Source organism: Bacillus sp. SSR7, from assembly GCF_055902415.1.
In genome coordinates this window covers 57672-288357 of record NZ_JBVVXV010000005.1, presented here as the reverse complement: position 1 = coordinate 288357, position 230686 = coordinate 57672, and the positions used below count along the sequence as shown (strand labels likewise).

Genomic DNA, 230686 nt, shown 5'->3' with positions numbered 1-230686 from the left:
TAATTATAGGCGGTGCTGGTGGTGTAGGTTCAATTGCCATTCAACTTGCAAAATGGGCTGGACTGAATGTTATCACAACTGCATCCCGCAATGAAACGATACACTGGGTTGAAAAATTCGGTGCTGATTATATCATTAACCATCACCAACCTTTACAAGATCAAATATTAGAGTTCGGGCTAAAAGATGTAGATTATATTTTCTGTTTAAACAATACAGATCAACATTGGCAAGCAATGTGTGACCTCATTAAACCACAAGGAAAAATTTGCTCTATCGTAGAAAATGAACACCCTCTTGAGATGGGTATTTTAAAAAGTAAAAGTGCTACACTCGTTTGGGAGTTTATGTTTACAAAAGCGATGTATGAAACTGGAGACATGATCACGCAGCACGAACTATTAAATAAAGTAAGCGAACTACTAGATGAAGGCATTTTAAAGACTACTTTAAATGAAACATTTACACCAATTAACGCTGAAAACGTAAAGAAAGCACATGCACTACTTGAAAGCGGAAGTACAATTGGGAAGATCGTTTTAGAAAAGTTTTAATAACAAAAAGTCCGATTTCCAAATGAGAAATCGGACTTTTTACTATCTTTATTTACTTGAAATCTCTTGATCATTTTGAACGTCTAACGGAGTTCGCTTTCCTATTCCGAAAGCATAGAAACTAATTGTAACGATAGCTAAGAAAATAATACCTACAACTAATGAAATGCGCGTATCATCGTTAAACCACATTCCGATTAATACCATAATTAAAAAGGCAATTGTTAAATAGTTTGTAACAGGAGCAAATGGCATTTTGAACGGATGATCCTTCATCTCTGCCCCTTTTTCTTTTCTAAAATTAATTTGACTAATTAAAATAACGAACCATGGTACCATACCAGGAAGTACACTCGCACTATATACATAGACGAATAAGTTTTTCGGTGCAATATAACTTAATACAACACCGACCGCTAAACCGATGATTACGCCAACTGTACCGAATAAAGGCACACCATTTCCAGAAAGTTTCGTGAAATATTTCGGTGCTTGTCCATTTACACCTAACGTATACAACATACGACCCGCACTATAAATACCACTATTACAACCAGACATCGCTGCTGTGATAACAACAAAGTTAATAAGTCCAGCTGCTGCCGTAATACCAACCTTCGCAAAAGTTGCTACGAACGGGCTACCAATTGTACTTAATTGATCCCACGGATACACAGTTACAATAACGAAAATTGCACCGATGTAGAAAATTAAAATACGCCAAATTGTACTTTGAATCGCTCTTGTAAGTGTCTTCTTCGGATCCTTCGCTTCACCAGCAGTAATACCGATTAATTCCACACCTTGGTATGCACCAACTACAAGTGATAAAGCAAAGAAGAATCCTGAGAAACCACCTGTAAAGAAACCACCATTTGACCAAAGATTTGATATACCAATTGCTTCTCCGCCGTTACCAATCCCAAAGAAAATAAGTCCAAATCCCGCAATAATCATTAATAGAATCGTAACGATTTTAATCATCGCAAACCAAAATTCAAATTCACCAAATGACTTAACAGAAATTAAGTTAGCTGCCCCAAGAATAACCATTGCAATTACACCTGGTATCCAAGCTGGTAAGTCAGGGAACCAATATTGCATATACGCCCCAACCGCGATAATCTCTGACATCCCAACGATAACCCACTGGAACCAGTTACTCCACGCTGTCATGTAACCAGCTAGCGGGTGAATATACTTATGACCGAACGTTGCAAATGATCCTGTACTTGGCTCCATATACAACATTTCTCCCATGGCACGCATGATGAAGAAGATAAAAATACCTGCAATTGCATAAGCAAGCATTACTGACGGACCTGTCCATTTAATCGTGCTGGCTGAACCCATAAACAAACCAACACCAATTGTTCCGCCTAAAGCAATCATTTGAATATGACGTGCTTCTAAACCTCTTTTCAATTCTTTGTTTGCCACTTCACTTCCCCCTCTTAGATGATTCATAGCCGCATTTTAAACCAAGATGCTTTCCCCTAATTCCTTTCGGCCCTGAAAATGATGAAGCAAACGTCATTTTACACTAGCTTTAAAGCTATCCTAAAATCGTTTTGTGCTCCTAATAAAATTCTCAAAACCTTTCATCTTCCAATATTCTATAAATCTTAAAATTACTTACCTTATATTAATTCATTAATCTGAAAAATTCAATTATTTTTTCAATAAATTATTATACATAAGTCTGATTAATTTTTAACTAAATTAACAATAAAATACATCTATTCAATATGATTCCGGCATGTATATTATTACAATATAAATAACCGAGGAGAGCATTTTTTCCTCGGTTTCACATCTCATGTACTTCAATCGTTATAGTTGATAACGTAATTTCCCACGCATCCGATTCATATACCAACCAGAAATTTAATATATTAATAAACTACTAACTTTTTTAATCTAATTTTGAGGCAGGAATCTTACTGCCTCAAAACAGCGGGATAAAATATAAAAGAGTCTCATTTTTAATGAGACCCTTTTACCATTACATATTTAAATCGTTTTTGAAGTTTGTTTACCTAAAATAAACACTTTAGTAAACACTATCATGATAACGACTATGGCCAGAAAATAAAGTGGCATCACTAGTAACGAGCCCGTATGCAGCTGACTCATCCCCAAAATTGTCATCGTTACAATTACATAATATCCTAAACTAAACAATGCTCCGGCTGTACCAATAACATCTTGAAAATCTACTAACGCTAAACTTAAACAGTTAGGCAACGCTACTCCAATTCCTAATAGCAATATAAACATCGCTACTAAAAATCCAATCATATATATTATGTTTGGATTTAATCCAACAAACGTAATAACAGACAAAAGAATAGCTCCCCCTGTCATTACAAGACAACCAATATATATAATTTTCTCTGGTTTATAAGTAGCCAGCAATCGTTTTGAAACTTTCGCTCCAACAATAGAAGCAGACGCAACAACAATTCCTAGAAATCCATACATACTAGGCGATAGCTGAAAATATTCAATAAAGATAAATGGTGCTTCTGCATAATAGCTAAATAAAACACCATTCGCACCTCCAATTAATAGCCCATATGTTACAACTTTCGGATTTGTCATTAACCTCTTCAAGACTGAAAACACATTTATCTTATTCGTTACTGAGTCCGTTTTTGTTTCTGGAAGAGAAACAAACGTATACAGAAAAATACCGATACTCATAACTACTAAACTTAAAAATACGATTTTAAATCCAAACATTTGATCAAGAAATCCACCAATTAACGGTCCTATCGCTGGTGTAAAAGCAATAACTGCCGAAACTTGAGCAAACATAACGTGGCGCTTATGCCCCTCTACACTTTCACGTAGAATCGTTTGTGTCACAACAGAACCGGCACTTGCTCCAAACGCTTGAATAAAACGACTTACTAATAAAACTTCAATGGAATTTGCAATAAAGCATAAAAAACTCCCAACGCCATATACAACAATTCCAAATAACATTGCCGGGCGACGGGCAATTATATCTGATAACCATCCAATAAAAAATACACCTAAAGCAAATCCAGCAAAATACACACTAAGTGTTAACTGTACCTCATTATTACTTACATGTAACGCCCTTGAAATATCAGGCAAAGACGGTGTGTAAATCGTTTCACTAATTTGCGGAAATGCGACAAGAATGATCATTAACAAAAGTGATGGTACTGAGACTTTTTTCATTTTTCATACCCTCCTATAACTTTGAAAATCTCAGAAATAAAAAGACTTTCCTTAGCTACGGAACAGGAGGGGCCATTATAGAAATTCGATCATAAAACAACAAAGAAAACACCTCAATTACGTATGTTAATACTTATAGGAGGGTAATATTAACATCGATTTTTAAATATACTTTTTCAATTATATTACATATTGCGGTTCTTTTTCTAGTGCTCCGCCTTGGAGGATTGTTAAAAAAGATAACTTGATGAATCCACCTTTTTATGGAATAATTAGAAATAGTTTGAATTCATAAGTTTAATTATTAAATGATAGACTAGCATATTTTAATGTCACAAGCTTACAAACAGGAGGCCTTTTGTAATGATTGAAATTTTAAGGACAGTAATAAATTTCCTAATCTCTCTATTCTCAGGAGAATTACCACTTGTCTATTATGTGTGGATTATCGCTCTATTTATCATGCAAATAATCCAGGCTACTCTCAGCTATAAGCTCTTTAAAAAGAAAGATAATTTCAGCACTTATATATCGGAAGGATTACTCGCTTTTATTATTTTATTGTTTGGAGGAATATTAGTATCTAAGTTACTTGCCTACATAATAGACGATCCTACTATTAGTATGACGAATGTAACACATTATTTTGTTTCTCTTATCATATTAACTATATTTATCGTAATAGCCTGTGTTAAAGACTTTATAGAGACATCTATAAAGAATAAAAATATATCTCTTTTGAGCTTTTTAGTAATTTCCTTAATAACAAGTATACTTTCATTCAAGTTTTTATCACCTTTAATTGAAGGTTCTTTTTCTCTTTCTAAATCTTTTATAACTACTTTAATCATTCTAGTAACCGTATCCATTCCTCTATTAATTTCTTTAGAGGAGAAATATGCAAGTGAAGGGGAAACGGAAAATTTATAGCTTCTCATTTACATAAAAGAAAGAGGGAGCTCCCCTCTTTCTTTTATATCGTTCTATTTCACAAGACTAAATCATTCCTTTTAATATCAATCCTAAAACTGACATTATTATCGCGCTAATAATAATTCGCAAAATCCAAGTTGTGTTTGTACTTATTTTTTCTAATTGCTTATTGATTGTTGCTATGTCTTTCTCATTAATAGTAGTACGCGTTTCTAAATTTCGAATGTCTCTCATAATTTCTTTTTGCTCCGCCTTGAGACTGTCAATTTTAGCGTAAACATCTTCCATATATTCACACCCTCTGTTCATCTTAATAGAAAAATCTATATATATTATGAGACAACCCTCTTACCTGTGAATACATTGCGTATATCCGCGTACCAAATTATTTGTACAATCTAATTGAATTACTCACATGTTTCCATTCTTCTATTTATAAATTAGCGTTAAGATACATTAAAATTTTAAAAGGAATCCCTTGTTTATTTAACAACAAACAAGGTGCAATCCAACATTCTGAAACACCTACGATAATTTCTATTGTTTTCATATTTACAACTCAATATAATCAGTATGATTTTCTGAAAAAGTCACTTTTTGAACTGCTTAAAGTATACTAATATGAATACGAAATAGCTGTATTGATAAACTCTCTAGAACAATAAATATACTGGCTGACACGGATCTATATCCGATATTTTTTCCAGTAACATGAATGTTTATTTCTGATAAATGCGTTTGTATATCATTGTTTTCAAAAATTTCATCCTCAACCTTTACAATATCTGCTTCACAATCTACTTCTTTAAAAGTTTTCAATAATTTTGTTTCCAATAAACTACAATCAAAATTCTCATCTTTTATTACGGCAAATTTAACCTTCATATCGATTTCCCCATTTTTAACAAACCAAAATCATTAAATCAATATAAATATATATTATTCTATTAAATAATTCAAAATATACGCTTCTTATATACATTATTAAAAATCAGTTCTAAAGAATTAAATGCAAAAAGAAATTACATATACAAATCCCCTATTTCAACTGAACTTTGTGTAATAATGCATATTTCAAATACATTATTTCCTTTCACTCATATTTTTATCATTGAGTTTTTATTCACAAATTCGTAACACATATATATGAGTTATTATGCTAAAATTTGTTTATTCACAAGAAGAAGTTATTCTTAATAAATCAATCATTTTTAATACCCTGTTTAAAGCCTTGCCCCCCTGCAAGGCTTTTTCCTATTTAACTAGAGTAGTAGTTTTCGTTATGCATCTCTCCCCTTTGTTCCTTACCCTACAAATAATACTGAATGTTTATTTTACTTTTTCAACCTCCTTACTCGCTCTGTTCGAGAGCTCTTTACCAAATATTCAATCTAATGATAAAATTGACCAAATTAATATTTTCGTCCATAACTGTATCAAAAGTACACTAAAGAAAAAATAGCACTCTCACGATTAAGTAAACGCGAGCTTTTTTCTTCTATCTACTTACTATTTTAGGTTAATAGTTTAGTAACAAGATTTAAAAATTCGACTTAAATTCATTAATGAATGGAGAGGTTTATATGAAATTAAAAGACAAAGTAGCAATCATAACTGGTGGTGCAAGTGGAATTGGCGAATCTACTGTTCGTCTTTTTATCGAAGAAGGTGCAAAAGTAGTTATTGCTGACTTTTCTGAACGTGGAAAAGAACTATCAGATGAATTGAATGCACATGGATATAATACGTTATTTATTAAAACCGATGTAACAAAAGAGGCAGATATTAAACAGCTAATTCATGAGACAGTAAGTACATACGGGAAATTAGATATTATGTATGCCAATGCCGGCGTTGCTGATGATGCACCGGCAAACGAATTATCCTATGAAAAGTGGAAAAGAACTATTGATATTAATTTGTCTGGGGTATTCCTTTCTGATAAATATTCGATTGAACAATTTCTTAAACAAGGTACAGGTGGTGTCATCATTAACGCTGGTTCGATTCATAGTTTTGTTTCATTACCTACCCCAACAGCATACTCCTCTGCAAAAGGTGGTGTGAAACTATTAACTCAAAATTTATGTACTGCCTACGCTAAATATGGAATACGTATTAACGCGGTGTGCCCTGGTTATATTGACACCCCTTTACTAGGTAGTGTTAATCCTCAACAGAAAGAATATTTAGCTTCACTTCATCCACAAGGCAGACTTGGAACACCAGAAGAAGTCGCTAAAGCTGTCTTATTTTTAGCAAGTGATGATGCTAGTTTTGTTAACGGCACAACACTTCTTGTTGATGGAGGCTATACTGCACGTTAATTTAAAAATTTTGAAGCACCCTAAAAAATATATAGTCTTCAACAAGAAAAAGCACCCTCACAAATGACGGTGCTTTTTCTATGTAAGAGCTACTAGAAGATACCCTTCTAGCCTACTCCCATTTATAAGTCCAAAATTGTTCAAGTTGCAACCATTTTAATGTTGCTGCATCTTTGTTTTTGATTTTCGCGTGTGTTTCTTCAAGCATCGCTTCTGTTTGCGAACGGTGCGCACCTAGTGCAGCTAATTTATGCTCAAATACTTCACTAATATTATTTACAACATCCGGCTCACCGAGTACAGCTTCGCGATTTTTCGTAATCGCAACCGCATGAATAACTGGACGTTCTTCTTTTGACATACGTGATACGGCGCGAACTACAGCGCGGCCAAATGCATCATGATCTGGATGTACGCCGTGCTCTGGATAAAATGTAATAATTCGAGATGGATTTACTTCTTGAATAATCGCTTCAATTTTGTCTGCAACGAAATCAACATCTTCAAATTCTAACGTTTTATCATGGAAACCAAGCATTCTTAGATCTTTGATTCCCATCGCTTCACATGCATCTTTTAATTCTTTTTCACGGATATTCGGAATCGTTTCACGGTTAGCAAATACGTTCTTACCCATGTTACGTCCCATTTGTCCTAGCGTACCACACGCATACGTTACAGGTACTCCTTGATCTGTTAATAAGCGAATTGTTCCTCCTGCAGCAAATGCTTCATCATCTGGATGCGGAAATACAACAAGTACATGTCTCTCCATAAGTTTCCCTCCTTCTTACTTAAATGGCGTTAAGCTTAACTCAAGTGCAACTGCTAAGCGGCCTTGATTATCGTGCCCTGCTAGTAATAAACGCTCTTTATCGTCTACTTCCCAGTGCGTAATACCTTCTGCATATACCCAGCCATGATCCATCTTTAGACCAACTCGGTATGGGTTTGTTCCAGTAATCTTTCCGCGCTCAAAGCGAATAATTGCATTTCGAATGAATGCTCCAACTGTCATCATCTTTTCATTAAAGTGTGACGCGTACGCTCCGTTCGTCGTTTCTAAATGAATATATACATCTTTATTTACAAAACGTTCAATTTCATTTTGAATAAGAGAACTATCTTTTACTATTTCCATCGGAATTCACCTCTTTAAACCATTTTACGCAAAAATAATGTAAATTGCTATCTCTATATTAGAGGACAACTCTCACTTTTCCTAATAATTTGCACTGTGTTTCTTTATTTTTTTATATCATATGTAAAAAACACATTTTTTCCTTCACTTTGTTAAATAGTTTTCTTTCTTTTTTGAATTTGCTACAATATAAATTATGCAGAAGGATGCATGTTTACAATTGAATACATACTTTAAAGAAGGTGACATGATTGGAACAATCAGCACATGAAGTAGCAAATTGGCAATATTATTTTGCAATTGCCGTATTTTTAGTCACGTACGGATTTATTATTTCTGAGAAATTGAATCGTGCTGTAATTGCACTATTCGGTGCTGCTATTATGATTATTTTTGGAATTGTAGATTTACATACCGCTTTCACATCACATATTCAATGGGAAACAATCACCCTTTTAATTGGGATGATGATTCTCGTACATATTACGAGTCAATCAGGCGTTTTTGAATTTGTGGCCATTAAAGCAGCGAAGGCAGCTGGCGGAAAACCAATCTGCATTTTATTATTACTATCCCTATTAACTGCTGTCGGATCAGCATTTTTGGACAACGTAACAACCGTATTATTAATCGTACCTGTTACGCTATCCATTACACGTATTTTAAAAGTAAATCCTGTTCCTTATTTGATTTCAGAAGTGCTATTTTCAAATATAGGCGGAACAGCAACATTAATCGGTGATCCACCTAACATTATGATCGGATCAGCAAATAAGCATTTAGACTTCAATGCCTTTTTACTTAACTTAGCTCCTATTGTAATTATTATTTCTATCGTGACACTTGGCATTATTTACTTCCTGTATCGTAACAAACTAAAGACAACACCTGAGCAAATCGAAAAATTAATGGCATTAAATGAAAAAGATTATATTAAAGATCAAAGCCTCCTTTTAAAATCCATTTCGATTTTAGGACTAACTATTTTAGGCTTTGTACTTCATTCCATTATTCATGTAGACGCTGCGGTTATCGCGATGACAGGCGCTACACTTCTTATGTTAATCGGTGTGAAAGAACATGATATTGAAGATGTATTTGCCCACGTTGAATGGGTAACTATTTTCTTCTTCGCTGGACTATTTGTTCTCGTTGGCGGGTTAATTGATATCGGACTTATTTCTTCACTCGCAAAAGAAGTACTCGACGTAACGAATGGTGATATCGGTTTTGCCGCTATACTTATTTTATGGGTATCAGGCATCGCATCTGCGACAATTGACAATATCCCATTTGTCGCAACGATGATCCCACTTATTCAAGATTTAGCTACAGGGCTCGGACTATCTGTCGATTCTCCGCAAATCGAAGTACTATGGTGGGCATTATCACTTGGAGCTTGCTTAGGAGGAAACGGAACGTTAATCGGAGCATCAGCAAACGTAGTCGTTGCTGGTATTGCAAAACGTGAAGGACATGCTTTCTCTTATATGGACTTCTTAAAAATTGGTTTGCCGTTAACAATCATTGCATTACTATTATCACATGCTTATATATATTTACGTTATTTAATATAAAAGTTGTATTGCATGAAATTATATCGTCTCATACAAAAGGTTTGCAGCAAAGTGCTGCAAACCTTTTTTCATCACCAAAATATACCGATAATTGCTAATCCACCTAAAATCATACCACCAATTTGTCCAACGATTGTTGGCGATAGTTGAACACCTTTCCTTACTTCTACAACTGGTCTTTCATGCCTTAGTTGCTGCACTTCGCTTTGAAGTTGATGTACACTTCCGTGTAATTCTTTAATTAGTTCCTTTAATTCAGCGACTTCTTCATTTACTGGTTTTGCTTTTTCTAAATTCATCTCACATAGCTCCTTATAAATGCAATCAGTACACTGTAAAAATTCGCCAATTATTATTATATCTCCTGCATACTACATATATAATTTCGAATGTACTTTCTAACCTTGCAGCTCTATCCATTCATCCCGCAATATCCCCATAATCATGCGATCAAAACACTTCCCCTCTCTTTGCACTGCTTCTCTCATACAGCCTTCCATTTGAAAACCCATCTTTTTATACAACTCAATAGCAGCTTTGTTATAAGAAATAACATCCAGACCGACGCGGTGCAAATTCAATTCATAAAAAGCATACTTTAAAATAAGATGGATTGCTTCTCTTCCATATCCCCTACCTCTATCATTTGCATCTCCTATACCAATTGCTAATAACCCTGTTCTGTTATTCCACTCTATACTATGAATTGCAACAAAACCAATTAAACAATCATCTTGAACTGTCCTCAACATGAAAGATACACTATTCGATCTCCGTCCCTTTAATAGCCCATCACTTGCTATTTCTTGTAACGATTGCGGAAACGCTACATCTGTATCGACATTTCTTAAATACTCACTATCTTCTTGCCATATTGCCATTACTTCAGCATCAGCTTCTCTAATAGCTGATAATTTAATCGTTTTATTTTGAAAAAGATTCATCATCATTTCAAACTCCCCCTTTTTTAATAACGGGGATACTTATTTTAGCCTATTTATCCCCTTGTTCCATAAACTGCTTTATAAACGGGATACTTACAATAAGCGCTGACATTGGCACATCTCCTCTACGTTAAATTAAATTCATTGTATAATTTTTCATTTATTCTAACAATAAAAAAAGACCCTCTAAATTTAGAGGATCTTCCTAACGACGAATCGATATTATTTCGTAAACATTTTCTCCGCTTCATCCATTGCCATTTTGTTACCTAAAGCAGAATAGTCAAGCCATGGTTGGTCATTGATAATATATACATGCTTGCCTTTAACAGCTTTTAAGTCTTTCCAAATTGGTGTTTCTTGAAGTTGTTTAAATGCAGCTTTTGCTTTATCGTCTCTGTTTACAACAACAAAAATAGCATCTGCATCAAAGTCAGGTAATACTTCTTGTGAAATGACTTCGAAAGGACGGTTTCCATCGATTTTCTCTACACCATTTGCAGGTTGTAATCCTAAGTCTTGGAATAAAATTGGTCCCATCGGTCTTTTCGTACTAAATACACGTAATTCTTTGGCAGTAACGCGAATTGCCATTACTTTTTCGTTATTACCTAGCTCTTTATCTATTAAACCTTTTACTCGTTTTGCTTGCTCTTCGTAATCTTGAATATATGTATCCGCTTCTTTCTCACGGTTTACAAGTTTACCAACTTGCTTTAAATGGTCTCTCCACGTGCCTTCATCTAAATTAAAAGTATGTGTTTTTGCAATTTTTTCGTATTTCGCTACATCTTTGCCAGCGTATTTTTCATCCACATAAATTTCAGAGGGCTTTAATTGAAGTAATGCTTCCATATTCGGATCAGTTACAACACCAAGTTTCTTCGTATCTTTCAGTTGTTCTTTTGCATGCGGTAAAAAATCTTTTAAATCTCCACCAATTACAGAACCTACTGGTGTAATCCCTAATGCAAGTAAATCATTTGTTAAATGAATAGACATTGAAGCAATTTTTGGGTCATTACTTTTTTTCGTTTTTTTCGTTGCCTCTTCATTAGATTTCGTTTGACCACATGCTGCTAATACTAAAATACACATGATGCTAAATAAAATAGTAAGTTTCTTTTTCATATGTTCTCCTCTTTGAAGTATTTATTTTGTTTTTGTAAGTAAATAAAGAAAATACGGTGCTCCTAAAGCGACCACTACTACACCAGCCGGAATAGAGTTTGGCTCAAATATAGAACGGCCTATCGTATCTGCTAGTACTAAAATAATCATTCCAATAATGCCAGCTAGCGGAAGGAAATGCTGATAGGTAGTACCTACTAACTTTCTTGCAATATGCGGAGCAACTAAACCGATAAAGCCAATCCCTCCTGCCATCGATACACTCCCGCAAGATAATCCAACCGCTGTAGCCAAAAGTAATAACCGTTCTTTTTGAACAGAAACACCAAGTCCTGCTGCCACACTATCACCTAGTGACAATGCATTTAACGTTTTAGATTTTAACCATGCATACGGGGTTAGTATGAAAATCCAAGGTAATAATGCAAGGACATGAATCCAATCCCTTCCCCACACGTTACCAACTAACCATCTAGAAGCGAATGTATATGTCTCATCATTTAACTTGAGAGAGAAAAATAACGAAATTGCACTAAAGCCAGCTGAAACTGCAATACCAACGAGAATAAGTCTAATAGGAAGTAAACCTTTCGACCGATCACTCGCAAGTAAAATAATAAGAAATGCAGCTAATACTCCTCCGCCAAATGTAAATAACGGTATTAAAATCGATGCATTCTCATTAATAGAATGAAAGAAAGTAACAAATATAATTAGTCCGAAAGATGCACCTGAATGTAGTCCAAGAATACCAGGATCGGCCAACACATTCCTTGATAACCCTTGCAAAATTGCACCGGAAATTCCAAGGCCAATACCAGCTAACATTGTGATTATAATTCTTGGCATACGGTAGTCGTATAGCACTGTTGCACTCTCAAAATCACCATAACCGAAAAGTGTTTGAATTACTTTAAGTGGCGCTATGCTTAGTGTCCCTGTATTTAAGCTAAGCAAAATAGCAGCGAGACCAATACAACCAAATATTGTAGTTACAGTAACGGCTCTCTTTTTATCCGTGTTTAAAATCTTCTTCACTTACAACTCCCTCCCAACTTTACGTGCTATATAGAGGAAGAACGGAACTCCAACAAGAGCTACCATAATCCCTATTGCAAGTTCTTTAGGAGGATTTACTGTTCTTGCCCCTAAGTCAGCTAAAACTAATAACATAGCTCCTAAAAATGCTGACATAGGAATAATGAGTCGATAATTCACACCAACTAATTTTCTAGCAATATGCGGGATAACGAGTCCTACAAATCCAATAGAGCCAACAGCTGAAACAGATACCCCTGCAAGAATGACTACTATAATCATCCCTAGTATTCTCGTTCGGTTTGTTTTCACTCCTAAATTCGTAGCCACATCATCCCCCATTGATATGAGTGAAATAGACCGCCCTAACACTGTCGCAAAAACAATTGTTATGAGAATAATAGGAACTAAAAATTTTAAATGTTCCCACTTAACCCCAGCAACACCACCAGCGTACCAAAACGCTAAATCTTGACTTAAATCATAATAAATTGCAACACCTGAACTTAACGAATGCAAAAGCGCAGCCATAACGGCTCCAGCAATCGTTAACCTCATCGGTGTTAATCCGCCTGATGTTGCTGATCCGATCATAAAAATGAGTACTGTACTTAAAACCGCTCCAATAAAGGAAACAGTCATCAAATAGGAATATGGCATATGCGGAAAAAAGGCAAAACTAATTGCTACTACAAACATCGCTCCTGCATTTATGCCCAGTACACCTGCATCCGCTAAAGGATTTCGTGTTACTCCTTGCATAACAGCTCCAGCCACCGCAAAAGCCGCTCCTACAACTGCTGCACCAATTACCCTTGGGAGCCTTAATCCATAAATAATTTGGTGCTGCGTTAATTTCGGATTATAATCAAAAACCGCTGTCCATACGGTTTGCAAATGGATATCCTTTGCACCAAATGCAACAGCTAAAAATATAGAGCCGATTAAACATAAAATTGTTAAGCTCATGAAACATATGAACTTAATATGTAGCCAGCGATTATTGCCAGCATATACAGCAGGCTTATGTAACATGTTTCATTTCATCCTTTATATTCAGTTGTTTTTTATAAATATTTTTTATTTGTAATTATTATTGATAATAATTATCAATTTCATTTAGATATTATATCTCCACTTTTTTTAAATAGCAAACTATTTTTTCACTTCGCTAAATATTAAAATACCTATTACAACTCCCTTCCAAAACTTACAAATACACGCCAAATAGACTACTAGCTTATTTTTAAAAGTGTAGTATACTTAATCATTATTTTGAGTTTTCAAACAAAAACAATGAAGGTGACCTAATGTTATATATAAAACAACTACTACACTTCACTTACGAGCAAGCATTCTCTTGCTTATTCCCAGTCGTTATTTTCTTAACACTAGCCTTTTCAAAAATCGTTTCGATCCCTGGTTTATACCGCTATGATTTCATACTTATCGTATGTCTTCTTATGCAGTGGATTATGTACAAGACTGGACTTGAGACGAAAGATGAATTAAAAGTAATTACTATCTTCCACTTCATCGGCCTTTTACTAGAAATATATAAAGTTCATTTCGGTTCATGGAGTTATCCGGAAGAGGCATATTCAAAGGTTTTTGGAGTTCCACTTTACAGCGGCTTTATGTATGCAAGTGTTGCAAGTTACATATGCCAAGCGTGGAGAAGATTGCATTTGCAAATGCATCATTGGCCGAAAGCTATTTTTGCAATACCTCTAGGAGCAATGATTTACTTCAATTTTTTCACACATCATTTTCTATATGACTTTAGATGGGTATTAACTTTACTTCTATTCATCGTTTTCTTTCGGACATTTGTGGAATTTTCATTACGAGGCATTACATATAAAATGCCACTCGTTCTCTCCTTTTTCCTTATCGGTTTCTTTATTTGGATTGCAGAGAACATCGCAACATTTTTCGGAGCATGGCAATATCCAAATCAACGTGAAGCGTGGAATCTCGTTCACTTAAGCAAAATTAGCTCATGGTTTTTACTCGTTGTTATTAGCATTATGATTGTTACACAACTCAAATATTTGAAGGAGTCGAAAAGATATTGATGATAATGTCCTCTTTTTTATACATTCTAAAATTATAAACTCTATAAAAAATTCTATTTTAATATATAATCTTATGCTTTAAGAAGAAGGATATTATAAAAGTACAGAAAGTGTTGATGGTAATAAAAAAAGATATATATTCCTTGCTCAAGCTCGGAAATACAGAATGACATGATGCTACATACTTTTTCTAAAAAAACCGCTTCTCTTTTATAGAGAAGCGGTTTTTTAACTGAATACAACTATGAATTAACTTTAATTGTTCTGTTTATATATCTTTTCACTTTTGTCCTCCTTGTGATGTATAATGCTTTCTCCTTCAACATCAATGTTAGGCAACATTTTATCCAGCCATTTTGGCAAGTACCATGCTGACTTACCCATTAGAGTCATGACCGCGGGCACGATTGTCATTCTCACAATAAATGCGTCAAAGAAAACACCGAATGTAAGTGCCAAGCCTATGGATTTAATGATAGTATCAGGTGCCAACATGAATCCAATAAATACAGACATCATAATTAACCCTGCTGCGACTACGACTCTACCGCTCTCTTGCATTCCTTCTAAAATAGCTCTCTTCGGGTCGCATGTATGCGTATATACTTCCCGCATCTTGCTCACTAGGAACACCTCATAGTCCATGGCGAGTCCGAACAGAATGCCAATCAGAATGACAGGCAAGAAGGCTAAGATTGGACCGGCTGCCGGGAAACCAAATATATTTTGGAAATGCCCATCCTGCACGAAAAATACCACAGCTCCCAACGTAGCACCAAGAGAAAGTAAAAACCCTAATACTGCTTTTAATGGAATGAGCAGAGATCTAAACACTAGAACTAAGAGTACATATGCAAGTCCCACAATAAGGGCAGCAAAAACTGGCAAGGCATCACTTAGCTTTTGCACAATATCAATATTCATCGCTGCTGTCCCTGTTACCATTAGTTCAATTCCATTTTCTTTCTCGGTCTGGTTCGATCTGTCCCGGATCGCTTTTACCAAATCCTTTGTCTTTGTATCGTCAGGCCCTGTTTTTGGTGCGACGGAAATCATATAAATCTTTCCAGAAGGCCCAGGAATGGCTGGTGTCACACTTTTCACGTCAGATAGGTTACCCAATTCTTTTGCAATAGTGTTCATAGCATTTTGCATTTCAGTTGTTGCTTCCTCTGATTTTGCCACTACCACTAAAGAGGCATGAACTCCTTCTCCATATGCTTCCGTCAATAAATCATATGCTCTTCTTTCTGTTGTTTCTGTAGACTTTGTTGTTCCATCAGAAGGAAGGCCAAGGTTCATATGGAAAAATGGAATCGTAATTACTACAAGTAGTCCGATTGCAAAAACTGTAACAATCAGAGGACGTCTTATGACAAACTCTCCCCATTTATTTGAACCAGCATGTTTCTTACCTGCCCCAGTCATCTTTTGCAAGAATCGATTTTGTTTAGATGGTGCAATCTTATGGCCGACAAGACCTAAGATTGCTGGTAATATGATGACAGAAAGCAACACAGCTATAAGCACAGTAAAGGCTGCGGATACGCCCATCGCTATCAAGAATGGGATTTTTGTAACAGACAGTCCCAAAAGACCTATAATAACTGTTAACCCTGCAAAAATCACAGCACTTCCTGCTGTTCCCGTTGCGATGGCAACAGATTCCGAAACAGAATCTCCTTTTGCAAGTTGCTGTCTAAAACGATTGATAATGAAGAGCGCATAGTCAATGCCTACTGCGAGTCCCAGCATAGCAGCCAAGGATAAAGAAACTGATTGGATTTCCACATAATTGGTCCCAATCATGATTCCTAGCATCCCAATCGCTAATCCAATTATCGCAGTGAGAATTGGCAATCCAGCTACCAGAAAAGACACAAAGGTAAATGCCAAGACCACAAAGGCAACAAGTACTCCGACAATTTCAGTCATACCTGAAGTATCTGAGTCAGAAAACTTAATATCACCTCCTGATAACTCCGTTTGAATGCCAGCATCCCTTGTTGTTTCAATACTATTTAAAAGCTTATCCTTAGAAATTCCTGTGACCTTTTCCGCTTTCATTTTGTACGTAACAACTGCATATCCAATTTTCTTATCTTTACTAAGATTCTGCAGTTGCATCGGTGCTACCACAGAATCAACCGCTGAATCTTTTTTTATCTCATCAAGAACTTCTGCAATTTTCTGTTGTACTCCCGCTGACTCCAAAGTTTCGTTTTTTTGTGCTTTAAACACTACTTTTACTTGGACACCTGCTGGTTGCATCTCTTTAAACTCTTTTTCAATTACTTTTCCTGCTTTATCTGCCGGTGTGTTTGGAATGCTTAGCTCATCCCTGAAAGCGGAACCCATGTTGATTGCAAAAAGCACTAATGCAATAAGAATTGCAAGTGTACCGAATACAATCTTTATCCTATGTTTTACTGCCCAACACCCTAAATTATACAAATATTTCGCCAATTAAAACTCACCCTATTCTTGTCAAAAATTTTTCTTGTTATTACGTTGCAATCTAGAAATACAATTACATTTATTTTTATAATTAATATATAAGGATTATAAAATTTTAATTATAAATTATATCCGAATATATCTCCCTATTTATAGCTTGCAGAATGGCGCCAAATTGCCAATAGGAAACAAAGAAGATGGTACACATTGACAGCAATAATGTCCTTTTATACAATTGTTATCACCATGCTAACAATTATACTTACATGTGTAAGTATAACAGTGGATTTTCATCTTTCAAGCACTATGTGATGATTTTCACTTAAAACGAACAGAATGAAGGGATGTGTTAGCTTTGAGAAAGTCAAGGGAAGACAGTATACACTCTCAGACATACATTATGGAGGCATTAAGCGCCCTGTTGCACGAACATAAACTGCAAGATATAACTGTAACAGCTATTTGTAAAAAGGCTGGAGTTGCCAGAGTCACATTCTACAAATACTACCGCAACGTTTACGACGTCGTGCAAGTATCTGTGGATGAAATTGTTCAACAATTCTTGAATGAGGTTGATAGTTTGGATCCGTATGAAAGTATGCAGCTAATTATTGAATATATCATAGAGGGATTTGTGTCTGCACAGAAACCATCAGGAAAATTGCTGGATTCAAATATATCTAATATGATGCTTGATTATTTGAATTACACAATGGAAAAGGTCTTTCAAGCAGATATTACGCGCAATCATGAAATAAGTAGAATGCAGATTCTATTTTTAGCAGGCGGTATCTATAATATTGTTAACGATTGGCTTAAAAGAGGGACAAAGGAATCTCCCCAAGCACTTGCTGCAAAAATATACGAAATTCTTCCATACGGGACAGCAGATACCAGAAATTTTACAAGCTCCTGATACAACTATTCCATCTTTTATTACATCTCAAAAAATGTGCATTACATACAAAGCTACGAGTAGTTCATCTAACCATAAACGACCGTTAATGGAACTCTAGTTATTTCTACTCAAGAAAACTCATGACCAAAAACAAAAGGCCCTAACATATTAGCCATGTATAATATGTTAGGGCCTTTCTATTTTTAGTATTTTTAATTTAGCTCTTAATAATTTTAAAACTGTAGGACCTTTTTACATATTTATTTTCCTACTTTAATAATACGTTCCATCGCCTTCATCTGACCAATATGATCTGCTTCATGATAAAGCATCATACCGTAAAGCTCACCAACTGTTTCTAGTCCTAGGAACGGCTCTGGCAGTTTATTCTCAAATGCTTCTGCTGGAATTTCGTTAATACGCTTTGCTTGTTCTTTTAATTGGGCCATTAATACTTCTAATGACGGTCCTTCTGTTTTCCATTTAGATGGTCTTGATCCATACCCAAACATGCCTGGATATTCAGTTGGTAATTGTTTGAATTCTTTTCCAAACATGAAAACTTCTGCTGCCGTTAATACATGACCGATATGCCAGCGAATTGTATTGTTAAAGCCATCCGGCTGCGTATCCGCAGTTTTATCATCTAACGTCTCCATAAATTTAAGTAATGCCCCGCGCGTTATTTCAAATTGTTTTAAACCAACTAGTCTATTCATTTAATCGTTCTCCTTCTTCATGTACCATTTATCATGAACTAAGAATGTTCATTTTATTAAAGTTTCACCTTGTTTAATCTATCAGAAACAATGAAGAAATACATCTAATATGCTTAGTAAAAATATTTAAAAGGTTCACCCCTAATAAATATAGAATTACTTACTACACGGTTAGTTTAGTAAATAATAGAGGAGTGTCAATTACATGTTACATGTTTTAAAACAGCAATATCATCTTATTAGCGCTACAAGAGAAACTCTATTTTCATTTTTGGAAGAAATCCCACTAGAAAAATTACATAGCACTGTTCCGAATTTCGGGAACGGTAGCATTATAAAGACGCATATTCATGTAGCCGATTGCTATCGATACTGGCTTGGGTCATTCGCATTTAAGCAAAAGCGAGCAGATTTTTCATTTGCTAGTGATGATGAAATTGAGCATGCAGATGTGGAAAAAGTTCGCGCTAGATTTAAGTTAGTAGACGAAACTGTACAACGTTTTGTAGATGAATACAATGACCGTTGGCTCGAAAATATAGCAAATGAAGTAAAGTGGCAAAAAGAACCTTGGAGTACAACTCCGCTATGGCTTTTAACTCATACGGAGACACATGAATTTCACCATAAAGGACAAATTGTATCTATGGCTCGTCATCTTGGATACAATCCTCCTGACACAGACCTTAGTTAATACATTCGTGTTCATTTAAAAGCGGAATGAGCAGCAATAATAATAGTATTATCAAAAAACTCGTTGCTACATTTTGTTGTGTATAAAACTTTTGTTATTTGTTTTAGGTATACCATACCATTATAAAATTCATGTAACATCGAATTAAGATTTATATTTTTATGTAACTCATTGAAGAAAGTTTAAGTATTTATACATTCAATTACTAACTAAAGGAGAAAATTATAATGAGATTAGAGAGCGAAAGAATTTATTTAAGGCCTCTTTGTCAGCTAGATGCTCCTATTATTTTAGAAAGTACAATGGATGATGAAATAAGATGTATGACTGGAACTAAGTCTACTTTTTCATTGGAACAAATTACGAAACATATAGATCATATAAATAATGATTCAAGTCGCTATGATTTCGCTATTTGTTTACAAAGCACTGACGAGATGATTGGAGAGTTGTCGCTTTTAGATATCGATGAGGAGAACAAAAGAGCAGGATTCAGAATATCAATGCTTTCCATAGCATTAACAGGACAAGGTTATGGAACTGAAGCTATTAAAATCGTTTTAAAATTTGTTTTTGAACAACTATCATTAAATCGTTTACAGTTAGAAGTATTTAGCCATAATTTACGCGGAATTAAAGCTTATGAAAAAGTTGGTTTTATAAAAGAAGGAACCTTACGTCAATCTTTATTTTATAACGATACATACTCAGATGAAATTATTATGGCCATACTTAAAAGCGATTATAGAGAGACCTTTGTAAATGACTGTACTTAATCTATGAAACAATTTTAAAGAACCTTACCACAATAAAATGTAGTAAGGCTCTTTCTTTTTTATATCAAATAACAGCTCTTAACACATTTATAATCGTATTAATACCAAATAGTCTCCGCATAATTATAAGCATCACTATTCGGAATGGCATGTTTCCCCTGCGCTTGTGCCTTTCTTGGATCTAAATCATAGACCATTGGCGTATAGCATGATGTTTGCCCTTTATTCACAACACCATTTCCTCCAGCACTTCCGCAAGTATATGCCTTTCCATCGGTTTTTCTGACGATCCTTGCATCAGCTTCGTTATTATAAACCGCTGCACGAGTTACAGTAACCTTTGCCCACGCTGTTTTACACGTCGTGCTAAATTTTAATTCCACATATGAATTAGAATCAATCCACTTCTTTTCTTTCGTTACTGCTGATTGATCACAGCTATTGTAGTAAGGGCTTTTCCCATCATATGAATGGTCTTCTGCAAATGCTTTATCATTATTCGTCGTACTAAAAACACTAGTTATGACGAGCAATGCCAGACAAAGACATGCGCTTACCTTTTTAAAAAGGTTCATAGAATTCCACTCCTTTATTAATAACGTCCAGTTTTCCCGTAGCCATTATTAATCGTCACCGCTTCAGCATCAGCTGTATAACCAAAATCAGCAGTTAAATCAAATACCATTCCTGTATACGTACTCGTTTGTCCTGTTTTAATTGCTCCATTGCCACTATTAGAGTCTACTGATTTTTGGAATACACCATTTTTATATTTATTAATAACAGCGTAAGCATATACCCCTCCAGAAACAGAAGGTGCTGGTTGATCTAAAACAAGCTTAGACCATGCCGCGTGACATTTATTACTGTAACGTAAATACACTGTCCCTACTTTTTTACTACCTTCATAAACTGCTGTAGACTTTGCATTAAATCCATCTGCATCACACGTTGTACTGCCTCCGTATACTTTCGTTGTTGCTGGATTTTTCCCATCATAATAACTACTCAGATCGGTAGCTGCAAATGTACTTCCTTGAAAACTAAATAATACCCCTACACTCGCTACACTTAACACACATACTTTCATTAACTTTTTAAACATTGTAAATCTCCTCCCTCAAAATAAGTACGTATACTAAAGACAATCTATCCCCTATGTACGCCCCTCCTTTCACGCTTCCTAGAGGCATCTTACAGAAACGAATAAAAGTTGTAAATTCCCTTACGATTATTGGAATATACGAAGAAATTTACTTATCCTTGTAAGAAAAAAAGTTGAGAAATACACATTTTATAGCATTCTATATTTAAAACATAAAAGAACCGATACTTGTTATATTCAAGCATCGGTTCTTTATACAAAATTGCCATTTTTTCTTTTATATAAAATAAATATTTCTCCACTTAATCCGTTGTAAAAAACTCCCTAGTCACATCAATAAATTGCTGCAGTGGCACTGTCATCCATTTATCTTTATGCCAAGCAATTTGTGTAAAAATTGGATTGATAGTATTTTCTAGATGTAACTCTTTTATCGTACCCTCTCGTATATCTTTTTCTACTACTATTGCCGGTAAAACCGCTATACCCAAATCTGCAATCACACATTGTTTAATTGCCTCGACACTAACAAACTCAATCTTATTTGCTGGATATATGTCTTTCACACGAAATAACTCCTCAAATAAAGTCCGATATGAGCACCCTATTTCTGTTAATAAAAGTGTTTCCTTCTCTAAATCTTTTATAGAAACGGAAGTTTGCTGGAATAAATGATGCCCTGAAGCAGCTACTACTTTTAATTCTTCTTTCATAAGAGGCTCCACATGTAAAGCATCTTCTGTTTTACATTCATCCAAAATAAATGCAAGATCGACTTTTCCCTCCATCAATTGTTCCTTCGCATCTTTATTGGAATGCGCTGGTTTAAATATAAGCTTTATTTGAGGAAATTGCGCTTTGAACCTCTTTAATATAGAAGGAAGTCTATATGTACATTGGCTTTCTTGCGCACCGATTATTAACGTACCAGCTATTTCTTCATCATCTTTCACAGCCATTTTCGCTTCATTACTAAGTGCAATCATCTTGTCGGCATATAATTGAAACTTTCTGCCTGCTTCCGTTAAAAAAAGACGTTTCCCTAATCTTTCAAATAACGGCGTACCTAGCTCAGTTTCTAACGTTTTAATTTGCGCCGTTACGCTCGATTGAGCAAAGTTTAATTTCTTCGCAGTTTGGGTAAAGTTCAAAGTATCTGCCGCTACTTTAAATGTAATTAATTGTTTTATCTCCATTTATTATCCCTCTTTTCAATCGATATTTCCGATTGGTTCCATCGAAATAATCCTCTTTGTCTATTGATATTTATATTGTATGATAAGGAGCATCGACAAACAATAAAATGGAGGTATTCCATATGAAAGCACTTTGTTTCGAACAGTTTGGGAGTCCAGATGTACTACAATATAAAGAACTAAATGATCCAATCATAAATCCAAATGAAATTCTTGTCCGCACGAAAGCAATCGGTTTAAATTTCGCCGATATTTATAGACGCCGCGGTGATTATCATCTCGCTGGCAATCCACCTTATATATTAGGTTATGAAGGCGCTGGTATTGTTGAAAAAATAGGAGCTGACGTTACGAATATCAACCCTGGAGACCGTATTGCATTTGCTGACGTTCCATTTGCAAATGCAGAATTAGTTGCCGTTCCATCAGAAAAAGCAATCCCACTTCCGGATTCTATTTCTTTTGAAACAGCCGCTTCTGTCTTATTGCAAGGTTTAACAGCACATTATTTAACGAAAGATAGTTATCAAATAAAACAAAGTGATATAGCTCTAGTACATGCTGCGGCTGGCGGCGTTGGTCAACTTCTTATTCAAATGATAAAACTACTGGGCGGAAAAGTAATCGGCCTCACGTCATCAAACGAAAAAGCAAAGATAGCCACGTTAGCTGGTGCTGATCACGTATTTTTATATACGGAAGCATGGCATACAAAAGTAGTTGAAATAACAAATGGTGATGGAGTAAATGTTGTGTATGAATCAGTAGGTTCTACATTAGAGGAAAGTTTTAGCGCTACTATAACTGGTGGTACTGTCGTATTTTACGGAATGGCCGGTGGTAATCCTGCGCCAGTTGATCCTCGTATGCTTATGGATACTTCAAAAACTTTAACTGGCGGAGACCTTTGGAACGTGCTTACTACTTTTGAAGAACGAAAAAAACGCTCTACTCAATTATTTGATTGGATCGCAAGTGGAAAATTAAACATTGCGAGCCCTACTACATTCTCTTTACAAGACGGTGCCCGTGCACATGAATTATTAGAGAGCAGAAAAAGTACAGGGAAGATTTTATTAATCCCTTAATCGTTCCCATTTAAAAAGGAAGATAGGTTAAATTTTATCAAAACCTAAATTGAAAACAGTTAATAAATGAAAGGACATAACATATTTTATATAACTAATATGTTATGTCCTTTCTTCTTAAAATAACGAGCCCGTGTAGCTTTGGAATAAATTTTGTGCTCCTTACTCACTTAAAACGCCCTTTAAGTGAATATAGATTTTTTATTTGTATATCGCTAGGAAATTATCATTCCACTTGTAAATAAGACTACGTATTGATTTATGCTAAAAACGAGAATTCACTCCTATAACAACAGTAGCGTCTAGTTCCTCGTCTCTAGCCACTTTCGGAGTAAGCCCAGCACCCGCAAAGATTTCACAGGTGTGAGTTGCCTGCATTTCACTCGTCTCTATTAAAAGATGGCCTCCCGGTGCTAGCCAGAGAAATGCTTCTTTTGCTACTCTTCGCTGAATGTCAAGTCCATCCTCTCCTCCGTCAAGCGCCACCTTTGGTTCATGTAGGCGAGCCTCCTGTGGGAGCAGCTTTATTGCCTTGGTAGGAACATAAGGTGCATTTGCAACTAGGGTGTTCACGCGACCTTTAAGTGAGTACGGCAAAGCTTTATACAAGTCACCTTCAAAAACATGGCCACCGAAATCTGTTACGTTGCGGCTTGCACATCTTACTGCGACAGGATCAATGTCAACGGAATACAGTTCAATTCGTCCTAAAACTGCTACTAGAGCTGCACCCACAGCCCCTGACCCACAACATAGATCAACGACGATATCACCAAAACATGACAGAGCTTCTGCCTGGTGAACAAGAAACTCTGTACGTTGACGAGGTACGAAAACACCTCGGTCCACTTCTATCCGCAATCCACAGAATGCTGCATATCCAACAACATATTCAAGTGGTAAACCATCGACTCGCATTTCCACCATTTTCTTTAAGTCCTCTGGTGTTTGTGCCTCTGACATAAGTAACCGGGTTTCATCTTCTGCGAAAACACACCCCGCGCTCTGAAGCCTGTTAATGATATATTTTTCCGTTTTATTTTCCAAAAAGAAATTAAATTCTCTTCCTATTTATCTCACCACTTTTTCTTATTTATAACCCTTTATTCGTTAAAAATTGGAGATATCCTCTTCAACAAAATGGCCCTATGCAAAAAAATACACCCTTATTCAATCAAAGGATTCAATTGTCGAACAAAGAAACACTTTACATAATAGATATATTCACCAGGATATCCCAACCTGTTTTTATAATTGATATACTAAATAAGAAAAGGAAGCTAGATTTCTCTACCTTCCTTTTCTTATTTCTATATGAATTTTTATATTTCCACACTTTCTTTCCCTTTTGCAACATAACTCATATCTCCAACAGACTCGACGATATATTCCCCATCTTTATATAAAATTTTCGTTACACTTGCATTCTCTACTCCAAGTTTTGTTTTACTACTGTCTAGCATTTCAATTAATGCAGTAATCAAAAGCCCATGAACGACAACTAAAACGTTGCCGCCTCCATTTGCAGCAGCTTCTTCACTAATTTTATCAATCTCTGCTTTTATACGAGTAGAAAATAACTCCCAATTTTCTGCCTGTTTCGTAGGATCTGCTGCTCTAATAAGATCAATCACTTCTTGAATAGAAAACTTCATAAGTTCTTCTGGTGATGTAACACCCGCAGCTTTTCCAACCACATCCCACATATTTTCAAGCTTTTCACCTTCAAAAATACCGAAATTTAATTCTCTTAAATTTTTCCTTTGCTCAAGTTTCAATTTTGATTGCTCACTATATTTTAATACTAAATTAGCAGTTTCAATCGCTCGGCCGCTATCACTACTATACGCATTCATAAAATGAACATCTTTTAATCCCATTCCTAAATTCGCGGCAACTTCCACACCTTTTTCTACTAACGGAGAGTCTGCCCAACCTTGCGCGCGATGGTTTGTATTTAATATTGTTTTACCGTGTCTTGTAACATATAACGTAACTACATTCTCATTGCTATTTGTTTCTCGATTCTTCATTCAATTCTCTCCCTTTACATTTCTATATCAATTTTACCACCTTAATTATTCATTGAGCAAAATATATGTAAGTAGCTTCACTTAATAAAAAACGCTACCTTTCTGTATATCCCTACAAAAAGATAGCATCTTTTATGATTACATTTTTTCAAACAATACTCCTACTCAGCAAATGCACTCGAATATTGCACAACTCCTTCTATACCTTGCAGAGCGTTCTCACTTAGCTCAACCGCCATAAACACTTCATCTGGCACTTCAAATGGTGCTTTTATATTCCACTCACTTGCTTTCTTAAAACCAAATTTCGGATAGTACTCTGAATGTCCTAATACTATAACTGATCCGTATCCAAGTTCTTTCGCTTTCTCTAACGCAGCTACTATAAGTTTTCCACCAATTCCTTTTTTCTGATAGTCCCTAGCAACTGAAACTGGTGCAAGTGCTAATGAATCTACAGAAGCTCCATCTTGTTCTATCGTAATTTTAGATAACATAATATGACCGACTATTTCTTCATCTACTGCAACGATTGATAACTCTGGAATAAATGCGTCACACTCTCTAATACGTTTTACAAGTTCATGTTCCTTTTTATCACTAAATTCTTCATGTAAAAATGCTTGTTGTACAACTTCTTCCGTTTTTCTATAATCGGTTTGTCGTTCTTGTCTAATCGTTACCATTTTAATTTATCCTCTATTTTTTCTTATTTCTTTTTGGATTTTACGAAGTGCTTTTTTCGATCCACGCTCAATGTCGTGTTGCATTTTTCTCTCTTTATAATCGACAAATAGTGTATTTAAATCATATCCCTCTGGATATAATTCTTTTGCTGCTACCGCCAAAGTAATACGTTTTACGTTAACTTCAACGAATTCACCGTTATAATATACAACGACGTTATAAAAATTATCTATTTCCTTATAGATAATACCAAAATCATCGTAATCTAATAAATTTACACGATCGCCGATTTTGTACTCGTAATGGTTTTCTCTTTTTTCCTGCACAAATTTTGGTTTTCTAATTTTACTTTCATTCAGTTTTTCTAAAGCATATTCTTTATTTTCCATATATTCTTTCGCTCTTTGTAGTACACGCTCTCTTACGTTCATTTTATTCGCAATCCAAAGTGCATTACTTTCACCTGATTTACCGATCACTAATTGATAAAGCGGTTCTAGTGTCTCACTATTAAATTGCATCGCTGCGTTCATGAAATCATCGTGCATTTCTGAGAAGCGTTTAATTTCACCGTAATGCGTACTCGCAACTGTAATACATCCTGCAAGATAAAACTCCTCTAAAATAGAAATTGCAAGTGCTGCTCCTTCATTCGGTTCAGTCCCGCTTCCTATTTCATCAAATAGTAGCAACGTATTATTATTTGACATCCTCATAATCTCAGATAAATTTTTCATATGTGATGAAAATGTACTTAGTGCATTCTCAATACTTTGATTATCACCAATATCTACAAATACATTTTCAAAAATAGCAATTTCTGTTTCTTTATCTCCAGCAATATGCAAACCTGACATTGTCGCTAATGTTAACAATCCAATCGTCTTTAACACAATTGTCTTCCCGCCCGCATTCGGCCCTGTAATAATTAAACTACGATAGTTTTGACCGATTTCAAAGTGTAATGGTACTACTTTTCCACTTAAAAGTGGATGCTTACAATTTACTAAATGAACGTAGCCATGATCATTTAACTTCGGCTCTATTCCATCAATCGATTTACTAAACTTTGCTTTCGCAAACACCATATCATACTGACTAATCAATTCCATATTAATTTTGATATGATAAATATTTTCTACTACCATTCCTGATAAAGTCGCTAAAATTTGATATTCTTCCATCGCTTCTTCTGCTTTCAAACTTGTGAGTTCCACATTTAACTTTGTAACCGTATGTGGTTCTATAAATACAGTAGAACCTTTAGCGGAAGCTTCAACTATACTCCCCGCAACTTGATTTTTATAAGAAGATTTAATCGGAATCGTGTACCTATCGTCCTTCTTACTAATAAAGAATTCTTGAATATACTTCTTATTTGCACTACTATTTAAAAACTTCGTTAAACGTTCTTTTATTTTCCCATCTACCGAATCAATGTTATTTCGAATTCGTTTTAACTCTTTACTAGCGGCAGAATCAATACTATTTCCTTTAATTGAAAAGTTAATTTCCTCTTCAATACTTTTATATTCAGTCATTGAATTTGCATAAGAAGCTAATACTGGCGCAAAAAATTCTTTATCTAACATAAACTTTTTAATCTTTCTACATCCACGTAAAAAATCTGAAACACTTACTAATTCTTCTGGATCTAAAATCATCCCTTTTTCTAATTTTTGAATTGTACTTGCGATATTTGAAATACCGAAGAAAGGCACATGCCCTTCTGCATCTAATATAGCTCGTGCTTCTGTCGTTTCATTTAATCGATTCCTTACTACTTTTATACTCGTACTCGGCTCTAATTTATTTATTAATTCTTTTCCTAATCCACTTACACAATAAGATTTCACTATATCCTTTAATTCGTTATATTGTAACTTTTCAAAAGTCATCGTATTCATTTTGTTTCTCCTCACTATGATTGATTTCTATCATAAATGAAGATACCTACTCATTAGATTCCAATGAGTTTTACATTATTCAATCACCATTTTTATACATTTAAAATATACACAAAAAAGCTGCGGGGATACCGCAGCTTTTACATTTACAAGGCATGAGTAATAAACATATGAGGAAATAAACCATAAAAACAGATGGCAATCCCCTTATTACACGCTTTATAAAGTATTGTAGGTATCTTCATAGGTATTGAAATAAATCCATGACAAAATTAGGGGTAAGATATACATAAAAATCCCCTGTTCTTATCTGATTCATTTCATTCAATTTTTCCTATTTAGTACCTACCGCACTCACAAAAAGCACCTCTCATTAATTTATATTATAGTCATTAAAATCTAATTTACTGAAATCATCATACTATATGTTTTGTAAGAAGTAAAGGTGTCAAACTATTGCCTTGCAGATTGTAAAGCTTTCATATAATCAACTTTTTTCTCAAGGGTCTTTTTCGCATCTTCAGCTGTTACTATATAATCTACCGCAATATATTGCAATACGTCCTTATTACCATTTGGCAACTGAATTATAATATCATCCACACTACTCCTACTATTTTCAATCGTTTTATTAAATTCCTGAATACTTCTCGCAACTTCCGCTAATGTTTCCATATGTGCCCGGTTGTCTAAATCCAAAAAGATATTACTTCTGAAAACCGCCGTAATATAATGCTTCGGATGTTTCTTCGCTATTTTTTTCTCTGCATCCTTACCGAAAACAGTGTCCCCTGTTTGCATTTTCTCGAAAGTAAGTATAGTATTATTCCCTTTTTCTTCATAATATGTATTGAATCTTTCTCGTAAATCATTCGCTTCTTTTTTTATTTTATAGTTATCATTATTTACCTTTGGAGAGGTTCGTCCATCGAAATACATTTGAAATTGCAAATATGGTTCATCTACTTGCTGTACATAAGCTATTCGTATATCTGGTCCTAAAAAATCCTTTCCTTGACTAGGTATTTCAATTCGATCTAGTTTTACAGAAATACCATGCTCCGACTTTGTATAACTTTGTGCTTTTTGTTCAATTTCTTCACCTGATATATCACATGATGTTAATAGTAATAAACTACACATTATGCTATATTTCATTATTGTTCTTTTCATATCGCCTCTCCTTTTGCTACTACTACCTATACAGAAATGTCCTTATGGATTTTAATTTACGATTTATATAAAAAACTTCTTCTAATAATCATATGTATAACAAAACTATCAGTTACTACTTTACACTTATAGTGTAATTTTACACTATAATGATTTTATCGTAAAGCAAATATAATATCTATTTAAATCACATTAAAAACATACTTAATATTTAGTTCTACAGCAATCACAGTAAGGAGATGTTCTTCAAGTACGAATAAGAGAAATCACGGGTGACATCATTTATTCCAATGCATCTCTTGTTGTTTCAAAAGTCGACTAGTTCCTTTATTAAAATAAAGATTTAGGAATGATAACAATATAAAAAGAAGAGGAAAACTTATATTTCAGTCTACCTCTTCTTTTCTATGAACAATTCACTGCTGAACATATATGGAAACTGATCCTCCACTTACTTGGAACTGTCCCCAACCATCCTTATTAATTGTTACAGTATTTGCTTGATTACCCGTAATATCGTACCATACTTCCCCTGCGTTATTCTTTCCAACATCCATCCACTTTGACCCCCCTGGTCCATCAGAGATTAATGTTGCTAAACCAGAATTAGCATGTACACTATCACCTTCTCTTGTCCAGCCAATCACATCTGGATGATCAAAATAATCACGCTGCGTACCATATGCAAAGTTTTTTCGTGCCGTCAAAATTGGATCAATTTTGTCCTTTAACGCTGGAATTTCATAGTTACTATTTCCTTTTGTACCATAGTAATCACCATAGAAAACAGAAGGATATCCCTCTGCACGAGTTAAAATAAATGCATATGCCAAAGGTTTGAACCAAGGACTCACTACAGATTCCAATGACTGACCAGGCTGTGAATCATGATTTTCAACTAGCGTAACTGCAAGTGTAGGGTGATTCGCAACTACTGTTCCTTTTAAAATATTTCTCATATCATAATTTCCATTTCCTGTTGAAGCATAATGAAAATTATAATGAAGTGGTGCATCAAAAACAGATTGATTATAATTGACTTTCGCTAGATAATTATTTAAAGTTTGAATATCATTTTGCCAATATTCAGCAACTGTAAACATTTCTTTCCCTGTTTGCTGTCTGACATGATTTACCCAATCGCGTAAATATTCATGATCAATATGTTTAACAGCATCTAAACGAAAGCCATCTAAATTTAATTCATTCGCATACCACGTCCCCCAATTTTTCATCTCATTCGCAACATCTGGATGATCAAAATCAAGGTCTGCATACATCAAATAATCATAATTTCCATTCTCACTAGACACTTCCCAGTCCCACGCTTTACCTATACCCCTAAATTTATAAATTCGATTTAATTTCCTTCCTTCATCCCAATCCGTTCCATCAAAATGATACCATTTCCATTTAAAATTAGAATACGTATCTCCGCGCCCAGGAAAGTTAAACCCCGTCCACGCATTAATTTCATAATCACCTGATACCTCAATATTTCGATTGTTACGGTCTACCTCAACAGCTGTTACAGTTTCAGTATAATCTGCTCCACCTTTATGATTCATAACTACATCGCCGTATACATCGATGTTTTGCTTATGTAAAGCTTCAATTGCAGATTTCAATTGTGCTTTCGTACCATATTTCGTCCGTACGGTTCCCTTTTGATTGAATTCACCCAAATCATATAAATCATATGCTCCATATCCTACATCATTTTGCGTAGTTCCTTTATATGCAGGCGGTATCCAGACAGATGTAATTCCTTTTTGAGCTAAATTTCCAGCATCCGAATGCAAGCGGTTCCAATGATTCCCATCATTTGGAGCATACCACTCAAAATACTGCATTAATGTTCCATTGTTAACCGTTTCTGCATACGCTTTACTCCCCCCATATATACTAGGTAAAAACATAACAACTGACAATCCGACTATTGTTATTCTTTTAAACATCTGTACTCCATCCCCTCCTAAGAAAACGTTTGCATAGTTTATCAGAATTATTATAATATTCGTCCCTCTGTTAGTAAAGTATCAATCTCTCACTCTTCCACATTATTTTGAATCAAACTTCAAATATTCAACGTAGTTTTCATTTCACATCCCATTCAAGATTGTTTACAATTTATCTATAAAAGCATAACGGAGGGATTTCTATGACCGACTTTCAAAAACAATTTTTTGCACGATTACATATAGTAGAAAAACACAAAGTTTCATTTGAAGATTTACCTAACATTATGTACGCGATGGCACAAACTGTCCCTTTTGAAAACTTAAATATACTCGAAAACACCTTTACAGAAATATCAAAAGAAAATCTAAAAGAAAAAATTTTAGTAAACAACCGTGGCGGTCTTTGTTATGAACTTAATCCTACTATGTATTACTTCCTTAAAGACACTGGATTTGATGTCCATCTCGTTTCAGGAACAGTATATAACGCCGCAAACTCCATATGGGCCGTTGATTCCGGACATATTGCAACTGTTTTAAAATATCAGGATGCATTTTATTTAATTGAAGTTGGTTTCGGATCATACTTACCTCTTGCACCTGTTCCTTTCTCAGGTGAAGTCATTCACTCCGTTACAGGAGATTATCGTATTCGTAAAGAAATGACCGAAAAGGGAAACTACATGTTAGAGATGCGTAAAAACAATGAGTTTTTGGATCAATCTTCTGCGGATGATTGGACGTTAGGCTATGCATTTTATATAGAAGAAGTGGATGAAGAAAAAGCAAATGCGGCACAAAAAATTATTGTTGAACATGAGTGCTCACCATTTAACAAAGTACCTCTTATTGTAAAACTAACTGCAGATGGGCATGCATCTTTAACAAAGGATAGTCTCACAATAGCGAAAAACGGTAAAAAAACGAAAGAAAAAGTTACAAATGGGCAATATAAAAATCTTTTACATTCAAAATTCGGAATTACATTATAATTTTTCAAGCCTTGCCATTTTAGCAAGGCTTTTCAATTTTCAGCAGGGATTTTTTGCAATTTGTTGTATTTCATAGTTATATAGGAATATAACTACATATTTAGAAAGGAAATGATTATGACAGAACTTAAAGATCGACTAGAAGTAGCTGATAAAGAAAAATGGGATTTAACGGATATTTACGATACCATTGAAGATTGGGAAAGCGATTTTCATAAAATTGAAGTATTAACGAAAGAATTACACGAGTTTAATGGAAATATTCACGATGGCAATAGTTTATTAGCCTATTTAACAAAGAGTGAAGAAATTTCTAGCATAATAACTTTAATGTTCGCTTATGCACGATTACAATCTGATCTTGATACACGCGATACTGACGCTCAATCTCTTGTCGATAAAGTAACACAATTACAAGTGAAAGTAAGTGCAGCTAAATCTTTCTTTTCTCCCTTCTTACTTAGCGTAGATGAAAACACATTACAATCTTACATAGAAGAAGCAGAGGGCTTACAATATTATAAAGAAGACTTATTTGAATTATATCGTTATAAAAAGCACGTATTAAATAAGGACCAAGAAGAGATTTTATCACAAATGGGCGAAGCGCTCTCCTCTCCGCAACATACATATGGCATGTTAAATAATGCAGATATATTATTTGGTGAAGTGACTACTAATGATGGAGAAAAAGTTACTTTAACACGAGGAATGTATGCAAAGTTAATAGAAGATGAGAACCGCGAAAAACGTAAAGAAGCCTATAAAGCTTATTACAAACCATACGTTCAATTAAAGAATTCTATCGCTTCTACTTTATCTGCTGCTATTAAAAATAATGTTACTGTTTCTAAGCTAAGAAAATATCCATCAGCCCTAGAAAAATCATTATTTGGTGATATGGTTCCGAAAGAAGTATACGAAAACCTAATTGATACAACGAAAAAAAATATTCAATCTTTACATACTTATAATAAACTTCGAAAAGAAAAATTAAATGTAGATGAACTACGCCAGTACGATTTAAGTGTTGATTTAGTATCTGGTGTAAAACAAGACATTCCATACGATAGAGCGTTTAACATAATGATTGAATCACTAGCTCCTTTAGGTGAAGAATATATTGAAACATTAAAGAGCTTTAAAGATAAACGTTATATCGATGTGAGAGAAACGCCAGGAAAACGTTCCGGTGCTTATAACTTTGGTGTATATGGTGTTCATCCTTTCATTCTTTTAAATCATCACGATGATTTAAATAGCCTTTTCACTCTTACTCACGAATGTGGGCACGGTATGCATACGCACTACTCACACGGATATCAACCAAGAATTTCTGCACACTATACTATTTTCGTCGCAGAAGTCGCTTCTACAGTAAATGAAGTGCTATTAATTCATCATTTATTAAAAGAAGCAAAGGATGCTGATGTACGTAACCATTTAGTAAACCATTTCATCGAGAAATTTAAAGGCACTTTCTTTACACAAATCATGTTCGCTGAGTTTGAAAAAATCACACATGAAATGGCACAGCAAGGTAAACCATTAAATGCCCAAACCTTTAGCGAGGTTTACGAAAACTTGTTTAGAGAATATAATGGCGACTCCCTCGTATTTGACGAAGAAGTAAAATACGGATGGGCTAGAATACCGCATTTCTATCGTCCATTTTACGTGTACAAATATGCAACTGGATTCGCTTCTGCAATCCAAATTGCCGATAAGTTATTGAGCGGCGATCCAAATGCTCAAAAACATTATATTGAATTCCTTAAAGGCGGAAGTTCAGACTACCCATTAAACTTATTGAAAAAAGCTGGTGTTGATTTAACTACGCCAGAACCGATTGAAAGTGCATTAAATCGTTTTAGTGAACTTGTTGAAGAATTTTCAGCATTATAAAAAGCATGCAGAGTATATACTCTGCATGCTTTTTTCATTTCGGTTACTTTATACTAAATGTTGCTGCGTCACACAGTGAATCATGCCACCATACGCAAACAGTTCATTTACATAAATACCGACAATTCTTCTTCCTGGAAACTGCCCTTCAATGATTTGAAGCCCTAACTTATCATGTTCATCACCATATATAGGAACTAATACAACTTCATTTCCAATATAAAAATTCAAATATGAACCCTTACATTCTGCTTCTTTCACCATTTTTCTTGTCACCGGTACTGGTATGAGCTGAAATGGTTTTCCATCTATATTTCTTGCTTGTCGCAATTCTTGATAATGCTTTTCGTACGCCTCCAAAAGGTATGGTTCGCCTTCCCCGAAAGGATCATATTCATAAAGAATCGTATTTTCATTTACAAAACGTGCAGCCCCATCAATATGGTAGTCTGTATCTTCATCATAATTATCCTCTCCGCGAATACCAGTTATCCATATAAAATTCGTGACCCCTAAATGCTTCGTTAACTCTATTTCAATCTCTTCCTGACTTAGTGTAGGATTTCGATTTTCATTTATAATAGAAGTTTTTGCCGCCATTAAGGTTCCATTTCCGTTTACCTCAATTCCCCCGCCCTCTATACAGACATTAGATTCAACTTTTGGAACGCTATACCTTTCACTTATTTTAGTTGGTATAATAGCATCTTTTTCATACGGATATTTATCTCCCCAACCATTAAATACCCAGTGTGTTAGGCGCAGATTTCCATCTTTATCTTTTACAAAAATCGGTCCATTATCTCGTATCCAGACATCATCAGTTTCTTGTACTAAGAAATCAATTTTATCCATATCCACTTTCGCTTCCATTAACTTCGATTGCACATGTACTTTTTCTTCTTCATCAAATACCACAATATGAACAGTTTCTCCGTAATGAAGCTCCTTTGCCATCGTTACCCAAATATCATCTAGCTTAGCTCTGTACCCTTCACCTCTATGAGCTTTATCATGAGGCCATTGGAGCCATGTCCCCTCATGTTTCTCCCATTCTGCAGGCATATAAAACAAACTATTTTCTATATTCCTCATACATGTTCCCCCCCTTCTCTGAATGTAAGTACAGTCTATACTTTGACATCGTGTTAAGGTCAACAGGAATATATTACTTTACTTATAACCGATTTGTAAGACTACTCTTTGTTTTCTGTAATTAGATTTTCATGAAAACTTTCGCGTCTAAATTTTTATCGACACTCCTTTCAATAATTACTTTTGTAAATAAAACGAGGATTGACATTAACATTATGTCAATCCTTATTCTCATTCTATTTTCGTAACTAAAAAACAAATTTGTGTCACATACTCTTCTACTAAACAATCACATTCAGGTCCCTTTATATACACTTCATATGGATGGTCATCTATTATATAACCATTCTTTTCCACCCACTCTTCTAATGCCATATAGGCATAACCTATATAGTCATAGCTACCATAATGCATAGCAGTAACAATTTGATGTTGGTGTATCTTTTTTATTTCGCATCCTTGTAATGCATCTTTACCGTCCCCATCCATAATCGGAATTCTTAATTCAATATCGCTGTGACCCGGCATAAATTCTTCATCATAAAAAACGGTATAAGGAGAACCTACTATTTGCAAACTATTTCTTTGTACTTCTTCATATAAATCATAAAAATAATCATCCATATGTTCTATATCTATTTGTAACCTTTGAGCAATTACGGTTATTTCATTTCTCGTCCCATTTAATATATCGTAATTTCTATGGCGAGCAATATTTAAATCCTGATTCATATTGACCATTTCATTCATTTCAGAAATAACCTGTAAATTTTGTTTCACTTCATGAGACAACTCAATGATTTGCGCTTGCATATGGTGAATAAATGAATCTTGATCTGATGACTGCAGTATTACTTTAATTTTCGGCAAAGGAAACTTGTACTCTCTGAGCTTTTTAATTTTCAGTGCTATTTCTAGCTGCCCTTGCTCATAAAATCTATATCCATTTACCGGATTCACATATGCCGGTTTCAATATTTCCTCTTTATCATAATGTCTTAGCATCCGTGTACTCATTTTACAAATCCGCGAAAACTCAGTAATTGTATACATATACTTACCCCTTGAATACATTTTCTTATACGCTTATTTTAAAACCAATCAAAAATCTTCCTAACTGAAAAATCTTCATTCTGATTGTTCAATCTTTTCATTTTTGAAGGTAACAAATGCGAAGGACAATACCACGTTAAACAATTGATTGCGCCTCCCATTGTTGATATTTCTCCTACATGGATTTGAATAGCTTGTTTCTCTGTATGCTGTTGAATATATCGTAAAACTTCTCTATCTTTAGCTAGCCCAAACATAGGGACGTAAAGAGCATCACATGTTTCTAACATATTTATATATAATCCTTTTGCCGACGCTATTTCTTGATCATATTGCCCTTTCTCTGTATATGACGAAGGAACAACTATAAATTTAGCTTCTGGCATTTGCTCTTGAATAATCTCTTGAACATGATATCTAAATTCATCATCCCCTAAAAAATCACTAATAAACATCGTATGTTCATCAATAAATTTAACCATTCCATCCGCGTGTGCAAGTACGTCCCCTTCTTCAGCAGGAATAATAATAACTCGGCTCACATCCAAATCCCATTCCAGTTGCTCTATAATTTCTTCTTCTGTCCAATCATAATTATCATCAAATATGCGTTCTGTTAAAATAACAGTATCTTTTTTATTCCAAATAAGATTACCACCGTCCAATATTAATGGTGATTTCACATACTCAAAGTCGTTCTTTTTCAACCACTTATTAAATTGTTGATCTAAATATCGCCCTTGATCCTCTGGCAAATAATTTGGTCGATATTTAAATTTAACAAGATGATTCGTTACAACTGGCGCAACATCCCTTAACCAAATATCATCATACTCAAAAAAGATCGTATGGAATTCTTGTTCTTCAACAGATAAAGAAATAAGTTGGTCTGTAGCCCCCTTTTTTTCATTTAAATTTTCATTAAAATAAATAAGTTCTTCATAAAACGGTTCATAATATTCATTTGATTCATTCGGTATCGCAGTAAAAATAATTCCCTTTTGTTTGTGTTCCATTTTCTTTCCCTCGCTTTTTTATAATAATTAAGTAGCCCGCCCTTCCTCAACATTTCTTGAATGGATTATAGCACGATGAAATATTATATATTTATATAAAAAATATAAAGCCGTCATTGAGCTGTAAATTGACTCTTGACAAGATTTTTAATAAAGTTTTTTATAGCAACATTCTAAAATTAATAGTCGTACACATTTAACAATTAGATAATTTTTTATCCTGCTTCATATCTATCACTTCGAACAAACCGTTTTGATTATATAAATTTAATAAATGCGTTTCTATTCCTATACAAATCCCTTCTAACGGAAGGTCATTTGGATCTTGACCAAAAGGATCTTCAATTTCAATCCCTATTGCTTCAATCCCTATAAATGCAAAACTTATAAACGTAGTTGCAAGTACTGTAAACCAACCAAGACTATCAACAAGACCAATCGGTAAAGTCCCGCAAAATATGAGCAGTAAAATTTTAATATGAGCAAAATAGGCAAAAGGAATAGGTGTTGTTTTTATACGATCACATCCACCCACAGCCGTAAGCAACTTATTCAGGTCGGCTTCCATATTAATTATTGCATTTGAATGAATCTGACCCTTTTTCAAACCTTTTGATAGTATAGTTTTTAACAGAAAAACTATACTAATTGGTAAATGAATAGACTCTGTCAATATTGCTTGCTCCTTCTCAGAACAAATATCAAGCAATTCTTGTATCTCATCTAAATCTTTTTCATCTCTCAAATGTCCTTTCGCTATTTTAGGAAAAGCAATTAGTAAATGTAAAAACTTTAGTTTTTCCTGATCGTTCTTTTCCCCTTCTGACTCCCAATAACATAAAAGACTAACTGCTAAATTTCTAGTAGAGGCACCAATCGTGCCAAACAGCTTCCTACCTTCCCAATATCTATCATAGGCAGTATTAGTACGAAACACTAACAGTAGACCTAAAGCTCCTCCAACAATTACCCAAGGTGTTTGATTGATATGTATTTCTGCATAATAATAATGAATCACAGCTACTACCGTTGAAATACATGTATATACTAAAATTTGCGGGAAAATATCTCTTATAATCGTTCCCTTTAATGTAAATATTTGATGTAAACTATTTTGATTATTGTAATGCACCATATTTACAAAAACCTCTTCCCTTATTAACTTTTTATTCTTTAAAATCATGCGAGTATACAATTAAATAGTAGAATCATAAACCCTATCATGACGAAACTCGTTAAAATTATTTCTTTCAATACCGTTACTCCTTTTTTCGCCAAAAGATATAGCTCTTTTTACATTCAAATAACAAACATTCACTCTTCTAAATCACGACGCATTATTCTAGAATTTGCAATGAATAAGGCACTAATTAGTACAAGAATCGCACAGGCGTATAACAATGAATCTATCGAACTATCGTGATCAATAATAATGAGACGAACGATAGCTGTTATACCTATATAAATAAAATATCGTAATGGGAAATGAAAATTCATTTGAAAATACTTTATAATCATTACAATAAATTCAAAATATAAAAAGAATACGACGATACTATCAATCAAATGATAACTAGATTCTTCACCATTTATTTTCAGCTCTTGTATAAATTGAATGACTTCTTTCATTAGAAACACACTTAATACAATCCCTAAACAAATCAAAGCTACATTTAAAATGTACTGTAGAACGATAGGGAAAAACAAAAATACTATTTTAAAATTCTTTAACACAGAAACCTTTCTCCTTTTCCATATAAATCGAAAATTGAATACACACTATAATTCATTTATCATTGCATTTATATTTTTTATTGTTATAAATAATAAGGAATGACAAAATAGGAAAAGATAATCTTTCACCTATTTTGTCTATATAGCAGCACAACGTAATTCCAATCCATTACTTCAATGCAATCGGTTGTTGCTGTGTAACACAATGAATCATACCGCCATTTTTATAAAGCTCTCTCACATCAATACCAACTACTTTACGATCTGGGTATAATTTCTGAATCGTATCGTTTGCGATTTTATCATTTGGATCATTATAATTAGGCACCAATACCACTGTATTCCCAATATAATAATTGATATATGACCCTTTATAATCGAGAGTTTTTCCATTTTCTAATACAACTTTTTCTTTACTAAGCGGTAAGTATTCATACTTATATTTCTTTCCTACAGCATTTTTTGCATCTAATAATGTATCCATATCTTTATTAGATAGACCCCATTCAGCAAGGTCATCTTCTTTCATCGTTACAATGGTAGATTTATTATGGAATTTAGCAAACCCATCAATATGAAAATCAGTAATATCTAAATTCGGCACTCCATCTAACCAAATAAAGTTTGATACCCCAAGGTCACTTATATATTTTTCAATTTCCTTTTCTGATAAATCAGGATTTCTATTTTTATTCGTTACCGCACTTCGAGTTAATAAAGCAGTCCCATTGCTATCTAATTCAATTGCGCCACCTTCAAGGACAAACTTCCCCCAATCAATTCTTTCAATCCCTGCTTGTTTACTCACATTTTCACGTATACGAGCATCATTTTTATACGGCGTTTTCTTACCCCACCCATTAAATGCTGGATCTAATATTTTTAAATTTTTATTATTGTCATAAACAAAAATCGGTCCACTATCTCGTGCCCATACATCATCAGTAGGAGCGATAAAGAAATCAATTTTATCCATATTCAGTCCTTTATCTATTAAAAGTTTATTGATTCGCTCTTTCTCCTCCTCATCGTATGCAACAATATGGACTTTTTCCCCCTCAGTTAAAGCACTTGCCATCTTAACCCAAATCGGTTCAACTTCCTGCTTATACTCTTCACCATATGTGTATTCATGAGGCCATTGTAGCCATGTACCTTCATGTTTATCTTTTTCATCTGGCATCGTATATTTCCCGACGGTTTTCTGTACCTCTACTTTTTCATTCCCTTTCCCTTTAGCATTTTCATTGTTCCCCTCAAAAGAGCATCCACTAATAATCGTTGTAGATAATGTAGCCATTAAGCAAAACTTTACTATTTTTTTCATTTTATAAACCTCCTGTTCTTGTCTCCAATAATGTAAAGCTTCACATAGTGTGAAGCTCAAGCTTTTTTATCGATGTAAAATTTACCAATTAATCTTCCGCATAAATTCATTACGAATAGATGAAATTCACACAGTAACTTTCCTATATTTAACATCCCTATCATTTAACTTCCTAAATAAAATTATTCTACTATTCCCCCTTCATAGTTACTTCTCCGTTGAACATTCAAAAAAAATCGGTATTGATAAATTCATATCAATACCGATTTAAAAATCATTATTTTGCTTCTATTAAATCACTCGCCATTTTCCTAAACTCTTGATTAAATGCATCATTCATACCATTTTGGACATTAGAGAATAATATGACAAACGTTTTTTTATCCCAGTTAAAATTATTAAAAGTATTCCAACCTGCCAATACGCCGTGGTTATGATAATAATCTGGATACGTATAGAAACTAAATCCATATTTTCTTGCAGGTGATGCCGTAAACATATCTAATACACTTTGTTTAGATAACAGTTTTCCATCCATTATTGCCTCATCTAATCTTTTCATATCTTCAACAGTCGTATACATTTCACCACACCCATACAACCAGTTCATTTTTAAGCGGGGTGCAGCTATTAATTCATTATCTTTTCTCGTATAACCTTCTGCTAAAAAAATATCTTCTGGGAGAGTCGCCCCCATTCCAGATTCATGCATGCCAGCAGAAGTAAAAATATTTTCTTTGACGTATTCAGCGAGCGGTTTATTCGTAATTTTTTCTACAATATATGCAAGCACCATATAATTATAGTCTGTATATTTCCAGCCTGTCCCTGCAGGAAATTGCAATTTTTGCGCTCCAATCCATGTTACTAACTTTAAACGTGACCCCGCATCCACCCTACCTTGTCCTTGATCTGGCAAGCCAGATGTGTGTGTTAATAGATTTCGTAACGTAATGTTTTTGTCTGCTGGAAACGATGGAATATACTTATTTACATTGTCTTCAATGTTTAATTTTCCTTTTTCTTTTAGCTGCATAATAGATATTGCAACGACCGTTTTCGTAATAGAACCAATACGATATTTCGTTCTTGGCGTTGTTACTACTTTATCTTTCACATTCGCATATCCATAACCTTTTTGTAAAATCACATGATCTTTACTAGCTACAAGAACGCTCCCATTAAACCCTTTATCTTTTAAATATTGATCTAGTTTTCCAGCTACAGCTTCATAGCGTTTTTTCTCAGTTGCATTAACTTCTTGCATATCGTCCTTTTGCTTACTATTTACATTAGAAAATGCCTTTATATCATATTTCTTACCTTTATTTGCATGTATGAGTGCAACGACACTCCCACAAAAAATAGCAAAAATAAAGAAAACGATTAACCATTTCTTTAACATAATAGGAACCCTCTTTTATATAGTTTCACTTAACGTACATCCATTCTGTTCTATATCTTTTAATTTTCAAATATTTTATAATACTACCTATTATTCACCTAAATGAACTAGATTCCTTTTTCTCATATTCAGTTTTTGGCTACTCTCTATTGTATTTCTTTCTTGCAAAATTTCCACCTTACAATCGGATGCACCCTACTATAATTTCAACATCTTATGTAACATTTGTTACACACGATAAGAAACGGAGTTGTTACGATGAAAAATACTGACAAACGCAATCGCTTAAATGATAGGATGTTTCATTACAGAGTAACAAAAAACAACATAGTTTTAATTTAATATTACGGAAAACAGATTATGATATTAAATTAAAATGACGCTAAAAAAATTTTATACAAAATAAATCATGCACATAACGATACAGAAAAACAACTCATTATGGCTAAAGTAACAGGCAATTTCAAAAGAGGAAACGAACGCAATTGAAAACAAATCTCATTTACGTTTTAATTATACAACATATAAAAAAAGAAATGTCGCTCATTCGGCATTTCTTTAGACTTTCTTCATAAAAAATTTACATTGCTAACTTTCTTTTATTTTTACTATATAAAGTGAAACTTTAATCAATGGTGTTTTGTCCGTCCCCCACTGATTATTAGCCCACCCCAATCCGGCTTTTACTGGCTGCCTGGCAAATTGCGGGATAAACTCACTGCCGAAATACTTAGTAATGCCACTATACACAACCATGCATACGTATACCCTTTCGCGTCCACAATATAACCAAATAAAACAGGTGCAATAATAATCGCAATTTGATTTAATGTAAGCGCTAAACTCACTGTTATTCCTACAGATTCTTCACTTGCCAATTCAGCAACTTCGGCTATAAAAAGACTAAACCATCCAATTGAAAAGAATCCTAACAATGCACTTATACCATACAATACTCCACTCGTTATTGTATGTATACTCATTACTAACAATAGAACCAATCCGATAGAAGCACAGACAGTTATAAATAAAGGTATGCGCCGATTTCCCTTATAAAACACATCACTAATAGCTGCTAATACAACACGACCAATCATTCCAGAAAAGAACATAACTGAAAATACTGTTCCAGCTACAATAGATGTAATAGATTGTTCCCTTACTAAAAATTTCATGAAGTGTCCAACTAACACCATTTGTAATGAAATCATGCAAATACCCGTCATATAAATTGGATACAACTCTTTTTTGCATATCACTACTTTTAGGTGTGTCCAAAAAGAAACTTTAATATGTTCTTTCCTTGCTTCCGCCTGAACACATGGCTCTTTATAAAGCACAAAAATTAATAGCCCTCCCATAATACAAATGCATGCAATACTATTTATCGCGTAAGTCATATTATATTGTATTGTTAGAAACGGGATTAGCACTCCCGCTAACGCGCCACCAATCGGTATACCAGCTTGCCTTATTCCCATCGCTAACCCACGATTTTCTTTTGGGAACCATTTTAAAATCACTTTACTTCCTCCTGGCTGGGAAACACTATAAAACATGCCCATTAATAAAAGTACAAATAATAACCCATTAAATCCACTTACTATATTAGTCAGTAAAAGCGAACTCCCTAGCAAAAATGAACTGATAGAAATTAATATTTTTTCATTATATTGATCAAGTAGCCGACCGACAAAAAGCATACAAAATAACGGCCCAACATTTACAACACTTACTAACAATCCACTCTCCATATTCGTAAGCGCATATTCTTCTTTCCAAAATAAAGCGAAAACCCCGACACCATATGTTATAAGTGTCGCTGTTGTTTGAGCAAGCGTCGCAACAATTAACATCACCCACTTATAAGTACTGTTCATCCTTTCTTGCATTAACACAATAATCCCTCCATCCTCTTCCATTGTATGAAAGTTCTGATATCATATAAAATAAAGATTCATCATATAATCCATCAAAAAAATTGATACCTTTCCGGAGGGATGATACGTGGACATAAAAGATTTAACTGTATTTTACGAGGTCGCGAAGGAAAATAATATTTCTCACGCAGCGAAAAATTTGAACTACGTGCAATCAGGCGTAACAATGCGTATGAAACAACTAGAAAATGAATTAGGCGTGCCTTTATTTTACCGTAACGGAAAAGGTGTAACTTTAACTTCTAACGGTGAGATTTTATTAACGTACGCCAAACAAATTATCCACTTAATGGATCAATCTATAAAAGCGGTTCAAAGTAATGGAACTGATCCTAAAGGCACTTTGACAATCGGATGTACAGAATCTACAACTGCGGTAAGGCTTCCCTCTATATTAACGGCCTACTATGAGAGGTACCCAGAAGTCGAATTGATTTTGGAAACAAATACGACTGAACAACTAATTAAGCTTGTATTAGAGCGAAAACTAGACGGAGCGTTTATAGCTGGCTCTACTCAGCATACTGAACTCCATACAACTGTATTTCATGAAGAAGAATTGGTTCTCATTAGTAAAAAACCTTTATCCTCTCTTAAAGACATAGAAGATATGAATTTACTCGCTTTTAGTCACGGGTGCTATTATAGGGGTTTATTAGAAGACTGGCTTCAAGAAGAAGACATCTCACCTAAACGAGTTTTAGAATTCGGGACAATCGAAGCTATACTTGCATGTGTAAAATCAAGTATGGGCGTAGCGATTATGATGAAATCAATTTTAAAGGGACATGAACATGACGTATCATTCAACCCTTTACCAAATAGCTTCAAAAAGGTTCCTACTACTTTCATTACTAGAAAAGACATATTTCGCTCAGCTGCATTACAAAAATTTATGGAGATGACTCACCATGCATGAAAAGAAAATACGTGGGATAAAACGAAAAACAAACACTATGATTAAACGCATTGAGGAACATACAAAAATATTCCCTTCTACTTTCTATAACGATGAATATTGGTATATGCCTTTACCCGTTTCTCAAACTTTTATCGAGTCTCATAAAACACCTAAAAAAGTAAAACGATTATGTATCCAAACCTTAATAGATCGAGTAAATCATTTAATAAAAATAAAACCGAGTGATACACATACATATCGAGTTGTTACTTTAATTTCTATAGAGAATTTATGGGAATCGCAAATTATCGTATTCAAAAACGATGACTATTTTCATAACTTTTTCAATAGAAATAATGAATTTCAAAAATGGATTTCTCTTTCAAATGAAATTGATTTTTGGAAAACATGGGGAATTTCAATTTGTCCTACTGCCCAAATTTTACACTTTCAAGAAGTCATTTATGATGAAGATGCAATCGATAAAAAAGAGATTTGGTTTATTGGAGAGTTATCTTAAAAGGGGTACTTTGAAATGAAAAGCTTCCCTTTTTTCACTTAATAAAATCGCTATATAATGAATTTATTATTTACTATATAGGAGGTTTTCACATGGTAATACCTAAATATCCTGATGTCCCTACTCTTACGAAAAAACAAATCGATCAAATTACAGAAATCGTTTTTCTAAAAGAAATAACAACACAAAAATGTGATGCTATTTTCGTTTTCGGCGGTTCTCATCCCGGCAATTGGCAAGCTCCTCTAGAAGCTTATCGACAAGGTTTAGGAAATCAAATTATCGTTACAGGTGGTACTAGTTTGCATGGCATGAAACATCCGAGCTGGAATTACGGGGATTTGTCAGATGCAGAAGTAATTGTAACTAAATTAATGGAACATGGCGTACCAAAAGATGCTATCCTATTCGAGAAAAACTCCCTCCATTCTATCGCGAATGTAATGGAAGCGAAAAAGATTTTTGATTTCACAAAGATTAATCAGCTACTATTTGTTTGCAAAAGTTTAGGCGCTGGTCGGCAATATCGAGTATTAAAAAAACATTTACCTAAAACTATTACTTGTATCCCCTATACATTTGATACAAGTTTCGATGGTGAGTTTACAATTAATAGATATAATTGGATGGAAAATGAGGAAAGCCGCTCTATGATTTTTGGAGAATACTTGAGAAATGTTTGCTACGGTAGAAAAGGTGGCATTGAACCACCGGAAAAAGAAGTTCAAGGTTTAGAAGAATATGTATCCTACTACTATAATCTAGCATAATAGAAAAAGGTATACTAAAACGTCGGTATACCTTTTCTCCTATCTCACTTATTTTTCTTTTAGTACACTATGTAATCGATCAGGGTAATTTGTAAACATTCCTGTAGCACCCCATTTTATTAACAATCTCATATCTGGTTTCTCATTAATTGTATAAGGATGAATTAGCAGTCCATTATTTCTAGCCATTTTCATATATGACTCATCAATAATTAGTTCTCCGTTATCATTACGTAAGTTTGGTCCAATACCAACTGCATACTTTTTAATTTCTTGAAAATCTTCATTTGTTACACTTTTCGGTTCATGTGTAATGCCAGACCATTCAACAATCTCATTGTTTTCATTTGGATAATACCAAAGCAGTTGAACTAACGGAATATTTTTATTCATACTATGAATCTTTGTTAAACTATCTTTACTAAATGACTGAATCATAACACGGCTAGAAGACATGTTTTGACCTATTAAATTATATTTTTCTAATAAAGCTAATAATTTCTCTTCCATTCCTGGATACACATCTGGTGATTTTGTTTCAATGTAATACTTCATGCTTCTTCCGTACTTTTGGAAGATTTCTTCAAGAGTCGGAACTTTTTGACCAACATACTCTTGCTTAGCCTTTTCTGGATAAGCTTTATTGAACCACGATCCTGCATCTAAACTCTTTATTTCACTTAATGTTTTATCTCGTACTTCCCCTGTACCATTTGTAGTTCGATCAACGGCTGTATCATGCATTGCAATCAACTGGCCGTCCTTAGTTAACTGAATATCTAACTCCAAATAATCCGCTTTCATTTTTTTCACAAGATCATAAGAAGCAAAAGTATGCTCAGGTGCATGTCCACTTGCTCCGCGATGTGCAATATTTAAAAACTTATTCGTATTCCCTTCATGCTTTCCTTCTGCTTTCGCATGAACAGCTCCCCCAGCAAAGATACTTCCCATCATAAAGAAAATAACTAAAACGCTAATAATCTTTCTCATCCTTCTAACCCTTCCTACGTTGTAAATTTCAACAAGTTAATGAGATTCACACGAAATAGAAGATATATTTTCATTATTTTTATAAGCTTATATTAAAATTTCAGTCTTACAAATATACTTTCCCTATGTTATTAATATAGAAAACTATTTATTTTCTATATCTCTCCTTTCCACATGTAACTTCCCTATTGTGTGCGATTCTTCCAATAAAAAAAACCATAATTTATTTAGAGGACACTTCTGTATCCCTAAATAAATTTATGGCTTATCTCACATATCTCCGGCCTCGATTAACTTGTCGAAATTAATCATACCAAACCTATTAAAATTTGTGAATATTATTTTTTCAGTAAAGTGAGACATATAAGAAAGTATTTCCGTAGTTACTTAAAAATCACATAATACATTTCTCATTACCTCTTCCAGCATTACCGCTGGATTTACCACTTCTTGTTCCGAACGCCATCCAATAAAGCCATCTGGTCTAATTAGTACAACTCCTTCATTCTCTATTCCATATAATTCACAAAAAACATTTTCTTGAGTAATAAAGTCTCCCCTTAAACCAACGCTGTAAACTTTTATATTTATTCCTAATTTAGATGAAACATCAAATACAGCTTCAGCCCAAGAGCTATTGTCTACTCCAGTAAGTAATACAAAATTGTTACCAAATAAGTCTAATATAGAAGCTTCTTTCCCTTTATACATCCCCCAAAAGTGCGGCGCTCGCGTTCCAGGTCTCCCGTTCAACTCTACGCTATCCATTCTATGTGGAGTGACTGAGTCATCTATAATCGCCTCTGAACAATACTGATATCCAACTGTAACAGCTAAACCATCCATATTATTCAAACTGCCTTCCTCTCTATTCGCAGCACGAAACAGTAAACTACTTGCATAAGCTGTCGTTAATTTTGCAACAGGGTATCTCTCTTCATGATATGTTTCTAACAATTTTGGTTTTGCCTTGCCTTTTATAACAGCCCCTAATTTCCAAGCTAGATTGTGCGCATCTTGTATTCCTGTATTGGAACCAAACCCTCCAGTTGGCGGCATAATATGTGCAGAATCGCCAACTAAAAAAACGCGATTATCTTGAAATTTTGTAGCAGTACTTTCAGTCGCTTCCCACGGTAAAACACTTACTATTTCTGACTCAACATTTGTACTTCCAATTGCGGTTTGAATAATTTGTTTACAACGTTCTATAGTGAAATCCTCTGGTCTCTCTCCTTTTAATGGATCATAGGATACATGGTAAATCCATCTTCTTTCATTATCGACTGGAATGAGTGCACCAAGAACTTCCGGATGAAGTACCATAGTAAAACCAAATGCATCTCCTTGTATAAATTCGCTTAAATCCGCTTCAAAATAAATATTCATATAATAACCGCCAATGGTTCCACGACCCTCAGTTGTAATCCCTAATTGCTTACGTATTTTACTTTGTGCTCCATCTGCTGCAATTACATAGTCACAATGTATGACACTTTCTTTTTCTGTTTCACGATTTCGAATCGTTGCTTTTACCCCGTTTTCATTTTGTTCAAATGAAACTAATTCATGATAAAAAGATAGTTGCCCGCCTAGCGTTTTCACTTCTTGTAACATCATCTCTTCTAAAATTATTTGATAACACGCAGTTTGTTTTGATGGACTAATCTTTTCTATTTTTTGAAGTAACTCTTCATCGTTTCCGTATTGCGTCGCTCTCATTTGTTCCAATTCTTCTTTATTCGCCTCAGCTATTGTATGAACTACTATTCTTCCTCGGCAGTTCTCTAATGCTTTACCTGCCAATTTAATTCTTTGTTCCAAACCTAATTCTCGAAATAACTCCATTGTACGTAAAGTAAGACCGCCTGCTTTCGGATGAATGGCAGTAGACGGATGCCTTTCAATAAGTAAGTACTCAATGTTATGTTTTGCAAGAAATAACGCAGATGCTAACCCTGATAATCCCCCTCCAACAATTAAAACTGGTACATCATTCGATTTCATATATTTATCCTCCACATCATTGTTCTGAGCTCAGTGATATAAATATAATCAAAAAAACAACAAAGATATAGACTTATATTTCATTTTAAATTATCATATAGATAGATTACGCCCCAAATTATTTTTACTTTTTCATACATCTATAATCTGCTTGTATTATGTATGTATGAAAGAGTAAAACGAAACAACTCACTTTAAAATAATAAAAACATGATAAGCGGTCGTAACCCTAAAAATTATTCAGGGTTACGACCGCTTAATTTTTTGTTCAATGGCTTAACTATCCTCACCTGGAAACAACGTAGTATTAAATCATTTTCTACTTTAAAACTTTATCCATTCTAATATGTAATTCTTTTCTACCCCCTTATCATTTTCAACATAAAAAATTCATTCGTCTCGATTTTCTTTCCCAATATTGCAGTTCATACAACAATCATGTAGCATTACCGTATCGATGTAATGGTTCATCATCTTAAACCTTTTGACTAATTTTTTGGAGGTAAAGTGATTGAAATGAATAAACAAGAACAATTAAATGTTATAAAAAAAGATTTTATTGATTCTCAAAAAGTATTATTGGCAATTGGCGATGAAACACGTCAAGCTATTTTGTTAGTTCTCATGGAAACGGAATGTCAAACCGGATTACGTGTAGGAGAAATCACGAAACAAACACACCTTTCTCGGCCAGCGGTATCACATCACCTAAGGATTTTACGGGAAGCCGGTATTATTTTAATGCGAAAAGAAGGTACAAAAAACTTTTATTATATTGATATACGTACAAAATTAAGTTTATTAAAAAATCTTGTATTAGATATTGAAAAGCTATTGCACAACTTTTATCCCACTTTAACGGGCAGTAAGACCCCACCTCAAAATTCAGCGAAAGCAAAGAATTTAGATAGGGGATCAACTGCCCATAAAGGTGCGATTGGTGAGGGCTGATAATCAGTGGGGGATGAAGAACCCCCCCCACTGATTAAAGTTTCACTTTATTGAAATTTGGAGGTATAAGAAATGAAAGCGATGATAATTGATAAGTACGGAAAAGTCCCAATGCGTATGGCCGAGGTACCTACTCCTGAAATAAATGAGTATGAAGTGCTCGCAGAAATTCATGCAGCTAGTATTAATCCAATTGATTTTAAAATACGCGATGGAAAGGTAAAAATGTTACTGAAATATGAAATGCCGCTAATCCTTGGGAATGACTTTTCCGGTGTCATTACGAAGGTTGGATCAAAAGTAACTCGTTTTAAAGTCGGTGATGAAATATATGCTCGTCCAAGAAAAAATAAGATTGGTACTTTCGCGGAATATATAGCCATTCATGAAGATGATATAGCCTTAAAACCGAAAAATTTAAGTTTTGAGGAAGCTGCTTCAATTCCACTCGTTGGCTTAACATCCTATCAAGCTTTGCATGACATCATGCACTTACAAAAAGGTCAAAAGATTTTAATTCACGCTGGATCTGGTGGTGTTGGTACTTTCGCAATTCAGTTAGCAAAAATAATGGGTGCTACTGTTACAACGACTGCTAGTGAAGCTGGTGCGAATTTAGTAAAGTCACTTGGTGCAGATGAAATTATTAATTACAAAACAGAAAAATTTGAAGAAATACTAACAAATTATGATGCAGTATTTGATACAATTGGCGGTACAACACTTGAAAAATCATTCAACATTATAAAAAGCGGTGGCAACATTGTTTCCGTTTCAGGTATGCCGAATGCTCGATTCGGTAAAGAATTCGGTTCAGGATTTTTCAAAACTCTCTTATTTTCATTAGCAAGCAAAAAACTTACTGCACTTGAAAAAAAGCATAATGCGCAATATTCATTTTTATTTATGAAGCCAAGCGGCGATCAATTACGCACTATTGCAAACTATATTGAAGCTGGCAAAATCAAACCGGTAATCGATCGCGTTTTCCCTTTTGAAGATGCTCAAAAAGCAATGGAATATTCAGAGGCTGGAAGAGCAAAAGGAAAAATAATTGTAAAAATGAAATAATAATAAACCCTCCATTTTCTTAAAATGGAGGGTTTAAATTTGCTGTTAAATAGACATAGTGCAGTGGAGTCCTTACAATAGATTGCAAGGGGAAATATCATATTATACTTTTAGCTAATTTTACAAAGAATACATACGTACAAATACATAATAAAAAAATAAACAAGGAGGAGATAAAATGACTAAAAATAATGAAGCAGGTTGGAATTTAGACAATAGTTATGCTACTTTGCCACATTCATTTTATACAGAAATCCCCCCTACTCCCGTAAGTTCACCGGAGTTAGTTAAACTAAACCATTCACTTGCGATATCTCTTGGCTTTAATCCGGAAGAACTGAAGAAAGAAACTGAAATTGCGATTTTCGCCGGTAATGCACTACCAGAAGGAGCTCATCCATTAGCTCAAGCATATGCTGGTCATCAATTTGGACATTTTAATATGTTAGGCGACGGTCGTGCTCTTTTAATTGGTGAACAAATTACTCCTTCAGGTAAACGTTTTGACATTCAGCTGAAAGGTTCTGGCCCTACTCCTTATTCACGCCGCGGTGATGGTCGTGCCGCACTCGGTCCGATGCTACGTGAATATATTATTAGCGAAGCAATGTATGCACTTGATATCCCAACTACCCGCAGTTTAGCAGTTGTCACAACTGGTGAACCAACCTATCGTGAAACAAAGTTACCTGGAGCTATTTTAACTAGAGTCGCAAGCAGCCATATACGCGTCGGCACATTTCAATATGCTGCAGCTCGCGGCTCAATCGAGGATCTTCAATCGCTAGCTGACTATACAATAAAAAGACATTACCCAGAAATTGAAGGTCATGAAAACCGATATACTGCATTGCTACAAGAAGTCATCAAAAAACAAGCAAGCCTCATCGCTAAATGGCAACTTGTTGGATTTATTCACGGTGTAATGAATACTGACAATATAACGATTAGCGGTGAAACGATTGATTACGGCCCTTGTGCATTTATGGATCATTACGACCAAGGAACTGTATTTAGCTCTATTGATACACAAGGCCGCTACGCATATGGAAATCAACCATATATGGCCGCATGGGACCTCGCGCGATTAGCAGAATCTTTAATACCAATCCTACATGACGATGAGGAAGAGGCATTAAAAATTGCTCAAGATGAAATTTCAAAATTTAGCGTACAGTATGAAAACCATTGGTTCCTTGGAATGAAAAAGAAATTAGGACTATTTAGCAACGAGGAACAAGATCACTCACTTATTGAGCAACTTTTAAAAATGATGGAGAAATATAAAGCGGATTACACAAATACATTCCGTTCATTAACTCTTGATACGTTAGAAAATACCCCTCTATTCGATAGCGGTGAATTTAAAGAATGGTACAAACTGTGGCAATCTCGATTAGAAAGACAGGAAGAATTGAAAGAAAATGCCTACGAAATGATGAAAAATAATAACCCATCCATCATCCCTAGGAACCACCGTGTAGAAGAAGCATTAGAAGCAGCTGTTACAAGTGGAGATTATAGCGTAATGGAGCAGCTTCTTGAGGCTCTAGCAAATCCTTATGCATATTCTACAGATCAAGAAGAATACTGCGTTCCACCTGCGCCTACGAATCGTCCTTATCGTACTTTTTGTGGGACTTGATTGTTTAATCTGTAAAAAGGTGTGTTCATACAAATTGTGTGAACGCACCCTTTTTTATATTTTCACCTCTCAACTAGAAATTTAAAATGCCCCCTCCCCCGACACCTTTTCTTTACTCCAAAACAAATTAATACTATTCCAATCGGCTTACTGAAAAGTTTGTTAAACAAATATTGAGAAATAAAAATCGTATTTCTAAATATTGTTATTTTTGATACTATATTTTATAAGAATATTCAAAAAGCGAGGGGATTTCATGAACGTTCAACTACAAGGTAATGAACAAATCACACAATTATTTAATGATTGGTATTTAGCTATGCTAAAACAAGATGTGTCCCAGGCAACAAACTTAAAGCATGAAATTGAGGAAAAAGAACTAAACTTTGAAGAAGATGAAAACTTAGCATTATACTATTCTCTACTAGATTTTCGTTTCAAAGTTTTAACTGATGGTTTAAGCATCACAAAAGACAGTTTCAATAAAATAGATTCTTACGCGATTTCACCTAATCACCAACTTTCTTACTACTATCATTTATTTAAAGCGATTCATGCTACTTTAACAACAAATTATAATTTAGCAAGTGAACATTACGAAAATGCTGAAAATCTATTAGTTAATGTTTCAGATAAACTAGAGGAAGCTGAGTATAATTACCGATTCGCTATCTTTAATCAACATTTTTATAAACCGATTGATGCAATTCAGCAAGCAACAAAAGCCAGAAACATCTTCATGACTGAAAATGGATTTGAGATAAAGTTAGCACTTTGCGACAATATAATAGGTTCCTCATGTGTATTCCTAAAACAATATGAACAAGCAGAGGAAAAGTTCAATTCTGCTCTTTCAATTTTACAAAAACTAAACGAAAAGGATTTAGTATTAAGCGTTCGCAATAATCTAGGTTGGCTCTATGCAAGTCAAAACCTGTCTTCTCTAGCGATTCGACATTTATCAGAGGTAACAACCAAAGTGCCTACACACTTTAAAGCACTCTTTTTACAAGCCAGAGAGCATTATAAACTTGGTGAAATAAACATTGCTGAAGAATTTATTAAAAAAGGATTGGGAGTTTGTACAGAACTAAACAATATTGAATATATACTTCATTTTAAAATTTTAAATTCCCTTAACAATAATGAGACAACTGAAGATCTAGAAAAGATTATTCTTGAAGGAATTACGTATTTCGACAAAGAATCTTTATATAACTACACTCAAGAATATTCAGAGAAATTAGCAACTAAATTTTATGATGAAAATAATCATGTGAAAGCGAGTGAGTATTTTCATAAAGCGTTACAAGCAAAAGAAAAAACGTTTGAGAAAGGAGCTCTAAAATGATTAAAAAAATTAGTTCTGTCGTTCTAGGACTGTCTGTTATCGGTATTATTTCTATTGGGATAAATAGTTCTTTTACATATCAAGCAAGTCACGCCGATCTCCCTGCACCACAAAGACCTGATTTTGTTCAATCTGTTGACGTAAGTAAAGACTACAACTCAACCACAGCTGAAAAAACACTTTAAAGAACGAAAGACCTTCATTTAAGAGGGTCTTTTTTTAATGCGCTTATTTAGATGTAATCGAATACTTCTTCATACAGAGGTTTCCATATGCCTCCGACGGGATTCGAACACGCTTCCCTACGGAATTTCACCGACAGGAATTCCACCTGTCTCAGCTTATTTGCTTTTCGGTGCTTCTGAAACCTTCGCCTTGCGACCCGGTGCGACATGTTTTCCGGCGCTCTTCCCTTCTAGAGCTACCGAGGCATTTTTCTTGCAAGTAAAATATATTTCTACAAAATTAGTAAATCACCTTTATTTTACCAAACTCATTTTGTTTCTTTCATCAATTCCGCAATCCCCTTACTCCCCTCACTACCAACCTTCTCAAGCTTCTCCACAACTAATTTTCTTCTTTCCACAGAATGATTTTGACTCAACTTCGCTTTTCCTTCTATTTTATTTATCTTTATTTTGAACCCAACTATTCCCTTACTTAATCCTGCCATATAATTCGGATCTACATCGTCTAATGAGTACGTGCTCTTTGAAACTTCATATTTATGTACTAATTTTTGAAGAGAGTCTATTAATTCCTGTTCATCTTCAACAATTTCTAATTCACCATATACATGCACCGCAACGTAATTCCATGTTGGCACCGCATTGTTTGTTTCATACCATGACGGTGAAATATAACTATGTGGCCCTTGAAATATAGCAAGTACTTGTTGATTCCCACTATCTTTCCACTGGTCATTCGGACGTGCGAAGTGACCATGTAACGTGAGTTTTTCTCTATTTAGCAATAATGGTAAATGCGTTGCATAGGGTTCCCCATTATGTTGAGAAAATAATGTCGCAAAGCTATTTTGTTCAATTATTTCGTAGTTCATCTCTTCATCTTGTATTGCAAAGTATTTTGGTATGTACATAATCTCCCTCTTTTCCGGTCTTTTATTTCTCATTATATTTAAATCTCGTAGCATTCAACAGGGCCAGTTTGTATTTGTTTTATAATGGCAGCGTTCTACTTCAAAAAAATAAGCAGCATGTATTCCATGCCGCCTTAGTTTATTTCTTCTAATATATTTGTAATAAATTTCGTCTTACCTTCACTATAGCTCGTTCTACTTTTTGATTCTCTTGCTAACTCTTCCTTTAAATGTCCATATTCAACAGCAACACCGTCATGTTCACGAAGGTAATCACGAAACGCTATATGTCTTCTTAACTCTTCACTTTCTTTATCACACACATACAAATGATGTTCCATCCAATCTGTATTTTCTCCGTCCCACGGAACAAAAGCGTCCTTTCTGCCAAACGCCTCTCTCCCTTTGCAACTCCATTCTGCCTGATGATAGTATCCTATTGCTTCAAGCTTTGTTACTACTTCTGGAAAAAATTTATAATCTTCCATTACAATATCAATATCTAATATTGGTTTTGCTGCAAGCCCTTTAATAGATGTACTCCCAACATGTTCAATGGATAAAATGCTGTCTTCCATTACATCGTTAATGAGAGTTTGTAGCTTATTAAACTCACTTTCCCATTTGATGTTATATTCTTCGATAGTAATTCTCTGTTTCAACGTATCCCTCTCCTCAAAAGCAATTATAATCTTTGAATATGGGTATCCTTAAAATCCGTCTCATATTTCAACCCATATCCAAACATTCGATCCATTCCGATATGTGCTGTCCATATTAGGCCAATCATAATAACGGTATCTATCTTAAAATAAACACCAATGATAACAATTAATATCGATATGATATATGTGTGAAATAAATTATAAATGTTAGCCCCAACATGATTATTGATCCCATACGCTAACATAGATAAATCTGGCGCTAATAGGAATATCAAAAATATAATCCAACTAAATTCATTTAATGAATACATATAAATCGCAGCTACGAATACAACTAAGCCTTCAAAATGTACAATGAGTTTTTGCATTCTTTTTCATTCCTCAATTCCAACTACAAATTGCTCTCCTATTTTTCTATAATTACCGATATATTTTCATTACCAAAAGTATCCTTTGCATTTTTTGACCAGATGGTTGCTAATACTGGTCCTGCAATGTTATGCCATACTGCAGCTAATACACTTGGGAGTGCGGCAGCTGCTCCAAAATGTGCAGTTGCTAGCGCAACACCTAAACCTGAATTTTGCATTCCTACTTCTATTGAAATAGCCCTTCTTGTCCCTTCGTCTAGTCTAAGTATGAATGCTGTTATATATCCGAGTAAAAAACCGAAAGCATTATGAAGCATAACGGCAATTAAGATAAGAAGGCCTGAAGAAGTAATGCTACTTACATTCGCTGAAACAACTGCAGAAACAATAATAATAATTGCTAAAACTGATATGAAAGGGATAACGGTCATTCCCTTCGTAACAGTTTTAGGGAAAAACTTCTTCACTACTAATCCTAGAATAATCGGTATGATAATGACTTGTACGATAGAAAGAAACATGGACATAGCATTCACTGGCATCCATTGTCCTGCAAGTAATAATAAAATAAGAGGTGTAGCAATTGGTGCTAGTAACGTTGATAATGACGTCATTGCAATAGACAACGCTAAGTTCCCTTTTGCTAAATAAACCATAACATTTGATGCAGTGCCACCCGGTACTGAACCGAGCAACACTAAGCCAGCTGCTAATTCGGCTGGCAGATTCATAACGTAGGCTAGTACGTATGCGACAAGTGGCATAATAATGAACTGAGCACATACACCGATAATAACTGGTAATGGTTTTGTAGCTATGATTTTGAAATCAACAGCTTTCAATGTTAATCCCATCCCAAACATGACAACCCCAAGTAAAATCGTTATGTAACTAGTTAACCCCAGAAATGGAGTAGGAATAAAATATGCAATAGCTGCAATACAAATAACCCAAAATGCAAAATATTTTCCAGCTATATTACTTATCGCTTCTAGTACTTTCACCCCATCATCCCCTATCCTTTAACTGAAAAACTTTATTCGGATTCAAAATATTTTGCGGATCAAGAGCTTTCTTTATTTTTTCCATTACGAGTAATGCCGCCCCATGTTCTTCTTCTTGATACTTCCGCTTTCCGATTCCAACGCCATGTTCTCCCGTACACGTTCCCCCTCGTTTAAGAGCATATAAAACGATACTTTCATTTATTTCGTCTGCCTTTTCCACTTCTTCTTTATCATTAGGATCAACCATTAAAAGCACATGGAAATTCCCATCTCCTACATGACCAAGAATACCACCAACAAGACCAACCTTATCTAATGTCTCTTTCGCATGTTGAATTGCCCCAGCCAATTCTGAAATTGGTAAACATACGTCTGTACTCATTAATTTTTTACCAGGATAACTATGCACATAAGAGTACGCTAAGTTATGTCTTGCATCCCACAGTTTATTTCTCGCTGCTGTCTCCGTCTCAAACGCAACTTCTTTACATTTATGATCAAAAACAATTTCTTTCGTAAACTCAATATCTTGCTTTAGCCCTGCTTCATTACCGTGAAACTCTAAAAACAGCGTAGGCTCTTCTCTGTAACTTGTTTCACTATAATGATTGACTTGTTTCATAGATAGTTCATCAACGAGTTCAATTCTCGCAATCGGAATACCCGCTTGTAATATGTTAATAACAGCTTCTACTGCATCATTTATAGCCGGAAACGATGCTCTTGCGGCCATAACATGCTCTGGTATACCGTATACTTTTACAGTTAATTCCGTAAAACATCCAAGCGTCCCTTCTGAACCTACGAAAATACCATTTAAATGATAACCTGATGACGACTTTGCTGCTAAATTCCCGGTATGTATTACTTCTCCATCAGCAAGAACGACTTCTAAATCACGAACTTGATCACGCATTACCCCATACTTAACCGCTGTCGTTCCGCTTGCATTTGTAGCAGCCATTCCCCCTAACGTTGCATCTGCTCCTGGATCCACACTAAAAAACAATCCATACTTTTTCAATTCTTTATTAAGCTGAGAGCGAGTCACTCCCGGCTGTACTCTCACAAGAAAATCTTTCTCTCTTACTTCGAGTATTTTATTCATAAGCGAAAAGTCCATTGTAATTCCTTTTTCATATGGGATAACATGTCCTTCTAAACTAGATCCTACCCCAAAAGGAACGACAGGTTTTTTATACTCACTCGCCACTTTCATGATCCTACTAACCTCTTCAGTCGTTTTTGGAAAAACAACTACATCAGGTAAACTACTAGCATGATAAGATTCATCTTTACTATGTAACTCTCTTACTGTTGTATTTATTACTACTCGATCTTCAGGAAGTATGCCTTTTAACTCATTTACTACATGCTCCATTGTTATTTCCATAATCAACTCTCCTTTTTAATTTTAAAACAAGTATACCATCTTTATACAAAATAATTAGAAAAATAAGACTTTTCAACCTAAACAAACAAAAAAAAGAACCTGCAGCACACACTGCAAGTTCTTTTTACTATATTTTAAACGACTTCTTTATTAACAACATAAACCAAATTAAAGTAACTGCCATCAACGAATGAGAAAAACCAACAATATAAGTTAACCCTTTAAAATCCGCTCCATTTAACTGAAGAAGCCCTCTTGCTGCCAATGAACCTAACATTAAAATTAATGCGATATTATGTACAACAAACCACTTATTAAAACTTTTCGCTTCATGAAACGCGAATACTTTTGCTAATCCTAAAGCAATTAAAAAGAAGAAAAAGCCAAGTACAAGTGTATGGGTATGCAAAAGATTTAACAAAGTGGATCCTAAAATCCCTTTATACTTACCATACTCCCTAGCGAAAATCCCGGATAATAAACCGATAATCAAATACGTAAACGATGCATTATATAATTTCTTCATTATATACCTCCTTGAGTAGAATATGTAGTGTGTCATATTTAGTAATAATGATAGTTATATAGTAAAAACTCCTAGTCACCTAGGAGTCATTGTATAAGCATCTCACTCTTTACAATCAAATCTAATTATAAAATATCCTTTTATACAAAACAAACGAACTTTATGTGAACAAACAAAGCTCCATTAAAATATGTTGCACTTTTGTATTTCGCAATCCATACTAATTGTTATAACTTTTAAAGGTGGTGCAATAGATTGATAGTTCTTGAAACTGAACGACTCACTCTTCGTTGGCTTGATATAAAAGACGCTCCGTTTATTCTCGAGTTAGTAAACGATCCTGCATGGATTCAGTATATCGGTGATAAAAGGATTAAAAACTTAGAAGATGCAAAAAAATACATCTTAAACGGACCCGTCGATATGTATAATAAAATGGGCTTTGGTCTTTACTTAGTAGAACGAAAAGAAGATCTCACTCCACTCGGTATGTGCGGTCTTATTAAAAGGGAGTCATTAGAACATGTTGATATCGGATTTGCCTTTTTAGAGAAATTCCGTTCGAAAGGATATGGCTACGAGTCAGCTTCTGCTGTAATCGAATACGGAGTACAAAAACTAGGTCTGAAACGAATTGTAGCAATTACTACTATAGATAACATCAATTCAGGAAAGCTTTTAGAAAAAGTAGGATTGCAGTTCGAAAAGATCATTTCGGGCTCAGGAGAAGATTTAAAATTATTCGGCTATAACGCGTAAAAAAGATTTTGAAAGAAAAACCCTTGATTTGTCTACGCTAAGCAGAAAATCAAGGGCTTCATTTATGTTCTAAGGGGGCGTAATGATCGAATAGAATGGGAACTGTTAATATCGAATTTATATTGACCTAAGAAATTTATATGCTCCCAACCTAAAGGTGAAATATGGGCACGTAAAGACTCCTGATGTTTTCCTACTTCCATCATATGCTCAATCGCTCGGGATAAATATATGGTATTCCAAATGCTAATTGCATTTATAATAAGATTTAATGCACTGGCTCGCTGTAATTGGTCTTGCAGTGCACGCTCTCGAAGTTCACCATGTTTTCCAAAGAAAATAGCTCTTGCTAAGGCATTCACTGCTTCTCCTTTATTTAATCCCTTTTGAATGCGCCGACGTAACGTTTCACTAGAAATATAGTCTAAAATAAATAAAGTTTTTTCAACTCGTCCCATTTCTCTTATCGCTTTTGCAAGACTATTCTGCCTAGAATAAGAACCAATCTTCCCCATAATAAGAGACGCAGACGCTGTTCCTTCCCGAACGGAATGTGCTAACCTTAACACATCATCGTAATTCTCTTGAATGACTTTTTTATGAATCCTTCCGCGTAACAATTTCTCCATATCAGGATATTGTTCAGGCTTTTCAAATGTGTAAAGTTTCGAGTCCAAAATATCTCTTAATCTTGGGGCAAAGCGATACCCTAGCAAATGATTAAGACCGAATACTTGATCTGTATATCCAGCTGTATCAGTATAATGCTCTTCAATATGTAAATCTGTTTCGTGATGTAGTGAACCATCAATGACATGAACGGCATCCCTAGCATTCGTATTAATCACTTTTGTATAAAGTGAAACTTTAATCAGTGGGGGTTTTCTTCATCCCCCACTGATTATTAGTTGAACCAATCGGACTTTTATGGGCAGTTGATCCCCCACCTAACTTCTTTACTTTCGCTGAATCTTGAGGTGGGGGTCTTACTGCCCATTAAAGTGGGATAAATGGTAGCACCTTTACCTGTTCCGTAATGTAGATTTGCGTCTGCATGTAAAGATGAAACCCCAATTTGCATGCGCATCCCATCTGAAGACGAAGTGGTACCACCTCCCTAATAAGAAGCTAAATCTAGTTGGTGCTAGTAATTTACTAATGTTGCTTGTGCCTTATTCATTGAATCTTCACCACTCGTTTTTTATCGGACTTCTTTTTACTGTACTTTTATTTTCTTTATGAGTTATTAGAAAAATAATTGTCTATATAAGTCTTTATTTTTTCAAAATCCTTTTCCATAAATAAGATTGCTGGTACTTCAATTATTGGAAGATTATTTTCATTATCAAAAGGTGGACACGGTTTGGGAACTACCAAATAGTCAACTAAGTTTTTATCCCTAATATAATTAATCGAAACATCATAATACTTAGAAAAATATTCCTTCAAATCATCCTGATTCCTTAAAAATGGTAGAGAAAATATTGAACCATAATTTATACCAGCGTCGACAATTAATACAAAGCATATTTTTTTCATGATACACCCTCCTCGTATAATAAGTTTTAAGTTAATAACTGTTCCTTGAAAATTAAATAGTTTTTATCTTCAAGAGCTACATCAAAAAAATGATGTATGGGTAAAATTTAGTCTTGGATACTGGGGGATCCCCCCAGATAATGGAAGTATGGAAATGGATCCATCGGGAATATGCTTACTCCTCCTGTAGTTCGAGCACGTTAAAAGACTGTGACCCAGGCCAAAATGCACTGCATACGCACAAGCTGTATCGGTTTCCTTTTTCTTTATATTCAATTAAATTATATCATTATTTTACATAAATTTACAGAATTTGTTTTTTTATTTTATTGGTAAACTTATGCTTAGCATGAATTGGAGGGATATATATGATAGATTAATAATTTCAAGAGAAAACTATTCAAATAAGATTGGAGAGCTTGTAACAATGCTTGAACATACAAGAGATGTTACATTGAGCGAAATCTCCAATTTAAACCAAAGGGTGCTTTACTTGAGAAAGTCACTAGAAGAATCAAATGATAACTATGAACTTCCCCCAATTGCTAGGTTTTGTTTAACAATTGGGGCAGTTCATTTATAGCGCATAGGTAATCAGCTTTTTGTTAATCATGCGGTAGATATTTTTAACTAAAAAACCAATAATGGAAATATACTACAGCTTATGACCCGTTTTTACACATATCTCGGCTGAGCCCCTGATAATCTTTATATTCATAAAGATTATCAGGGGTTCAGCTCTTGTTGATATGCTTGAGTTAGAGGCAAAAAGATTAAACTTTTTAGAGATTATCACAGAGGCCAGTATTACTGCCAAGTCATTCTTTAAACACAAAGGGTACCACGTAATCTGTTCACAAATTATAGAACGTAAGGGCATTAAATTAACTAATTATTGAATGGCTAAAAAGATAATAGTATATTTTCACTCTACTACTAGCTATATACTCTATAAGGGCACCCATATTTTGAAACCACAATTTATACCAAAGTAGCTGTTTGGCCCCAGGTTAAAAAAACAACTATAAATTCATCACTAAGCTAAAAACCGATTTCCTTAGCGTACAGGAAATCGGTTTTTTCTTTGCTAGAAGTTGCTTAGCGTATAATTTCCGCGTTTCGTCGGGAGGACCCCATGCCCATCAAGCTAAGTAAGTAAATTACTAGGTACGAAATGATCCTTGTTTCAAAACTAGCAAGTGATAAAAAAGTAGGCATGCTAAAGAAGCCTATTAAAATGTGATTTTTTCGCTAGGCAACTTGTCTATGCTTTAATGTCGTTTTATACACAATCCCTAGAATATCAAAGACGGTCACCTTCTTATGCCTATGACATTTACGACCGTTCTTTTTGAACAGTTGATAAAGCCGATGTAGAATTTTTAAAAGTGCTTCTGTGCCAACAGCTATCGCTTGAAACAGTAACAGAAAGTAATCTTTAATTATATAAATCGCTTTATATTCACTCAGTTCCTGCTTTTTCTTTTCAAGCAGAAACTGAAGCATTTGAAACATCGTAGAAGAACAGAGGAGAATGCTGATGAGTTGTCCATATAAATGGCACTCTAGACGTTCTCTTTTTATATTTTTACATTCATCAATTTCAAAGAATGACTTCCATGTTTTAAATAAAATTTCAATCTGCCAACGCAAAGAATACCAGTCATGTACCTGTCCCATCGGGACAATATCTGTAGGGGTGTTTGTCATATATACATTGATACCACTGAGTCGTTTACTACGAGAAGAATACTTCATTCCTTTCTTTTTTTCTCTTACAGCTTGATCTTGTAATCGTTTTTGTTGTTGTTCTTCTGTTAGCCGATGAACAATCACACGAGTTGAGACTTTATCATTCATTCCTACATAAGCGTTGAATATTTCACATGTTTGTCCTGGTTGAAAAGAGTTCATTAACGTTTCCATATCTATCTGTATATACTCTGTACCTTTCTTGATTCTGCCATCTTGAAAATAATCAGGGTTAGGATTTTTTGATAAATACGTGTATTCGATTTGATACGTGAGATATAATATGCCTTTTTATCTTGTATATGTTGAAGATCTTTCAAGTGAAAATAACCTAAATCACGGATACATAAATCATTCGCTGTCACAGTTGGGGCACATAGAGAACCATAGGTTCGATCATGTTGTTTACCTGGGCCTGTATGAATATGTAGGAACTGCCCACTTAATAAATCATACTCAAGCTGAATCTTCATCCCAGCTGTATGACTGCATCCTCCTGCACCTGGATAAACAGATGAAAATACATCGGGAAGTTGAAAGGCAGTTGAATCTAGGATACGAATACGCTTGAAAATAGAAGCGTATGGAGAAGTGAGCATCTTAGTTGAAGATAACTTTTGATTGAGAAGTTCGGCTAACACTTGTTGTAGAAATTGCACGACTGTGGCATTAAATCGTTGATGCTTCTAAACAGCTACATAAATGAGTTAAAGAGGTTTTAGCGACATTTTGACTGATCCATACACATAAAGCGACTAAATCTTTTGCTTGATACTTACTGGTTCTTTGTACAAAACCAACATTTCTAGCAAGATCTCGTAAGAAATTTGGAGATAAAAAGTTTTGAATCTCTTGAGCAAATAGTTGTAATTCATCCGATACAGAAATAGACATACAAAAAACGCCATCCTTTCCTATGATTCTACAGAAAGGATAACGCCTTTTTTGCTTTAGAGGTAGTGCAAAAACTTAGCTTTATAGCGATGGAACAGAATCCCTATAAAGATTTTTAATGTAATAAAATACGTTTATGTTACTATTGCATATTTCATCTCCTATTCCTTTGCTAAATGCCATTTAATGATATGTCCAGCGTGTGTAAGACCTCCTCCAAACCCATAGAGTAAGAGAGTGTCCCCTTTTTTCACCTTTCCTTCATTCATACCTATGTCTAATGCTAATGGAATGGAGACAGAAGAAGTATTTCCCATGTATGTTACACTTGTTAACGTTTTATCCAGTGGGAAACCTGATTTTTCACATATAGATTCAATCATTCGTAAATTAGCACTATGTGGAATAAACCAGTTCACCTCTTCCAGCTGTAACTCTGCTTGACATAACAATTCTTTGATACCAATTGGTAGTGTCCGTGCTGCCCACTTATATACTTCTCTTCCATTTTGAACTATCTTCCCATGTGTTCTTAAAGGATTTCCAAACATGGTAGTAGATAAATTTTTACGATATACATGCATGCCTCCTTCCCCATTTGTCCCAATATGGGTAGCTATAAAGCTAGACTCTTCTTCATCTTTCTCTACTAAAACAGCTGCGGCTCCATCTCCAAATAAGATACATGTAGTTCGATCTGTATAGTCTGTAATCTTAGATAAGGTTTCTGTCGTTACAATTAAAATCTTGCGATGAAGGCCAGATGTAATTAAACCATTCGCCAGATGTAATCCGTATGTAAAACCAGCACAAGTCGCATTGAAATCAACAGCACCTGTATGTTGAATATTAAAATACTCTTGTATTTGGCAGGCTACACTTGGAAAAGTGTAGTCAGGCGTAGTTGTTGAAATGAGAATACAATCCACGTCGACAAGACTTTTATGATAACGTTCCACTAAGTTTTCAATAGCTTTAAAAGCTAATGTAGAGGCATATTCGTTATCACCAGTAATTCTTCTTTCCTTCATCCCAGTTCTTTGTACAATCCATGCATCATTTGTATCTACTAATTTTTCTAAATCATCATTGGTCAGCTTTTTTCAGGTACATAGGTACCAATAGCTGTAATTCTTGCTTTTGATTGCATACATTTATCCCCCTTTACTATTTTCACACTTAGTTATATAATCAAACAATAGTACTAGGTACTAATTGTTGTAAATATTCTGACATTTTATTTCTGGAAATTAAACTAACTAAAATATCTAGCTATGGTATAAAGGAAAGACATTCATGCTCAATATTCAACAAATTGAAGAAATTATTCCCCATCGTTATCCCCTTTTATTAATTGATCGGATCATTGAAGTAGAAGAAGGAAAGCGTACAGTTTAGATCTAAAATGTTGTAACTAATGAAGGATTTTTCACCATTCATTTTTCTGACTATTCAATCATGTCCAGCATCCTTATTGTAGATGCCCTTTTAACATGAATAAATAAGTAGAAGTTTATTGAAAAAGTTTCTGGAGAAGAACAATGCTAAAACCCTGTATTGATGTAGAAAAAAAGAAATTCAGAATAATGTAAAGGGAGAAGAGTGATGATTGATATTTTTAAAATTTTTGCTGCCTTAGCTTTGGGCTACTTTTTAGGCAGCCTTAATACAGCGGTGATTGTAGGGAAAATATACGGAAAGGACATAAGAAACCATGGAAGCAAAAGCGCCGGGCTTACCAATACCCTGAGGGTACTTGATAAGTCTGCTGCAGTATTTGTTCTTGCTGGAGATATATTAAAAGGGATAATTGCCTGTTTTATAGGATTGTTCCTTAGCGTTTACTTTTATTCAGGAGAGGCTAAAGATTGCGTAAGCCTTTTAGCGGCAGGCGCAGGAGTGATTATAGGACATAACTGGCCGATATATTTTGGTTTTAAAGGGGGCAAAGGAGCACTTACGGGAGTAGCTGTGATGTTTATGATCAACTGGGTTATGGCCATTTTATGCATTTGTTTTTTTGTGATGATAGTAGTTTTTACCCGTTATGTTTCTTTAGGCACAATATGCGCTACAATGCTTTTTGCAGCCATCTCATTTGTTCCAGTTTTCGGGAATACCATATATTTTTATATATTTGCTTTCCTTATGACGTTTATAGTTATTTTCAAGCATAGAGAAAATATAAAAAGGTTACTTTCAGGAACAGAAAATAAACTTATTTTTTCGCGGCGTTGAGCATGTCGTCAAAATGGAAAAAATTTAAAGTTAGTTAACCGTTTAAGGAGGACGGCAACGATTCTTTACTTTTGGAGCCACTCAAGAAAAATGTACTTTATAATCCTATTTTTGGTATATCTCCTACCTTAGTAGCAATAAAGGGTTAATATACGTCATCACATCATGCGTAAATATTAACGTACACATTGAATAGAAGAAATCAAAAAATACGTTATCCTTTCCTATGATTCTACAGAAAGAATAGCGTATTTTTTATTTTAGGGGGGTATTTTGTTTTTTTAGCTTGATAGCGATGTGGTGCTACCCCATTTACCCAACATCAAAAATTTTTATGACTGGGACCAAAACATTATATTAATACATAAAACGCTCAGAACGACCAAATTACTAAAGAATAGCACTACTTTCCGGCTTCTCTATGAATATATAGCAGCCCTCTAATGATGGATTATATATAATGGCAAGAATAATTCTCTTAGAATTACTATCTCAGCAATAATTAGGGAAGTTTCATTTTCTATAACTATTTAGATTGAGCTCTCCTTAACTGCGGTTTCCCTTACTATTCCTTTTTAACTTAAATTTCTATTGCAATAACTATCGGATAACCTGTAGATATAAGAGAATCTCTCATGGTTAGGTTACTTAGATTTTTTTAATTCTTTGTTTGCTTTATCAATTAACTTAGAAGCAGTCTCTAATCTTTCAACCCCTGCATCAACTTCATTTTCTTTACCCTTATCTAAACCTTCTTGTATGATTGCCACTCCATCTTTTACATGAATCATCGCTACACCTACATTATGTTGTACAGGGTGATCTTTTTCTTGATACTCTAACTTACTTATTTTGTCCACTAACTCTAAATATGGTTTAGATACTTCTTTTAACTTTTCTGACTTTTTCTTCATTGACTTGCTACTTTTTACAATACCGTCTATTCCCTTAGATTGTTCGGAGAAATCTTTCATTAAATATTCTAGGTTTTTACTGAAGTCTTCTTTTTTATTCTGTTTAACAGAAGCTTCCATTGCTTCATCTTTCTTAACCTTTGTCTCACATCCAACCCCAGTTAACATTAACATTGGAACTACTACAAAAGATAAAATTTTACGTTTCATTGACATATACCCCTTTGTTTTAGAATGCTTTTTCTATTCTTCCAACTTATTTATTAATTTCCATCTATTTAATGTCTTTCATCAACTCGTTGGCTTCATCTATCTTCTTAGAAGCTTTGACTACTGCATCATTACCTATTTCTATTAATTTTCTATCTTTTAATTCTAGACCATCTCCAATTGATTTAATTGACATATCTAATAACCCCATAGCAGTATCCATTGTAAACTGCACATCTTTATACTTTTCGTCATGCTTTAACTTTTTAACCTTTTCAGATGTTTCAAGTAAGTCCTTAGAAGCTAAATCAAATTCTTTCTTCTTCTCTTCTACTGACTTTTGGCCTGTTAATATGTCACTTACGACCTTGGACTGTTCAGAAACATCTTTCATCAGATAGGCTAAGTTTTCTTCATAGTCCTCTTTCTTATTTTGCTCAATAGAAATTTTACTGTCTACTTGTTTTTCTTTTGTAGTACACCCTGCTGCTCCCCCTGCTACAAACATAAGTGAAAATGCTAATAATATTAGATTCCTTACCTTCAAACCCCTACACCCCTTCTGAAAAATTGTAAGTAATTAACATATGAAAACATAACATAAATTACGTAAATAGACTATAAAAAAATAGCGATTCTTACGATAAATTTTAAGCGTTCTAACAACTTTAAAATATGTATCCCAATTTAAAATATCTGGTTCCATATACTTTTTTAGTAATCCTTTATTCAACTTCTAAAGTTTAGTGTTTGTTGCTATTTTTATGCTTCCTGGAATACTGTCTGCATTTTGCAAAATAACCTATGCTATGCGGAAAAATAAAATAAGCTGCCTATGTGGCTAGCTTATTTACATAATTATCGTTATTGGAAGGTGTATGGAATTGTCCTGTTTACAGAAAAAAAGAGTCTGGATCCAGACTCTTTTTTTTATTTTTGATTATAAAGGAATTTTGCTGTTAGAAATGCTGTAATTACATTAATTACAAGAGCAACAATATTTAAAAAATCGATTGTTGGCAAAAGCACAATAATCAATGATGTTACTGATACAAATAATGGAATTAATTTATTTGTATTTGCGATTAGTTGCTGCTTATGAAAATGTCTTAGTGTGAGATAAATCCCCACTAAAATTGGTGCAGTAAAGAATACTCCTAAATATCCTACTCCATCTTCAATAAACCAAGGGAAAAAACGCATGCGTGAAGTGAAAATAAACAGGTTTAGTATGATAGTTCCTAATAATATGCTATTTAATATAATGACTCTCTTTTTTTTATCCATTGTAATTGTTCCTTTCTCCTTTGAAGTTTAATTATTCATTAACTAATTCATGAAAATGATTCATAACTTCGTCTTCTTCAAACGTGCTATACCATCTATAATCATTATCATCTAAAATACGAAAATGTTGACTAATCACATTTTGTTGTACTCGAAATTTACCTTTTTTTGCAATCTCATTCCAAAACATTTTGCCTCCTAATGTTTTTACTTTTGGAGTATTCATATTATCGTGAGCTAGGATTTCGATTACTTCAAATGGTTCTTCTCCTAAACTGTGTTTTAGAACTTGACTATCTTTAAATAAGGCACAAACTACAACTGCATTTGTCCAACCAATTGATGTTCTTTCTTTTTCAACTTGAACCAGTGTCTTTTTAGAAATCCCTAGAACAGTAGCCATTTCTTCTTGAGAATATCCTTTTTCAAGACGAATTAGTCGAACATTTTTAGAAATCAAATTAATTACAGTTTCTTTATCCAAATAATATCACCTTCATAAATGAGTGTTTAATTCTACTAATAGTGTAATTTTACACTATTAGTTACCTTTTGTAAATAGGAAGGATTGAGTCACTATACATAGTTATTAAGCTAACAAATCTAATTAATATATCTCATTTATTTACAGGAACGATTTGAGTTAATGGAAAATTAACTTTCAAGAGTAAATCATTTTTTTGTTGTTATCTCCACTTATAAATACAGGTTGTCCTTTTAAACGCTGGAACAGGATATGAATACTTATTCATATCCTGTTAACATAACGTCCTATTATTGGTAGCAATGAAAAAGGGGAATCCTTACTCTCAGAAGAAATCCCCTTTTTTATTTTCTATAAAGCTATTCATCTTTTTATACATTCCTATTATGGCGTGGTTTAGGGTTTCTCGTTTATTACTGGATTGGCCGAAAAACTGTATAAAATCTTGAATACTCTTAGCGTGGCTATTTTCCAAAATGCTGGCGGTACCCCATCGCTATAAAGCTAAGAAAATACAACTACCCCCAGAACAAGATTTTGTGCTAATTTGTAATAAAAAAGCTCATTTTTTCGGTTTGAGGGTATCTTCTTTTCCTTAGCTTAATGGCAATGTTTCCGTGCCCTATTATAGGCCATCCCGAAAGGAATGGCCTATTTTTTATGAACGAATATCGGGCTTTTTGAAGATTTCAATGAGGCTGGTGAAGCTATCACTGGCATGGCCAGTCTTCATGCCGCTTCTGAAGACTTCCAAAACAGTTGCTGGCAAAGCGATGTCGATGCCAGATTCTTGGGTAGTATGAACAACATGCTCAACGCTCGCCAAGCCCATTGCTAGTCTGTCCACGTCACCAGGGTGCTCACCCTCGTCGAGACGCGGGGTATAGAACTCTACGAATTTCGGCAATGACGACATCATCGCCGAAGCGTATGGTAGGAATTGCTCCGCCGTAATGCCGTTTGCGTTAGCGATTGCAAGAGCATGTAGGTAACTCAGCATTGCCGTCCAGAATATATCCATCTGTATCTGATAGTATAGCATGGCTAATCCGGGGTCCTCGCCCCGGTAATCGGTACTTGTTAACACTTCCAAGGTCTCCCTGTGAGCCTCAAAGACCACTCGCTCACCACTATAATATGTGTAAGATTCCGATTTACCTATGCCTGACGGTGGAACTTGCACCCCTCCAGTAATATGCCGTGCTCCACGGTCTTCCAACCATTTAGCCGCCTCACGAACTTTTTTCGGGGTATCCGAACTCAAGTTAACGAGCACCTTACCAAATAAATTCTCAGAAGCTGGTTCCAGAATAGAGTACATCACATTGTAATCTGTAAGGCTAAGGATTACCAGCTCGTTAGCAGCTAACGCCTCGTTGACTGTGGACACCCTGATGGCTCCTTTTGCTACAAGCTGGTCTGCTTTACTTGAAGTCCGATTCCACACGGTCACCGAGTACCCGTATTCCAGAAAAACGCCTGCCATCGCCTGACCCATCGGCCCTAATCCTATGACTGTTACTGATTTTCGGTTCCCAACCGTGTTTGTAGTTTCAGAACCATTTTTCTCATTTTGACTATTACTTTTCAATGAAAAAACCCCTTTCAGATGAAATTAAGTAAATCATAAAGGATTACACTAGTGTCAATGTCAACACAAACAAAAATGGCCCCGGAGCGATTCATCATGCTCAGGACCATGTCTACATTAAACAGTTCTCTTTTTCCTAATCGTTAAAGCGATTTGCCTCTCCAGTAATCTCTTTAATCCATGAAGTGCTTCGATTTGATAATTCACATTACTTAGCTTTTTTTCATACGTTTCCAGCATCTCTTCGCAATATTCATATTCGTCAGGATTTGCCGCTTCGCTCTTGAACAATACTTTAATCTCATCTACTGTTAATCCAAGCTTCAAGTATAACTGAATTGCTTTGACTCGTTCTATGGCCGATTCGTCGAAATCCCGGTAATCGTTCTCCAACCTATTGGCGTTTAGAAGTCCTTTATTTTCATAATGCCGGATGGATCGTATGCTGACATTGGTCAATCTTGCTAGTTCGCTTATTTTCACTCCTAACAAGCCCCCTTGCATGTTCATAATAAATTGATTATACAACGCTGGTTTTCCATTATTATTTCGCCTGAATGAACTTGAAGCATCTGTAAAATAAGTTTTTCCCAAAAAGTAATTTAAAGCAACTCTAGCATAACAAGCAGTTTACAATGGTGTTTGCAAATTTCCTCCCAAAACTCCCCCTTATTTGTGATACAATTCACCGTTCTAGATTTTAAACTATCCTCCATGATTTATATACACAGTTTATGAACATATTTCTAGCTAAAACGGACGAAAACTTCACCCATATGAGAATATTTTTTGGGGGTTTTTACGAGTATACTGGATTAAGAGGATAAAAGAAAACTGTATGATTTTTAGACCTATCTAGGGGTACAGAAACATCGCCATCAAACTAAAAATACAAATACCTCCAAAACGAAAAAAACAAGCCGTTTTCTGTCAAAAATACATGAAATTTTCATCATAGAGTGTTATATAATTCTTAAGTTGATGGGTATGTGGCAGGACCCCATGCCTATCAAATTAAGAATTTAGAATTATCCCCGAACGAAAATTTTGTGCAGGTTGCTAGTATTTATTGTTTTGGTATAACTTGTTCTTTTTAGCTTGATAGTGAAGGGGTATTGCATATTTAAGGTGCATATTAACAGACTATCCGTTTCTGGAAAAAATGCTCTATAAATTTAGAAAAGAAAAATTCGAGCGAAGCTTCGCAGATTCAAAAGAACTGCATGGGCTACGCGCTATTACAGATTAAGGGGATTACACCATGCGAGTGAGTAAGTGCTACTCACTACAGCGTGTCAAAATATGAAATAGATTGCAACCCACCTAACGAGGCTAGGATAAGGGAAAGCGATCTGTTTTATTCAATTTTTTATTAAGAAATTCTAATCGTGAAAAAAAGAAATAAGACTAAATAAAAAAGCTTGTGAAGAAAAAAGTGTATCTTTCTCTACAAGCTGAGTGACCTTTATAGGTCTACCCTTTAAGTGAAGCTGCTTTTGAGAATTTCATATTCATGAGGACACTTATGATACTTACAGCAATCATGACTGAACCAAGGATTTCAAAATGTCCTGGGGTAATTTCTTCCCCAAAAACTAATCCAAGGACGACAGAAGATAATATAGAGCCAAGGTAACGGCATGTTTGAAAAAGTCCGGACGACGTTCCAACTATATTAGCTGGAGATGCATCAAGCATGGCTACCTGTAAGGCGACATTTCCAATTCCATAGCTAATACCAATTAGCATAAGAATTAGGCACATAATAATTAGCGGAACGTGAATAAAGAAAATCGTTAACAAAACAGCTCCAATAAGCATAAGAAAGGAACCAAATACAATCGGCTGTCTTGTTCCAGATTTATCCACCCATTTAGCTGAAATCGGAGAAAAAACAATGCTGATACCTGACATAAATAGCATAAGTAGTCCGCTTTCTTTTACACTAAAGTGCATTTCATCCTGAAAATAGGTTGGCAAGCCAAAGAACAAGCAATAATTAAATAAATTAAGCAGGATAAATTGTAAATACACCCATGTTAAAGTAGGATGTGATTTAAAAAGTCGTATATCAATAAACGGTGTACTTGCTTTTAGTTCTCTCCATACAAAAGCACCGAGAAATAACACTCCAAAAATGCCTGATACATAATGAGGGGTGGTTTTAAAAGACAATAAAAACCATAACAATAATATCATTCCTACAGCAAACAGCAGGATTCCCATAACATCCATTTGTTTAATCAGTGCTTTCAGATTCATTTTATTTTCTTTAGAATCCTTCGGTAAGACATACCATCCAAGTACGAAGCTCAGGAAAATAAATGGAAAATTCACTAAAAAGATGGATGGCCAGCCTCCCCAAACGATTAGAAAACCACCGACTGTCGGTCCAAGTGCAGCCATTGCAGATGAAAAGATTGAAAGAACAGCCAAAGCAGATGCTTGTTTTTCTTGAATATGCGTTCGAACTAGACCAATACCTGATGGATAAACTGCACTACTTCCAACTGATTGAATTAGTCGCATAATCAATAATATTGAAAAAGTAGGAGCTAGTGGTGCACCAAATGCTGACACAGCTACTAAGACCAAACCAATTAGAAACATTCGTTTTCTTCCGATAAGGTCTCCTAGCTTTCCCGTAACTGGCTGCCCGATTGCACTAGCTAAGTAAAAGGAAGAAATAAGCCATGAAACAGTCGTAAAAGAAAGCTGAAAATCCTTTTGTATACTATGGAGAGCAAGTGATATCATAGAAGAATTCAGCGGATTTAGCATCGTGCCAGTTGCTATAGCAGTTAGAAATAGGCCCCGCTTTTTTTGCCAATTTTTCATTCATTCACCTGATCTAAAAATTGCTCTGTTGTACGAAGTTGACCTATCCTAGGAAAAATATAGCGCACCGACATATCATGCTCTTCCGGACTAAAGGTTGTCATTGCATCTGTAATAAAGATTTGATTGTATCCATGTTGAAAGGCCTCACGTGCCGTACTTTCCACACCAATATTTGTTGCGATACCACAAAGTACAATGGTATCTATCTCACGTCGTCTAAGCTGAATATCTAAATCTGTTCCAAAAAATGCTCCCCACTGACGCTTCGTCACCACATAATCATTGTCCATGACATTTAATCTTTGATCCAACACTGCCCAGTCTTTAAGCCTTTCCATCATACTACCACTTGTTTGGTTATCTATTACAGGTTTTAGTGAATCTTTTCCATCTTGAAAATCAACCTTAACAAAAGCTATAAATCCACCTTTTTTGCGAAAACGTTCAACAAGCTTTACCGATTTTTCTACTACTTCATCTCCTCCAGGCATAGCTACAATTCCTTTTTGTAAATCAATTAATACTAGAGCTGTTTTATCGAAGTTAATATTTAATGATGATTTCATATTTAGCCCTCCTGTTTAATCACTATTGTAATTTTCTTCTTTTTTCAATTGCTCGATTTAAACGAGTTAATAAACTTGCGAAAATATTTTTTTCATCCTCCGACCAATCTGCCAATACTTCCATATAACTTTCCCATCTGTACTTACTCGATGATTCTAATTTATTTTTTCCATCATCAGTCATACTGATGATACTAACTCTTGCATCAAATTCCTCCGGCTTTCGATTTACTAGTCCGCCTGATTCCAGTGTTCGTACCTGTCGACTTACAGTAGACATATTTAAATGGAAAATCTCCGCGATCACTCTTATTGAAAGCGGACCCTCAGCAGCCAAAAGCTTTAATATTAAATAACCAGAACGATCCAAGCTGTCTTTATGTCCATCCAAAGTTCGCTTAAAATCAGCTCTACGCATAAGCGTGACGATTTCATGCTCAATAATCTCAATGCTATCTTTCTCTTTTTTGCCCATTTCATCCTTCCCTTCTTACAAATTAACAAGTAAACAATTTGAATTTTGTACAATACGTATTATATTTCAAATTACTTGCATGATGCAAGTAATATCCACCGATTATTCATAATTGGATAGCACCACATCACCCATCAAGCTAAAGTTTTTATGTACCCCCTAAATGAAAATTTTCTTTTTCTATAGTTAATTACTTTGAGAAGTCAGCGCACCTTTTCATTTTCGGGATGTTTTCTTTCCTTAAGTTGATGGATATGTGCTCCTACCCTATCCCCATCAACTTAAGAAGGAAAATAAAATGAACGAAAAAAAATTCAAATATTTTGTATCCTTAAAAATGAACATACCAAATAAACCTAGATAGGTATCATTTTTAAAACTTATGCTACTTTCTTTTGTTTTCCAAGTCCACTATACTCATAGACAACACCCATAATATCAAGGACTGTCTTTTTCTCATATCTATGAGATTTCCGTCCGTTTTTCTCTAAAAGGTTGAACAGACGTAGGAAAATCTTCGATAATTCTTGGGGCCCCTTTTGTAATACTTGATAAAACAATAGATAATAATTCTTTATCCGACATTCGTTCCTCTTCAGCAATAAAAATTCTCTCTTTCAAGTCCTCAAATACTAAAACTTCTTGTCCTATTTGCTTCGCTAACTGCTGAACAGTTAGAATTGAACGATTGTATGGACTTGAGGTAACAACGTCGATTACCTTGTAATGCATCTGTTATTCGTTGAACATCTAATTTTCCTTTTTCAGTTAATCCTCTTGTTTTTTTATTTTCCAGATTTTTGTTAAACCCCCATATATCACCATATATATGGGGGTTTTCGTAATTCCCTCCATTTTTTAAAATTTCTTTACGATTAGGAGATTTATGTATTCATGATTTGGGTTATTTTTCATTGGTAGACTTAGATCAAATGGATTAACGAGGTACATACTATTTTTCTCGTTTGAAATTAAACACGAATGTATATGTGAAAAAATCTAAACCTGGATATCCCAGTCAGTAGTTGGGATTAGATTTGGCTTACTACGTTAGGGGAAATTTCCAAATCAGTAAATAGTGGAATAAATCTCAATAAAATATACACAATAAACATATTGAAAAGTTTTTTCGAGGGGAGTCTATGTTGTGTTTCCTATTTTTAAATTTTTGAAACAAGGACGTTATTCTATAGATAATCAAGACAATAGAACTTCAAATATACAGAAAGAAAATGTAGAGAATCATAACATCAACTGTGACTTATTCCAAAACATAAATAATCTTCAAAAAAATTTTCAACAAGCTCCAGATCTGATAATTCGTCAATTTCAACTAGTAAATAAATCAGAAGCTGCTCTAATATATTTATCAGGATTAACAGATACACAATCTATTCATAATAATATACTGTCCCCTTTGATGCATACAACGTTTGAAATTAGTAATGGTCTCCCTGTCACAATAGGAGAAGTTCAAATAATTAATACTTGGAATCAATTCGAAAATGCTATTTTTCAAGGGGACAGCATATTATTAGTTCACGGTCTAGACGTAGGATATCAACTAAATACAAAAGGGTGGCCACAAAGAGATATAACAGAACCTAAAAATGAAATCTCTCTAAAAGGGACTCATCAAGGATTTGTAGAAACGTCTAGTCAAAATATAGCTTTAATACGAAGGTATATTCCTAACAGAGAATTAGTATTAAAAGAGGTTTTTATTGGTAGTAGAGGAAAGACCAAAGTATCTATTTTATATTTAAGAGATGTAGCTTCTGAAGATGTACTTAAGGAATTGGAAACTAGAATTCAAAATATTGAGGTGGACTCGATTATTAATACTGGTGAAATAATTGAGTTTATTGAGGATAACCCTTATTCACCATTTCCACAGTTCATCTTGACCGAAAGGCCTGATTCAACTGTATCTCACATTCTTCAGGGGAGATACGTCATTGTTGTGGACCGAAGTCCAAATGTATTGATTGCCCCCGTAAATTTCATTTCTTTCTTTCAAGGGATAGATGACTACAACACACGTTGGTTAGTATCTTCCTCTGTTAGATTACTACGTTTTATAGGCTTTTTTATAGCTTTATTATTACCTGCAACATATGTAGCGTTTATTTCATTTAATTATGAAGTTATCCCTGTACAGCTCTATTTATCAATTGCAGAATCAAGAGAACGTGTTCCGTTTCTTCCAGTGATAGAAGCTTTACTTATGGAGATTACCTTAGAAATGATGAGAGAGGCTGCCCTTCGTTTACCCACTCCCATTAGTCAGACCGTAGGGATTGTTGGAGGTATTGTGATTGGACAAGCTGCTGTTCAAGCAGGGATTGTGAGTAATATTATGATTATTATTGTTGCTGTTACAACTATAGCTTCTTCTATTGTTCCTAATTATGAAATGGGTTTGGCAATAAGATTATTACGTTTTCCTATGATGTTATTAGCTTCTTTATTTGGAATGGTAGGAATTATTATCGGGTGGATGACTATAATTGCACATCTTGTAAGTTTAGAATCCTTAGGTACTCCTTATGGTAGTCCTTTGTCCCCTTTTCACATTTCAGGTATGAAGGACACGTTTGTTCGCTTTCCTTTGTGGTCAATGAAGAGAAGATCCAAAAATATTACAAAGAATCACAAAGAAACTAATCCTGATAAAGGGTGAAAATATGAAAAAATATGCACATAATGACATCACTGTCATGCAATATATTTTTATTATTAATGCCTCACAAGTGGGAACTGGAGTCCTATCCCTTCCAAGGGTACTTGCAGAAAAAGCTGGCACAGATAGCTGGATAGCACTATTTATTGGATGGTTTTGCGCTATGACCTCCAGCATTTTACTAATTCAAACAGCGAAACACTATCCAAATGATACCTTATATGAAATTCTTATTCGATTTTTTGGGAAAATCATTGGTAGCATGGTAATTATTCTTTATATGATATATTTTGCTTTTTACGCATGGACAGTTCTAATTAATGGCATGCTTTATATTAAGGCATGGCTTCTTCCAAAAACAGCCGACTATATTATTTTGTTTTTGTTCTCTATTCCAACCTTTCTGGTTGCACGCAATGGTGTTCGGATAATAGGTCGATACTGTGAATTATGTTTTTATATGACAATGTGGATTCCATTTTTTTTCTTCATACCATTAAAAGATAGCAATTGGTTACACTTTCTTCCATTATTAAAGGAGGGCTGGAAACCTATATTTTCGGCTGTTCCATCTACTATCTTTTCCTTTATAGGATTTGAAATGGCATTTTTTCTGTATCCTTTTTTACAAAAAAAGCAATATGCAACGCAAGGCATTATTATAGCAAATACCTTAACATTTGTATTTTATCTATTTACTATAGTTATTTGCTTTTTATACTTCAGTCCAGATGCAATTTTAGAATTTAATCAACCCGTACTAAACTTACTTAAAGTTATTGAATTTCGTTTTTTAGAACGGTTTGACATGATTTTATTATCTATTTACTTACTTGTCGTCTCTACTGCATGGATTCCTTGTGTATACGGAGCTGCGTTTTGTTCTAGTCGACTAATTGGAAAACAAGATCATACTCTTCAAGTATCTATTTTATTATTGGCAGTAATTATAGTAACGTTTTGGATTCATCCCTCATGGAATGAATCTGAACTATTTCAAAATCTCACATCGAAAGGTGGACTTGTATTAGCTTTCTTATTCCCTGTATTTTTATGGATATATAACTTAATCTACAAAAAATACTTTCGGAGGGAAGCAAATTGAAGCAAAAAATATTATGTTGTGTTTTAATTCACCTACTGTTACTCACAGGGTGTTCAGATTTAGACCAAATGAATGTAGAAGATGTTACACTCACGCTTATACTGGGTTTAGATTTGGATGAAAATGATAATTTGAAAGTATACTTATCCAGTCCTGTTTTCAATAAAGAGGCTAAGATTAAAGAGGAACAATATGGTGTAAAATCTGTTACTGTGCGAAACTCTCGTGAAAAATTTGATACCATGGTTATGGCCTTGACATCAGGGAGCAAGACACAACTTATTTTGATTGGTAAACGACTTTTAAAACAAAAGAAGTGGGCTGATTATTTAGATCCTTTTTATCGAGATCCCAAAAACACGGTTACTTCAAAAATTGTTGCTGTGGATGGACCTGTTTCAGACATAATTTATTATGCTCCTAAAAATAAACCTCGTCTTCCTATATTTTTGACAAAACTAATTGAGACTGGACATAGAAGAAATATTACTGTAAAAACGACTCTTCAAGATTTTCATAACCAAACAAAAGAAAAAGGAATGACAGCGAGTATAAGTGTACTTAAAAAGGATAATAATTTAAAGTTGACAGGTTCTACATTACTTGATGAACAGAATAGATATAAGCTAACTATTACACCAAAAGAAAATTTATTATTAAGCATTTTACAAAATAAGATACAGGGAGAATTTCCATTTACTATTGCTATACCGCTACAATCTGAAAGCAAAGAAAAACATTGGTTAAGTTTTAATGCTCAAGGTACCAAAGTAAAAACAAGCGTACAATACAAAAAAAATTTTTTGTTTAATATAAATGTACATACGAGAATTTTAATTTCAGAACGACTGTTCCCTTTTAATGTTAGGGATAAAGCGGAGAGATTAGAAAAAAGCATTGAAAAGGAGTTGGAAAGTGATTTAGAACATTTCATGAAGAAAATACAAAAAGCAGAAATTGACCCTATAGGATTTGGAGTGTATGCACGAGCGTATACATATAAGGATTGGAAAAGGGTCCAAAAACAATGGGGCAAAGCATTATCGAAGGCTGATGTTAAAGTTAATGTACATGTTAAAATTGGTGGAATGGGTACAATCAAGTAAGATGAACTCAAAATAATAATTTTTAAGCACTTCTTGGGTAGCACCCATGCCCATCAACTTAAGAAATCCGACTACCCCCAAGTGTAAAAAAACGTTATTCTTTCTAAATGTAGTGTAGTGCTTTGAAAAAAATGATAAATCTTTTACAAAAAAAATACCCCCCTACTTTCTAAACCAATAGTAGGGGATTATGGCGTTTTAATAGACTTAGGAAGATAAATACAATTCGTTGCTAATAGGAACATCATCCGTTGTGGGTTTGAAATAAGTTTGATTATTTTTTATCTATTTTATGCCACAATTGCACCCTTTAGTTGAATAAAGGAACAATTATCTAAGCGATCCATCCTAGTAGTATAAAATTAAATGCAAATTAAGCTACAAGTTATTATATTTTGTTATCACTGATTTAGCCCTTTCAATAAGCTTATTTTTTATGAAATCAGGTTCTATTATTTCTGCTTCAGGTCCAATATTCCAAAGTAGTTCAACATAAAACCACTCTTCTGAAGGGTTAATATTCTTTGTTACTTTCGCGGTTCCATCTGAATTATATTCCATATTATCTCTTAACCATGATATACACTCAGCTTTTCTTTTTCCCTCTTTGCTTAAACTCACTTCGAGCTTTATGGGATTAGATTCATACTCAGAATATAACCATTCTTTAACATTAAAATGGATATTAGTGGAATGAGAGTCAGAATTAATAATTGTTTTTTTTATTCGATCTACTCTGAAAAGCCTTATGCCTCTTCTCATTCTACAGTAAGCAGGACAATACCAATGCCCGTTATATACATATAAGCCCATAGGTTCTATCTCTCTATAGAGTTCATCTTCTGTTGTTTCATATAAGATATTTACAGTTTTTTCTTCTATAGATGCATCATAAAGGTTTCTTAGCGTCTTTTTATCCACTTTAATATTTGGTTGCCACATCAAGATTTTGTCTCTAGTATTCTCAATTGCATCGGAAGTTTCTTGAGGAATCATATTGAATAGTTTATTTAAAATTACTTCATATGAAGAAGAAAAAGGAGTGGAGCCAACATATTGCATGGCATCTATTGCAAAAAATAAAGCTATTATTTCATCCTCACTAAACCAAATGGGAGGGATCATTTTATTTTTTAGTGTACTAAATCCTCCATTTCTACCTCTTTCTGAATAGACTGGAAAGTAAATTTCACTTAGCTCCTGTATATCTCGGAGGATTGTTCTCTCTGAGACTCCTTCGGATTTAGCAAGTTCCTTTGCAGTGATGGAATTATTATTGTTTAATGCCAGCATTATTCTAATGATACGTTTAGTCTTAGACATTTAATCACCTTTTTCAAAAAATATGACAAAATCTGTCTTATTTATAGTATAAGCTAATTTTAAACCTAGTGAAGGAGGCTAATACAAAAATGAATACCATCGAATATATTACTGAAGCGAAAGAAGTTTTATTTTCACGTAAAAACTTAAAAAATGAAGAGCTATCTGCGAGATTAATAACCGATTACATTGTAAGTAATGGTGTAGTTTACGAGAATATAGGCTCTTGGATTGATGATGTAGTGAGAATTAAACTTAAAAAGTTGGAGGAAGAAACAACTTACCTAAATCAATCAAAGAAATACAACTTTAGATGTGTTGAATACCGAAAATATGAAGATGATCCATCGCAAAGAGAGGTGCTTCATGTTCTTGAGAAAGAAAGTACTTCTGATTTACTACCTCATCTTTTAATTTTTAATCCTGCTCTACAGGGGAAGCCATTAAAAAGATGTGCATCAGAAATAGATGAAGATCGGGAAATATTTGTTGTATATTATTTAGATGATTGCGAATGTGCAAAATGAAGCGTATGCTAAAAAGCCTAATTTCTCGGTATTGAGAAAAGGCTTTTATTTTTCAGAACTCACATTTAAAAATAAATGTACATTAGTTCTCTTTAAATTATATATTGATTATTTTCTTTATTCATTATTATCTATTCTACAGCTATAAATTAAAGACTTAAATTAGTAGCCTTAGAAAGGATGATGTTTTTTATGAATCTTTCGATTCAGAATGAACTACAATTATTTGCTGAAGAATTATATGAACATCTTACTCCTTCATTTTTGGAAAATCTCGCTAGAGAACTAGGTTTTGTACAACGGAAACGTAAATTTTCAGGGCATGATTTAGCTACTATATGTGTTTGGATTAGTCAACGAGTAGCGAGTGATTCTTTAGTGAGACTGTGTAGTCAACTTCATGCTGTTACAGGAACAATTATGAGTCCAGAAGGACTCAATAAGCGCTTCAATAAAAAAGCTGTTTGCTTTTTAAAACATATTTTCTCTTCGTTATTAAAAAGTAAAATTTGTGAAACATCATTTATTCCTAGTTCTTCAATTGCTTATTTTCAACGAATTCGTATTTTAGATGCAACGATTTTTCAAGTGCCAAAGCATTTATCTAGCGTGTATCCTGGATCAGGTGGTTGTGCTCAAACAGTGGGTATAAAAATCCAGTTAGAATATGATTTACATAGTGGCCAGTTTTTAAATTTCCAAGTGGAACCAGGAAAAAATAATGATAAAACCTTTGGAACAGAGTGTTTAGCAACCTTACGACCAGGAGATTTATGTATTCGTGATCTAGGTTATTTTTCACTGGAAGACTTAGATCAAATAGATCAACGTGGTGTGTACTATATATCAAGGCTGAAATTAAACCATACGGTGTATATGAAAAATCCGTCCCCCGAATACTTTCGAAATGGGACAGTAAAAAAACAATCACAGTATATTCAAGTTGATTTAGAGCACCTGATGAACACGTTAAAACCAGGACAAACGTATGAAATAAAAGAAGCGTATATTGGAAAGGAACAAAAACTAGTTACAAGAGTGGTTATCTATCGATTAACAGAAAAACGGGCGGAAATCTCATCGATATGAGAAAAAAACAGTCTTTGATATTATGGGTGTTATCTATGAGTATAGTGGATTGAAAAAACAAAAGAAAGCTGCATAACCTTTAAAAATAATAACTACCTAGGTTTATTTAGCATGCTCATTTTTAAGGAGAAAAAGTGTTTTAAGAGTTTTTTAGTTTATTTGAACAAAAGTTCATTTTGCTTCCGTTCTTAAGTTGATGGGCATGGGTACCGCCAGCATTTCAGAAAAAAACCACGCTAAGAGAATAAATCTGAAAAAAGAGCCGAATTTTACCCCGTTAAGAGTAAATCGGCTCTTTCATATTTAAAGGGCGTAAGGATTGTAAACTTGTTGAATGCAATCCCTCAAACTTATATTCTCCTAAGAAATTGATGTGTTCCCAACCTAAAGGTCATATAAACGGCATTAAATCTTCTCGAAATTCCCCTGTACATTTTAATTCTTCTACGGCTTTTCCATATAGACCGTATTCCATACACTTATCGCATTAATAATAATGTTAAGTGCACTAGCCCGTTGTAATTGATCTTGAAGGGCTCGCTCTCTAAACTCTCCCCTCTTTCCGAAAAATATGGCTCTGGCTAGGGCATTTGTGGCTTCACCCTTATTTAAGCCTTTTTGTATTTTTCTTCTCATCGATTTACTTGAGATATAGTCTAAGGTAAAGATAGTTTTTTCTATTCGTCCCATTTCACCAAGGGCGGTTACTAATTTGTTTTGATTACTTAAAAATCTTTCGCAAAATTTTAATTTTGTCCCTATATGGCGGAAATACAATCCCTAAGTCTATCCTTGAGCTTTTCTTTAAAATGCTTTTACGATGTGTAAAAGCATCAAAGCTATGTTTCCCATGATAGGCACCAAACCCCGCACTTCCTACTCCACCAAAAGGCAAGTGGAGATTAGCCATATGTGACATTGTATCATTGACGCATCCTCCTCCAAAAGAAATCTGGCTTAATACTTGTTTTTCAACGCTTTTATTTTCAGTAAACACATATAAAGCTAGCGGTTTAGGATGGTTGTTAACCATATGGATAACCTTATCTAAATCGATGTACTCCATTATTGGTAAAATCGGCCCGAAAATTTCTTCTTTCATAGCTGCAACATCCCATGATTTTACTTCAAGAAGTGTTGGTTCAATATATAAATGACTTCTAGATGATTTACCACCAAATATTATATGACTTTGGTCTTGTTCTAATATAGAAATAAGTCTATCGAATTGTCTCTCATTGACAATTCGACCATAATCATTGCTTTTTAATACATCTGATCCATAAAAGCTTGTGATGATTTCTTTCATTTTCGAAATCAGTTTTACCCTAACAGATTCGTGTACAATAACATAATCAGGTGCAATACAGGATTGCCCAGCATTTATGAACTTTCCCCAGATAATCCGTTTGGCAGCTATATTGAGGTTAGCTGTTTCATCGACAATAGCTGGTCCTTTGCCACCAAGCTCTAATGTTATTGGTATAAGATTTTTCGCTGCAGCTTCCATAACAATTTTTCCAACTTGAATGCTACCTGTAAAAAAGATATGGTCAAATGGTGCATGAATTAATAAAGAAGTTATTTCTCTGTCTCCTTCAATTACACGAATATATTGCTTATCAAATGTTTCACTTATCATTTTGTTAATTACCGCTGAAACATTGGGTGCATTTTCTGAAGGCTTGAGAACTACACAATTTCCTGCCGCTATTGCACCGATAAGAGGTTCCATTAATGATTGGAATGGATAATTAAAAGGTCCAATAATTAGCACTGTACCATAAGGCTCTTTTATTATGTAGCTTTTGGAAGGCAAAGAATGAATAGGTGTTTTTACTTTTTGAGGTTTCATCCACTGTTTTAAGTATTTCATTATAAAATTGATACTGTTATAGGCGAAACCAATTTCTGCAGCATATGCTTCAAACTCGCTTTTGTGTAAATCTTGATATAATGCATTCAGCACTTGATTTTCATATTTTTGAATAGAATTTTTTAGCTGTTTTAACTGTTCAAGCCGGAATTGAAGACTTCTTGTATAATCATGATGGAAAAATTGTTTATGTTCTTGAATAAGTTGTTGAATATTATCAACCAATACGGAACCCCTCCAATAACAATAAAATATTTACATACTATGTACATCAATTTTAAAAACGATTTGTATTACAAAATCCCAATCTATTTATTGTACGTATTGGTTAGACAAATCATTCTTTCTATTAGGGGTCACCATATAGGAAATATTCGCTTAAATCAAACCTAGCTACCTTGTTAACTAAAAGAAAGTTAACAAGGTAGCTAATAAATATTGGATATCCTAATTAAGTATAAAGCATATACAGTAAAACATCACATTCTCATTACTTTTTTTCAGGAAGAACAATTCCTTTATATAATTGAACTGTAATAAGATAATAGATTGAATAGATAACTACGAAAATCAAGATTGGTAACCAAATACGGAAATATGGGTCAATTAAGATGAAACCAAAAATCTTCATACCCAATAATACATGAATCATACCTACTATCCCTGGAAATAAAAATACTAAAAATAACTCTTTATAAATGGATTTTGCTAATAATTCATGACGGACTCCAATTTTACGAAGCATTTCATAGCGTACAATATCTTTTGATGCACCCGAAAGAATCTTAAACATTAGGCAGCTTGCCATCATCGCAAGGAAAGCAATACCTAAGAAGAACCCCATAAATACTGTTCCGCTGGCACTGGCGTAAATCATAGTGTATATTTGATATTTGCTGAAGATATCTTCAACTGTGATATTTTTATATTTAACTAGCTGCAACTCGTCAATTTTTTTCCATTTATCTAAATATGTTACAAAATCCTCAGTTTTTCCAATTACAACAATGTTTTCTTTTTCTTGTATGCCATCGTACATTTTTTGATCTACTATTTTTTTTACTTTTTCCATGTAATTTAAATAGGTTGGTTGAAGAGAGCGTAAAGCGTCATCCCACTCTTCTGGGATAATATTGGTATTCTCCTCACCATATTTTGAAATGGCTCCTACAGGAAGATTTTCAGAAACTCGTTTTACTTTCTTTCTATCTTTTTTTTCTGTTCCAGATTGCACAAGTGGACGATTTCTCTCTAAATCTTCTTTTAAGTAGTAAACATATTTTTCATCTACTTTATAGTGATATTCATTCTTTTCTTTAAATGTAATACCCTCTAGAATATTCTTTTCTTCAGCTGTTGGATTATGAATGACTGTATCGTATATTTCAAGTTGATCCGTCGATTGAATTACGTTATTTTTGAAGGCCATCCCACCTGAAATCGCCCCCGCACCAAGTGCTACTAACATTGCTACTGTTGCGAGTACCTTTGTTAAACTATTAATACGAAAGTTTAATTGAGCAAATGTAAAAGCATTAAGACCTTTCTCACTACGCTTTTTATTACTCTTTAATTTTTTAATGATAAGCGGAAGGACAGAAGTAAATAACAAATACGTTCCCGCTGTAGTTGTAAGCATCGCAATCATAGGACCCTGCTCTTTTAACTCATCCATATAAATCATCGAAGCATATCCAATTCCTAATAAGATAATGGCTAAAAATGAAACAATCCCAGTCCACTTACCTTTAATCATTGTACGTTCTGCTGAAGCATCTGCATGTACAAGTTGCAGAACGGAGATGCGTGATAATTTCACACTATTCATAATGGCAGATAACACAAATAATACCAAATAGAACATACAAGTAACTAACATAGATGGTACATAAAACCCTTGGTAACCACTCGCAGTAAAATCCAGTTGCTTCATGAGGAGTTTACCAATCCCTTGTGAAAGCCCTATTCCTACTGTAATTCCAATTACTAAGGATACTGCCCCAATAATAATCGTTTCTAGAAACATAAGTAATGTAACCTTATGTTTTTTTGCACCTAACATCATATACATCCCAAATTCTTTTTGGCGAAGAGACATTAAAAAAGAATTTGCATATAGAACATAGAAGAATGTAATGATCGCTAATAGAGCTGAACCTGTTTGAAAAACAGGCGCAATTGACCGAATAGTAGTATTTGCTTCAACAAATGTTTTATTTAATGCTAGCGTTTGAAACATGTAAAAAATTGAAATTGACATAACAAGACCAACTAGTAAGACAATATAATCTTTTAGCTTACTTTTTAGCCCTGACATAGAAAGTTTAAATATCATGGTGGACGTCCTTTCTTATCCTTTTTGTGTACCTAAATCCGCAAGTACATCTAAAATTTCTTTATAGAACGCCTCACGTGTACCAATACGATGTATTTCTTTATATAACTCACCATCTTGAATGAACAAAATGCGTTGGCAGTAACTTGCACTATATGGATCATGCGTAACCATCATAATCGAAACATCTTGTTTTTCATTTAGATTTTTCATTGCTTCTAAAAGGCTTTTTGCATTTTTTGAATCTAGTGCCCCTGTTGGCTCGTCCCCTAAAATAATTGCTGGTTCATGTACAAGCGCGCGTGCTGCTGCAGAACGTTGTTTTTGTCCGCCAGATACCTCGGATGGGTATTTTTGAAGTATTTCCGAAATCCCTAACATATTGGCTACCTTCTTTACTTTTGGACCAATCTTACGCGATGGGACTCCTTGAAGTGAAAGTGGCAGTGCAATATTTTCATAAATAGATAGATTCTCTAATAAATTGAAATCTTGAAAGATAAATCCTAATTTTTGAGAACGAAAATCTGAAAGCTCTCCTTGCTTCATTTTAGTTATATCGATACCAGCAATTTCAACAATGCCGCCCGTTACTACATCTAATGTTGAAATTACATTTAATAAAGTTGTTTTTCCTGAACCAGACGGTCCCATGATTCCAACAAATTCTCCCTCTCGAATCGAGAAAGATACATCTCTTAAAGCGTGTGACTGATTTTCACCTTTTTTACCGTACACTTTTTGAACATTTTTGACATTTACAACTGAGTGGTTCATAATATTCTCCTACCTTTGTTTTTAACTTCATAAATTCATTATTTATTTTTCAAGTTTTTCTTTTGCTTTCTCAGGAACTTCTTTTTCCTGCACTTTCTCAAATTTGTAAACATACTTTCCTTTTACATGAACCTTTAAATAAGAATCTGGATAATCATCCTTACCAGAAACCCCTACTTTAATGGTATTTTCATCGCCTGATTCATCAACTCCGTTTAACATGTAAAAATATCTCTTACCATCAGGTTTTGCTTCCCCTTTTGTAAGGACGTACACATCTTTTTCTTTCACGAATGGATTAAATCTATCTATTGTTTCTCCTCCCATATAAGTTAATAATCCCCCCCCTACAACAACTAATCCTGACACTGCAATCCAAGCTTTTTTCATCTTTCATTTCCACCTTTCTTTTTCTTATATGATTAAGTGTGATTTCATTCATTTTTCAAGTTTAAATAAGAAGAATCTTTAACGCATTTCCAAGTATAAAGAGCATTTCTTAATAAAAAGTGGAGGAGCTTCTTAAGATTTTCTTAACAAACAGTTTCCTATTGTAAAAAAGAACCCTTCCTTTAAGAGAAAGATTTATCCCTATATAAATCATAGGGGATTGTTTGCATATTGACTTTAGTTTTATGTACAATAAAGGTAAAGATATAGTCTGAAACAGGACGAGGAAAACCATGTCCAATTCATTAGTAAATTTACGTATCGATTTTGCATTTAAGCAGTTATTTGGCACAAATGGGAATGAAGATATTTTAGTTGCTTTTTTAAATGCCATATTAAAAGATTCTTTAGAATCACCTATTGTTGCCTTACAATTAGAAGATCCACATTTGCATCGAGAATATGAAGAAGATAAATTATCGATTTTAGATATTTCGGCTACATTAAATACAGGTACAAAGGTAAATGTAGAAATACAATTGAATAATGATCACGATATGATTAAACGAAGCTTGTATTATTGGGGAAGGTTATACACCTCTCAATTGCAAAAAGGAATGCCTTATAGCTCACTTCATAAAACGATTACCATAAACTTATTAAACTTTGTGATGTTTCCAGAATATGAAGCGTTTCATACAACAGGAATCCTTTGGAATCAACAACAACAAAAGTTATTAAGTGATGATATAGAAGTTCATATTGTAGAGATTCCAAAGTTACTACAGCAATGGCGTGAAGAAAAAGTTAATCCGTGGGAAGATTCGTTTGTTCGTTGGTTATTATTGTTACCAGCGAATGAAGATGAGTATCTCACACAAACATTGGAGGACATTGCCATGAATCAAGATCCGATTTTACAAAAAGCAATGAATAAGTGGGAACGTATGAGTCAAGATTCTTCTTTTCGTCAAGCATATGAATCAAGAGAAAAGGCCTTAATGGATGAGGCTGCAAAGTTTGCTCATACTCGTAATGAGGGAAAAAAAGAAGGAATTCAAGAAGGGGTTCAGCAAGGGAAAATACAGATGATTAAAGGTATGCATGAACTTAGTGTACCACTTGAAACGATTGCTAAAGCCAGTAAATTAGGCATAGATGAGGTTGAACGTATTTTAGCACAAAAATAATCAACAACAAAAAAGAGCCTATTAATTAGGTTCTTTTTTGTTGTTGATTATTTGTAACAATTTTTATCGTTTTCCGACAGAAGACTCCTTCCTCAAAAATGTGAAGGTGTGAAACACTAATTTTGGGTGGGAGATGAATGTCGGTTGGCATAAGCCAACATGTTTGCTACCATATATTTGTACAGATTGCTCTTTGAAAACCTTATATCTTCTTCTAAAATCTAATGTGATTCTTAGAGAAGTGGAAAAGTGCCGGTTTGAAAAAGTCTAATCGTTTATAAAAAAGATGAATTGCAATAACTTAGGGGTCTGTTTAGCCATGGAACGAAATCATGCAATAAGCATTAGTGAACATTCAAAACAATACCGAAGGTATTAGCTGAATGAGTATGAGACACCGATATCGTACATATTTCAGAGAAATGTCGGCAAAATTTTTTCAAGAGCTAATCTTATTGTTTTACAATAAGTCACATTGACAAATATGAGTATATTAAATATAGTACTATTTGATAATTATTATATTATTTATAGACTTGACCCGTCGGCACGAGGAGGATATATAAAATGCATGCATTCAAACAAAAGTCCATTAAACTTTCCATTTTAGGTATAGTTATTTTTTTAGTATTAGGGGGACTAGGACTTTTCCTCATCAATAAGGGGTTTATTTCAATTTTCCAAGATAAGGTTTATAAACAAACTGATAAAAATCCAATCCATTTTGAAGAAATTGATACGTTTTTATTTACTACACATATGCCAGAGGGGCATGAAGCGATTTGGAACCAACTACAACAATATGAAGAGCAAAAAGATTTACGAATCAGCATGGCAAACTTAGTAGATATAAAATCCCAACAAACAAGAGAATTAACCACGAAAAAATACAGTCCTTTCTTTCATGTATCAAATTATTCAGAAAGTAAGGTACCCATAAAGGTAACATTATATAAAAATCATGAAGTCAAGTATGAAAAGACATTGCAACCAGGTGATATGTTTGAAAGAAACGAACAACTAGGTCGAGGTAAATATAGTCTAAAACTAGAATGTATAGGTCAAGGTTATTGCAAAGCTAAAGGAGCTATAACTACTGGGGATATTAATTGGGATTAGGAAAAAGCTAAGGAAGACTTTCTCATTTTGAAAGTCTTCCTTTTTATATAAGTTTCATCTAGCTTCCAAGATAATATTCTTTTTGAACTGTTTCTCTTTAAAGTATTGCATTTGTGATTCTCTTTATTCCTTTTTTCAAGAATGTAAATTCATTTACACAACTTCGCAACAGAACCTAAGAAACCACGGATTTTTTAGAAAAAGCTTGGTAGTTTTCACAACCCATTTACTACTGATATAAAGGTCAATTTTGTACCAGAGCCTTTTAAAGTATTTTTTACAATAATTAAAGGTTGATTTTATTTAGAAGTGCTACCTTATTAGTTGTAAATAATAAGTAATCTAATTTCTTTGTTCTAATAAAGATATGTTCTGAATACTGAAAGCATTTTCCGATATTCACCACTTTGGTAGTGTCTGTAATATTATTATTATTTTTATAAACATTAAGTATGTCCTCTAAGGGAATACTTATCATTGCACCTTGCCATATAATAGTCATTGTTTCTTTTGATTTTATAATTTCAATTTCTCTCATATTACTATTAACTCCCTAATATATTTAATTTTGTTTATATAATATAAAATAAATATTAAGAGCATAAACCCTCCAATTTCACTTATATTTTCACAGCCATTTTGTAAATACAAGTATTTATGATAAAAGAGGATAAATTAATTTTGTACTCATTTATTTTGAGAAAGGACGCTATAGGGACGCGGCAAAAATTCCTTCTTTTTGGGGCCATTCAAAGAAACAGATAGGATTCAAAAAATCAATTGGATCCCATCTGTTTCTAATCTTTGTTAATATATATATAATTTCGAAAGATCTTCTTCTAACAAACTTGAATTATAATTAGGGGCTAGTACAATGTTTGTGTATGTTCCTACACCTGAAAGGTACTTGTATTTATGTTTAAAACCGGATGGAATAAAAACAGATGCAGGGCTTTCAATGATTTCCACGTCTCCTTCGATTTCCACTTCACATATAAGCCCTGTCCCATCTATGTTATTACCCCAAAAAATAAAAGCACTATCACAATGATGTGCATGATAATCCACATGCCCTTCCAAGTTTTCGTCCATATGTTGATTACAGAATATACGTTGTATTACATAAAATGATGCACGCTCATCTGTTCTATGATCCATTTGTACCCATCGTTCCCCTGGTCCATCCCTATGATACAAAAGTTCAGACGCCCCTTTTACAAATGGTTTGCTAACGCGTAAATTCTTTGAAAGGCGAGGGCCTTTTCGTTCTACCCGTTTTTGTTGTATCTTCCTCACTCTTCCTATCATTTCAGGTTGAATTCCTTCATATGCTAAAACATTATGATTCACAGCTTTTATGTGATAAGGTGCTATATGTGTAAAAACATTTTTTCCAATGATAGGTCTCCAATGATCAACTTTACAACCTGTAGCCAATTGAAGAGATTGTGTTAATTCTGGAATCATTTTTAATTGAAAGTATTGATTATATTTTTGTGATAACAGAACAGATAAATTTAGTAAATCAACAATCCCAGCCCGTTCACCTATCCCGCATAAAGTTGCATCAATGACAGAAGCCCCAGCATCAATAGCCGCAAGAGCATTCGCTAGTGCTAGTCCTAAATCATTATGTAGGTGTACTTCAATTTCACAGGGGAATGTTTCAACCGCTTTCTTGACTATGGTTGCACACTCATTAGGTTCCCAAATTCCCACCGTATCAGCTAAGCTAATTCGATTTGCTCCAGCTTCAGATGCAATGTGTCCAAGGTAAGCGATATCTTCCCAGGTAGTTCTGGAAGCATCTTCAATTGTAAATCTGGTTTTCATTCCTAAAATGTTAGCTTCTTCAATTGCTTCCTTCACTTGGCTTACCACATAATCTTTTGATCGATTGGTATACTTTGTTTGCAAAGAAATTGGATTAATAGACGTCCAAATTCCTACCCAATCGGCACCTGCTCGATAAGCAGCATGAACTTCTTCTTTTTTTGCTCGAGCATGCATTAAAATATCAGCATGTTCTGCAGAGGCAGCAACCTCTTGGCAGATCTCCTCTTCTTCACGAGAAACCCCAGGATGTCCAACCTCAATTAAGGTGATTCCAAAATTCTCCAGCATATGAAGCAGGTTAATTTTATCTTCTTTTGAAAAACGGACGCCACATTGTTGTTCGCCTTCGCGTAAAGTGGCATCTAATATTGTTATATTCTGGCTCATTACTCTTTTCCTTCTTTCATTTCTATAAAGTTCAATACTTGTTCAAATAGTATAGGGTGATTTTTTTCATAAACAGCCCAGTGCGTAGCATCAGGAATCACAACTTCCTTTTTATGTTTGGTACCTGTTAATTTTGACAACATATCTCTATTGGCAAATAAATCATCTTCTCCATAAATAACCAGCACAGGAGAAGTAATCTGAGATGCATCATATAAAGGACGGTTATTCCAAATAGAATATAAATCTTCAAGAGGCCCCATCGGTCGACGAATTATGCCATTATTTTTCTCGCTAATTGGATCTGAGCGAAGAAATACTTCTTTTACAGAATCCATAGCTTCATTTGTTACAATTTTTTTCTCGCCCATCATCATATGCCAGTGATGCATTCCTTTATCAAAGTCTACAGCTTGATAAGAGGGTGCATGAGGATTAAATTCCCCTCGCTGTAACGGATTGTCAAAGGGCTCTGTCATCATTGGAAGCGTAAATCCATGCATGTATCCATATAAAACAAGTTTATTAACATCATTAGAATGTGATATTGCATAATTTCCAGCTACCACTCCCCCATATGACCAGCCAACAAGATGAATTTTTTTTACATTCCTTTTACTTTTAATCCAATTCACAACCGTTTCTAAATCTTTTGTTGCATCGTCCAAATGAATGATTGGTTTATTTTGGTTAGGCGGTTCTGACATTTCTTTCGGTCTTGAAGATTGCCCAAATCCTCTAAAATCCATTGCCCACGTGTCATATCCTTTTTTAGCATACGCATCCATCCATGAGTATTTTGATACATCAAAAGCTTCTGCAGTAGGAACGCTAAACGGTTCTAAAAACAAAATGATTTCGTCAGATGTATACTGTTTTTTGGTATTTATACTTTTATGAAGTAAAAATAATGTTTCGTCTTCTTGTGAAATTTTATATTCTTCTTTTGCTATTTTAGATTCTTTGCTCTTCTTTGGAACCTCTTGGTGATTAGAACAGCTAGACAGTAAAAGAATAAAGAATACTCCTATTAAACTTATATATTTCCAATTTTTCTTCATTTTTAAATTCCCTTTCATTTCATAGAAATGATGGCTATAATTCCAGCTGCAATAATTAATCCAGCTGGTAACCCCTTTGTAAACAATACGGCAATCAGAGTACCAATTAAAACGCCTAATAATATGGTAGGATTCATAGGTAGAACCCCTACCCCTTTTCCTCCTATAAACGACACCATAAAACCCGCTAAAATTGATCCCAAACCAATAGGAGAGGTAATACATTTTATTATGTTTTCAATGGTAATCTTCCCAGATGTGATGGGCACTAAAAGAAATAACATGAGAAAGAAAATTCCAATCGGAAAGGCATATTGTTGAATATAATGCAATATCGCTTTTTGCCCAATAGCAAGCAACACACCTAGTAAACTTGCGGCACTAGCTAATGCATAATCTTTAATAACCAAAGCAAGTATAAAAATAATTCCTAGCAGTATAAAAGAAACCATATATTTTTCCTCTTCTATAAAGTTGTATAATTCCAACTGCCGTTTTCAGGTTCACATACCTGTACCATATTTGGATCTGAAAGGTTAATTTGTATAATATTTGGACTGGTTATAGGTTGTAAATCTTCTCGATTTACAATAAACTTGAATGCTTCAAAGCTTGCTAGAATCCCAACAATATTTGCAACAGGAGATAGTACAGCCCATGGGCGATCTTTTTTCACATAGCTATTCGCCCACTGTTCATCTGCACCATGTTTGATAGAATACAGGGCCCGTCCATCTTTTAAACTATGAATTCTATTTTGCATTTCAGGCGTCAGTTCTTGTTGATAAGAAGGATATCCTAATGCAATTTCATAAGGGACAGATTCAGGGGTTAATGACATTACCCCACCTCTAAAAGGAGGAGTAACAGCAATCCAGATAGAAGGGATTCCTAAAGCTTGAGCCGTACGGTGAATAATAACCCTTGCGACCAAATTATCAGTAGCATCTATAATGATATCTGTATTTGCTAGCAGATCTTTTGCGTTATTTTCTGTAACAAACTCTTGTGTGATCTTTACTTGTAGTAAAAGATTAATGTCTTTTAAGGTTTCTAGAGCCACAAGTGCCTTTGACTTCCCTAAATTACTTATAGAGCTAAGCATTTGTCGATTAATATTACTCGCTTCAAAAACATCCTGATCAATCACATGAAGATTTCCTATCCCCATTCGTGCCAACTGGATAAGTGTAATCCCCCCTACTCCTCCAGCACCCACTACAGTAACACGGGCATTCTTTAATTTCTTCTGTTCTTCTATAGAAATTACACCAATATTTCGTGTAAAGCTCTCTTCATATATATTTTGTGTATTTAAATTTTCAGTGAACAAATTTGCTTCCCCCTTATAATGTTGCATAATCCCAACCGTTTTCTGGTGCTTCTTTTACCTGGACAGGAGTAAGACTATCTACATCTATAACTATGCCCTTTGGTGCTCTAGCTAAAGGTTCACGACCTGTTAGCACTTGAATTGCTTCATGAAAACTAAAAAGTGATAAAAGATGAGCACGCATAGGGGTAATAATCCACCCTACTTTTCCATCGCAAAAATCTTGTGCCCAATCTTCTGGTGCTCCTTTTTCGACTGAATACCATGCTCTTTTTTTCTTGACATCAGTAATTTGTTGCCTTAGTTTAGGATCTGTTAATTTTGAACCTACAATCGACACATTCAATGCCTCCTCATAAGGAATTCCAGTTGGATAGAATGTAGAAACAAATCCTCTTGTAGGTGGACTGCCTGACATCCCTACACTCGGTATACCTAATTCCCTAGCTGTTCTATGTATAATTACCCTGGAAGGCATATCATCGACAGCTTCTACCACAATATCGTGTCCGTTTATCAGTTCCATTACATTGTCTTCATCTACTTTTGCTTGTAAGAAGTTTGTTGAAATATAGGGATGTATATCTTTTACTACCTGTTCTGCAACTTTTGCTTTTGGTGTTCCCACCACACTAGAAAGGGCTAACATTTGTCTGTTTATATTAGATATTTCAAATTCATCTGGATCGACCCCTGTAATATGCCCAATCCCCATCCTAGAAAAGAGGATTGCTTCGTAACCTCCTACTCCCCCTAACCCAAAGATAATTACTCTTTTATTCCTAAGACATTCTTGTTCCGCTTTTGAATAAACACCAATATTCTTTTTTACCATTTCCCAGTAATAGGAATCCATATCCATTTCAAAACCTCCTGTATATGTAATAATTATTTTGAAAAAGACTAGCTATATAAAATAATCATTACATATAACAATAAGATTGAAATATGTTATTTTTGTGAGTTATCTGTAAAAAGAAATAAAATTTTCAAGTTATTTATCTTTTGGGTTCTAATGCTGGAGATAAAAGACTTTGAATCTCTTGAGCAAATAGTTGTAATTCATCAGATACAGAAATAGACATACCAAAACGCCATCCTTCCCTATTGCCATTGCACCGTTAGATTGTAAATAGTACCAACTTCTATTTTTTGTAACCAATTTGTTTTCATTGATCCATTTGCATTTAAGTAGTACCAATTGTTATTTTCTTTCAACCATCCAGTAGACATAGCGCCGTTATTATCAAAGTAATACGTTTTTCCATTCATAGTATTAAATTTTGTAGCATTGGGACCTTTTTCATAAAAGTAATACCATTTTCCATTGATATTTTCCAATCTTTAACCATCATTCCATCTTCGTTACATTGTAGATATCATTACACATCTAGTAGCTTAAGAAATTAATTGTCCCAAAAATGAAAAATATAAGTCAAATTCTCATTAATAACTGTAAAAAGATAGTGTTTTCGTTATTAAAACTTTTTAGCAGAACCTGTTAACCTTCGAAAATCATCGATGCCATCTTTTATTTTTTAATAATTCTGATATATCGTAGACAAATTTCGACAATATATGCTATATTTTACCCAAGCATCAAATGGTTAGAATCTTTAAATTAATTTGGTAGTAAATAAAATATTTGTTTGAAATTTATCCCATCTTGATGCTGTTTGTGAAGTAGCTCTATATTCAACTAGAGAGGAGGAAATGTAAAAAGGTATAAGAATGATTAACCATTATGAATATGCATTACATCAACTGTTTCGGATGATTCAGAAGGATTTTAGACAGTGGCTTCTAATTAAATTCAGTGATTAGAGTAGATTGATTGTTTTTACTTTATTACTAGCAAATGATGTTAGCGCTTTCGCCATAAAGGAAGATGTTGGAAATGATGCAATTGTTTATGTATCGTATATTTGGAAAAATTTATCATGATGATTTTTTAAAGAGGACTTATATAGAAAGAAGAGTTTTATATATAAGTAATATGAATTCTGGATAAACTCAGCTAAGTTCTGTTGTAACTATCGATTAAATTCATTTCATTTAGGAGGAGTAATATGAAATTAATATCAAAGATAGTAATGATTGCGTTAATTGTATTAAGTACATTTGCATTCAACTTGGGTGGACAATTTGATAAGGGTTATCTTTCTGGCTCAAAAGCATATGCGGATGTAATCAAGGCACTCCCACAAAATGCGTCAAATATAGAGTTAGAGTCTGCTCCTGTGTATGACTACGACACAGACGGGTGTTATGCGACTGCAGCAATTTCTCCAGATGGCACGACTAACCCTGGTCTAAGTTTGGGCGGTTCGCTGAGCGGTAACTGTAGAGATCTTCGCCAACTAGAAAATTCAAACACTTATTCTCGGGCCAAATCAAATAATGGTTGGACTGCAATTATGTATGCGAGTTACTTTGAGAAAGATCAAATGACTCCCAACGCTGCTGTGGGTGGACATCGACATGACTGGGAACACACAATAGTTTGGGTTAAAGATGGTCAGGTTCAATATGTAACTTATTCAGCACATGGTAACTGGTACACTAATCCTCGCTCAAGCGTCAGATTCGATGGAAAACACCCGAAAATTGTATACCATAAGGACGGCTGGGGGACACATGCTTTTCGCCTAGCTAATAGCAATGACGAGCCGCCAGAAAACCATTATCACCAGTGGCTCCATCTACCAATGGTTGGTTGGAATGGCTATCCAAGCCTAGCTATTCGAGAAAAACTAATGACTACGAACTTTGGATCTGCAACAATTGAAATCAAAGATGGAAATTTTGAAAAATCCCTTGAGGAAGCAAAGCCACCTATTAGCTTTGACCCTTACGCACCGGAACTGGAAGATGGTGGTACTTACCAAATAGTTTCTACTTTAAATAATAGTAGTGTCGTTGACTTAAATCAAGCAGATGGAAATGTTCTGCTGTGGCAAAATGGCAACGCTAATAATCAAAAATGGAAGCTAGTATATGATTCAAATAAAAATGCATATCAATTTAAAAGTGTCACAAATGAAAATTTAATATTAGCCTGGAATGATTCTAATGGTTCCAATAATGTAGTTGCTACATCTAATCAAAATAAGGAAGAGCAATATTGGATACCAACAGAAGCAGGAAATGGATATTATTATGTAAGGAATAAGAAGGATCCAAACAAAGTGTTAGATGTAAGTGGTTCTGGTACTGCAAATGGAACAAATGTTACAGTATATAATTTCCATGGTGGTAATAATCAAAAATTCAAATTATCTAATGTAACAGGAAATTTAACAAGAGAGATAGATTCACTTTATCGTGCGCAGCCTGGTCAAAGCAGCAGGTCAAGTGATAATTTTTCACTTGATCATCTTGCGGCAGGTACCAAAGTACGAGTTGTTTTGGAAGGAGAAGGTGCTACCTCTTTGTCATTTGGTGTTGCAAAAGATATACGTAATGGTTCAGACCGTGGGATTTGGTCAAATGTTAGAGATGGTTCTATTCTAACGATTCCTTCAGGAGATGATAGAAAGAATTTGTATATCGCAGGCCCTCCTAGTGGATATACTTCTAACGGTACATTTAAAGTGAAATTCTACGCTCTTCCAAACTAAAAAATATTATAACGTTTCTATTCCTTTTATATTAATCTAATTAGAAAAGGAGTATGCATATTTCAAAAGTTTTTTTCGGCTTGCTCGATTGGATTAACTATATTAATAGGAAATATAGTATTCTGTTGCAAAGTTTTTTTTATGAAATAAAAAGGTGAGATTGAGTACAGCTGAAAAACCGAAGTCTGAGCTATGACTTCGGTTTTTCAGCGTATAATGAATTACAACAATTATTAACGATTGCATAAAATCCATTTGCAATCATACCAACTTTTTCTCTGTTAAGAAACTTTGTAACAGAGCCCTTTTTCTTCTAAAAAAACAACTTTCCACTTTTCCAAATAAAAATCCTCCTTTAGGGGTCACCATACATACCTATCAACTTAAGAAAAGTAAACACCCCAAAACAAAAAAACGACCGACTTCACAAAATAACTAACTGTAGAGAAAGAAAACTTTAGCTTGATGGGCATGGGGTCCTCCCGCATGCCCATCAAGCTAACCAAGTAAATTACTAGATACGAAATGATCCTTGTTTCAAAACTAGCAAGTGATAAAAAAGTAGGCATGCTAAATAAGCCTATTAAAACGCTATTTTTTCGCTAGGCAGCTTGTCTATGCTTCACCGTCGTTTTATACACAATCCCTAGAATATCAAAGACGGTCATCTTCTTATGTCTATGCGGGAGGACCCCTTATATGAAATCTTGTATAATATCGTATTGAATTTAAGTATGCCTAAATGGACTGCACATATGGTAGCTACGTTATTTTCTCTTGGTAGTGCCTATCAAGCTTTTGTAAATTTTTTTGTATAACACGCAACAAAAAGGTCGCCACTCACGGCGACCTTTTTACTATTTTACTTCTACCGTATAATTCCCTGTTCCCCCGCCATACTGATACACATGTAAATAATACTTTCCTGGATACGTGTAATAACTTCCTACTAACTTATTTCCCTCTTGCTGTGCATACGTAACATAATTATTTAAATCTGCTTCCGAATAAAGTACCCAATTTACTCCGATATTATTTTCCTTCGTTACATTAATTTGCAGGTTTTTCGCTGTTTCCACATTTATTTCAAAGAAATCACTCGTATCACCATTTCCCAAACTAGCACGTAAAACTTGATTGAATTGCAGTTTATTTGCTGTCTGGAATGAATTATTTGGTTCTTTTTCTATACTATTATCTTCTTTCTTTTGAACCGTTACATTCGTTGTAACAGTATTCGTTAATCCTTTGTCATCTGTTACTGTTAATTTTGCTGTATACGTTCCTTCTTTTGTATACACGTGAGTCGGATTTTGTTCATTACTTACCGTACCATCGCCAAACTCCCATTTATAAGAAACAATTTTCCCATCTTCATCTTTTGATCCATCGCTTTTAAACGAAATTGCTTCATTTACATTTCCGCTATATGGACCATTTATAACCGCAAGTGGTGCTTTATTCACAGCACCTTCTTCTGTATTGATACCATGGAATATAACATCATATTCAAATTGTCCTGCTGCATTTACACGATAATTTACGAAGTATGCTGTTACTGTTTTATAGCCTGTCCATTCTTTCGCACTTAAACGTTTTAACGTATCATTCACGTTTTGTGTAATTGTCTTCCAGTCTTCATATTCTCCTTTTGCAGTAGTACCTGTGTATGTTCCTTGTAGTGTAAATGTATGAAAGAACTGTGATTTATTTTTCTTAACTGATACATTATTTAATTTTGCTTCTGCTGTAATTTCTGCCGCAATATCTGAAACTGGTTTCGGTGCGTGAGTTGCTAAATAATCATCTGATACTAACGGAACATTATATTTCTCACGGTTATCTACTAACATTTGCATATAATCTTGATATTCTTTATTTAAATTCGCATCTTTACTTAAAGCAGAGCGGTATGCATCATATGCTGTTACATCATTTTTCCTAATAAGATCATGAATTTTGTCAAACATATCATATCTCTTATTGTACATGTACGATTGTAAAGCGAAGGAATAATTATAGAAATCCCACGTTCCATACTTTGCGTTTAACGTTCTCTCTGCTGTATAACGTTCTGCTGGATTTGAAGATATTCCTCCTATAATGCTCTTTCTCGGTACAACATTATCTGTTCTCGTTGCCCCTGCAAAAAACTCTGCATTTCCTTCTTCAAACCAAGATAATCTCTCATTCTCATACATCTTCCCTTGTCCCCAAAGTCCTGGCACTTCATATCTACCTTGTAAGTAATGTGTGAACTCATGTCGGAACAATTCTTCTAAACTATAAATACTTTCTTCTGGCGTACGTTCATAAGTAAAGAACGTACCTGTTCCTTCTATATAAAGACCGCCGTTATTCGTTTCATACCCGTATAATTGACGGTTAAATTGATATTCAGCTGGGCTATTATAAATAACCATCGTTAATACATCATCAGGATTGCCTTTTTCTAACGGCTGGTCACTTTCAACCGTACGATGGAATTGTGCCTTCACTTCTTTTGCCGCCCAATATAGACGTTTTACTTTTTCTTCTGTCACCTTATCTCCAGCTTTTAACACAATTGCTCCATCATCAAACGTATACGTTTTCGGTAAATATTTTTTCTTACCATCTTCTCTTATTTGATCTAGATCAACCACTTTACCATTCGCATCTTTCCCGCCATAATTCGTCGCAATTTGCTCAGCAGCTACGAAATATTGCTCACCTAAATACGGATAGATTTTCATGGCATCTGTTACAACTTGTAATCCTTTCGTTCCTGTACTATGGAACGTACCAAGTCTACCTGTATAATAAATACCATTATTAATTAACCAACCATTTTTCGCTGTCACCGTTCCAATTAAGGCAAAACGACTTAATTCATTAATATAGCTATCAATTTTTTGATACCATATTGTATCTTTCGGTGCTTTTCTCGTATCGTATAAATACGATTGAATATCGTAATCAACACCTTGCATAATATCGTAAATCGCATTTCCGGCTGATAGATTGTCTACCAATGTAGAAAAATTATCATTATACTGTTTAAAAATCTTTGCAGCTGATGTTATCGTTTCCACATCACTCGAAGCATTTCCTATTAATTTTCCGTATGATGATACAACTCTATTTTGTTCTAACGTACCGAGTTTGAAATTCGGGTTATTCGCAATCGTTTTTAATGCAGGTAAGCACTTATCATGATAGCTCCGCTCATTTAGTTTACTTAATTCTGTATGATAAAATCCTAAATAAAATCCTGATCGTAATACTTCTACTAAAGTTTCAATCCCTTTGGAATCATCTTTCGTATAAGCTTGTCCTTGCTGCTTCAATTTATCAATAATTGCCTGCATCCTACTATCATTTTGATAGAATGCAAGGCTATCCTTATTAAATTGAAATAGACCCGTAATTTGCTCCCAATCAATTGTTACAAGTAAATCTACTAACTGCTGATTGCTTAATTGATTTAATTCAGCAATTGTATAAGTTTTCGCTGCAGCTAATTGCTTACTTTCTTTTTTCACTTCAGGCGGTCTTTGCGACAAATCAGCAAATTGCAGCCTTTTCTCAAAAGACTTATTTTCAAGCACTTTTGATGAATGAGCTAATTCTTGCACTGGCAGTTGTACACCAACTGGCTCCATTTTGAGCACATTCCGATAAGAAGCTTGCTCTCCCTTTGTACTTTCTGCCAATGTGCTCCCTTGAAAACTCCCTAACATAAAACTAGCAAAACTTACCCCTACTAACACTTTTTTTGAATAGCCTTTCATGCTCTCCCCTACCTTACATTTTTTAGTGTCCCTCACCATTATTTTACTATTCTTACTTTTTATTCTGTATTGAGAAAAAACAAGGGAACGTTCACACATGTATCCATGCCTAGCAAAATTAACACTTGACTTTATGTGAATTTTACATCAAAAAAAAGATAGATAATAGCGAAATTCCTGCTACATCTATCCCCGTTTTCAACGCTATGATTTTAACTTTATAAACGTAATTTCCGGTAATGTTTGCATATACTGAATCAATTCATTTTTTTCTTCTAATGATATATTTTTCAGCTGCATCCTTACCTTATAAACAGTTTCTGCTCCTTGCTGTAAAGCTTCCACTTCATATGAAAGTGTTGGAATGCCTTTCACTTGTAGCGTTTTTACTATTTCTTGTACCACTTCATGTTTATTTATATGTATTTGCACTGTTATGTTTTGAGGAAATAAAAATTGCACCTTAAAAATACGGCTCACAATCTCTAAACCAATTAAAACGAGAATCGTCGCTCCAATTCCTACTACATACATGCCAGCCCCAATTGCTAATCCAATTCCTGCTGTAGCCCATAAACCAGCCGCTGTCGTTAATCCTTTCACCGCCTGCTTTTGAATAATAATTGTACCTGCACCTAAAAACCCTACTCCACTAACAACTTGCGCTGCAATACGGCTCGGATCAAGAGCCATATGTTCTTCATTCATAATATCTGAAAAAGCATATTTCGAAACCACCATTATTAAAGCACTTCCTACCGCTACTAGGAAATGTGTTTTTAATCCTGCCTCTTTTGATCGAATTTCCCTTTCAATACCAATTATTGCTCCTAACAAACCCGCAACACCGATTTTTATAATAAAATCAATATTTACACTCACGAGCCCTTCCCCCTTTCGTTCATTATAGATAGATAAAACAAAAATTATCACACACATCGATTTATTGATATGAAGGAATTTTACTAAAATACACTTAATACCTAGGACGTTTTATGTTAATATTTTAAATATTAACATAAAATAAATAACTTCTAATTTTAAACATCCACTCATTTTCTTGAAAAAACAAAGGTGGATTACATGAAATAAGGTTGAGAAAGTATCGAAAACGCTTTCATTTTGTTTTGTAATTTTTTATACATTCTACATAAATAAAGGAGCTTGCTAACAATGAACGTCTCTTTGATTACACCTACTACCGATTTACAAGACGAATACTTAGATTTTTATAACGAATGGAAAGATAGCGGTGAAACGATGATTCCGTGGGTTATTACAAAAGACCCTTCTAACTTCCCCGCTATGGTACAAGAACTACTCGATGCACATAACGGAATAAATCTTCCTGAATCTTGGGTACCAGATTCTACGTATTGGCTCGTTACAGATCATAATAGAATTGTAGGCGCTGTTAATATACGTCATAGTTTAACCGAACATTTATTTAACGCTGGCGGTCATATCGGTTATGGCATTCGCCCTTCTGAAAGAAGAAAAGGTTATGCTACGAAGTTATTAGAATTATCTCTAGAAAAAACGAAGGAATTAAACATCGAGAAAGTACTTGTCGTTTGTGACGAAGTGAATACAGCTTCTGAAAAAACAATTTTACATAACGGTGGGCTTCGTGATGATGATTTCACTGAGGAAGATGGGAATGTAGTAAGAAGGTTTTGGATTGAGCTATGAAGAAGTCCACCAATAAACATACTCTTGTTATAGAGAAGTATAGTAGAAGTAATGAGCTACAAGTAAAACAACTTATTGATTTATATAATGAAGAATCGTATCTATTTCACTTATTACGAGAGAATAAAACTAAATGTGCGTATGCTGCCTACTATAAAAAAGATGTAGTAGGTATCTTTTTCGCCTGGGGGAGTACCTTCCATCCATACTGCACATACTTTCGAATATATACGAATCCTTTCTATTCAGAGCTACACATTGAAAAATTTTTATTAAACGAGATTTCAAAAAGAGAAAACTTCAAACTACCATTACAAACCTCTATATGGGAAACATCAGCTCATTTAAAAGCGTTTTTTGAAGAACATAATTTTACGGAAATCCGAAGAACATATATGCCAATATTAGACGTACCAAAAATCATAACTATCGATACAATGCTTCATTCAAATTATGCTGTACAAAGTTTATCAAACATTTCATCCAATACTAGCTTCTTTGAAAAACTAGCCTACGTAGTAAAAATGAATTATGAAGATACTCACTTAGCAAACCCAGTTGCCTCATTCCCGCTCGAAGCTTGGAAAGAACAGATCTTAGCTGATGATGTGTTACTAGATGGGAGCTTTGTAATAATAGATGAAGAGACTGAAATTATTGCGTACTCTTTCCTCCATACATCAGAAAAGGATAATACAGTAGAACTAGGATGGTGCGGGACTCACAATACAGAAAATGTATCCTTACTGAAACTTCTCGTTTTCAAACAAGCTATGTATGCAAATACACACGGTTATTCTTTCATTCAAGGTGAATTCGATTCAACAAGTATATATGCAATGGAGATATTAAAATCCTTTCCTTTCAATCCTTGTGCTACCTGGATTACGTATCAAAAAGAAATCGGAAGGTAATTATACACCTTCCGATTTCTTTTATGCTGTTTCTATTTCAAACTGTACTGTAATACCACTCGGGTCTACTACAGTAAATCCATTTAAAATCTCATTTATTCCATGCTGTTTTTCTATTAATCTTTCTTTCACTTCATCTAACGCCTCTTTATGCGGTAATACAATTGTATACACTTTAAGTCCAGTAGCATGTGCGGGTGGGTGCGGATTATTTACTCCGTTCCACGTATTTGCTCCTATATGGTGATGATATCCTCCTGCAGAAATGAATAAGCAGTCATCTTCGCGTTGCTGTACTTCAAAGCCTACTGTATCTACATAAAATTCATATGACTCCTCTACATCGGCTATCCGTAAATGCACGTGTCCAACGACAGTATTAGCAGGTAATCCATCAAATTCATAATTAACAAGCGTTGCTAGTTCTTTTAAATCAAGCGGGGTACTTCCTCCTGGCCCTTCTCCCCATTGATCGCGCGGACGATCCGCATAAATTTCAATACCATTTCCCTCTAAGTCTTGTAAATAAAACGCTTCGCTATACGTATGATCGCTTGCGCTATTAAACCTTGAAATTGGTAAAATTTCATTTGAATATGTATAACGTCCCTCTTGCTCAGCCGGACTATCAATTACATTCTTATTACGAATCACACCAAATAATGCCGAAGCAAATGCCTCACGAGTCGGAACTAAAAAGGCTACATGATATATACCAGTCGTACGCGGCTCTTGCAGTACCCCGTCCTCTAACTTTTCAAGAACAAGTAACGTGTTCTTTCCACCTTTTCCAGATAAATACGCTTTATTCCCCTCTTGCTTAATTACTTCTAAACCTACAACATTCTCGTAAAAAGCAATTTGACGTTCTAAATCTAACACCTTAAATTCAACATGACCAATACGTGTTTTTGGATGAATTTGTACCATGAATAACTTCCTCCCCAGTTTCCTTTTATTTTTATATAAGTTGATGGACAATAGCCACATTCAACGAACATACATTAATTTTGTTTTTTTGTAGCATCAACTTTCAGCCATTTTTTTGATATTTCGCTTAATGTCCCATCTTGTTCTAATTCTTTCAACGCTTTATTTATATCTTCTAACTTTTCGCTCTTTTTGGCAAATGGAAATGCAATCTCTCCCCATTTAAGTGGACCAAATCCTACTTTCACATTATCTAAATCTGCCTTTTTAATTGTTGTTTCTACTTGTACTTTATCATTATAGTAAGCATCTACACGACCAAGTCCTACTTCATTCAATTCTGCTGTTGGATCTTCTGAGAACGTTTTAATTGTAAAAGCATTATTTTTATTTAAAGCTTTTAATTCTTGTTCCCCGGCTGTACCAAGCCCAACGCCTACAGTCTTTCCTTTTAGATCTTCTAGTGATTTAATTGTATTATTATCCTTCTTCACTGCGAAAACAGATCCCGAATATACATATGGGATTGAAAAATCATATTTCTTTTTTCTTTCCGGAGAAACGGATAATTCATTCGCAATTGTATCAATACGATCTGAGTCTAATAAACCGAATAATCCTTCAAAATCAGAAACATTCCATTCAACTTTATATCCAGCTTTTTTAGCAGCTGCTTCAATAATTTCAGCATCAAAACCTTTTACTTTCTCACCCTCTTTAAAAATAAATGGACTACGCCCTGCAGACGTCCCAACTTTCACTACTTTTTCATCTGTTTTTTTGCTCGCTGTATCTGAATCACAAGCAGATAAAAGCCCAAACGATACTGTTAATGCCAATGTTAGTAATAATGATGTTTTCCTCATAATTTTTCCTCCTAAATAACGAAATGATTGCCTTCTTCTGAAGCATTCAATTGTCGTAAAAACTTTTTCGTACGCTCATTTTGTGGATTCCGAAAAATTTCTTCCGGTGTTCCCTGCTCTACAATAATGCCATCAGCCATAAATATAATATGGTCTGCTACTTCTTTTGCGAAATTCATTTCATGTGTGACAATAACCATCGTTACATGCTGCCTTGCCAAATCCTTAATGACTTGCAATACCTCGTTCACTAATTCTGGATCAAGTGCAGAAGTCGGTTCATCAAACAATAATACAGCGGGATTTAAGGCCATTGCCCTAGCAATACCTATTCTTTGTTGTTGCCCACCTGATAACATCGTTGGGTAGAAATTTTCTTTTTCAGCTAAACCTACTTGTTTTAATATTTCTCTTGCTATTTTTTTTGCTTCTTCTTCACTTTTTTTCTGTACAACTGTTAATGGAGTTGTAATATTTTGCAATGATGTTTTATTTTTAAATAAATTATAGTTTTGAAAAACCATTGCTGTTTTTTGGCGTAATTTTATTATTTCCTTTTTATAAAGCTTCTTCGCATGAATCTCTAAATCTTCAATTCTAATACTTCCATCCTCTGGGTGTTCTAATAAATTTAAACATCTTAATAGTGTCGATTTACCTGAACCAGAAGGTCCAATAATGACTACTACCTCCCCTTTACCGACAGTAAGTGAGATTCCTTTTAGTACTTCATTTTGTTTGTAAGACTTATACAAATCTCTTACCTCAATCACACATATCACCTCATTTCTATTACAAGTATGGTGCATCAAGTTTCTTTTCTAACCTTTTCTGCCCCCAGCTAATTACAATTGTAATAATCCAATATACAATCGCTACTGCTAAGTAACTTTCCATATAACGATACGATTGTGCCGCTAACATTTTCGCTTGCGCTAAAATTTCAGCCACCCCAAGTGCAAAGGATAACGAAGATTCTTTTAACAATCCAACAAAATTATTTCCAAGTGATGGTACTGCAACACGAATAGCTTGTGGAAAGATAATCTGTTGCATAGCTTGCGCCTTTGTCATTCCAACTGATAAACAAGCATCCATTTGTCCTGATTCCACAGCATTTAATGAACCCCGAATAATTTCTGACAAATACGCTGCATTATTTAAACTGAGACCAATTAAAGTCGCTTGCATCGCTGTAAGTACTGTAAAGGTTGGGAATATTTGCGGCAATCCGAAATACAACACGAACAATTGAACTAATAAAGGTGTTCCTCTAAAGAAAGATATATATACTCTTGCAATAGAATATAAAAATTTCGTTTTGTTTTTCGTTATGATCGCCAAACCTATCCCTATAACAAAAGAAATAATCATTGAAACTACAGTAATTCCTAAAGTTATGTATACATACTTAAATAATTGCGGAAAACTTTCTAAAAAATACGTTACATCAAACTTCACTCTATCCCCCCTCTCTAAATAAAAAACTCTTCTTACACATATAAGAAGAGTTGAATGTTAATCCATTTCCCCTCATCTTCCAAACGCTTCATACGTTTGCTGGACTTAGCACAGTACTTTTATAGCCTGTTGCTGAGATTTCATCGGGCCAGTCCCTCCATCTCTCTTGATAAGAAAACTAATAAATTTTTCCATTTATTAAGTTGTTATTATGAAGAATACAGTTAATCATTCATAATGTCAATAGGAAAACTAAGAATTAAATTCGATAATGTGAAACTTTAATCAGTGGGAGTTTTCTTCATCCCCCACCTAACTTCTTTTCTTTCGCTGAATTTTGAGGTGGGGGTCTTACTGCCCATTAAAGCGGGATAAATTCCCGAACATCTTGTTCCTCACATTCACCTAGTCTTGAAATGTATCACTAATACTGAATAAACTACACAGAAAAAGCCATTATTTCTATTGTTAATAGAAATAATGGCTTTTTCTAGATTATTATTCTTATCGCATTTTATGTACTTCAGCAACTAACTTTCCGCCCTGAATACCCATATAAAGTTTCACAGGTGCATCATTCGTGTTTTCAAACACTAAATCTAAGTATGGATATGCAATTGTAGCATCTCTTCCTTGTGGAACGTAACCTACCGTTTTAGAATGTGTTGTTCTCTCTACCATTTTCAAACCAGCTTGATCTGCTGCATTGTATAATGTTGATGATGTTTGACAAACACCACCGCCATATCCATCTACTAACTTACCATCTACAATTTCTTTTCCTAATTGATATCCTTTATCCGGTGTTGTATCACCAATTAATGCATTGAAAGAGAAACTGTCCCCTTTCGCTAATACAACTCCATTTATACTCGCTGCTGATAAACGAATATTTTCAATACGTCCACCTGTTGAGCCACCTAAATTCGTTTCATATCTACCAATTACCGTGCCACTTCCTTGCGCATCACTTAATGTAGCGGTAGGTTTTTTCTCAACAATAGGTAATTGATAGGAAGAATCCCACATACCTACGTTTAATAATTTATTTACTAATTCTTTTTCCATTAATTCATAAGAAGGTTTTCCTTCTTGCCAACTTCCATCAGGTCCTAGACGTGAAGGGACCATCTTTTTGTCAACATTTTTCCCAACTTCCCTAGCAACCTTCTCAACTGATTTTTTAAATTTCGCTTCATCTTCAAAATAACCTAGACTCGACAAATCTAGCTTTTTCACTTCCGTACCTGTACGACCATCTACTAAACTAATAGAATCCTGTACTTCTGCTTTAGCCTCTACCGTGTGGCCACCAATATCACTTACTAATGCAACATCACTTACTTTTGTACCACAGCCACTCACTACAGCTACACATAAAACCCCAACTAATATACCCTTTACTTTACGGAACAATATACTCTCCCCTTTTCCCCAATACTACTTTTATGTATTATTTCATTTTTATGTATGTTTTGTTACAATCATTTTACAATATATTTATAAATTGTTACAAGTTATTTTTTACTCTATATAAATTACTCTTTTCTTTTCCAAATGTCTATACATATTTACATAAAAGTTTGAGTTTGATAGAATTGTAACTTTTATGTAACCTCCCCCTATTATCCAGTATATACCATAAAACGAACGAAATTCAAATGTAAAACTCCATATTCGTATTTATAAAAAACATCCTGTGAACATAAATAGGTATTTGCCGTGCCACACTCCGCTTTTACACATACATTATGGTGAATTAACCTATTTTAAAGAAATGGAGGATGTTTTTATGTACCCCTACAATCCATACGATCCATATAACCAAAATGGTTATCAGCCTCATTATGATTTACAGGCACAATACCAACAATATATAGATCCAACAGAACAAGTTAATCCATATGATCAAACTCGACAATTCCAACTTCCAATCTCTTTTCCTGGTACTGGAAACCGTCAGTTAGAAAGACGAGTAAATGAGCTGGAACAAAGAGTACGTCAATTAGAAAACACGGTTGAGCGTAATACACGTAGATTAAACCGCTTAAACCAACGTTTACGTACAGTAGAAAACAGACTGAACATTCCATTTTCAGCATTAGAAGACGGATTTTAATTTCGGAAATAAAAAATATATAAGGAAGGGGGCTTCCCCCTTCCTTATATAAATTGACGAAAGTTTTTTCCATCTCTATACTGATAAGAGTTAATGAAATGAAACAAGGTGATAAATATGGATTTTGAAATAAATTATCTTTCCTTTTATGTTGTACAAGTAGAAGGAAAAGGTGAAGCTGTTGATAAACGCTACAAACATTTTCAAACATTAGACGCTGAAGAGTATGAAGATAGCTCCTTAAAAGAATTTTTGAATGGAGAATTATTAAAAATTTCAAAGAGAAAAGTAGAACGTCATGCGAAAACAGAACAAGCTCCGACAAAGATCGGTCGCTTTATTGTAGAAGAAGGGCACGAACTTGATTCAAACCCTCATTACAACTTATTTAATCGCATCCGCTTTGCAGAAACGAAGGAAAACTTCAAAGATATGAGCGAACCTCTCGTTTATACATATCTTGACACAAGTGCTGTACGCGGTGGTGTATTTTTAATTGCGCAAGCAAAACTACGAAAATACTTTGATGATCCATTCGTTTTCGTTATGAAATGTGACTTCGAGCCGAAAGTCGCTTCCATTTCCGATGAATCCACACTGATTCGTAACGTTGAAATGGCCATCACAACAAAAAATATGAAATCTATTCAATATCCGTACATGCCTGAAGAAGGTATGGTCGAAGTGGGCGAGCTAAAAATTCACCAAGCATCACACGCCCGTTACTTTGAAGACTTCTTAAAATTCGTCGAATACGAACGCTCTATGCCTGAAATTATGAAAACACAAGTAATGGACATGGTATACGACCAAATTGAAGATGTATTTGAAGAAGGTACGGAAGAGCGCGAACAGTTCGACCAAGCGATGGAAGTATGGGCTGCCAGTCCGAAACGCGAAATTATGGAACAATTTTCAACCGAAGAAGTAATGGAAGCTACCGCTCAAATCGTCGAGCACGCGCCTGAAGTAGAATTAAAGCTAAAAGCAGATCATATCTCTGTAAAGGCCCTGCTTGCTGATTTCGGAGATCAAATACATATCGCAAAGGTAAATGATCGATACGTATTAATGATTGAGGCTGATACACTTACGTTTGAGAAAGGCTTCTCTCCTATTGAATTCCTGAAGCCAGACGAGTTGCAAGATGTGATTGAGCGGATTGAGAATAAGCAACAGTATTCTTATGATCCGAACGGGATTGAATAAACCATTCTATATCCCTATTTTTACGGAGCACTTTTAATAAGCTCTCTTTTATTTGGAACACAGTTGACAGTTATAAAGCAGAAAAACCGATTCTTAGTAGAATCGGTTTTTCTGCTTTATAACAAAATATGCTTATTTTTGATTCAAGAGGACATTTGTTGCAGTATTAAGTATATCGCATCCTTGTTGTACAAGCCCATTTCCATTAAAAGTATCTGCTTCAATATTTCTAGTTGACCGAGTCCTTCTAGTCACTATGTATGTTGTTCAAGTGAAAATGTCACTTCACTATCTCAAATTTATTGTACTCGTAGAAAGATAATTGAAAACGATATTCTGGATGCTCTCTCACCCAATCATAAGCTTCTTCTAAAATATCCATTTTGTTTTGTAAGTCATTAAGGTCACTACATTCATCCCTTTTTTGTTTGCACAGAGGGCAGCATCCATTCACTATTGCAGCACTTGTCGCCTTAATTGTTTTACTTTCTAAGTCAACTACTAGACGGAGAAGAAGTGAATGCTCTTCTGTTGTAGTCACTGTCATTTCAGCAACTCCATCCTCATTCCAAAAGACTCCGTTTAATTCCATCTGTACGTTGACATCTTTAATATCCAAGTCTATCAATGTCACACACCCCTATTATAAAATTCTTATCTTGCTCTCTAATTTTAATCTTTAATACAACACGAGTTAAAGATGTATTAAGCGTTTTTCAATTTTTCTTCTTTTCTATGAGAAGAAGTTATAATAACAGTAAAAACTAAAACTGTTACAATGTTAAAGATTGCTTCTATTTAACTCTATCCTTATTCTAATAATATATTATAAATCCTTAATACACCTTAATTTTCAAACTAATTACAATGAACAAATCACAACAAATCAATTCCTATTTATATGAATACTTTATTCATCCATCAATACAATGACAGTAAATTTATTTAGCTAGAAATAGAGAAGAATGTCATTTAACCTCTACATTCTTCTCCATCTCAGCCAAATACCTAATCTGCCTTTCCGCTTTTCTAACGGCCGTACGAAAATGTTTTTTCAGAAGTTCTATTGTAGGTTCACTTATATAATATCTTTCCGTTATACTTTCCCACGTGTCACTACTTTCAAATGTACTCCAAACGAAAGGACGCTCTGTATTTTTTCTCATTTCTTTAAATACCCATTTTCGCATCTTTTTTTTCGCTTTTTCTGTTAGTTTTCCATTCTCTACAAGTTCAAGTTCACCATGCCTTTTATACCTTTTAGTAATATCTCTCTCGCTATATGCTTTAAGAAGTATGTTCGCTGTATTCTCAGCATCCGCTAAAGCACGGTGCTGCTTTCCTTCCCATGTTAAACCGAGTTGTTCTACTGCAGATTGTAAACTTGGTGTATGCTCAAATAAGTCTTCATACGCTTGGAAAACAAATTTTTGCAAATCCATTCTTCTTTCTTTGTCCATACGTGGACATTCTACACTATGTAACGTACAATCATGAGATAGAAACCGATAATCTTCTTTTCCCCATGTAACAAATATAGAATCTTCTCCGATAAACTGAATAAATTTCTCTATAATTTGCGGAAATTTCTCTACACCCATTAAATCTTTCTTTGTAATTCCCGTTAATTTTGTCGTATGACGAGTAAGTCGTGCCCCCGGTTTTACTAACTCCGAAAATTCTCCAATTATCTTCATTGTACTTACTTCTATTTTTACAGCTCCAATATCAACTATCTCTGACGGATCTTCTGATTTATACGGCCTAAAATTTCTCTCTATATCAAACACAATAAAATGTGTAGCGTTTTCCAATTTTTTTACCTCTTTCTACATTCCTTTTCACACACATACTTTATTTTCAGTATTTATTTATTCATACACTTTATGCATGTAATACTTCGTCTAAAAAACGAAAATTCAATCTCATTATGCTATGTACATAGGAGGGTATTCAATAAAAATGCAAAAAAAAAGAAGGGCAAGCCCTTCTTTTTTCCGTAATTACTTCTTGTTAACGTTAGTAGCTTGAGGTCCACGGTTACCTTGTTCTACTTCGAAAGTAACTTCTTGACCTTCTTCTAAAGTTTTGAAGCCTTCGCCTTGGATAGCTGAGAAATGAACGAATACGTCTTCTCCGCCTTCAACTTCGATGAATCCGAAACCTTTTTCTGAGTTAAACCATTTTACTTTACCGTTTTGCATTTAAAAAATCCTCCTACAATGTACCTATATGTACATATTCATTTTCAACCACTTTACAAAAATAAGTCAGACATTAAAAAAACTGCAACTCTGAGGAGATTTAACATTGCTATCCTCCTCGGAAGTTACAGCTCATTTAAATCTCTATATTATTAAAAGTAAAATGGTTTAAATATAATATATCATATCAATATAATAAAAGCAAAGTTTTTTTACTATACTATTTTTTTCTTCCATTGCATTGCTTTTGATTCACCTGACCCAGCTACAACATAGCCTTCTTTTTCGTTCACGATGCGCCAACCATGCCCTTTAACTGAGTCACATACTGTAACAATTCCTTCTTCTAAAAGTACACGACAAACCGTACTAATCCCCGCCTTATTTTGCGTTGACGTTGTATATAGCACATGTTGATCTACACTTAAGTCTAAATAGCTACTTGCTTTCTGCTCACTTTGACATGTGTGCCAATATGTTTTTTCACTCTCTATACTTTCATCTATTTTACAAAAAGAAATATTACCGCTAATCCCCTTGCATGATCCACTTGCTGCTACTAAATAAGAATTGTGTAAATTCAACGCTGAAATCATCTGATTCATCACAATTTTAATCCTCTTTAATTTACGTGTCTCCAAATTAAAGAGCCAAACACCACCATATTTAGCATGTATTTTCGTACCGATAAATAAGTAATGTTTGTATAAAAATAACGATCGAATAGACGGTGCCCCACCACCATACTCAAGAAATGGATGAATGGTTTCCCATGTCGAACCAAAATCATTAGAATGATACAATGTTTTATCTCCATGGGCAATGACAGTTCCTTGTACATTACTACACACATTCCAACTCGTTGCTTTTGTTGGAAAACGCTGAACCGTCCAGTTCTCTCCACCATTCATACTACGAATAAAAATTCCTTCGTCGCCTACACCATACACTACATTACCTTCGCTATGTAAATCCCTAATTCGTTTTTGAAAACCATTTAATATCGGTTTCCATTCTCCGTCTTGTTCAATAAATAAGCCATTATATGTAGTAGCTAACATAAGCTTTCCATCTCTTAACTTTGTAATAGCGGTCGCACTTAACATTGTCTCCACGTTGACACTCCCATTCTTAGAACTTCTCAGCAAATGCAATTGCAAAATTACTGCACTTTTCAACATCCTCTTCATCTTCTGGAGCTAGTTCAATTTTCAATCCTTCTTGTACAAGCTCTGCACCACGCTCTACAAGGCGTTCTTCAAATATCGTTACCGCTTCACAAAACAGTTCATACGCCGTATCACCTGATCCGAATACCGCTGCTTTCTTCCCTGATAAATCTATATTTTCTAAGTCATCATGGAAATCTTCCGCTTCAAATGGTAATTCCCCATCTCCCCACGTATAAGACCCTAAAATGATTCCATCATAAGCTAATAATTCTTCAGCATCCATGCCTTCCATTTCTTGCAATACTACTTCATGATCAAAGGCATCTAAACTAACTTTAATTAAATCAGCAATACTCTCTGTATTTCCTGACATACTTGCATAAGCTATTAAAATTTTTGCCACTTTGGCATCCCCCTCTAACAATAAATGATTATCATTCTCATTATATTAATAATGAGAATCAATTTCAATTATTTTTTTCTTCTATTTACATTTCACATCTGACTATTTATATTTCATTTTAAACATCTACATTCATATTCAACTATTGCCAAATCTCTCTTCAAACCTTATTGTATTATCATCATTTCACATTACTTATTTCAAATAAAAATGTGTGTGTATCATGCTCAATCATTATTCAACTGTTCACTTTACAGAAAGAGGAGTCCTTATGATGAGAAAGTATTTTATTAGATTTTTAAAAGCCATCTCCCTTTTAACAATATTCCTACTAATAGGAGCTGCTATTATTTTATTCGGTACTTCATACGGTCATAATTTACGTGTTATCGCAGCCGAGAGCATTTTAACTTCTCAGCATCCACAATATGCAAAATTCACGTTATTGTCTGATAAAGAATTAAATGATATTTCTCAATCCATCACAAATCCAAAATGGAAAAATAGTGAATTTTTAACTTCTAAACTTTCAAAAAAAGAGTTAGAAAGACAAAAAGATTTGCCACTAGATGTTTCTATTGAAACAATAAAGAAAAAATATAATGATCATTTTTTCGAAGGGAAATTAATGACAATTAGTAATCCATTCAACGTAAAACTTGTTACCCAGCAAGGTTCAGAAGGTAAAGACGTCGGAGAAAAAATATACGTAATGGCAAAGCGAAACCATGCAGTTGCCGCTGTCAATGCCAGTGGTTTTTGGGATGAAACCGGGCATGGTGGTGGTAAAACCGGAATCGGTATTGTTATTGAAAACGGTAAAGTTATAAACACGCCGAAAGATATTAATACCCCTACTCTCATCAGTGGACTTACAAAATATGGACAAATGGTTTCTGGGGAATTTTCTGCTAGCCAATTGTTAAATAAAAATGTTGTTTCCGCTGCTGGATTTATGCCTCAGCTAATTGTAAATGGAGAAAAAATGATTACAAATGATGGTGGTTGGGGATATGGTCCTCGAAGCATTATGGCTCAGAAAAAAGATGGCTCGATTATGTTTTTCGTCATTGATGGTAGACAACCTCACAGCATTGGTGCTTCCTTGAGAGATTGTCAAGATATTCTTTATGAAAAAGGTGCTGTCAATGCGATGGCAATGGACGGGGGATCATCCGCAACATTATATGCAATGGGAGATATTTTAAATATCCCTTCCACCTTATCTCATAAATCACGCTATTTACCAAACGCATGGGTAGTTACAGCGAACCCTAAGCAACAAGTTCATGTAACAATAGACGGTAATTCTGCGAGCTCTCAAAAAATTTCTGCATTAACAAATACGACCGCTATAGCTACCAACAAATAAAAAAAGCACAGATGACTATACAATCATCTGTGCTTTTTTATTACTTTTTAAAAATACCAAACGGCTTTCCAACTGGTAAAACAACTTTTCCAAAGTGTGTGTTTAACACTGCTGCTGCTGAACCATAGAAAGATAATAATGAAATAAGAAGTTCAGAATATGCTGCTAAATTATGCATTGCATGCGGCATAACACCTAAAGTACTTAATGAAAGACCAATAAATAAGAAATCAATAAGGACGAAAATCATAAATAATACTTTATGTGTTTCCATTGCACCAATTGTCATAAAGATTGTGAAAATCAAATATCCGATAAAGGCTACACCAAGCTGTTTTGAATCTGCAGCTTGTGCTAATTTTTCGCCAAATACTCCAAGTTGAATTAACCAAGTCATTCCAACGCCTAGCCAAAATAGGCCATAAGCACCGAAAGCTGTTGTACCGAATGTATTGTTATGCTTTGCATCGTGAATGCAAGCAAAGATTTGTGCAAATCCTCCTAAAAAGATTGCCCACGGTAATACGAGTGAAACACCATCTGTTAAGCCTAACTTTTGAGATGATGCTACAAGTGTTACCATCGCTAATCCAAATAGACCAATTCCAGATGGATCTGCTGTTGTCATTTTTACATGATGTGTAGTTGTTTGATTGCTCATATAAACCTCCTGATTATAAACATACTCGAATACAATACTTAAATCAGAAGACTATGTCAATGGTTTTTTTTGTATGTTGTCAGACCTTATATTTTATAATGATTGAATATATTTCCAACCACTTCATACGGTTTTATATTCACTTTTTCCAACTCGTATATCGGCAACCATAAAGGAATATAACTCCCTCTATCTTTCAGTTCGAATTCTTTAGCTTTACCACTACCGAAAACCCCACCTATAATATGGGCATTAAAATAATACTCCGTCCCTTTCAACTCGACCTCCGTAATCAGATGCCCCACTTTTATATGTACACCTAACTCTTCATAAGCTTCCCGCTTCGTTGCTTCTTCAGGTGTTTCTCCTTCTTCAATTCCTCCGCCCGGAAAAACATAATATGTTTCCCCTTCTCGAATACGTTTTATAAGAGCGATTTTTCCTTCCTGCACAATGATCGCCACACCGCGATTTCTTATCATTTTATTACCTCAATACCAATCGCAACTGTTCCCCAATTTTTTTCTTGTTCTTTCGTATATATTTCATATGTATTTTCTAACATTTCCTCTAAACTATCATTTTCACAATCCAATAATTTTTTATCAATTTGTTCGTACATAGCTTTAAAGCTCTCGTATCGCTTTATTTCCGTTACTTTTACCGTCATCATTTGTTTTGTCGTAAGATTCGTAAATACAATTTCATCGCCTTTGTTTATTAGTTGACGTTTTTTATCATATAAGCGCACTTCATACACTTTTTTTCCTGATTGAATTGACTGAAAAGGTTTAGTATATAATCCCATTTCATATCTCATACATTCCACTCCCATTTATTCATTTTACCTATTAACACTGGTCACCTTACTACACCTTGCATATAATATTCCACGCTTATTGCTTGATTGAGAAAGAAGGTTGAAGAATCATGTTATATTTAAATCAAAAACCTGAATATAGTAAGTATGATATCGGTGATTATACTTATAGTAAAGTAGGTCCAACTATTTTTTCTTGGAATGATGAGACGAAATTAAAAATAGGTAAGTTTTGTTCATTAGGAGAAAACGTTATTTTCATACTTGGCGGAGAACATCGCGCGGACTGGATAACAACTTACCCATTTAATGCACTTTTTGATGAAGGAGCACATATTACTGGTCACCCTTCTTCAAAAGGTGATATCGTAGTTGGTAATGATGTATGGATCGGTTATCAATCCTGCATTTTATCTGGTGTTACAATTGGTAACGGTGCCATTATTGGTGCAAAAAGTGTTGTTACAAAAGACGTCCCTCCATATGCAATTGTGGCTGGTAATCCAGCAAAATTTATTCGATATCGTTTCCCGCAAGAAACAATTGACAAACTAGAGAATCTCGCATGGTGGGACTGGGACATTTCTGTTATAAAAGGAGCCATTCCATTACTACTCTCCGACAAAATCGACGAATTTTTCACCTCGCCCGAAAAAGACCCTACATGATTAATGCAGAAAGAGCATCCTTCTCTTACAGGATGCTCTTTCTGCATTTATTTTTTCTTTATTTGCAAGTGATCACACGGAGAACATTGAAAAGGAATTTTCCCTAAGCAATTAAAATTCGTTTCGCAAATTTGTTCAATTGTTGGAACGAATGGAATGACAACTATGTTACTTTCTACTATTTGTGTAACAGGTGGCAATACTGTACCTACTTGATGTTCGAAACGAATACTCGCTTGATTAATATAATTTCCTGAACCACTTGGCGCGCTCTGAACTACTACTTGGAACGAAACCGTCCGTGCTTCACCTGGATTTAAATTTCCTATAAGAAATCCTGATACTGGATCTACATTTGGCACTGGCGTATTATCAACCGTTACACTTCCAAGGACAAATCGGACACTACTATCTAACATATCTTGAAAACGAATAGTTTGCATGACAGTATCGCCCGTATTTGTAATAACTGTCGTAAACGTAATAACATCACCTATTGTTGCTACCTGTAAATCTGCCGTTTTTACGACTGTTGTTGAGACATTTTGAGATATAAACGGGATAACAACTGTATTGCTATCACCTTCAACTACTACTGGCGGCTCATTCGGATTTACAATTGCGAGCCCATTTGCTATAGCAGTATTTGTAACTAAATTATTTATTTGTCCTCCTGTTATTACAACTTGGAAATTTATAATTGCCGCATCATTTGGCTGAAAATCACCTAACGGAATACCGGTATTCGGATTAGCAAACGGAAGAGGTACATCATTTACCGTTACCGTGCCATTTATAAATAACGTATTTGGATCAATGATGTCTGTTAAAACAATATTCGTTACTGGAACTGTACTATCATTTATAACAGCAATTCCGTAAGTGACAACATCTCCTACCATTGCTACTTCAAAGTTTGCTCCTTTTGCAACAAATAAAATTGCAGTATTTACCGTTACTATAACTGTATTGCTCGTATCCATCACTGTAACTGGTGGCTCTCCTGGTACTAAATTATATTCTGCTAACGCCCCCGCAACGTTCACTACTGTACCACCATCTGGAAAACTTGTAATCGTAGCTTTATATGTTACAAGTGCGGTCTCACCAACTGGAATATCTGGTATCGTAAATCCGGCCTGTGGATTTACCCCTGGCTGCGGAACTCCATTAATTGTTACACTATTTGGTACAAAAACAGCCTCTGGAGATAGTACATCGATAAATTGAACATTCATTGCATCAGCAGTACCAGTATTCAATATACGAACAGTATACGTTACCGTTTCCCCTACTCCAACAATTGAATGATCTACTTCTTTCAGCATATCTAAACTGCCTCTATTTACTGGTGTGACTGTCGTATTACTTGTATTCGTAATTGTAAACGGAGGTTCTCCTGGAATCAATTCGAAATCACCCGTTACTCTCGCTGTATTCATAATGCTACTAGAAGGTGGAACCGCGATTACATTTACTTCAAATGTAATTAATACGCTATCTCCTACTGCAAGATTCGGTAATAAAAAGCCTACAAATGGATCTAAGCCTACTTGCGGAATTCCATTTATTTGTACACTTCCAGGAACGAATTCTAAACTAGGTGATGGGACGTCAACAAACTGAACATTCGTCGCTGTTACCGTTCCCGTATTTGTAACTTGCACACTATACGTTAACGTATCTCCTAATCGCGTTGCTTGTTTATTTACTGTTTTTATTATATTGAAGCGCCCTCTATTCACCCTCGTTATTGTCGTATTACTTGGCTGATTTACTATAACTGGTGGCTCTCCTGGCACTAAAGTAAAGCTTCCTGTTATATTTGCAACGTTCGTAATTGTTCCTGATGACGGTATGCTTGTAACTGTCGCTTGAAACGTCACTATAACTGTTTCACCAACTGGGATATCTCCAACTCCAAATCCAGTAATCGGATTTAAGTTTGGTTGCGGGGCTCCATTTATCGTTACACTATTTGCTACAAATGACGCACCTGTTGAAATCGTATCAGTAAACTGAACATTGTTAGCTGTTACTGTTCCTGTATTCGTTATTTGTACTGTATACGTCAATATATCTCCCACTAGAGTAGCGGCTCTATTTACTTGTTTAATAACATTAAAGCGTCCTCTATTTACAGTTGTGAGTGTTGTATTACTTGGCTGATTTACTATAACTGGTGGCTCTCCTGGTACTAAAATAAAGCTTCCAGTAACATTTGCCGTATTTGCAATTGTTCCGTTTGACGGAACGCTAACAACTGTTACTTGGAATGTGACTTCTACACTTTCACCTGGAGTTATATCCGGAAGTGAGAAGCCAGTATTAGGGTCTAATCCAGGCTGTAACACACCGTTTATCGTTACACTATTTGGTACGAATGTTATAGAGGATGGTAATACATCACTATATTGAACATTCGTCGCTATCACTGTTCCCGTATTTTGAACGACTGTTGTATATGTGATTGTATCGCCTACTGCAACGATTGGTTGACTTACTGATTTTAAAACATTCAAACCAGATTCATTTATTTCTGTTAATGTCGTGTTACTTGTCGTTGTCTCAGTAATAGGCGGCTCTGTCTCACTTACAGCAAATGTCGCTGTAACATCCACAAAGTTAACAACTGTTCCACCTTGAGGTATGCTCGTTACCATCTCTTGGTATGTGACAAGTACAAAATCACCTACAGGTATATCTGGAACTGTAAAGCCTATGAACGGATCTAATCCTGGTTCTGGCACTCCGTTTATACTCACACTTCCTGGAACAAATGCTACACCACTCGTACTAGAATCAAGAAATTGAACATTCGTTGCCGGCACTGTTCCAAAGTTAAAAATTAGTACATCGTAAGTTAATATTTCCCCAACCGTCGCTGCCTCTTTATCTACTATTTTCACTGGAAAAATTGAAGCAATATTAATTGTCGTAACGACTAAATTCGTTAATATCGTTTGCGTAATCGGTGGCTCCTGCGGATTCGGTTGTGAAGTAAATGTAACGTCAGCATCATTTAATATGACTTCATTATCAGGAATTTCCGTAATGGTCACTTGGAACGTCACAGAAATACTCGCTCCAGCATTTAATAATGGACTAACTGTAAAGCCTATTTCTGGATTTAAACCAGGTTGCTGTATTCCACCTATCGTTACACTGTTATCAACAAACGTCGTCCCTTCTGGAATGACATCTTGGAAGAATACATCTGTAACAGGGATAATTCCTACGTTTGAAATGAGCACGGTATACGTTAATACATCTCCAACAGCCCCAGTTGCAACATCAACTGTTTTTGTCGCTGTTACTTCACCAGGAGGAGGTAACGGTATTGTAACTACCGTTGTATTACTTGGATTTGTTGTTGTTACAGGTGGTTGTAAAGGATTTAATATGAAAGTGGCTGTAGCAGATGCTGTATTTAATACTGCTCCACGTGTAGACGGTGCAACTACCGTAACTTGGAACGTTACTGTCAATGATGTTCCAGCTGCAATATTAGGAAGCGGGAAACCAACATTTGGGTCTAATCCAGGTTGTGGCGTTCCATTTATCGTTACACTATTTGCTACAAATGTTGTTTCTGGAGCAATTGGATCAAGGAATGAGACATTCGTTGCTGTTACTGTACCGTTATTTCGAATGACAACAGAATACGTGTAAGTTTCTCCAAGTGCTGCTTGTTGTACAGATGAAGATTTTTGTATAGTTAGTCTCGCTGTATTTACTTGTGTCACTACAAAATTACTATTTGTAGTAGTCGTTATAGGAGGTCCTGCCGGATTTATAAGGAAACTTGCAGTAACATTCGATTGATTTCTTATATTTCCACCAGTCGGAACGCTTGTCACTGTCACTTGGAACGTAATTGTAGCAGTTTGCCCAACTGGAATATTTGTAACAGGAAAACCTGCTATAGGATTCGCACCTTGCTGAACAACTCCATTGATCGTTACACTATTCGCTACAAATGTAGCTCCAGATGGGATTGGATCTTGAAAAATAATATTTGTTGCAGGAACAGTTCCTGTATTTTGAATAAGAATCGTATACGTTAACGTATCTCCTACTCCTGCTTGTGGTGTATTTACACTTTTTATTACATTAATTGATCCTACATTCACTCGTGTCACAACGGTATTACTAATTGTTACGATTGTAATTGGTGGCTGCAACGGACTTACTTGAAAGTCGGCAGTGACATTTGCATTATTCGGAAGCGCCCTATTTGGTGGTACACTCGTGATTGTCACTTGAAAAGTGACCGTCACCATACCTCCTACTGGAATATTAGCAAGTGGAAATCCAGTTGTCGGGTTTAAACCTGGTTGAGGTGTCCCGTTTATTGTTACACTATTCGCTACAAAAGTGGTTCCAACTGGAATCGGATCAAGGAACGATACATTTGTCGCTACTACCGTTCCACTATTTTGTATAGCAACTGTATATGTTAGTGTATCTCCTACACCTGCTTCAGTAGCGCTTACACTCTTCATTACATTTAGTCCTGAGGAATTCACAACTGTCATAACAGTATTACTTGGAACCGTCACAGTAATTGGTGGCTCTGTTGGATTTAGAAGGAAATCTCCAGTTACATTCGCACTATTTACAACATTGTTTCCTTGAGGAATTTCATCAATTAACACTTCAAATGAAACAATTACACTCGCGCCAGTAGGTAAATCATTTAATGGGAATCCTAGTCCTGGATCTGCCCCCTCTTGTAAAACCCCATTAACCAATACACTATTTTCAATAAATAATGTCCCTTGTGGAATTGAATCTTGGAAAAATACATTTGTAGCTGGTACACTACCTGCATTTATGATTTCGATTGTATATACTAAAATATCCCCTACGGTTGCAACATCCGTATTTACTGCTTTCACAACTTCAAAATTCCCTGATTGTACAGTTGTATTCACTAGGTTACTCGGAATAGTAATCGTAACTGGTGGTTCACTCGGATTCACTTGAAAACTTGCTGTGACATTCGCGCGGTTTAAAATATCTTCATCTCCTGGATCCTGTACAATTACTACTTCAAATGTGACTACAACCGTTTGAGCCGCAGGAATATTTGGAAGAGAAAATCCTGTATTCGGATTCAATCCACTTTGTGGTACTCCATTAATTGTTACAGAATTTGCAACGAAAGAAACAGCTGAAGAAATAGTGTCTTGGAATAACACATTTGTTAGCGGAACGTTTCCTGTATTTTGAACGGCAATCGTGTACGTTAAAGTGTCCCCTACTGCCGCTTGCGTTGTATTCACTTCTTTTATTACATTTAAACCGCCTGTATTCACTTGTGTCACAACTGTATTCGTTTGTCTATTAATTGTTATTGGAGGCTGATTCGGAATAACGACGAAATTAGCAGATATATTTCCGCGATTCGCAATCGTACCTCCTGATGGCGTAGAAGTTACTCGTACTTGAAATGTAACTGTCCTAGTCCCACCTGGAGATATGTTAGCAACTGTAAACCCAGTTGCCGGATTTGCCCCAGGTTGCGAAATTCCATCTACAGTTACACTATTTGTGATAAAAGTCGTTCCAGTTGGGATTGGATCTTGAAAAATAACATTCGTCGCAAGTACATTTCCTGTATTTTGAATTGTTACCGTGTACGTAAGAACGTCGTTAACCGTTGCAAAAGCTTTATCCACTGTTTTTCTCGTTGTTATATCAGCTATATTAATTGTAGTAACTACAGTATTACTTGTCGCTTGCCCTGAAACTGGTTGTTGACCAGGCACTGGAGTAAAGTTAAATGTTACACTCGCACGGTTTGGAATTGGATTGACAAGAGGGTTTGATGTTACTCGAACTTGAAAGCGCACTACAGTCGTTTGCGATGCATTAATACTTCCTAGATTAATACTACTTGCTGGATTTGCTCCTGGACGTGCTATCCCATTTACCGTAACACTATTTGGAACAAATGTTGTGCCAGCAGGGATACTATCAACAAAAATAACATTGTTTGCAGTAACATTTCCATTATTCGTCACATTAACCGTGTATGTTAATACATCATTAAGTGTTGCTGTCTGTAAATCTACAGATTTTTGCATACTTATAGTTGCTTGATTCACTGTCGTTTGTACTGTATTTGAAGAAGACGTACTTGTAATAGGTGGACTACCGACGAAAGGACGGAATTGATAGGACGCCATTGCGCGATTTGGAATAGGATTTGGGTTCGGGAATGATGTTATTCGAACTTGAAATGTAACAATTCTTTGCGTGTTATTTGGGATTGTTCCTAAATTAATTCCATTAGCAGGGTTTGCACTCGGCTGTGTTACTCCACCTACCGTTACACTACCAGCTATAAATGTTGTGCCGTTCGGAATACTATCTTGTAATACAACGTTGTCCGCACTTCCTGTTCCTGTATTCGGAACTGTAATCGTATAAGTGAGAATATCTCCTATACCTGCAACTGCTTTATCAACAGATTTGACAGGATTTATAATCGGTCCCGTCGCATCAATTTGAACACCAAAACCAGCCGCTGCATAACCATCACCATTTGTAACGAACCGAACGGTTGCTGACGTTTGATTATTTACTAATGATGATGAAGCATCTACGTTTGTAATATCCCACCCTTGTCTTCGAACAGCCAAAGCTATCCCTAATGGCTGATTCAAATCTCCAAACGTTCCGGTTGTATCTAATTCCCCAAAGTCATTACAAATTTGAGATTGAAAGAAATTATTTGCCGGATTTCTCGGTCCGAATAATGCAACTGTAGCATTTGGGTTTGGTCCAAAGCGAAGTTGATCTCCAGAAATGTTGGAATCTCCCTCTTGAACAGTTACGAGCACTCTTCCTGTAACAACTCCTGTAGCTGGAGTAGCAAATCCTGAAATAGTAGCATCAACTGGCGGAGATGAAGCCTCAATAATTTCTTGTCCTGCATAAACTGATAAATTCCTTAGTGGTAAACTCGCATTTTGATAAACTACCTCAAGCGTCCAGCCAACTGAACGACTAATTGTTGAATCAGCTGATGTTCTTGCTGCAGGCACAGCACCTGTTGTATATGTGCCGGCCCCAGCCGCACTAACAAGGTTCGTTACATTAGCAGAGCGACTATAATAAAACTGCTTCCCTACTGAACCTTGCTGCGCAGTTGCTGGGTCTGGTGCAACAGAAAATGTTCCCACTGGTGTTGTAAAGGTGATATCATCATTTAAAAACGCAGTAACATCCTCCGTATCAGTCCGGTATGTGCCAGCCCACACAAGTTCTGCGTATAAGACGCTACTTCCTGCTGGAAGATTCAAAATTGCACTTGAAGAATTTAATGGCCAATCATTCGTCGTTCCTGCTGGGAATCCAGGTACTTGAAGTGATGTATTCACCGTTGTGAATACATCAATCGTACCAAAGTTATTACCTGGTGCAGGTGATGTCGGACTTAGTCCTAACGTGTTCCCAGTGAACGTGACGGCACCAGTTACTGTTGTCGTAAAGCGATTCATAAAAGGCACACAATCATCTCATTTCATTTATAGTAAAAAGTGCTCTATACTATAAAATGTAGACAAACTATACAATGTACGTTGTCCAACAAAATTCCGCACATGTGAGAGGAGTTTATAAAACTATGCGCTACGTTATCATAACAGGAACTTCACAAGGTTTAGGTGAGGCTATTGCCACACAATTGTTAGAAAAAAATACAACTGTCATCTCTATTTCTAGAAGAGAAAATAAAGAGCTTACGAAACTCGCAGAACAATATAATAGCAATTGTGTTTTCCACTCCTTAGATCTTCAAGATGTACATAATTTAGAAACGAACTTTAACAAAATCATTTCATCTATTCAAGAAGACAGTGTATCTTCTATTCATTTAATTAATAATGCGGGTACGGTTGCTCCTATGAAGCCAATTGAAAAAGCAGAAAGTGAACAATTCATTACGAACGTTCACATTAATTTACTTGCACCTATGGTTCTCACCTCCACTTTCATGAAACATACGAAAGAATGGAAAGTAGATAAACGTGTTATAAACATCTCTTCTGGTGCAGGAAAAAACCCTTACTTTGGCTGGGGCGCTTATTGTACAACGAAAGCTGGCGTAAATATGTTTACACAGTGCGTAGCAACCGAAGAAGCAGAAAAAGAATATCCAGTAAAAATCGTCTCTTTTGCACCCGGTGTTGTTGATACAAATATGCAAGCACAAATTCGCGAAACAAATAAAGAAGACTTCACAAATTTAGATCGATTCATCACATTAAAAGAAGAAGGAAAGCTATTATCACCCGAATACGTTGCGAAAGCTATTCGTAACTTACTAGAAGCCGAAGACTTCCCTCAAGGCGAGGTTATTAGAATTGATGAATAACAAAAAGGCGTGCTATTTTAGCACGCCTTTTTGTTCTACTTCTCTAAAAATATAAGCACAGACTCCGCAATTTGCTCATAACCAATTTCTTGATAAATTTTATTCGATGTCGGATTCGCTAGATCAGTATATAACGTAGTCGTATTGTACCCTTCATCTAACATACGTTGACTAAGTGCCGCTACACAATTAGATGCGTATCCCTTTTTCCTTCCTTCTTTAGGCGTATATACGAAATTAACTGTTATATTATTTTTGGTTGGACGTGTTTTTGCTGCTACAGAAACAAGTTTTCCGTCTACTTCTAGACCAAATAAACGATGATTAATGATTAATGTCTGTGCCGTTTGTTTTGCTTCTTCTTTCGTAGTAGGAAGATTCACATCTTTGCAAAATTGATATATCCATTTTTCTATTAATGGTATCTCATCACTATTTATTTCTCGAAAGGCTCCATCTCCGTTCCACTTTTTCTTCACTTGTTTTAATTCATATATACCTTGCTCCATTACAACATTCGCTTTCTTATTTTCTAACACCGCAATCTCTTCCGCTAACTTCTGTACAACTTTCTTATTACCAATTAATCCAGGAATATCCGAATATATTTTCGTTAACTCTGTTGCAAGCTCCTTGATAGCTACTCCCGAAATTTCAGAAGTTGCAACAATGATTTGTTTCTTCTCTTCTGTTTGAAGAAATACAACTGCAATTTCTTCTCCTTGTTTTGCTATCCCCATAAATATCGGTTGCCGGACCATTTGTAATACGCCTAATATGAGATTATTTTCCTGCTCATTCTTTTCTAGAAATGATGTAACCTCTTCTTTAAAATTAACAATCTCTTCATATACATGCAATTGAATCATCGACAATCTCTTCCCTCTATTTATAGTTTTATTAAGGTATTGGCGATTAATTCACTAAATTCCTCTTTTACGATTCAATAATATTTGAAGCTAACGTATTCAAATTATTTTCAGCTTGTAAAATTCTCTGTTTTTCCTTTTCAAATACCTCTTCTTCTTGTCGAAATGACTCTTTTCGATTGTTAATCATGCGCTCCATTTCTTTTTTACTCGGCCCACCGTATACATTTCTTTTTTGTATAAAAGCTTCTGGCGATATAATTTCTTTCCACTCTTTTTCTAATAAAGTTATATTAAATTTTTCTTGTAAGTACATATTCACATCTTTCAAATGTAATTCATGAAGCTCCTTTTTCTGCTCCAATGACATACTTGCAATAACACTTGCTGCATGATGCGCATGCCGGAATGGAATTTCATAGTTTTTTGTTAAAACATCTGCGAAATCAGTTATCGTAATTGCATGTTTATAGGAACGATTTTTCAACGTTTCTTCCGCTACTTTCATCGTTCGAATAACTGCATTCATAATAGAAAAAACACGAATAGCCTTTTCAATCCCTTTATATAAATACGGCTGCAAATCATCCTCTGTATCAACAATATCACCAAACGGTGTATTGTGAATTATTTGAAATACTGTAAATGATTCCCCTAAAGCACTACTCGTAATTGCACGGGCGTGCTCAATTGAAACTGGATTTCGCTTTTGCGGCATAATACTACTAATCTGTACATATGGCTTTGCAACAGTAATACCATCATATTCTTTCGTCGCTAATAGTAAGAAGTCATGAATCCATCTACTCATATTCGTCATCATTACCATAAGTAACGAGCTAACCTCTAATAAATAATCCGCTCCAGCGACAGCATCATATGAGTTCTCAATTACATTAGTAAATCCAAGTAAATCTGCAACTCGCTCTCGTTTAATTGGGAAACTTGTTGTAGAAAGCGCAGCGGCTCCCATTGGGGACTGATTTAAAAGTTTGTACGTTTTTTTCATGCGTTCTAAATCTCTCTGCATCGTATCATAAATCGCTAACGCATAATGACCAAATGTTGTTGGCTGTGCTGGTTGTGTATGTGTATACGCTGGCATAATCGTTCCCTTATGATCAGCAGCAAGTTCCAATATACTCTCTTGCAATAACAAATGATGTTCCATTAATCGTAATACATATCGTCTTAAACTCATGCGATACATCGTTACACCCATATCATTTCTACTTCTACCAATATGCATATTACTTACAAAATCGCTTTTCGCTTCTTGAGAAATTAAATGTTCCACTAAAAAAAAGAGATCTTCATGCTGCTCTGTATAAAGCAATTGCTCTTTTGGCATTCCCTCTACCTTTTTTAATGCGTGTAATATAACTTTAGCTTCTCCCTTTTTCATTAAATTTTCTTCCGTCAGCATCGCAATATGCGCTTTATGCACTTGAAACATATCATTCAATAAGTAATTTCGCTGAAATTCAAATACATGTTGTAATACACAATCTACATATGTTTTCCCAGGGAAATTAGCGCCTTCACCCTTTATAAACTCTTCTTTACTTTGTTTCATCACCTTTTCCCCTCTCACCTAAGTATTACTACCCATCATACCCAGAGATAGGAAAAAAGTGCTTGTATACAAAAGTAAACTCGATGCAGAAAGCACCGAGTTTACTTAATAAAAGTCGCATCATACTTATCACTTTGCAACACTTGGAAATGTAAGTTCGCTAAATGTTTTCGTATTTCTGCACTGTCGTCCTCATTTAAATTATTTGCTAAGAACACAATTTCTGTACAGTTCCCGCGTTTATCCATCGCATAAACTGCTTTTGTAACTGTCCATGGCGTATAACCATTTTTTTGCCCTGCATGTCTAAATGTTTTACGATATTTCTTAGCGCTCATATCTGTTTCAACGATATTCGCCCATACTTTTTCTTCTGCTTCTGTCAGGCCACCTTTATGATTTGCCTTTTGAAGCAGTACCATATAATCGTTTGCAGAAGCAGCTGGCAATCGATCTGACCAAATTTTATCATAACGTTCCTCTAAATAAAGTGGAATTTCCTTCTGTAATAATGGCCCTTTCTTTTTTAAGCGTTCATGAATAATCATTGCATATTCACGATATTGCTCTTGAGACATTTCTTTTAACTTTTTCTCTATTTTATATTTCGGAACATGTAATTCTTTATGCAAATATCCTGGAATGTATAAAGATGAAACGATTGGAAATAGCGGCTGATGTGCTGGAAGCGATAAACTTTGTAAATTCTGATTAATATTATCTAATCCTAACACTTCCATTAAATATTCAGCATTCGCATTCGAACTAAACTTAACCATTCCTTTTGCCACTTCTTCTAAAGAAACCGCTCCTTCAGTTATCTTGCCTGTCTTCTCCAAATATCTTTGCCATCTATCTTGCGCACCACCATCTGTATTCGGTACATAATACCGATTCACGTCATTAATGGAAACAAAACTAGACGAATCAATTTTCCCTTCCGTAACTTGTTTCGTGTATTCAAGCGCCACAATTAATTTCATTGTACTAGCAACTGGCAATACAACGTTAGGATTGACAGAATAAACAACTTTATCATTTCTCTTTACTAGAAGCGCACTATTTTTTTCATCTTTATGTTCTTCAATAAAGGATGCGATATACTGTGCATCATCATTATTTGAACTCCACACTTTTTTCACTAAAAAGTTACCCGATATTAGCAAAATGAAAATACCCACAATCACTGCGCATACTATAGTTTTTTTCAAGTAAAATTCCTCTCCTATTGTGTAACTCGTCTCTATCTATCTCTTACAAACAAAATAATGGAGATGATTATTTTAGTAATCATCTCCATTATTTTAACTTGTATTCTCCCATTATGTCTACGTCATAATTTTAACGAAATCTTCGAGGAATTTTTTATAATGTAACGACCAACCAATTCGCACCCAATTTTTTAATGCTTTTGAGTCAGGTTGAGGCCGGAAATCAGCAATACTCTCTCCTTTTGCAATTCCAACTGTATCTACATCGACTCGGCGATATACATAATCCAAAAGGGACGGATTTGCTGCAACCATCATTGTAACGACGTCATGTACTGGACTACCTGTTATTTTCGGGTTTAACTTTTTATATGCTTTATAATAATACGTAAATATCGGCTCGATCAACTTATTAAAACTCGTTTTAGAGTGTTTTGTAATATATTTTACCATTTCCGGCGTAATAATAGCTTCAGATGTAACGTTAAGTGGCACTAATGTCACATTCTTAGCATTTTGCATGACTAATTGTGACGCAATGGGATCACCATGAAAATTCGCCTCTGCGACTGGTGTCACATTTCCAGGCATTAAAAAAGCACCGCCCATTATATAATATTCTTTCACATACTTCATCATCGGCTTTTCTAAAATAAATGCTGTCGCTAGTGTCGTTGACCTACCTGCATCAACTATAATTAATTCTCCTTTATACTTTTCAAGAATATCAAAAAAAGCACAAAAAGGTTTTATATTTGGTGAAAAAGTTTTTGGAGGTTTAATTGGTCCTAAACCGTCTGCCCCATGAATTTCTGGATAATACGTTGTAACATCTCCGGATAAAGGGATTTTTGCACCATTAATAACAGGTATATCTTCTCGCCCTGCCATTTGCAATAAATATGCTGCATTACTCGTTGCCTTTTCCTGTGTTACATTTCCATATCCCGTTACAACACCAACAATATCAATATCAGGATGCATAATTCCATACATGATGGCTAAAGAGTCATCAATTCCCGGGTCTCCCAAAAATAACACTTTTTTCATCGACCTCAACTCCATCCCCTCAATTGTTATTAATTTATGAATAGTCATAGATATACAGAATAAAAAAGAACAAATTCATACGAAAAAACGCAGTCCTATAAAGACTACGTTCTTCCTCTAACCTATACTGTTTTTTTCATAGCACTCATACTTCCAATGATGTAAGCGATACACGCAAAACAAATCGGGAAGACAACTGTATGTATACCGAACGGATTCGGATAGAAAAGATGGATACACATATATGAGCTTACCCCAACTAAAATAGAGGCAAGCGCTCCTGTTGCATTTCCTTTTCTCCAATATAACCCTAATACGATCGGCCAAATGAATGCTGCTTCTAATCCACCGAAAGAAAATAAATTTAACCATATTAAAAAATCTGGTGGTTTAATTGCTGCTGCATAAACGAGCAGTCCTACGATAGCAGTAATCCATAAACTTCCTTTTCTAATCGTACTATCTGCTGCATCTTTATTTATGTAATTTACGTATATATCTTTAATGATTGATGAACTTACAAGTAGCAATAACGAGTTTACTGTAGACATAATGGCTGCCATTGGTGCAGCTAAGAAAACACCGGCTAACCAAGGTGGTAACACTTCCATCGCGAGTAGCGGCATGACTTTATCCGGTACCGTTATACCCGGAAGTACAACTCGTGCAAATACACCTGTTAAATGCATACCAATCATAATTGTACCTACAACAACTGTTCCAATTATTAATGCTTGATGCATCGCTTTTGAATTTTTATAAGACATGGCACGCACACTAATTTGCGGTAAACCAACAACGCCAATTCCAATTAAAATCCAAAATGATGTCACGTATGATTTTGTTAAACTACCATCTGCTCCGAATGGTGTAATTAAATTCGGATTGATTTGAACAAGTTCCTGCATAATCTTTTCAATTCCACCACCGGCAACGACAGTAGCGATTAAAATGATTGTCGTTCCAACTAACATAATGATACCTAATAACGTATCTGATAAAGCAACTGCACGAAATCCACCAATTAATACGTAAACAAGTACAGAAAAAGTAAATAAAAATAGCGCTGTTGTATAAGAGAGACCCGTTAGTGACTCAATTAATCGGCCACCGCCGACCCACTGAGCTACTGTTGCTGAAAATAAAAAGATAATAATACATAACGCAGAAAGTATGACAACTGCTTTATTATTGTATCTTCCCTTTAAATAATCGATAAGAGTAATAGCTTCCATCTTCCTAGCAATAATGGCAAACTTTTTACCGATAACCGTTAAAACGATATACCCTGTTACAACTTGAATCGCAGATAACAATACCCATCCAAGCCCCATATTATATGCTATACCAGGGCCACCAATGAAGCTACTAGCACTACCGTACGTAGCAATCATTGTCATTGCTAATAATAAACCACCGAGCTCACGCCCACCTAAAAAATATTCTTGCAAAAATTTATTATGAGCAGTCGCTTGTACACGTCTTGAAGCATATACACCAATTAAAAATACAACGATAAACGAAATTATCATTGGAATGATTACATACCAATTCATCTATTATTCCTCACTTTTTTCTTCCTCATCGAGTGAAATATCTTGAAATACAAAACGAACAACTAAACTAAGTAAAATAACCATAACGATAAATCCAACGATACAGCTATAAAAAAACCATGCTGGAAAACCAAATACATATGTATATTCACTTGGATTTTTACTACCAAGCCCATAAGCAAATCCGTACCATATTATAAAATTGATAATAGCAAGTCCAAGACCAATTAACGCTTCTCTATGGGCGATTCGAAAGCGTGGATCATCATGATAATTCTTCATTTTTCTCCCTCCTCTCACGATGTATTATTGTACCACTGTTCTTCTAGTTTTTCCTACTAGAAAGCAAAAACAAGCAGGATTTTTTATAATCATATAGAAGATTCTCTTACATTACATATTTTTTACAATTGTAACACAAATGAAATTTGAATTTTCAGTATTTGTTAATTATGATTTTAATTAGAGGCTTTCCATCTAGTTCCTACATCCTTGATTTCGGAATAAACGCCGTCTCGTACTGCGTTTAATTATATTTTCAAGGGGGTTATACAATGAGTCAACTAGCTGTAAATCTTCATGAAAAGGTAGAGAAATTTCTTCAAGGTACAAAAAAGTTATATGTGAATGGATCATTCGTTGAAAGCGCTTCCGGAAAAACATTTAACACACCTAATCCAGCAACTGGCGAAACACTTGCCGTCGTTTCTGAAGCTGGTCGCGAAGATATTCATAAAGCTGTAGTTGCAGCTCGCATGGCTTTTGACGAAGGTCCTTGGTCTCGCATGAGCACTGCTGAGCGAAGCCGGCTTATGTACAAGTTAGCTGATTTAATGGAAGAACATAAAGAAGAGCTTGCACAACTTGAAACGTTAGATAACGGAAAGCCAATCCGTGAAACAATGGCAGCAGACATACCACTCGCAATTGAACATATGCGCTATTATGCCGGCTGGGCGACGAAAATCGTTGGTCAAACAATCCCTGTTTCCGGTGATTACTTTAACTATACACGCCATGAAGCTGTTGGTGTCGTTGGTCAAATTATCCCTTGGAACTTCCCACTTCTTATGGCAATGTGGAAAATGGGAGCAGCGCTTGCTACAGGATGTACAATCGTTTTAAAACCTGCAGAACAAACTCCACTATCCGCTCTATACTTAGCTGAATTAATTGAAGAAGCTGGATTCCCGAAAGGTGTTATTAATATCGTTCCTGGATTCGGTGAATCAGCTGGACAAGCTCTTGTTAATCATCCACTCGTTGATAAAATTGCATTTACTGGTTCTACTCCAGTCGGTAAGCAAATTATGCGCCAAGCATCTGAAACATTAAAGCGCGTTACACTTGAGTTAGGCGGTAAATCACCAAATATCATCCTGCCAGATGCTGATTTATCTCGCGCGATTCCTGGTGCACTTTCTGGTGTTATGTTTAACCAAGGACAAGTATGCTCTGCTGGATCACGTTTATTTGTTCCGAAGAAAATGTATGATAATGTCATGGCTGACCTTGTCCTTTATTCTAAAAAATTAAATCAAGGTGCTGGATTAAGTCCAGAAACTACAATTGGTCCTCTCGTTTCTGAAGAACAGCAAAAACGTGTAATGGGCTACATTGAAAAAGGAATTGAAGAAGGTGCTGAAGTACTTTGCGGAGGAAGTAATCCATTCGATCAAGGCTACTTCGTTTCCCCTACTGTATTCGCTGACGTTAATGATGAAATGACAATCGCAAAAGAAGAAATTTTCGGTCCAGTTATTTCTGCAATACCATTTAACGATATTGATGAAGTAATTGAACGTGCAAATAAATCACAATTCGGCTTAGCAGCTGGTGTGTGGACAGAAAATGTTAAAACAGCACACTACGTTGCAAGTAAAGTACGTGCTGGTACAGTATGGGTAAACTGTTATAACGTCTTTGATGCAGCATCTCCATTTGGAGGATTTAAACAATCCGGTCTTGGTCGTGAAATGGGATCTTATGCATTAAATAACTATACAGAAGTGAAGAGCGTTTGGCTTAACTTAAATTAAGGAGAAAGAACCTGACCTATCCGGTCAGGTTCTTTTCATTATGTATTCCTTTAAACTTGCAGTCCTCCGCTCACATTTAATACTTCTCCTGTAATATAGGATGCGTATTCTGATGCTAAAAAGGCTGCTGCGTTCGCAATATCTTCTGGCGTTCCAATTCTACCAACTGGAATCGCGCCAACCATCTTTTCTTTCACTTTATCTGGTATCGTTTTTGTCATATCTGTATCCATAAATCCTGGACAAATTGCATTACACGTAATACCGAAACTTCCAACTTCTTTCGCTGCCGTTTTCGTTAAACCTACAACGCCTGCCTTCGTAGCTGCATAATTCGCTTGACCTATGTTTCCTTCTCTACTAATTGAAGATATATTAATAATGCGTCCATACCCTTGTTGTCTCATGTAAAGAAGCGCTGGTTGCATACAATAAAAAACACCAGTTAAGTTCACTTGTAATACTTGTTCCCAAGCAGACTTCTCCATTTTATGTAACATTGCATCTCTTGTAATGCCAGCATTGTTCACCAAAATATGTAATGTACCGAATTTTTGAACCGCATATTCAATTAACGATTTCGCTTCATTTTGATTACTCACATCACATCGATATGAGCACACTTCATATCCTTCGTCCGATAACTCACGTGTCGTTTTTTGTAGCTTCTCTTCATTTACATCGCTAATTAATACTTTCGCCCCTAGCTTCGCATAAACCCTTGCAATCTCTTTTCCAATTCCCTGTGCAGCTCCTGTTACAACAGCTGTTTTCCCATTTAAAAACTCCATTCCTATCCCCCATTTCTATTACTTATACTGTATATTTCGGCTTTTTACTTTCCAATTCCTCTTTGTATAAAAAAGTCTATTTGTGTCAAACTAACTTTGCAACGTCGCATAAAGTGCAAGGAGATTGTGTCGAATGAACAAAAAAAATTTCAAACAAAACAAAGCTACTGATGGCATTGATGTAGAGTTCTCTCGTGAACTTGCTGACCACAATGACTTAGAAGCAAACGCACGTGCAAATGCCGCTGATGCACGTCAAAAACGCCAGTCAACTGAAAAATAAGGAAAGCACAACCTTATTCTTTTCAACAGGGACCTACTACCCAACAAAATAAACCGAGAGATATCTCTCGGTTTATTTTCTATATTTTTTTATATAATGTGCCAAAGTAAGTAGTGGATATATATGAGCATAGCTATGGTAACGAATATAAAACCCTCCTGGTAAACCTGTTCCAGTAGGATATTTTTCATTCACATAAGGATTCGCAAGCAAATATGAAATACCTTTTCGAATAACTGGCGTCTCTATATCATAGTAAGAAATGAGAGCATCTAACGCCCATGCTGTTTGGGATGGTGTACTAAATGGTAAAGTAACGAACCTTTTCTCCACACTACTGTGGCATGATTCTCCCCATCCACCATCTTCATGCTGTATATGTTCAAGCCATAAAGCTGCTCGTTTTAATGATGGATTACTAGATGGAATTCCGAATGACCGTAATCCTGTCATAACAGCCCACGTACCATATATATAACAAATCCCCCATTTCCCATACCATGATCCATTCTCCTCTTGTACATTCATTAACCAATTTATCGCACTTTGTTTTTGTTTCTCAGGTAATTCATTTTGCGCATATGTCCCGAAAAACTCTAACACCCTCCCTGTAATATCTGGTGTAGAAGGATCTGTAATCATATCGCTTGCATTTTCGATTGGTAAATTTGCTAATAAATTGCTCGTCACACCTTTTTCAAAAGCTCCCCAGCCCCCATCATTATTTTGTAATCCTTTAACCCAATCAATCCCTTTCTGCCAAGCATTATTTACCTTTTCATTCTCTCTACTTCTTGCCAACACTCTTAGTACAGCTGTTGTATCGTCAACATCTGGAACTGTCGTATTTACATCTGAAAAACCCCAACCACCTGGAGTAAGCGCCGGAGCATGTACGCTCCAATCAGCTTTTTTTGTATGCTGTTTTTTTAATAAATATGCTGTTGCATTTTGAAGCATTTTATTATCTTTCGGAACGTGGGCATCTTGTAACGCATAGCTGAGTAAAGCTGTATCCCATACGGTTGAAGGAGAGTTTTGCAAGTGACCCCCTCTTTCCATCTTCCATATATAAGATGTTATCCCAGCTATAGCCTTTTGAATCAGTGATGATTGAGGAGAATGCCCTAACGCAAGTAAAGCATAAATCATATAAAACGAGGCAGTTGCGTAACTATATAACGTTCCATTTTCATCAATACGCTCTTTCATAAAACGTTCGACTTCCTCATATCCTTTATGATGTAACGAAAGTGGGTACGAGATAATTTGTTTTACATCACTTAATAACGTTTGAAACAACGGAGACCGATCCTCCCGAAACCATTCTCCGCCCCCGCCCGCAATGTGATTTAAATTTGGCAATAACTTTTTACCTACTCGAAACCTTTTATTTAAGCACAGCATCATAGGAATTAAATGAATACGTGCTGAGCTACTCAATTCAAATATACTGAGGGGGGAATCATTCTGTAGAAACATGATTGGTGTCGGTAAATGAAAGAGTGAAGGATATTCATATTCTCCATGAATTGCTAATAAAAACTTCGTCATAAAATGAGCACGCGCCACGCCTCCGCGTTCCTTAATAAAATTTTCCGCTCGCTTCATGTTCGCATCTTCTTTTGTATATTTTTTCGATGCAAGTAAGGCGGCATAAGATTGAATGGTAGCTGATAAATTACCTCCCACTTCATCTTCATACAATTTCCATGTTCCTTCATTTGTTTGAAGTGATGCTAATCTTTTTACAAACGGTTCTATCTCTTTATCTCTACCTAATAATTTTAATAAAAAAATCATATGGCAATCTGTTAATGGAGCTCCTTCAAAACAAAATTGCCACGTACCATCTTGCCGTTGCATCGTTTGAAGTGCAGTTGCTCTTCTCACTATTTCTTCATGCGCTTTTTCATATAATAACAAGTTACTCACCCACCCTTTCGAAATCCGTATAACGATATTCAAGAAGGTCGCTGAATATGTATAAATACAAAGAAAAGCAGAACATATAAAATGCTCTGCTCATAAACAATATCCTACTCCGACAATAATCCCTAATAAAGCACCAACTACTACTTCATACGGTGTATGCCCGACAAGTTCATTTAACTTCTTATATTCTGTTTGTCTACCGTGAAAAAACTCATTCAATATTTTCGCCTGTTTACTTACTGCAAGCCTTACTCCTGAAGCGTCATACATAACTATAATGGCAAAAATAGCAGCAATTGCAAATAAAGTACTTTCCACACCTTCCACAACGCCAACACCTGTCGCCAGTGCTGTAACAGTTGAAGCATGAGAACTTGGCATCCCACCTGAAGCGAAAAACTTTGCGAAATCAAATTCACCCGTTTTAAATAATTTAAAGACTACTTTCGTTAATTGTGCTAAAAACCATGAAATTACAGCGGCCATAAGCGGATCGTTATGTAAAATTGTTTCCACGTTCTCAGCTCCCTACTAGCTATAATGGAAATCCTTTATAGTATCAGTATAAAGAAAAATGCGTAGAAAATACTACGCATTATGATACTTTTGCTGATTTATTTTTTATAAATTTCGGTTGTTTCTGCACTAAGAACTTTGTTTTCGCTACCGAGAATACAAATAATGCAACCCATATACAGAAAAATGCAATCATATGAGTAGATGTGAAATGTTCACCAAATACGAATACACCTAAAATCAAACTAATTGTTGGTGCAATATACTGTAAAAAACCTACCATATAAAGCGGAATAAGTTGGGCTCCTTTTGCAAAATAAAAAAGTGGTAACGCTGTAACAATGCCCGCTCCTATTAATAGTAATGTCGATAACATTGAGATAGAGCCAAATGAGCCAAAACCATGTACTCCTGTCATTACTAGATAAATAATTGCAAACGGCGTCACTAACATCGTTTCCATCGTAAGTCCAATTGTCGCATCATAGTTTAACAATTTTTTCGTTAATCCATATAAGCCAAATGAAAGGGCAAGTGATAAAGAAACCCATGGAATAGCACCGAAACGTACTGTTAAAATAATAACTCCTACTCCAGCTAAACCAACTGCAACGTATTGCCAAAAGTTTAACTTTTCCTTTAAAACGACTGTACCAAGTAAAATACTAATAAGCGGATTAATATAATAGCCAAGACTTGCTTCAATGACATGATTATGATTAACGGCCCATATGTAGACAAACCAGTTTCCACTAATCAAGACTGAAGCTATTGTTAATGACATTAATAATTTAGGTCGTTTAAAAAGATTCACGAACTCCCCAATAAACTGACGAAATCTCTTCGTAACACCTAATACTAGTAACATAAACACGAACGCCCAAACGATGCGGTGTGCTAATATTTCATCTGCAGGGACTTCCTCAACCCATTTCCAATAGATTGGTAGTATTCCCCACATCGTATACGCACCAGCCGCATATATAATCCCTTTTTTTTGCTGTGCTGATTGACTCCCCATCTTCCTTTTTCTCCTCTTCTCATTTTTTCTCCATTATACGGTCTTACATGCTCATTTTACCAATAATCAATCTGCATTTCTTTCGACATTTCTCATACAACGAATAATAAACATACCGTTATTACAACAAGTAACGGTATGCCGAAAACAAATTTCTTTTTATGAGTTTTATGATGAAACATATACATACCGATCCAAGCTCCAACTGCTCCCCCAGCTGCTGCTGATAAAAACAACGTACTTTCTGGCGTTCTCCACTGTTTCTTCTTCGCTTTTCGTTTATCAAGCCCCATAAGGCTAAAAGCTATAACGTTAATAATAAGAAAATAAATCCATTTCATCGCTTTCTCTCCCTATGAAAAATTCGCTTAATGGTAACATGAAAAAACGATGGAAACAACTGAAGAACGCTTTTTATTGATTCGTTACCTTCATATTTACATAGCCAATTAAACAGAAAGATGTTATGGGCAAAATCTTATATTTCATTCCCTTCCCCCACTACCATAGCATCGAAAAAACTTCTCTCAATCTCTTTTTCATCAAAATGAAGAACTACGATTAGCCCCATATATAAAGAAACGAAATTTAGAAACCATTCCTCATTATCATCTTTCTTAGCTAAACATTTAAATATCTCTTGAAATTGCATACGCTCGTCTACAGCAATAATCGGTCGCACGCCAAAATATTTCAATACAAGATGTAGGTTTAACTGCACGGATAATGATAAAATATACTTTAATAGCTCCGTATAATGAGCAACATTTTTTTGACTATATAACTTCACAAGCTCTTGATGTAAAGTAGAAATCGATAATTCTTCTTTAGTCACTTTTGTTGCTTCTATCATTTCAATCATCTTTTTCATATCCATTACATTTACCCCTCCTGTTACAAAACAAAAGTCAAAGTGTATTTATTTTATAATCAGCAATAATTGAGTATTTCTCGTCTCTCTTTCTTCTTCACTTACTAAGTCATATTTTTTCAAAAGATGAAATACATCATTTAGCATTTCTTGTGAGTGATTACCTTGTAAAAAATTTTTTAACCCTTTAAAAATCTCTTCAGTTAAAAAACTCTTTTGACTTTCAAGTTTATTCATTACATCTTCAATAGAATGATCAATATTACACGCCATAAAAATTCCTCCTCTATCCTTTATAAATAATATCTTCTGCTAACGATGTAAACACTTCTCCAACAAGAGAATCTTCATCATATACAGATGAACCGCCATTTTCTTCACGTTTCGCAAAAGGTACTTGTGCGATTACTTCTGTTTGCAATTGTTTTGCTAACATTTCGCCGCCGCCTTTTCCAAACAGATAATTTTTCGATCCATCTTGTTCTTCATAATAAGCCATGTTTTCCACAATACCTAAAATCTCGTGTTTCGTATGTTTTGCCATTACGCCTACTCTAGATGCTACGAATGAAGATACATTATGTGGTGTTGTAACAATAATTTCTTTCGCCTGCGGAATCATTGCTGCAACATCAATGGCAACATCTCCTGTACCAGGTGGTAAATCAAGCAGTAAATAATCTAACTCTCCCCAGTGCGTATTCACAAGGAAGTTTTGAATCCATTTATTTAACATCGGTCCGCGCCACATAACCGGATTATTTCCTTCTGTAAAAAATCCCATCGACATGATTTTAACACCGTGACTAATAACTGGAATTGCTGTTTGATCAATCATCGTTGGTTTTTGATGCGTTTCCATCATAGCTGGAATGCTAAAACCATATATATCTGCATCTAATATCCCCACTTTTTTGCCCAAACGAGCTAAAGCCGTTGCAAGATTAATTGTTACAGTTGATTTTCCGACTCCACCTTTTCCGCTCGTTACAGTAATAAATCGTACTCCTGAATCAGGACGAAGCATGCTCGGCATACCAGTTTCTGTTCTACTATTTTTCTTTAACTTTTCTGTTAGCGCAGCTCGTTCTTCTTGTGTCATAGAACCAAACGTCAAATCTACTTTAGATGCACCAATTGCCTGCAGAGACTCTTCTACATCTTGTTGAATTTTTGCTTTTAACGGACAACCTTGAATCGTTAGCACTACTTCAAGTTTAACCTCTGTTCCATTCATTTGTATATTTCTAACCATGTTTAACTCTACAATACTTTTGTGTAATTCTGGATCCTCTACATGCTTTAATGCGTTCATTATTTGTTCTTGAGTAATCATAAAACTCATCCCTTCTCGTATTTGAATTTATCCGACTTTAACTAATAATCAGTGGGGGATGAAGAAAACCCCCACTGATTAAAGTTTCACTTTATATACAACATCTTCTTGCCGTTGCAAGAAACACTTATTATCCACCACTAACAGGCGGGATGAATGCGACGATATCTCCAGCTTGTATCACCTCGTCATTCGTTACAAACTCTTCATTAACAGCCACCATCACTCTATCAAGCGATTGTAAACTATAGTTTGCTTTGAGCCATTCTTTTAATTGCTGCACTGTCATTTCTTGTTTTTCTGAAATTACGAATCTATCTAATCCGACTTCCTCACGCAAATTTGCAAACAGTAAAATTGTAATCATTTTCTCATTCTTCCTTCTTCGGTTTTCCTGCTGGATATGGTGTATTTTCAAGTTGATCTCCAATCCACATCGTTCCATTTTCCCAAAATTCTTTTTTCCATATTGGGACGATTCGCTTTATACGTTCAATTGCGTATTCATTCGCTTCATAAGCTACTTTGCGATGCGGTGATGAAACTGCAATGACTACCGCAATATCCATTATTTCTAGCTGGCCTACTCGGTGAGTAATTGCTACTTTTGCATCCGGCCATCTTTCACTAATTTCTTCACCAATTCTCATAAGTTGCTTTACTGCCATCGGTTTATATGCTTCATACTCTAAATGTAGCGTTCGTTTTCCTTTTGTTAATTCTCTCACTGTACCAATAAAAGTTGTAATCGCACCTGCCTCTCTTCTTGCAACTTTATTCGTTACTTCTTCAACTACAATCGGTATATCAACAATCTCAAATAGCACTTGTCCCATTGGAACCACCTCTCACTTTGCGAAATGTCCAAGGCCATTCACTACCTTCGTTATCTTCCAATAACAGAACATCCACAAACATATCTTTTTTATATCCTCTTGTCCCGCCTGGTAATACGATAAAAACATTCGATTCTGCTAATGAAGAGACCGAGCTAGATTTATCAAATCCTGAAGGACAAGCAATTAACTGCCCTTCGTTATATGTCAGTTTCGCTCGTACAAATCTTGTAAATGGATTTGGCTTTAGAAAGTCTTCTCCTAATAACGCTTTTTCTCTCTTTAAATGTGCTTTTTCACTAAACATATACGTCCGAATACACGGTCTTACAAATAATTCAAATCCTACATAACAAGCAGATGGATTTCCTGATAAACCAAATAATAACTTGCCATTTAATTGTGCTACAGTCGTAACACTTCCTGGCCTCATTGCAACTTTATTGAAAAGAACTGATGCACCTAACTTTTCATATATAGCTGGTAAATAATCGTAATCCCCTACTGATACACCGCCTGTTGTAATGAGCATATCTACTTGGCCAAGCGCTTCTTTTACAGCTTTGAAACATGTATGAAAATCATCGCTAAACTGCCCAAAATATTTTACTCTTCCGCCCGCTCTTCGAATTTGAGACAATATCATATACGTATTACTGTTTCGGATTTTCCCTGGCTGTAATGAATCGTTTACGTCCAGTAATTCACTTCCAGTCGCTAATAGTCCAATTACAGGCTTTCTAGCCACCGGTACCTCGCTATACCCAAACGTAGCAAGAAGAGCTGAAATGCCTGGATGAATGTATGACCCTTTCTTTGCAAGAACCGTGCCTTTACGAGCATCTTCACCTTGAAAAGAAATATTGTCGCCCGTTTTGAATGATCGCTTCACTTCCATATATTTGTTACCATCCTCCTCATATTGACGAGTTAGCTCTAACATAACAACCGCATCACACCCATTCGGAATTTGCGCTCCTGTCATAATTCGAACTGCTTGAAATGGACCTACTTTCTCATCGAATAGCGATCCTGCACCGATTTCACCCACTACTTCAAATACAATTGGAGTTTCATAACTTGCTAAATCCGTATCTTTTGCTCTAATAGCAAATCCATCATACGGCGAACGATTAAATGACGGCACATCATGGTCAGCTACTAAATCCTCTGCTAATATACGTCCATAAGCTAATTCAATAGGTAGTAGCTCCTTTAAACCGTTATGAGCAAATCCCATCACTTTACGAACAGCCTCTTCAACTGTGATTGGTACTCTTCTTTCCATTGTTGACAACCCTTTCTATTAGCCGAATACGCGATAATATAATTGTTTCGCTTTCGAAATATCATTTGTGCCATGAATAAAAACACGATCATCCCGAAAAACAACGATGCGGTACTCATCTAATTGGCAAGATAGTAAATGCGGATTCCGATCTACTTCCCCCACTTTTTTTAATACTTTTTCTATATCATCAAAATTGTATTTTCTATTGTCTACTCGTCTAATTTGAACTGTATTTCTTCCGCATAAAACAGCTACCTTCGTTTGATTTTCGTATGATAAATAAGGATAAGTTCGATTTAAGCCGCACGAAGGGCAATCGTCTGCTTTAATTTTCCCTAGTTTTATAAAATGGTTTTGATTACTCCATATATCAAACATGAAAAATGTTTTTCTAACTGCTGAGAAATCTCCTACTAAAATTTTGAATGCTTCCGCAACTTGATATGCTGCGACGATTTGAACAGTCGGGCTAATAATTCCAGCGGTATCACATGTCACACTTGTAACAGGAACATTCTTCAGCACACAATGTAAACATGGTGTCTCTTGCGGAATAACCGTATAACTCATACCGTACGATCCAACGCAAGAACCATATACCCACGGAATATTATGCTTTTGTGATAAATCATTTATTATAAATCGGATATCGAAATTATCTGTTGCATCAATGATTACATCGACATTTTCTAATAGCCCTTCTAAGTTTTCTACACACACATCCATTACGAAAGCATGTATTTGTACTTCCGAATTAAGTTTTTCTAGCCGATTTTTAGCAGCGATTGCTTTTGGCAATTTCTCTCTTGCATCTTGTTCAGAGTACAATTGTTGCCTTTGTAAATTACTCCATTCAACGTAATCACGATCTATAATGGTCAACTTGCCAATACCTGCACGTACGAAACTTTCAGCACTTGCACTTCCTAATGCGCCTACTCCTACAATTAACACATGTTTATTTCGAATTTCTTCTTGCCCTCTACTCCCAATTGGTTTAAACAAATGTTGTCGTGAATACCGCTCAGCCATTACTTACCCTTCCTCTCACGAACTCTATTTCATATTAGAATGTTGTTTTTGATAACAAGCAAAGTACGCAAATCCAACAAAACCAGCTCCACCAATTACATTTCCGATAAAGACAGGAACAAAATTTTTAGCAAGGTCCATCCATGTCAGATGACCTGCAAAAATAACTGCTGAAATGACAAACATATTTGCTACCACTTGCTGAAATCCAATCACTACAAATGCCATAATTGGAATCCAAATTCCGATTATTTTTCCGACAAAATCACTCGTCCCATAAGCGAGCCAAAGAGCAAGACAGACGAGCCAATTACAACCAATTGCTAAAATTAAAGTTCTCCCAAATGATTCATGTAACTTCCCTTCTGCTATCGCTACTGTTTTATTTAAATACTCTCCCTCTGTTAATCCGCCAAGATGTCCAAAGCAATACGCAACGAAAATTGCCCCAATAAAATTCATGAGAGTAATCCAAACCCAGTTATTCAGTACACTTATCAATGTAATTTTCTTTGCATAAAGCGCCATAGACAGTGACATCATATTTCCCGTAATTAATTCTCCTCCTGCTAATACTACGAGCATGAGTCCAACAGGAAATACTGCTCCTCCTAAAACATTCACTAGACTCCCCCAGCGCTCAGGTAAATTCCCTAAAACTCGAATGTTAAGTAAAAAACCTATCGCAATAAACGCTCCTCCTAAAAAACCGAGAATAAGCATTGCTGGCAAGGTCTGACTTACTTTTTGAACACCGGCCTCAATGACAAGCTCAGCAATTTGTTCCGGTTTATGAAATGCCATTACTAATTCCTCCATTTTCTCCAAATAAAAAAGCAGCTTCAAAAAACCTCCTCAAAATAAAGGTTTTTGAATGCTGCTTAATTTCTCTGCACATCTTTTACAGAGAGATCAATCATCACTTTTACTATAAAATAGAAAATCTACAAACGTTGCACATCTTCCATTTTGTATATACTTCATCATAGTCTCACGCTTATATATCAACCACCAATATGTGACATTTCAATTTTAGGTGCTCTTTTTGTACTTGTATGACTTAAGCGTTCATCTGAATAACGATCTTCTCGTTTGTTCCATATATCGCGTACGGCATCTGTTATTTCCTCGTCAGTGTATTCAGATCGAAGCATTTCTCTCAAATCATTTCCTTTAGAAGCGAACAAACAAGTATATAACTTTCCTTCTGCAGAAATACGGGCTCTCGTACATGAGGAGCAGAATGAATCTGTTACTGATGAAATAATACCTATTTCCTCATCGCTTCCTATATAACGATACCTAGTAGCCACTTCACCAGAATAATTTGCTTCTATCCGTTCTAACGGCATAACTTGATGAATCGTATCTACTATTTCTTGTTTAGAGACGACCTCTTTTAAATCCCAACCATTATAATTTCCAACGTCCATATACTCAATAAAACGAAGAATATGCTTATTTTCCTTAAAGTATTGCGCCATCTGCAAAATGTCCTGTTCGTTTTTTCCCTTTTGAACGACCATGTTTATTTTAATTTTCATACCGACTTCAGCTGCAGCTTGTATTCCTTCCAAAACCCTTTGTACTTTGCTTCTATTACCATTCAAATAGAAAAACCGCTCTTCTTCTAAGGAATCTAAACTAACTGTCACACGTGATAAACCCGCCTTATATAAATCAGGAGCAAACTTTTTAAGTAACGATCCATTAGTTGTTAAACCGATATCCTCCACACCATCTAGTTTATTAAGGCGCTCGATAAGCTGCGGAAGACCTCTTCGAAGTAACGGTTCTCCGCCTGTAATCCGTAATTTTCTAACACCTAAAGAAACGAAAATACGTGTTATCCTTTCAATTTCATCAAAAGATAAAATTTTATCATTAGACAAAAACGAGTAATCAGGACCAAATATTTCTTCTGGCATACAATATCGACAGCGAAAATTACAGCGATCAGTAACTGAAATACGTAAATCCTTTAAAGGACGTTGTAGTTTGTCTAATGTGACAGATTTCATATTTATTGCCTCGCTTTTACTTATTTTATATTTAAAACACGCTCCGGATGCGTATATACATTTAAGGATTGATTCCGAATAAATCCTATCGTAGTAATACCTAATTCTTCAGCTAGCTGCAAAGCCAACTCAGTTGGAGCTGATTTTGACAGTATGATTTCACAACCAATTTTTGCAACCTTCAATAGTATTTCCGAAGAAATACGACCACTAAAAACAATGATTTTATCTCTTATAGAAATATTATTTTTTAAGCAATAACCGTAAATTTTATCTAACGCATTATGTCTACCAATATCCATTCGACTTAAAATAATACCATTCACATTGCACAAAGATGCATTATGAACCCCACCTGTATGATGAAATGTCTCTGCAGATTGCTGCATTTCTTTCATTAATCGAAAACAGTCTTCTGCAGCAACCTGTACATGAACGCCATTCATTTTCTTTGCGCTTAATGCATCATTTGCAAAAACAAACCCTTGTCTACTCATACCACAGCATGAAGTAATATAGCGTTTATTTTGCATTTGTTCGTAATACGGATTTACTTTTGTTGTGGTGACATGTACAAATCCTTCTTTCTCTTGTACCCATATGTCATCAATATCTTCATACTTCCGAATAATTCCTTCCGATGCTAGGAAGCCTATTACCATATCTTCTATATATTCTGGAGTACTAACCATTGTAACAAACTCCTGTCCGTTCATTTTAATCGTGACTGGAAACTCTGTTACAATGCTGTCCTCTATATATTTAAACGCCCCTTGTTCATAACGAAAGATTTCTCTTTCTACCTGTATCGGTTTCACGATCAGTATCCTTCTCTCACGTTATATTTTTATCAAAAACAAATACCGAAACTGCAATATCTTCTTCTACTTTCATATCTGAAAACAAATTCACCAATTTCGCTCCAACAAGTTCCTCCAAATGTTCACGGGAATTCGCAGCATACACTTCTTGAATCATTTTCGTTCTAGCCATATGAACCATTTCCGCACCGTCCATCGTACTTGAAATGAATTTTTCAGTAGGTGTTAAGTTTCCGTAAAGAGTCGCAATCGCCATATTTTCAGCAAAAACAGTATGAATTCGTTCTGGCCCTTTTCCGAAAAGTTCCTTTCGAAGTTTTCGTATCATATCATTAAATTCATGTACTTTTTTTGACATACCATTATACCTCCCAAAAGCCTCATTTTACTTTATTATATATTTTACCAAAATGAGCCTTCCGCCCAAACTATTTCGTACAAATATTCGGGCGAAAAGATTCACTTCGTGAAGGTTACTCGTCTTTTAACCCTTTACCCATACCTTTTAAGAAATGAAGCCCAAACCCGATAGCACGGTTAATGTCTGGATCTTTCAATACTTTCATAAGATCGAATACCCCTACTTTTTTATTACTCTCTAGATGTTCATTACCTTCTTCTAGACCTACTAATAAGCTACCTATAAGCTTTTTCGTAAGTTCCGGATCAAGTTCTGTTAAAGCACCCGCAGCCCCCATCATATTATTAATTAAATTTGTAACCGGCTCACGAGTCACTTGGCCAAGAACAATCTTTGCGATTGGTTCTTTCGCCTTTAGCATAGAATTTGCAGCTTCTAACATGCCAATATCATTCAATTCCCCTACTATGTTAAACATTTGATTTAGAGAGTCTTCATTATTAGCTAGAAGCTCTTTTAAATCATCTAATTTTTTCTGTTTTATTTCTTCCTCAGTTAATTCTTGTTTTTGAATCATTTTTATAGGTGCAGCCATATTTTTCTCCTCCTACTTATCCGTTAAATGCACATACCCTGGACGTGCCCACTTACGATATACCTCAATGCCAGCTTGAGGGTGACGTTTTTTATTACGCGGATTCGCTTTTGGCATCGGATTTTCGCCATCAACTTCTAGCACTTCCATACGCACTTTCGTCTGTTTATAAGCAGGTGTGTTCGTACGCGTATCAACGGCAGGACCTGTTAAGAAATTAATTGCTGTTTCATTATCTGTAGAGTTCATCGGTAAATATAACTCATTCGCTTTTACACGGTCTGTTACAAGTGCACGTAATTTTAACGCTCCAAACGGAGAGACAAGACGGACTAATGAACCAGTTTTCACTCCACGTTCTTTTGCAAGTGCTGGAGAAACTTCAACGAAAACGCCAGGTACTTTCGTTTGAATACCTGTTGATTTATTTGTCATATTCCCTTCATGGAAGTGCTCAAGCATACGACCATTGTTAATATGAAGGTCGAATTCAGCTGGGAAATCAGCTGGGCGTACCCAGTCAGCAATCGCAAAACGAGCTTTTTTATCTGGGAAGTTAAATCCATCTTGGAAAAGAAGCGGTGTATTCGTTCCATCAAAACTTCCCCAATGGAAACTATTCCACCCTTCCAATACTTCATAGTTTGCTTGTGAAAATAGTGGTGATAAACTTGCCATTTCAGCAAAAATTTCACTTGGATGGCTATAACTCCAGTTTGCACCTAATTTATTCGCAACTTCCTGCACGATCCACCAGTCTGGCTTCGCATCTCCAAGCGTAGGAAGAACTTGATATAGTCTTTGAACACGACGCTCTGTATTAGTGAAAGTACCTTCTTTTTCAAGAGATGGCGCTGCTGGTAATACAACATCTGCATATTGAGCTGTTTTAGATAAAAAAACATCTTGCACAACGAAGAAATCAAGGCTTGATAACACTTCATGTACATGGTTCGCATTAGAGTCTACAAGAGCCATGTCTTCTCCAACAAGATACATAGCTTTCATTTTCCCTTCGTCAATCGCGTGAAGCATTTCAATATTATTCAGACCTGGTTCACTATTAATTTTCACTCCGTAAGCCATTTCAAATTTCGCACGTTCCACATCGTTCGTAACGTGCTGATATCCAGGAAGCCATCCTGGTAAAGTACCCATATCACAAGCACCTTGTACGTTATTATGGCCTCGAAGCGGATATGCACCAGCGCCTGGACGACGATAATTACCTGTTGCAAGTAGTAAGTTTGAAATCGCAGCGGAAGTATCAGATCCACCTGTATTTTGCGTTACACCCATTCCCCAAAGGATACATGTACCGTCTGCATCACGAATCATTTCAGCCATTTGAATCAGTGTTTCTTGCGAAATACCAGTCACTTCTTCTGCATATTCAAGTGTATATGCTGTAAGGCTCTCTTTGAAATCTTCAAAGAAATTTACATTCTCATCAATAAATCGTTGATCGTGCCAACCTTGATCAATCATATATTTCGTAACAGCCATTAACCATACTTGATCTGTTCCTTGTTTTGGACTAATAAAGACATCTGAACGCTCTGCCATTTCTGTTTTACGAAGATCAGCCACAATTAATTTTTGTCCGTGTAATTTATGTGCACGTTTAATACGTGTAGCTAAAACAGGATGACCTTCTGTCGGATTACAACCTACAATAATAACAAGACCAGATTGTGCAATATCTTTAATCGTTCCAGCATCTCCGCCCATACCAATTGTACGGAATAATCCGTCTGTCGCTGGTGATTGACAATAACGTGAGCAGTTATCAATATTATTCGTTTCAAATACTTGTCGAGCTAATTTTTGAATCACATAATTATCTTCATTCGTAATTTTAGATGAAGAAATAAAACCGATAGCATCTTTACCGTACTCTTCTTTAATCGCTCCTAATTTACTTGCAACTACATTCAATGCTTCTTCCCATGTAGATTCAACAAACGTTCCATTTTTACGAATTAAAGGTTTCGTAATTCGTTCTTTAGAATTTACGAAGTCCCAACCGAATTTTCCTTTTACACAAGTAGAAATTGCGTTAACTGGCGCATCAGAAGAAGGTTGTACTTTAAGAATTTTACGTCCTTTCGTCCACACTTCAAATGAACACCCTACACCACAAAATGTACATACTGTTTTCGTTTTCTTCGTACGAGTATCACGCATGGCCGCTTCCACTTCTGATACCGCAAAAATACCGCTATATCCAGGCTCAACTTCTTTAATTAAATCTACCATTGGTTCAAGAATATCTGGTTTTAATCCCGTCATAAATCCAGCTTCACCAAGCATCGTTTTTTCCATTAAAGCGTTACAAGGACAAATCGTTACACATTGACCACAGCTCACGCATGAAGAATCATTAATATTTACTCCTTCATCCCAAATCACTCGTGGTCGCTCCGCTTCCCAGTCTATCGATAACGTTTCATTTACTTGTAAGTTTTGACACACCTCAACGCATTGACCACATGCAATACATTGATTCGGGTCATAGCGATAAAACGGATGCGTCATATCAACTTCACTTACATCTACTTTCGGTTCATAAGGATATTTTTGATGTTCGATTTCCATTAATTCTGCTGTATTATGCAGTTTACAGTTCCCATTGTTGTTGTCACATACTGTACAGTATAATAAATGATTTTCTAATAACCGATCCATTGCCTCTGTTTGTGCTTCTTTCGCACGAGTAGAGTTACGTTCAATGTTCATACCTTCTGTCGCTACTGTCGAACAAGAGCGCATTAACTTTCCGTCAACTTCTATAATACAAGTGTCACATGTTTGAATAGGATCTACTTCTGGCACGTAACAAATTTGCGGATGTTCAATCCCGTTCTCGTTCATAACACCCAATATCGTTGAACCGGGCTCCGCTGTATACTTTTTTCCGTCAATTGTAATATGAACCATGTTGTTATTCATGGTCTTTCCCCCTTTTTGAGAATAAAAAAACTCCACCACGAAAATATACGCACCACATTTCGGCACGTTATTATCATGGTGGAGTAGTTTATTAGCACATCTTGCTAAAATACCAATCCATTTATTCATAAATAAAACGATAGATTCATAACAGGTCATATCACGATTCCATCTTTAACACTATAATTATAGCGTTAAAGTTAAAAATATACAATATAAAATTTAAACTACGCATATGTCAGCTTGGAACTATCCATAATAACCCATATAAAGTGAAACTTTAATCAGTGGGGGTTTTCTTCATCCCACTGATTATCAGCCCTCCCCCATCGGGATAAAACATAACAAGGAGTAAGCAAACAAATGGGGTCTTTTAATAAATGGATTCGTGGTGAAAAATCTTTTTCTACCCAAGAGCAAGCTGATCACACATTAAATAAATCTATCTCTTCTTCCCTTTCCCTTAATTTAAAGCACTTGTCCAAACTGTTTAGCGGTATTCCAGAATTAATAACACGCACTTTTCCATTAAAAAACGGACAGGAAGCTTCACTTATATATATGGAAGGACTTGTAGATAAAACTGTTATTAACGTAAACATTCTTCGTCCTCTCCTATTTAAAGAGTGGAATGAAGACGATTTTTGGGAAGCCTCTGTTTCTATCGGAAATATTAAAAAGATTGAGCAGTGGACAGACATTGAACAATCTCTTTTACACGGCAAAAGTATTTTATTTATAAACGGGCAACTATCCGCTTTAGAGCTTGATACACAAGCGGCACCCAAAAGGAGCATTGAAGAACCTACAACAGAGAGCGCCATAAAAAGCTCACACGAAGGATTTAATGAAGTAGCGAGCGACAGCCTTGCACTTATTCGTCGATATATTCCAAATCGTGAATTGAAAGTAAAGGAATTCACTGTTGGTGAACGAGCTACTTCAAAAGTTTTTTTGCTGTACCTAGCAGACATTGCAAACGAAGATGTTGTACAAGAGATGGCCTGCCGCATCGAATCAATCAAAGTAGATGCCATTCTTACTACCGGAGAATTAGAAGGATTTGTTGAAGATAATTCCTATACTCTCTTTCCGCAATTATCAATAACTGAGCGCCCTGATACAACAGCACATCATATTCTAGATGGGCGAATTGCTGTTGTTGTAGATCGTTCACCAGGCGTATTAATAGGACCAATGACTTTTTCAGCTTTTTTTCAGACGATAGATGATTACAGTTTCAGACCAATGATTCCATCTTTTATACGATTACTCCGTTTCACTGGATTATTTATTGCAATTTTTGCTCCTGCTCTTTACATTGCTATGATTTCCTTTCATTATGAAGTGATTCCACTTAAATTATTGTTGACGATTGGAGAATCTCGAGCTAAAATTCCTTTTCCTCCTATATTAGAAGCACTTTTGATGGAATTAGTACTTGAAATGCTCCGCGAAGCTGCAGTTCGGCTTCCGGGTCCCGTTGGACAAACCATTGGCGTCGTAGGAGGGATTGTCATCGGACAAGCTGCAGTTCAAGCAGGAATAGTAAGTAATGTCATGGTTATCGTCGTATCTATTACTGCAGTCGCTTCTTTCATCATCCCTAACCTAGAAATGTCTGCAGGAATTCGACTTCTTCGATTCCCAATGATGATAATTGCCTCTTTATTTGGTGTCATTGGCATTATGGTTGGGATGGCAATCATTATTATTCATATACTTTCTATGGAATCTCTCGGTGTTCCTTATGGTAGTCCTTTTTCTCCGTTACTTGCTTCGGATTTAAAAGATATTCTTATACGTTTACCATGGAAAATAATGAAGAAGCGCCCACTATCCCTTAACTTAAAACAAGAGAATCGACAAAGCGATATAGAAGGAACGGAGGAAGATAAGTGAAAAAGCGTGCAAAGAGGGAGATTAGTTTATTTCAATACATTTTAACAATTAGTGGTGTTCAAGTAGGATTCGGTGTACTTACACTGCCACGTGAAGTTGCACAAGGGGCGAATACAGATGGCTGGATGTCTATTATTATTGGATGCGCTATCACTACTTTAGTCAGTCTATGTATTGTAAAAATCATAGAAAAGCATCCTGGATATACTTTACTCGATGTGCTAACTCATTATCTTGGGAAATGGCTAGGAAGAGTAGTAATGATTTTTTGGATTTTATATGCTGTACTTGCAGCTGTTTCCTTAGTTTTTTCCCTCCTGTATGTTATTCACATTTGGATTTTACCTAGAACTCCAATGTTTTTAATTATGATTTTACTATCTATTCCGATGCTTATGCTCGCATGTAAAGGTGTTCTTATTATAAGTCGCTACGCTGTTTTCACTGTGTTTTTCACACTGTGGATGCCTTTGCTATTGTTTATCCCTCTTAAAGATGGGCATTGGATATACCTTCTCCCTCTTCTTAAAGAGGGCTGGATACCAGTTTTAAACGCCGTAAAATCAACTATTATTGCATTTCTTGGATTTGAGTTTGCATTTGTCCTTTATCCTTATTTGAATAACAAATCCTCTGCCAAAAAAGGGATTGTTATCGCAAATTTAATTACACTATTTCTTTATCTTCAAGTCACGTTCGTTTCTTTCGTTTATTTTAGTCCAGACGGTATAACAAAGTTTTTATGGCCCAGCCTTTCTCTTGTTACACCATTTCACTTTTCATTTCTTGAACGGTTTGAAATTATCTTTTTATCTTTTTATCTCTTCATTATTTTTGATTCTTGTATTCCTTACATATTTACTGCTTTAGATGGAATCAATCAATTACTTAACAAAAAAGGGAGCTCCTTACCTATTTGGTTTTTATTATTCGGGTGTATTTTCGTTCTATTCTTTTATATCCCTTCCTCTTACCAAATAAATGCGTTGCGAGACTTTTGGGGAACTGCCAGTTATTTTATCGTTTTTCTATTCCCAGTCATATTTCTCTCATACATGACACTTTATCAGCATTGGAAAAGGAGAAGAGTTTAAATGAGGCGCTTTATTCATTTCACTACACTTTACTTTCTCATAACCTTTTTAACAGGCTGTGGAGATCGACTCGACTTAGAAAAACAATCAATTTCATTAATTTACGGCTTTGACGAAAAAGCAAAAGGAAAATTAATTGTGTACCACGTAAATCCTATTTTTAATGAAGACGTAGAAAAAAAGTACGAAACACATGAAGCGAAAGTACGTACACCTCGAGAAGCAAAAGCAACGTTTAATAGTTCAAGTGGCGGTTTAGTATCTACAGAAAAGTTACAGCTCATTTTATTTAGCACAAATTTTTTAAAACAAGAAGGGGCTATGCCTTACCTTGATGTTTGGTATCGTGATCCTAAAAACACTGGAAACATGCGCATGGTTGCAGTAGATGGTCCAATTTCTTCAGTTATATATAATAACTTTAAAGATAAGCCTGCCCTTCCCGAGTATTTAACAGATTTAATTAATACGAACAAACTGTACAATCGGACCGTTTTTACGACATTCCATGAATTTCACAGGCAAACGTTTAATAAAGGTATCACACCTGCTATTTCAGAAGTAAAAAAAGGTAAAAAAGATGTTATCGTTACCGGTTCCGCGCTATTAACCTCTCGCGGAATTTATAAAATGTCATTAAATCGTTATGAAAGCGCCCTTCTTCTTTTGTTACAAAAGAAAGCGAATACACCGGTTTCGCTTACATTGAAAATCCCTTCTACTTCAGTTGAAAGTAATAGTGATTTAAAAGATACCGATGGCGGCGATTTCGTAACAATAAATGTTCTTAGCATGAATCGTGATATCCATACAGACTATAGCGATAACCGCTTCAAATTTAATGTTAAAATGGATTTAAAAATCGCTGTATCTGAACTTACATTCAATATGGATATAGACAAAGATAGAAAGAAATTAACTTCTCTTATTACAAAACAACTAAACAAAGATTTGAACGATTTAATCCACAACATTCAAAAACAGCAGCTTGATCCATTCGGATTTGGTGATTATGCGAGAGCGTTTCAATATGAAGAATGGAAAAAAGTTGAAGACGATTGGCCGAGTGCCTTTTCAAAAGCTAACGTAAAAGTAGCACCTACTATTAAAATTTTAGAAAATGGGATTATTAAATAGCAAAAAAACACGCTACTTGCTCTTATACGTTTAAAGAGTAAGTAGCGTGTTATCATTTTTATTTTGAAGCTTCTTATACAGTTACACTTCTGTTTCTTGTTCTTCACTTTCCGCTTGTTCCAATCTTTGCTGCTCCGCAATTTCAGCTGAAATCATCCCATAATAAATTTCCGGATACAATCCAAATATTTGATATACACTTCCTAAAAACGGCATCGGAATCCCTCTTTTCTAAAGTTGTATTGCCACTTTTAAGGATTCCCTTTTCATTCATTATACATTCGTTTTTGGCGTTTCTTCTTCATCATGAACGCTTAATAAATTTTGCCACTTTTTATAAGGAGCACTATTTGGATCTACATATCCTTTCGCGTACGAACGATCCCATAATTGTTTAATAAACATCTCTTTCTCTTTCTTGGCAACCATATCGGCACCTGTACCGTAATAGTTTTGGAAATATAACTCAATTTCATCAAGGAACAGTCTTAATAATTCATCAGAAGTTTCTTCTAACGTTGGATCATATTTCGCTTCACGGTCATACATTAAAATCATATCTAAAATATTATGGACATGCTCTTTACGTAGCCATCTAATATCTTGAGCACCTAATACAAATGGATGCGTATATAAATGTCCACCTTGTATCATCGCCTTTTCTTGTTCTTCTTCAAATCTGGACAAGATGTTTTCATAAATAAATGGGTTATGAAGCAATGCTCTGTGTAATTTATAACTTTCGCTTGAAATATTTTTCCCCATCGACTGAATTAAGAAGCTACGTCCAACACCGTTATATTGATACACGAACTGACCATCAACAGCAACTAAACTTATCCAGCGATACATATACGCGTATAGAAGAGCTCGATTACATTTATCATAATCTAACTTCGTTTGCGTTGCATTTAAGTCTGGCATGAATGCCGGTAAGTGCCAATACTTATCTAAATGCGGCGTTAAACTAGATTTTTTACTATTCAACTTATTTACTCGGCGATAGTACGACTGAAAATAATCACCTTTATCATTCATAAATCCATTTGCAATATGTCCAGACGAAAGCTTAGGAAAGTCTTGCAATGACAAACCGTAATGCGCACGATAACAAATGACCTCAAATGGTGAAAAAGCTTCATTTACTGTATCTTTTTCTTTAAACATTTCTTGCATTAATTCCTCTTGCAGTTCTTTCTTTAAAGATGGATGTATGCCCCAATATTGTAATTCCCTATGATGAGAAACTTTCGGTACAAATGGACTTGCTAAATGGAACAAGTCTTCAATTTTTTCACGAACATATTCATCACGATCACGCTTCTTATAATCCGCTTCTTTTCTTAATGCTTCAACGATGTTCAGCTCTAATTTATCGCGATAGCGTATTTGTAATTCATCGTAACAATAGCTTAGTATGTGCTCACGATAAAAGTCTTCTACCTTTTTCGATTGAATCTCTTCTGTTTTCGCATCCCGGCAATATTCCCCGTATAAGCTCATATAAATTTCCGCACATATATCTTTCGGTAATACACCTAAATTTAAATGTTGTTGCATATCTTGCCATATCTTTTCTTGTAACTTCTCTTCCGCTAATACGTATACATTCGTTGGATTTGTTTTCCCTTCAAATTCTTTGCTTCGTTTTTGAATTTCGAACAATAAATTTTCACGTGTTTCATGTAAATTATCAAAAAATCTTTCCCAATATTGAATCATTTTATTAACTGCTTGATATAGTGATTGATAAACGAGTTCTAATAGCATTTCTTTACGGTATTCGTTTAATTTGTGTACGTACTGCGTTACAATATCTTCAAATTCCTTTTTAAATAAACGCTGCTGGTTATTAATCATTTTTCCAAACCAACCTTGTTGTTGCGCAATTTCTACTCGGCGTACAGCTGTTACCGTTCCATCAATGTTACTCACATTAAATTTCTTATCGTAGTTTTGAATTAAATTACGCTTTTGTTCATTATTTTCATGTAAACGATTCATTTTCTCTACTAACTGCTTTCGAATTTCATACAACATAAAACGAGCTGCTACTGGATGAACAGAGTCCGTTTTCTTTAAAAACCATGTATTTAGTTGATATGACTGTCCTTCAGAACCACTTGGTGAAAAACGGTCGGATTCAATCATGTCATATAAAAGTGTCGTTACATGTTCATGTACGCGGCTCGGAATCGCATACGCATATAAACGAACCGCATGATCCACCCTTGCTACTTCACCTTTCATTTGTTCCATCATTTTCAGTTTCGCAGCCGAAATTTTACACTCATGCTGCAGACGATTTAATTCCTCGTCTTTTTGTACCGTACGCTGTACATAGCTTTCAACAGCTTCTAAAAACAGTTTAGATTTCGCAACACCGACCTTACCCCCCTCTGCTCCTTCACGCGTTTCATTATACATTTGTCTATAGAAAATATGAGCCTGCTCTGGACGAGTAGCAAGATGTTCTAAATCTTCTAAATAACTCTTCCCACGCTCTGGCTTTTCACGCTGCATACCACGTTTTACATCTTGATCGTATCTTTGTTTCTTCTCTTGAAACAGTTGATCTAAATGAAGCCAAGATTCATCTAAACCTTGCACTGCCCATTTTAAAGCACAATATTTTAACACGTGCTCATACGGATAAATAATCTTTGCTGTTCCTGCCCCGCAATATCGCCCTTTCCCGCTCGATTCTGCTAATTGCTGAATTTGATTATCTTCCTGTGCAAAATGATTTGCAGACATCGGACTAAATAACTGTAAATAAATCGTATTTGCCATTTGCTCCATATAATCTGATAAATTGTGCAGATGGTGTCCATGTAAATTTTCGTAATCGTATAAGAAACAATAATTGTACGGTAAATGATGTTGTTTAATTGTATGATTCGTTCTTCCGTCTTCATCTACTTGATCCGGTCGATACTCTAATTCAATCGTAACCCCGCCGCGTTTTGATAATTCTCCAGTAGAGCCGAGCGTAATAGCATGTAATTCTTTTAACGAGGCATAGCCATTTGCTTGCACCGTTTCAAACTCTTTCGCACTAACCGTTCTCGTCTTCACTAACACATCCGGCATTAGAAATGCACCGCGTATTAAAATGTTGTGATGCTGCAGTTTTTTCCGAAGCATTTCACGTAAATATAATGCAATTTGTAGAAACATTCCTGAACCTGTTCCGCCCGCTAGTGATGTTACGATAATGACACGCACCCCATATTCTGTTTGATCGCTCGTAACCGGAAAAATCTTCTCAATTTCTTGCCAAAAGGACGTGAGTTTATCTTCTTTCATTGCAGCACGTAACGCTAAACGGGAAATAACGCGTAACTGTCCTGCCCCTTCTGTCAGTGGTTTATCAAGTATAGTCGGGTCCATTGGAAACCATTCTGGAATCGTTGGATCTCCTGCAATATACTCCCTAGGCGTTTTGCTCGAACTCGTTTGCGTCTTAAATTTTCGAATATGATCAAATTTACTCAATGTATTCACATCTGTATCAAATACGTGCATTGCTACTTTTTTTCGGCGATCCTCAGGCAGCCTTTCATATATTTGATGTGTCACAGTACTACCGATTCCCCCTAAACCAATTAATATCGTTGGAACTTGTAACGTCATGTGAACCACCTTCCTATTCTTGCTTGTTTGAAAAAAGGAGGGAGAGAAAGCAAAAAACCTCCCTCTTCACCCTATCTACTATTCACACTCGTACCTATAAATTTCTTTACCATATCCTCTATCAATTACTAAAAGTTCATTTGGATACAGCGTCTTATGTTCCATTCCAACCTCATCCTCTGTTATAAACATCCCATCAATAATCATTCCTACAACTTGTGACTCTTTCGCTACAAATATCGATTTCGATCCTTTCTTTGCTATAAACGTAACGGATTGCACTGTCTTCCTTTCCGCTCTAAACGGAATGCCAAAATAATGTTTCCACCATTTATTTTTAAGTAATTCTGGCTCAGATTGATATAACCAATCTTTCGCTACTTCTTGATCCCATTCGTAATACAATAATGCTTTCCGGTGAAATCTTGGACGGACAATCCATCCTAAAACGATTATCCCTACTATTAACAGTAATAAAGTGATAGGAATAACAAACTTAAAAATAAGCGCATATTTTTCATAAAACGGTGCATTTTGAATATGGAGTGTTATGTTTTTCTTTACTTCTTGTAATTTTGAATCCTGCACTACGATGGTAGCTTCTACGGTGCCGGTATCTGTAAAATTGAATGTGTCGGAGTAATGAGGGCGAGGATAAATATAAATTTGATTACCATGTTGTTTTATTTCATAGTTGATTGATTGTTTAGATGTGACACCAGTAGATTTTAATAGTTTTTTTACAGCCTCTTCTGTCATCGGCTTATCATCTAACTGTGGTTGTATAATAAATGGTTTACTATTTTCTAAATTCGTTACTTTTTCTTCATAATCTTTCGTGACAGTTCGAAGAGATAATGCAGGCTTTTTCGTTGTTTCGATTTTAAATTCTTTCGTCTGTCTGTAAAATCCTTTTATGTTCATATGAACTTTCCCACGTACTAATCCTTTAGTAAGCTTCGTTTCGTAATAAAATACATGTCTTTTATCGTCCCACTTCATCGTATATTGCTTTCCGTCTATTTCTACTTCTGCCTGAAAGTAAGAAGACTGAACTGGCAACTCAGTAGGTTTTGCTTCAATAACAACCGTCACACCTTCATACATTTCCTCAACATTTCTTCTATCCTTATCCTCTTTGTCATAAGTAGAAACAGTATAATTAAGCGCCGGTTCGACTAGTACTTGTAACCCTTCTTTCTCAATATCTCGGTCCACTTCTATCGTATACGTTCCTGGTTTAATAACTTCTTCATTTTCCGTACTTATATGAACTATATTTCCGAACAATTTCGCTTCACCTGGTGCATGTATGGAAAAAGAAGATTGTAATTGTAATGGTTTAGAAATTTGTGTGACCTGATAATCGGGCAGAGAAGGCGATTGTCGCACAAGCGTCATACGCTTTAATGGAAATGGTGTTGTAATCTCTACTTTCTTTCCTACTACTTTCGTTTTTACAATCGATTCAACAGATGAGAACGGATCACGATTTGCAACTAATGCCGCCACTTGATTGACGCTTTTCACAATACCATCCTCTCCACTAGATGGCATCGTAACTCCATTTATCTCTTTTTTCCATATTTCTTTAAACGTATTTAGTTGCGCCTTTTCTTGCTGTCCTAAATCCTCTTCCATCGTAATTAAAATTGGATGTAATGAGATCTTTTTTGCATCCATATCCTTCTTAAACTGTGCTAATTTCTGTGTAATTTGTTCTTTTCCGCCAACCTTATCTTTCTCTAAATCATTAAATGCCCCGTCAGTTAAGACAATAAGCCAAAATTCACGTTTTCCATCTATATCTGCTTCCTTTTTTATAGATTGCATCGCCGTTTCTACTGCGCTAAACGGAGTATTTAAATACGTTTTCCACGCTCCAATTCCCTCAATTTCTGTTTGTCTCTTATCCTTCGTTAACGAAATGTTTAATGGATCATTCGGCTTGCTCATTGGAACGTAAGAAAATGTATCTTTTTCATCTAATAGCGCAACTAAACTTTGCAAAGCGTAATTGGCATATTTCCAGCGATCGTTATTTCTCATGCTGCCCGAATCATCATATACAAGTGAAACGACCCTTTCCTTTGCCTCCTCTCCTTTTGCAAAAGTCCAAAAAGGATGTAACCATATAAATAGAAACAACATGAATGTGGCACAAATTCGAATTTTCATGATGAGGCTTCGCCACCTTTGTAGACAAATTCCTATGTTTAAATTTATGAGAGGATACAAGATATATGACTTGTATTTTAGGACAACGAACACAGCATAACTTTATTATGTAAACAGTTATAAAAACTGAATATGATTCCTTCTAGCGTTTTCTATCCGATACTATAAGTAAAAAAGCCTGTTTAAGCTCTACACTTAAAACAGACTTTTCCTACTTTTTATTTTAAAAACACATGACAAAAAGTTTGATTTTTGACTTAACACATCACTTCTATTGTAAATCCACCAGGTGCTTCCACATAAAACGTATACGCATGTGCATGCTTAGGAGGTTCGACCAAAAATCCATCCTCCTTCAACCTTTGATTCATTTTATTTACTTGTTCTTCACTTTCTTGAGGAAAACCTACGTGAAATGTTTGCGGATAATGTACGTCTTTCCCTTTCATTAACGTTAATATAAATCCATCATTATCACGCATAACTGCAAAGCCTTTTCCCCTTGCTCCGCTACAAGTTAAATGAAAATATTTTTCTAAAAACTCTCTCGCGGCTACTACATCTGAAACTGTTAGATTAAGATGTTTAATTTTCAAATCATCACCATCTTTCTTAATTTTCTAACATTTTATCATAAAATTAAAAAACACGCCTTTCACAGCGTGTTTCATTTCTTCACATACACTTCAACAATCGGATTATCTTTATGATCCGCATGCAAGCGTATATTCTCTTCACTTGTACGATAAATGCTAGCTAATAACATAATTGTTAACACGTTAGGAGTTTTTGCATCGCTCCCGTATTTCCTTTCCAGCGTTTCCTTATACTCAAAATCCACGTCCCCCTGCACATATGTATACACCTCAAAACCATCTTCTAAATTGCAAACTACTGTATCAATAATATCTGCCCCTACATGCTTCTTCATTTCCTCTCGCAATGCTTCAATAAATTCTTCCCACGGTACTTCGTATATCTGAAACTGATCTGTAGATTTCATATCTTTTCCTCCTTATATATCCTCTTCCTATATTTCCCCTTTCCTATAACAATTATGATAGTTAGGGCATTCGTACAAGCCGCACTTGTCCCCTTTACATATCGTATTACTGTAATGGGAAGGAGGAAAGAACATGCATAGACAAAAATGTTATGATACGTGCCGACGTTATTTTGGTAAAGTCGTTCGCATTGAAGATCGTGATGGTCGCATCCATTTAGGCAAAATAATTGATGTGACAAAAGACTCTGTATGGATTGAACCAGTGCAACAGCACTCATCTTTTGATTCAGGATTCGGATACTATGATGCATATGCAAACGGTGGTTGCGATCTTTGCGGCGGCCTTAGCAGATGTGATAGTTGCGGATTTGGTTGTGGTGGTGGATTCAGCGGCTGTGGATGTGGCGGTCGTGGTTGCAGTAATTGTGGTTGCGGCGGCTGGGGCGGTGGCGGTTGTGGCTGGGGTGTTGAACTTGGATTTGGTTTTATCTTTGGAATTACATTAGCTGCATTATTTTTCATTTAACATAAGTAAAGAGTTGACTATTTTTAGCCAACTCTTTTTCTTTATTTTTCACATATAAAAATACGATGACCTAAAATATGTTGATACATAAGCCTTATATTTTCATGTTGCACCCATGCCTCATATAACTCATTCGGAATAAATTGTGATACATTCCATTCCGGCTCTTCTATATAAGCAGAGATTGTTTCTGCAATTGTACCACCGCCAGCAATTGTAACCCGCTTAAAGTTTGCTTTCTGAAATAATTGTACCCACTCGCTCTCAGTTAATAGTTCTTTCATCCCGTATAATTGAGCGATTTTTTCTTCCTCTCCCTTATCAATGTGCCTATCAATAATCATTTCAATGACAACAAGCTTACCGTCTTTCTGTAGTACACGATAGCACTCCGAAATAACCCTTTCTTTGTCTGTAAAAGCGAGTATCGATTCTCCGAGTACGAACTCAAATGATTCATGCACACAAGGTAATTGCTCTACATTTCCTTCTATTAATTGAATGTCTAGTCCTTCAAACGACCATCTATCTTTCGCCTTTTGAATCATAATTTCATTCTTTTCCACCGCCGTTACTTTATATCCAAAATTCTTCGCCATATATGCTGCGGTTTTTCCCGTGCCACAACCTATCTCTAGGACATTCGCTCCATGTCTAAGAGGCAGTTGTGCTAACAGTTGTTTCGTTAACGTAAAACCGCCAGGATGAGCACTCCCTATTCCGTAATAAGCTAAGAAATCGATGTATGTGTTTCGTTTCATGGGATTCTCCTTTAAATTTTCTATAATACATATATTCATCCATCAATAAATCGTGCACAAAAAAAAGCATTTCCAAGTGCTATACCGCAACTTGAAAATGCTCTTTTCTTTTTATTTCTCTTCAATATATGCCCATTTGAAGCTATATTCCGGACTAATATTATGTTTCACAATTCCCTTTACATTCGGTTTCATAACATATGATTTAGCACTTTGATATAAAGGTACAAGTGCTACATCTTCCTCAAGTAACAATTTCTCTGCCTTCCCTAGCTCTGTCCAACGTTTTTTTGCATCAGCCATCCATTCTGTCTTACTTTTAGTAATAATGTCATCATATTTTGAATTTGAGTAGCTCATCTGGTTCTGAGAGTTTTTCGTTTCAAACATATCAAGGTACGTCATTGGATCAGCATAATCTGGATTCCAGCCACCATATGAAAAATCATAATCTTGATCTGATTCTAATTTTAGTTTTTGCTTAAATGGTTGCAGTTTAATATTTACTGTCACACCTTTTAAATTCTTTTCAACTTGATCTTTTACATACTCCCCAACTTTTTTCGCATTACCAGTATCATAATTCAGCAGTTCAATTGTTACTTGATCTTTTCCAAGTTCTTTTTTCGCTTCTTCCCAAGCTGCTGCTGCCTTTTTGGAGTCTTGTTTTAAACCATTCTTGAACGTTTCTGCGAAATCTTTACCGTCTGGTCCACTTGCTAAACCTTTTGGTACTAAGTAATCCACTGGTTTTGAACCATCATTTAAAATGACATTCGTTAAAGCTTTCTTATCAATTGATAAAGCAATTGCTTCACGTAGTTTTTTACTCTTTAACGGTGTATCTTGCCCACCGCGTTTTTGATTGAGGCGTAAGTAAAACGTACTTGTTTCCGAATATGCGCCAAACTCTTCTTTATTATTTCTATACTTATCAACAAATTCTCCTGATAAAAGTGCGAAATCAATTGCACCTGTATCAAATAAGTTTACTCTTGTAGCTACTTCTTTTACTACACTATAGTTGATTTCATCTAGTTTTACAGTCTTTTTATCCCAATACTGATCATTTTTCTTTAATTTCCAGCCTTGCTCATGTTTCCAATCAGTAAGCACAAATGGACCATTATACAGTGTTGTATCAGACTCTAAACCGAATTTATTTCCTTTTTCTTTTACGAACTTTTCATTTAATGGATAGTATGACGCAAATGCCATTAAGTTCAAGAAATATGGTACAGGTCTTTCTAGTTCCACTTCAAGTGTATAATCATCTACCGCTTTTACACCTAATGTAGAAACTTCTGCTTTCCCTTGATTAATGGCTTCTGCATTTTTAAGATAGTAAGCGATAAATGCATATTCAGCAGCTGTTTTTGGATCTACTAGACGTTGCCATGCAAATACGAAATCTTTCGCTGTTACAGCATCACCGTTTGACCATTTTGCATCTTTCCGTAATTTAAATGTATATTTTTTACCATCCTCGCTTTTTGTGCTAGATTCCGCTACAGCTGGGATTGGCTTATTATCTTTATCAAGGCGATATAAACCTTCCATTGTATTCCCTAAAATTTGTGAGCCAAGTGTATCTGTATTTTTGGAAGTATCCATCGTCGGAATTTCATTAGTTTCTGTACGATTTAGCACTTGCTTTGCCGCATATTTAATATCAGACTTCTTCTCTTCTCCACCATTATTAGATGTCGTTGTCGTTTTCTTCTCCCCACCAGAAGATCCAGAACACGCTGTTAACGCCATACTCATCGCTAAAACTGGTGCTACAACCGCCGTAAACTTTTTCATCTTTTTCTTCATTTTTGTACCCTCCCCAATTATATGTACGAAACTAACTTTGAGAGATTTCTATTTTAAATTATCTGAAAATCATTACTAATTACTATTCTACTAATTTTCCTTGGATTGTAAAGTATTTTTAGAAATATTCATAATAATTAATTTATTTACTTCAATAACAATCTATTACTACTATACGAATTCTCCCCCATCTACTATATGTAAGTACCACTTTTCTTATTCTTCTCTATTTATTTAAATTTAATTGAATAGTAAAAGAGCGTTTAAAAAAATAAATAATATATTTTTTAAACGCTCTTTTTCTTATTTCCCTTCCGTTACATACGCCCACTTAAAGCTATATTCCGGACTGATGTTATGTTTCACAATTCCTTTTACATTCGGTTTCATTACATACGCTCTTCCTGTTTGATATAAAGGAACTAGTCCAGCATCTTCTTCAAGGAATAATTTTTCTGCTTTCCCTAACGTTTCCCAACGCTTCTTCGCATCACCCATTAATTCATTACCTGCTTTTTGTACCATTTCATCGTATTTTGTATTTGAATAACTCATTTGGTTATATGGGCTCTTCGATTCAAACATATCAATAAATGTCATTGGATCCGCATAGTCTGGACTCCAACCTGCATAAGAAATTTCATAATCTTGTGCAGTCTCTAATTTTAATTTTTGTTTGAACGGCTGAATTTTTGTATTAATCGTTACACCTTTTAAATTTTTCTCAATTTGATCTTTAACATAATCAGCAATCTTTTTCGCAGTTCCATCATCATAACTTAGTAATTCAATTGTAACTTGATCTTTTCCAAGTTCTTTTTTCGCCGCTTCCCACGCTGCTGCACCTTTTTTCGGATCATATTTCAGACCATTTTTAAATGTATCTTGGAAGTCTTTACCGTCTGGTCCTGTCGCAAGTCCTTTTGGAACCAATTGATCTGTTGCTTTTGAACCATTATTTAAAATAACGTTTGCCAGTCCTTTTTTATCAACCGATAATGCAATTGCTTCACGAAGCTTTTTGCTCTTTAACGGTGTATCTTGTCCGTTACGCTTTTGATTTAAACGTAAGAAGAATGTACTTGCTTCTGAATACTCACCGTACTCATCTTTGTTCGATTTATATTTATCTACAAACTCTCCTGATAGTAGTGTGAAATCAATTGATCCTGTATCATATAAGTTTACTTTTGTCGCAACTTCTTTTACTACACTATAGTTAATTTCTTCTAATTTCACAGTATTCTTATCCCAATACTTATCATTTTTCTTTAGCTGCCACCCTTGTTCATGTTTCCATGAAGACATCACGAACGGCCCGTTATACACCGTTGTATCTGCTTCTAAACCGTACTTATCTCCTTTTTCTTTTACGAATTTTTCATTTAACGGATAGTATGACGGGAATGCTAGTAAATTCAAGAAATATGGTACTGGCTTTTCTAATTCTACTTCTAGTGTATAATCATCTACTGCTTTTGCCCCCAAATCTGTTAGAGGTTTTTCACCTTTATTAATTGCTTCTGCGTTTTTAATATAGTAAGCAATAAATGCGTATTCTGACGCTGTATTTTTATCAAGTAAGCGTTGCCATGCAAATACGAAATCTTTCGCTGTTACAGGATCACCATTCGACCATTTTGCATCTTTACGTAATTTAAATGTATATTTTTTGCCATCCTCGCTTTTCGTACTAGATTCTGCAGCAGCTGGGATCGGCTTATTATCTTTATCTAATCGATATAATCCTTCCATCGTATTCCCTAAAATTTGTGACCCTAACGTATCAGTAGATTTAGACGTATCCATCGTCGGAATTTCTTGATTCTCTGTACGATTTAATACTTGTTTTGCTGCGTATTTAATTTCAGATTTGTTCTCTTCTCCACCACCACTAGACGTCGTAGTTGATTTCTTCTCCCCACCAGATCCAGAACACGCTGTCAACGCCATACTCATCGCTAAAACTGGCGCTACAACCGCCGTGAACTTTTTCATCTTTTTCTTCATTTTTGTACCCTCCCCAATTATATGTACGAAACTCATTTTGAGAGATTTTCTAATAACTAGTTATCAGAAAATTCTTATTAATTAATATTCTACTAACTTTTCTATTTTTGTAAAGTTATTTTTAAAATATTCTAAAAATTATTTTTTTGTGATAGTAACGAGTATTCTTTTCAATTATCACGATACAAGTTCTTTCCTACATCTATCTATTTATTCGCATGTATTCTCATAATAAAAGAGCATTCCAAAAGTAAATAGTCTACTTTTGGAATGCTCTATCATTTTATCTTTCTATTGTGGACAATGAGATTCTCATTACAAAATAAGCTAAGAAACCTATATACATCCACTTAAATATAGCCTCACTGCTTAAAAATTATTTTCCATCTTTTTCAGTCATGTACGCCCACTTGAAGCTATACTCTGGGCTAATGTTATGGTGAACGATGCCCTTCGCATTTGGTTTTTGAACGTATGCATCACCACGTTGGTATAAAGGTACAAGTGCTACATCTTGCTCAAGAAGTAATTTCTCAGCTTTTCCTAGCTCTTCCCAACGTTTCTTCGCATCACCCATTAATTCTCCGCCAGCTTTTTTGATCATATCATCATACTTAGGATCAGCGAAGCTCATTTGGTTATGAGAATGATTAGACTGGAACATATCTAAAAATGTCATTGGGTCAGCGTAGTCAGGTCCCCAACCAGCATATGATAAATCATAATCTTGCTCTGTTTCTAATTTCAGTTTTTGTTTGAATGGTTGAAGTTTAATATTAACAGTTACACCTTTTAAGTTTTTCTCAATTTGATCTTTTACATATTCCCCAACTTTTTTCGCATTACCAGTGTCATAGTTTAATAGCTCAATTGTAACTTGGTCTTTTCCAAGCTCTTTTTTCGCTTCATCCCATGCAGCTGCTGCCTTTTTCGCATCTGGTTTAATACCATTTTTAAATGTTTCTTGGAAGTCTTTGCCGTCTGGTCCAGTTGCTAATCCTTTCGGTACTAAGAAGTCCGCAGGTTTAGATCCATCGTTCAAAATAACGTTTGATAGATTTTTCTTATCAATTGAAAGTGCGATGGCTTCACGTAATTTTTGGCTCTTTAACGGTGTATCTTGTCCGCCACGTTTTTGGTTCATACGTAAGAAGTAAGTACTTACTTGTGAGTATGTACCAAACTCTTCTTTATTATTTCTATACTTATCAACGAATTCACCTGATAATAGCGCAAAGTCAATTGCATTTGTATCATATAAGTTTACTCTTGTAGCTACTTCTTTTACTACACTATAGTTAATTTCATCTAGTTTTACAGTCTTTTTATCCCAATATTGATCGTTTTTCTTTAATTTCCAGCCTTGCTCATGCTTCCAATCAGTAAGAACGAACGGTCCGTTATATACTGTTGTATCAGACTCTAAACCGTATTTATCCCCTTTTTCTTTTACGAACTTCTCATTTAATGGATAGTACGATGGGAATGCTATTAAGTTTAAGAAGTATGGTACTGCTTGTTCTAATTCAACTTCTAAAGTAAGATCGTCTACTGCCTTTACTCCTAGTTCCGTTACAGGTTTTTCACCTTTATTAACCGCTTCTGCATTTTTAATTGGGAATGCGATAAATGCATACTCAGCAGCTGTTTTTGGATCTAATAGACGTTGCCAAGCATATACGAAATCTTTTGCTGTTACAGGATCACCATTTGACCATTTTGCATCTTTACGTAATTTGAATGTATATTTTTTACCATCCTCACTCTTCGTGCTTGATTCTGCCGCAGCTGGGATTGGTTTGTTATCTTTATCTAATCGATATAAACCTTCCATTGTGTTCCCTAAAATTTGAGAACCTAATGTATCTGTATTTTTAGAAGTATCCATTGTTGGAATCTCATTTGTTTCAGTACGATTTAGTACTTGTTTCGCTGCTAATTTTTCTTCTGATTTGCTATCTCCGCCAGAGCTAGAATTTGTGCTTGTTTTCTTATCTCCGCCTGATGTAGAACATGCTGTTAATGCCATACTCATTGCTAAAACTGGTGCTACAACTGCTGTTAGTTTTTTCATTTTTTTCTTTTTCACTTTCTGTACCCTCCCTAATTCTTAACGCTCTCATTTAAGAATTTTCTGATAATTCTGTTTTTCTTTATATATTTATCAGAAGATTCTTATTAACTATTATTCTACTAATTTTTTGAGTTTTGTAAAGTGTTATTATTGAAAATTTTTAAAAAATTATTTTTTTACAGTAACATTCATAAAAATTCCATAATCTTTTAAAACACTATACCTCATTGAATTCTATGTATTGATTTAATAGTCTTTATATCCCTTCGCCATAAAATACTTGTAAATTATTGTTAATAAATAATGTATATCGTAGCAAACCTCTTTTCTACAAAAATAAAAAAGTCAGCAAAGCTGACTTTTTTATCCGGCCATTTTCTCTCTTCTCATTTCCTCTACTACCCTCGTATACTTATTATCATCAAATTCATTTTCACTTTTTGCAACAACTACAGTCGCAATACCGTTACCAATTAAGTTGACGATAGCACGTGCTTCCGACATAAAACGATCTACACCAAGTAATAGCGCTAACCCTTCTAATGGAATAACATTCATCGCAGATAAAGTAGACGCTAGTACAATAAAGCCTCCACCTGTTACTGCGGCTGCTCCTTTAGATGTAACTAACAAAATAGCTATTATCGTTAATTGTTGACCTAGTGAAAGATCGACGTGAAAGACTTGTGCTAAAAATATAGTGGCCATCGATAAATAAATTGTTGTTCCATCTAAGTTAAAAGAGTACCCCGTCGGAATGACTAAACCTACTACCGGCTTCGAACATCCGAAGTCTTCCATCTTTGTCATCATTCGCGGCAATACTGATTCTGATGATGATGTCCTAAGAACAATAAGTAATTCTTCTTTAATATGCGACAAATATTTCCATAAACTGAATTTGTAAAATTTACAAATGAAATTTAAAACAATAAAAACAAATAATTCCATTGTTGCATATACACAAATCATTAATTTACCAAGTGGAATAAGTGTACTTAAACCATATTTTCCAATTGTAAATGCCATTCCACCGAATGCTCCAACCGGTGCTAATTTCATTACAATGGATAAAATGTTAAAAAATACTTTCGATAATCTTTCAAAAAAGTCGATTACCGGTTGTCCATTTTTCCCTAACATCGTTAACCCTGCACCGAATAAAATGGAGAAGAACAGAACTTGTAAAATATCACCTTTTGCAAAGGCTTCAAACATGTTAGACGGCACAATATGTAAAAAGAAATCCATCCATTTCATTTCTTGCCCGCTTTGTACATATTGTGAAACATCTCCGCCCTTTAGTTTCGAAGGATCTAACCCATCTCCTGGACGTACAACATTCGCTACGATGATACCAATAATTAAAGCCGCTGTTGTAACAATTTCAAAATATAATAGTGCCTTCCCACCAACACGACCTACCTTTTTCATACTTCCCATACTCGCAATACCGAGAACAATTGTTAAAAAGATAATTGGTGCAATAACCATTTTGATCATATTGATGAACGTTTCACCAATTGGCTTCATCTCTTGTCCAACACTCGGCCAAATTGCTCCTACTGCAATACCACAAATAATGGCCACAACAACTTGAAATGTTAAATTTTTACAATTATCATTTTTAATACTCACCTGTTTCTTTTATTTCTCCCATACTATTTCAATAATTGCTAATGATACATTCTATATAATAGCCCCCCTGTTATTTAACTTAAACTATAACTTTACGTTACACTATTATCTTAAATTCGAAAATAGTATATAACATTCAAAAATAAACGACATACTATTGTGCACAATAAAAAGCAGACATTTCGTTCGCTTTAATTCTCCTCAATCTGTTTTTCACTTAATCCTAAATGTGTTCTAAGCGTATTACTCAAACTTTGCAAATCTTTTTTATTAGGATTATAATAATATACACGTTGCCCATTTGGACCATTAGGTAAGTATAAATCATCACCTGCTAATTGAATTTTTTCAATCGAACAATTTAAACCGTATTTATAAAAAGATAAAATATCATCCATTGCTAAATTTGTTTTAAAATCACCGTCAACCGCCTCAACTATTTTTTCTAGCTTTGTAATCGATCCTACACTTTTTAATTTACTTAAAATCGCTTCCATAACAAGTTGTTGGCGCTGTCCTCTCATTGCATCACTATCAATATGACGCGTTCTTGCTAAGGCAAGTGCTTCTTCCCCTGTTAATTTTTGTAGTCCTTTTTTCAAATGAATCGCGTCAGGTTCATCTTTACTATTTTGCTCCGTAAATTCAACTGGGACATCTACTTCAATCCCATCTAATCTATCAACAATTTTAGTAAATGAATTAAAATTAAACTTTACAAAATAATCAACAGGCACTTGTAATAACTTTTCTACCGCTTCCACTGAAGCTTGCGGCCCTCCATCTTTACCATTTTTAACGAAACCACTTCCATATGCATGCGTTATTTTATCTTTTTTCTTTTCAACCGGAACATATGTGTATGTATCACGTGGTATACTCGTTAATTTCACAGTCTTATCATCTTTATTAAAAGTAGCTAACAGCAGTGCATCTGTATGAAATGCACCATTATACTCCTTTTGTCGTTCTTGATTTTCATCAATTCCCATAATTAAAAGTGAAACATTATTCGTAATCGGTTTTACCGTTTTCTCACGTAAATTTGATTTTTCACCACGTGCTAAATTAACATTTGATTTTTGTACGAGATTAGAAGTTTTCATATATACGTAAGTGCCATATCCCAATCCGCAAAATAGTAATATCGCTAACAATACACTTATTATCGTTGTCTTTTTATATTTTCGTTTATTTTTCTGTTCTCTTGAAGAAGAATGATTCTCCATATAATTCCCTCCGTTTTCTATTCATCCAATATATTTTTCACTTTCTCATAATTAGCGCTTTCCTTTTGAAATGTATTCTCTTTCAATCCTTTGTTTATTTGTATCCATTCTGTTGTAATCGAATATTGAATCATACCATCATGGAAACTAAGGAATTTTAGCATAATCCCTGTATTTTTCTCTACAACCATTTCAAATTTCCCTCTTAAATCTTCAGATGTACTTACAGGCGTTTCTATATGTATTGTCCCTTCTATTTTGTAGCAATCAAGTCCAAGATACTTCGTTTCTTTATAATTCCAATCTTTATATCGAATTAATAGATCCGCAAATTCGGATTGAATACTATACTTCGCGAATCCCACATATTCATCATCATATCTTTTTTTCTCACCTGATTTTCTCAATACCCTTTCCGTAGGATTTAATTTTAATAGTTCATAGTTTCTTTCTTTCGGGCTCCATTTTGTTTCTTTGTATGTATACTTCTCGTCATCAAACTCTTTTTTCTTGCCCTCGTTATATATAATGGTTCGTTTTTTCGCTAGTTTATCTTCTTTCGAAGAGATACCTCGTTGTTGCTCCGTATCAATCGCATATTTGTATGTTGTAGCAATTCTTGACGAACTAGAATATTCCTCAAATTGTCCTGAAATATTATTAAAATGATCAATGGAATCTAGCATCTTTTCATGAATCTTTTCTCTATCTGGATAATTTGCATTCGCTTTTATTTCCTCTTCGTTTTCGTAATCAGAAAATGCCTTTTTCTTTACATATTCAAACACTCCGCCGTTTTGAGCAAAAATTTGATCAGAAAACTCCGACATAGACACAATTGAAAGTGCTAGAACAGCTGCACTTATAACTATCATATAAACTCTGTAACCTTTCTTTTTTACCGGAAGACTATGTAGTGTACGATTAATCTTTTCATTTAACTCTGGCGGTACTATAACATTCTCTTCGTTTATTCTCTTTTTTAATTTCTCATCAAATATTTTTTCATTATCCATCCTTTGCACCCCCTATTCCATCTTTAATCGTTTCTGTAGTTGTTCCCTCGCACGTGCCAATCTCGATTTCACTGTTCCTTTTGGTACTTCTAAAAGCTTTGCTATACTGTCTTGATTCATATCTTCATAATAATAAAGCACCGTAACAGCTCTTAACTCTTCATGTAACGATTGAATCGCATTACACAAATCTATATCTTCATACTGATCGCACGCACTCATATTATAACCATTCTCTTCTGTCACAATTATCTTTTTATACGTTCTAATAATGTTATTACATTCATTCATTAAAATTCGAATTAACCAAGTTTGAAAAAACTCTTCTTTCTTTAATTTTTTTATATTTTCATAGGCTTTTAAAATTGTTGTTTGTATCGCATCCTCTATATTTGTCTCATCACGTAACATAGCCTTTGCAATACGATACATCTTTACTTTTTCTGTATGTATAAGCGCCATAAATGCTTCATGATCACCTTTTTTCGCTAAAGAAACATCCGTTTCTTCTTTTACAATCATTTTATATAAAGGGATTACTTTCACAATTGCTCCTCCTGTTTCATCCTCACTTCAAATTTAACTTTACATGTATTAGACGGGTGAGCCTAGAAAAAGGTTCATTTTTTTGAATATTTTCATAAAAAAAGGTAAACATTCTTCATGTTTACCTTTACTTAGATGTGATCCTGAGGAAATCCCATTTGAATCGACAACTTTAAACCAATTATTTTCTTATAAAACAATAATGACTTTTCTACATCATTTACATATAGCTGCACTCATTCGTTTCCTCCTCATCAAAAAAAGCCCACTCTATCAGTGGACTTTCTACTTTACAACGGTAAATCCCTCTTCTTAAACACTACAATCGCTACTATGAAAATACAAAGTGCTCCAGCGGTTAAGCCTACACTCACTGGCCATATGTTATACGTTCCTTCAGCAATTTCTTTCGGACGAAATAGTGTAAATAATGATATTTTTTTCATCCACTCTAACTTATCGCTTAATTTACCTACCATATTTAATACAAAAAATAAGATAGTTAAGCTTGCTGAATAGCTAAGTGCTTTTCTTTCATCATTACATATACAAGAAAAGAAAAATGAATAAGCACTAACGACTAAAAATATGAGCCCTCCAACTACGTTTACCTTCAGGAATAATTCTGCATTTAAGTTATTATCTTCCAAAAACCATTCTGCACCTACTAAACCCGCTACATACGTAACAGCAACAATCATCAGTAGTCCCAATATAAGAATAGACGCTTGCGTGATTGCAATTTGCACTCTAGATACAGGTGTTGCTAACAAGTATGCCATCGCTCCTTTATCTACATGACGAGCAATTAAATGCGTTGCAACTGTTACACAAAAAATCGTTAAAATAATAATAAACAATAGACTATAATATTCGCCAGCTAAAAAATCCATTACGTTTTGAATCGGACTTTCCATGCCAACAATTTTTTTTACACTATCAGGCATAGCACTTATTAATTCATTTAATCCTTTCGCCGATACCATGGAAGGGAAGATCCAAATTAACAACCATAAATATAGAGCTGCACCAGTTGCATAACTCAAAATACTTTTTTGTGTTTCTTTCAAACTAGCTAAAAACAATTGCTTATTCATGCTTTACCCCTTCTTTCTTATCGTAATAATGCATAAATAAATGTTCTAAATCCATTGCTCTCGTTTGAAGTGCGGTTACATTATAGTTTGAAAGTGTTTGTAAAACAGCTTGATAATTTCCTTGTACAATAATTGATGCTTCTCTTCCTTTCACCGTTTCAAATTGCAAATTACATTGTGTAAGAGAGTCAATCTCTTCCTCTGATGATACAGTTACATCTATCACCTGTCGTCTCATACTTTGTAAATCATGAATATTTTCAACCGTGACAAGGCGACCATCTTTAATAATCGCTACCCGATCACACGTACGCTCAATTTCAGTGAAAATATGCGACGACATAAGAATTGTTTTTCCTCTTTGCTTTTCCTCTACTATTAAATCTATAAACACTTGCTGCATAAGTGGATCAAGTCCTGATGTCGGTTCATCTAAAATTAACACCTCTGGATCATGCATAAATGCAGCGACAATCCCTACTTTTTGCTTCATTCCTTTAGACATTTTTCGAATTGGTGTTTTCACATCAAATTGAAGACGTTCTATTAATTCATCTCGTCTTTTCGTATCCTTTAGCCCACGCATTCCTTGCATTAACTTCAAAAACTCTAATCCGTTCATTCCTTCAATAAAAGAGATTTCTCCTGGTAGATAGCCAACTTCTCTTTGAATTTTCGCTGCTTCATTCCAACAATCCAATCCAAAAATTGTCGCTTTACCATCTGTCGGTTTTATAAACCCCATTAAATTACGAATTGTTGTGGATTTCCCGGCACCATTTGGTCCTAAGTAACCGAATACTTCCCCTTCTTTCACTTCAAATGTAATATGAAACAAACCTTTTCCATTTGAAAATTTTTTTGTGACATTTTGAACTGAAATCATAATTCCACCTCATTTTTTGAAATATTTAATATGTGATATTTCAAAATTATTGTACTCCTCATCTTTCATATTCGCAACAACTTTTTTGAAATATTTATATGTCCATATTTCAAAATTATTGTTTTCCATTATTTTTTCTTGTATATTTTAATTGAGGTGATTGCATTGAACGGCTTTGAAAAAGTGAAAGAAAAGAAAAAACGTGCTATTAAAGAGGCAGCCTTCTTATTATTTTCAGAACGCGGATTTAATGAAGTGAAAATAGAACATATTGCAAAAGAAGCAAACGTTTCTCAAGTTACCATTTATAATCATTTCGGAAGTAAAGATGCGTTATTTCGAGAGCTTATACAAGAATTTATTATATCTGAATTTAAATATTATAAAGATCTTGCAGCGGAAAAATTACCTTTTCATGATATGATGCAAAAAATGATTGTAAGAAAAATGAATACTGGTGGGTTATTTCAGCCGGATATGTTACTACAAATGATGCAAAGAGATGAAGAGCTCCGAAAGTTTATTTATAGTTATCAAAACGAAAAAATCTTGCCTTGGTATTTAGAAATATTAGAACAAGCACAGCAAAAAAATGAAATTAACCCTCACCTTACTAAAGAAATGATGTTGCTATACATTCAAATGTTCACTAAATTAGGTGATGATTTCGGGGCACAGCTTCTTGAAGGAGATCGTGAAAAACATATACAAGATATCGTTACGATGTTCTTTTATGGACTGTCCGTCCCAGAAAAATAATTGTATCTAAAGAACAAATAAAATCAACAAAAAGCCCTTTGATATTTAAATCTCAAGGGCTTTTCATGTCAAATAAATGGCTAAAACTAACTTTATCTTAAAGAAGTGAAATGCTGCTTTATAGATAACACCTTATTATAGATTAACTCTTTTAGCATAACAGGCTGAATTGAGATAATCGTTTCTCCGAAATTCAGAAAATAGTTCGAAATAAAATCAACCTCTTGCTTATTAAAATAGCCTGTTATCATGTAATTTTCATTTTCTTTTTGTATCTTCATGGAAGGATAATTCTCTTTATCAAAAATGTCTTTTCCTTTTTGATTAACAATGACACTAAAATCAGTTGCATCAGGCTTTCTATGAAAAGTTGTAAGATAACTTAACAATTCTTCAAGATTTTTTGGATTCGTATTGCTTGTTTTCTCAATAGAAAGAATTTTATCACATCTAATGATTTGAACATGATTTGTCTCAAAATTAAAGATTTTAGCATACCACTGGCCAAATTTAGATTCGATTCGAATAAATTGAGCTACCATTACTTTCTCCACATCTTTTTTTAAATATGTTAAATGATAAACTCGCTCAGCAAAAATCCCCTGCAAAATTTCTTTTAAGAACGGACTAAAATTACTATGATTTGTTACTTCAAAAGAAAGTGTTCGTTCCATAATTGAAATATTTTTACTCACATTTTCAGGTAATACATGCTTAAATTTATTTTCAAGCGCAATACTTTCTATATTAAATGGTTTTGTCTTGTATCCATTTAATGTGAGAATCGAAAAGTATAACGCATACATTTCATCCACACTAAAATAAATTGGTGACAACACACTATTTTCTATAATTTTATAACTTCCATTTCTACCTAGTTCAGAATATATTGGTACACCTATTTCTTCCAATGATTGAATATCTCGCAACGCAGTACTTTTAGAAATATCATATCTAACCATTAAATCTTTTAAATTAAAATATCTTTTATTATTTAAGAAAATAAGCATATCATTTATTCGTTCCGTTTTTTTCATATTTCCCTCCTCGAAAGGTGTCATGTATTGAAACCTTTTTAGTCTATATTATAATTATTAACTAATAAAGGAGTTATAAATTTATGACATTAGAAATAGCTATTTTTCTTTCAATGAGTGGGCAAGCAAAGGAGGCAATTCATTTTTATACACGTAATTTAGAAGCCAAAAAGTTAATGATTGTTACGTATGAAGAACTGGCAAAAAGAGATCGTTCTTTTAAAATTACAAATGAAAATAAAGATCATATTGCTCACTCTGTATTACAAATTGGGAATACAAAGCTAATGATAGCAGAAGATACAATGAATCCTAATGAACGTTATAACGTTGGAAATAACATGTCACTTTGCATTCAAAGCGCTAATTTAGAAGAAATAAAAAGGTTTTATAATAATTTAATTTCCGATAAGCATGTAAAAATAATCTCTCCGCTAGAAAAAAATATATTTAGTGAAGCATATGGTATTATTGAAGATCCTTATGGCATACAAATCCAATTAATGTATGACAAACGATTAAAATAAATAATTAGTCATAATCGTACATTCCTAATAAAAAAGACACGAAATTCGTGTCTTTTTTATTTTAAATTGATGACTCTACCCGTTTCACTACTTTCAACCGCTAATTGAATCAGTTTAATAACTTCTAAGCCTTCTTGTGCTGTTACAGGTGGTTTCTCACCATTTACAATGCTATCTTTTACACCTTTATAGTACATGTCGTAGCAACCGACTTCTGTTGGAATACGTACTAACTCTTCTTCTGTTTCTAGAGTAGCAAAATTCTCTTCAATGTCTGCTCCATAACCGTTATCACCTGGCTTCATTCCATTTTTTAATTGCTCTTCCTGTGAATCCATACCGTATTTCACGATAGAACCTTTCTCTCCATGCAGTGTAAAATGTGGACCTGCCTTTTTCACATAACTGCTACTACGTAAAATGACACGTTTAACTCCGTAGTGAAGTACTATGTGGAAATAATCATCCACCTCTGCACCTGGTCGTTGTTTGATTAGATCTGCACTTATCGCATTTGGTTTCCCAAATAATGATAATGCTTGATCAATTAAATGCGATCCTAAATCATACAGTATACCTGATCCTGGTAAATTCTTTTCTCTCCATCGATCACGTACATGTGGACGGAAACGATCAAAATGCGCTTCATATGTGTATAGATTCCCTATTCTATTTTCTCCTAGTAATTTCTTAATCGTTAAGAAATCATTATCAAAACGACGATTATGATATACGCTTAACACTACATTATATTGCTCTGCTAATGAAATAAGCTCTTCTCCTTCTTCAATTGAAACAACAAATGGTTTCTCTACTACAACATGCTTACCGTTTAATATTGCTTCTTTTACATATGGAAAATGAGTTGTATTTGGTGAAGTAATGACGACTAAGTCAATATCAGCTCGCTTCACCAATTCATCAATTGTACGAACGACGTTAGCATTCGGTAATGTTTCTTTTACTACCTCTTCTTTTGAAGATAATACGGCACGAATATCGTATTCTTCTATCGTTTGTAACAACGGGATGTGAAATGTTGTACTAGAAAATCCAAAACCTACAATCCCTACACCTATTTTTTTCATGTTGCCCCTCCATTTATCCCGCTATTTGTGAGCAGTAAGACCCCCACTCATTTAAGTTTCACTTTATGAGAACGATTTCATTCAGTTATTATAACAAGATTATTATTATTTACATAATAAATTGCCTAGAAAAAAGCATCTTGCCATTATTCATGGCAAGATGCTTTTTTTATTCCGGTCGTTTTTTCGTCCACGTTTCAATAACTTCACCAGTATCATTAACATCTAGTACTAAACTACCGTTACTATACCTGTCCTTATTCCGATACGCTTTCGGATCAATTTCTTCTACGATATGTTTCTCTGTCTTCATGTAAACTAGTTCATCGTCTCTAACGATTTCAATACCGACAATGCGGTATGGATTACGTTTTAACTCTTTGAAAATAACAAGACCTCGCTTCGCCCTCGTTGATTTCTCAATTTCTGATGCTTTTAGGCGTTTTACAGCACCGCGCTGCGTTACGAGAATAAGTTGATCTTTTTCACCATTTAATGGTTTACCAGAAGCGACATAGTCATCTTCTTTTAAATTAATTGCTTTCACACCAGCGGCTCTTACACCGACTGGACTTACTTCATCTTCGTGGAAAATAAGTGCATATGCACCGTGTGTAGCAAGAACGATATCACTCGTTCCATCTGTCGCAAATATATCAACAACTTCATCATCTTTTTTCAAGTTTACAGCAACGAACGCTCTTGAATAACGCTGTACTTTATATTGGTTTAATTCTGTCTTCTTAATCATACCATTCTTTGTTACAAATACGATAAATCGCTTTTCTTCCTCAAAGTTCGGTACGACAGTTGCCCAAATAATGGTTTCATCCCGGTCGAGTGAAACGATATTAGCAACATGCTGACCTAAATCTTTCCAACGAATATCTGGCATTTCATATACTGGCAGATATATATAGTTTCCTTTATTCGTAAATAAGAGGACTGTCTCTGTCGTATTCGTATCGAATCGTTCAAGTAAGATGTCACCCTCTTTCATACCGAAGTCTTTGCCATTTGAGGCATTATGTGAGCGCCATCCAGTACGTTTCACATATCCTTCTTTCGTTACAGTAACGATGACATCTTCTTGTGGGATCATCACTTCTACATCGATTTTAATTTCCTCGATTTGATCTTCAATAATCGCGCGTCGATCATCACTATATGTTTTCTTAACTCTCTTTAAATCTGTTTTAATTACTTGAAGTAATCTTTTTTCACTTTGTAAAATTGCCTGTAGCTCAATAATTTTCTTATTAAGCTCATCTGCCTCTTGTTGTAGTGCTGTAATATCTGTATTCGTTAAACGATATAATTGCAAGGATACAATTGCTTCCGCTTGCGCTTCTGTAAATCCAAATTTCGCACTTAAATTATCTTTTGCATTACGCTTATCTTTTGAAGCTCGAATCGTTTCAATAACTTGGTCTAAAATCGATAATGCTTTCTTTAAACCTTCCACAATATGTTGACGATTTTCTGCCTTTCGTAATTCATATTGCGAACGTCTCGTAACAACTTCTTTTTGATGTCCAATATATGCATCTAAAATTTTCGGTAATGTCATAAGCGTTGGACGGCGATTATTAATCGCTACCATATTAAAGTTATATGGTATTTGCAAATCTGTATTTTTATATAAATAATTTAAAATACCTTCAGAATTTGCTTCTTTTTTTAATTCTACGACAATGCGAAGACCTGTACGATCTGTCTCATCACGCACTTCAGCAATGCCATCTAATTTTTTATCTAGACGTAACTCATCCATTTTCTTAACAAGGTTTGCTTTATTTACTTCGTATGGAATTTCAGTAATTACGATTTGCTGTTTCCCACCACGAACCGTTTCAACTTCTGCTTTCCCGCGAATAATAATTTTACCTTTACCTGTTTCATACGCCTTTTTAATACCGTCAATCCCTTGAATAATACCACCTGTTGGGAAATCAGGTCCTTTCATAACTGTTAATAAATCATCAACAGTACTATTCGGTTTATCAATACGCATCATTGTAGCGTCAATAACTTCTCCAAGATGATGCGGAGGAATTTCTGTTGCATAACCAGCGGAAATCCCTGTAGATCCGTTCACTAATAAGTTCGGGAACGCTGCTGGTAAAACAACCGGTTCTTCACTCGTATCATCAAAGTTTGATACGAATTCTACTGTTTCTTTATCAAGATCACGTAATAACTCAGATGCAATTGGTGATAAACGGGCTTCTGTGTAACGCATTGCCGCAGCTGGATCACCATCAACGCTACCGTTATTACCATGCATCTCAACTAAAACATTACGCACTTTCCAAGTTTGACTTAAACGTACCATCGCTTCATATACAGAGGAATCACCGTGCGGATGATAGTTACCAATAACGTTACCGACTGTTTTAGCTGACTTACGGAACGCTTTATCATGTACGTTTCCTTCTACATACATAGAATATAAAATACGTCTTTGTACTGGTTTTAAGCCATCACGAGCATCTGGAAGCGCGCGATCTTGAATAATATATTTACTATAACGTGCAAAGCGGTCACCTAACACGTCTTCAAGCGGGAGGTCATGAAACTTCTCTGCTTGCATGTTATTCCACCTCCGTCTCCATAATCATTTCATTTTCTAAAATATTTCCTTCTTCTTGCATACCGAACTGCACATTACGCTCAATCCATTTACGGCGCGGTTCTACTTTATCACCCATTAACGTTGTTACGCGGCGCTCTGCTCTTGCTGCATCATCAATTTTCACGCGAATTAATGTACGCGTTTCAGGATTCATCGTTGTCTCCCATAATTGATCTGCATTCATTTCACCAAGTCCTTTATAACGCTGTAACATATAGCCTTTTCCGACCTTCTTCGTTACACCGTCTAATTCTTCATCTGACCAAGCGTATTCAATTACTTCACTCCTACCTTTTCCTTTACTTACTTTGTATAAAGGAGGAAGTGCAATAAACACTTTACCAGCTTCAATAAGTGGTTTCATATATCTGTAGAAGAAAGTTAATAACAATACTTGGATATGTGCTCCGTCTGTATCGGCATCGGTCATAATTACAATTTTATCGTAATTAATATCTTCCACATCAAATTCATTTCCTACGCCGCCACCGATAGCATAAATGATTGTATTAATCTCTTCATTTTTAAATATATCAGCAAGCTTTGCTTTTTCTGTATTAATTACTTTACCACGTAATGGTAATACCGCTTGGAAACGTCGATCTCGTCCTTGTTTCGCAGAACCACCGGCAGAGTCACCCTCTACTAGGTACAGTTCATTTTTCTGCGGGTTACGTGATTGTGCGGGTGTTAACTTACCACTTAATGTACCTTCTGATTTCTTTTTCTTTTTACCAGTACGCGCTTCTTCTCTCGCTTTACGAGCGGCTTCACGTGCTTGCGCTGCTTTAATTGCTTTTCTCACAAGAAGTGTAGCTACGTCCGGATTTTCTTCTAAAAAGTAAGCTAAATGCTCTGATACGATAGCATCAATTGAAGAACGCGCTTCACTTGTGCCTAGTTTTCCCTTCGTTTGCCCTTCAAACTGAAGTACTTCTTCTGGTACACGTACAGAAACGATAGCCGCTACACCTTCACGAATATCTGTACCTTCTAAGTTTTTATCTTTTTCTTTTAATAGTGAAACTTTACGAGCATACTCATTAAACACACGCGTCATTGCTGTCTTAAATCCAGCTTCATGTGTTCCACCATCTTTTGTACGTACATTATTTACAAACGATAGAATATTTTCTGAGTAGCCATCGTTAAATTGAAATGCTAGCTCTGCCTCAATTCCATTTTGTTCACCAGAGAAATATACAACTGGATGAATCGAATCTTTCTCTTCGTTTAAGTATGTAACGAAAGCTTCAATTCCTGTTTCATAATGAAACACATCTTCTAAATCATTTCGTTCATCTTTTATTGAGATTTTCATCCCTTTTAATAAAAATGCAGATTCGCGTAATCTTTCACATAAAGTTTCATAGTTATAATTTGTTGTACTGAAAATTGTTGTATCTGGTTTAAAATGCATTGTCGTACCAGATTCTTTCGTCTTTCCGATTTTCTCAAGCGTCGTTACAGGAACACCACCATTTTCAAAGCGTTGTTCATAAATATTTCCGTCACGTTTAATCGTTACAACTAACCATTCTGATAAGGCGTTTACAACTGATGCCCCAACACCGTGTAAACCACCACTCGTTTTGTAACCACCTTGACCAAACTTACCACCGGCATGAAGTACAGTTAAAATAACTTCAGGTGTAGGTTTCCCAAGTTTATGCATTCCCGTAGGCATTCCTCGCCCTTTATCAATAACGCTAATACTATTATCTTTATGTATTACGACAGAAATTTCGTCGCCAAATCCCGCTAACGCTTCATCAACGGAGTTATCTACTATTTCGTATACTAAATGATGCAATCCACGGCTGTCCGTGCTCCCGATATACATACCCGGGCGTTTTCGAACGGCTTCAAGTCCTTCTAACACTTGAATCGCATCTTCATTATATTGGAACTGATGCTTCGCCAAACTCCTTGCCCCTTTCCTAATCCAAAATCAGAACATATGTTTCTATTATAGAATAACGCCTCGACTATAGTTTTGGCAAGTTATCTTATCTCTTTTATATACCATTTTCAATAGAAAAATCCTTGTTTTTTCACAAGGATTCCTCTAGGCTACTATTTCAGAAAAATAATCGTTTGTCAACGAGAAATGGATATGTATGCCAAGATTACATATTCCAAACCTTTATTATGATCCAAATGATCAAGATCCAAAACGGGATTACAAGTAACAATCCCCAAAAACAGCCTTTAAAAAATCTCATGATGAACACCTCGTTCATCGGCCCTACTTATCTATAATAAGGGCTGAAGCAATCTTTCTAACTTTACAATCAATACTATTTTGTCATTGCATGTTCTACTTTTATGCAACGATCCATGATTACAGTATAGTCTTTTTCTTTTAAAAGTTGATATGTATCTTCATCTTGTACTCCTAATTGTGCCCAAAAAACATCTGCATCAATCTCCACAAATTCTTTTGCAACATCCATTAAAAATTCTGAACGGCGGAATACATTTACAATGTCAACATGTTCCTTAATATCTTTTAGTGAAGCAACTGCTTTCTCTCCTAGCACCTCATCTACTGTTGGGTTTACTGGAATAATGCGGTATCCAGCATCTTGCATTGCTTTTGAAACCATATACGATGTACGTTCTGGCTTATCCGATAAACCAACAACCGCAATTGTTTTGCTTTTCTTTAATACTTCACCAATTTCCGTACGAGTTGGGTTTTCAATCATCATAATTAATCCCTCCTATTCCTTTAGTATAGCCGATAAAGAAAGTCTCTTTCAATATGAAAGAGACTTTCTTTTATTCCGATTATTGATTCTTTGTAGCTGAGTTATCTGCTAAAGTAGCTGTTTTCGTCATTTTTTGACCGTTACGATAGAATGTAACTTCCACTTTCTCGCCTACTTTTTTCTTCTCATATAAATATTTACGGAATTGAAGAGCATTCTCTACTTTTTGATTATCTAATGCTACTACAATATCATATTGCTCTAAACCAGCTTTTTCGGCCGGTGATATTGGGTAAATTTTACCTAATACAACACCATTCGTTACTTCTTTCGGTACTTTCAATTGATTTACTGCATAAGCTTGCACATCTTCTAATGAAACAACACCTACTCCAAGGGCTGGACGTTTCACTACTCCGTCTTTTTCAAGTGATTCAATAACTGGCTTTGCGATATTAATTGGAATAGCAAATCCAATTCCTTCAACTTCTTGTTGTGCAATTTTACTTGAATTAATCCCAATTATTTCACCGTTTTGGTTAAATAACGCACCACCACTATTACCAGGATTGATCGCTGCATCTGTTTGAATAACTTGTGCTTGCCAATCTGGACGTTTGTCCCCATCAATATCAACTGGAATTTCACGTTCTTTACTACTGATTATACCTTCCGTTACACTTCCATCAAACCCTAGTGGGTTACCAATCGCAATTGCTTTTTCACCCGCACGGATTTTACTTGAATCACCTAAAGTGGCAACTTTATTTACATTAGATCCATCAATTTCTACAACCGCTAAATCTAACCAAGGGTCTTTCCCTACAAGCTTTGCATCTACTTTTTTACCATCACTTAGTTTTACAGCAAGTTTATTTGCTCCATCTACTACGTGGTTGTTTGTTACAATATATGCTTTATTTCCTGCTTTTTTATAAATCACACCTGACCCTGAACCAGCTTGTTGTTCTTGACCTGTCGGTTGCATTGCAAATGGATCAATGCTTTGTTGCATATTAATAACACCTACAACAACATCTTTCGCGCCTTCAATCATCCCAGGTAAATCAGTCTCATTTTTTGCTTTATTGACAACAGGAACTACAGTACCTTCTACTTTCGAATCTGAACTAAATGATGATACCGCCGCTCCATTATTTTGAGCCCATGGCATATATGGTGCTGCAAAACTAATTGAAACAGCCCCAACTACAGCTCCGACTAAACCTGTGAAAAAATAACCTTTTTTACTTCCTGATTTTCTCACTTCTCTCGTTTCACTATGCTCTTCATTTAAATTTGGTCCGTCGTAATATCCCATGTTTACTTCCCCTCTCTGGTGAATTCGTATTTTCAGTATAGTCACGTTTTGTGTCCTTCTTGTGAACTCATCGTGAAATCCAATTAAAAAAATACTCTTATCTAACATTGTAGACAAGAAATGTATTTTTTGTACATTCTGCCTGCCAAAGAGGATATAAAAATCGACATTTCCCTAGGCTAAAGTACACAATCCGTTACGATTATTCTTCAAACTTATAACCTACTCGAATAACAGTACCAATATGCTTCGCTTTATCTCCTAGCTTATTTCGTAGTTTTTTAATATGAGTATCAACCGTTCGGTCATCACCGTAATAATCATATCCCCATAACTGATCTAATAAATGTTGACGTGATAACACAATTCCTTTGTTCTCCATTAAATAAACGAGAAGTTCAAATTCTTTATGTGTTAATATAATTTCTTCTCCATCTACTAAAACGGTTCTAGATAGACGATTCACTTCTATTCCAGCTAAAGACATAGCATTTTCTTCTGCTACTCCTACCACGCCATCCGCACGTTTCAATAACGTCTTCGCACGAGCTACTAATACTTTCGGGCTAAAAGGTTTTGTTACATACTCATCTGCACCTAATTCGAACCCTAGTAATGTATCATCCTCATCCGAACGTGCTGTTAGCATAATAATTGGTACTGCTGATTCTTTTCTAATTCGTCTACAAACAGACCATCCATCTATTTCTGGTAACATAATATCTAACATAATTAAATCAATTTCATGCTCTGCAAATAATTCTAGCGCTTTTTTTCCGTCTTCTGCTTCGATCACTTCAAAGCCTTCGTTACGAAAATAATCACTAACAATTTCACGTAATCTTCTTTCATCTTCAACAAGTAATACTGTTTTATTCATATCATCTATCCCGCCTTTTTACTCTTTCAATCGAATAATACGTTGATTGGAGCTTCCGCGAAATGGAAGTGTTAAATCTTTTTTCTCGATTTCAAATCTTCCATCGACTAAAACATCCCCATAATGTAACAACTCTATCATATCATTATTTTGAGAACTCTGTATCTCTTCTAACGTATAACCTGTATACATCCATAGATTTTTTTTCAAATCCTTCACAGCTTTTGCTATTTTTTTCACTTCAGCAGCTTGAAAAAATGGATCCCCACCTGAAAATGTTACATCAGTTAATGGATTACTTGCAATCTCTTTCACAATTTCTTCTACTGTCATTTCAGTTCCATTACAAATATTCCACGATTTCGGATTATGGCAACCGAAACAACGATGCGGACAGCCCGCAAAAAACACGACTGTCCGCAACCCTTCTCCATCTACTACACTATCATGAATGATGTTCATCACTTTCATTTATGCTTCACCCGATCCATCTCTTCACTACGTTTCGCACTATTCCACTTCGACATATCTCCTACAAGATAACCTGTTATGCGGCGAATTCTTTCTATATTGGCCTCATCTTCATTTCCGCAGCTTGGACATTCATTTCCGATAACTCCGTGATAACTGCAGCACTTACAACGGTCAACAGGATGATTAATTGAACCGTATCCAACGCCATGTTCTGCCATCGCTTGCACAATTTGTTTTAACGCCTTCTTGTTATGCATAGCTGCTCCGTCTAGTTCAATATACGTAATGTGCCCCCCGTTACATAGAGCATGGAAAGGTCCTTCTAAACGAATTTTATTTATCGCTTGCATGTTATAGTAAACTGGGATATGGAATGAATTCGTATAATAATTATGGTTCGTTATACCGCTAATCACGCCAAATTCTTCCCTATCCTTTTTCACAAACTTCCCCGATAACCCTTCTGCAGGAGTTGCAATGACTGAGAAATTCAGTTCATGTTCTTCTGTCGCTTTATCCATTCTATCTCTCATAAAGGAAATAATTTCATATCCGAGTTTCCATGATTCTTCATCTTCTCCGTGATGCTTTCCTGTTAAAGCTACTAAACACTCCGCAAGACCGATAAAACCAAGACTTAACGTCCCTTGCTTTAAAATCGATGCTACAGAATCTTCAGGCTGTAACTTTTCTCCACCGCGCCATACGCCCTGTGAATATAAAAATCGAAAATCTCTTGCTCGCTTCGTACATTGATACTCAAATCTCTCTAATAATTGCTGGATTCCTACATCTAAGTAATAATTTAACGCTTCAAAAAACGCTTCTTGTGAACCACTAATGAGCGCTAATTTCACTAAGTTAATAGACGTAAAGGATAAATTCCCTCTTCCAATCGCCGTTTCTTCTCCATGTATGTTAGACATAACACGAGTACGACATCCCATGTAACATACTTCACTTTCCGGTCTTCCATCATAATACACAGCATTAAATGGCACATCTAAAAATGAAAAGTTAGGGAATAATCGTTCAGCCGTTGTCTCTAACGCTAATTCAAATAAATCATAGTTCGGATTACTTTCTACAAAGTTCACACCTTTTTTCATTTTAAAAATTTGAATAGGAAAAATTGGTGTTTCCCCTTTACCAAGACCAGCTTGTGTCGCTTTTAAAAGTTGTTTAATTAAAAGTCTTCCTTCTTTCGATGTGTCTGTTCCATAATTAATAGAAATAAACGGTACTTGCCCCCCGCCCCTACTATGCATACTATTTGAATTATGAATGAAAGCTTCACAAGCCTGATACGTATCATTTTCTGTTTCTTTCCACGCAAATTCTTCTATTTGTTCTTTCGTAAGCGGATATGACTGTAATCGTTTCTTATGTCTCTCTACTGTTTTTCTCACATATGGAGCTAAATCAACATCAAAGAGTGCAAACGATTGACCACCGTGCTGCATATTTTGATTCGCTTGAAAAATAATAGATGAAAGAGCTAATGCACTTTTAATGTCTTGCGGTTGTCTCATATGTCCATGTCCGGTATGAAAACCGTTCGCAAGCATTTGCGCTAACGGAATTTGTGAACAAGTCGTCGTTCCTGTCGCATAAAAATCTAAATCATGTGGATATAATATATTTTCATTTATCGCTTTTTTCACTTGATCTGACAATAAATTTTCAACAGCGTAATATTTCGCACTCTCAGATGCGAACGTTCCCATTACTCCCATCGGAGAGCGGCCATCTACATTTGCATTTTCTTGCATTAAATCTTGTTCATTGCCGTGGACTATTGTCTCAAACACTTTCATTAATTCTTCTTCTCCACGTGTATTATTTTGTAACATTTATAACCCTCCACCAATATGTTGTTGTCTTTTGATTAAAATGTTACTACATATAGTCTTAGTGTTTCTGTGAGAAATGTAACATTACTGTGAAATTTTTTTCACGAAATAATGAATTTTTCATTTACAAAAAAGAAATGTGCTCTTTACAAATGTATGGTACAATATACGGGAAAAACTCTTTTTACCCTTTATCAACACATTTGAATAAAGGAGACTGAACTTATGGTTACTACATATCTTTTATTTATCGTTGCCTACTTACTTGGCTCGATTCCATTTGCACTAGTCGTTGGAAAGATTGGTTATGGAATTGACATTCGTGAGCACGGAAGCGGTAATTTAGGCGGAACAAATACATTCCGCACACTAGGGAAAAAAGCAGGTTTTATCGTTACAATTGCTGACATTTTAAAAGGTACATTAGCAACGAGTCTACCGATTATTTTCGCGTTAGACGTTCATCCACTATGGTTCGGATTAGCAGCTGTTCTTGGACATGTGTATCCGATTTTCGCGAAATTCCGTGGTGGTAAAGCAGTTGCAACTTCTGCTGGCGTGCTATTATGCTACTCACCAGTTGTTTTTGCAATATTAGCTGTTGTCTTTTTCAGCCTTTTATTTACAACAAGATACGTATCACTTTCTTCTATGGTAACAGCTGTCGTTGCCGTTATCGCATCAATTGTTAGCGGGGATAAAATCTTCATTATTGCGATGTGTTTATTAGCAGGTATGGTTATTTATAAACACCGTGCAAATATTGGACGAATTATAAATAAAACTGAACCGAAAGCAAACTTTTCAAAAAAGCAAAAATAAGATCGTAACCCACATAACGCAAAAAGAAAACGTGAAGCATATTAATAGCGTCTTTTTGCGTTATTTTTTATACTAAAGAAAAAGCAACATAATTTGGAGGAACTATACATGAATCTTTCCGTAACAAAAGAAGCAGCACAATGGTATAAAAACGAATTAAACTTACAATCGGGTGAAACACTGCGCCTTTTCGTACAATATGGCGGTTGCAGTACTGTGCAAAAAGGACTTTCTTTAGGTATTCGTAAAGATGATCCTGCACATCCTGCTGTTCAAACTCAAGAAGAAGGTATTAACTTCTTTATTGAAGGCGATGATGAGTGGTTCTTCGATGGACATAATTTATCTGTTACATTTAACGACGGTGATGATTTCCCGCAATTTAATTATGAAAAATAAAAAACGTGGCATCTGCCACGCTTTTTTTATTTTTTCTTAATTTCCTCATATTTCGCATACCACTCAGGATAGAACTTTTTAAATGATACGGGCCTGAATCCTTCTTTTTTCGCGCAAATATTTGTCGTACTTGCAGTAATACAAAGATCACCTTCACCATTATAAATTTCATATCCATATACAACGCGAAGCGGGCTCACAGTGTCCACCCACGTTTTCACAATTGCTTTTTCACCGTAACGCATCGCTTTACGGTATGAAATTTGCAAGTCTAACACAGGAGAAATAATCCCCTCTTTCTCCATTTCAACATAGGAAAATCCTAAATCTTGTATAAGTTTTGTACGGCCTAATTCAAGCCACACTAAATAGTTTGAATGGTAAACAACACCCATTTGATCTGTTTCCGCATAACGGATTTCAACTTCATGTTCTGCTACAAACATATGTATTCGCCTTCTTTCACTTCTGCTACCTTGCATACATTTAATCATAATACAGTGACATCAAAAATAAAATAAAAACAGTGAATCTTTTCCCGAAAGGAGCAAACATATGATTCAAATTGTAACGGTTCGGAGCGGTGATAGCGTATATAGCTTGGCATCTAAATATGGGTCAACACCTGACGAGATAGTAAAAGACAATGGGCTCAATCCAGCTGAAACACTCGTTGTTGGTCAGGCACTAATTGTGAATACGAAAGGAAATAATTATTATGTACAGCCTGGCGACAGCTTATATCGAATCTCTCAAACATATAACGTTCCTCTCGCTAGTTTAGCTAAAGTGAATAACTTATCTTTAAAATCCATTCTCCACGTTGGACAGCAATTATATATACCGAAAGGGACGCAACGTGCAGTAGAATCCATCGCCTATTTACAACCTTCCACTATACCCATTAAAGAAAGTTTAGTTAATGCTACACGTGCTATTAATCCATTTTTAACATACTTAGCTTACTTCAGCTTCGAGGCAAAAAGAGATGGTACGTTAAAAGAACCAACTGAAACAGCTAAAATCGCTAATATTGCAACGCAAGGTAATACCATCCCTATGCTCGTTATTACGAACATCGAAAACGGAAATTTCAGTGCCGATCTGACATCAGTTATTTTACGGGACGCAACAATCCAAAACAAATTTATTACAAATATTTTGCAAACTGCTGAGAAGTACGGTATGCGAGATATTCATTTTGATTTTGAGAGTGTTGCACCCGAAGATCGCGAAGCGTATAATCGTTTTTTACGAAATGTGAAAACACGCTTACCTAACGGATACACATTAAGTACAACGCTTGTACCGAAAACAAGTTCCAATCAAAAGGGAAAATTCTTCGAAGCTCACGATTATAAAGCACAAGGACAAATTGTTGATTTCGTCGTCATTATGACATATGACTGGGGATGGCAGGGCGGACCACCGATGGCAATCTCTCCTATCGGTCCTGTAAAAGAAGTACTTCAATACGCAAAATCTCAAATGCCTCCTCAAAAAATTATGATGGGGCAAAATTTATACGGATTCGATTGGAAACTTCCGTTCAAACAAGGAAACCCACCAGCAAAAGCAATTAGCTCTGTCGCAGCTGTTGCACTAGCTCGTAAATACAATGTTCCGATCCGTTATGATTTCACAGCTCAGGCTCCTCATTTCAATTATTTCGATGAAAATGGTGTACAACACGAAGTTTGGTTTGAAGATTCACGGTCTGTTCAAAGTAAGTTCAATTTAATGAAAGAACAAGGTATTGGCGGTATTAGCTACTGGAAGATCGGTTTACCATTCCCACAAAATTGGCGTTTACTCGTTGAAAACTTTACGATTACGAAAAAGGGCTGACAAAAGTCAGCCCTTTTTGTACATTCTGTTAAGATTCATCTTTGATTTCACTTTTTAATGAGTCAATACTTTCTAAACGTCTTTGATTTTTTGCTTCAATAGCAGAACGATCTTTTTCATTAGAAAGTTCCGCTGTTTCTTTTGCTTCATTAAAGTTATCAATTGTATTTTGCACCATTTCTTGTAACTTTTCAGCGTTATCACTTCGATTATCTGGATTTGGCATGTACTTCCCTCCTAATATTGTATATACACACCATCTTAAGTTACCTATCTTCCCTCAAATTTATACATAAAAAAGGAGAATACAATATTCTCCTTTTCTTTAACCGTTATCAACAATCGGTTGTTTACCCGTTTGGTCTTGCATTTGCTTTCCTTTATTGCCACCAGCTTTTTTTGATTGTGTTCCAATATGATTCGGTGCAAAGTCTTTTGAATTCTTTTTCGGATTACCCATTACTATCGCCTCCTTAACAGTAGTATCGTACTAGTGTTAAGAATTATTCAGCTTGCTTAAAAAGTTTCATTTCATAACGTTTTTCAATACGCTCTTCAATGCGATCGATTGCATCGCGATCGCTTAATAATTGTTGTTTATTTTCTTTCACAAGCTCGTCAAACGATTTACGGCGACTTCTTCTCATGCTGTTCACCCTCTCTCCTTCGCATTCTTACTATACATAGTATGAGCAAAGCAAAAACTCTTTAATCAGATTTGCAAGAAAATTTTATTTTTTAGTACTCCTAAAAAACTCTGTGTACAATAAATTGCAACACTCACGAAATCTGGACACATATCAAAACACCTAAACCATCCGCTGCAATTCACTTGGTACTTTTGACATATTCCCAGAATGGTATCCTTCTTTATATATAACGATAAGTTTGATTAATCCATATCTTAATTCGAAAAATATTTTAACTTCCAAGCAAATGTCCCTAGACTAAAATTGGCTTTAGTTGTATTATCCTTTATCGTATACAATCCACTCCTTTTTCATATATTAATTTAGTTCGTGCATTACGTATTACTTCTTTAGTACGAGCTATACGTAACTTAGTGTCTTCTCCCCCCAATTTTTACCTCATAAATTTTTTTAGACATATTTTTATAAAGTGTTCAAAATACAACAGATCGGCTATTTCTGTTTATTGAACACATGAAATATGCAAACTATAATAACAATATAAATAACCAACACTATGTTGATTAAAAAATAGGAGGCACTAAAATGAAAAACCAAGTATCAATAGTAGTTGAACATGAATTGAATAACGTAACACCAGAAATGATTGACTGGTGGTGGGACAATATTGATAACTCTGAACGATATAAACTATGGCACCCAGAAGAACATGTTGATTTTAAATGGTTAGTTGATCCTAAAGTACATGGGCATGTAGGAGCGATATCAGCTTCAATTGAATCTGCTGGGGGCGGACTAGAATTTCCGCTAAGAATTAGATGGGAAGATCCTAAAAATTGTCCTATAAGTACACATTACAGCCATGTTTTAATGGGTTCATGTTTAGATGATAATGACGATGTAATTTCGCAAGTAATACATCAATATGAAAAATCCGATAACGGTACAGTAATGACTTCTACATTCATTTTCCCGAAAGGATTACCACCATTTATTAATCTAAGTGGTTTATATAAACATAACGTAGAAGAAATGAGTGAGTTCAGTAACTTTTTACCAGAACTTTTCAAAGAAAATTTGTAAGGTAACGAAACAAATTTTCTTTGAATAAGTGACTAACTAAAAAACAAATTAGCCCCCATCATTTTAGATATGCCTAAAATGATGGGGGCTTTCCTTATCAAACCAATCACAATATTTCTTCTCAGCAATGCACTCTGCCCTTCAACTGAAAAACACCTCCGTCAAATTTACATACTTAGTATGCGAATTCAGGAGATGTTTTTGCTATACCTCGATTCGGGTTCACTTCAAAATAGCACACGGAGTTTTTATACCATAACGTTTAAATACTCTTTTAATTTCTCTTCTGCATTCACTTCACTTTCTTGATATTCACGCAACGCTTGCAGTATGAAATCATACTGTTCTAAAATATAACTTTCTAATTTTAGGACATCCTCTAAGCTATTAAGCATAATTCTCGTATTACCAACTTCACTTTTTAACGCCGGTTCACATACTAAACTCGTACATATTTCTTTCACATCATCTTCTAATATGTCTGTTAATACGTATTTCTTTCGCCCTTTCACTTTTACCCTCATCACTGGATAAAACGCTTTTATATCTAAATAGCTTCCCACATTCATACAACGTACCCATTCAATATCACGTTTATTTCGTACAAGTATCCCTTTTACTGCTTCATATACTGCGGTTTCATCAAGTACTTCTGTATTTAATTTCCTTTTCGCCTCTTCTTCAATAAAGGCGCATTTTTGATAAACTGCTGCACAAGTAATACAATCATCAAATGCATTATGAGAACTTAAACGAATTCCAAGCATTCGCTTTAACGTTTCAAGTTTATGATTAGGCGCGTGCTTCATATATTTCTTTGCTAGAAACACAGTATCAATCACTTTATTTTGTGGTTCCGGTAAACCAAGCATATTCACATTACTTTTCAAAAAGCGCATATCAAAAGATGCATTATGAGCGACAATTACATTTGTATGTAAAAATGCTAAAAATAAAGGTAACACTTCTTCAATCGTCGGTGCATCCGAAACACGATAATTTGTAATACCTGTTAAACTTGTTATTCGGTCCGGAATTGGACGCTCCGGATTCACATAGGAAACAAATTGATCTACTAGTTCATGATTACGATATTTCACTGCTGCCACTTGAATGATCTTATCATTATATGGATTAAATCCTGTTGTTTCAAAGTCAATTACAACATAATCTAACGGTAAGGATATATTCCCCACTCCAAATACACTCCTTTATCTTTCAACGTTTATATTTCTTTTATCATACCATGCAGTTATCACTACGTGAAAAAGAAAAGGCAGAAATGATTATATTTCATCTCTACCTTTTCACTGTTATTTTAATTTGGCAATCCGTTTCTCCATCTCTTTTTGCGTCATCGGCCCAATAAACTTATCTTGAATGACACCTTTTGTATCTATAAAATACGAAGTTGGGATCGTAATGACTTTATACGCTGTTGTTACATCAATGTTCTTATCCAATAAAATAGGAAAAGTAATTCCTTTTTCCTTAGCAAAATTACTTACCTTTTCTATCCCCCCGCCTTTTTCTGAAGGCGTATAATTTATTGCTAAAATTTCTACATTTTCTTTATGTTCTTTATAGAAAGCCTCCATATCTGGCATTTCTTGCTGGCAAGGCCCACACCACGTTGCCCAAAAGTTTAAAATCACTTTCTTTCCTTTTAAATCCGATAACTTTACATTCGTTCCATCTAACTTCGTTAATTCAAAGTCTAGCGCACTCTTTCCTATTTCAATACCATTATTTGCAATCATTTCTTTCATAGCAGCTTCACTTTTTTCCTGCTTCCCTTGTACTACTTGATCTTTCTTACCAAACTGTTCATAAGCTGCATATCCCGCTAAACAAAGTAACACTACAATAATCGTAAGCTTCCGCCACATGTTATATCACCCTAACGTGTTTATCTTCTTATAACTTAATCACTCAAATACTATATACCTTATTTTAGCTTATACGGACAAGCTTGGAAATATTCACAGCCCGAATAATTAGAATATTCTTATTTAAAGTGTATTTTTTTCCTTTTTATCATATAATTAGACACACAAATAAAGTGTTGTTTATCTTCTTATGGGACCATTCACCTTTTTACTTTCGTAGTTATATAAACTTCAACAAAAGGGGGATTTATTATGAATTCATTCGAAAAAATAACATTATATATTCTTAGTTTTCTTTTATACCCAATCGGTATTATTACATGGATCATTTCACTCTTTAGTAACGATCTTGAAAAAAAGAAAGTAGGGCGTATTTGTCTCTACGTTTCTCTAGTCTCATTCGTCCTTTTCTTAATTCTTGGAATTGTAGCTTTCCTTATGACTGCTACTTTTAACGTCGATCTGAATCATTCAGAATCTATCGAGTATCAAATAAATGACGCTGAATAAAGATAAGAGCATTGCTCTTATCTTTATTCACATCTCTTAAAAAATGAATGACTATTTATTAATTTTTGAGGACTTCCACATGCTACAATACTTCCTTCTTTCATGATGACAACGCGATCTGCTAGTATTACTTTCTCTACATCATGTGTCGCTACAATTCTCGTTACATCGCTTCCTAGCCCTTCTATCATATTCCAAACAACTTCTTGATTGCTCGGATCTAATCCAGCAGTCGGTTCATCTAAAATAATAAGATTTGGATTTGAAACAATTGCTCGCAATAATGCAAGGCGTTTTCTTTCTCCTCCTGAAAACTCTTCACCGCTTTTATGTAGTACAGTTTGAAGACTTTCCGGTAACCCCCTAATAATTGGCGTTACATTTACAAGTCCAGCATTTTTTTCTAACTCGTTTTCTAAGTCCTCTTCCTCAAAATACATATTCTCTTTTACTGTCGTCCGAAAGAAGCGCGGTTCTTGCCACACTGTAGTCAATCGAGCCTCATTTCCATAATAAGCAACGCTACCGTTAGATGGTTTATACAAGCCTGCCATTAATTTTAAAAGCGTTGTTTTTCCTGCACCACTTTCTCCGACAATGATAACGAATTCACCAGGATTAATTTGCAAATCAATATTATGAATTCTATATTTTTCTTCTACACTCTCCTGAAATGAAACATTTGTTATCGCCATCCCCATCGCTCTTTCTACATTGCTATCTGCCACTCTTTTATCTAAAAAAGAAAAAACTCTATTTGCCGAAGCGGTTGCAACTTGTGTCATCATTAATACATCGCCCACGTAACGGACTGGGAAAAAGAGCATTTCAATTGTAGCTAACACTGCAACAAGTGAACCAACTTCTATTTCCCCCTTCATTATTTTTTGCGCGCCTACAATGAGAACAACGATATACGCTCCTGTTTCAATAACTGTTCCAACCACTCCAATGCAGTGTTGCATCATCGTCTTCTTTACTTCTGTTTTATAAGATTGCGCCGTTACTCCTTTAAATAAGCGAATAGCCCATTTTTCTTTTTGCAAACTACGTAAATCTTGTGCACCTTTTACAAACTGTGAAACCATCTCTACAACACTTGATTGATTTTTTTGAGCAATGCTTGCGATATTTCTTACCTTCTTCCCTAAAAGCATTGGAATCGTTGCACTAAAAAATAAAAACGGAGTTATCCACCAGATAAACTGTGTATCTATATGTTGCAGCGCTATGATCGCACCGATAAATTGCGCAACGGCGTGTATATATTCTATTAATATAGAACCATATAATCTGACCCAGTTTGGAATATCAGACACGACTAACGTTTCTAACTCTCCTTGTTTGATTTTCTCACTCTCTTCAAACGGTAATAGGAAAAAATGGCGTAATACATCTAAACGCTTCTCTCGTAATATTCGCTGACTTGCTTTTGAGCTTACATAATCGAATGAAAGATTGTTTATCCACATCATCAAGCGGCTACCCGCAAACAATGCGATGTACAAATACGCACCTTTTAATTCCCGTTGAATAAGGTTATCTATCATTAGTCCCATAAATATTGGACGAGATAAATTTAAAATAGCTGAAAAAAGCCCGCTGCATACAGCTGCTATTACTAATATTTTTTCTTTCTGTAACGGTAATAAAATTCTTTTATATTCTTTCATGACGTTTCCTCCATTTTTTTATAGTAAAAAGAAAGGGATGAAATCATTTGATTTCATCCCTTTCCATAAAATAAGGAAGCTAACAGTTGTTAGCTTCCTTATCGCTCATTTCAATTATTTAGTTCGACACTTTTGACTCTTCAATTTTCTCACGAAGAACCATTTGCAGAATACCACCGTGACGGTAGTAGTCAATTTCTACTTCACTATCGAAACGAGCTACTACTTCAAATTGTTTTTCATTGCCATCTGCATCAGTTGCAACTACTTTTACAAGATCACGCGGTCTAACTGTTTTGTCAATTTGAATTTCAAATGACTCATTTCCAACAAGACCTAACGTTTCAGCACTTTCGCCATCTTTAAATTGAAGTGGTAATACACCCATTAATACTAAGTTACTGCGGTGAATACGTTCGAAGCTTTCTGCGATTACTGCTTTAATACCTAATAAGTTTGTACCTTTTGCAGCCCAGTCACGAGAACTTCCCATACCGTAATCTTTACCAGCAACAACTAGAAGGCCTGTGCCATCTTCTTTATATTTCATAGCAGCATCATAGATTGATGTTACTTCACCAGTTGGCCAGTATGTTGTATATCCGCCTTCTGTGCCTGGTGCAATTTGGTTTTTAATACGGATGTTCGCGAATGTACCACGCATCATAACTTCATGGTTACCACGACGAGAACCGTAAGAGTTAAAGTCAACTGGTTGTACGCCGTTTTCTAATAAGTAGCGTCCAGCTGGTGTATGCTTACCGATTGAACCTGCTGGTGAAATGTGGTCTGTCGTTACAGAGTCACCAAATTTACCAACTACGCGTAAGCCTGATAACGTTTCAACTTCACCTGGTTCTTTAGATAAGCCTTCAAAGAATGGTGGATTTTGAATGTATGTTGAATCATTATCCCAAGTATATAACGCTTCGTTTGAAGTTTGGATTTCATTCCAACGCTCATTGCTATTAAATACTTGTGCATATTCTTTCTTGAACAGTTCAGATGTAACAACACTTTGGACTACATCTTCAATTTCTTGAGCTGATGGCCAAATGTCATTGAAGTAAACAGCATTGCCATTTGCATCTTTACCAATTTCATCATTTTTCAGGTCAATATCAACAGTACCTGCAAGTGCATATGCCACAACAAGTGGTGGTGATGCTAAGTAGTTTGCTTTTACAAGTGGATGAATACGACCTTCAAAGTTACGGTTACCAGATAAAACAGATGTTACTAATAAGTCATTTGCTGCGATTGCTTCTTCTAATTCTGGCGCTAATGGACCAGAGTTACCGATACAAGTCGTACAGCCGTAACCAACTGTTTGGAAACCTAATTGATCTAAATATGTTGTTAAACCAGACTTATCTAAGTACTCTGTAACAACTTTAGATCCTGGTGCTAATGATGTTTTTACGTACTCAGGTACTACAAGTCCTTTTTCAATTGCTTTCTTCGCAACTAGACCTGCTCCAATTAATACGTATGGGTTTGATGTATTTGTACAGCTTGTAATTGCAGCGATTGCAATTGCACCTGTTTTCATCGTTACTTCTTTATCTTCTAATGTAACCTTCACTTCTTTATCGAACTCTTGCTCATTAAATCCAAGTCCTTGTGTTCCAACTGGTGCTACAACAGCTTTGTGGAACGCATCTTTCATATCTGAAAGTGGAATTAAATCTTGTGGGCGTTTCGGTCCAGAAAGGTTAGATTCAATTGTATTTAAATCAATTTCAACAAGATCAGTGTAAATTGGATCTTTGCTGTCTGCTGTATAGAATAAGCCGTTCGCTTTACAGTATTCTTCAACAACGCGAATTTGTTCTTCATCTCTACCTGTTAAACGTAAGTATTCTAATGAAATATCATCGATTGGGAAGAATCCACAAGTTGCGCCATATTCTGGTGCCATGTTTGAAATTGTTGCACGGTCAGCTAAAGGCATGCTCTTTAGTCCATTACCGAAGAACTCAACGAATTTACCAACTACACCTTTTTGACGTAATACTTGTGTTACTTTTAATGCAACGTCAGTTGCTGTAGTACCACTTGGAAGTGTACCAGTTAATTTCACACCGATTACTTCAGGTACTGGGAAGTATGAAGGCTGTCCAAGCATTCCTGCTTCTGCTTCAATACCACCAACGCCCCAACCAAGAACGCCGATACCGTTAATCATTGTTGTATGTGAGTCTGTTCCAACTAATGAATCTGGGTATGCAATTAAGTCACCTTCAGCATTTTTCACAGCGTGAACAACTGGTGCTAAATATTCAAGGTTTACTTGGTGTACAATACCTGTAGCTGGTGGAACTGCACGATAGTTATCAAATGATTTTTGTGCCCAGCTTAAAAATTTATAACGTTCTTCATTACGTTTAAACTCTAAGTCCATGTTGAATGCAAGCGCGTCTGCCGTACCCGCTCTATCAACCTGTACAGAGTGATCAATTACAAGGTCTACAGTAATTTCCGGATTAATTTTATCAGGATCCCCACCCATGTCTGCCATTGCTTTACGAAGCGAAGCCAAATCAACAACAGCTGGAACACCAGTGAAATCTTGTAAAATTACACGAGATGGTTTAAATGGAACATCGATATCTTGCACATCTTTCGTTCCCCATTTCGCTAAATTTGTAACATGCTCTTCTGTGATTACACGTCCGTCTACTTGACGAAGTACTGATTCAAGTAAAACTTTCACGGAATATGGTAATTGAGATACGTTGCCAACCCCTGCGTTTTCAAGCGCTTTCAAATCATAATAATGATACGTTTTTCCATCTACTTCAAAAGTTGCGCGTGATTGAAATGGATTATGTTTGACCATTATGTTTCCCCCCTGTTAAACGTGACTAAGTTGTCTGAATATAAAATGTAGACAAACTTTTCAATACCTTACGATAATATCTTATTACAACTTTCTAAATAAGTAAATAATAAGAAACTTATAGATTATCATAAGTTTTCTTTATGTTTCTAAATTTGAATAGTGTTCATGCTCCTTATGAATACTATTACCATAAAGTAAAGTGCTCTATTAGCGCTTTCTTTACAGTTCATACATACTATGAACTGCTTATCATTCAACTTACAAAAAAAGTTATAGAGGTGAAATAAAATGGGTAAAAGAAAAGCAAATCATACTATTTCAGGAATGAATGCGGCATCTGCACAAGGACAAGGTGCTGGTTATAACGAAGAGTTTGCAAATGAAAACTTAACTCCTGCAGAACGACAAAATAATAAGAAACGCAAAAAGAACCAGTAACAAAAAATCCCAAAAGGAACATTCACCTTTTGGGATTTTTTCTAATGTTTATAACGTAACAATTCCGAAACCTTTACAAATCGATAACCTTGCTTTTGAAGCTCCGGTAAAATTTTTGCTAGCGCTGCTACTGTTTGACTACGATCATTTCCTCCATCATGTAACAATACAATATCTCCACTTTTAGCATTTTTCACTACATGATTTACAATGGACTCAACACCTGGATTTGCCCAATCACGTGGGTCTTGGTGCCATGACCATAGTACAGTTTGATACCCAGCTTCTTTCGCTGTTTTAAATACAGCATCGTTAATATATCCACCAGGTGGACGGAATAACAAAGGTTCTTTTACCCATTTTTCAAAATATTTCTTTCCATCTAAAATATCTTTTTTTAATTTTTCATCTGATGAACTATTCGCATATAAATGATTCATCGTATGATTTCCAATTTCATGTCCCTCTTTCAACACTTGTTTTACTAAATAGGGATTGCGCTGCACTCGAAATCCGATCATAAAAAATGTTGCTTCCGCTTTATATTGACGTAATAAATGTAAAACTTGTGTTGTATAAGTTGGATCTGGTCCATCATCAAATGTAATGGCAATAATCTTTTCATTATTAGGTACTTCCCACGTTACATAGCCAGTTGGTTCTAGCTCTTTTCTGAGCAACATTTTCGCTTCCACTTTTTCCACTTGAAATATATGTACTGCGCATAGTAAAGAAAAAATTACTAAAAAAACTTTCTGTTTTAGCATAATATTCATTAAAGTAAGAGGTTGTCGAATACCAACAATCTCATTTACTTTTCTAATTGATCTACATTTCGCATAATGTTTTGGAGATTATTTTCATATTGCTCAAGTTGTGGGCGTTGTGTTTCCGAAGCTACTTCTAGTGCATTTTGAATCTGTTCATATGCTTCCTGAACCTCTTGGCGTAATTCTTTTAAATCATGACCGTAGTTTGGATCATTTTTCACAATGTTGTTAAATGCATTTTCTGCTTGTGTAACGCCTTGCTGCGCTGCTTGAAAAGCTTGTTGCTTATCTTTATGATATGGCATTATACAATCCCCTTTCCATAATAGTTAGTCCCACTTATCTTTACCTTTTTTTCTAAAAACATTCTCGTATAAATTTACAAACTTCTCTCATTCTAAAAAGAAAGAGGAGGTGTCACAGACAATGGGCAAAAACAATCGTGAAGCGAAAGAAAAAAAAGGACAACCCGAACCATTAAGCGGATCTCATAAAGTAAAAAACCGTAACCATTCACGCCAAAAACATCATGCACATCATGATATGTAAAACAAAAAATGCACAATAGCTACCTTTTCCACATACAATGTTTATATTTTTCCATTTATTCTTCACCCCTACTTCATTCATGCATAACATAGTATGAATTGAGATTTTACGGAGGGTGTCTTACATGGGCAAGAAAAAGAAGGATTGTCTTTTTCATGTTGATGGTTTCGAAGAATGGATGGATCAGTTTTGTTCTGATTCTTGTAGCAACTTTAGTTTCCCAAATCAAATTCATATTGACCTTTGTGAAACGGAACAAGAATACATTTTGGAAACAGATGTACCAAATGTAAAAGAACAAAATGTAGTCATTAAAAAGATGAAGACAGGCCTAAACATTTGCATACTTCATAAAAATATTTCTTTGCAGAGAATCATTCCTTTACCCGATAATATTATTTATAAGAAGATGCTAGCCTGCTTAGAGAATGGATATTTAGCCATTCATATTTCCAAAAATGAAGTTGCTCATAAACATGAGGAAAAAGTTCTTTTTCAAATTGAGAATTAAAATAAAGTAAAACTTTAACCAACAGGAGTTTTACTGCCCGTTAATAGCGGAATAAATACAAAAAATAAGCCCCAGCAGATGACTGGGGCTTATTTTATTTCGCATGTAACTCTAAATTACAATTTCCACCATGCCTTTTTTTCAATAAACCTTTCGTAATTAAAAGTACAGGAAATGCTACAGTTGAAAATATAGCTAACGCTGAAAATACAATAAATCCATTTTGATATCCGTAGTAATCGAGAAGTACTCCCCCGAACCACGGACCAATTACTGCTCCAATTCCTGAAAAGCCCATCGCTCCGAAGTATGTTCCTTTTAGATGCGCAACAGCAATATCATCAATAAATACATCCGTCATTGAAAACATTAAGACTTCTCCAATTGTAAAAATAATTGTACAAACGGCAGCACCTAGCATAGATTCTACTATTCCAAAGCCAAATAATCCTCCGCTCACAAATAAAGTCCCCACCATAATTGATATTAACGGTGTATACTTTTTGCACATTTGAATAACAGGATATTGAATAATCACTACAACAACTGCATTTAAAGCGAGCATATATGAGAATAGCTTCACTCCATCCTGGAATATATGTGCATTTGCAAAATATTGAGATACTGTCGTCGTCAAATGTGAAAAACCACAATTACTCAAAATAATACCGACTAAAGCAACTAAAAATACTATATCTTTTCGCAATATACGCATTGCATTTAGCATTGTAACAGGTTTTTCTGTACTCACTTTCTTTTTTCCCATTGGATACTTCTTAAATTGGAACGCTAGTATAGCTGTATATAGAATATATACCCCAGCTGCTACTAAAAAAGGAATTGTTGATTTTGCACTTCCAATCTGTAATCCAACAATTGGTCCAATTGCAACTCCAACATTTATTGCACCGTATCGTAAGTTATAGACGAGTAACCGATACTCAGGCTTTGTTAAATCTGATAATAACGCTCTTGATGTTGGCTCAAAAAACGACCTACATAATCCATTTAAAGCGTTTAATAAAAAGAAACTTAAAACATGATCTGCAAGTGAAAAACCTATAAACACAAAAATCCAAACGATCATGGACCAGAGCATAATCATTTTCCGGCCAAATCGATCTGATAAATTCCCTCCGATAAAACTAGCAAAAACACCAACAAGTGCACTCGTTCCAATAATAGCACCAGTCATTCCAGCTGATACACCTTTAACAGTCGTTAAATAAATCGCTAAAAAAGGAATACTCATTGAGGTAGCAAACCTAGCAAACAATGTCCCTAAAATAATACTCATTCCAAGCGGATGAATATGCTGTAACTTCCCCTTCATCGTTAAACCTACTCTCTCTATTTTCACAAAAAAAGAAAGCAAAGGATCTGCTCTCTTTTCCCCTTTTATACTTGAGCTGTTGATACTCGAGCTGTTCTCGTTATATCCATATCTATGCCATATGTAAACTGTAATTCTTTACAAACATCTTTAATTAAAATTGCTACATTATACTTTTCATTAAATTGTAAAACGATGTTTTCTACTTCTTCATATGTATACTTATATTCCCCTGTAATAACACTTTTTAGATCAAAGCATTCATTTATACAAAGTTGCACAAGTAGCTGGTCATATTTCTCGATTACATCTTCTTTCTTCCACAGTACCTCTTTTACATATAACCGATCAAACTTCACACTTTCTCGATTACAATCCGTTAAAATCCGGGTCATTTCATTTAATTCTCGATACAATTCAGAAATATTTTTGCTTAAACTAAGCAGTTTATCTACGCCATTTTCATATAACATATTCATTCCACCCCCGCATTTTCTTTCCCTTATTATAGCAAGAAAATTCTAAAAAAAGTTTCTTTCTTCTGAAATATTAGGAAACTAATTTCGATTGCTTTACAATGAAACTAGTGAACACGAAAGGGGAAAGAAAATTGGAGCAAAAATTATATTACACTGACACTTATAAACAAGACTTTACTACTAAAATTATAAAGCAAGATTATGATAAAGAAGGTAACTTATACGTTGTTTTAAACGAAACAGCATTTTATCCGACAGGCGGCGGACAACCACATGACACTGGAACTTTAAATGGTATTGCTGTACTCGATGTTGAAGAAGTCAATGAAGAAATCCGCCACTTCATTACAGAAGAATTACATACAGAAGAAGTAGAAGGTAAAATTAATTGGGAGCGACGTTTTGATCATATGCAGCAACATGCGGCTCAACACATTTTATCTGCTGCTTTTTGGGATCATTTTAACATACCTACAATTGGATTCCATCTTGGTAGAGAAACGGTAACAATTGATTTAGAAACAGAAAATCTGCATACAGAAACGGTTGAAAAAGCAGTACAAATTGCAAACAATATAGTTTTTGAAAACCATCCAATCCGTATAGAGTGGATGAATTTAGAAGAAGCGAAAACGTTACCCCTTCGTAAAGAACCGACTATGACTGAAAATATACGCGTTGTTATTATCGAAAATTACGACTACAACGGATGTGGTGGAACGCATCCGAAACGAACTGGTGAAGTTGGTCCTATCCAAGTACTAGGATGGGAGCGCAATAAAGGTGGTATACGCTTAACGTTTAACGCTGGCTGGCGCACACTTAAATTAATGGGGCAACAACAACAAATTATGAAAGATGTTTCTAAACAATTAAACAGTAGCGAAACTGATATTCCAGCAAAAGTAGCACAACTGCTTACTTCTCAAAAGGACAACGAAAAAACAATACAAACAATGAATGAAAAATTATTGTTTGCAGAAGCAAACGAACTACTTCAACAGCCTATGGAAATACATGCTGGCATACTTATTTCTAAAGTATTTACAAATCGTTCTATGCAAGAAATCGCAAAGCTTTCTGCTATTATTACAGAACAACAAGAGCATGCCCTTACATATTTCGTCATTGAAAATGATGACAAACTACAATGCATCCTCGCTTGCGGAAAAACAGTCACGCTTGATATGAATGCTCTTTTAAAAGATGCTCTTACTACAATTGAAGGAAAAGGTGGCGGAAATAAAAAGAGTGCGCGCGGTGGCGGAAAAGCGGTTATGACTGGGGACGAGTTTTTAAATCAACTTGTGTCTTCTTTACAGTCCGCATTATAAAACATGTTTATGAAGGATAGCTAACTGCTATCCTTCAACTATATTTACAGGCCTATATTTTGTTTCAACCCTTGATAACTCCCTGCATTTGCAAACCCCTCACTTACCAGTTTTATAAAAGATTCAGAAAAATCATAGTGACTTAATTCTTTAATCGGTACCATTTGCACATCATGAATCGGATTATGATCAAACTCGTTAGAAGGTAACGTAATTTCACCTTCAATCCTTTCAAGCAAAAACGTAATATGTAATAAAGATGGGCTAGTATCTGGTTTATCACAAACATAGAGTAGCTTCTTAATTTTAACTTCTAACCCTGTTTCTTCTCTCATTTCTCGAATCACCGCTTCTTCTAACGTTTCACCATTCTCTACCCTTCCTCCAGGTAAAGACCAATTTCTATTAGCAACTCTTTGCTTTACTAGCAATACTTTTTCATCTTCAATTAAAATTCCGGTAACACGAACTTGCATTACATTTTCCATATGTAATCTCCTCTTCCCATTATATTTACAAATTAATCCTTCCATAAAAAGAACGTACGTTTTATAATTAAAGAAAATTATGGAAGAAAGAAGTTGTTACATTCATGCGTCCACCTTTAACAAAGTCTATATCACTTGAAGATTTCCAAAACTATTATTGGTTAAAAACAGAACTGCAAACATTTTGTCGTGAGCATGGGTTGCCAGCTAGTGGCTCTAAGATCGAAATAACCGAACGTATCTCTCATTATTTACATACTGGTAAAATATTAAAAAACAGCTCCGGTCAAAAGGCGAGTAAAGCCTCCCTATCCTATAAAGATCTTTCACTTCAAACTGTTATTACTAACAATCACCGCTGTAGCGAAGATGTTCGTGCTTTTTTCAAAGAAAAAATCGGAGCAAACTTCCGCTTTACAGTAGCTCTTCAAAAATTTTTTAAAGAGAATGTTGGAAAAACATATGAAGACGCGATAAGGTTTTGGTATGAAGAAACCAAACGAAAAAAAGATCCTACATACAAAACAACTATTAGCGTGCAGTTTGAATACAATCGTTTCACTCGCGACTTTTTCGAAGATCCAAATAACAAAGGAAAATCAAAAGCTGATGCGATCGCTGCTTGGAATGAAATAAAAGCAAAACCTGGTAGCAATGCTTATGTTCCTCAAAAAGTAGAAGACTAACTAGTTAACTCGTTAGTCTTCTACTTTCTCAAATAATAAAGCAAGCCCTATTCCCCCCCCTATTCCCAATGTCACAATTCCATATTTCATATACTCTCTTTGCGCTTGATAAAACAAACGTGTTACGAGCATAGCACCCGATGCACCGTACGGATGACCGAGCGCAATTGCCCCCCCATTTACATTTAATTTTTCGAAAGGAATTTGTAACTCCTTTGCACAAGCAACAACTTTTGAAGCAAATGCTTCATTTATTTCAAAATAATCGATGTCCTCTACTTTCATATTCATTTCGTTTAATAATTTGTTCACCGCAAATATCGGACCAGTCCCCGGAAGATTTGGATCCACTCCAACTACAGCACTGCGGACGAAACGAAGAACAGGCTTGTATCCTAATTTTCGAGCTTGCCCCTCTTCCATGACAAGAACAGCACATGCTCCATCATTTATGCCGCACGAATTACCTGCCGTTACTGTACCATTTTGCAAAAATGCGGGCTTAGTTCTTTTAATCATTCTTTCATAATTTATTTCTCGCTTTATAGCTTCATCTAGTAATCCATTAAATGATAGTATTTCATCTTGTAAATGTCTATTTTCTAATGCTTGCAGTGTCCTTTTATAACTAAGACAAGCGTATTCGTCTTGCATTTCTCGTGTTATATTATAGCGCTCTGCAACATATTCAGCCGCCACTCCCATATTAGGATCTCCAATTGTTTCAGGTGAAAATCGCGCTCTATTTTGAAAAGGTGATGTACTTGTACTCTCTACTCCTCCTGCAATATAACAATTACCTGCACCACCTTGAATGAAATGACATGCAGTGCGAATGGCTTCCAATCCGGCACCACATTGCCGATCAATCGTTACACCAGGAATATGATAACCGAGCCCCGCCTCTAAAGTAGACAGCCTTGCAATATTTCCTCCTGGTCCAACAACATTCCCTAATATAACATCGTCTATTTCTCTCTCAATTCCTTTACTTAAAAACGAAAGAAGTGGTGCTGCTAAATGCTGAACTTCATAATCTTTCAACATCCCATTCTTCTTACCAATCGGTGTTCTTTTCGCCTCTACAATAACCGCCCTATTCATATATCTCCCCCTGATTTTCAATCATATTTTTCGCTGCAACACGAGCAATCTTCCCGCTATTTGTATATGGTATTTCATCAACAAAATGCCATTCTTTCGGTATTTTAAAAGAGGATAATCGTTGTAAGCAAAAACTCTTTAATTGTTGCTTCGTAGCACTTCCTTTTACGATAGCGACAGGCTTTTCCCCCCAATAACTATCTTCTACACCAACTACAACTATTTCATTAACAGCTGGATATGTCTGTACTACACTTTCTATTTCTTCTGGGAAAATATTGATTCCTCCAAATAAAATCATATTCTTCTCTCTACCAACAATATATATGAAACCTTCTTCATCTTGATAGCCTACATCTCGCACTGTCATCCAGCCAGCTGCAGTCAACTCCGGAACTAAAACCCCTTCTATTATGTATCCCATAAAAAACTGATTACTTTTCACATAAACAGTTCCTATAACACCTGTCTGTACTTCTTCTCCTGCTTCATTACATATTCGAACTTTCACATTGTGACAAGGTTTTCCTACTGAATTTGGCTTTCTATCGCCCTCTTCATCGACTAATGCTGTTACAAAGCTTAACTCCGATGCACCGTAAAATTCATATTTTTTCGCACAAGGAAATATACTCTTTATTTTTTCTTTCGCTTCAGCTTCCCACTTCGCTCCTGACGAAATAATTTTCATTTCATTTTCTATTACTCTATTTTCTTTATATAAAGATTCTAGCATTGTCGGGACTGTATACATGACCGAAATATTTTCAGTTTTCAACTTGTCTAACACTTGATCTGGAATAAACTTTCTCATAATGTGCACCGTTTGTCCTACATACAATGCACTTATTGCGCCGTATAAGAAAAGAGAATGAACAAGTGTCCCAGCTATAATAATAGAATCTTCCTTTTTCATATGAAAGTCTTGTACATTACAATCAAAACTATGAACCCACGATTGTTGTGCACGTAAAAATGCTTTTGCTTTTCCAGTTGATCCTGATGTGAATCCCATATAAAAAGGAGCTTGTTGTACATTTTCTTCAGGGTAATCAGTAGGAATATAGTTCTCTATCATTCTTTTCCATTCATCAATTACAATTACTCTTCCTTCTTCACCCGAAATATCATTTAACTTATACCGTTCTGTCACAACCATATCCGGATTACTGATTGCTAGTCTTTCCTTTAGTTCATCCTTTTTCCATTTTATATCTAATGGCACACAAATCCATCCGGCCATGGCAGCACCAGCAAATAGTTCTAAAAACTCCATACGATTTTCTAACACGATTGCTATCGTTTTATTCTTCGATTCTTTTTCATCCAACCAGCTTGCTACTTTACACACTGACTCAAACCACTCTTTATATGTTAAAACTCGATCATTTTCCTTTATTGCTATTTTATTCGGTTGTAAGGAGGCATGCTTTTTATATTCTTTTGTAATCCCCATATGAGACGTCCTTTCTCTTAAAAATAATAAAAAGAAACACGCAATGAACGTGTTTCTTCTCTTTTTTATCCCACATTTGTATATTTCCCACTCTTTAAAGCAGGCGTAATAATATGTTTCAATGAACGGTGTAATTTTGTTACAAGAACTGCTGCAATAATTGCTTTTATACAATCCCCTGGTAAGAACACAGCACTTACTTTCATCGTTTCCCATACAGAAACATCCATTAAGAAAGCTTGTACAGTGATACCAAACACATAAACTACGAAAATACCACCAATTATATTAATGCATAATACTTTTATTATAGAAACTTCACGTAAACGCTCAATTAAATAACCAATGACAAACGCTCCAACAATATAACCAAGTAAATATCCTGCACTTGGCCCAACAAATACACTAAAGCCACCACGTCCACCAGCAAGTAATGGTGCTCCAACTCCTACTATAAGTAAGAAAACAAGTTGACTTAATGCACCAAGACGTGATCCTAACAGTCCACCAGCAAGCATAACACCAAGTGATTGTAATGTAATTGGAACTGGTGTAATAGAAAGAGCAATTGGAGGAATTAACCCTAACACTCCCATAATAGAACTAAATAAAGCGACGAAAACTAAGTTTTTTGTATTCATATTTGCTTCTCCTATTTGTAAACTAAAAACGATTTTCAGATAACATATTATAGAAGTTATATTATATTTCTATCTAGAATTTGTCAACTTGTTTTTATAATAGGTTTACAAATGTGAATTCCTTTATTTTTCTTTATGCAAATGCTCAAGTTCTTTCCGAAGGGCTTGTTTTAAAAACTTCCCAACAGATGTTTTCGGTATTTCTTCCATAAATACAATATCGTCTGGTAACCACCACTTCGCAAACTGTGGTTTTAAAAACTCATATATCTCTTCTTTCGTTACTGTACTATTTTTCTTTTGAACGACGCAAGCAACTGGGCGCTCTTGCCACTGCGGATGAGGAACGGCCACGACAGCCGCTTCAAATATAGCATCATGTGCCATTAAAGCATTTTCAAGGTCAACTGAAGAAATCCACTCTCCTCCGCTTTTAATCACATCTTTCGTACGGTCAACAATTTTCACGCAACCTTCCTCATCGACTGTGACAACATCTCCTGTATATAACCATCCATCACGAAACCCTTCGACAGTACGCTCATCGTTATAATAGCTTTCAGCGATCCATGGTGCTCGTAAACAGAGTTCTCCCATCTCCGTACCATCCCACTTCACTTCACCATTTGTGCCGACTACTTTCATCTCTACACCAGGGACAAGATACCCTTGTTTTGATCGAATTTCTAGTTGCTCTTCATACGATAATTCTGTTTCATAACTTTTTAAACGCGCAAGTGTTACGAGTGGGCTTGTTTCGGTCATACCATATGCATGGATGAAAGGAACATTGTGTTTCTGTTCAAATGCTTTAATAACACTTTTCGGTGCAGCTGCACCACCACATAGTATTCTCGTCATACTAGATAAATCGTAACTATTATTTTCTAACTCTTGTAATACACCAAGCCAAATTGTCGGCACACCAGCAGCTAACGTCACTTTTTCAGATTGGATCATTTCTAATAAAATTTTTGGCGTAAACATCGGTCCTGGAAGAACTTGTTTTGATCCAAACCAAGTAGCAGCGAAAGGAAGTCCCCAAGCATTCACATGGAACATCGGTACAATCGCCATTGCTGCATCACTTTCCGATAAAGCAGCTGTATCTGCTAAACCAAGTGCCATACAATGCAATACAGTACTACGATGCGTATATACAACACCTTTTGGATTTCCTGTAGTCGCCGACGTATAACACATACCAGCAGGTGTGTTTTCATCAATATCTTTTACAAATTGGAAATTTGGATCACCTTCTTCTAATAGCTTTTCATAATGATATACAGGTTCTAGCGTAGTATTTGGAAGTTCATCTTTATCAGTCATAATAATGTAAGCTTGTACAGCTGATAGTTGTGATTGAATATTTTCAACGAGCGGTACGAGATCTTTATCTATAAGTAGAATGCGATCTTCTGCGTGCTGAATAATATATGAAATATGTTGAGGAGATAAACGAATATTAATTGTGTGCAAAACAGAAGCAATACCTGGAATAGCAAAATACGCTTCCACATGTCGATGATGATTCCACGCTAACGTTCCTATACGCTCGCCTTCTTTAATTCCTAATTTTTTTAACGCACTGGAAAGCCTTCTCGTCCTTTCACCTAACTGCTTATACGTTAACGTCGTAATTGTATCATGTGTCCGTGAAACAATTTCTTTCTTTGAAAACAGTTTTTCTGCTCTTTCCATCATAGAACTAATTGTTAGCGGTACATTCATCATCATATTGGTTATATCCCCCTTTAAAGCGTTTTCATTTTTTGTTTATTATAACAGACTCCTACAAATAATGACGACATTTTTCTGTATTTTCTGAATTATTTCTTTGGAAATAATTCAGAAAATACTAAGAGAAAACACATTAAAACTCCTTCTTACGATATATAAATACCGAAATAACAAATGAAAAGATATATATGATAACGCCAAATATTGTATATAAAATTGAAATATATACAGATTCATTTAAGTTTGATATTGGAAATTGTTCTATTATATAGCCAATTACACTTTGTAATCCAAAATAAGTAACAAGTCCCCCGCATGCGCCTCCAATTGTAATAGCATCAGATTTTTCTGCTCCAAAAATATAGAGGAGTGGATAGGCTATTGCTCCAGCATTAAGGATGATGAACATCCCTAAAGAAACACTCTTAAATATATCATCATCAATTGGCGTATCTGAAACTGAAGCATGTACGTAAAATATGCTATACGATAATAAAGTACCAATAATTACAACTATAAAATAGAAAAGGTAGTGACTTTGCACAATGTTATTTCTAGTAACCGGTAAAGTAAGTACATATTTTTCATAACCCGACTTACTCTCATACTTAATAACTTCAAGTGCAGGAATTGCAGCAAATAAGATAATGAATGTAGCAATTAAACGGTACATTGAAGCATTACCAAAATAAAAAACAAATCCCGATCCTAATATCGCTATTCCCATAAACATAAAGAAAGTTCGATACACTAGATAATAGTTTGTCAATAATAAACCTTTCATTTATTTTTCACTCCTTGTTAATAAAACACTTATTTCTTCTATCGAAATGGTTCTATGAGCAATCCCATTTGGTAGTTTATGCACATCTGATACAAGTACATTGAAATAAGAACCATTATCCCTTTTCACCTCAACTATATCTTTGTTGATTAAAGTTAGTTGTTCCTCATCAACATCTACAATGGCATAATTGTCCAAAACCTTATCCTTTTCTTCATTCAATAAAATTTCTCCATCTTTTATCACAATAAGGTGACTAGCTATTTTTTCTACATCACTCATAATATGTGAAGAAAGTAATATACCACCATTACTTTTATTCACAAAACTTTTTAATTCCTCTAACACCTGCTCCCTAGATGAAGGATCAAGACCTCCCGTCGCTTCATCTAGAATTAATAATTTGGCATTATGTGACAACGCAACAGCTATAGTTAGTTTCATTGACATTCCACGCGAGAATTTATCTACTTTCTCATTAGTAGGTAAAGAAAAAGTATTAACTAATCGATAAAAATTATCTTGATCCCAAAATTCAAACATCTTTTCAAAAACTTTGTTTAGTTGCTTTATTGTAAGATGAGCCGGTAGATTCATAGCATCAAATACGACTCCTATCTTCCCCTTATTCTTGGCATCTTTATTTATATTTTCTTCACCAAATATTTTGACTGTACCACTATCTTTAGAAATTAATTGTAGTACTGTTTTAAAAGTTGTGGATTTCCCTGCCCCATTGTCACCAATGAATCCAACAATTGCCCCTGATGGCACATTGAAGGAAATATCTCTTAAAACCACTTTGTTTCCAAATGATTTACTCAAGTTTTTAATTTCTAGAAGATTTGACATCATTACACTCCTATCTTAACTTTTAATAAAAAATCGAATAAAAATAGGTTTTCTCCTATTAAAAATTATCCACTTTTTCTCTCACTTTCTTTTTCAGTTTAAAAATAAGACGATTACTATATTCTTTATTTTCTACTAAAATTCGATACACCTCTAATACTCCTAACACACGAATAAAAAGATAGACTCCAATTGCAATAAGTACAACACAGTAAGGGTAATACTGCACTAATTCTCCTGAAGTGATATGCTTTTTCTCAAACAAAAACGGGATTGCGCCTGCGGCTATAAAACAAAATCCAACGATCACTACTGCCGCATACTTTTTCTTAATAATCGCATATCTTTTTGTCAATTCTTTTAGGAAGTTTTGATCAAATAGTAGTTCTTCCTTTTTCAATACATTGTATCGACTCTCTTCTATCGTTACAGGTACCATCATCGCTCCAATTCCAAGGACAGCAACAATAATGACAAGGAATGTCGACATTGTTGCATTTTCTTTAAATAATAAATACGGTATTGTAGATAAAATGAGCAAACTAAATCCTAGCGCTATATATTTAGAAATTTTTTGTCCATACACTACATACCCTTCTGCCATTTCCTGACTTACATAATAGCCATCCCCATTTTCATTACTTTGCTCAGCAGTTTCTTTTAATAAATAGTCGAGTGATACTTCAAATACATTCCCAATCATTATTAACTTTTCTGTTTCAGGAAAACCTTGACCGTTTTCCCATTTACTAACCGCTTGCCTTGTCGTGTTTAATTTTTCAGCTAATGCTTCTTGAGAAAGGCCCTTTTCCTTTCTTAACTTAAAAAGCTTTTCACCAAATCCCATATGTGTGTCCCCCTTTGTTTTCTTAACTCAATTGTATGTAAACATTCTCCTTATCTCTATCTTCCTGCGGTTGCACTTTGTCAACTTACGGTTGCGATTGTGTTATATAGCGGTTTTTTATACGATTTAGCTATTTTTCTTCTAAGATTGTGGCGTTAATAAATCACCCTCTCCTAATAACTAATTATAACAATTACAGGTAATTATTGTTATAAAATACAAAAACCCCCTTATTCATTTAAAGGAGTTTTCGATATGAAATATTCCAAGAAGGGCTAATTTCCCTTCTCATATTAATTCACAATTTCTTCTATACATTTTTGCATGTTGTGCAACGATTAATAAGCATCCCACACAGTATATGTTGTCATCTCTTTATATAAGGCGTATTCATATATATGTAAAATATTACTCCTATTAACTTCTCTAATAAAACCACTTCTCAATAATCATAACGGCTTCTGCTTAAACTTTTCATAATGTCGTACTTTTAATAAAAGGACATTCCCGCAATCTGTACAAATATAAGCATCTACCGGTGAAGATGTGAACATCGTCTCCTTTTTCCGTATTTGTGCATAACCGACAAACTCACCTTCTCCTATATTTTGAGAACCACAATTAGAGCATGTCTGCACGTCTTTCTGTTTCATGAGAGCACCACCTTTAATCTGTTTCTACTCCCTTCGACAGTTCACTTCCATTTCCCTTCCAAAAAACCTCTTATTCTCTTACATTTCAACAGGAATCTCAGAACAAACATCGTATAAGTACTATGAAATATATTTATTAACGGAGGAACTTTATGAGTACGATTATGACGCTTAATACAGCTCAAGAAATTGAAAACGCAGAAATACATATGCTCTCTTCTAGATTAACGCTATTACAAGCAATAAACGGAAATCCAATGCAAGTACAAATGAAAAAGTTCGGTAGTACCACTGCCTTTTCATCAAAAGTAATTGCTGGTCCGGCTTTTAATACGGTAAAAGGTATTACATTTACAAATACAGCTGAGTTAGATGAAATTATCTCTTATTATCAATCACTACAAATCCCTTGTCGTTTTGAAATTACACCCGCTCAAGGTACAGCTGAACTATTTCATTACTTATCTGAAAAAGGTTTTTATCAATCTAGCTTCCATACCGCTTTATATAGTATACCGAGAGAAGATCCATCCCTTCTTCCTTCTAACATTTCAGTACGCCAACTAAAAGAAAATGAATTTCATATTTTTGCAGACATATATGTACGTGGATTTAACATGCCATCCTTTACAAAAGATGGTGTTCGCCAAAATAACGAAATTCTTTACGATAAACCAGGATGGTATTTTTTCATAGCCGAAGTTCAAAATACTCCTGCAGGCATTGGTGTCCTGTACATAAATAATGGGATTGCTTCATTAGCTGCTTCTGCTACTTTGCCAGAATTTCAGCGTAAAGGCTGTCATACTGCCTTAATTCAAAAACGAATTGAGACAGCTATTGAATCCAATTGTCATTTAATAGTCGGACAAGCAAAATTCGGTAGCGGCAGTCAAAATAATATGGAACGTGCCCATATGAAAATTGCTTATACAAAATCAATATGGACTGCAAAAGACATGTAATTAACATTCCTTCTCCTCCCATTACAATCTTATACATTCTATGACAATTCCTTTTCTATACCATTAATCATTTGAATATTCAAACTGCATTTGTTAAGCTATTACTAGATACATCATTCAACTTGCAATATGAAAAGAGAACTCTAATCAAACTACAAGGAGGAGAAATGTATGACTAAACATGATCATGGTTTAAAAGAAAAAGTAGAAGGTGCTATTGATAAAGTAAAAGGCGAAGTAAAAGAAGTTGTCGGGAAAGTAACTGACAATAAAAAATTACAAGCTGAAGGAAAATGGGATAAAGTAAAAGGCACTGCTAAAGATACGGTTGGCAATGTGAAAGAAAAAGTACATGAATATAAAGAGCATAAATAATAAAAACACGTTAGATGTATTTTCATCTAACGTGTTTTACTTTATATACATAATGAACCACATAACATATGATATATTTTTACTTCTCTATACTTTTTGTAAGTGGCTCTTTAAAGGCATTTCTATTCCATACAACAAAAACAATAAGAGAAATAATAAAGAATACAACAAGACATATACCCAAATAATCAAAATTAACTACCTGTATGAGATTCCAAAACGGTCCCTGTAAATTATAGCTTTCAATAAGCAAAGATAATAGTTGATATCCCCCTATTAAAAAAGCCGTTATAACAGATATTAAGGTAATTAATACATTATACGAATTTCTTATTCGATTATTTTCCATTGCCCACTTATAATTCGTATTCATGAATGTACTATCTAATGTATCCATCAATGACATTCCTGCAGCAAATAAAATGGGGAAAGCAAATATACTTACAAGTGGAATAGATTGACTTGTTGCAGTTACTGTAGAAAGAGCAATTAATCCAATTTCACTTGCTGTATCAAAACCGAGCCCAAATAAAAAACCGATCATATACAATTGCTTCTGACTATTAATAAAACTAAATAAACGTTGTGCGAAACGATATATAAACCCCAAGTTTTCTGGTTGCTTATCTTCTTGGCTCCGTAACACTTTAATAAGATACAACAGATTGGTAAGACCGATAATAATAAGGAATGTGCTAGAAACGATTGTACCAATAATACCGCCTATAGTAGAAAAACTCTCCATTCCATGTTTTGCCGTTTTTCCAATTAAAGCAATTAATACAATCATCACAAATACTACTGTAGAGTGTCCTAATGAGAAGTAAAATCCCACCCCCTGTGAGTTTTTACCTTTTTCAATTAATTTCCGAACAGTATTATCAATTGCGACAATATGATCACTATCAAACGCATGACGCAATCCTAAAGAATATGCAATAATAGCCATTCCAATTATGCTATTACCTTTATACAGTGCTGGTAATAATAAGAGAATCCCAAGCACATGAAGAAATATAATAATAAAAAAAAATTTAGTTGCCTTCTTCAGTTCACTTTTCCACATAGTTACTAGCCCTTTCTACTTTAAATTGAATACTTTTGAAAACGAAAAGTGCCATAATAAAAACTACGATCGTTATAATAGTCGCTAAAATAATTACAAAATTATTTAACACATCTGTATGATTTGTAAGTGTTAACAGAGCTGGTACTGTTGCAGTAATCCAAGATTCAACGAAGCATACAATTCCTACATAAATATGAATCTTCTTTTTCAACCCATCTTGCAGGAAAAATAAAAACCAAAGGAATGCCCAAAAGAACCAAATTATTGTACTTTGTAGGCCTCCACTCTCATGTAATTGATTCACTATTCCCATAACCGTTGCAATGATAGCAACCCAAAGAGAATAGTAACCTACACCTGAAGAATCAAGTTTTAGTATATTTGTAAGACCAACATATAAATAAGTAAAACCAAATAAAAAGATAGTTCCATTAGATAGGATAGTCCACTCATCGGATTGACTTCCTGTAAATAATAAATATAATGGTGTCAAAGTTTGTAGTGCCCCTACAAATAAATTAAAGTACCCTACACTTTTGCTATCAATGAGTTTAAAAGCTGCTAGTGAATTCATAAATAGAACTGCACCAACAAATAATAATCCCACGTTAGTCATAGTATCCCCTTCTCCTACTTAATATTTTCGATAGGATGTTAATTCTTCATGCAGACAATTTTCTCTAACAAAACGATGACACTGAAAAAATATAGACTCCATATCCTCTGTATTATGACTAAGTATGCGTATGACAAAGCCTTTACATGTCGTAGAAGCTATTCCAATCTTCATATTGTTAGTGTTAGAAAACGATGTTTTTAATGCTGCAATTAAGTCATTTGTAACGTTCTCATTAATAACTATGAAAGTACCATAATGGGAATATTGATTTAATATTCCCATTTGATCTAATGACTCTTTAAAAGGGTTTAGCAATAAATGATCATATACTACAAGTTTATTTTCCATATATATTTTTGTTAGCGAATCAAAATATTGGTATGTGAACTTCTCCATATTCGGCGACCAGCCAGGCGTAACTGAATCACATAAAATCAATGTAGAATTATTTTGCATATATATATTTGTTTTTTGCTTATATGCTGCGTCCTTGTACATAATTAACGGATCTGGTAGATATTCCATAGCAGCATTCTGACCAATATAAAAATTCAATTCTTGCAAAGCATAACTATTTGGAGTCTTGTAAACTTTCGTTGCGGATTGGCTTGTTATATATGTTTTCGCATCTTTACCAACATTTATATTTATAGAATAGAAATCTCCTTTTAAATAGCCTCCACCAGAATTCATAATATAGTAATATGCTCTACCATACTTGTCCAAATATATCGGCTGCGTTACTTTTAAGGCATCTTTATGATAAACCTTAATAGGTACGGTTTTATCTCTCTTTTCCATCACATCAATGTTTAAGACACCTGTAGGAGATTTCATTTTTTCAATCCTTCTAACATAATGTTTTGTCGCATCCAATTTATTAATTCTTGTAAACCTTCCTCATCCTTCAAATTTGTAAAAAAGTATGGTTTATTATGTCGGTAATGTTTTGTATCCTGCTCCATAACTCCAAGATCTGCCCCTACATAAGGTGCCAAATCCGTTTTATTAATTACAAATACATCAGATTTAATCATTCCTTGCCCACCTTTCCGTGGAATCTTTTCTCCCTGCGCCACATCAATAATATAAATTGAAAAATCCACTAGCTCCGGACTAAATGTGGCAGCTAAATTATCACCCCCACTTTCAATAAAAATAATATCTAAATTATTATGTCTAATCATGAGTTCTTCAATTGCTTCAAAATTCATAGAAGCGTCCTCTCGAATTGCTGTATGTGGACACCCTCCTGTCTCTACACCAATAATTCTATCTTCTGGTAAAACACCTGTTTTCAATAAAATCTTTGCATCTTCTTTCGTATAAATATCGTTTGTAATTGCTGCAATTTCATAATCTGTATTTAGATGTTTTGTTAACTTTTCAACTAACATTGTTTTCCCAGCACCTACCGGGCCACCGATACCAATTTTAATAGGCTTTATCATTTTATTTTTCCTCCCTATGACATGAAGACCCTTACATTTACATCTTCATGTTGCATTTGATTTATTTCGAATTCAGGATCATTCAATCCAAAATCATCTAATGAAAGTATTTGAATTCTATCAATAGATTCACAGATTAATCCATGACATTCTTGTAATAGTTTTTGACCGTCTGTTTGTCCAAGAGGAATGGCTCTCACACCGTTTTGAATTATACTTCCAACACTTGAGTATAAGAAAACTAAGAGGGTTTCTTCTATTGTCATTTTCAATTCCGCTGCTAATATTCCATATACGATACTCGGATGACCTTGTAATTTATTACCTATAACATTTTCTTTATATATATTTAAATTTGAAAATGAAAACAATTCACACAATAATTTAGAAGTACTTTTACTAATCATTCTATTTGCTTTTCTACATTCAAAAGGCAATGTTTGTGCTGTTATTAAATCATCTAAAAATGTAATTTGTTCTCCCTCATTATTCTTAATTGCTTCGTAAGTATATTTGCAAATTAAGCCGTCCGTGTATGTTAATTGCACTTTTATATATCGATTCATCCATTTGAAAAATCCGGCTTTATTTGTAACTTGTCCCTCTTGAATAAACGTCTCTAATCCAAAAGAGTGACTAAAACTCCCTGTTGGGAAGTTCGAATCACTAATTTGGAGTAGGTTAAGTAGGTTAAATATGTTTGTGTGAAGCATGCTTGAACGGTTTTGGTAATACTCTATTTTCTTTTTGATAAGGAACACCTTCCTTTTTAAGTAAATCTTCTACTAAGTAGTCATTCGCCAAAATCATGCACCCTTCATCGAATTGTGCTGGTAAATGTCTATTGCCTAAGTTATGAGCAATGATTCCCATTTCTTTTATTGATGTTGGAGTAATTACAATTACTTCTTCTGGTAATACTTCAATATATACAATTCGATTTTCATCTTCATATAAAATATCACCGTTCTTTAATGTTTCTCCACTACCTAAAGACATCCCAATTTCAAAACCAGATTCTGAATATAGTTTCTGAACCCTCTTCAGTAAAAGCTCACTAGAAATCAATATTTTATCAAGATGCTTTTTTGTATTTGAAAAATCATCCATATTGCATACGTTGTTATTAATTTTTTCAATAATCATTTTATCTCCCCCGTTATATCAAAATAAAAAATATCTTTGAGCCATAGGCAGTACATCTACTGCTTCACACGTGATTACTTTTCCATCAACTTTAACTTCATATGTCTGCGGATCTACTTCAATTTCTGGTGTTGCATTATTTAGCTTCATATCTTGCTTCGAAATCTCTCTCGTATTTTTAACAGGTAATACAACTTTATTTAAACCTAATTTGTCTTTAATATTATTCTCATAAGCTACTTTCGATACAAATGTAATCGAACTGGACTGTACTGCTTTTCCATATGCACCAAACATCTTTTTTTCATAATATGGTTGTGGTGTAGGAATCGAAGCATTCTCGTCTCCCATTAATGCCATCACCACCATCCCGTTTTTCAAAACCATATCTGGCTTAACACCAAAAAATTGCGGATCCCATATTACAAGGTCAGCATACTTTCCTACTTCAATAGAGCCGACATATTCTGAAATCCCATGTGTAATAGCTGGATTAATTGTATACTTCGCTATATAGCGTTGAATTCTATTATTATCGTTATATTCTTTATCTCCCTCTAAACTACCAATCTGCTTTTTCATTTTATCGGCGGTTTGCCAATTGCGAATAATAACCTCTCCAATCCTTCCCATCGCCTGTGAGTCAGAGCTAATCATGCTGAAAACCCCTAAATCTTGCAAAATATCCTCTGCCGCAATTGTTTCTTTTCGAATTCTTGAATCTGCAAACATTACATCTTCTGGAATATTGGCTTTTAAATGATGACATACCATAAGCATATCTAAATGTTCATCCAGCGTATTCACTGTATATGGCAAGGTCGGGTTCGTTGAAGATGGTAAAATATTATTTAGTGTAGCAATCTTTATAATATCTGGTGCATGCCCACCTCCAGCCCCTTCAGTATGGTACGTATGAATAACACGATTATCAATAGCTTTTATCGTTTCTTCCACAAAACCACATTCATTTAACGTATCGGTATGAATAGCGACTTGAATATCATATTTATCAGCAATCTGTAACGAGTGATTAATTGCGGAAGAAGTCGCTCCCCAATCTTCATGAATTTTCAATCCGATAGCCCCTGCAAATATTTGTTCTTCCAAGGCAGGTAGACTTGAACTATTTCCTTTCCCTAAAAATCCAAGGTTTATTGGAAAAGCTTCTGCTGCTTCTAGCATTTTTCTTAAGTTCCAAGATCCAGGTGTTATTGTAGTTGCCTTAGTCCCTTCTGCCGGTCCTGTTCCCCCACCAATTAAAGTTGTTATACCTGAAGCTAATGCTGTATCAATTTGTTGTGGGGATATGAAATGTACATGTGTATCGATACCTCCAGCTGTAACGATTTTTCGCTCACCAGAAATTACTTCCGTCGATGTTCCAATGATGATATCAATATTATCCATAACCGAAGGATTACCACTCTTACCAATTGCTGAAATTTTCCCATCTTTTATACCAATATCCGCTTTATATATTCCCGTATAATCAATAATAATTGCATTCGTAATAACAACATCCACAACCCCCTGTTCCCTTGTAAGTTGTGAATTTTGTCCCATACCATCCCTAATTGATTTTCCTCCGCCAAAGACAGCTTCATCACCATATACAGTGGCATTTCGCTCAATGTGTGCGAATAATTGTGTATCCGCTAAACGAATAGAATCTCCTGTAGTTGGACCGTATAAATCAGCATATTGTTTACGTGACATCTTAAAACTCATGCTATCTCCCTCTTTTTGTGTAAGATTGAATATCGCCATCCACTTTATTTTTAAATCCATACACTTTTTGTTCCCCGGAATATGGAACTAATTCAATCGTTTTTTCATCTCCAGGTTCAAATCTTACAGCTGTACCCGCTGGAATATTTAAGTGTTGTCCAATTGCTACACTACGATCGAATTTTAATGCCTCATTCACTTCATAAAAATGGTAATGAGATCCAATTTGAATAGGTCTATCTCCCTGATTTAACACCTTAACTTTCGTTACTTTTTTATCTCCATTACATACTATGTCTTCTTTCGCAAGAATATATTGCCCTGGAATCATAACATTCACTTCCTTTAATGAATTGGTTGATGAATAGTTACTAATTTTGTTCCATCAGGAAAAGTTGCCTCGACTTGAATATCTGATATCATGTCTGCAATACCATCCATAACATCTTCAGCACTTAAAATATTTTTTCCAAGCTCCATTAATTCCGCCACATTTTTACCATCTCTTGCTCCTTCCAAAATTTCATACGTAATAATAGCGATACTTTCTGGATAGTTTAACTTAAGCCCCCTCTCCTTTCGTCGATAAGCTAAATCAGCCGCAACAACTACTAGCAGTTTATCAATTTCTCTTGGCGTTAATCTCATTACACTCTCCCTTTCTGAAGTATTTTAAAACTAAGAATATTCTAAAAACAAAAGGTGTATTTTCAATGTCCTTCCCGTGTTTTCTCCATGTTTTTTCTATCAATCAAATAAAAAAAGACTAGAATTTCTAGTCTTTTTTATTTCCCTTCATTCTTCTCTAACACATACAAATCTTCTTCGATATTAGATAATTTCTCTGTTACAAGCTTTCTAGCATCTCCAATTGCTTGATTGTATGCAAATGGTCCTACTAATTTAATCATTTCTTCTATTAAACGCTCTGCTTGGAAGCGTCCAATTTCATCTAAATCTTCTTCAACGAAAAATTGCTGAATTTGTGCTACTAGCTCTTCTTTTTTATCATTTGGTATTTTTATATTCATCATCATTTGTTACTCCTCTATATTTATAATAGTACGTTTCTTAACTCTACCATAGAAAAACGCTTTCCAGGACAAGTTTTTGTAACCCCTTCTAGCTCTCTATGACCGAGTATATTTTCTTTCTTTATAGCAAACTGCTTCATAAACATTTTACATAAAGAATATAATGCATTCATTTGTGCAGGAGTTGGATCGTATTTATCAAAATTACCCGTCATACATATTCCAATTGTATCCCTATTATTATCTTTCGCATGTGCTCCAATATGTAAACCCCGTCCTTCAACTATGGTTCCATCTTCTTCAATAAAATAATTGTAACCAATCCCGCTCCATCCTCTTACTTTTTGATGAAACTCATGTGTTTGATATACATCCCATCCATCTTCGGATGTATGGTGGATAATCAGTTTATTCACTTTTTCTAAAGGAACTAATTCATCTTGAAAGGTTAAATTAACACATTTAATTTCCATTTGAACATCCTCCCTTAAAAATCAATCATCATCATTGTTTTATCATCTGGTCTTATTCTCTTTTCTCCTTCTAACTTTTCGATAATTGCTACATATTCGCTTATACTATTCTTTCTTATATATGCAACAGCTTGTTCGAGCGACCAATCTGGGTGAAATAATCCGTCTGAACAAATAAAAATTCCGCTCACTTCATCTATAGGTAATTCACCATGCTGTAAATAATGTATTGCTTCTTTCATTCCGTTTGCAACGGAATACCCGCCCTGCATATTTGCAAGATAACGATTATATTTTAACTGTTCTCGCACATCTTGAAAAACATGTTCTTCTAGTACAGATAACCCTTGTTTACGATCTTCTTCTCTCTTCTTTTTTGCTCGTTTGCTAATTCCTTCAACTGTGTCTTTCGTTAATACTTGTATTGTTCCATTTCGAAGTATTGCGACAATCATACAGTCCCCTAACTGTGCGTATTCAATTTTCTCTCCACTTATTTGAACTGCCGCAATACATGTGCACCACAAATGCTCTTTTTTTCTCGTATCTACCTTATATTCTAACATTTTTCTTTGCAATGCTTCATTTGCTTTTGCAACTGCAACTGGTAAACTATGATTTTCACGTAATGAAGCAAAATAACTTGCAAATAAATGCGAAGCGATGTATGCTCCATTATGTCCCTGTTCATCACGAAATGGGACGAGAGGTGTTGCACCGTCACATACACCATACATCTTATTTTCTTCATTACAAAAATAAGAATCCTCACATTCTTGCTTCAACGGGCTTTTCTGTTGATATGTTTTTATCTTCACAACTGTATCCCCTTTCAAATGATAAAATACTCAAATTCTTTTGATTAATCAAATTTCCCGAAATAAACTGTTTTTACCCAAAACTTTCAATATCATATATAATCTTGAAATAATATGAATTTTTTAGTGAAGGACGGGAAAGAGATGGTCAGATTTCTTGGTGTTATTATTGGTTCTATTATTATTGCGATTGCCTTTAATCTTTTCCTTATCCCCCACAAAATTTTAAGTAGTGGAATTGGCGGAATTGCTATTATTTTAGGGATTGTAACTCCTGTAAACACAGGTATTATTAACTTTGTATTAAACTTACCTATCCTTATTTTAGGATACATAGGCCTTGGAAAAAAAGTAATTTTTAACACCATTGTCTCTGTTATTGTATTATCTGTTGCATTATACTACGTTCCAGTAAAAGTCGTAGCAACAGATCCACTTTTATCTTCTATCTTTGGTGGTGTCATTGCCGGAGCTGGTATCGGTCTTGTTTTTAACTGTAATGGATCAACTGGTGGATTTGATATTATCGGTATGTTGTTGTCTCGCAAAAGAGACATTAAACTTGGTGGATTCCTTATTATTTTAAATGCAGTCGTTGTTATTATTGCAGGATTCTTCTTCACTTGGGATGTTGCCCTTACAAGCTTACTTTCCATTTATGTAACTGGTAAAGTTATCGATGCTATTCATACGAAACATCGAAAGGTTACACTTATGATTGTAACAAATGAAGCAGAAAAAATGAAAAAACAACTTCTTTCAACTGTTGTACGTGGAATTACATTACTTGATGGCGAAGGTGCTTATTCTAGCGAAAAGAAACGTGTACTTATGACCGTTGTTTCTCGAGAAGAATTAGCAAGTATGAAATTAACAATTTCTGAAATTGACCCTCATGCATTCGTTAACATTACCGAAACGGTTGAAGTATTAGGATTGTTTAGAAAAGGTTAAAAAACTAGGTGGATTTCCACCTAGTTTTTATTTTCCATAAATTCAATTCGATTTCCGAACGGATCTGATACGTAAAATCTAATTACATCTGGACGTGCATGGTCATCTATTACTTCCATACCTTGCTTTATTAACTCTTGTTTAAATTCATCAATTTTTAAAACATAAAAAGCTGGATGCGCCTTTTTTGCTGGAATGAAGTTTTGCTCAACTCCGATATGAATCTCTTGATTTCCACACTTAAACCAACATCCACCACGCTTCTTTAATTCCTCTGGCTTCGGGATTTCCTCCATACCTATTTTTTCACCATAAAATTCTCGTGCTTCTTCTTCACACCCTACAGGCGCAGCTACTTGTACATGATCGATCCCTTGAATATAATTTCTCATTTTCTCTCCTCCTCTTCTACCCTAATGTTATAAGGAAAACCTACTCCTGTAACTTACAAATAATTTATAAAATAATATAAGCTCCTCTTATTATCACCTTGCACTCACTTTGCAAAAAATAAAAAAACAAAATTTATTCTATAACTTCCATTTTTTATAGAAATACACATTACATCTATATTATAGTTATGAATAGACAAATCTTTTTAGATGCTATTTGTACGGAGGAACTATTATGAGTCGTAAAAAATATTCATCAACTCAAAGAAAACGTCATCCGAAAATTTCTAGACGTTTACGCAACCATATACAAGATTGTTCATTAACAGAAATGTACGCATCTCTGTTCGAACACAACCCTGATGGTATTATTTCATTAAATTTAGAGGGAATTATTATACACACTAATCCTTCTGCTGAAAGAATACTAGGTTACACTTCTTCAGAATTAGAGCGGAAAAGCATTACCTCTATTTTAGAAGCTCATATTTCTGAGCAAGTATTACAAAATATAAAGAATACGGAAGCGGATAATCAACAAGAGTATATTTTATCTATTTATCATAAAGATGGATTCTTATTAGATGTCGTGACAAAACTAGTTCCTATTTTTGTCCAAAATCGTCTAACTGGCGTATATGCCATTATGAAGCCTCTTGAAAAATCAGAAAGAATTGAGAAAAAGCTTAAAGAAAGTGAGAAGAGGTTACGCACATTAGTAAACTCCATGCCTGCGTTTGTTATATTTAAAGATCATGAAGGGCGCTGGCTTGAGGCAAATGACTACGCACTTTCTTGCTTCAATTTCCATCATGTACCTTACCACGGAAAAAAAGATAGTGAACTCATTCAATATAATGAAGCGTACCGAGAAGCTTTTTTACATTGTGAAGAAGTCGATGAATTAGCATGGCAACAAAGACAAATTCTTCATGGTGAAGAATTTATTATTCATAGAGATGATTTCGACCTAATCTTAAGTATATCGAAAGTTCCTCTCTATCACCCTGACGGCTCCCGTAAAGGTCTTATCGTAATGGGAAGAGATATTACTGAGCTAAAGGAAACGGAAAAGTTATTACGAAAATCTGAAAAGCTCGCAGTAGTCGGACAACTGACAGCTGGAATTGCTCATGAAATTCGAAATCCACTCACTTCTCTAAAAGGTTTTCTAACATTGCTACTCCCTGAAATAAATGAGGAGCAGAAGTGGTATATCGATGTTATGTTAAGTGAAATTTCACAGATGGAATCTATCACGAGTCAATTTATGGCGATGTCTAAACCACAAGTATTAGCAATCCAAACTTGTAACATACAAACTTTAATTGAAGAGGTAGTTACATTTATTTTACCAACCGCAATTATGCATAGCGTTCATATCATTATGGATCATTTTGATTACGTATATGACATTCAATGTGACGGTAACCAATTAAAACAAGTTTTTATAAATATATTAAAAAATGCGATTGAAGCAATGCCAAATGGCGGAAATATTTTCATCCAAACAAAACCATTAGCAAATAATTTCATCTTAATACGGATTATCGATGAAGGTTGCGGTATCCCAGAAGATCGTATCTCCCGTTTAGGCGAACCGTTTTATAGTTTAAAAGAAAAAGGCACAGGGCTAGGATTAATGATGTGTTACAAAATAATTGAAGAACATCATGGTAAATTACACATTTCAAGCGAATTAAATAAAGGTACGGTCGTTGATATTCACCTACCACTTTCTTCACCTCATCTTGCAATCCAGTCTTAAATAATAAAAGAAGCATCTGCTAACGATTAGCAGATGCTTCTTTTATTATTTTTACTTATAGAACTGTTTTTCCATACCATTCTTTTGCTTTTTCTACTTCACCCATCGTTAATTGATGTCCTCTATTTTCCCAATGCATTGTTACATTAGCATTTGCATTTTGTAATAGTAGCTTCAACTCCTCTGACTCAGAAGATGAACAAATTGGATCATTCGTCCCAGCAGCAATAAACACGGATTTCCCAGCTAAATTAGGCAATTGCGTTCCTCTTCTAGGCACCATTGGGTGATGAAGCACAGCACCTTTTAACGCATTTTCGTAATGGAATAATAAGCTTGCCGCAATGTTTGCTCCATTTGAATACCCGATAGCTACAATGTTATTTCTATCAAATTCATATGCTTTTGCAGCTTCATCTAAAAACTCATTTAATTCCTTCGTACGGAAAATCAAATCTTCTTCATCAAAAATGCCTTCTGCCAATCTACGGAAGAAACGTGGCATGCCATTTTCTAATACATTTCCCCTAACGCTTAATACCGACGCTTCCGGATCAATTATTTCTGCAAGTGGTAATAAATCTAATTCATTACCACCTGTACCATGAAGTAATAACAACACTGGTTTTGACGTATCTTTTCCTTTTTGAAAAACATGTTTCATCATAATCCTTTTCCCCTTTCAATCACTTTAATCTAAATGTCTCACTTCAAACGGCAAAAGCGTTTGTTCAATCTGTTTTCTATGCTGTTCATATTGTTCCGGTAATTTTAATTCCTCACCCATCGTCTCTAACGATTCATCATGAGCGAAACCAGGAGGATCTGTAGCAATTTCAAATAAAATTTCACCGTGTTCTCTAAAATAAATTGCGTTAAAATAATTACGATCTTGTACAGGAGTTACGTGGTATCCAAAACGGGACACATGCTCTTTCCAGTCTAGCTGATCAGTATCGTCGCTCGCTCTCCAAGCAATATGATGCACTGTACCAACACCCATTTGGCCACGACCGATTGTTGATAACCTCAAGTCGATAATATTTCCAATCTTAGCAGAAGAACGGAATCGAACGAATTCACCTTCTTCTCCAATTTTCTCAAGACCCATAATATGTTCTAACAGTTCAGCAGTTTTTTGAGGCTGTGCCGATAATAGAACCGCACCACCAAATCCTTTAATTGCTACTTCTGGCGTAACTTCTCCAAAAGTCCAATTATTTAATTCACCCTCTTCTCTTTCTACTAATTCTATATGCAAACCATGTGGATCATCAAATTCTAAATACTGCTCTCCAAATCGAGTCATTTTTGTATACGAAACATCGAATTTTTCTAATCTATTTTCCCAAAACTCCATTGCACCTTTTGGTACAAC

The 230686-nt window shown here is 35.0% G+C and carries 217 protein-coding genes, 13 pseudogenes and 1 riboswitch (2 of these 231 only partly in view); of the genes and pseudogenes, 63 read left to right on the top strand and 167 right to left on the bottom strand.

Going from position 1 to position 230686, the window contains the following annotated elements; all coding sequences use genetic code 11:
- On the top strand, positions 1-554 hold the 3' portion of the coding sequence (locus AC0NJG_RS12825; protein ID WP_087954761.1) for a zinc-binding alcohol dehydrogenase family protein. Its footprint begins 466 nt before the window's first position; the window shows 554 of its 1020 coding nt (coding positions 467-1020); the start codon falls outside the window, past its left edge; its stop codon occupies positions 552-554.
- A gap of 48 nt (positions 555-602) precedes the next feature.
- Here AC0NJG_RS12825 and AC0NJG_RS12820 read toward each other — a convergent pair whose 3' ends face one another.
- Both AC0NJG_RS12820 and AC0NJG_RS12815 read right to left on the bottom strand, forming a co-directional pair.
- Positions 603-1994: an amino acid permease gene (locus AC0NJG_RS12820; protein ID WP_001284419.1), complete on the bottom strand. Its 1392-nt coding sequence runs from the start codon at positions 1992-1994 to the stop codon at positions 603-605.
- Positions 1995-2567: 573 nt separating this feature from the next.
- Entirely contained in the window at positions 2568-3767 is a 1200-nt protein-coding gene (locus AC0NJG_RS12815) for a multidrug effflux MFS transporter (protein WP_474063125.1), read from the bottom strand.
- 363 nt (positions 3768-4130) lie between these two features.
- Between AC0NJG_RS12815 and AC0NJG_RS12810 the strand changes: the two genes are divergently transcribed.
- The gene (locus AC0NJG_RS12810; protein WP_474063124.1) at positions 4131-4697 is read left to right on the top strand and encodes a DUF5823 family protein; all 567 of its coding nucleotides are present in this window, start codon (positions 4131-4133) and stop codon (positions 4695-4697) included.
- A gap of 66 nt (positions 4698-4763) precedes the next feature.
- Here AC0NJG_RS12810 and AC0NJG_RS12805 read toward each other — a convergent pair whose 3' ends face one another.
- Together AC0NJG_RS12805 and AC0NJG_RS12800 are read right to left on the bottom strand one after the other, a co-directional pair.
- Positions 4764-4988 (bottom strand): hemolysin XhlA family protein, encoded by a 225-nt coding sequence (locus AC0NJG_RS12805; RefSeq protein ID WP_000390462.1) that lies wholly within the window; start codon positions 4986-4988, stop codon positions 4764-4766.
- A gap of 318 nt (positions 4989-5306) precedes the next feature.
- On the bottom strand, positions 5307-5585 hold the full coding sequence (locus AC0NJG_RS12800; protein WP_071679909.1) for a hypothetical protein: 279 nt from the start codon (positions 5583-5585) through the stop codon (positions 5307-5309).
- A gap of 698 nt (positions 5586-6283) precedes the next feature.
- Between AC0NJG_RS12800 and AC0NJG_RS12795 the strand changes: the two genes are divergently transcribed.
- Complete coding sequence (locus AC0NJG_RS12795) at positions 6284-7027, top strand: SDR family NAD(P)-dependent oxidoreductase (protein WP_087954758.1); 744 nt, start codon at positions 6284-6286, stop codon at positions 7025-7027.
- A 112-nt stretch (positions 7028-7139) separates the two neighbouring features.
- On the opposite strand, the gene bshB2 is transcribed toward AC0NJG_RS12795, so the two are convergent.
- Together bshB2 and AC0NJG_RS12785 are read right to left on the bottom strand one after the other, a co-directional pair.
- The gene (bshB2, locus tag AC0NJG_RS12790) at positions 7140-7802 is read right to left on the bottom strand and encodes a bacillithiol biosynthesis deacetylase BshB2 (RefSeq protein ID WP_000439461.1); all 663 of its coding nucleotides are present in this window, start codon (positions 7800-7802) and stop codon (positions 7140-7142) included.
- A 15-nt stretch (positions 7803-7817) separates the two neighbouring features.
- Positions 7818-8168, bottom strand: coding sequence for a YojF family protein (locus AC0NJG_RS12785; RefSeq protein WP_000407039.1), 351 nt, complete (start codon positions 8166-8168; stop codon positions 7818-7820).
- A gap of 251 nt (positions 8169-8419) precedes the next feature.
- On the opposite strand from AC0NJG_RS12785, the gene AC0NJG_RS12780 reads away from it, so the two are divergent.
- A complete protein-coding gene (locus AC0NJG_RS12780) occupies positions 8420-9745 on the top strand; it encodes an ArsB/NhaD family transporter (RefSeq protein WP_474063123.1) in 1326 nt (441 codons plus the stop codon).
- Positions 9746-9816: 71 nt separating this feature from the next.
- On the opposite strand, the gene AC0NJG_RS12775 is transcribed toward AC0NJG_RS12780, so the two are convergent.
- The 5 genes from AC0NJG_RS12775 to AC0NJG_RS12755 form a co-directional block, all read right to left on the bottom strand.
- The gene (locus AC0NJG_RS12775; RefSeq protein WP_001047304.1) at positions 9817-10044 is read right to left on the bottom strand and encodes a coiled-coil domain-containing protein; all 228 of its coding nucleotides are present in this window, start codon (positions 10042-10044) and stop codon (positions 9817-9819) included.
- 99 nt (positions 10045-10143) lie between these two features.
- Positions 10144-10695 (bottom strand): GNAT family N-acetyltransferase, encoded by a 552-nt coding sequence (locus AC0NJG_RS12770; protein WP_474063122.1) that lies wholly within the window; start codon positions 10693-10695, stop codon positions 10144-10146.
- A 216-nt stretch (positions 10696-10911) separates the two neighbouring features.
- Positions 10912-11820: an iron-hydroxamate ABC transporter substrate-binding protein gene (locus AC0NJG_RS12765; RefSeq protein ID WP_087954755.1), complete on the bottom strand. Its 909-nt coding sequence runs from the start codon at positions 11818-11820 to the stop codon at positions 10912-10914.
- A 21-nt stretch (positions 11821-11841) separates the two neighbouring features.
- Positions 11842-12858, bottom strand: a complete 1017-nt coding sequence (locus AC0NJG_RS12760) for a FecCD family ABC transporter permease (RefSeq protein ID WP_474063121.1) — start codon at positions 12856-12858, stop codon at positions 11842-11844.
- On the bottom strand, positions 12859-13893 hold the full coding sequence (locus AC0NJG_RS12755) for a FecCD family ABC transporter permease (protein ID WP_173602226.1): 1035 nt from the start codon (positions 13891-13893) through the stop codon (positions 12859-12861).
- A 275-nt stretch (positions 13894-14168) separates the two neighbouring features.
- Here AC0NJG_RS12755 and AC0NJG_RS12750 point away from each other — a divergent pair, with 275 nt between their 5' ends.
- Entirely contained in the window at positions 14169-14936 is a 768-nt protein-coding gene (locus AC0NJG_RS12750) for a DUF817 domain-containing protein (RefSeq protein ID WP_087995692.1), read from the top strand.
- Positions 14937-15191: 255 nt separating this feature from the next.
- On the opposite strand, the gene AC0NJG_RS12745 is transcribed toward AC0NJG_RS12750, so the two are convergent.
- A complete protein-coding gene (locus tag AC0NJG_RS12745; protein WP_474063120.1) occupies positions 15192-17402 on the bottom strand; it encodes an MMPL family transporter in 2211 nt (736 codons plus the stop codon).
- A gap of 391 nt (positions 17403-17793) precedes the next feature.
- Here AC0NJG_RS12745 and AC0NJG_RS12740 point away from each other — a divergent pair, with 391 nt between their 5' ends.
- Entirely contained in the window at positions 17794-18309 is a 516-nt protein-coding gene (locus AC0NJG_RS12740) for a TetR/AcrR family transcriptional regulator (RefSeq protein WP_087954937.1), read from the top strand.
- A gap of 242 nt (positions 18310-18551) precedes the next feature.
- Here the strand turns inward: AC0NJG_RS12740 and AC0NJG_RS12735 are convergent, their stop codons facing one another.
- On the bottom strand, positions 18552-19010 hold the full coding sequence (locus AC0NJG_RS12735) for a DinB family protein (RefSeq protein ID WP_143881370.1): 459 nt from the start codon (positions 19008-19010) through the stop codon (positions 18552-18554).
- Between the two features lie 205 nt (positions 19011-19215).
- On the opposite strand from AC0NJG_RS12735, the gene AC0NJG_RS12730 reads away from it, so the two are divergent.
- Positions 19216-19704 carry a DinB family protein gene (locus AC0NJG_RS12730; protein WP_087954750.1) on the top strand — a complete coding sequence of 163 codons (489 nt, stop codon included), beginning with the start codon at positions 19216-19218 and terminating at the stop codon, positions 19702-19704.
- Positions 19705-19931: 227 nt separating this feature from the next.
- Positions 19932-20480, top strand: a complete 549-nt coding sequence (locus AC0NJG_RS12725; protein ID WP_087995686.1) for a GNAT family N-acetyltransferase — start codon at positions 19932-19934, stop codon at positions 20478-20480.
- A gap of 98 nt (positions 20481-20578) precedes the next feature.
- Here the strand turns inward: AC0NJG_RS12725 and AC0NJG_RS12720 are convergent, their stop codons facing one another.
- The 3 genes from AC0NJG_RS12720 to AC0NJG_RS12710 all read right to left on the bottom strand — a co-directional run bounded on the left by AC0NJG_RS12720 (position 20579) and on the right by AC0NJG_RS12710 (position 22781).
- Entirely contained in the window at positions 20579-21055 is a 477-nt protein-coding gene (locus AC0NJG_RS12720) for a DUF2690 domain-containing protein (protein ID WP_087995684.1), read from the bottom strand.
- Between the two features lie 17 nt (positions 21056-21072).
- Positions 21073-21585: a DUF2690 domain-containing protein gene (locus AC0NJG_RS12715; protein WP_000473757.1), complete on the bottom strand. Its 513-nt coding sequence runs from the start codon at positions 21583-21585 to the stop codon at positions 21073-21075.
- Between the two features lie 302 nt (positions 21586-21887).
- Complete coding sequence (locus tag AC0NJG_RS12710) at positions 21888-22781, bottom strand: LysR family transcriptional regulator (RefSeq protein ID WP_087954747.1); 894 nt, start codon at positions 22779-22781, stop codon at positions 21888-21890.
- Between the two features lie 122 nt (positions 22782-22903).
- Between AC0NJG_RS12710 and AC0NJG_RS12705 the strand changes: the two genes are divergently transcribed.
- The gene (locus tag AC0NJG_RS12705) at positions 22904-23869 is read left to right on the top strand and encodes a quinone oxidoreductase family protein (protein WP_308900856.1); all 966 of its coding nucleotides are present in this window, start codon (positions 22904-22906) and stop codon (positions 23867-23869) included.
- Between the two features lie 264 nt (positions 23870-24133).
- Here AC0NJG_RS12705 and AC0NJG_RS12700 read toward each other — a convergent pair whose 3' ends face one another.
- From AC0NJG_RS12700 to AC0NJG_RS12680, 5 genes are all read right to left on the bottom strand, one after another.
- The gene (locus AC0NJG_RS12700) at positions 24134-24916 is read right to left on the bottom strand and encodes a putative protein N(5)-glutamine methyltransferase (RefSeq protein WP_087995670.1); all 783 of its coding nucleotides are present in this window, start codon (positions 24914-24916) and stop codon (positions 24134-24136) included.
- A gap of 275 nt (positions 24917-25191) precedes the next feature.
- The gene (locus AC0NJG_RS12695) at positions 25192-25902 is read right to left on the bottom strand and encodes a histidine phosphatase family protein (protein WP_308900858.1); all 711 of its coding nucleotides are present in this window, start codon (positions 25900-25902) and stop codon (positions 25192-25194) included.
- A gap of 161 nt (positions 25903-26063) precedes the next feature.
- Positions 26064-26588, bottom strand: a complete 525-nt coding sequence (locus AC0NJG_RS12690; protein ID WP_474063119.1) for a GNAT family N-acetyltransferase — start codon at positions 26586-26588, stop codon at positions 26064-26066.
- Between the two features lie 6 nt (positions 26589-26594).
- The gene (locus tag AC0NJG_RS12685; protein ID WP_308900859.1) at positions 26595-28496 is read right to left on the bottom strand and encodes an endonuclease MutS2; all 1902 of its coding nucleotides are present in this window, start codon (positions 28494-28496) and stop codon (positions 26595-26597) included.
- A gap of 453 nt (positions 28497-28949) precedes the next feature.
- Positions 28950-29669 carry a hypothetical protein gene (locus AC0NJG_RS12680; RefSeq protein WP_308900860.1) on the bottom strand — a complete coding sequence of 240 codons (720 nt, stop codon included), beginning with the start codon at positions 29667-29669 and terminating at the stop codon, positions 28950-28952.
- Between the two features lie 235 nt (positions 29670-29904).
- Here AC0NJG_RS12680 and AC0NJG_RS12675 point away from each other — a divergent pair.
- Positions 29905-29991: pseudogene (locus AC0NJG_RS12675) on the top strand (exosporium leader peptide); the annotation flags it as partial.
- Positions 29992-30085: 94 nt separating this feature from the next.
- Here the strand turns inward: AC0NJG_RS12675 and amyS are convergent.
- Complete coding sequence (gene amyS, locus AC0NJG_RS12670) at positions 30086-31627, bottom strand: alpha-amylase (protein ID WP_474063118.1); 1542 nt, start codon at positions 31625-31627, stop codon at positions 30086-30088.
- A 203-nt stretch (positions 31628-31830) separates the two neighbouring features.
- Between amyS and AC0NJG_RS12665 the strand changes: the two genes are divergently transcribed.
- Together AC0NJG_RS12665 and pepF are read left to right on the top strand one after the other, a co-directional pair.
- Complete coding sequence (locus tag AC0NJG_RS12665) at positions 31831-32622, top strand: arylamine N-acetyltransferase family protein (protein ID WP_087954740.1); 792 nt, start codon at positions 31831-31833, stop codon at positions 32620-32622.
- Between the two features lie 117 nt (positions 32623-32739).
- Entirely contained in the window at positions 32740-34527 is a 1788-nt protein-coding gene (pepF, locus tag AC0NJG_RS12660) for an oligoendopeptidase F (RefSeq protein ID WP_087995664.1), read from the top strand.
- 48 nt (positions 34528-34575) lie between these two features.
- On the opposite strand, the gene AC0NJG_RS12655 is transcribed toward pepF, so the two are convergent.
- The 7 genes from AC0NJG_RS12655 to AC0NJG_RS12625 form a co-directional block, all read right to left on the bottom strand.
- Positions 34576-35622 carry an agmatine deiminase family protein gene (locus AC0NJG_RS12655; RefSeq protein WP_087995662.1) on the bottom strand — a complete coding sequence of 349 codons (1047 nt, stop codon included), beginning with the start codon at positions 35620-35622 and terminating at the stop codon, positions 34576-34578.
- A 231-nt stretch (positions 35623-35853) separates the two neighbouring features.
- On the bottom strand, positions 35854-36675 hold the full coding sequence (locus AC0NJG_RS12650; RefSeq protein WP_087954737.1) for a MerR family transcriptional regulator: 822 nt from the start codon (positions 36673-36675) through the stop codon (positions 35854-35856).
- Between the two features lie 38 nt (positions 36676-36713).
- On the bottom strand, positions 36714-37691 hold the full coding sequence (locus tag AC0NJG_RS12645) for an agmatine deiminase family protein (RefSeq protein WP_087995660.1): 978 nt from the start codon (positions 37689-37691) through the stop codon (positions 36714-36716).
- Positions 37692-37887: 196 nt separating this feature from the next.
- Complete coding sequence (locus AC0NJG_RS12640) at positions 37888-38826, bottom strand: bestrophin family protein (protein ID WP_087954735.1); 939 nt, start codon at positions 38824-38826, stop codon at positions 37888-37890.
- 179 nt (positions 38827-39005) lie between these two features.
- On the bottom strand, positions 39006-39425 hold the full coding sequence (psiE, locus tag AC0NJG_RS12635) for a phosphate-starvation-inducible protein PsiE (protein WP_087954734.1): 420 nt from the start codon (positions 39423-39425) through the stop codon (positions 39006-39008).
- Between the two features lie 169 nt (positions 39426-39594).
- Positions 39595-40752, bottom strand: a complete 1158-nt coding sequence (locus AC0NJG_RS12630; protein ID WP_140168635.1) for an agmatine deiminase family protein — start codon at positions 40750-40752, stop codon at positions 39595-39597.
- Between the two features lie 277 nt (positions 40753-41029).
- On the bottom strand, positions 41030-42157 hold the full coding sequence (locus tag AC0NJG_RS12625; protein WP_087954733.1) for a serine hydrolase domain-containing protein: 1128 nt from the start codon (positions 42155-42157) through the stop codon (positions 41030-41032).
- Positions 42158-42415: 258 nt separating this feature from the next.
- Here AC0NJG_RS12625 and AC0NJG_RS12620 point away from each other — a divergent pair.
- Positions 42416-42646 (top strand): annotated as a pseudogene (locus tag AC0NJG_RS12620) (hypothetical protein).
- A 194-nt stretch (positions 42647-42840) separates the two neighbouring features.
- Here the strand turns inward: AC0NJG_RS12620 and AC0NJG_RS12615 are convergent.
- Positions 42841-44079: an MFS transporter gene (locus AC0NJG_RS12615; protein WP_474063117.1), complete on the bottom strand. Its 1239-nt coding sequence runs from the start codon at positions 44077-44079 to the stop codon at positions 42841-42843.
- An 85-nt stretch (positions 44080-44164) separates the two neighbouring features.
- On the opposite strand from AC0NJG_RS12615, the gene AC0NJG_RS12610 reads away from it, so the two are divergent.
- From AC0NJG_RS12610 to AC0NJG_RS12600, 3 genes are all read left to right on the top strand, one after another.
- Complete coding sequence (locus tag AC0NJG_RS12610; protein WP_088325995.1) at positions 44165-45016, top strand: LysR family transcriptional regulator; 852 nt, start codon at positions 44165-44167, stop codon at positions 45014-45016.
- Positions 45009-45518, top strand: coding sequence for a DUF3916 domain-containing protein (locus tag AC0NJG_RS12605; RefSeq protein ID WP_087954731.1), 510 nt, complete (start codon positions 45009-45011; stop codon positions 45516-45518). The genes AC0NJG_RS12610 and AC0NJG_RS12605 overlap by 8 nt, the downstream gene beginning before the upstream one ends.
- A 92-nt stretch (positions 45519-45610) precedes the next feature.
- The gene (locus AC0NJG_RS12600) at positions 45611-46288 is read left to right on the top strand and encodes a YdcF family protein (RefSeq protein WP_087954730.1); all 678 of its coding nucleotides are present in this window, start codon (positions 45611-45613) and stop codon (positions 46286-46288) included.
- A 48-nt stretch (positions 46289-46336) separates the two neighbouring features.
- On the opposite strand, the gene AC0NJG_RS12595 is transcribed toward AC0NJG_RS12600, so the two are convergent.
- Both AC0NJG_RS12595 and AC0NJG_RS12590 read right to left on the bottom strand, forming a co-directional pair.
- Positions 46337-47281 carry a glycerophosphodiester phosphodiesterase gene (locus AC0NJG_RS12595; RefSeq protein ID WP_087954729.1) on the bottom strand — a complete coding sequence of 315 codons (945 nt, stop codon included), beginning with the start codon at positions 47279-47281 and terminating at the stop codon, positions 46337-46339.
- 387 nt (positions 47282-47668) lie between these two features.
- Entirely contained in the window at positions 47669-49288 is a 1620-nt protein-coding gene (locus AC0NJG_RS12590; protein WP_140421141.1) for an FAD-dependent oxidoreductase, read from the bottom strand.
- 507 nt (positions 49289-49795) lie between these two features.
- On the opposite strand from AC0NJG_RS12590, the pseudogene AC0NJG_RS12585 reads away from it, so the two are divergent.
- From AC0NJG_RS12585 to AC0NJG_RS12565, 5 genes and pseudogenes are all read left to right on the top strand, one after another.
- Positions 49796-50137, top strand: a pseudogene (locus AC0NJG_RS12585) (ArsR/SmtB family transcription factor); the annotation flags it as partial.
- Between the two features lie 174 nt (positions 50138-50311).
- Positions 50312-51310 carry an NADP-dependent oxidoreductase gene (locus AC0NJG_RS12580; RefSeq protein ID WP_087995653.1) on the top strand — a complete coding sequence of 333 codons (999 nt, stop codon included), beginning with the start codon at positions 50312-50314 and terminating at the stop codon, positions 51308-51310.
- 178 nt (positions 51311-51488) lie between these two features.
- Complete coding sequence (locus AC0NJG_RS12575; RefSeq protein WP_474063116.1) at positions 51489-52955, top strand: protein adenylyltransferase SelO; 1467 nt, start codon at positions 51489-51491, stop codon at positions 52953-52955.
- A 256-nt stretch (positions 52956-53211) separates the two neighbouring features.
- A complete protein-coding gene (locus AC0NJG_RS12570) occupies positions 53212-54306 on the top strand; it encodes a response regulator aspartate phosphatase (RefSeq protein ID WP_474063115.1) in 1095 nt (364 codons plus the stop codon).
- Positions 54303-54491 (top strand): Phr family secreted Rap phosphatase inhibitor, encoded by a 189-nt coding sequence (locus AC0NJG_RS12565; RefSeq protein ID WP_000592021.1) that lies wholly within the window; start codon positions 54303-54305, stop codon positions 54489-54491. The genes AC0NJG_RS12570 and AC0NJG_RS12565 overlap by 4 nt, the downstream gene beginning before the upstream one ends.
- Before the next feature lie 308 nt (positions 54492-54799).
- On the opposite strand, the gene AC0NJG_RS12560 is transcribed toward AC0NJG_RS12565, so the two are convergent.
- The 6 genes from AC0NJG_RS12560 to AC0NJG_RS12535 form a co-directional block, all read right to left on the bottom strand.
- Positions 54800-55405, bottom strand: coding sequence for an FMN-binding negative transcriptional regulator (locus tag AC0NJG_RS12560; protein ID WP_474063114.1), 606 nt, complete (start codon positions 55403-55405; stop codon positions 54800-54802).
- A gap of 134 nt (positions 55406-55539) precedes the next feature.
- A complete protein-coding gene (locus AC0NJG_RS12555) occupies positions 55540-56067 on the bottom strand; it encodes a GrpB family protein (RefSeq protein WP_071722740.1) in 528 nt (175 codons plus the stop codon).
- Positions 56068-56090: 23 nt separating this feature from the next.
- Positions 56091-56438, bottom strand: coding sequence for a DUF4260 domain-containing protein (locus AC0NJG_RS12550; RefSeq protein WP_071722738.1), 348 nt, complete (start codon positions 56436-56438; stop codon positions 56091-56093).
- 38 nt (positions 56439-56476) lie between these two features.
- The gene (locus AC0NJG_RS12545) at positions 56477-57445 is read right to left on the bottom strand and encodes a bile acid:sodium symporter family protein (protein ID WP_087954722.1); all 969 of its coding nucleotides are present in this window, start codon (positions 57443-57445) and stop codon (positions 56477-56479) included.
- Positions 57446-57449: 4 nt separating this feature from the next.
- Positions 57450-58841, bottom strand: coding sequence for an FAD-binding oxidoreductase (locus tag AC0NJG_RS12540; protein ID WP_087995649.1), 1392 nt, complete (start codon positions 58839-58841; stop codon positions 57450-57452).
- A 127-nt stretch (positions 58842-58968) separates the two neighbouring features.
- Positions 58969-59367 carry a DUF2871 family protein gene (locus tag AC0NJG_RS12535; protein WP_087954720.1) on the bottom strand — a complete coding sequence of 133 codons (399 nt, stop codon included), beginning with the start codon at positions 59365-59367 and terminating at the stop codon, positions 58969-58971.
- 255 nt (positions 59368-59622) lie between these two features.
- Between AC0NJG_RS12535 and AC0NJG_RS12530 the strand changes: the two genes are divergently transcribed.
- Positions 59623-60126 (top strand): GNAT family N-acetyltransferase, encoded by a 504-nt coding sequence (locus AC0NJG_RS12530; RefSeq protein WP_087954719.1) that lies wholly within the window; start codon positions 59623-59625, stop codon positions 60124-60126.
- Positions 60127-60188: 62 nt separating this feature from the next.
- Here AC0NJG_RS12530 and AC0NJG_RS12525 read toward each other — a convergent pair.
- From AC0NJG_RS12525 to AC0NJG_RS12510, 4 genes and pseudogenes are all read right to left on the bottom strand, one after another.
- Positions 60189-61315, bottom strand: a pseudogene (locus AC0NJG_RS12525) (transposase); the annotation flags it as partial.
- A 47-nt stretch (positions 61316-61362) separates the two neighbouring features.
- Entirely contained in the window at positions 61363-61665 is a 303-nt protein-coding gene (locus AC0NJG_RS12520) for a hypothetical protein (protein ID WP_474063113.1), read from the bottom strand.
- Positions 61666-62916: 1251 nt separating this feature from the next.
- Positions 62917-64311 (bottom strand): annotated as a pseudogene (locus AC0NJG_RS12515) (IS4 family transposase).
- 161 nt (positions 64312-64472) lie between these two features.
- A pseudogene (locus tag AC0NJG_RS12510) lies at positions 64473-65461 on the bottom strand (beta-ketoacyl-ACP synthase 3).
- Between the two features lie 146 nt (positions 65462-65607).
- Here AC0NJG_RS12510 and AC0NJG_RS12505 point away from each other — a divergent pair.
- Together AC0NJG_RS12505 and plsY (AC0NJG_RS12500) are read left to right on the top strand one after the other, a co-directional pair.
- Positions 65608-65799 (top strand): annotated as a pseudogene (locus AC0NJG_RS12505) (hotdog family protein); the annotation flags it as partial.
- 117 nt (positions 65800-65916) lie between these two features.
- The gene (plsY, locus tag AC0NJG_RS12500) at positions 65917-66549 is read left to right on the top strand and encodes a glycerol-3-phosphate 1-O-acyltransferase PlsY (RefSeq protein ID WP_087954715.1); all 633 of its coding nucleotides are present in this window, start codon (positions 65917-65919) and stop codon (positions 66547-66549) included.
- A gap of 644 nt (positions 66550-67193) precedes the next feature.
- Here plsY (AC0NJG_RS12500) and AC0NJG_RS12495 read toward each other — a convergent pair.
- The 6 genes from AC0NJG_RS12495 to AC0NJG_RS12470 form a co-directional block, all read right to left on the bottom strand.
- Positions 67194-67679 (bottom strand): hypothetical protein, encoded by a 486-nt coding sequence (locus AC0NJG_RS12495; protein WP_143881386.1) that lies wholly within the window; start codon positions 67677-67679, stop codon positions 67194-67196.
- A 58-nt stretch (positions 67680-67737) separates the two neighbouring features.
- Complete coding sequence (locus AC0NJG_RS12490) at positions 67738-68220, bottom strand: tungsten formylmethanofuran dehydrogenase (protein ID WP_143881387.1); 483 nt, start codon at positions 68218-68220, stop codon at positions 67738-67740.
- Positions 68221-68603: 383 nt separating this feature from the next.
- Complete coding sequence (locus AC0NJG_RS12485; RefSeq protein ID WP_087954712.1) at positions 68604-68960, bottom strand: hypothetical protein; 357 nt, start codon at positions 68958-68960, stop codon at positions 68604-68606.
- Between the two features lie 31 nt (positions 68961-68991).
- Positions 68992-69444, bottom strand: a complete 453-nt coding sequence (locus AC0NJG_RS12480; RefSeq protein ID WP_087954711.1) for a helix-turn-helix transcriptional regulator — start codon at positions 69442-69444, stop codon at positions 68992-68994.
- A gap of 658 nt (positions 69445-70102) precedes the next feature.
- The gene (locus AC0NJG_RS12475; protein WP_143881388.1) at positions 70103-71035 is read right to left on the bottom strand and encodes an NAD(P)-dependent oxidoreductase; all 933 of its coding nucleotides are present in this window, start codon (positions 71033-71035) and stop codon (positions 70103-70105) included.
- 117 nt (positions 71036-71152) lie between these two features.
- Complete coding sequence (locus AC0NJG_RS12470; RefSeq protein ID WP_474063112.1) at positions 71153-71518, bottom strand: MerR family transcriptional regulator; 366 nt, start codon at positions 71516-71518, stop codon at positions 71153-71155.
- A gap of 676 nt (positions 71519-72194) precedes the next feature.
- Here AC0NJG_RS12470 and AC0NJG_RS12465 point away from each other — a divergent pair.
- Positions 72195-72346, top strand: a pseudogene (locus AC0NJG_RS12465) (transposase); the annotation flags it as partial.
- A gap of 162 nt (positions 72347-72508) precedes the next feature.
- On the opposite strand, the gene AC0NJG_RS12460 reads toward AC0NJG_RS12465, so the two are convergent.
- The 5 genes and pseudogenes from AC0NJG_RS12460 to AC0NJG_RS12440 all read right to left on the bottom strand — a co-directional run.
- Positions 72509-73873, bottom strand: a complete 1365-nt coding sequence (locus AC0NJG_RS12460; RefSeq protein ID WP_429680817.1) for an MFS transporter — start codon at positions 73871-73873, stop codon at positions 72509-72511.
- Positions 73870-74442, bottom strand: a complete 573-nt coding sequence (locus AC0NJG_RS12455) for an isochorismatase family protein (protein WP_474063111.1) — start codon at positions 74440-74442, stop codon at positions 73870-73872. Before AC0NJG_RS12455 ends, AC0NJG_RS12460 begins: the two co-directional genes overlap by 4 nt.
- A gap of 22 nt (positions 74443-74464) precedes the next feature.
- On the bottom strand, positions 74465-74917 hold the full coding sequence (locus tag AC0NJG_RS12450) for a MarR family winged helix-turn-helix transcriptional regulator (protein ID WP_088327635.1): 453 nt from the start codon (positions 74915-74917) through the stop codon (positions 74465-74467).
- 380 nt (positions 74918-75297) lie between these two features.
- A pseudogene (locus AC0NJG_RS12445) lies at positions 75298-75495 on the bottom strand (IS4 family transposase); the annotation flags it as partial.
- Positions 75464-75772: pseudogene (locus AC0NJG_RS12440) on the bottom strand (histidine phosphatase family protein); the annotation flags it as partial. The pseudogenes AC0NJG_RS12445 and AC0NJG_RS12440, both read right to left, overlap by 32 nt.
- Before the next feature lie 11 nt (positions 75773-75783).
- On the opposite strand from AC0NJG_RS12440, the pseudogene AC0NJG_RS12435 reads away from it, so the two are divergent.
- The 4 genes and pseudogenes from AC0NJG_RS12435 to AC0NJG_RS12420 form a co-directional block, all read left to right on the top strand.
- A pseudogene (locus tag AC0NJG_RS12435) lies at positions 75784-75930 on the top strand (IS4 family transposase); the annotation flags it as partial.
- Between the two features lie 134 nt (positions 75931-76064).
- Positions 76065-77600 carry a spore germination protein gene (locus AC0NJG_RS12430; RefSeq protein WP_087954705.1) on the top strand — a complete coding sequence of 512 codons (1536 nt, stop codon included), beginning with the start codon at positions 76065-76067 and terminating at the stop codon, positions 77598-77600.
- 4 nt (positions 77601-77604) lie between these two features.
- Entirely contained in the window at positions 77605-78705 is a 1101-nt protein-coding gene (locus AC0NJG_RS12425) for a GerAB/ArcD/ProY family transporter (protein ID WP_087954704.1), read from the top strand.
- A complete protein-coding gene (locus AC0NJG_RS12420; protein WP_474063110.1) occupies positions 78702-79811 on the top strand; it encodes a Ger(x)C family spore germination protein in 1110 nt (369 codons plus the stop codon). Before AC0NJG_RS12425 ends, AC0NJG_RS12420 begins: the two co-directional genes overlap by 4 nt.
- Positions 79812-80189: 378 nt before the next feature.
- Here AC0NJG_RS12420 and AC0NJG_RS12415 read toward each other — a convergent pair whose 3' ends face one another.
- On the bottom strand, positions 80190-81104 hold the full coding sequence (locus tag AC0NJG_RS12415) for a helix-turn-helix transcriptional regulator (protein ID WP_474063109.1): 915 nt from the start codon (positions 81102-81104) through the stop codon (positions 80190-80192).
- Between the two features lie 119 nt (positions 81105-81223).
- Between AC0NJG_RS12415 and AC0NJG_RS12410 the strand changes: the two genes are divergently transcribed.
- Positions 81224-81661, top strand: coding sequence for a hypothetical protein (locus AC0NJG_RS12410; protein WP_087954701.1), 438 nt, complete (start codon positions 81224-81226; stop codon positions 81659-81661).
- Positions 81662-81853: 192 nt separating this feature from the next.
- A pseudogene (locus tag AC0NJG_RS12405) lies at positions 81854-82729 on the top strand (IS4 family transposase); the annotation flags it as partial.
- Between the two features lie 298 nt (positions 82730-83027).
- Here the strand turns inward: AC0NJG_RS12405 and AC0NJG_RS12400 are convergent.
- From AC0NJG_RS12400 to AC0NJG_RS12380, 5 genes and pseudogenes are all read right to left on the bottom strand, one after another.
- Positions 83028-83476, bottom strand: a pseudogene (locus tag AC0NJG_RS12400) (Tn3 family transposase); the annotation flags it as partial.
- Complete coding sequence (locus tag AC0NJG_RS12395; RefSeq protein WP_173602126.1) at positions 83472-84851, bottom strand: aldehyde dehydrogenase; 1380 nt, start codon at positions 84849-84851, stop codon at positions 83472-83474. The pseudogene AC0NJG_RS12400 and the gene AC0NJG_RS12395, both read right to left, overlap by 5 nt.
- Positions 84852-85116: 265 nt before the next feature.
- Positions 85117-86961: an FtsX-like permease family protein gene (locus tag AC0NJG_RS12390; RefSeq protein ID WP_474063108.1), complete on the bottom strand. Its 1845-nt coding sequence runs from the start codon at positions 86959-86961 to the stop codon at positions 85117-85119.
- A 15-nt stretch (positions 86962-86976) separates the two neighbouring features.
- Positions 86977-87738 (bottom strand): ABC transporter ATP-binding protein, encoded by a 762-nt coding sequence (locus AC0NJG_RS12385; RefSeq protein ID WP_087954698.1) that lies wholly within the window; start codon positions 87736-87738, stop codon positions 86977-86979.
- A 42-nt stretch (positions 87739-87780) separates the two neighbouring features.
- Entirely contained in the window at positions 87781-88128 is a 348-nt protein-coding gene (locus tag AC0NJG_RS12380; protein WP_474063107.1) for a YxeA family protein, read from the bottom strand.
- A gap of 293 nt (positions 88129-88421) precedes the next feature.
- Here AC0NJG_RS12380 and AC0NJG_RS12375 point away from each other — a divergent pair, with 293 nt between their 5' ends.
- Positions 88422-89318: an Rpn family recombination-promoting nuclease/putative transposase gene (locus AC0NJG_RS12375; RefSeq protein ID WP_088327631.1), complete on the top strand. Its 897-nt coding sequence runs from the start codon at positions 88422-88424 to the stop codon at positions 89316-89318.
- Positions 89319-89885: 567 nt separating this feature from the next.
- Positions 89886-90437 carry a hypothetical protein gene (locus AC0NJG_RS12370; protein WP_088328222.1) on the top strand — a complete coding sequence of 184 codons (552 nt, stop codon included), beginning with the start codon at positions 89886-89888 and terminating at the stop codon, positions 90435-90437.
- Between the two features lie 286 nt (positions 90438-90723).
- Here AC0NJG_RS12370 and AC0NJG_RS12365 read toward each other — a convergent pair whose 3' ends face one another.
- The 7 genes from AC0NJG_RS12365 to AC0NJG_RS12335 form a co-directional block, all read right to left on the bottom strand.
- Positions 90724-90975, bottom strand: coding sequence for a SunI/YnzG family protein (locus AC0NJG_RS12365; protein ID WP_087954693.1), 252 nt, complete (start codon positions 90973-90975; stop codon positions 90724-90726).
- A gap of 269 nt (positions 90976-91244) precedes the next feature.
- Positions 91245-92660 (bottom strand): homocitrate synthase/isopropylmalate synthase family protein, encoded by a 1416-nt coding sequence (locus AC0NJG_RS12360; RefSeq protein ID WP_474063106.1) that lies wholly within the window; start codon positions 92658-92660, stop codon positions 91245-91247.
- A complete protein-coding gene (locus AC0NJG_RS12355) occupies positions 92660-93721 on the bottom strand; it encodes an alpha/beta hydrolase (protein ID WP_088328220.1) in 1062 nt (353 codons plus the stop codon). Before AC0NJG_RS12355 ends, AC0NJG_RS12360 begins: the two co-directional genes overlap by 1 nt.
- A 14-nt stretch (positions 93722-93735) precedes the next feature.
- Positions 93736-94173 (bottom strand): DUF441 family protein, encoded by a 438-nt coding sequence (locus AC0NJG_RS12350; RefSeq protein WP_042514318.1) that lies wholly within the window; start codon positions 94171-94173, stop codon positions 93736-93738.
- Positions 94174-94187: 14 nt separating this feature from the next.
- Positions 94188-95081: a HesA/MoeB/ThiF family protein gene (locus AC0NJG_RS12345; protein WP_373605210.1), complete on the bottom strand. Its 894-nt coding sequence runs from the start codon at positions 95079-95081 to the stop codon at positions 94188-94190.
- The gene (locus tag AC0NJG_RS12340) at positions 95068-95916 is read right to left on the bottom strand and encodes a HesA/MoeB/ThiF family protein (protein WP_474063105.1); all 849 of its coding nucleotides are present in this window, start codon (positions 95914-95916) and stop codon (positions 95068-95070) included. The genes AC0NJG_RS12345 and AC0NJG_RS12340 overlap by 14 nt, the downstream gene beginning before the upstream one ends.
- Before the next feature lie 242 nt (positions 95917-96158).
- A complete protein-coding gene (locus tag AC0NJG_RS12335) occupies positions 96159-96326 on the bottom strand; it encodes a hypothetical protein (protein WP_373408463.1) in 168 nt (55 codons plus the stop codon).
- A gap of 797 nt (positions 96327-97123) precedes the next feature.
- Here AC0NJG_RS12335 and AC0NJG_RS12330 point away from each other — a divergent pair.
- On the top strand, positions 97124-98674 hold the full coding sequence (locus tag AC0NJG_RS12330) for an NPP1 family protein (protein ID WP_474063104.1): 1551 nt from the start codon (positions 97124-97126) through the stop codon (positions 98672-98674).
- An 857-nt stretch (positions 98675-99531) separates the two neighbouring features.
- On the opposite strand, the gene colA is transcribed toward AC0NJG_RS12330, so the two are convergent.
- Together colA and AC0NJG_RS12320 are read right to left on the bottom strand one after the other, a co-directional pair.
- A complete protein-coding gene (colA, locus tag AC0NJG_RS12325; RefSeq protein ID WP_087954686.1) occupies positions 99532-102447 on the bottom strand; it encodes a collagenase ColA in 2916 nt (971 codons plus the stop codon).
- Between the two features lie 204 nt (positions 102448-102651).
- Positions 102652-103329 carry an MgtC/SapB family protein gene (locus AC0NJG_RS12320; protein WP_474063103.1) on the bottom strand — a complete coding sequence of 226 codons (678 nt, stop codon included), beginning with the start codon at positions 103327-103329 and terminating at the stop codon, positions 102652-102654.
- 291 nt (positions 103330-103620) lie between these two features.
- On the opposite strand from AC0NJG_RS12320, the gene AC0NJG_RS12315 reads away from it, so the two are divergent.
- Entirely contained in the window at positions 103621-104139 is a 519-nt protein-coding gene (locus AC0NJG_RS12315; protein WP_087954684.1) for a GNAT family N-acetyltransferase, read from the top strand.
- A complete protein-coding gene (locus AC0NJG_RS12310; protein WP_474063102.1) occupies positions 104136-105053 on the top strand; it encodes a GNAT family acetyltransferase in 918 nt (305 codons plus the stop codon). Before AC0NJG_RS12315 ends, AC0NJG_RS12310 begins: the two co-directional genes overlap by 4 nt.
- A gap of 21 nt (positions 105054-105074) precedes the next feature.
- Here the strand turns inward: AC0NJG_RS12310 and AC0NJG_RS12305 are convergent, their stop codons facing one another.
- The 5 genes from AC0NJG_RS12305 to AC0NJG_RS12285 all read right to left on the bottom strand — a co-directional run bounded on the left by AC0NJG_RS12305 (position 105075) and on the right by AC0NJG_RS12285 (position 109726).
- Positions 105075-105983: a VOC family protein gene (locus tag AC0NJG_RS12305; RefSeq protein WP_087954682.1), complete on the bottom strand. Its 909-nt coding sequence runs from the start codon at positions 105981-105983 to the stop codon at positions 105075-105077.
- 74 nt (positions 105984-106057) lie between these two features.
- Complete coding sequence (locus AC0NJG_RS12300; protein ID WP_087954681.1) at positions 106058-106849, bottom strand: amino acid ABC transporter substrate-binding protein; 792 nt, start codon at positions 106847-106849, stop codon at positions 106058-106060.
- Positions 106850-106860: 11 nt separating this feature from the next.
- Positions 106861-107622, bottom strand: coding sequence for an amino acid ABC transporter ATP-binding protein (locus AC0NJG_RS12295; RefSeq protein WP_173602117.1), 762 nt, complete (start codon positions 107620-107622; stop codon positions 106861-106863).
- A gap of 19 nt (positions 107623-107641) precedes the next feature.
- Positions 107642-108310, bottom strand: a complete 669-nt coding sequence (locus AC0NJG_RS12290; RefSeq protein WP_087954679.1) for an amino acid ABC transporter permease — start codon at positions 108308-108310, stop codon at positions 107642-107644.
- A gap of 69 nt (positions 108311-108379) precedes the next feature.
- A riboswitch (SAM riboswitch) is annotated at positions 108380-108486 on the bottom strand.
- 328 nt (positions 108487-108814) lie between these two features.
- On the bottom strand, positions 108815-109726 hold the full coding sequence (locus AC0NJG_RS12285) for a VanW family protein (protein ID WP_000488987.1): 912 nt from the start codon (positions 109724-109726) through the stop codon (positions 108815-108817).
- A gap of 376 nt (positions 109727-110102) precedes the next feature.
- Here AC0NJG_RS12285 and AC0NJG_RS12280 point away from each other — a divergent pair, with 376 nt between their 5' ends.
- Positions 110103-110429, top strand: a complete 327-nt coding sequence (locus tag AC0NJG_RS12280; RefSeq protein ID WP_140168630.1) for a hypothetical protein — start codon at positions 110103-110105, stop codon at positions 110427-110429.
- A gap of 117 nt (positions 110430-110546) precedes the next feature.
- Positions 110547-111638: a DUF3900 domain-containing protein gene (locus AC0NJG_RS12275; protein WP_000345047.1), complete on the top strand. Its 1092-nt coding sequence runs from the start codon at positions 110547-110549 to the stop codon at positions 111636-111638.
- Positions 111639-111918: 280 nt separating this feature from the next.
- Here AC0NJG_RS12275 and AC0NJG_RS12270 read toward each other — a convergent pair whose 3' ends face one another.
- The 5 genes from AC0NJG_RS12270 to AC0NJG_RS12250 all read right to left on the bottom strand — a co-directional run bounded on the left by AC0NJG_RS12270 (position 111919) and on the right by AC0NJG_RS12250 (position 115417).
- Complete coding sequence (locus tag AC0NJG_RS12270; protein WP_140421243.1) at positions 111919-112266, bottom strand: hypothetical protein; 348 nt, start codon at positions 112264-112266, stop codon at positions 111919-111921.
- Positions 112267-112606: 340 nt separating this feature from the next.
- Positions 112607-113452: an exonuclease gene (locus AC0NJG_RS12265; protein WP_087954676.1), complete on the bottom strand. Its 846-nt coding sequence runs from the start codon at positions 113450-113452 to the stop codon at positions 112607-112609.
- A gap of 189 nt (positions 113453-113641) precedes the next feature.
- Positions 113642-113842: a cold shock-like protein CspB gene (gene cspB / locus AC0NJG_RS12260; protein WP_001179150.1), complete on the bottom strand. Its 201-nt coding sequence runs from the start codon at positions 113840-113842 to the stop codon at positions 113642-113644.
- 215 nt (positions 113843-114057) lie between these two features.
- Entirely contained in the window at positions 114058-114957 is a 900-nt protein-coding gene (locus tag AC0NJG_RS12255) for a WD40/YVTN/BNR-like repeat-containing protein (protein WP_061183438.1), read from the bottom strand.
- A 16-nt stretch (positions 114958-114973) separates the two neighbouring features.
- Positions 114974-115417, bottom strand: a complete 444-nt coding sequence (locus tag AC0NJG_RS12250) for a flavodoxin (protein ID WP_001062754.1) — start codon at positions 115415-115417, stop codon at positions 114974-114976.
- Positions 115418-115691: 274 nt separating this feature from the next.
- Between AC0NJG_RS12250 and AC0NJG_RS12245 the strand changes: the two genes are divergently transcribed.
- Positions 115692-116789 carry a phosphodiester glycosidase family protein gene (locus tag AC0NJG_RS12245; RefSeq protein WP_061183480.1) on the top strand — a complete coding sequence of 366 codons (1098 nt, stop codon included), beginning with the start codon at positions 115692-115694 and terminating at the stop codon, positions 116787-116789.
- A 40-nt stretch (positions 116790-116829) separates the two neighbouring features.
- Here AC0NJG_RS12245 and AC0NJG_RS12240 read toward each other — a convergent pair whose 3' ends face one another.
- The 3 genes from AC0NJG_RS12240 to AC0NJG_RS12230 form a co-directional block, all read right to left on the bottom strand.
- Positions 116830-117450, bottom strand: coding sequence for an acetate uptake transporter (locus AC0NJG_RS12240; RefSeq protein ID WP_000070938.1), 621 nt, complete (start codon positions 117448-117450; stop codon positions 116830-116832).
- A gap of 86 nt (positions 117451-117536) precedes the next feature.
- Positions 117537-117932 carry an NUDIX hydrolase gene (locus tag AC0NJG_RS12235; RefSeq protein WP_087954675.1) on the bottom strand — a complete coding sequence of 132 codons (396 nt, stop codon included), beginning with the start codon at positions 117930-117932 and terminating at the stop codon, positions 117537-117539.
- Positions 117929-118270: an ASCH domain-containing protein gene (locus AC0NJG_RS12230; protein WP_087954674.1), complete on the bottom strand. Its 342-nt coding sequence runs from the start codon at positions 118268-118270 to the stop codon at positions 117929-117931. Before AC0NJG_RS12230 ends, AC0NJG_RS12235 begins: the two co-directional genes overlap by 4 nt.
- 110 nt (positions 118271-118380) lie before the next feature.
- Here AC0NJG_RS12230 and AC0NJG_RS12225 point away from each other — a divergent pair, with 110 nt between their 5' ends.
- Positions 118381-118938: a CatB-related O-acetyltransferase gene (locus tag AC0NJG_RS12225; protein WP_087995638.1), complete on the top strand. Its 558-nt coding sequence runs from the start codon at positions 118381-118383 to the stop codon at positions 118936-118938.
- Between the two features lie 47 nt (positions 118939-118985).
- Here AC0NJG_RS12225 and AC0NJG_RS12220 read toward each other — a convergent pair whose 3' ends face one another.
- Complete coding sequence (locus AC0NJG_RS12220) at positions 118986-126458, bottom strand: DUF7507 domain-containing protein (RefSeq protein WP_474063101.1); 7473 nt, start codon at positions 126456-126458, stop codon at positions 118986-118988.
- Between the two features lie 116 nt (positions 126459-126574).
- On the opposite strand from AC0NJG_RS12220, the gene AC0NJG_RS12215 reads away from it, so the two are divergent.
- Positions 126575-127324 (top strand): (S)-benzoin forming benzil reductase, encoded by a 750-nt coding sequence (locus AC0NJG_RS12215; protein ID WP_474063100.1) that lies wholly within the window; start codon positions 126575-126577, stop codon positions 127322-127324.
- Between the two features lie 35 nt (positions 127325-127359).
- Here AC0NJG_RS12215 and AC0NJG_RS12210 read toward each other — a convergent pair whose 3' ends face one another.
- The 6 genes from AC0NJG_RS12210 to AC0NJG_RS12185 all read right to left on the bottom strand — a co-directional run bounded on the left by AC0NJG_RS12210 (position 127360) and on the right by AC0NJG_RS12185 (position 133868).
- Positions 127360-128193: a GNAT family N-acetyltransferase gene (locus AC0NJG_RS12210; protein ID WP_474063099.1), complete on the bottom strand. Its 834-nt coding sequence runs from the start codon at positions 128191-128193 to the stop codon at positions 127360-127362.
- Between the two features lie 67 nt (positions 128194-128260).
- Positions 128261-129769 (bottom strand): argininosuccinate lyase, encoded by a 1509-nt coding sequence (argH, locus tag AC0NJG_RS12205; RefSeq protein ID WP_143881401.1) that lies wholly within the window; start codon positions 129767-129769, stop codon positions 128261-128263.
- A gap of 101 nt (positions 129770-129870) precedes the next feature.
- Positions 129871-130980, bottom strand: a complete 1110-nt coding sequence (locus AC0NJG_RS12200; RefSeq protein WP_474063098.1) for a serine hydrolase — start codon at positions 130978-130980, stop codon at positions 129871-129873.
- A 117-nt stretch (positions 130981-131097) separates the two neighbouring features.
- Positions 131098-132030 carry a nucleoside hydrolase gene (locus tag AC0NJG_RS12195; RefSeq protein ID WP_087954667.1) on the bottom strand — a complete coding sequence of 311 codons (933 nt, stop codon included), beginning with the start codon at positions 132028-132030 and terminating at the stop codon, positions 131098-131100.
- A gap of 122 nt (positions 132031-132152) precedes the next feature.
- Positions 132153-133586, bottom strand: a complete 1434-nt coding sequence (panF, locus tag AC0NJG_RS12190; protein ID WP_087954666.1) for a sodium/pantothenate symporter — start codon at positions 133584-133586, stop codon at positions 132153-132155.
- Between the two features lie 3 nt (positions 133587-133589).
- The gene (locus tag AC0NJG_RS12185; protein WP_000800722.1) at positions 133590-133868 is read right to left on the bottom strand and encodes a YhdT family protein; all 279 of its coding nucleotides are present in this window, start codon (positions 133866-133868) and stop codon (positions 133590-133592) included.
- A 272-nt stretch (positions 133869-134140) separates the two neighbouring features.
- On the opposite strand from AC0NJG_RS12185, the gene dhaS reads away from it, so the two are divergent.
- Positions 134141-135625 carry an aldehyde dehydrogenase DhaS gene (dhaS, locus tag AC0NJG_RS12180; RefSeq protein ID WP_000080304.1) on the top strand — a complete coding sequence of 495 codons (1485 nt, stop codon included), beginning with the start codon at positions 134141-134143 and terminating at the stop codon, positions 135623-135625.
- A gap of 50 nt (positions 135626-135675) precedes the next feature.
- Here the strand turns inward: dhaS and fabG are convergent, their stop codons facing one another.
- On the bottom strand, positions 135676-136416 hold the full coding sequence (gene fabG, locus AC0NJG_RS12175) for a 3-oxoacyl-ACP reductase FabG (RefSeq protein ID WP_000395029.1): 741 nt from the start codon (positions 136414-136416) through the stop codon (positions 135676-135678).
- Positions 136417-136549: 133 nt separating this feature from the next.
- Between fabG and AC0NJG_RS12170 the strand changes: the two genes are divergently transcribed.
- On the top strand, positions 136550-136699 hold the full coding sequence (locus AC0NJG_RS12170) for a YfhD family protein (protein WP_001035808.1): 150 nt from the start codon (positions 136550-136552) through the stop codon (positions 136697-136699).
- A gap of 72 nt (positions 136700-136771) precedes the next feature.
- Here the strand turns inward: AC0NJG_RS12170 and AC0NJG_RS12165 are convergent, their stop codons facing one another.
- The 17 genes from AC0NJG_RS12165 to fdhF all read right to left on the bottom strand — a co-directional run bounded on the left by AC0NJG_RS12165 (position 136772) and on the right by fdhF (position 152287).
- Positions 136772-138625, bottom strand: a complete 1854-nt coding sequence (locus AC0NJG_RS12165; protein ID WP_474063097.1) for a terpene cyclase/mutase family protein — start codon at positions 138623-138625, stop codon at positions 136772-136774.
- A 99-nt stretch (positions 138626-138724) separates the two neighbouring features.
- Entirely contained in the window at positions 138725-139150 is a 426-nt protein-coding gene (locus tag AC0NJG_RS12160; RefSeq protein WP_000447815.1) for a divergent PAP2 family protein, read from the bottom strand.
- Positions 139151-139229: 79 nt separating this feature from the next.
- Positions 139230-140171, bottom strand: coding sequence for an EamA family transporter RarD (rarD, locus tag AC0NJG_RS12155; protein ID WP_087954663.1), 942 nt, complete (start codon positions 140169-140171; stop codon positions 139230-139232).
- A gap of 92 nt (positions 140172-140263) precedes the next feature.
- Positions 140264-140512, bottom strand: a complete 249-nt coding sequence (locus tag AC0NJG_RS12150) for a DUF1294 domain-containing protein (RefSeq protein ID WP_000871349.1) — start codon at positions 140510-140512, stop codon at positions 140264-140266.
- 137 nt (positions 140513-140649) lie between these two features.
- On the bottom strand, positions 140650-141048 hold the full coding sequence (locus AC0NJG_RS12145; protein ID WP_087954662.1) for a hypothetical protein: 399 nt from the start codon (positions 141046-141048) through the stop codon (positions 140650-140652).
- A 42-nt stretch (positions 141049-141090) separates the two neighbouring features.
- Positions 141091-141315, bottom strand: a complete 225-nt coding sequence (locus AC0NJG_RS12140; RefSeq protein ID WP_087954661.1) for a group-specific protein — start codon at positions 141313-141315, stop codon at positions 141091-141093.
- A 13-nt stretch (positions 141316-141328) separates the two neighbouring features.
- On the bottom strand, positions 141329-142378 hold the full coding sequence (locus AC0NJG_RS12135; protein WP_308900892.1) for a P-loop NTPase: 1050 nt from the start codon (positions 142376-142378) through the stop codon (positions 141329-141331).
- A gap of 130 nt (positions 142379-142508) precedes the next feature.
- On the bottom strand, positions 142509-142745 hold the full coding sequence (gene moaD, locus AC0NJG_RS12130; RefSeq protein ID WP_087954659.1) for a molybdopterin converting factor subunit 1: 237 nt from the start codon (positions 142743-142745) through the stop codon (positions 142509-142511).
- 4 nt (positions 142746-142749) lie between these two features.
- Positions 142750-143214 (bottom strand): molybdopterin synthase catalytic subunit MoaE, encoded by a 465-nt coding sequence (gene moaE, locus AC0NJG_RS12125; RefSeq protein WP_308900894.1) that lies wholly within the window; start codon positions 143212-143214, stop codon positions 142750-142752.
- The gene (gene moeA, locus AC0NJG_RS12120; protein WP_088327570.1) at positions 143195-144502 is read right to left on the bottom strand and encodes a molybdopterin molybdotransferase MoeA; all 1308 of its coding nucleotides are present in this window, start codon (positions 144500-144502) and stop codon (positions 143195-143197) included. The genes moaE and moeA overlap by 20 nt, the downstream gene beginning before the upstream one ends.
- A gap of 18 nt (positions 144503-144520) precedes the next feature.
- Positions 144521-145537 (bottom strand): molybdopterin-synthase adenylyltransferase MoeB, encoded by a 1017-nt coding sequence (locus tag AC0NJG_RS12115; RefSeq protein WP_143881406.1) that lies wholly within the window; start codon positions 145535-145537, stop codon positions 144521-144523.
- Between the two features lie 24 nt (positions 145538-145561).
- Positions 145562-146341: a formate channel gene (locus AC0NJG_RS12110; RefSeq protein WP_087954655.1), complete on the bottom strand. Its 780-nt coding sequence runs from the start codon at positions 146339-146341 to the stop codon at positions 145562-145564.
- Between the two features lie 200 nt (positions 146342-146541).
- On the bottom strand, positions 146542-147558 hold the full coding sequence (moaA, locus tag AC0NJG_RS12105) for a GTP 3',8-cyclase MoaA (RefSeq protein ID WP_087995624.1): 1017 nt from the start codon (positions 147556-147558) through the stop codon (positions 146542-146544).
- Positions 147559-147578: 20 nt separating this feature from the next.
- Positions 147579-148376, bottom strand: coding sequence for a formate dehydrogenase accessory sulfurtransferase FdhD (gene fdhD / locus AC0NJG_RS12100; RefSeq protein WP_087954653.1), 798 nt, complete (start codon positions 148374-148376; stop codon positions 147579-147581).
- 16 nt (positions 148377-148392) lie between these two features.
- The gene (locus AC0NJG_RS12095) at positions 148393-148737 is read right to left on the bottom strand and encodes a Na-translocating system protein MpsC family protein (protein WP_000039582.1); all 345 of its coding nucleotides are present in this window, start codon (positions 148735-148737) and stop codon (positions 148393-148395) included.
- A gap of 115 nt (positions 148738-148852) precedes the next feature.
- Positions 148853-149335: a helical membrane plugin domain-containing protein gene (locus AC0NJG_RS12090; RefSeq protein ID WP_087954652.1), complete on the bottom strand. Its 483-nt coding sequence runs from the start codon at positions 149333-149335 to the stop codon at positions 148853-148855.
- Between the two features lie 12 nt (positions 149336-149347).
- Positions 149348-152287 (bottom strand): formate dehydrogenase subunit alpha, encoded by a 2940-nt coding sequence (gene fdhF / locus AC0NJG_RS12085; protein WP_173602115.1) that lies wholly within the window; start codon positions 152285-152287, stop codon positions 149348-149350.
- A 363-nt stretch (positions 152288-152650) separates the two neighbouring features.
- Between fdhF and gerSA the strand changes: the two genes are divergently transcribed.
- The 3 genes from gerSA to gerSC are packed head-to-tail and all read left to right on the top strand — an operon-like array spanning position 152651 to position 156420.
- Positions 152651-154189: a spore germination protein GerSA gene (gene gerSA / locus AC0NJG_RS12080; protein WP_474063096.1), complete on the top strand. Its 1539-nt coding sequence runs from the start codon at positions 152651-152653 to the stop codon at positions 154187-154189.
- Positions 154186-155283: an endospore germination permease gene (locus AC0NJG_RS12075; protein WP_474063095.1), complete on the top strand. Its 1098-nt coding sequence runs from the start codon at positions 154186-154188 to the stop codon at positions 155281-155283. The genes gerSA and AC0NJG_RS12075 overlap by 4 nt, the downstream gene beginning before the upstream one ends.
- The gene (gene gerSC, locus AC0NJG_RS12070) at positions 155284-156420 is read left to right on the top strand and encodes a spore germination protein GerSC (RefSeq protein WP_474063094.1); all 1137 of its coding nucleotides are present in this window, start codon (positions 155284-155286) and stop codon (positions 156418-156420) included. It abuts the gene before it with no gap.
- Positions 156421-156501: 81 nt separating this feature from the next.
- On the opposite strand, the gene AC0NJG_RS12065 is transcribed toward gerSC, so the two are convergent.
- The 5 genes from AC0NJG_RS12065 to AC0NJG_RS12045 form a co-directional block, all read right to left on the bottom strand.
- Positions 156502-156636, bottom strand: a complete 135-nt coding sequence (locus AC0NJG_RS12065; protein ID WP_001116173.1) for a hypothetical protein — start codon at positions 156634-156636, stop codon at positions 156502-156504.
- Positions 156637-156693: 57 nt separating this feature from the next.
- Positions 156694-160056, bottom strand: coding sequence for a tubulin-like doman-containing protein (locus AC0NJG_RS12060; protein ID WP_088327578.1), 3363 nt, complete (start codon positions 160054-160056; stop codon positions 156694-156696).
- Between the two features lie 78 nt (positions 160057-160134).
- A complete protein-coding gene (locus AC0NJG_RS12055) occupies positions 160135-162234 on the bottom strand; it encodes a vWA domain-containing protein (protein ID WP_474063093.1) in 2100 nt (699 codons plus the stop codon).
- Positions 162235-162491: 257 nt separating this feature from the next.
- On the bottom strand, positions 162492-162830 hold the full coding sequence (locus AC0NJG_RS12050; protein ID WP_087954645.1) for a VOC family protein: 339 nt from the start codon (positions 162828-162830) through the stop codon (positions 162492-162494).
- A 71-nt stretch (positions 162831-162901) separates the two neighbouring features.
- A complete protein-coding gene (locus tag AC0NJG_RS12045) occupies positions 162902-163237 on the bottom strand; it encodes a hypothetical protein (protein ID WP_474063092.1) in 336 nt (111 codons plus the stop codon).
- 133 nt (positions 163238-163370) lie between these two features.
- On the opposite strand from AC0NJG_RS12045, the gene AC0NJG_RS12040 reads away from it, so the two are divergent.
- Entirely contained in the window at positions 163371-163766 is a 396-nt protein-coding gene (locus tag AC0NJG_RS12040) for a hypothetical protein (RefSeq protein WP_087954642.1), read from the top strand.
- 41 nt (positions 163767-163807) lie between these two features.
- On the opposite strand, the gene AC0NJG_RS12035 is transcribed toward AC0NJG_RS12040, so the two are convergent.
- From AC0NJG_RS12035 to AC0NJG_RS11985, 11 genes are all read right to left on the bottom strand, one after another.
- Positions 163808-164527, bottom strand: a complete 720-nt coding sequence (locus AC0NJG_RS12035; RefSeq protein WP_087954641.1) for a class I SAM-dependent methyltransferase — start codon at positions 164525-164527, stop codon at positions 163808-163810.
- Positions 164528-164638: 111 nt separating this feature from the next.
- Positions 164639-166345 (bottom strand): peptide ABC transporter substrate-binding protein, encoded by a 1707-nt coding sequence (locus tag AC0NJG_RS12030; RefSeq protein WP_087954640.1) that lies wholly within the window; start codon positions 166343-166345, stop codon positions 164639-164641.
- A 303-nt stretch (positions 166346-166648) separates the two neighbouring features.
- Entirely contained in the window at positions 166649-168355 is a 1707-nt protein-coding gene (locus AC0NJG_RS12025) for a peptide ABC transporter substrate-binding protein (protein WP_087954639.1), read from the bottom strand.
- A 376-nt stretch (positions 168356-168731) separates the two neighbouring features.
- A complete protein-coding gene (locus AC0NJG_RS12020; RefSeq protein ID WP_140421244.1) occupies positions 168732-170444 on the bottom strand; it encodes a peptide ABC transporter substrate-binding protein in 1713 nt (570 codons plus the stop codon).
- Between the two features lie 348 nt (positions 170445-170792).
- Positions 170793-172061: a dicarboxylate/amino acid:cation symporter gene (locus AC0NJG_RS12015; protein WP_088327600.1), complete on the bottom strand. Its 1269-nt coding sequence runs from the start codon at positions 172059-172061 to the stop codon at positions 170793-170795.
- Positions 172062-172258: 197 nt separating this feature from the next.
- Positions 172259-173296, bottom strand: a complete 1038-nt coding sequence (locus tag AC0NJG_RS12010; protein ID WP_087997378.1) for an LCP family protein — start codon at positions 173294-173296, stop codon at positions 172259-172261.
- A 17-nt stretch (positions 173297-173313) separates the two neighbouring features.
- On the bottom strand, positions 173314-174312 hold the full coding sequence (locus AC0NJG_RS12005; RefSeq protein WP_474063091.1) for an anti-sigma factor: 999 nt from the start codon (positions 174310-174312) through the stop codon (positions 173314-173316).
- 12 nt (positions 174313-174324) lie between these two features.
- Positions 174325-174858 (bottom strand): sigma-70 family RNA polymerase sigma factor, encoded by a 534-nt coding sequence (locus AC0NJG_RS12000; RefSeq protein ID WP_087954636.1) that lies wholly within the window; start codon positions 174856-174858, stop codon positions 174325-174327.
- Between the two features lie 131 nt (positions 174859-174989).
- Positions 174990-175094, bottom strand: coding sequence for a VOC family protein (locus AC0NJG_RS11995; protein WP_223290764.1), 105 nt, complete (start codon positions 175092-175094; stop codon positions 174990-174992).
- 54 nt (positions 175095-175148) lie between these two features.
- The gene (locus AC0NJG_RS11990) at positions 175149-175955 is read right to left on the bottom strand and encodes an ABC transporter permease subunit (RefSeq protein WP_087954635.1); all 807 of its coding nucleotides are present in this window, start codon (positions 175953-175955) and stop codon (positions 175149-175151) included.
- Positions 175948-176841, bottom strand: coding sequence for an ABC transporter ATP-binding protein (locus AC0NJG_RS11985; protein WP_087954634.1), 894 nt, complete (start codon positions 176839-176841; stop codon positions 175948-175950). Before AC0NJG_RS11985 ends, AC0NJG_RS11990 begins: the two co-directional genes overlap by 8 nt.
- A gap of 156 nt (positions 176842-176997) precedes the next feature.
- On the opposite strand from AC0NJG_RS11985, the gene AC0NJG_RS11980 reads away from it, so the two are divergent.
- Entirely contained in the window at positions 176998-177600 is a 603-nt protein-coding gene (locus tag AC0NJG_RS11980) for a TetR/AcrR family transcriptional regulator (RefSeq protein WP_254912731.1), read from the top strand.
- A 92-nt stretch (positions 177601-177692) separates the two neighbouring features.
- Here AC0NJG_RS11980 and AC0NJG_RS11975 read toward each other — a convergent pair whose 3' ends face one another.
- Positions 177693-178661 (bottom strand): helix-turn-helix transcriptional regulator, encoded by a 969-nt coding sequence (locus AC0NJG_RS11975; protein WP_087954632.1) that lies wholly within the window; start codon positions 178659-178661, stop codon positions 177693-177695.
- Positions 178662-178720: 59 nt separating this feature from the next.
- Between AC0NJG_RS11975 and AC0NJG_RS11970 the strand changes: the two genes are divergently transcribed.
- Entirely contained in the window at positions 178721-179164 is a 444-nt protein-coding gene (locus AC0NJG_RS11970) for a VOC family protein (protein WP_087954631.1), read from the top strand.
- Positions 179165-179220: 56 nt separating this feature from the next.
- On the opposite strand, the gene AC0NJG_RS11965 is transcribed toward AC0NJG_RS11970, so the two are convergent.
- The 8 genes from AC0NJG_RS11965 to AC0NJG_RS11930 form a co-directional block, all read right to left on the bottom strand.
- Entirely contained in the window at positions 179221-180252 is a 1032-nt protein-coding gene (locus AC0NJG_RS11965; RefSeq protein WP_474063090.1) for an oxidoreductase, read from the bottom strand.
- A gap of 169 nt (positions 180253-180421) precedes the next feature.
- Positions 180422-182845, bottom strand: coding sequence for a DNA topoisomerase IV subunit A (gene parC / locus AC0NJG_RS11960; RefSeq protein WP_087954629.1), 2424 nt, complete (start codon positions 182843-182845; stop codon positions 180422-180424).
- A gap of 1 nt (position 182846) precedes the next feature.
- Positions 182847-184811 carry a DNA topoisomerase IV subunit B gene (parE, locus tag AC0NJG_RS11955; RefSeq protein ID WP_087954628.1) on the bottom strand — a complete coding sequence of 655 codons (1965 nt, stop codon included), beginning with the start codon at positions 184809-184811 and terminating at the stop codon, positions 182847-182849.
- 376 nt (positions 184812-185187) lie between these two features.
- Positions 185188-185601, bottom strand: coding sequence for a CoA-binding protein (locus AC0NJG_RS11950; RefSeq protein WP_000972424.1), 414 nt, complete (start codon positions 185599-185601; stop codon positions 185188-185190).
- A gap of 79 nt (positions 185602-185680) precedes the next feature.
- The gene (locus AC0NJG_RS11945; protein ID WP_087954627.1) at positions 185681-186922 is read right to left on the bottom strand and encodes a S1C family serine protease; all 1242 of its coding nucleotides are present in this window, start codon (positions 186920-186922) and stop codon (positions 185681-185683) included.
- A gap of 202 nt (positions 186923-187124) precedes the next feature.
- On the bottom strand, positions 187125-187802 hold the full coding sequence (locus AC0NJG_RS11940) for a response regulator transcription factor (RefSeq protein WP_001044683.1): 678 nt from the start codon (positions 187800-187802) through the stop codon (positions 187125-187127).
- Positions 187803-187820: 18 nt separating this feature from the next.
- A complete protein-coding gene (gene nrdG, locus AC0NJG_RS11935; protein ID WP_087954626.1) occupies positions 187821-188273 on the bottom strand; it encodes an anaerobic ribonucleoside-triphosphate reductase activating protein in 453 nt (150 codons plus the stop codon).
- The gene (locus tag AC0NJG_RS11930; protein WP_474063089.1) at positions 188270-190129 is read right to left on the bottom strand and encodes an anaerobic ribonucleoside triphosphate reductase; all 1860 of its coding nucleotides are present in this window, start codon (positions 190127-190129) and stop codon (positions 188270-188272) included. The genes nrdG and AC0NJG_RS11930 overlap by 4 nt, the downstream gene beginning before the upstream one ends.
- A 225-nt stretch (positions 190130-190354) precedes the next feature.
- On the opposite strand from AC0NJG_RS11930, the gene plsY (AC0NJG_RS11925) reads away from it, so the two are divergent.
- Together plsY (AC0NJG_RS11925) and AC0NJG_RS11920 are read left to right on the top strand one after the other, a co-directional pair.
- Positions 190355-190951, top strand: a complete 597-nt coding sequence (gene plsY / locus AC0NJG_RS11925) for a glycerol-3-phosphate 1-O-acyltransferase PlsY (protein ID WP_000258966.1) — start codon at positions 190355-190357, stop codon at positions 190949-190951.
- 108 nt (positions 190952-191059) lie between these two features.
- Positions 191060-191350 carry a HesB/YadR/YfhF family protein gene (locus AC0NJG_RS11920; RefSeq protein ID WP_001054449.1) on the top strand — a complete coding sequence of 97 codons (291 nt, stop codon included), beginning with the start codon at positions 191060-191062 and terminating at the stop codon, positions 191348-191350.
- A 26-nt stretch (positions 191351-191376) separates the two neighbouring features.
- Here the strand turns inward: AC0NJG_RS11920 and AC0NJG_RS11915 are convergent, their stop codons facing one another.
- A complete protein-coding gene (locus tag AC0NJG_RS11915) occupies positions 191377-191796 on the bottom strand; it encodes an acyl-CoA thioesterase (protein WP_087954624.1) in 420 nt (139 codons plus the stop codon).
- 109 nt (positions 191797-191905) lie between these two features.
- On the opposite strand from AC0NJG_RS11915, the gene AC0NJG_RS11910 reads away from it, so the two are divergent.
- Positions 191906-193198 carry a glycoside hydrolase family 18 protein gene (locus AC0NJG_RS11910; protein WP_087954623.1) on the top strand — a complete coding sequence of 431 codons (1293 nt, stop codon included), beginning with the start codon at positions 191906-191908 and terminating at the stop codon, positions 193196-193198.
- A gap of 28 nt (positions 193199-193226) precedes the next feature.
- On the opposite strand, the gene tlp is transcribed toward AC0NJG_RS11910, so the two are convergent.
- The 3 genes from tlp to AC0NJG_RS11895 all read right to left on the bottom strand — a co-directional run bounded on the left by tlp (position 193227) and on the right by AC0NJG_RS11895 (position 193845).
- Entirely contained in the window at positions 193227-193424 is a 198-nt protein-coding gene (tlp, locus tag AC0NJG_RS11905; protein ID WP_001133509.1) for a small acid-soluble spore protein Tlp, read from the bottom strand.
- 99 nt (positions 193425-193523) lie between these two features.
- A complete protein-coding gene (sspN, locus tag AC0NJG_RS11900; RefSeq protein WP_000527987.1) occupies positions 193524-193658 on the bottom strand; it encodes an acid-soluble spore protein SspN in 135 nt (44 codons plus the stop codon).
- 43 nt (positions 193659-193701) lie between these two features.
- The gene (locus AC0NJG_RS11895; protein ID WP_001254697.1) at positions 193702-193845 is read right to left on the bottom strand and encodes an FbpB family small basic protein; all 144 of its coding nucleotides are present in this window, start codon (positions 193843-193845) and stop codon (positions 193702-193704) included.
- A 588-nt stretch (positions 193846-194433) separates the two neighbouring features.
- Between AC0NJG_RS11895 and AC0NJG_RS11890 the strand changes: the two genes are divergently transcribed.
- A complete protein-coding gene (locus AC0NJG_RS11890) occupies positions 194434-194931 on the top strand; it encodes a DAPG hydrolase family protein (RefSeq protein ID WP_087954622.1) in 498 nt (165 codons plus the stop codon).
- A gap of 248 nt (positions 194932-195179) precedes the next feature.
- Here AC0NJG_RS11890 and AC0NJG_RS11885 read toward each other — a convergent pair whose 3' ends face one another.
- The gene (locus AC0NJG_RS11885) at positions 195180-196127 is read right to left on the bottom strand and encodes a 3'-5' exonuclease (RefSeq protein ID WP_087997373.1); all 948 of its coding nucleotides are present in this window, start codon (positions 196125-196127) and stop codon (positions 195180-195182) included.
- 117 nt (positions 196128-196244) lie between these two features.
- Positions 196245-196820 carry a TlpA disulfide reductase family protein gene (locus AC0NJG_RS11880; RefSeq protein WP_474063088.1) on the bottom strand — a complete coding sequence of 192 codons (576 nt, stop codon included), beginning with the start codon at positions 196818-196820 and terminating at the stop codon, positions 196245-196247.
- Positions 196821-197072: 252 nt separating this feature from the next.
- On the opposite strand from AC0NJG_RS11880, the gene AC0NJG_RS11875 reads away from it, so the two are divergent.
- Positions 197073-197330: a hypothetical protein gene (locus tag AC0NJG_RS11875; RefSeq protein WP_474063087.1), complete on the top strand. Its 258-nt coding sequence runs from the start codon at positions 197073-197075 to the stop codon at positions 197328-197330.
- Between the two features lie 23 nt (positions 197331-197353).
- Here AC0NJG_RS11875 and AC0NJG_RS11870 read toward each other — a convergent pair whose 3' ends face one another.
- Both AC0NJG_RS11870 and acnA read right to left on the bottom strand, forming a co-directional pair.
- Positions 197354-199003, bottom strand: a complete 1650-nt coding sequence (locus AC0NJG_RS11870; RefSeq protein WP_474063086.1) for an ABC transporter ATP-binding protein — start codon at positions 199001-199003, stop codon at positions 197354-197356.
- A 118-nt stretch (positions 199004-199121) separates the two neighbouring features.
- Positions 199122-201845, bottom strand: coding sequence for an aconitate hydratase AcnA (gene acnA, locus AC0NJG_RS11865; RefSeq protein WP_087954617.1), 2724 nt, complete (start codon positions 201843-201845; stop codon positions 199122-199124).
- 291 nt (positions 201846-202136) lie between these two features.
- Here acnA and sspO point away from each other — a divergent pair, with 291 nt between their 5' ends.
- Positions 202137-202286 carry an acid-soluble spore protein SspO gene (gene sspO, locus AC0NJG_RS11860; RefSeq protein WP_000518052.1) on the top strand — a complete coding sequence of 50 codons (150 nt, stop codon included), beginning with the start codon at positions 202137-202139 and terminating at the stop codon, positions 202284-202286.
- 41 nt (positions 202287-202327) lie between these two features.
- Here the strand turns inward: sspO and pdaB are convergent, their stop codons facing one another.
- Together pdaB and AC0NJG_RS11850 are read right to left on the bottom strand one after the other, a co-directional pair.
- A complete protein-coding gene (pdaB, locus tag AC0NJG_RS11855) occupies positions 202328-203053 on the bottom strand; it encodes a polysaccharide deacetylase family sporulation protein PdaB (RefSeq protein ID WP_123805654.1) in 726 nt (241 codons plus the stop codon).
- Between the two features lie 44 nt (positions 203054-203097).
- Positions 203098-203361, bottom strand: coding sequence for a hypothetical protein (locus tag AC0NJG_RS11850; protein WP_001146295.1), 264 nt, complete (start codon positions 203359-203361; stop codon positions 203098-203100).
- A gap of 121 nt (positions 203362-203482) precedes the next feature.
- Between AC0NJG_RS11850 and AC0NJG_RS11845 the strand changes: the two genes are divergently transcribed.
- Both AC0NJG_RS11845 and AC0NJG_RS11840 read left to right on the top strand, forming a co-directional pair.
- Positions 203483-203605 (top strand): small acid-soluble spore protein P, encoded by a 123-nt coding sequence (locus AC0NJG_RS11845; protein ID WP_000517649.1) that lies wholly within the window; start codon positions 203483-203485, stop codon positions 203603-203605.
- Positions 203606-203729: 124 nt separating this feature from the next.
- The gene (locus tag AC0NJG_RS11840) at positions 203730-204116 is read left to right on the top strand and encodes an Hsp20/alpha crystallin family protein (protein ID WP_000516732.1); all 387 of its coding nucleotides are present in this window, start codon (positions 203730-203732) and stop codon (positions 204114-204116) included.
- Between the two features lie 94 nt (positions 204117-204210).
- Here AC0NJG_RS11840 and AC0NJG_RS11835 read toward each other — a convergent pair whose 3' ends face one another.
- Together AC0NJG_RS11835 and AC0NJG_RS11830 are read right to left on the bottom strand one after the other, a co-directional pair.
- Complete coding sequence (locus AC0NJG_RS11835) at positions 204211-205449, bottom strand: MDR family MFS transporter (protein ID WP_087954931.1); 1239 nt, start codon at positions 205447-205449, stop codon at positions 204211-204213.
- Between the two features lie 65 nt (positions 205450-205514).
- On the bottom strand, positions 205515-205922 hold the full coding sequence (locus AC0NJG_RS11830) for a hypothetical protein (RefSeq protein ID WP_000965140.1): 408 nt from the start codon (positions 205920-205922) through the stop codon (positions 205515-205517).
- Positions 205923-206059: 137 nt separating this feature from the next.
- Here AC0NJG_RS11830 and AC0NJG_RS11825 point away from each other — a divergent pair, with 137 nt between their 5' ends.
- The gene (locus AC0NJG_RS11825; protein ID WP_474063085.1) at positions 206060-207262 is read left to right on the top strand and encodes an alanyl-tRNA editing protein; all 1203 of its coding nucleotides are present in this window, start codon (positions 206060-206062) and stop codon (positions 207260-207262) included.
- A gap of 44 nt (positions 207263-207306) precedes the next feature.
- Here AC0NJG_RS11825 and AC0NJG_RS11820 read toward each other — a convergent pair whose 3' ends face one another.
- The gene (locus tag AC0NJG_RS11820) at positions 207307-207750 is read right to left on the bottom strand and encodes an NUDIX hydrolase (RefSeq protein ID WP_087954614.1); all 444 of its coding nucleotides are present in this window, start codon (positions 207748-207750) and stop codon (positions 207307-207309) included.
- A gap of 104 nt (positions 207751-207854) precedes the next feature.
- Here AC0NJG_RS11820 and AC0NJG_RS11815 point away from each other — a divergent pair, with 104 nt between their 5' ends.
- Positions 207855-208436: a DUF6434 domain-containing protein gene (locus AC0NJG_RS11815; RefSeq protein WP_087997370.1), complete on the top strand. Its 582-nt coding sequence runs from the start codon at positions 207855-207857 to the stop codon at positions 208434-208436.
- A 12-nt stretch (positions 208437-208448) separates the two neighbouring features.
- Here AC0NJG_RS11815 and AC0NJG_RS11810 read toward each other — a convergent pair whose 3' ends face one another.
- The 8 genes from AC0NJG_RS11810 to AC0NJG_RS11775 all read right to left on the bottom strand — a co-directional run bounded on the left by AC0NJG_RS11810 (position 208449) and on the right by AC0NJG_RS11775 (position 216513).
- Complete coding sequence (locus tag AC0NJG_RS11810) at positions 208449-209540, bottom strand: acetyl-CoA C-acyltransferase (RefSeq protein WP_087954930.1); 1092 nt, start codon at positions 209538-209540, stop codon at positions 208449-208451.
- A complete protein-coding gene (locus AC0NJG_RS11805; protein ID WP_474063084.1) occupies positions 209533-210996 on the bottom strand; it encodes an acyl-CoA synthetase in 1464 nt (487 codons plus the stop codon). Before AC0NJG_RS11805 ends, AC0NJG_RS11810 begins: the two co-directional genes overlap by 8 nt.
- A gap of 65 nt (positions 210997-211061) precedes the next feature.
- Positions 211062-211637 (bottom strand): biotin transporter BioY, encoded by a 576-nt coding sequence (locus tag AC0NJG_RS11800; protein WP_308900929.1) that lies wholly within the window; start codon positions 211635-211637, stop codon positions 211062-211064.
- A 123-nt stretch (positions 211638-211760) separates the two neighbouring features.
- Positions 211761-213374 carry a long-chain fatty acid--CoA ligase gene (locus tag AC0NJG_RS11795; RefSeq protein WP_474063083.1) on the bottom strand — a complete coding sequence of 538 codons (1614 nt, stop codon included), beginning with the start codon at positions 213372-213374 and terminating at the stop codon, positions 211761-211763.
- 136 nt (positions 213375-213510) lie between these two features.
- A complete protein-coding gene (locus AC0NJG_RS11790; protein ID WP_087997367.1) occupies positions 213511-214161 on the bottom strand; it encodes an ABC-2 transporter permease in 651 nt (216 codons plus the stop codon).
- Positions 214162-215013 carry an ABC transporter ATP-binding protein gene (locus AC0NJG_RS11785; RefSeq protein WP_474063082.1) on the bottom strand — a complete coding sequence of 284 codons (852 nt, stop codon included), beginning with the start codon at positions 215011-215013 and terminating at the stop codon, positions 214162-214164.
- Between the two features lie 58 nt (positions 215014-215071).
- Entirely contained in the window at positions 215072-215860 is a 789-nt protein-coding gene (locus AC0NJG_RS11780) for a helix-turn-helix domain-containing protein (RefSeq protein WP_087954609.1), read from the bottom strand.
- Positions 215861-216309: 449 nt separating this feature from the next.
- On the bottom strand, positions 216310-216513 hold the full coding sequence (locus AC0NJG_RS11775) for a hypothetical protein (RefSeq protein WP_000810212.1): 204 nt from the start codon (positions 216511-216513) through the stop codon (positions 216310-216312).
- 152 nt (positions 216514-216665) lie between these two features.
- On the opposite strand from AC0NJG_RS11775, the gene AC0NJG_RS11770 reads away from it, so the two are divergent.
- Both AC0NJG_RS11770 and AC0NJG_RS11765 read left to right on the top strand, forming a co-directional pair.
- On the top strand, positions 216666-217478 hold the full coding sequence (locus AC0NJG_RS11770; RefSeq protein WP_087954608.1) for a GNAT family N-acetyltransferase: 813 nt from the start codon (positions 216666-216668) through the stop codon (positions 217476-217478).
- Positions 217479-217649: 171 nt separating this feature from the next.
- Positions 217650-217853, top strand: a complete 204-nt coding sequence (locus AC0NJG_RS11765) for a CsbD family protein (RefSeq protein WP_000160408.1) — start codon at positions 217650-217652, stop codon at positions 217851-217853.
- Between the two features lie 79 nt (positions 217854-217932).
- Here AC0NJG_RS11765 and AC0NJG_RS11760 read toward each other — a convergent pair whose 3' ends face one another.
- The 12 genes from AC0NJG_RS11760 to AC0NJG_RS11705 form a co-directional block, all read right to left on the bottom strand.
- Positions 217933-218919: a HoxN/HupN/NixA family nickel/cobalt transporter gene (locus tag AC0NJG_RS11760; RefSeq protein ID WP_087954607.1), complete on the bottom strand. Its 987-nt coding sequence runs from the start codon at positions 218917-218919 to the stop codon at positions 217933-217935.
- Complete coding sequence (locus AC0NJG_RS11755; protein WP_000185992.1) at positions 218906-219538, bottom strand: AmiS/UreI family transporter; 633 nt, start codon at positions 219536-219538, stop codon at positions 218906-218908. Before AC0NJG_RS11755 ends, AC0NJG_RS11760 begins: the two co-directional genes overlap by 14 nt.
- Positions 219539-219556: 18 nt before the next feature.
- Positions 219557-220378 (bottom strand): urease accessory protein UreD, encoded by an 822-nt coding sequence (locus AC0NJG_RS11750; protein WP_000841917.1) that lies wholly within the window; start codon positions 220376-220378, stop codon positions 219557-219559.
- Entirely contained in the window at positions 220375-220992 is a 618-nt protein-coding gene (gene ureG / locus AC0NJG_RS11745; protein ID WP_000594924.1) for an urease accessory protein UreG, read from the bottom strand. Before ureG ends, AC0NJG_RS11750 begins: the two co-directional genes overlap by 4 nt.
- A 14-nt stretch (positions 220993-221006) precedes the next feature.
- Complete coding sequence (locus AC0NJG_RS11740; RefSeq protein ID WP_087954606.1) at positions 221007-221705, bottom strand: urease accessory protein UreF; 699 nt, start codon at positions 221703-221705, stop codon at positions 221007-221009.
- The gene (locus AC0NJG_RS11735) at positions 221683-222138 is read right to left on the bottom strand and encodes an urease accessory protein UreE (RefSeq protein WP_087954605.1); all 456 of its coding nucleotides are present in this window, start codon (positions 222136-222138) and stop codon (positions 221683-221685) included. The genes AC0NJG_RS11740 and AC0NJG_RS11735 overlap by 23 nt, the downstream gene beginning before the upstream one ends.
- Before the next feature lie 18 nt (positions 222139-222156).
- A complete protein-coding gene (gene ureC / locus AC0NJG_RS11730) occupies positions 222157-223869 on the bottom strand; it encodes an urease subunit alpha (protein WP_087954604.1) in 1713 nt (570 codons plus the stop codon).
- A gap of 1 nt (position 223870) precedes the next feature.
- Complete coding sequence (locus AC0NJG_RS11725; RefSeq protein ID WP_087954603.1) at positions 223871-224200, bottom strand: urease subunit beta; 330 nt, start codon at positions 224198-224200, stop codon at positions 223871-223873.
- A gap of 14 nt (positions 224201-224214) precedes the next feature.
- Positions 224215-224517: an urease subunit gamma gene (locus AC0NJG_RS11720; RefSeq protein ID WP_001241327.1), complete on the bottom strand. Its 303-nt coding sequence runs from the start codon at positions 224515-224517 to the stop codon at positions 224215-224217.
- 137 nt (positions 224518-224654) lie between these two features.
- On the bottom strand, positions 224655-224906 hold the full coding sequence (locus AC0NJG_RS11715; protein ID WP_001994665.1) for a DUF2164 domain-containing protein: 252 nt from the start codon (positions 224904-224906) through the stop codon (positions 224655-224657).
- 17 nt (positions 224907-224923) lie between these two features.
- Positions 224924-225376 carry a peptidoglycan recognition protein family protein gene (locus tag AC0NJG_RS11710; protein WP_087954602.1) on the bottom strand — a complete coding sequence of 151 codons (453 nt, stop codon included), beginning with the start codon at positions 225374-225376 and terminating at the stop codon, positions 224924-224926.
- A gap of 14 nt (positions 225377-225390) precedes the next feature.
- Positions 225391-226212, bottom strand: coding sequence for a protein phosphatase 2C domain-containing protein (locus AC0NJG_RS11705; protein WP_140421245.1), 822 nt, complete (start codon positions 226210-226212; stop codon positions 225391-225393).
- A 126-nt stretch (positions 226213-226338) separates the two neighbouring features.
- On the opposite strand from AC0NJG_RS11705, the gene AC0NJG_RS11700 reads away from it, so the two are divergent.
- The gene (locus AC0NJG_RS11700) at positions 226339-227148 is read left to right on the top strand and encodes a YitT family protein (RefSeq protein ID WP_000251336.1); all 810 of its coding nucleotides are present in this window, start codon (positions 226339-226341) and stop codon (positions 227146-227148) included.
- Between the two features lie 20 nt (positions 227149-227168).
- On the opposite strand, the gene AC0NJG_RS11695 is transcribed toward AC0NJG_RS11700, so the two are convergent.
- Positions 227169-227540 (bottom strand): VOC family protein, encoded by a 372-nt coding sequence (locus AC0NJG_RS11695; RefSeq protein ID WP_087954600.1) that lies wholly within the window; start codon positions 227538-227540, stop codon positions 227169-227171.
- 235 nt (positions 227541-227775) lie between these two features.
- Between AC0NJG_RS11695 and AC0NJG_RS11690 the strand changes: the two genes are divergently transcribed.
- Positions 227776-229308, top strand: coding sequence for a BA3702 family sensor histidine kinase (locus AC0NJG_RS11690; protein ID WP_087954599.1), 1533 nt, complete (start codon positions 227776-227778; stop codon positions 229306-229308).
- Between the two features lie 55 nt (positions 229309-229363).
- Here the strand turns inward: AC0NJG_RS11690 and AC0NJG_RS11685 are convergent, their stop codons facing one another.
- Entirely contained in the window at positions 229364-229975 is a 612-nt protein-coding gene (locus AC0NJG_RS11685) for an alpha/beta hydrolase (RefSeq protein WP_087954598.1), read from the bottom strand.
- A gap of 24 nt (positions 229976-229999) precedes the next feature.
- Positions 230000-230686: the 3' portion of a ring-cleaving dioxygenase gene (locus AC0NJG_RS11680; RefSeq protein WP_087954597.1), read on the bottom strand. The gene runs 252 nt beyond the window's last position; the window shows 687 of its 939 coding nt (coding positions 253-939); the start codon falls outside the window, past its right edge — the gene reads right to left on this strand; it ends in the stop codon at positions 230000-230002.

Coding starts and splice junctions, on each gene's coding strand:
- AC0NJG_RS12815 (WP_474063125.1), bottom strand. CDS start 3,767: ATGAAAAAAGTCTCAGTACCATCACTTTTGTTAATGATCATTCTTGTC.
- AC0NJG_RS12810 (WP_474063124.1), top strand. CDS start 4,131: ATGATTGAAATTTTAAGGACAGTAATAAATTTCCTAATCTCTCTATTC.
- AC0NJG_RS12805 (WP_000390462.1), bottom strand. CDS start 4,988: ATGGAAGATGTTTACGCTAAAATTGACAGTCTCAAGGCGGAGCAAAAA.
- AC0NJG_RS12800 (WP_071679909.1), bottom strand. CDS start 5,585: ATGAAGGTTAAATTTGCCGTAATAAAAGATGAGAATTTTGATTGTAGT.
- AC0NJG_RS12795 (WP_087954758.1), top strand. CDS start 6,284: ATGAAATTAAAAGACAAAGTAGCAATCATAACTGGTGGTGCAAGTGGA.
- bshB2 (WP_000439461.1), bottom strand. CDS start 7,802: ATGGAGAGACATGTACTTGTTGTATTTCCGCATCCAGATGATGAAGCA.
- AC0NJG_RS12785 (WP_000407039.1), bottom strand. CDS start 8,168: ATGGAAATAGTAAAAGATAGTTCTCTTATTCAAAATGAAATTGAACGT.
- AC0NJG_RS12775 (WP_001047304.1), bottom strand. CDS start 10,044: ATGAATTTAGAAAAAGCAAAACCAGTAAATGAAGAAGTCGCTGAATTA.
- AC0NJG_RS12770 (WP_474063122.1), bottom strand. CDS start 10,695: ATGATGATGAATCTTTTTCAAAATAAAACGATTAAATTATCAGCTATT.
- AC0NJG_RS12765 (WP_087954755.1), bottom strand. CDS start 11,820: ATGAAAAAGAAACTTACTATTTTATTTAGCATCATGTGTATTTTAGTA.
- AC0NJG_RS12755 (WP_173602226.1), bottom strand. CDS start 13,893: ATGTTACATAAGCCTGCTGTATATGCTGGCAATAATCGCTGGCTACAT.
- AC0NJG_RS12750 (WP_087995692.1), top strand. CDS start 14,169: ATGTTATATATAAAACAACTACTACACTTCACTTACGAGCAAGCATTC.
- AC0NJG_RS12740 (WP_087954937.1), top strand. CDS start 17,794: ATGGAGGCATTAAGCGCCCTGTTGCACGAACATAAACTGCAAGATATA.
- AC0NJG_RS12735 (WP_143881370.1), bottom strand. CDS start 19,010: ATGAATAGACTAGTTGGTTTAAAACAATTTGAAATAACGCGCGGGGCA.
- AC0NJG_RS12730 (WP_087954750.1), top strand. CDS start 19,216: ATGTTACATGTTTTAAAACAGCAATATCATCTTATTAGCGCTACAAGA.
- AC0NJG_RS12725 (WP_087995686.1), top strand. CDS start 19,932: ATGAGATTAGAGAGCGAAAGAATTTATTTAAGGCCTCTTTGTCAGCTA.
- AC0NJG_RS12720 (WP_087995684.1), bottom strand. CDS start 21,055: ATGAACCTTTTTAAAAAGGTAAGCGCATGTCTTTGTCTGGCATTGCTC.
- AC0NJG_RS12715 (WP_000473757.1), bottom strand. CDS start 21,585: ATGTTTAAAAAGTTAATGAAAGTATGTGTGTTAAGTGTAGCGAGTGTA.
- AC0NJG_RS12710 (WP_087954747.1), bottom strand. CDS start 22,781: ATGGAGATAAAACAATTAATTACATTTAAAGTAGCGGCAGATACTTTG.
- AC0NJG_RS12705 (WP_308900856.1), top strand. CDS start 22,904: ATGAAAGCACTTTGTTTCGAACAGTTTGGGAGTCCAGATGTACTACAA.
- AC0NJG_RS12695 (WP_308900858.1), bottom strand. CDS start 25,902: ATGAAGAATCGAGAAACAAATAGCAATGAGAATGTAGTTACGTTATAT.
- AC0NJG_RS12690 (WP_474063119.1), bottom strand. CDS start 26,588: ATGGTAACGATTAGACAAGAACGACAAACCGATTATAGAAAAACGGAA.
- AC0NJG_RS12685 (WP_308900859.1), bottom strand. CDS start 28,496: ATGAATACGATGACTTTTGAAAAGTTACAATATAACGAATTAAAGGAT.
- AC0NJG_RS12680 (WP_308900860.1), bottom strand. CDS start 29,669: ATGAAAAGAACAATAATGAAATATAGCATAATGTGTAGTTTATTACTA.
- amyS (WP_474063118.1), bottom strand. CDS start 31,627: ATGTTTAAAAGAATAACAATAGTCGGATTGTCAGTTGTTATGTTTTTA.
- AC0NJG_RS12665 (WP_087954740.1), top strand. CDS start 31,831: ATGACCGACTTTCAAAAACAATTTTTTGCACGATTACATATAGTAGAA.
- pepF (WP_087995664.1), top strand. CDS start 32,740: ATGACAGAACTTAAAGATCGACTAGAAGTAGCTGATAAAGAAAAATGG.
- AC0NJG_RS12655 (WP_087995662.1), bottom strand. CDS start 35,622: ATGAGGAATATAGAAAATAGTTTGTTTTATATGCCTGCAGAATGGGAG.
- AC0NJG_RS12650 (WP_087954737.1), bottom strand. CDS start 36,675: ATGTATACAATTACTGAGTTTTCGCGGATTTGTAAAATGAGTACACGG.
- AC0NJG_RS12645 (WP_087995660.1), bottom strand. CDS start 37,691: ATGGAACACAAACAAAAGGGAATTATTTTTACTGCGATACCGAATGAA.
- AC0NJG_RS12640 (WP_087954735.1), bottom strand. CDS start 38,826: ATGGTGCATTACAATAATCAAAATAGTTTACATCAAATATTTACATTA.
- AC0NJG_RS12630 (WP_140168635.1), bottom strand. CDS start 40,752: ATGAAAAAAATAGTAAAGTTTTGCTTAATGGCTACATTATCTACAACG.
- AC0NJG_RS12625 (WP_087954733.1), bottom strand. CDS start 42,157: ATGTTAAAGAAATGGTTAATCGTTTTCTTTATTTTTGCTATTTTTTGT.
- AC0NJG_RS12615 (WP_474063117.1), bottom strand. CDS start 44,079: ATGGAAGAGGATGGAGGGATTATTGTGTTAATGCAAGAAAGGATGAAC.
- AC0NJG_RS12605 (WP_087954731.1), top strand. CDS start 45,009: ATGCATGAAAAGAAAATACGTGGGATAAAACGAAAAACAAACACTATG.
- AC0NJG_RS12600 (WP_087954730.1), top strand. CDS start 45,611: ATGGTAATACCTAAATATCCTGATGTCCCTACTCTTACGAAAAAACAA.
- AC0NJG_RS12595 (WP_087954729.1), bottom strand. CDS start 47,281: ATGAGAAAGATTATTAGCGTTTTAGTTATTTTCTTTATGATGGGAAGT.
- AC0NJG_RS12590 (WP_140421141.1), bottom strand. CDS start 49,288: ATGAAATCGAATGATGTACCAGTTTTAATTGTTGGAGGGGGATTATCA.
- AC0NJG_RS12580 (WP_087995653.1), top strand. CDS start 50,312: ATGAAAGCGATGATAATTGATAAGTACGGAAAAGTCCCAATGCGTATG.
- AC0NJG_RS12575 (WP_474063116.1), top strand. CDS start 51,489: ATGACTAAAAATAATGAAGCAGGTTGGAATTTAGACAATAGTTATGCT.
- AC0NJG_RS12570 (WP_474063115.1), top strand. CDS start 53,212: ATGAACGTTCAACTACAAGGTAATGAACAAATCACACAATTATTTAAT.
- AC0NJG_RS12565 (WP_000592021.1), top strand. CDS start 54,303: ATGATTAAAAAAATTAGTTCTGTCGTTCTAGGACTGTCTGTTATCGGT.
- AC0NJG_RS12560 (WP_474063114.1), bottom strand. CDS start 55,405: ATGTACATACCAAAATACTTTGCAATACAAGATGAAGAGATGAACTAC.
- AC0NJG_RS12550 (WP_071722738.1), bottom strand. CDS start 56,438: ATGCAAAAACTCATTGTACATTTTGAAGGCTTAGTTGTATTCGTAGCT.
- AC0NJG_RS12540 (WP_087995649.1), bottom strand. CDS start 58,841: ATGGAAATAACAATGGAGCATGTAGTAAATGAGTTAAAAGGCATACTT.
- AC0NJG_RS12535 (WP_087954720.1), bottom strand. CDS start 59,367: ATGAAGAAATTATATAATGCATCGTTTACGTATTTGATTATCGGTTTA.
- AC0NJG_RS12520 (WP_474063113.1), bottom strand. CDS start 61,665: ATGAAAAAAATATGCTTTGTATTAATTGTCGACGCTGGTATAAATTAT.
- plsY (WP_087954715.1), top strand. CDS start 65,917: ATGATTGATATTTTTAAAATTTTTGCTGCCTTAGCTTTGGGCTACTTT.
- AC0NJG_RS12495 (WP_143881386.1), bottom strand. CDS start 67,679: ATGTCAATGAAACGTAAAATTTTATCTTTTGTAGTAGTTCCAATGTTA.
- AC0NJG_RS12485 (WP_087954712.1), bottom strand. CDS start 68,960: ATGGATAAAAAAAAGAGAGTCATTATATTAAATAGCATATTATTAGGA.
- AC0NJG_RS12460 (WP_429680817.1), bottom strand. CDS start 73,873: ATGAAAAATTGGCAAAAAAAGCGGGGCCTATTTCTAACTGCTATAGCA.
- AC0NJG_RS12455 (WP_474063111.1), bottom strand. CDS start 74,442: ATGAAATCATCATTAAATATTAACTTCGATAAAACAGCTCTAGTATTA.
- AC0NJG_RS12450 (WP_088327635.1), bottom strand. CDS start 74,917: ATGGGCAAAAAAGAGAAAGATAGCATTGAGATTATTGAGCATGAAATC.
- AC0NJG_RS12425 (WP_087954704.1), top strand. CDS start 77,605: ATGAAAAAATATGCACATAATGACATCACTGTCATGCAATATATTTTT.
- AC0NJG_RS12415 (WP_474063109.1), bottom strand. CDS start 81,104: ATGCTGGCATTAAACAATAATAATTCCATCACTGCAAAGGAACTTGCT.
- AC0NJG_RS12410 (WP_087954701.1), top strand. CDS start 81,224: ATGAATACCATCGAATATATTACTGAAGCGAAAGAAGTTTTATTTTCA.
- AC0NJG_RS12390 (WP_474063108.1), bottom strand. CDS start 86,961: ATGATATTTAAACTTTCTATGTCAGGGCTAAAAAGTAAGCTAAAAGAT.
- AC0NJG_RS12385 (WP_087954698.1), bottom strand. CDS start 87,738: ATGAACCACTCAGTTGTAAATGTCAAAAATGTTCAAAAAGTGTACGGT.
- AC0NJG_RS12380 (WP_474063107.1), bottom strand. CDS start 88,128: ATGAAAAAAGCTTGGATTGCAGTGTCAGGATTAGTTGTTGTAGGGGGG.
- AC0NJG_RS12375 (WP_088327631.1), top strand. CDS start 88,422: ATGTCCAATTCATTAGTAAATTTACGTATCGATTTTGCATTTAAGCAG.
- AC0NJG_RS12370 (WP_088328222.1), top strand. CDS start 89,886: ATGCATGCATTCAAACAAAAGTCCATTAAACTTTCCATTTTAGGTATA.
- AC0NJG_RS12365 (WP_087954693.1), bottom strand. CDS start 90,975: ATGAGAGAAATTGAAATTATAAAATCAAAAGAAACAATGACTATTATA.
- AC0NJG_RS12360 (WP_474063106.1), bottom strand. CDS start 92,660: ATGAGCCAGAATATAACAATATTAGATGCCACTTTACGCGAAGGCGAA.
- AC0NJG_RS12355 (WP_088328220.1), bottom strand. CDS start 93,721: ATGAAGAAAAATTGGAAATATATAAGTTTAATAGGAGTATTCTTTATT.
- AC0NJG_RS12350 (WP_042514318.1), bottom strand. CDS start 94,173: ATGGTTTCTTTTATACTGCTAGGAATTATTTTTATACTTGCTTTGGTT.
- AC0NJG_RS12345 (WP_373605210.1), bottom strand. CDS start 95,081: ATGCAACATTATAAGGGGGAAGCAAATTTGTTCACTGAAAATTTAAAT.
- AC0NJG_RS12340 (WP_474063105.1), bottom strand. CDS start 95,916: ATGGATATGGATTCCTATTACTGGGAAATGGTAAAAAAGAATATTGGT.
- AC0NJG_RS12335 (WP_373408463.1), bottom strand. CDS start 96,326: ATGAATGGAAAAACGTATTACTTTGATAATAACGGCGCTATGTCTACT.
- AC0NJG_RS12330 (WP_474063104.1), top strand. CDS start 97,124: ATGAAATTAATATCAAAGATAGTAATGATTGCGTTAATTGTATTAAGT.
- colA (WP_087954686.1), bottom strand. CDS start 102,447: ATGAAAGGCTATTCAAAAAAAGTGTTAGTAGGGGTAAGTTTTGCTAGT.
- AC0NJG_RS12315 (WP_087954684.1), top strand. CDS start 103,621: ATGAACGTCTCTTTGATTACACCTACTACCGATTTACAAGACGAATAC.
- AC0NJG_RS12310 (WP_474063102.1), top strand. CDS start 104,136: ATGAAGAAGTCCACCAATAAACATACTCTTGTTATAGAGAAGTATAGT.
- AC0NJG_RS12305 (WP_087954682.1), bottom strand. CDS start 105,983: ATGGTACAAATTCATCCAAAAACACGTATTGGTCATGTTGAATTTAAG.
- AC0NJG_RS12300 (WP_087954681.1), bottom strand. CDS start 106,849: ATGAGGAAAACATCATTATTACTAACATTGGCATTAACAGTATCGTTT.
- AC0NJG_RS12280 (WP_140168630.1), top strand. CDS start 110,103: ATGTACCCCTACAATCCATACGATCCATATAACCAAAATGGTTATCAG.
- AC0NJG_RS12275 (WP_000345047.1), top strand. CDS start 110,547: ATGGATTTTGAAATAAATTATCTTTCCTTTTATGTTGTACAAGTAGAA.
- cspB (WP_001179150.1), bottom strand. CDS start 113,842: ATGCAAAACGGTAAAGTAAAATGGTTTAACTCAGAAAAAGGTTTCGGA.
- AC0NJG_RS12245 (WP_061183480.1), top strand. CDS start 115,692: ATGAGAAAGTATTTTATTAGATTTTTAAAAGCCATCTCCCTTTTAACA.
- AC0NJG_RS12240 (WP_000070938.1), bottom strand. CDS start 117,450: ATGAGCAATCAAACAACTACACATCATGTAAAAATGACAACAGCAGAT.
- AC0NJG_RS12235 (WP_087954675.1), bottom strand. CDS start 117,932: ATGATAAGAAATCGCGGTGTGGCGATCATTGTGCAGGAAGGAAAAATC.
- AC0NJG_RS12230 (WP_087954674.1), bottom strand. CDS start 118,270: ATGAGATATGAAATGGGATTATATACTAAACCTTTTCAGTCAATTCAA.
- AC0NJG_RS12225 (WP_087995638.1), top strand. CDS start 118,381: ATGTTATATTTAAATCAAAAACCTGAATATAGTAAGTATGATATCGGT.
- AC0NJG_RS12215 (WP_474063100.1), top strand. CDS start 126,575: ATGCGCTACGTTATCATAACAGGAACTTCACAAGGTTTAGGTGAGGCT.
- AC0NJG_RS12210 (WP_474063099.1), bottom strand. CDS start 128,193: ATGATTCAATTGCATGTATATGAAGAGATTGTTAATTTTAAAGAAGAG.
- argH (WP_143881401.1), bottom strand. CDS start 129,769: ATGAAACAAAGTAAAGAAGAGTTTATAAAGGGTGAAGGCGCTAATTTC.
- AC0NJG_RS12195 (WP_087954667.1), bottom strand. CDS start 132,030: ATGAAAAAAGTGTTATTTTTGGGAGACCCGGGAATTGATGACTCTTTA.
- panF (WP_087954666.1), bottom strand. CDS start 133,586: ATGAATTGGTATGTAATCATTCCAATGATAATTTCGTTTATCGTTGTA.
- AC0NJG_RS12185 (WP_000800722.1), bottom strand. CDS start 133,868: ATGAAGAATTATCATGATGATCCACGCTTTCGAATCGCCCATAGAGAA.
- dhaS (WP_000080304.1), top strand. CDS start 134,141: ATGAGTCAACTAGCTGTAAATCTTCATGAAAAGGTAGAGAAATTTCTT.
- fabG (WP_000395029.1), bottom strand. CDS start 136,416: ATGGAGTTTTTAAATGGGAAAACAGCTGTTGTAACAGGAGCTGCACAG.
- AC0NJG_RS12170 (WP_001035808.1), top strand. CDS start 136,550: ATGAACAAAAAAAATTTCAAACAAAACAAAGCTACTGATGGCATTGAT.
- rarD (WP_087954663.1), bottom strand. CDS start 140,171: ATGGGGAGTCAATCAGCACAGCAAAAAAAAGGGATTATATATGCGGCT.
- AC0NJG_RS12150 (WP_000871349.1), bottom strand. CDS start 140,512: ATGAAATGGATTTATTTTCTTATTATTAACGTTATAGCTTTTAGCCTT.
- AC0NJG_RS12145 (WP_087954662.1), bottom strand. CDS start 141,048: ATGGATATGAAAAAGATGATTGAAATGATAGAAGCAACAAAAGTGACT.
- AC0NJG_RS12140 (WP_087954661.1), bottom strand. CDS start 141,315: ATGGCGTGTAATATTGATCATTCTATTGAAGATGTAATGAATAAACTT.
- AC0NJG_RS12135 (WP_308900892.1), bottom strand. CDS start 142,378: ATGATTACTCAAGAACAAATAATGAACGCATTAAAGCATGTAGAGGAT.
- moaD (WP_087954659.1), bottom strand. CDS start 142,745: ATGATTACAATTTTACTGTTTGCAAATTTGCGTGAGGAAGTCGGATTA.
- moaE (WP_308900894.1), bottom strand. CDS start 143,214: ATGGGACAAGTGCTATTTGAGATTGTTGATATACCGATTGTAGTTGAA.
- moeA (WP_088327570.1), bottom strand. CDS start 144,502: ATGGAAAGAAGAGTACCAATCACAGTTGAAGAGGCTGTTCGTAAAGTG.
- AC0NJG_RS12115 (WP_143881406.1), bottom strand. CDS start 145,537: ATGGCTGAGCGGTATTCACGACAACATTTGTTTAAACCAATTGGGAGT.
- AC0NJG_RS12110 (WP_087954655.1), bottom strand. CDS start 146,341: ATGGCATTTCATAAACCGGAACAAATTGCTGAGCTTGTCATTGAGGCC.
- moaA (WP_087995624.1), bottom strand. CDS start 147,558: ATGAAATCTGTCACATTAGACAAACTACAACGTCCTTTAAAGGATTTA.
- AC0NJG_RS12095 (WP_000039582.1), bottom strand. CDS start 148,737: ATGTCAAAAAAAGTACATGAATTTAATGATATGATACGAAAACTTCGA.
- AC0NJG_RS12090 (WP_087954652.1), bottom strand. CDS start 149,335: ATGGCTGCACCTATAAAAATGATTCAAAAACAAGAATTAACTGAGGAA.
- fdhF (WP_173602115.1), bottom strand. CDS start 152,287: ATGAATAACAACATGGTTCATATTACAATTGACGGAAAAAAGTATACA.
- gerSA (WP_474063096.1), top strand. CDS start 152,651: ATGGGGTCTTTTAATAAATGGATTCGTGGTGAAAAATCTTTTTCTACC.
- gerSC (WP_474063094.1), top strand. CDS start 155,284: ATGAGGCGCTTTATTCATTTCACTACACTTTACTTTCTCATAACCTTT.
- AC0NJG_RS12065 (WP_001116173.1), bottom strand. CDS start 156,636: ATGCCGTTTTTAGGAAGTGTATATCAAATATTTGGATTGTATCCGGAA.
- AC0NJG_RS12060 (WP_088327578.1), bottom strand. CDS start 160,056: ATGACGTTACAAGTTCCAACGATATTAATTGGTTTAGGGGGAATCGGT.
- AC0NJG_RS12055 (WP_474063093.1), bottom strand. CDS start 162,234: ATGAAAATTCGAATTTGTGCCACATTCATGTTGTTTCTATTTATATGG.
- AC0NJG_RS12045 (WP_474063092.1), bottom strand. CDS start 163,237: ATGAAATCTACAGATCAGTTTCAGATATACGAAGTACCGTGGGAAGAA.
- AC0NJG_RS12040 (WP_087954642.1), top strand. CDS start 163,371: ATGCATAGACAAAAATGTTATGATACGTGCCGACGTTATTTTGGTAAA.
- AC0NJG_RS12035 (WP_087954641.1), bottom strand. CDS start 164,527: ATGAAACGAAACACATACATCGATTTCTTAGCTTATTACGGAATAGGG.
- AC0NJG_RS12030 (WP_087954640.1), bottom strand. CDS start 166,345: ATGAAGAAAAAGATGAAAAAGTTTACGGCGGTTGTAGCACCAGTTTTA.
- AC0NJG_RS12025 (WP_087954639.1), bottom strand. CDS start 168,355: ATGAAGAAAAAGATGAAAAAGTTCACGGCGGTTGTAGCGCCAGTTTTA.
- AC0NJG_RS12010 (WP_087997378.1), bottom strand. CDS start 173,296: ATGGAGAATCATTCTTCTTCAAGAGAACAGAAAAATAAACGAAAATAT.
- AC0NJG_RS12005 (WP_474063091.1), bottom strand. CDS start 174,312: ATGGATAATGAAAAAATATTTGATGAGAAATTAAAAAAGAGAATAAAC.
- AC0NJG_RS11990 (WP_087954635.1), bottom strand. CDS start 175,955: ATGAATAAGCAATTGTTTTTAGCTAGTTTGAAAGAAACACAAAAAAGT.
- AC0NJG_RS11985 (WP_087954634.1), bottom strand. CDS start 176,841: ATGATTTCAGTTCAAAATGTCACAAAAAAATTTTCAAATGGAAAAGGT.
- AC0NJG_RS11975 (WP_087954632.1), bottom strand. CDS start 178,661: ATGACACCTTTCGAGGAGGGAAATATGAAAAAAACGGAACGAATAAAT.
- AC0NJG_RS11970 (WP_087954631.1), top strand. CDS start 178,721: ATGACATTAGAAATAGCTATTTTTCTTTCAATGAGTGGGCAAGCAAAG.
- AC0NJG_RS11965 (WP_474063090.1), bottom strand. CDS start 180,252: ATGAAAAAAATAGGTGTAGGGATTGTAGGTTTTGGATTTTCTAGTACA.
- parC (WP_087954629.1), bottom strand. CDS start 182,845: ATGCAAGCAGAGAAGTTTCATGACCTCCCGCTTGAAGACGTGTTAGGT.
- AC0NJG_RS11950 (WP_000972424.1), bottom strand. CDS start 185,601: ATGATGATTGAAAACCCAACTCGTACGGAAATTGGTGAAGTATTAAAG.
- AC0NJG_RS11945 (WP_087954627.1), bottom strand. CDS start 186,922: ATGGGATATTACGACGGACCAAATTTAAATGAAGAGCATAGTGAAACG.
- AC0NJG_RS11940 (WP_001044683.1), bottom strand. CDS start 187,802: ATGAATAAAACAGTATTACTTGTTGAAGATGAAAGAAGATTACGTGAA.
- nrdG (WP_087954626.1), bottom strand. CDS start 188,273: ATGAAAGTGATGAACATCATTCATGATAGTGTAGTAGATGGAGAAGGG.
- AC0NJG_RS11930 (WP_474063089.1), bottom strand. CDS start 190,129: ATGTTACAAAATAATACACGTGGAGAAGAAGAATTAATGAAAGTGTTT.
- plsY (WP_000258966.1), top strand. CDS start 190,355: ATGGTTACTACATATCTTTTATTTATCGTTGCCTACTTACTTGGCTCG.
- AC0NJG_RS11920 (WP_001054449.1), top strand. CDS start 191,060: ATGAATCTTTCCGTAACAAAAGAAGCAGCACAATGGTATAAAAACGAA.
- AC0NJG_RS11915 (WP_087954624.1), bottom strand. CDS start 191,796: ATGTTTGTAGCAGAACATGAAGTTGAAATCCGTTATGCGGAAACAGAT.
- AC0NJG_RS11910 (WP_087954623.1), top strand. CDS start 191,906: ATGATTCAAATTGTAACGGTTCGGAGCGGTGATAGCGTATATAGCTTG.
- tlp (WP_001133509.1), bottom strand. CDS start 193,424: ATGCCAAATCCAGATAATCGAAGTGATAACGCTGAAAAGTTACAAGAA.
- sspN (WP_000527987.1), bottom strand. CDS start 193,658: ATGGGTAATCCGAAAAAGAATTCAAAAGACTTTGCACCGAATCATATT.
- AC0NJG_RS11895 (WP_001254697.1), bottom strand. CDS start 193,845: ATGAGAAGAAGTCGCCGTAAATCGTTTGACGAGCTTGTGAAAGAAAAT.
- AC0NJG_RS11890 (WP_087954622.1), top strand. CDS start 194,434: ATGAAAAACCAAGTATCAATAGTAGTTGAACATGAATTGAATAACGTA.
- AC0NJG_RS11880 (WP_474063088.1), bottom strand. CDS start 196,820: ATGTGGCGGAAGCTTACGATTATTGTAGTGTTACTTTGTTTAGCGGGA.
- AC0NJG_RS11875 (WP_474063087.1), top strand. CDS start 197,073: ATGAATTCATTCGAAAAAATAACATTATATATTCTTAGTTTTCTTTTA.
- AC0NJG_RS11870 (WP_474063086.1), bottom strand. CDS start 199,003: ATGAAAGAATATAAAAGAATTTTATTACCGTTACAGAAAGAAAAAATA.
- acnA (WP_087954617.1), bottom strand. CDS start 201,845: ATGGTCAAACATAATCCATTTCAATCACGCGCAACTTTTGAAGTAGAT.
- sspO (WP_000518052.1), top strand. CDS start 202,137: ATGGGTAAAAGAAAAGCAAATCATACTATTTCAGGAATGAATGCGGCA.
- pdaB (WP_123805654.1), bottom strand. CDS start 203,053: ATGCTAAAACAGAAAGTTTTTTTAGTAATTTTTTCTTTACTATGCGCA.
- AC0NJG_RS11850 (WP_001146295.1), bottom strand. CDS start 203,361: ATGCCATATCATAAAGATAAGCAACAAGCTTTTCAAGCAGCGCAGCAA.
- AC0NJG_RS11845 (WP_000517649.1), top strand. CDS start 203,483: ATGGGCAAAAACAATCGTGAAGCGAAAGAAAAAAAAGGACAACCCGAA.
- AC0NJG_RS11840 (WP_000516732.1), top strand. CDS start 203,730: ATGGGCAAGAAAAAGAAGGATTGTCTTTTTCATGTTGATGGTTTCGAA.
- AC0NJG_RS11835 (WP_087954931.1), bottom strand. CDS start 205,449: ATGAAGGGGAAGTTACAGCATATTCATCCGCTTGGAATGAGTATTATT.
- AC0NJG_RS11830 (WP_000965140.1), bottom strand. CDS start 205,922: ATGTTATATGAAAATGGCGTAGATAAACTGCTTAGTTTAAGCAAAAAT.
- AC0NJG_RS11820 (WP_087954614.1), bottom strand. CDS start 207,750: ATGGAAAATGTAATGCAAGTTCGTGTTACCGGAATTTTAATTGAAGAT.
- AC0NJG_RS11815 (WP_087997370.1), top strand. CDS start 207,855: ATGCGTCCACCTTTAACAAAGTCTATATCACTTGAAGATTTCCAAAAC.
- AC0NJG_RS11810 (WP_087954930.1), bottom strand. CDS start 209,540: ATGAATAGGGCGGTTATTGTAGAGGCGAAAAGAACACCGATTGGTAAG.
- AC0NJG_RS11805 (WP_474063084.1), bottom strand. CDS start 210,996: ATGGGGATTACAAAAGAATATAAAAAGCATGCCTCCTTACAACCGAAT.
- AC0NJG_RS11800 (WP_308900929.1), bottom strand. CDS start 211,637: ATGAATACAAAAAACTTAGTTTTCGTCGCTTTATTTAGTTCTATTATG.
- AC0NJG_RS11795 (WP_474063083.1), bottom strand. CDS start 213,374: ATGATGATGAATGTACCGCTAACAATTAGTTCTATGATGGAAAGAGCA.
- AC0NJG_RS11790 (WP_087997367.1), bottom strand. CDS start 214,161: ATGAAAGGTTTATTATTGACAAACTATTATCTAGTGTATCGAACTTTC.
- AC0NJG_RS11785 (WP_474063082.1), bottom strand. CDS start 215,013: ATGTCAAATCTTCTAGAAATTAAAAACTTGAGTAAATCATTTGGAAAC.
- AC0NJG_RS11780 (WP_087954609.1), bottom strand. CDS start 215,860: ATGGGATTTGGTGAAAAGCTTTTTAAGTTAAGAAAGGAAAAGGGCCTT.
- AC0NJG_RS11775 (WP_000810212.1), bottom strand. CDS start 216,513: ATGAAACAGAAAGACGTGCAGACATGCTCTAATTGTGGTTCTCAAAAT.
- AC0NJG_RS11770 (WP_087954608.1), top strand. CDS start 216,666: ATGAGTACGATTATGACGCTTAATACAGCTCAAGAAATTGAAAACGCA.
- AC0NJG_RS11765 (WP_000160408.1), top strand. CDS start 217,650: ATGACTAAACATGATCATGGTTTAAAAGAAAAAGTAGAAGGTGCTATT.
- AC0NJG_RS11760 (WP_087954607.1), bottom strand. CDS start 218,919: ATGTGGAAAAGTGAACTGAAGAAGGCAACTAAATTTTTTTTTATTATT.
- AC0NJG_RS11755 (WP_000185992.1), bottom strand. CDS start 219,538: ATGACTAACGTGGGATTATTATTTGTTGGTGCAGTTCTATTTATGAAT.
- AC0NJG_RS11750 (WP_000841917.1), bottom strand. CDS start 220,378: ATGAAATCTCCTACAGGTGTCTTAAACATTGATGTGATGGAAAAGAGA.
- ureG (WP_000594924.1), bottom strand. CDS start 220,992: ATGATAAAGCCTATTAAAATTGGTATCGGTGGCCCGGTAGGTGCTGGG.
- AC0NJG_RS11740 (WP_087954606.1), bottom strand. CDS start 221,705: ATGCTTCACACAAACATATTTAACCTACTTAACCTACTCCAAATTAGT.
- AC0NJG_RS11735 (WP_087954605.1), bottom strand. CDS start 222,138: ATGATTATTGAAAAAATTAATAACAACGTATGCAATATGGATGATTTT.
- ureC (WP_087954604.1), bottom strand. CDS start 223,869: ATGAGTTTTAAGATGTCACGTAAACAATATGCTGATTTATACGGTCCA.
- AC0NJG_RS11725 (WP_087954603.1), bottom strand. CDS start 224,200: ATGATTCCAGGGCAATATATTCTTGCGAAAGAAGACATAGTATGTAAT.
- AC0NJG_RS11720 (WP_001241327.1), bottom strand. CDS start 224,517: ATGAGATTAACGCCAAGAGAAATTGATAAACTGCTAGTAGTTGTTGCG.
- AC0NJG_RS11715 (WP_001994665.1), bottom strand. CDS start 224,906: ATGATGATGAATATAAAAATACCAAATGATAAAAAAGAAGAGCTAGTA.
- AC0NJG_RS11710 (WP_087954602.1), bottom strand. CDS start 225,376: ATGGAAATTAAATGTGTTAATTTAACCTTTCAAGATGAATTAGTTCCT.
- AC0NJG_RS11700 (WP_000251336.1), top strand. CDS start 226,339: ATGGTCAGATTTCTTGGTGTTATTATTGGTTCTATTATTATTGCGATT.
- AC0NJG_RS11695 (WP_087954600.1), bottom strand. CDS start 227,540: ATGAGAAATTATATTCAAGGGATCGATCATGTACAAGTAGCTGCGCCT.
- AC0NJG_RS11690 (WP_087954599.1), top strand. CDS start 227,776: ATGAGTCGTAAAAAATATTCATCAACTCAAAGAAAACGTCATCCGAAA.
- AC0NJG_RS11685 (WP_087954598.1), bottom strand. CDS start 229,975: ATGATGAAACATGTTTTTCAAAAAGGAAAAGATACGTCAAAACCAGTG.